The sequence below is a fragment of the Paenibacillus sp. 11B genome (assembly GCF_030487755.1).
In the GTDB taxonomy this organism is placed as follows: domain Bacteria; phylum Bacillota; class Bacilli; order Paenibacillales; family Paenibacillaceae; genus Paenibacillus; species Paenibacillus vandeheii.
In genome coordinates this window covers 173,015-403,700 of sequence record NZ_JAUKNS010000005.1, presented here as the reverse complement: position 1 = coordinate 403,700, position 230,686 = coordinate 173,015, and the positions used below count along the sequence as shown (strand labels likewise).

General features: G+C 46.7%; 184 protein-coding genes, 3 rRNA genes, 4 pseudogenes and 1 riboswitch (1 of these 192 only partly in view). Of the genes and pseudogenes, 137 read left to right on the top strand and 54 right to left on the bottom strand.

The window, feature by feature from the left end; all coding sequences use genetic code 11:
• The 18 genes from purE to Q0V21_RS23790 form a co-directional block, all read left to right on the top strand.
• On the top strand, positions 1–392 hold the 3' portion of the coding sequence (purE, locus tag Q0V21_RS23875) for a 5-(carboxyamino)imidazole ribonucleotide mutase (RefSeq protein WP_079344046.1). 94 nt of this gene lie to the left of the window's left edge; 392 of the gene's 486 nt are visible here — the last part of the coding sequence; its start codon lies off the left edge, out of view; the stop codon is at positions 390–392.
• Positions 389–1,591: a 5-(carboxyamino)imidazole ribonucleotide synthase gene (gene purK, locus Q0V21_RS23870; RefSeq protein WP_301880896.1), complete on the top strand. Its 1,203-nt coding sequence runs from the start codon at positions 389–391 to the stop codon at positions 1,589–1,591. Before purE ends, purK begins: the two co-directional genes overlap by 4 nt.
• Positions 1,588–2,886 carry an adenylosuccinate lyase gene (purB, locus tag Q0V21_RS23865; protein ID WP_024633546.1) on the top strand — a complete coding sequence of 433 codons (1,299 nt, stop codon included), beginning with the start codon at positions 1,588–1,590 and terminating at the stop codon, positions 2,884–2,886. Before purK ends, purB begins: the two co-directional genes overlap by 4 nt.
• Before the next feature lie 232 nt (positions 2,887–3,118).
• Complete coding sequence (locus tag Q0V21_RS23860; RefSeq protein WP_301880895.1) at positions 3,119–3,991, top strand: phosphoribosylaminoimidazolesuccinocarboxamide synthase; 873 nt, start codon at positions 3,119–3,121, stop codon at positions 3,989–3,991.
• 578 nt (positions 3,992–4,569) lie between these two features.
• Positions 4,570–4,815, top strand: coding sequence for a phosphoribosylformylglycinamidine synthase subunit PurS (gene purS, locus Q0V21_RS23855; protein WP_024633544.1), 246 nt, complete (start codon positions 4,570–4,572; stop codon positions 4,813–4,815).
• Positions 4,816–4,819: 4 nt separating this feature from the next.
• Positions 4,820–5,509 carry a phosphoribosylformylglycinamidine synthase subunit PurQ gene (purQ, locus tag Q0V21_RS23850; protein WP_024633543.1) on the top strand — a complete coding sequence of 230 codons (690 nt, stop codon included), beginning with the start codon at positions 4,820–4,822 and terminating at the stop codon, positions 5,507–5,509.
• Positions 5,487–7,730 (top strand): phosphoribosylformylglycinamidine synthase subunit PurL, encoded by a 2,244-nt coding sequence (gene purL, locus Q0V21_RS23845; protein ID WP_079344049.1) that lies wholly within the window; start codon positions 5,487–5,489, stop codon positions 7,728–7,730. The genes purQ and purL overlap by 23 nt, the downstream gene beginning before the upstream one ends.
• Positions 7,715–9,193, top strand: a complete 1,479-nt coding sequence (gene purF, locus Q0V21_RS23840) for an amidophosphoribosyltransferase (RefSeq protein WP_024633541.1) — start codon at positions 7,715–7,717, stop codon at positions 9,191–9,193. The genes purL and purF overlap by 16 nt, the downstream gene beginning before the upstream one ends.
• Before the next feature lie 855 nt (positions 9,194–10,048).
• Entirely contained in the window at positions 10,049–11,089 is a 1,041-nt protein-coding gene (purM, locus tag Q0V21_RS23835; protein WP_024633540.1) for a phosphoribosylformylglycinamidine cyclo-ligase, read from the top strand.
• Positions 11,089–11,706, top strand: coding sequence for a phosphoribosylglycinamide formyltransferase (gene purN, locus Q0V21_RS23830; protein ID WP_301880893.1), 618 nt, complete (start codon positions 11,089–11,091; stop codon positions 11,704–11,706). The genes purM and purN overlap by 1 nt, the downstream gene beginning before the upstream one ends.
• 296 nt (positions 11,707–12,002) lie before the next feature.
• On the top strand, positions 12,003–13,550 hold the full coding sequence (gene purH / locus Q0V21_RS23825; RefSeq protein ID WP_094938663.1) for a bifunctional phosphoribosylaminoimidazolecarboxamide formyltransferase/IMP cyclohydrolase: 1,548 nt from the start codon (positions 12,003–12,005) through the stop codon (positions 13,548–13,550).
• A 118-nt stretch (positions 13,551–13,668) separates the two neighbouring features.
• Positions 13,669–14,940, top strand: a complete 1,272-nt coding sequence (gene purD, locus Q0V21_RS23820) for a phosphoribosylamine--glycine ligase (RefSeq protein WP_079344054.1) — start codon at positions 13,669–13,671, stop codon at positions 14,938–14,940.
• Between the two features lie 654 nt (positions 14,941–15,594).
• Positions 15,595–16,932 (top strand): hemolysin family protein, encoded by a 1,338-nt coding sequence (locus Q0V21_RS23815; RefSeq protein ID WP_079344055.1) that lies wholly within the window; start codon positions 15,595–15,597, stop codon positions 16,930–16,932.
• 82 nt (positions 16,933–17,014) lie between these two features.
• Positions 17,015–18,097 carry a hemolysin family protein gene (locus tag Q0V21_RS23810; protein ID WP_301880890.1) on the top strand — a complete coding sequence of 361 codons (1,083 nt, stop codon included), beginning with the start codon at positions 17,015–17,017 and terminating at the stop codon, positions 18,095–18,097.
• 300 nt (positions 18,098–18,397) lie between these two features.
• Entirely contained in the window at positions 18,398–19,348 is a 951-nt protein-coding gene (locus Q0V21_RS23805; protein ID WP_079344057.1) for a ring-cleaving dioxygenase, read from the top strand.
• A gap of 14 nt (positions 19,349–19,362) precedes the next feature.
• Complete coding sequence (locus tag Q0V21_RS23800) at positions 19,363–19,968, top strand: alpha/beta hydrolase (protein ID WP_301880910.1); 606 nt, start codon at positions 19,363–19,365, stop codon at positions 19,966–19,968.
• A gap of 557 nt (positions 19,969–20,525) precedes the next feature.
• A complete protein-coding gene (gene ilvA, locus Q0V21_RS23795) occupies positions 20,526–21,818 on the top strand; it encodes a threonine ammonia-lyase IlvA (protein ID WP_079344059.1) in 1,293 nt (430 codons plus the stop codon).
• Positions 21,818–22,420 carry a GNAT family N-acetyltransferase gene (locus Q0V21_RS23790; protein WP_301880888.1) on the top strand — a complete coding sequence of 201 codons (603 nt, stop codon included), beginning with the start codon at positions 21,818–21,820 and terminating at the stop codon, positions 22,418–22,420. The genes ilvA and Q0V21_RS23790 overlap by 1 nt, the downstream gene beginning before the upstream one ends.
• Positions 22,421–22,543: 123 nt before the next feature.
• Here the strand turns inward: Q0V21_RS23790 and Q0V21_RS23785 are convergent, their stop codons facing one another.
• The gene (locus tag Q0V21_RS23785; RefSeq protein ID WP_301880887.1) at positions 22,544–23,515 is read right to left on the bottom strand and encodes a hypothetical protein; all 972 of its coding nucleotides are present in this window, start codon (positions 23,513–23,515) and stop codon (positions 22,544–22,546) included.
• Between the two features lie 293 nt (positions 23,516–23,808).
• Here Q0V21_RS23785 and Q0V21_RS23780 point away from each other — a divergent pair, with 293 nt between their 5' ends.
• Entirely contained in the window at positions 23,809–26,943 is a 3,135-nt protein-coding gene (locus tag Q0V21_RS23780; RefSeq protein ID WP_301880886.1) for a copper amine oxidase N-terminal domain-containing protein, read from the top strand.
• A gap of 896 nt (positions 26,944–27,839) precedes the next feature.
• Here Q0V21_RS23780 and Q0V21_RS23775 read toward each other — a convergent pair.
• On the bottom strand, positions 27,840–28,676 hold the full coding sequence (locus tag Q0V21_RS23775; protein WP_301880884.1) for a DUF1129 family protein: 837 nt from the start codon (positions 28,674–28,676) through the stop codon (positions 27,840–27,842).
• A gap of 413 nt (positions 28,677–29,089) precedes the next feature.
• Between Q0V21_RS23775 and Q0V21_RS23770 the strand changes: the two genes are divergently transcribed.
• From Q0V21_RS23770 to Q0V21_RS23760, 3 genes are all read left to right on the top strand, one after another.
• Positions 29,090–29,326 carry a hypothetical protein gene (locus Q0V21_RS23770; protein WP_301880883.1) on the top strand — a complete coding sequence of 79 codons (237 nt, stop codon included), beginning with the start codon at positions 29,090–29,092 and terminating at the stop codon, positions 29,324–29,326.
• Between the two features lie 357 nt (positions 29,327–29,683).
• Positions 29,684–30,514 carry an alpha/beta hydrolase gene (locus tag Q0V21_RS23765; RefSeq protein WP_301880882.1) on the top strand — a complete coding sequence of 277 codons (831 nt, stop codon included), beginning with the start codon at positions 29,684–29,686 and terminating at the stop codon, positions 30,512–30,514.
• A gap of 180 nt (positions 30,515–30,694) precedes the next feature.
• Positions 30,695–31,480, top strand: coding sequence for a DODA-type extradiol aromatic ring-opening family dioxygenase (locus Q0V21_RS23760; RefSeq protein ID WP_301880880.1), 786 nt, complete (start codon positions 30,695–30,697; stop codon positions 31,478–31,480).
• 178 nt (positions 31,481–31,658) lie between these two features.
• On the opposite strand, the gene Q0V21_RS23755 is transcribed toward Q0V21_RS23760, so the two are convergent.
• Together Q0V21_RS23755 and Q0V21_RS23750 are read right to left on the bottom strand one after the other, a co-directional pair.
• The gene (locus Q0V21_RS23755) at positions 31,659–31,871 is read right to left on the bottom strand and encodes a hypothetical protein (protein ID WP_301249939.1); all 213 of its coding nucleotides are present in this window, start codon (positions 31,869–31,871) and stop codon (positions 31,659–31,661) included.
• 174 nt (positions 31,872–32,045) lie between these two features.
• Positions 32,046–32,585 (bottom strand): DoxX family protein, encoded by a 540-nt coding sequence (locus tag Q0V21_RS23750; protein ID WP_301880878.1) that lies wholly within the window; start codon positions 32,583–32,585, stop codon positions 32,046–32,048.
• 340 nt (positions 32,586–32,925) lie between these two features.
• On the opposite strand from Q0V21_RS23750, the gene Q0V21_RS23745 reads away from it, so the two are divergent.
• The 4 genes from Q0V21_RS23745 to corA all read left to right on the top strand — a co-directional run bounded on the left by Q0V21_RS23745 (position 32,926) and on the right by corA (position 37,143).
• Positions 32,926–33,993: a DUF3048 domain-containing protein gene (locus Q0V21_RS23745; protein WP_301880877.1), complete on the top strand. Its 1,068-nt coding sequence runs from the start codon at positions 32,926–32,928 to the stop codon at positions 33,991–33,993.
• A 216-nt stretch (positions 33,994–34,209) separates the two neighbouring features.
• Positions 34,210–34,827, top strand: coding sequence for a DUF47 domain-containing protein (locus Q0V21_RS23740; protein ID WP_301880875.1), 618 nt, complete (start codon positions 34,210–34,212; stop codon positions 34,825–34,827).
• 14 nt (positions 34,828–34,841) lie between these two features.
• Positions 34,842–35,831, top strand: coding sequence for an inorganic phosphate transporter (locus tag Q0V21_RS23735; RefSeq protein WP_024633520.1), 990 nt, complete (start codon positions 34,842–34,844; stop codon positions 35,829–35,831).
• Positions 35,832–36,183: 352 nt separating this feature from the next.
• Positions 36,184–37,143 carry a magnesium/cobalt transporter CorA gene (gene corA, locus Q0V21_RS23730; RefSeq protein ID WP_079351079.1) on the top strand — a complete coding sequence of 320 codons (960 nt, stop codon included), beginning with the start codon at positions 36,184–36,186 and terminating at the stop codon, positions 37,141–37,143.
• Between the two features lie 413 nt (positions 37,144–37,556).
• Here corA and Q0V21_RS23725 read toward each other — a convergent pair whose 3' ends face one another.
• Positions 37,557–38,648: a DNA alkylation repair protein gene (locus Q0V21_RS23725; protein ID WP_079351078.1), complete on the bottom strand. Its 1,092-nt coding sequence runs from the start codon at positions 38,646–38,648 to the stop codon at positions 37,557–37,559.
• Positions 38,649–38,831: 183 nt separating this feature from the next.
• The gene (locus Q0V21_RS23720; protein WP_301880874.1) at positions 38,832–39,467 is read right to left on the bottom strand and encodes a tyrosine protein kinase; all 636 of its coding nucleotides are present in this window, start codon (positions 39,465–39,467) and stop codon (positions 38,832–38,834) included.
• 449 nt (positions 39,468–39,916) lie between these two features.
• Here Q0V21_RS23720 and Q0V21_RS23715 point away from each other — a divergent pair, with 449 nt between their 5' ends.
• From Q0V21_RS23715 to bioC, 8 genes are all read left to right on the top strand, one after another.
• Positions 39,917–40,207, top strand: coding sequence for a YerC/YecD family TrpR-related protein (locus tag Q0V21_RS23715; RefSeq protein ID WP_017690665.1), 291 nt, complete (start codon positions 39,917–39,919; stop codon positions 40,205–40,207).
• A gap of 2 nt (positions 40,208–40,209) precedes the next feature.
• Positions 40,210–40,989: a sirohydrochlorin chelatase gene (locus Q0V21_RS23710; protein WP_301880869.1), complete on the top strand. Its 780-nt coding sequence runs from the start codon at positions 40,210–40,212 to the stop codon at positions 40,987–40,989.
• Positions 40,990–41,356: 367 nt separating this feature from the next.
• A complete protein-coding gene (gene bioA, locus Q0V21_RS23705) occupies positions 41,357–42,712 on the top strand; it encodes an adenosylmethionine--8-amino-7-oxononanoate transaminase (protein ID WP_301880868.1) in 1,356 nt (451 codons plus the stop codon).
• A complete protein-coding gene (gene bioD / locus Q0V21_RS23700) occupies positions 42,709–43,443 on the top strand; it encodes a dethiobiotin synthase (protein WP_301880867.1) in 735 nt (244 codons plus the stop codon). The genes bioA and bioD overlap by 4 nt, the downstream gene beginning before the upstream one ends.
• 15 nt (positions 43,444–43,458) lie before the next feature.
• The gene (gene bioB, locus Q0V21_RS23695; protein ID WP_483312385.1) at positions 43,459–44,448 is read left to right on the top strand and encodes a biotin synthase BioB; all 990 of its coding nucleotides are present in this window, start codon (positions 43,459–43,461) and stop codon (positions 44,446–44,448) included.
• 13 nt (positions 44,449–44,461) lie between these two features.
• Entirely contained in the window at positions 44,462–45,640 is a 1,179-nt protein-coding gene (gene bioF, locus Q0V21_RS23690) for an 8-amino-7-oxononanoate synthase (protein WP_301880864.1), read from the top strand.
• Entirely contained in the window at positions 45,637–46,425 is a 789-nt protein-coding gene (locus Q0V21_RS23685; RefSeq protein ID WP_301880863.1) for an alpha/beta hydrolase, read from the top strand. The genes bioF and Q0V21_RS23685 overlap by 4 nt, the downstream gene beginning before the upstream one ends.
• Positions 46,415–47,278, top strand: a complete 864-nt coding sequence (gene bioC / locus Q0V21_RS23680) for a malonyl-ACP O-methyltransferase BioC (protein ID WP_301880861.1) — start codon at positions 46,415–46,417, stop codon at positions 47,276–47,278. Before Q0V21_RS23685 ends, bioC begins: the two co-directional genes overlap by 11 nt.
• A 24-nt stretch (positions 47,279–47,302) precedes the next feature.
• On the opposite strand, the gene Q0V21_RS23675 is transcribed toward bioC, so the two are convergent.
• Positions 47,303–47,863, bottom strand: coding sequence for a TetR/AcrR family transcriptional regulator (locus Q0V21_RS23675; protein ID WP_301880860.1), 561 nt, complete (start codon positions 47,861–47,863; stop codon positions 47,303–47,305).
• Between the two features lie 168 nt (positions 47,864–48,031).
• Here Q0V21_RS23675 and Q0V21_RS23670 point away from each other — a divergent pair, with 168 nt between their 5' ends.
• Both Q0V21_RS23670 and Q0V21_RS23665 read left to right on the top strand, forming a co-directional pair.
• Positions 48,032–48,973, top strand: a complete 942-nt coding sequence (locus tag Q0V21_RS23670) for a ketopantoate reductase family protein (protein ID WP_301880859.1) — start codon at positions 48,032–48,034, stop codon at positions 48,971–48,973.
• A gap of 124 nt (positions 48,974–49,097) precedes the next feature.
• Positions 49,098–49,514: a DUF4395 domain-containing protein gene (locus Q0V21_RS23665; protein ID WP_301880858.1), complete on the top strand. Its 417-nt coding sequence runs from the start codon at positions 49,098–49,100 to the stop codon at positions 49,512–49,514.
• Positions 49,515–49,582: 68 nt separating this feature from the next.
• On the opposite strand, the gene Q0V21_RS23660 is transcribed toward Q0V21_RS23665, so the two are convergent.
• Entirely contained in the window at positions 49,583–50,299 is a 717-nt protein-coding gene (locus tag Q0V21_RS23660) for an NPP1 family protein (protein WP_301880857.1), read from the bottom strand.
• A 624-nt stretch (positions 50,300–50,923) separates the two neighbouring features.
• On the opposite strand from Q0V21_RS23660, the gene Q0V21_RS23655 reads away from it, so the two are divergent.
• Both Q0V21_RS23655 and rlmD read left to right on the top strand, forming a co-directional pair.
• The gene (locus tag Q0V21_RS23655) at positions 50,924–51,805 is read left to right on the top strand and encodes a diacylglycerol kinase (protein ID WP_024633504.1); all 882 of its coding nucleotides are present in this window, start codon (positions 50,924–50,926) and stop codon (positions 51,803–51,805) included.
• Positions 51,806–51,946: 141 nt separating this feature from the next.
• Positions 51,947–53,647 carry a 23S rRNA (uracil(1939)-C(5))-methyltransferase RlmD gene (rlmD, locus tag Q0V21_RS23650; protein WP_079350472.1) on the top strand — a complete coding sequence of 567 codons (1,701 nt, stop codon included), beginning with the start codon at positions 51,947–51,949 and terminating at the stop codon, positions 53,645–53,647.
• Here rlmD and Q0V21_RS23645 read toward each other — a convergent pair.
• Positions 53,632–54,176: pseudogene (locus tag Q0V21_RS23645) on the bottom strand (site-specific integrase); the annotation flags it as partial. The gene rlmD and the pseudogene Q0V21_RS23645 sit on opposite strands and share 16 nt — an antisense overlap.
• A 317-nt stretch (positions 54,177–54,493) precedes the next feature.
• Between Q0V21_RS23645 and Q0V21_RS32935 the strand changes: the two are divergent.
• The 5 genes and pseudogenes from Q0V21_RS32935 (at position 54,494) to Q0V21_RS33025 (ending at position 60,033) form a co-directional block, all read left to right on the top strand.
• Entirely contained in the window at positions 54,494–54,739 is a 246-nt protein-coding gene (locus Q0V21_RS32935) for an IS110 family transposase (protein ID WP_367620550.1), read from the top strand.
• A gap of 550 nt (positions 54,740–55,289) precedes the next feature.
• A complete protein-coding gene (locus Q0V21_RS23640) occupies positions 55,290–56,747 on the top strand; it encodes a spore germination protein (protein ID WP_079350470.1) in 1,458 nt (485 codons plus the stop codon).
• Complete coding sequence (locus Q0V21_RS23635; protein ID WP_301880855.1) at positions 56,744–57,859, top strand: GerAB/ArcD/ProY family transporter; 1,116 nt, start codon at positions 56,744–56,746, stop codon at positions 57,857–57,859. The genes Q0V21_RS23640 and Q0V21_RS23635 overlap by 4 nt, the downstream gene beginning before the upstream one ends.
• A 2-nt stretch (positions 57,860–57,861) precedes the next feature.
• Complete coding sequence (locus tag Q0V21_RS23630; protein ID WP_079350468.1) at positions 57,862–58,953, top strand: Ger(x)C family spore germination protein; 1,092 nt, start codon at positions 57,862–57,864, stop codon at positions 58,951–58,953.
• A 124-nt stretch (positions 58,954–59,077) separates the two neighbouring features.
• A pseudogene (locus Q0V21_RS33025) lies at positions 59,078–60,033 on the top strand (IS30 family transposase).
• 457 nt (positions 60,034–60,490) lie between these two features.
• Here Q0V21_RS33025 and Q0V21_RS23610 read toward each other — a convergent pair.
• The gene (locus Q0V21_RS23610; RefSeq protein WP_079350466.1) at positions 60,491–61,366 is read right to left on the bottom strand and encodes a GNAT family N-acetyltransferase; all 876 of its coding nucleotides are present in this window, start codon (positions 61,364–61,366) and stop codon (positions 60,491–60,493) included.
• Between the two features lie 792 nt (positions 61,367–62,158).
• Between Q0V21_RS23610 and Q0V21_RS23605 the strand changes: the two genes are divergently transcribed.
• Complete coding sequence (locus Q0V21_RS23605) at positions 62,159–66,613, top strand: endo-1,4-beta-xylanase (RefSeq protein ID WP_301880853.1); 4,455 nt, start codon at positions 62,159–62,161, stop codon at positions 66,611–66,613.
• A 201-nt stretch (positions 66,614–66,814) separates the two neighbouring features.
• On the opposite strand, the gene Q0V21_RS23600 is transcribed toward Q0V21_RS23605, so the two are convergent.
• Positions 66,815–67,021 (bottom strand): DUF2536 family protein, encoded by a 207-nt coding sequence (locus Q0V21_RS23600; protein WP_301880852.1) that lies wholly within the window; start codon positions 67,019–67,021, stop codon positions 66,815–66,817.
• 441 nt (positions 67,022–67,462) lie between these two features.
• On the opposite strand from Q0V21_RS23600, the gene Q0V21_RS23595 reads away from it, so the two are divergent.
• From Q0V21_RS23595 to Q0V21_RS23575, 5 genes are all read left to right on the top strand, one after another.
• The gene (locus Q0V21_RS23595) at positions 67,463–68,455 is read left to right on the top strand and encodes a tRNA dihydrouridine synthase (RefSeq protein ID WP_301880851.1); all 993 of its coding nucleotides are present in this window, start codon (positions 67,463–67,465) and stop codon (positions 68,453–68,455) included.
• A 352-nt stretch (positions 68,456–68,807) separates the two neighbouring features.
• Positions 68,808–69,377, top strand: a complete 570-nt coding sequence (locus Q0V21_RS23590; protein ID WP_301880850.1) for an SF0329 family protein — start codon at positions 68,808–68,810, stop codon at positions 69,375–69,377.
• Positions 69,378–69,490: 113 nt separating this feature from the next.
• Positions 69,491–70,651, top strand: coding sequence for a cobalamin-independent methionine synthase II family protein (locus Q0V21_RS23585; protein WP_301880849.1), 1,161 nt, complete (start codon positions 69,491–69,493; stop codon positions 70,649–70,651).
• 279 nt (positions 70,652–70,930) lie between these two features.
• The gene (locus Q0V21_RS23580) at positions 70,931–71,638 is read left to right on the top strand and encodes a DUF7832 domain-containing protein (protein WP_301880848.1); all 708 of its coding nucleotides are present in this window, start codon (positions 70,931–70,933) and stop codon (positions 71,636–71,638) included.
• A gap of 244 nt (positions 71,639–71,882) precedes the next feature.
• Complete coding sequence (locus tag Q0V21_RS23575; RefSeq protein ID WP_079350459.1) at positions 71,883–72,590, top strand: DNA alkylation repair protein; 708 nt, start codon at positions 71,883–71,885, stop codon at positions 72,588–72,590.
• An 81-nt stretch (positions 72,591–72,671) separates the two neighbouring features.
• Here the strand turns inward: Q0V21_RS23575 and Q0V21_RS23570 are convergent, their stop codons facing one another.
• Complete coding sequence (locus tag Q0V21_RS23570; protein ID WP_079350458.1) at positions 72,672–73,241, bottom strand: TetR/AcrR family transcriptional regulator; 570 nt, start codon at positions 73,239–73,241, stop codon at positions 72,672–72,674.
• Positions 73,242–73,476: 235 nt separating this feature from the next.
• Here Q0V21_RS23570 and lpdA point away from each other — a divergent pair, with 235 nt between their 5' ends.
• The 4 genes from lpdA (at position 73,477) to Q0V21_RS23550 (ending at position 78,329) form a co-directional block, all read left to right on the top strand.
• Complete coding sequence (lpdA, locus tag Q0V21_RS23565; protein WP_301880847.1) at positions 73,477–74,880, top strand: dihydrolipoyl dehydrogenase; 1,404 nt, start codon at positions 73,477–73,479, stop codon at positions 74,878–74,880.
• A gap of 262 nt (positions 74,881–75,142) precedes the next feature.
• Complete coding sequence (locus tag Q0V21_RS23560) at positions 75,143–75,775, top strand: biotin/lipoyl-containing protein (protein ID WP_301880846.1); 633 nt, start codon at positions 75,143–75,145, stop codon at positions 75,773–75,775.
• Entirely contained in the window at positions 75,759–76,931 is a 1,173-nt protein-coding gene (locus tag Q0V21_RS23555; protein ID WP_301880845.1) for an ABC transporter permease, read from the top strand. The genes Q0V21_RS23560 and Q0V21_RS23555 overlap by 17 nt, the downstream gene beginning before the upstream one ends.
• 225 nt (positions 76,932–77,156) lie before the next feature.
• Positions 77,157–78,329, top strand: a complete 1,173-nt coding sequence (locus Q0V21_RS23550) for a DUF4317 domain-containing protein (RefSeq protein ID WP_024631318.1) — start codon at positions 77,157–77,159, stop codon at positions 78,327–78,329.
• Between the two features lie 130 nt (positions 78,330–78,459).
• On the opposite strand, the gene Q0V21_RS23545 is transcribed toward Q0V21_RS23550, so the two are convergent.
• Entirely contained in the window at positions 78,460–79,404 is a 945-nt protein-coding gene (locus Q0V21_RS23545; RefSeq protein ID WP_301880843.1) for an AraC family transcriptional regulator, read from the bottom strand.
• 172 nt (positions 79,405–79,576) lie between these two features.
• Here Q0V21_RS23545 and Q0V21_RS23540 point away from each other — a divergent pair, with 172 nt between their 5' ends.
• The 3 genes from Q0V21_RS23540 to Q0V21_RS23530 all read left to right on the top strand — a co-directional run bounded on the left by Q0V21_RS23540 (position 79,577) and on the right by Q0V21_RS23530 (position 83,936).
• The gene (locus Q0V21_RS23540) at positions 79,577–80,596 is read left to right on the top strand and encodes a glycoside hydrolase family 88/105 protein (protein ID WP_285079896.1); all 1,020 of its coding nucleotides are present in this window, start codon (positions 79,577–79,579) and stop codon (positions 80,594–80,596) included.
• A gap of 13 nt (positions 80,597–80,609) precedes the next feature.
• Positions 80,610–82,790 (top strand): 1,3-beta-galactosyl-N-acetylhexosamine phosphorylase, encoded by a 2,181-nt coding sequence (gene gnpA, locus Q0V21_RS23535; RefSeq protein ID WP_301880842.1) that lies wholly within the window; start codon positions 80,610–80,612, stop codon positions 82,788–82,790.
• 300 nt (positions 82,791–83,090) lie between these two features.
• Positions 83,091–83,936 carry a GNAT family N-acetyltransferase gene (locus Q0V21_RS23530; protein ID WP_301880840.1) on the top strand — a complete coding sequence of 282 codons (846 nt, stop codon included), beginning with the start codon at positions 83,091–83,093 and terminating at the stop codon, positions 83,934–83,936.
• Between the two features lie 274 nt (positions 83,937–84,210).
• Here the strand turns inward: Q0V21_RS23530 and Q0V21_RS23525 are convergent, their stop codons facing one another.
• Complete coding sequence (locus Q0V21_RS23525) at positions 84,211–85,551, bottom strand: lytic polysaccharide monooxygenase (protein ID WP_301880839.1); 1,341 nt, start codon at positions 85,549–85,551, stop codon at positions 84,211–84,213.
• Positions 85,552–86,100: 549 nt separating this feature from the next.
• Between Q0V21_RS23525 and Q0V21_RS23520 the strand changes: the two genes are divergently transcribed.
• The 3 genes from Q0V21_RS23520 (at position 86,101) to Q0V21_RS23510 (ending at position 89,535) form a co-directional block, all read left to right on the top strand.
• Entirely contained in the window at positions 86,101–86,430 is a 330-nt protein-coding gene (locus tag Q0V21_RS23520; RefSeq protein ID WP_024631312.1) for an ArsR/SmtB family transcription factor, read from the top strand.
• 170 nt (positions 86,431–86,600) lie between these two features.
• Positions 86,601–88,376 (top strand): SulP family inorganic anion transporter, encoded by a 1,776-nt coding sequence (locus Q0V21_RS23515; RefSeq protein ID WP_301880838.1) that lies wholly within the window; start codon positions 86,601–86,603, stop codon positions 88,374–88,376.
• Positions 88,377–88,542: 166 nt separating this feature from the next.
• The gene (locus Q0V21_RS23510; RefSeq protein ID WP_301880837.1) at positions 88,543–89,535 is read left to right on the top strand and encodes a phosphotransferase; all 993 of its coding nucleotides are present in this window, start codon (positions 88,543–88,545) and stop codon (positions 89,533–89,535) included.
• 89 nt (positions 89,536–89,624) lie between these two features.
• Here the strand turns inward: Q0V21_RS23510 and Q0V21_RS23505 are convergent, their stop codons facing one another.
• Complete coding sequence (locus Q0V21_RS23505) at positions 89,625–90,614, bottom strand: DUF4003 family protein (protein ID WP_079350447.1); 990 nt, start codon at positions 90,612–90,614, stop codon at positions 89,625–89,627.
• A 533-nt stretch (positions 90,615–91,147) separates the two neighbouring features.
• On the opposite strand from Q0V21_RS23505, the gene Q0V21_RS23500 reads away from it, so the two are divergent.
• From Q0V21_RS23500 to Q0V21_RS23440, 13 genes are all read left to right on the top strand, one after another.
• A complete protein-coding gene (locus tag Q0V21_RS23500) occupies positions 91,148–93,121 on the top strand; it encodes a serine hydrolase domain-containing protein (RefSeq protein WP_301880836.1) in 1,974 nt (657 codons plus the stop codon).
• Between the two features lie 55 nt (positions 93,122–93,176).
• The gene (locus tag Q0V21_RS23495; RefSeq protein WP_301880835.1) at positions 93,177–93,851 is read left to right on the top strand and encodes a response regulator transcription factor; all 675 of its coding nucleotides are present in this window, start codon (positions 93,177–93,179) and stop codon (positions 93,849–93,851) included.
• Positions 93,848–95,200, top strand: coding sequence for a sensor histidine kinase (locus Q0V21_RS23490; RefSeq protein ID WP_079350444.1), 1,353 nt, complete (start codon positions 93,848–93,850; stop codon positions 95,198–95,200). The genes Q0V21_RS23495 and Q0V21_RS23490 overlap by 4 nt, the downstream gene beginning before the upstream one ends.
• Before the next feature lie 176 nt (positions 95,201–95,376).
• Positions 95,377–96,228: a helix-turn-helix domain-containing protein gene (locus Q0V21_RS23485; protein WP_024631304.1), complete on the top strand. Its 852-nt coding sequence runs from the start codon at positions 95,377–95,379 to the stop codon at positions 96,226–96,228.
• A 172-nt stretch (positions 96,229–96,400) separates the two neighbouring features.
• On the top strand, positions 96,401–97,267 hold the full coding sequence (locus Q0V21_RS23480) for a DUF6923 family protein (RefSeq protein WP_079350443.1): 867 nt from the start codon (positions 96,401–96,403) through the stop codon (positions 97,265–97,267).
• Between the two features lie 42 nt (positions 97,268–97,309).
• Entirely contained in the window at positions 97,310–98,677 is a 1,368-nt protein-coding gene (locus Q0V21_RS23475) for an ABC transporter substrate-binding protein (RefSeq protein ID WP_301880834.1), read from the top strand.
• Positions 98,678–98,807: 130 nt separating this feature from the next.
• Complete coding sequence (locus Q0V21_RS23470; RefSeq protein ID WP_301880833.1) at positions 98,808–99,698, top strand: carbohydrate ABC transporter permease; 891 nt, start codon at positions 98,808–98,810, stop codon at positions 99,696–99,698.
• 152 nt (positions 99,699–99,850) lie between these two features.
• Complete coding sequence (locus Q0V21_RS23465) at positions 99,851–100,630, top strand: carbohydrate ABC transporter permease (protein WP_029881046.1); 780 nt, start codon at positions 99,851–99,853, stop codon at positions 100,628–100,630.
• A gap of 14 nt (positions 100,631–100,644) precedes the next feature.
• Positions 100,645–101,499, top strand: coding sequence for a metallophosphoesterase family protein (locus Q0V21_RS23460; protein WP_079350441.1), 855 nt, complete (start codon positions 100,645–100,647; stop codon positions 101,497–101,499).
• The gene (locus Q0V21_RS23455; protein ID WP_024631298.1) at positions 101,496–102,704 is read left to right on the top strand and encodes a Gfo/Idh/MocA family oxidoreductase; all 1,209 of its coding nucleotides are present in this window, start codon (positions 101,496–101,498) and stop codon (positions 102,702–102,704) included. The genes Q0V21_RS23460 and Q0V21_RS23455 overlap by 4 nt, the downstream gene beginning before the upstream one ends.
• On the top strand, positions 102,701–103,222 hold the full coding sequence (locus Q0V21_RS23450; RefSeq protein ID WP_024631297.1) for a GNAT family N-acetyltransferase: 522 nt from the start codon (positions 102,701–102,703) through the stop codon (positions 103,220–103,222). The genes Q0V21_RS23455 and Q0V21_RS23450 overlap by 4 nt, the downstream gene beginning before the upstream one ends.
• Before the next feature lie 150 nt (positions 103,223–103,372).
• The gene (locus Q0V21_RS23445; protein WP_094938936.1) at positions 103,373–104,752 is read left to right on the top strand and encodes an amino acid permease; all 1,380 of its coding nucleotides are present in this window, start codon (positions 103,373–103,375) and stop codon (positions 104,750–104,752) included.
• Between the two features lie 266 nt (positions 104,753–105,018).
• Entirely contained in the window at positions 105,019–106,479 is a 1,461-nt protein-coding gene (locus tag Q0V21_RS23440) for an alpha/beta hydrolase family protein (protein WP_301880832.1), read from the top strand.
• Positions 106,480–106,505: 26 nt separating this feature from the next.
• On the opposite strand, the gene Q0V21_RS23435 is transcribed toward Q0V21_RS23440, so the two are convergent.
• Positions 106,506–107,489, bottom strand: a complete 984-nt coding sequence (locus Q0V21_RS23435; protein ID WP_301880830.1) for a MerR family transcriptional regulator — start codon at positions 107,487–107,489, stop codon at positions 106,506–106,508.
• Positions 107,490–107,917: 428 nt separating this feature from the next.
• Between Q0V21_RS23435 and Q0V21_RS23430 the strand changes: the two genes are divergently transcribed.
• On the top strand, positions 107,918–108,820 hold the full coding sequence (locus tag Q0V21_RS23430) for an SDR family oxidoreductase (RefSeq protein ID WP_024631293.1): 903 nt from the start codon (positions 107,918–107,920) through the stop codon (positions 108,818–108,820).
• A 125-nt stretch (positions 108,821–108,945) separates the two neighbouring features.
• On the opposite strand, the gene Q0V21_RS23425 is transcribed toward Q0V21_RS23430, so the two are convergent.
• Positions 108,946–111,489 (bottom strand): transglutaminase domain-containing protein, encoded by a 2,544-nt coding sequence (locus Q0V21_RS23425; protein ID WP_301880827.1) that lies wholly within the window; start codon positions 111,487–111,489, stop codon positions 108,946–108,948.
• A gap of 316 nt (positions 111,490–111,805) precedes the next feature.
• Here Q0V21_RS23425 and Q0V21_RS23420 point away from each other — a divergent pair, with 316 nt between their 5' ends.
• The gene (locus Q0V21_RS23420) at positions 111,806–112,225 is read left to right on the top strand and encodes an ester cyclase (protein WP_301880826.1); all 420 of its coding nucleotides are present in this window, start codon (positions 111,806–111,808) and stop codon (positions 112,223–112,225) included.
• A gap of 52 nt (positions 112,226–112,277) precedes the next feature.
• On the opposite strand, the gene Q0V21_RS23415 is transcribed toward Q0V21_RS23420, so the two are convergent.
• A complete protein-coding gene (locus Q0V21_RS23415; RefSeq protein ID WP_301880825.1) occupies positions 112,278–113,042 on the bottom strand; it encodes a GNAT family N-acetyltransferase in 765 nt (254 codons plus the stop codon).
• 168 nt (positions 113,043–113,210) lie between these two features.
• Here Q0V21_RS23415 and Q0V21_RS23410 point away from each other — a divergent pair, with 168 nt between their 5' ends.
• The 3 genes from Q0V21_RS23410 to Q0V21_RS23400 are packed head-to-tail and all read left to right on the top strand — an operon-like array spanning position 113,211 to position 114,883.
• A complete protein-coding gene (locus tag Q0V21_RS23410; RefSeq protein ID WP_285079922.1) occupies positions 113,211–113,873 on the top strand; it encodes a M48 family metallopeptidase in 663 nt (220 codons plus the stop codon).
• Positions 113,874–113,914: 41 nt separating this feature from the next.
• On the top strand, positions 113,915–114,301 hold the full coding sequence (locus tag Q0V21_RS23405) for an iron chaperone (protein WP_079350434.1): 387 nt from the start codon (positions 113,915–113,917) through the stop codon (positions 114,299–114,301).
• A 48-nt stretch (positions 114,302–114,349) separates the two neighbouring features.
• A complete protein-coding gene (locus Q0V21_RS23400) occupies positions 114,350–114,883 on the top strand; it encodes an isochorismatase family protein (protein WP_079350433.1) in 534 nt (177 codons plus the stop codon).
• Positions 114,884–115,066: 183 nt separating this feature from the next.
• Here the strand turns inward: Q0V21_RS23400 and Q0V21_RS32930 are convergent, their stop codons facing one another.
• A complete protein-coding gene (locus Q0V21_RS32930) occupies positions 115,067–115,141 on the bottom strand; it encodes a putative holin-like toxin (protein ID WP_367620549.1) in 75 nt (24 codons plus the stop codon).
• Positions 115,142–115,244: 103 nt separating this feature from the next.
• On the bottom strand, positions 115,245–115,532 hold the full coding sequence (locus Q0V21_RS23395; protein ID WP_079350432.1) for a hypothetical protein: 288 nt from the start codon (positions 115,530–115,532) through the stop codon (positions 115,245–115,247).
• Between the two features lie 143 nt (positions 115,533–115,675).
• Between Q0V21_RS23395 and Q0V21_RS23390 the strand changes: the two genes are divergently transcribed.
• The 5 genes from Q0V21_RS23390 to Q0V21_RS23370 all read left to right on the top strand — a co-directional run bounded on the left by Q0V21_RS23390 (position 115,676) and on the right by Q0V21_RS23370 (position 120,395).
• Complete coding sequence (locus tag Q0V21_RS23390) at positions 115,676–115,885, top strand: helix-turn-helix domain-containing protein (RefSeq protein ID WP_017690565.1); 210 nt, start codon at positions 115,676–115,678, stop codon at positions 115,883–115,885.
• Between the two features lie 202 nt (positions 115,886–116,087).
• Entirely contained in the window at positions 116,088–117,671 is a 1,584-nt protein-coding gene (locus Q0V21_RS23385) for a glycosyltransferase family 39 protein (RefSeq protein WP_301880822.1), read from the top strand.
• Between the two features lie 5 nt (positions 117,672–117,676).
• Positions 117,677–118,264: a hypothetical protein gene (locus Q0V21_RS23380; protein ID WP_079350430.1), complete on the top strand. Its 588-nt coding sequence runs from the start codon at positions 117,677–117,679 to the stop codon at positions 118,262–118,264.
• A 391-nt stretch (positions 118,265–118,655) separates the two neighbouring features.
• Positions 118,656–119,660, top strand: a complete 1,005-nt coding sequence (locus Q0V21_RS23375; RefSeq protein ID WP_079350429.1) for a phosphotransferase enzyme family protein — start codon at positions 118,656–118,658, stop codon at positions 119,658–119,660.
• Positions 119,661–119,864: 204 nt separating this feature from the next.
• The gene (locus Q0V21_RS23370; protein ID WP_079350428.1) at positions 119,865–120,395 is read left to right on the top strand and encodes an HAD family hydrolase; all 531 of its coding nucleotides are present in this window, start codon (positions 119,865–119,867) and stop codon (positions 120,393–120,395) included.
• Positions 120,396–120,607: 212 nt separating this feature from the next.
• Here Q0V21_RS23370 and Q0V21_RS23365 read toward each other — a convergent pair.
• Together Q0V21_RS23365 and Q0V21_RS23360 are read right to left on the bottom strand one after the other, a co-directional pair.
• Positions 120,608–120,799, bottom strand: a pseudogene (locus Q0V21_RS23365) (DUF6366 family protein); the annotation flags it as partial.
• A gap of 141 nt (positions 120,800–120,940) precedes the next feature.
• Entirely contained in the window at positions 120,941–121,546 is a 606-nt protein-coding gene (locus tag Q0V21_RS23360; RefSeq protein ID WP_079350427.1) for a hypothetical protein, read from the bottom strand.
• Between the two features lie 324 nt (positions 121,547–121,870).
• Here Q0V21_RS23360 and Q0V21_RS23355 point away from each other — a divergent pair, with 324 nt between their 5' ends.
• A complete protein-coding gene (locus Q0V21_RS23355; protein WP_079350426.1) occupies positions 121,871–122,320 on the top strand; it encodes a hypothetical protein in 450 nt (149 codons plus the stop codon).
• The gene (locus tag Q0V21_RS23350; RefSeq protein WP_079350425.1) at positions 122,317–122,763 is read left to right on the top strand and encodes a hypothetical protein; all 447 of its coding nucleotides are present in this window, start codon (positions 122,317–122,319) and stop codon (positions 122,761–122,763) included. The genes Q0V21_RS23355 and Q0V21_RS23350 overlap by 4 nt, the downstream gene beginning before the upstream one ends.
• A 244-nt stretch (positions 122,764–123,007) precedes the next feature.
• Here Q0V21_RS23350 and Q0V21_RS23345 read toward each other — a convergent pair whose 3' ends face one another.
• From Q0V21_RS23345 to Q0V21_RS23325, 5 genes are all read right to left on the bottom strand, one after another.
• Positions 123,008–124,219 (bottom strand): alginate O-acetyltransferase AlgX-related protein, encoded by a 1,212-nt coding sequence (locus Q0V21_RS23345; protein WP_301880821.1) that lies wholly within the window; start codon positions 124,217–124,219, stop codon positions 123,008–123,010.
• A 20-nt stretch (positions 124,220–124,239) separates the two neighbouring features.
• Positions 124,240–125,661 carry an MBOAT family O-acyltransferase gene (locus tag Q0V21_RS23340; protein ID WP_301880820.1) on the bottom strand — a complete coding sequence of 474 codons (1,422 nt, stop codon included), beginning with the start codon at positions 125,659–125,661 and terminating at the stop codon, positions 124,240–124,242.
• Positions 125,662–125,773: 112 nt separating this feature from the next.
• The gene (locus Q0V21_RS23335; protein ID WP_079350422.1) at positions 125,774–126,925 is read right to left on the bottom strand and encodes a hypothetical protein; all 1,152 of its coding nucleotides are present in this window, start codon (positions 126,923–126,925) and stop codon (positions 125,774–125,776) included.
• 18 nt (positions 126,926–126,943) lie between these two features.
• Positions 126,944–129,223 carry a glycosyltransferase gene (locus Q0V21_RS23330; protein ID WP_301880819.1) on the bottom strand — a complete coding sequence of 760 codons (2,280 nt, stop codon included), beginning with the start codon at positions 129,221–129,223 and terminating at the stop codon, positions 126,944–126,946.
• Between the two features lie 390 nt (positions 129,224–129,613).
• A complete protein-coding gene (locus Q0V21_RS23325; protein WP_024631266.1) occupies positions 129,614–130,018 on the bottom strand; it encodes a CBS domain-containing protein in 405 nt (134 codons plus the stop codon).
• Positions 130,019–130,165: 147 nt separating this feature from the next.
• Between Q0V21_RS23325 and Q0V21_RS23320 the strand changes: the two genes are divergently transcribed.
• Entirely contained in the window at positions 130,166–132,298 is a 2,133-nt protein-coding gene (locus tag Q0V21_RS23320; RefSeq protein WP_301880818.1) for a penicillin-binding transpeptidase domain-containing protein, read from the top strand.
• A 106-nt stretch (positions 132,299–132,404) separates the two neighbouring features.
• On the opposite strand, the gene Q0V21_RS23315 is transcribed toward Q0V21_RS23320, so the two are convergent.
• A complete protein-coding gene (locus Q0V21_RS23315) occupies positions 132,405–133,163 on the bottom strand; it encodes a class I SAM-dependent methyltransferase (protein ID WP_301880817.1) in 759 nt (252 codons plus the stop codon).
• A gap of 304 nt (positions 133,164–133,467) precedes the next feature.
• Here Q0V21_RS23315 and Q0V21_RS23310 point away from each other — a divergent pair, with 304 nt between their 5' ends.
• The 9 genes from Q0V21_RS23310 to Q0V21_RS23270 all read left to right on the top strand — a co-directional run bounded on the left by Q0V21_RS23310 (position 133,468) and on the right by Q0V21_RS23270 (position 141,985).
• On the top strand, positions 133,468–134,706 hold the full coding sequence (locus Q0V21_RS23310) for an FxLYD domain-containing protein (protein ID WP_301880816.1): 1,239 nt from the start codon (positions 133,468–133,470) through the stop codon (positions 134,704–134,706).
• Between the two features lie 14 nt (positions 134,707–134,720).
• Positions 134,721–135,869: a S1C family serine protease gene (locus Q0V21_RS23305; protein ID WP_301880815.1), complete on the top strand. Its 1,149-nt coding sequence runs from the start codon at positions 134,721–134,723 to the stop codon at positions 135,867–135,869.
• A 120-nt stretch (positions 135,870–135,989) separates the two neighbouring features.
• The gene (locus tag Q0V21_RS23300; RefSeq protein ID WP_301880909.1) at positions 135,990–136,589 is read left to right on the top strand and encodes a TetR/AcrR family transcriptional regulator; all 600 of its coding nucleotides are present in this window, start codon (positions 135,990–135,992) and stop codon (positions 136,587–136,589) included.
• Positions 136,590–136,622: 33 nt separating this feature from the next.
• Positions 136,623–137,843, top strand: a complete 1,221-nt coding sequence (locus Q0V21_RS23295; RefSeq protein WP_301880814.1) for an MFS transporter — start codon at positions 136,623–136,625, stop codon at positions 137,841–137,843.
• A gap of 155 nt (positions 137,844–137,998) precedes the next feature.
• Complete coding sequence (locus tag Q0V21_RS23290; RefSeq protein WP_301880813.1) at positions 137,999–138,646, top strand: TrkA C-terminal domain-containing protein; 648 nt, start codon at positions 137,999–138,001, stop codon at positions 138,644–138,646.
• Positions 138,647–138,995: 349 nt separating this feature from the next.
• Positions 138,996–140,129, top strand: a complete 1,134-nt coding sequence (locus Q0V21_RS23285) for a betaine/proline/choline family ABC transporter ATP-binding protein (RefSeq protein WP_301880812.1) — start codon at positions 138,996–138,998, stop codon at positions 140,127–140,129.
• Entirely contained in the window at positions 140,126–140,782 is a 657-nt protein-coding gene (locus tag Q0V21_RS23280; protein ID WP_301880811.1) for an ABC transporter permease, read from the top strand. Before Q0V21_RS23285 ends, Q0V21_RS23280 begins: the two co-directional genes overlap by 4 nt.
• A gap of 91 nt (positions 140,783–140,873) precedes the next feature.
• The gene (locus Q0V21_RS23275) at positions 140,874–141,782 is read left to right on the top strand and encodes a glycine betaine ABC transporter substrate-binding protein (protein ID WP_301880810.1); all 909 of its coding nucleotides are present in this window, start codon (positions 140,874–140,876) and stop codon (positions 141,780–141,782) included.
• 35 nt (positions 141,783–141,817) lie between these two features.
• Positions 141,818–141,985 carry a DUF3934 family protein gene (locus tag Q0V21_RS23270; RefSeq protein ID WP_079350412.1) on the top strand — a complete coding sequence of 56 codons (168 nt, stop codon included), beginning with the start codon at positions 141,818–141,820 and terminating at the stop codon, positions 141,983–141,985.
• 445 nt (positions 141,986–142,430) lie between these two features.
• Here the strand turns inward: Q0V21_RS23270 and Q0V21_RS23265 are convergent, their stop codons facing one another.
• Complete coding sequence (locus Q0V21_RS23265; protein ID WP_301880809.1) at positions 142,431–144,194, bottom strand: methyl-accepting chemotaxis protein; 1,764 nt, start codon at positions 144,192–144,194, stop codon at positions 142,431–142,433.
• 1,022 nt (positions 144,195–145,216) lie between these two features.
• On the opposite strand from Q0V21_RS23265, the gene Q0V21_RS23260 reads away from it, so the two are divergent.
• From Q0V21_RS23260 to Q0V21_RS23240, 5 genes are all read left to right on the top strand, one after another.
• Positions 145,217–146,768: ribosomal RNA gene (locus tag Q0V21_RS23260) — 16S ribosomal RNA — on the top strand.
• A 310-nt stretch (positions 146,769–147,078) separates the two neighbouring features.
• A 23S ribosomal RNA gene (locus Q0V21_RS23255) occupies positions 147,079–150,004 on the top strand.
• An 82-nt stretch (positions 150,005–150,086) separates the two neighbouring features.
• A 5S ribosomal RNA gene (gene rrf, locus Q0V21_RS23250) occupies positions 150,087–150,203 on the top strand.
• The 16S, 23S and 5S rRNA genes sit together here, the layout of an rRNA operon.
• Before the next feature lie 215 nt (positions 150,204–150,418).
• Positions 150,419–151,042: a deoxynucleoside kinase gene (locus Q0V21_RS23245; RefSeq protein ID WP_079350408.1), complete on the top strand. Its 624-nt coding sequence runs from the start codon at positions 150,419–150,421 to the stop codon at positions 151,040–151,042.
• Positions 151,039–151,689, top strand: a complete 651-nt coding sequence (locus Q0V21_RS23240) for a deoxynucleoside kinase (protein WP_079350407.1) — start codon at positions 151,039–151,041, stop codon at positions 151,687–151,689. Before Q0V21_RS23245 ends, Q0V21_RS23240 begins: the two co-directional genes overlap by 4 nt.
• A 57-nt stretch (positions 151,690–151,746) precedes the next feature.
• Here the strand turns inward: Q0V21_RS23240 and Q0V21_RS23235 are convergent, their stop codons facing one another.
• Positions 151,747–152,190, bottom strand: coding sequence for a ferritin-like domain-containing protein (locus Q0V21_RS23235; protein ID WP_079350406.1), 444 nt, complete (start codon positions 152,188–152,190; stop codon positions 151,747–151,749).
• A 191-nt stretch (positions 152,191–152,381) separates the two neighbouring features.
• Between Q0V21_RS23235 and Q0V21_RS23230 the strand changes: the two genes are divergently transcribed.
• Complete coding sequence (locus Q0V21_RS23230; protein ID WP_301880808.1) at positions 152,382–152,864, top strand: hypothetical protein; 483 nt, start codon at positions 152,382–152,384, stop codon at positions 152,862–152,864.
• Between the two features lie 276 nt (positions 152,865–153,140).
• Here Q0V21_RS23230 and Q0V21_RS23225 read toward each other — a convergent pair whose 3' ends face one another.
• The 7 genes from Q0V21_RS23225 to Q0V21_RS23195 form a co-directional block, all read right to left on the bottom strand.
• The gene (locus Q0V21_RS23225) at positions 153,141–153,884 is read right to left on the bottom strand and encodes a MerR family transcriptional regulator (RefSeq protein ID WP_301880807.1); all 744 of its coding nucleotides are present in this window, start codon (positions 153,882–153,884) and stop codon (positions 153,141–153,143) included.
• Positions 153,885–154,218: 334 nt separating this feature from the next.
• Positions 154,219–154,884 (bottom strand): thiamine phosphate synthase, encoded by a 666-nt coding sequence (gene thiE, locus Q0V21_RS23220; RefSeq protein ID WP_301880806.1) that lies wholly within the window; start codon positions 154,882–154,884, stop codon positions 154,219–154,221.
• A complete protein-coding gene (gene thiD, locus Q0V21_RS23215) occupies positions 154,884–155,696 on the bottom strand; it encodes a bifunctional hydroxymethylpyrimidine kinase/phosphomethylpyrimidine kinase (protein ID WP_301880805.1) in 813 nt (270 codons plus the stop codon). The genes thiE and thiD overlap by 1 nt, the downstream gene beginning before the upstream one ends.
• Positions 155,693–156,505 (bottom strand): hydroxyethylthiazole kinase, encoded by an 813-nt coding sequence (thiM, locus tag Q0V21_RS23210; protein WP_301880804.1) that lies wholly within the window; start codon positions 156,503–156,505, stop codon positions 155,693–155,695. Before thiM ends, thiD begins: the two co-directional genes overlap by 4 nt.
• Before the next feature lie 303 nt (positions 156,506–156,808).
• Positions 156,809–157,876 (bottom strand): ABC transporter substrate-binding protein, encoded by a 1,068-nt coding sequence (locus Q0V21_RS23205; protein ID WP_301880803.1) that lies wholly within the window; start codon positions 157,874–157,876, stop codon positions 156,809–156,811.
• A gap of 31 nt (positions 157,877–157,907) precedes the next feature.
• The gene (locus Q0V21_RS23200) at positions 157,908–158,684 is read right to left on the bottom strand and encodes an ABC transporter permease (RefSeq protein ID WP_301880802.1); all 777 of its coding nucleotides are present in this window, start codon (positions 158,682–158,684) and stop codon (positions 157,908–157,910) included.
• 13 nt (positions 158,685–158,697) lie between these two features.
• Positions 158,698–159,465 (bottom strand): ABC transporter ATP-binding protein, encoded by a 768-nt coding sequence (locus Q0V21_RS23195; protein ID WP_301880801.1) that lies wholly within the window; start codon positions 159,463–159,465, stop codon positions 158,698–158,700.
• Positions 159,466–159,634: 169 nt separating this feature from the next.
• Positions 159,635–159,737, bottom strand: a riboswitch (TPP riboswitch).
• A 328-nt stretch (positions 159,738–160,065) separates the two neighbouring features.
• Here Q0V21_RS23195 and Q0V21_RS23190 point away from each other — a divergent pair.
• From Q0V21_RS23190 to Q0V21_RS23150, 9 genes are all read left to right on the top strand, one after another.
• On the top strand, positions 160,066–160,941 hold the full coding sequence (locus Q0V21_RS23190; RefSeq protein ID WP_094938439.1) for a radical SAM/SPASM domain-containing protein: 876 nt from the start codon (positions 160,066–160,068) through the stop codon (positions 160,939–160,941).
• A 366-nt stretch (positions 160,942–161,307) separates the two neighbouring features.
• Positions 161,308–161,976 carry a pectate lyase gene (locus tag Q0V21_RS23185; RefSeq protein WP_024628995.1) on the top strand — a complete coding sequence of 223 codons (669 nt, stop codon included), beginning with the start codon at positions 161,308–161,310 and terminating at the stop codon, positions 161,974–161,976.
• A 641-nt stretch (positions 161,977–162,617) separates the two neighbouring features.
• On the top strand, positions 162,618–163,211 hold the full coding sequence (locus Q0V21_RS23180; protein ID WP_024628994.1) for an ECF transporter S component: 594 nt from the start codon (positions 162,618–162,620) through the stop codon (positions 163,209–163,211).
• On the top strand, positions 163,212–164,723 hold the full coding sequence (locus Q0V21_RS23175; RefSeq protein WP_301880800.1) for an ABC transporter ATP-binding protein: 1,512 nt from the start codon (positions 163,212–163,214) through the stop codon (positions 164,721–164,723).
• Positions 164,698–165,492, top strand: a complete 795-nt coding sequence (locus Q0V21_RS23170; protein ID WP_301880799.1) for an energy-coupling factor transporter transmembrane component T family protein — start codon at positions 164,698–164,700, stop codon at positions 165,490–165,492. Before Q0V21_RS23175 ends, Q0V21_RS23170 begins: the two co-directional genes overlap by 26 nt.
• A gap of 109 nt (positions 165,493–165,601) precedes the next feature.
• Positions 165,602–167,890 carry an outer membrane protein assembly factor BamB family protein gene (locus Q0V21_RS23165; RefSeq protein ID WP_301880798.1) on the top strand — a complete coding sequence of 763 codons (2,289 nt, stop codon included), beginning with the start codon at positions 165,602–165,604 and terminating at the stop codon, positions 167,888–167,890.
• A gap of 131 nt (positions 167,891–168,021) precedes the next feature.
• Positions 168,022–168,840 (top strand): methionine ABC transporter ATP-binding protein, encoded by an 819-nt coding sequence (locus Q0V21_RS23160; RefSeq protein WP_301880797.1) that lies wholly within the window; start codon positions 168,022–168,024, stop codon positions 168,838–168,840.
• Complete coding sequence (locus Q0V21_RS23155) at positions 168,830–169,498, top strand: methionine ABC transporter permease (protein WP_029880724.1); 669 nt, start codon at positions 168,830–168,832, stop codon at positions 169,496–169,498. The genes Q0V21_RS23160 and Q0V21_RS23155 overlap by 11 nt, the downstream gene beginning before the upstream one ends.
• Before the next feature lie 78 nt (positions 169,499–169,576).
• On the top strand, positions 169,577–170,416 hold the full coding sequence (locus tag Q0V21_RS23150) for a MetQ/NlpA family ABC transporter substrate-binding protein (protein WP_024628988.1): 840 nt from the start codon (positions 169,577–169,579) through the stop codon (positions 170,414–170,416).
• A gap of 127 nt (positions 170,417–170,543) precedes the next feature.
• On the opposite strand, the gene Q0V21_RS23145 is transcribed toward Q0V21_RS23150, so the two are convergent.
• Positions 170,544–171,407 carry a helix-turn-helix transcriptional regulator gene (locus Q0V21_RS23145; protein WP_079350004.1) on the bottom strand — a complete coding sequence of 288 codons (864 nt, stop codon included), beginning with the start codon at positions 171,405–171,407 and terminating at the stop codon, positions 170,544–170,546.
• Between the two features lie 142 nt (positions 171,408–171,549).
• Between Q0V21_RS23145 and fabF the strand changes: the two genes are divergently transcribed.
• The 3 genes from fabF (at position 171,550) to Q0V21_RS23130 (ending at position 178,521) form a co-directional block, all read left to right on the top strand.
• The gene (gene fabF / locus Q0V21_RS23140) at positions 171,550–172,788 is read left to right on the top strand and encodes a beta-ketoacyl-ACP synthase II (protein WP_301880796.1); all 1,239 of its coding nucleotides are present in this window, start codon (positions 171,550–171,552) and stop codon (positions 172,786–172,788) included.
• Between the two features lie 304 nt (positions 172,789–173,092).
• Positions 173,093–173,512: a hypothetical protein gene (locus Q0V21_RS23135; protein ID WP_301880795.1), complete on the top strand. Its 420-nt coding sequence runs from the start codon at positions 173,093–173,095 to the stop codon at positions 173,510–173,512.
• A 23-nt stretch (positions 173,513–173,535) separates the two neighbouring features.
• The gene (locus Q0V21_RS23130) at positions 173,536–178,521 is read left to right on the top strand and encodes a DUF4132 domain-containing protein (RefSeq protein ID WP_301880794.1); all 4,986 of its coding nucleotides are present in this window, start codon (positions 173,536–173,538) and stop codon (positions 178,519–178,521) included.
• Between the two features lie 204 nt (positions 178,522–178,725).
• On the opposite strand, the gene Q0V21_RS23125 is transcribed toward Q0V21_RS23130, so the two are convergent.
• The 3 genes from Q0V21_RS23125 to Q0V21_RS23115 form a co-directional block, all read right to left on the bottom strand.
• On the bottom strand, positions 178,726–179,514 hold the full coding sequence (locus Q0V21_RS23125; RefSeq protein ID WP_301880793.1) for a formate/nitrite transporter family protein: 789 nt from the start codon (positions 179,512–179,514) through the stop codon (positions 178,726–178,728).
• A 103-nt stretch (positions 179,515–179,617) separates the two neighbouring features.
• A complete protein-coding gene (locus Q0V21_RS23120) occupies positions 179,618–179,836 on the bottom strand; it encodes a hypothetical protein (protein WP_301880792.1) in 219 nt (72 codons plus the stop codon).
• A gap of 391 nt (positions 179,837–180,227) precedes the next feature.
• A complete protein-coding gene (locus Q0V21_RS23115) occupies positions 180,228–181,217 on the bottom strand; it encodes a quinone oxidoreductase family protein (protein ID WP_301880791.1) in 990 nt (329 codons plus the stop codon).
• Between the two features lie 137 nt (positions 181,218–181,354).
• On the opposite strand from Q0V21_RS23115, the gene Q0V21_RS23110 reads away from it, so the two are divergent.
• The 3 genes and pseudogenes from Q0V21_RS23110 to Q0V21_RS23100 form a co-directional block, all read left to right on the top strand.
• Positions 181,355–182,224: a LysR family transcriptional regulator gene (locus tag Q0V21_RS23110; RefSeq protein WP_301880790.1), complete on the top strand. Its 870-nt coding sequence runs from the start codon at positions 181,355–181,357 to the stop codon at positions 182,222–182,224.
• A gap of 14 nt (positions 182,225–182,238) precedes the next feature.
• Positions 182,239–183,339 carry a threonine aldolase family protein gene (locus Q0V21_RS23105; protein WP_301880789.1) on the top strand — a complete coding sequence of 367 codons (1,101 nt, stop codon included), beginning with the start codon at positions 182,239–182,241 and terminating at the stop codon, positions 183,337–183,339.
• Positions 183,340–183,530: 191 nt separating this feature from the next.
• Positions 183,531–183,671, top strand: a pseudogene (locus Q0V21_RS23100) (LysR family transcriptional regulator); the annotation flags it as partial.
• 46 nt (positions 183,672–183,717) lie between these two features.
• On the opposite strand, the gene Q0V21_RS23095 reads toward Q0V21_RS23100, so the two are convergent.
• The gene (locus Q0V21_RS23095) at positions 183,718–184,749 is read right to left on the bottom strand and encodes a PocR ligand-binding domain-containing protein (protein ID WP_301880788.1); all 1,032 of its coding nucleotides are present in this window, start codon (positions 184,747–184,749) and stop codon (positions 183,718–183,720) included.
• 360 nt (positions 184,750–185,109) lie between these two features.
• Between Q0V21_RS23095 and Q0V21_RS23090 the strand changes: the two genes are divergently transcribed.
• Positions 185,110–186,252 (top strand): glycerol dehydrogenase, encoded by a 1,143-nt coding sequence (locus Q0V21_RS23090; protein ID WP_301880787.1) that lies wholly within the window; start codon positions 185,110–185,112, stop codon positions 186,250–186,252.
• A complete protein-coding gene (gene dhaK, locus Q0V21_RS23085; RefSeq protein ID WP_301880786.1) occupies positions 186,249–188,018 on the top strand; it encodes a dihydroxyacetone kinase subunit DhaK in 1,770 nt (589 codons plus the stop codon). The genes Q0V21_RS23090 and dhaK overlap by 4 nt, the downstream gene beginning before the upstream one ends.
• A 197-nt stretch (positions 188,019–188,215) precedes the next feature.
• Here dhaK and Q0V21_RS23080 read toward each other — a convergent pair whose 3' ends face one another.
• Positions 188,216–188,770, bottom strand: coding sequence for a TetR/AcrR family transcriptional regulator (locus Q0V21_RS23080; RefSeq protein WP_301880785.1), 555 nt, complete (start codon positions 188,768–188,770; stop codon positions 188,216–188,218).
• A 149-nt stretch (positions 188,771–188,919) separates the two neighbouring features.
• Between Q0V21_RS23080 and Q0V21_RS23075 the strand changes: the two genes are divergently transcribed.
• The 3 genes from Q0V21_RS23075 (at position 188,920) to Q0V21_RS23065 (ending at position 192,659) form a co-directional block, all read left to right on the top strand.
• Positions 188,920–189,828, top strand: a complete 909-nt coding sequence (locus Q0V21_RS23075) for a ketopantoate reductase family protein (protein ID WP_301880784.1) — start codon at positions 188,920–188,922, stop codon at positions 189,826–189,828.
• Between the two features lie 264 nt (positions 189,829–190,092).
• The gene (locus Q0V21_RS23070; RefSeq protein ID WP_301880783.1) at positions 190,093–191,271 is read left to right on the top strand and encodes an alanyl-tRNA editing protein; all 1,179 of its coding nucleotides are present in this window, start codon (positions 190,093–190,095) and stop codon (positions 191,269–191,271) included.
• Positions 191,272–191,354: 83 nt separating this feature from the next.
• Positions 191,355–192,659 (top strand): DUF1963 domain-containing protein, encoded by a 1,305-nt coding sequence (locus Q0V21_RS23065; RefSeq protein WP_301880782.1) that lies wholly within the window; start codon positions 191,355–191,357, stop codon positions 192,657–192,659.
• 277 nt (positions 192,660–192,936) lie between these two features.
• Here Q0V21_RS23065 and Q0V21_RS23060 read toward each other — a convergent pair whose 3' ends face one another.
• From Q0V21_RS23060 to Q0V21_RS23050, 3 genes are all read right to left on the bottom strand, one after another.
• Positions 192,937–193,800 carry an IS3 family transposase gene (locus tag Q0V21_RS23060; RefSeq protein ID WP_301880598.1) on the bottom strand — a complete coding sequence of 288 codons (864 nt, stop codon included), beginning with the start codon at positions 193,798–193,800 and terminating at the stop codon, positions 192,937–192,939.
• Positions 193,801–193,811: 11 nt separating this feature from the next.
• Positions 193,812–194,129 (bottom strand): transposase, encoded by a 318-nt coding sequence (locus Q0V21_RS23055; RefSeq protein WP_301249069.1) that lies wholly within the window; start codon positions 194,127–194,129, stop codon positions 193,812–193,814.
• A gap of 303 nt (positions 194,130–194,432) precedes the next feature.
• A complete protein-coding gene (locus tag Q0V21_RS23050) occupies positions 194,433–195,008 on the bottom strand; it encodes a GNAT family N-acetyltransferase (RefSeq protein WP_179132839.1) in 576 nt (191 codons plus the stop codon).
• Between the two features lie 255 nt (positions 195,009–195,263).
• Between Q0V21_RS23050 and Q0V21_RS23045 the strand changes: the two genes are divergently transcribed.
• Entirely contained in the window at positions 195,264–195,719 is a 456-nt protein-coding gene (locus Q0V21_RS23045) for a GNAT family N-acetyltransferase (RefSeq protein ID WP_301880781.1), read from the top strand.
• Between the two features lie 335 nt (positions 195,720–196,054).
• Positions 196,055–197,437 (top strand): amino acid permease, encoded by a 1,383-nt coding sequence (locus tag Q0V21_RS23040; protein ID WP_443146192.1) that lies wholly within the window; start codon positions 196,055–196,057, stop codon positions 197,435–197,437.
• Between the two features lie 141 nt (positions 197,438–197,578).
• Here Q0V21_RS23040 and Q0V21_RS23035 read toward each other — a convergent pair whose 3' ends face one another.
• The gene (locus Q0V21_RS23035; RefSeq protein ID WP_301880779.1) at positions 197,579–198,088 is read right to left on the bottom strand and encodes a GNAT family N-acetyltransferase; all 510 of its coding nucleotides are present in this window, start codon (positions 198,086–198,088) and stop codon (positions 197,579–197,581) included.
• Positions 198,089–198,254: 166 nt separating this feature from the next.
• Positions 198,255–199,022: a helix-turn-helix transcriptional regulator gene (locus Q0V21_RS23030; RefSeq protein WP_301880778.1), complete on the bottom strand. Its 768-nt coding sequence runs from the start codon at positions 199,020–199,022 to the stop codon at positions 198,255–198,257.
• Positions 199,023–199,215: 193 nt separating this feature from the next.
• On the opposite strand from Q0V21_RS23030, the gene Q0V21_RS23025 reads away from it, so the two are divergent.
• The 5 genes from Q0V21_RS23025 to Q0V21_RS23005 all read left to right on the top strand — a co-directional run bounded on the left by Q0V21_RS23025 (position 199,216) and on the right by Q0V21_RS23005 (position 206,224).
• Positions 199,216–201,537 carry a beta-L-arabinofuranosidase domain-containing protein gene (locus tag Q0V21_RS23025; RefSeq protein WP_301880777.1) on the top strand — a complete coding sequence of 774 codons (2,322 nt, stop codon included), beginning with the start codon at positions 199,216–199,218 and terminating at the stop codon, positions 201,535–201,537.
• Positions 201,538–201,619: 82 nt separating this feature from the next.
• Positions 201,620–202,186, top strand: a complete 567-nt coding sequence (locus tag Q0V21_RS23020; protein WP_079349984.1) for a Uma2 family endonuclease — start codon at positions 201,620–201,622, stop codon at positions 202,184–202,186.
• A gap of 387 nt (positions 202,187–202,573) precedes the next feature.
• Positions 202,574–203,305: a hypothetical protein gene (locus Q0V21_RS23015; RefSeq protein WP_029880720.1), complete on the top strand. Its 732-nt coding sequence runs from the start codon at positions 202,574–202,576 to the stop codon at positions 203,303–203,305.
• A gap of 11 nt (positions 203,306–203,316) precedes the next feature.
• Positions 203,317–205,005, top strand: a complete 1,689-nt coding sequence (locus Q0V21_RS23010; RefSeq protein ID WP_079349982.1) for a vWA domain-containing protein — start codon at positions 203,317–203,319, stop codon at positions 205,003–205,005.
• A gap of 79 nt (positions 205,006–205,084) precedes the next feature.
• The gene (locus tag Q0V21_RS23005; RefSeq protein ID WP_301880776.1) at positions 205,085–206,224 is read left to right on the top strand and encodes a toxic anion resistance protein; all 1,140 of its coding nucleotides are present in this window, start codon (positions 205,085–205,087) and stop codon (positions 206,222–206,224) included.
• 111 nt (positions 206,225–206,335) lie between these two features.
• On the opposite strand, the gene Q0V21_RS23000 is transcribed toward Q0V21_RS23005, so the two are convergent.
• Entirely contained in the window at positions 206,336–206,938 is a 603-nt protein-coding gene (locus Q0V21_RS23000; protein WP_301880775.1) for a TetR/AcrR family transcriptional regulator, read from the bottom strand.
• A gap of 190 nt (positions 206,939–207,128) precedes the next feature.
• On the opposite strand from Q0V21_RS23000, the gene Q0V21_RS22995 reads away from it, so the two are divergent.
• Positions 207,129–207,887, top strand: coding sequence for an SDR family oxidoreductase (locus Q0V21_RS22995; RefSeq protein ID WP_079349979.1), 759 nt, complete (start codon positions 207,129–207,131; stop codon positions 207,885–207,887).
• Positions 207,888–208,009: 122 nt separating this feature from the next.
• On the opposite strand, the gene Q0V21_RS22990 is transcribed toward Q0V21_RS22995, so the two are convergent.
• Entirely contained in the window at positions 208,010–209,038 is a 1,029-nt protein-coding gene (locus Q0V21_RS22990) for a LacI family DNA-binding transcriptional regulator (RefSeq protein ID WP_079349978.1), read from the bottom strand.
• A gap of 457 nt (positions 209,039–209,495) precedes the next feature.
• Between Q0V21_RS22990 and Q0V21_RS22985 the strand changes: the two genes are divergently transcribed.
• From Q0V21_RS22985 to Q0V21_RS22970, 4 genes are all read left to right on the top strand, one after another.
• Positions 209,496–210,782 (top strand): sugar ABC transporter substrate-binding protein, encoded by a 1,287-nt coding sequence (locus Q0V21_RS22985; protein WP_285077592.1) that lies wholly within the window; start codon positions 209,496–209,498, stop codon positions 210,780–210,782.
• Positions 210,783–210,877: 95 nt separating this feature from the next.
• Positions 210,878–212,233, top strand: coding sequence for a carbohydrate ABC transporter permease (locus Q0V21_RS22980; RefSeq protein ID WP_301880774.1), 1,356 nt, complete (start codon positions 210,878–210,880; stop codon positions 212,231–212,233).
• On the top strand, positions 212,230–213,066 hold the full coding sequence (locus Q0V21_RS22975) for a sugar ABC transporter permease (protein ID WP_024628944.1): 837 nt from the start codon (positions 212,230–212,232) through the stop codon (positions 213,064–213,066). Before Q0V21_RS22980 ends, Q0V21_RS22975 begins: the two co-directional genes overlap by 4 nt.
• A 160-nt stretch (positions 213,067–213,226) precedes the next feature.
• Positions 213,227–214,513 (top strand): MFS transporter, encoded by a 1,287-nt coding sequence (locus Q0V21_RS22970; RefSeq protein WP_301880773.1) that lies wholly within the window; start codon positions 213,227–213,229, stop codon positions 214,511–214,513.
• A 104-nt stretch (positions 214,514–214,617) separates the two neighbouring features.
• Here Q0V21_RS22970 and Q0V21_RS22965 read toward each other — a convergent pair whose 3' ends face one another.
• The gene (locus Q0V21_RS22965; RefSeq protein WP_301880772.1) at positions 214,618–216,774 is read right to left on the bottom strand and encodes an alpha-amylase family glycosyl hydrolase; all 2,157 of its coding nucleotides are present in this window, start codon (positions 216,772–216,774) and stop codon (positions 214,618–214,620) included.
• 480 nt (positions 216,775–217,254) lie between these two features.
• On the opposite strand from Q0V21_RS22965, the gene Q0V21_RS22960 reads away from it, so the two are divergent.
• The 3 genes from Q0V21_RS22960 to Q0V21_RS22950 are packed head-to-tail and all read left to right on the top strand — an operon-like array spanning position 217,255 to position 221,449.
• A complete protein-coding gene (locus Q0V21_RS22960; protein WP_301880771.1) occupies positions 217,255–218,628 on the top strand; it encodes an alpha/beta hydrolase in 1,374 nt (457 codons plus the stop codon).
• 2 nt (positions 218,629–218,630) lie between these two features.
• Positions 218,631–220,046 (top strand): cysteine peptidase family C39 domain-containing protein, encoded by a 1,416-nt coding sequence (locus Q0V21_RS22955; protein WP_301880770.1) that lies wholly within the window; start codon positions 218,631–218,633, stop codon positions 220,044–220,046.
• Positions 220,043–221,449: an ANL family adenylate-forming protein gene (locus tag Q0V21_RS22950; protein ID WP_301880769.1), complete on the top strand. Its 1,407-nt coding sequence runs from the start codon at positions 220,043–220,045 to the stop codon at positions 221,447–221,449. The genes Q0V21_RS22955 and Q0V21_RS22950 overlap by 4 nt, the downstream gene beginning before the upstream one ends.
• A gap of 236 nt (positions 221,450–221,685) precedes the next feature.
• Here the strand turns inward: Q0V21_RS22950 and Q0V21_RS22945 are convergent, their stop codons facing one another.
• Both Q0V21_RS22945 and Q0V21_RS22940 read right to left on the bottom strand, forming a co-directional pair.
• The gene (locus tag Q0V21_RS22945; RefSeq protein ID WP_301880768.1) at positions 221,686–223,455 is read right to left on the bottom strand and encodes an alpha-glycosidase; all 1,770 of its coding nucleotides are present in this window, start codon (positions 223,453–223,455) and stop codon (positions 221,686–221,688) included.
• Positions 223,456–223,710: 255 nt separating this feature from the next.
• Positions 223,711–224,289 (bottom strand): hypothetical protein, encoded by a 579-nt coding sequence (locus tag Q0V21_RS22940; RefSeq protein WP_301880767.1) that lies wholly within the window; start codon positions 224,287–224,289, stop codon positions 223,711–223,713.
• A 404-nt stretch (positions 224,290–224,693) separates the two neighbouring features.
• On the opposite strand from Q0V21_RS22940, the gene Q0V21_RS22935 reads away from it, so the two are divergent.
• Entirely contained in the window at positions 224,694–228,203 is a 3,510-nt protein-coding gene (locus Q0V21_RS22935; RefSeq protein WP_301880766.1) for a glycoside hydrolase family 2 TIM barrel-domain containing protein, read from the top strand.
• A 122-nt stretch (positions 228,204–228,325) separates the two neighbouring features.
• Here Q0V21_RS22935 and Q0V21_RS22930 read toward each other — a convergent pair whose 3' ends face one another.
• Positions 228,326–229,894 (bottom strand): stalk domain-containing protein, encoded by a 1,569-nt coding sequence (locus Q0V21_RS22930; protein WP_301880765.1) that lies wholly within the window; start codon positions 229,892–229,894, stop codon positions 228,326–228,328.
• Between the two features lie 197 nt (positions 229,895–230,091).
• Between Q0V21_RS22930 and Q0V21_RS22925 the strand changes: the two genes are divergently transcribed.
• Complete coding sequence (locus Q0V21_RS22925) at positions 230,092–230,565, top strand: DUF4362 domain-containing protein (protein ID WP_301880764.1); 474 nt, start codon at positions 230,092–230,094, stop codon at positions 230,563–230,565.
• Positions 230,566–230,686: the final 121 nt, after the last annotated feature.

The window sequence follows — 230,686 nt, the reverse complement described above, 5'->3', positions numbered from 1 at the left end:
ATGAAAAAAAGGTCGTATCCGCGCATCGCACGCCAGATTTGATGTTTGAATACGCGGAGCAAGCGGTTGACCGTGGATTCAAGGTTATCATTGCAGGTGCGGGCGGGGCGGCACATCTGCCCGGTATGGTCGCTTCCAAAACGATGCTTCCGGTCATTGGAGTGCCCGTGCAATCCAAGGCGCTAAACGGTCTCGATTCCTTGCTGTCCATTGTGCAGATGCCTGGCGGCATTCCCGTCGCAACGGTAGCGATTGGCAAGGCAGGTGCAACGAATGCCGGATTGCTTGCGGCTCAGATCATCGGTGCTTTTGACCAAGATGTCCAACGTCGCAGTGAAGCCCGTAGAGAGCGAATCAAACAAGAAGTGCTCGAAAGTAGTGATGAACTATGAGTCATACGGGAGTTCAATCCGGATCAGCGGGACAATTACAGCGTGTCATGCTCCCAGGGAAAACAACCATTGGTATTCTCGGGGGCGGGCAGCTTGGACGGATGCTGACGTTGGCCGGAACAGCGATGGGTTATCGATTTATTACTCTGGATCCTGCTGCAGACGCTCCATGTGGACAAGTTGCCCGTCAGATTGAAGCAGGGTATGACGATGTGGGGGCTGCGCTCGAACTGGCCCGGCAATGTGACGTAATTACCTATGAGTTCGAAAATGTAGATGCCGATGTTGCTTCTCTTCTGGAACGGGAATCCTATGTGCCGCAAGGAAGTGCGCTGCTGTACACAACCCAGCATCGTTTGCGCGAAAAACGTGCAATCGAAGCGGCGGGCGTACGCGTTGCTCCTTATCGTGAGATTACAAGTAAAGATACGATGCAAGCGGCAGTCAGTGAGCTTGGTGTTCCTTGTGTACTGAAGACGGTGACTGGTGGATATGACGGCAAGGGTCAACGTGTTATTCGAGAAGCAAATCAGGCGGTAGCTGCTTATGAAGAACTCGCAGCTACCGGTGCGGAACTGGTGTTGGAGCAATTCATCAAGTTTGACTGCGAGATTTCAGTTGTTGTTGCACGGAGTACCAATGGGGAGATTAAGACGTTCCCGCCAGCCGAGAACATTCATGTGAACAACATTTTGCATACTTCGATCGTACCGGCAAGAGTACCTACCGATATTCAGATTGAAGCGCAGAAGTTGGCAGCAGCCGTGGCACAATCGATGCAGGCAGTGGGCTTGCTCGCAGTGGAACTGTTCGTTGCGGCGGATGGAAGACTATATGTGAATGAGCTGGCTCCAAGGCCGCACAATTCGGGACATTATACAATGGAGGCCTGTGCGACTTCACAATTCGAACAGCATATCCGTGCCGTTTGCGGATTGCCGCTTGGAGATACTTCATTATTAAGCCCGGTTGTTATGGTCAATGTGCTTGGAGAACATCTGGAAGGAATCATTGCAAGAACGGGTCAGCATGACGCGGAGGCGATGGAACTTGGTGTCATCCCCAAGCTTCATATATATGGTAAAACCGAAGCGAAGACAGGACGGAAGATGGGGCATGTCAATCTGCTCTGTCAGGATGTCGAAGAAGGATTACAATGGATTGAACAAACTAATCTTTGGAGGAATACAAATTTATGATCGAACGTTATAGCAGACCCGAAATGAGAGCCATCTGGACGGAGGAAAATAAATTCAAGTCATGGCTGGAAGTAGAAATTTGTGCATGTGAAGCATGGGCGGAGCTTGGAGTCATTCCTAAGGAAGAAGCAGCATTGCTTCGTCAGAACGCTTCTTTTGACATCGATCGCATTTACGAGATTGAACAGGAAACACGTCATGACGTGATTGCTTTTACACGTACGGTATCTGAAAGTCTGGGTGCAGAGCGGAAATGGGTGCACTACGGTCTGACTTCCACGGATGTCGTTGATACAGCGCTGGGATATGTATTACGTCAGGCAAATGAAATCTTGGAACGCGACATTGTGAATTTCATCGAAATTTTACGCGAAAAAGCGCTGACTTATCAGCACACGCCAATGATGGGACGTACACATGGGGTACATGCGGAGCCAACGACGTTTGGCCTGAAAATGGCGCTATGGCATGAAGAAATGAAACGGAACCTGGAGCGTTTCCGTCATGCAGCAGACAATGTACAATACGGCAAAATCTCTGGAGCAGTCGGCACATACGCAAACATTGATCCGTTTGTTGAAGAATTTGTATGTGAGAAGCTGGGTACGAAGCCTGCCCCAATCTCGACTCAAACGCTGCAACGTGACCGTCATGCAGAATACATGGCTACACTGGCATTGATCGCAACATCTCTGGACAAGTTCGCTACAGAAGTACGTGCGCTACAAAAGAGTGAATTCCGTGAAGTGGAAGAAGCTTTTGCGAAAGGTCAAAAAGGATCTTCGGCAATGCCGCACAAACGTAACCCAATCGGCAGTGAAAATATCTCCGGTCTGTCCCGCGTCATTCGCGGACATATGGTATCTGCTTACGAGAACGTAACACTGTGGCACGAGCGTGATATCTCGCACTCTTCCGTAGAGCGTATCATCCTGCCGGATGCGACCATGCTGCTAAACTACATGCTGAACCGTTTCGGTAACATCGTGAAGAACCTGACCGTATTCCCTGAAAATATGAAACGCAACATGGAGCGCACCTTCGGCGTGCCATTCTCCGGCCGAGTGTTGACCAAGCTGATCGACAAAGGTTTCAGCCGCGAGCAGGCATATGATACCGTTCAACCACGTGCGATGCAGGCCTGGGAAGAACAACGCCAGTTCCAGGATATCGTGAGATCCACACCGGAAATCACCGAGGTACTGAGCGAAGAGGAAATCGCAGATGCGTTCAACCCATCCTGGCACCTGAAGCATGTGGATACCATCTTCAAAAAACTCGGTTTGAACGACTAATAATTCAATAAGGCTATAGCGCAGAATGATGGGTTTGCAGGGAACGCAGAGGACAGAAATAAGCTGAAGAAGCGAAGCGTTCGCCTTTATCCCCGGATTTTCACTTTGAAAAAGTGGAATCAAAAAATCTGGGGATAACAGCGATCGGAAGATTGTTCTGTCAGCGGAGTGGAGTCCGCACCATTAGGATTCTGTCCTTAGCCTTACATCTCCTGAAAGAAGGTGAGCCTCCATGGCGCTGTCCACTGTGGCAGATCTCGTTAAAGCTCCTTTGTTATATAAGGGAAAAGTACGTGAGTTGTATGATCTGGGTGAACATTTTCTCATCGTGGTTACGGACCGGATTTCGGCGTTTGATTACGTGCTGGACCCGGCTGTTCCGGAAAAGGGCAATGTGCTTAATAAACTGAGCAGCTTCTGGTTTGAACTGACAGGCGATATGATGGACAACCACGTGGTGCATACGGATGTAAACCAACTGGGCGATATCATCACCGACCCTGCACTGCTTAAAGACCGCATCATGGTGACCCGCAAAGCCGAGCGTATTGATATTGAATGTGTGGTGCGCGGCTACATTACGGGAGGTGGATGGAGACAATATGAGAAAAGCGGAGAGGTTAACGGCATCAAGCTGCCGGATGGACTTCGCAAAAACGCCAAGCTCGATGTTCCCATCTTCACCCCGGCTGCCAAAAACGATGTCGGTCACGATGAAGACATTCCAATGGATCGAATGAAAGAACTTGTAGGAGATGCTCTGGCGATTGAGCTTCAGGAAAAGAGCCTTCGTCTGTATGAATTCGCTCGCGACTATTGTGATCAGCGCGGAATTATCCTCGCAGACTGCAAGTTCGAATTCGGTATGGTGGATGGTAAAGTCATCCTGATTGACGAGATATTCACTCCGGACGCTTCTCGTTTCTGGGCCAAAGAGAATTACGCACTCGACATCGAGATCGATAGCATGGATAAAGAGCCGGTACGCACCTATCTTTTGGGGAGCGATTGGGATAAGAACAGTAAACCTGACCCGCTGCCACAAGAGGTTGTGGAGGCAACAACCGCAAGATACGTCGATATTTATAACCGCTTAACAAAGTAATACGTTTGAGTGAGCTGCGGGAAAGTTTGAGTAAGGGACGTTTGAGTGTAGGCTACTGGAAAGTTTGGCTTTCGATCGCTGTTGCCCCCGGAATGTTTTGGTTGGAATCCTTTTTTCAAAAGGACACATTCCGGTTGCAAAGGCGACCGCTTTCGCTTCTCCAGCTCAAATCTTTCCCTCCGCCAGTGTTCAAACTGGTGGATGAGGAAATTTAAACCAAGACTTCTATTAAACAGGAAGTCTATCAATATAAAAAGTGAAGTTACTAATCTAACTTGAAGACCATTCACTGTTCTCACGTAATGGTCAGTCTCGACCATTACTTACCGTGCAACGTAAAAGGTTTAGGCCTTTAAAAAACGTCGCATGGACTAGCGGAGGGGCGGAATTGTTCTTAAAGGAGCGAAGCGTTCGCCTTTGTCCCCGGGTTTTGACCGCACAGCGGTTCAAAACAATCAAAAAACCTGGGGACAACAGCGACCGGAAGAACAATCCGCCCCGGAGCAAGCTCCCAAAGTCACTTTTTTAACAGCATAAAGCATTTATTCCGTTCATTACTGAGGAGGAACATAAGGATCATGATTAAAGCAACCGTCTATGTCACTATTAAGCAAAGCGTTCTCGACCCGCAAGGAGTAGCTGTTCAAGGTGCCCTGCACTCAATGGGATTCAATGAAGTGGAAAGTGTACGGATCGGTAAAGTCATGGAACTGACTCTGGATACAACAGATCGTGCGGAAGCGGAAAAACGATTGACAGTCATGTGTGAGAAGCTGCTGGCCAACACCGTTGTTGAAGATTACCGCTACGAATTGGAGGGTTAATCCCATGAAATTTGCAGTTCTTGTGTTTCCTGGCTCCAACTGCGACATCGACTGTTACAAGGCAGTAGAAGATGCGATTGGACAAGAGGTTGATTACGTATGGCACACGGCTACAGATCTATCGGCTTATGATTGTATCCTTGTTCCGGGTGGTTTCTCGTATGGTGACTATCTGCGCTGCGGAGCGATTTCCCGTTTTGCACCTGTAATGAACGAGGTAGCGAAAGCTGCTGAACAAGGTAAATATATTCTCGGCATTTGCAACGGATTCCAGATCTTGACCGAAGCAGGATTGCTTCCGGGCGCATTGATCCGCAACATGTCGCTGAAATTCCGTTGTCACGATACAGTATTGAAAGTAGCAAATGCAGATACTCCATTTACACGTGACTATGCACCTGGGGAAGAGATTGTTATTCCGATTGCTCACGGTGAAGGAAACTATTATTGCGACGAGGAGACGCTGGCGAGTTTGCAGGCAAACAACCAGATCGTCTTTACGTATGGCAGCAACCCGAACGGTTCTCTGGGTGATATCGCGGGAATCTGTAATGAGGGCGGAAACGTGGTCGGCATGATGCCACATCCAGAGCGCGCGGTGGACTCACTGCTCGGTTCGGAAGACGGCAAACGTATGTTTACATCTATTTTGAAAGCATGGAGGGATCGGCATGACGCAGCAGCTATCCGCTAAGGAACCGACGGCAGAACAGGTCGCAGAACATAAACTTTACGCACAAATGGGCGTGTCTGACAGCGAGTATGAGCTGATCTGTGAGTTCATGGGGCGCAAGCCGAACTACACGGAGATTGGTGTATTTAGTGTCATGTGGTCCGAGCACTGCGCGTACAAAAACTCCAAGCCGCTGCTGCGCCGTTTCCCAACCAGTGGGCCGCGTGTTCTGATGGGACCGGGTGAAGGTGCCGGGATCGTAGATATCGGTGATAATCAGGCCGTTGTGTTCAAAATTGAAAGCCATAACCATCCTTCCGCGGTTGAGCCTTACCAAGGTGCGGCAACAGGTGTGGGGGGCATTATCCGTGATATTTTCTCCATGGGTGCAAGACCGGTGGCACTTCTGAATTCCCTGCGTTTTGGCAAGCTGGAAAGTGACCGCGTGAAGTATTTGTTTGAACATGTCGTATCCGGTATTGCTGGCTATGGTAACTGTATCGGAATTCCAACCGTTGCTGGTGAAGTTATGTTTGACGAAAGCTACGACGGTAACCCACTCGTTAACGCGATGTGTGTAGGTTTGATCGATCATGACAAAATCCAGCGCGGTGTCGCTAAAGGTGTAGGCAACCCGGTGTATTATGTTGGACCGCCAACAGGTCGTGACGGTATCCATGGTGCTACTTTTGCATCAGTTGAGCTGACAGAAGAATCCGAGTCCAAACGGACTGCTGTTCAAGTGGGTGATCCGTTCATGGAGAAGCTCGTGATGGAATCCTGCTTGGAACTCATCGATACAGGGATCGTGCTGGGTATTCAGGATATGGGTGCAGCAGGTCTGACATGCTCCAGTGCGGAAATGGCAAGTAAAGCGGGTAACGGTCTGGAATTATATTTGGATCAGGTGCCACAGCGTGAAGAAGGCATGACGCCTTATGAAATGATGCTGTCGGAGTCCCAGGAACGGATGTTGTTCGTTGTTGAGCCGAAGGATGAGGCGCAGGCGATGGAGATCTTTGAACGTTGGGGCGTTATCTGTGCAAAAGTCGGAAAAGTAACGGATGATGGACGTCTGAAATTGATCCACCATGGCGAAGTGGTTGGAGACATGCCAGTAACTGCACTGGTTGACGAGTGCCCAGTGTATGACAAACCATCTTCTGTACCTGCTTATTATGAGCAAAGTGCCTCTATCGACACCCTTCGTTACGATGAAGTGTCGGATCTCGGCGGAGCGTTGAAGCAAGTGTTGGCATCCCCAACGGTAGCGAGCAAGAAGTGGGTTTATGATCAATATGATTACATGGTGCGTACAAGTACTGCGGTTCGCCCAGGTTCAGATGCAGCGGTGGTGACCATTCGTGGTACACGCAAAGGGTTGGCGATGACAACGGACTGTAACGGACGCTATGTGTATCTTGATCCAGAAGTAGGCGGACGGATTGCAGTCAGCGAAGCAGCCCGTAACATTGTATGTTCCGGTGCAGAGCCATTGGCGATTACGGACAACCTGAACTTTGGTAACCCGGAGAAGCCGGATATTTTCTGGCAGATGGAAAAAGCGGTAGACGGAATGGCAGAAGCTTGCCGCGTGCTGGATACGCCAGTGATCGGTGGTAACGTGAGTCTGTACAACGAAAACGCCAAAGGCTCCATCTACCCAACGCCAGTTGTCGGTATGGTTGGCTTGGTGCATGATACAGATCACATCACAACCCAAGGCTTCAAAGCCGAAGGTGACGTTATCATCCTGCTGGGTGAAACGAAAGCTGAACTGGGCGGCAGTGAGCTGCAATATGCGGTTCATGGCAAAACGGAAGGCCGTCCGCCACAGCTGGACCTGAACACAGAAAAAGCGCTGCTCAGCACGGTACTGGAAGCCATTCAATCCGGACTTGTTCGCTCCGCGCATGACTTGTCTGAAGGTGGTTTGGCTGTAGCATTGGCTGAGTCTTGCATCAGCGGCAATGTGGGTGCACAGGTCAATGTTGAGACGGGATTGCGTGGGGACCATGCACTTTTCAGTGAAAGCCAATCCCGGATTCTGCTGTCGGCTTCGCCGGAGCAAGCGGGTAAGCTGGAAGCTTTTGTACGTGAGCGTGGTGTGCCTGTAGCCGTGATTGGGCGTGTTGAAGGAAGTAATTTGTCGATTGAATTGAACGGAACATCAGCCGTGAACGAACCCGTAGGAGGTTTGACACAGGTCTGGGAGGATGCGATTCCATGTCTCATGAACTGACGACAGGACCTTTGTGGACAGGCGATTATTATAATGAAGGGTCCGGTAAGGAAGGGCTCGACAAATTAAAGGAGGAATGTGGCGTATTCGGGGTGTTTAAGCACCCTGACGCTGCATCGTTGTCCTATTATGGCCTGCATGCGCTTCAACACCGGGGGGAAGAAAGTGCAGGCATGTGTGTAAGCGACGGCAACGAGTTTCACTACCACCGTGGTATGGGTCTGGTGAAGGAAGTCTTCACCAAGGATCTAATGCAGACGTTGACCGGGGATATCTCCATCGGACACGTTCGGTATTCAACCAGTGGTGACAGTAAGCTGACGAATGCACAACCATTGGTATTTAAATACCGTGATGGTGATCTGGCAGTAGCAACTAACGGTAACATTGTCAATGCGCCAACAATTCGGCGTGAGCTGGAGCAGGGTGGCTCCATTTTTCAAACGACCAGTGATACGGAAGTTATTGCCCATTTAATAGCGAGATCGCCAAAAGGATTGGTGGAAGCTGCGAAGGATGCGTTTCAGCGTATCGTGGGTGGTTATGCTTTTCTAATCATGACCAACGATAAGTTGCTGGTTGCTTCCGATCCCCATGGTCTGCGTCCGCTCACAATGGGTAAATTGGGAGATGCATATCTGTTTGCATCCGAGACATGTGCATTGGAAACCATCGGTGCAGAGTTGATTCGTGATATTGAGCCAGGCGAACTGTTGGTGCTTGATGCAGATGGTCTTCACGAGGACCGTTTCGATCATCACAAACACCGTAAGGCACTGTGCGCGATGGAGTATATCTACTTTGCCCGTCCGGACAGTGACATGAACGGTGCAAACCAGCACGCTGCGCGTAAACGGATGGGTAGCCGGATGGCGATTGAGTCTTTCGTGGATGCTGATCTGGTGACAGGTGTGCCAGACTCCAGTATTTCCGCGGCAATCGGCTACGCGGAACAAACCGGGATTCCGTATGAGATGGGTATGATCAAAAACAAATACACCGGACGTACGTTTATCCAGCCAAGCCAGGAACTGCGGGAACAAGGCGTGAAGATGAAACTGAGCGCCGTGCGCCGTGTTGTCGAAGGCAAACGCGTGGTCATGATTGACGACTCCATCGTACGGGGAACAACTTCCCGCCGGATCGTGAACATGCTTCGAGATGCCGGAGCAACCGAGGTCCACGTGCGGATTACATCACCACCGTTCAAAAACCCGTGCTTCTACGGTATTGACACTCCCGACAGCCGCGAATTGATTGCCTCACAGCTGTCGGTGGAAGAAATCTGCCGTGAGATTAATGCGGACTCTCTGGCGTTCCTCAGCCCCGACGGGCTGATTACATCGATTCAGGGAGATAATCAGGATGACTATAAAGGCGGGCTCTGCCTCGCATGTTTTGATAATGATTACCCAACCCGCCTCGATTTCGGCGGTGAAGAAAAATTCGGCTGCAGCTGCTAGCTGTTAAGCCCCGCCTTGCGGAGCAACAGGGGCACGGGCAGCCAAGCGAAGCAGCTGCCCCAGCGTGCGCAGCCCGAGCCCTAAGCCCCGCCTTGCGGAGCACAGGGGCACGTGCAGCCAAGCGAAGCAGCTGCCCCAGCGTGCGCAGCCCGAGCCCTTAAGCCCCGCTTTGCGGAGCAATAGGGGCACGGGCAGCCAGTCGAAGCAGCTGCCCCCGGGCGCAGCCCGAGCCCTTAGCCCCGCCTTGCGGAGCAACAGGGGCCCGGGCAGCCAAGCGAAGCAGCTGCCCCCGGGGCGTAGCCCGAGCCCTTAAGCCCCGCCTTGCGGAGCAACAGGGGCACAGGCAGCCAAGCGAAGCAGCTGCCCCCGGGGCGTAGCCCGAGCCCTTAAGCCCCGCTTTGCGGAGCAATAGGGGCACGGGCAGCCAGTCGAAGCAGCTGCCCCCGGGCAGCCAAGCGAAGCAGCTGCCCCCGGGGCGTAGCCCGAGCCCTTAAGCCCCGCCTTGCGGAGCAACAGGGGCACAGGCAGCCAAGCGAAGCAGCTGCCCCCGGGCGCAGCCCGAGCCCTAAGCCCCGCCTTGCGGAGCAACAGGGGCAAGGGCAGCCAAGCGAAGCAGCTGCCCCAGCGGGCGCAGCCCCGCAGCGCAGTCGAGCGGGGTTCGCCGACCGATGGCCTACGGCCAACGGGAAAGGCGAACAAAAACGCGAGCACACGCACGAACCAACCATAGCAAGATCATACCAGCCACCCCTGCACCGCTTGTTTGGCGGGTGTCCAGAGGGCCTGCCAAGGTCCTTTGGGGTCCTCCCGGGCGGGAGGATTTAGGAGGGGCGAAAAAAAAGGAGCGGATTCCACTTGTCCGAAGCATACAAAAACGCCGGCGTCGATATCGCGGCAGGCAACGAAGCGGTTGAACGGATGAAAAAACACGTGAAACGTACCTTCCGTCCGGAAGTGATGACAGATCTGGGAGGCTTTGGCGCCCTGTTCGGTTTGAACAAAGATAAATATGATGAGCCGGTGCTTGTATCCGGTACAGACGGTGTAGGAACCAAGCTGAAAATCGCATTTGCCATGGACCGTCATGATACCATCGGAATCGACGCGGTAGCCATGTGTGTGAACGACATTGTGGTACAGGGTGCAGAGCCGTTGTTCTTCCTCGACTATCTGGCGTGTGACAAAGTCATCCCGGAGAAAATCGAAGCCATTGTTGCGGGCATCGCAGAAGGGTGTCATCAGTCGGGCTGTGCCCTGATCGGTGGCGAAACGGCTGAAATGCCGGGCATGTACAGTGAGGGTGAATACGATATTGCCGGATTTACGGTGGGTATCGTGGACAAAGCGAAAATCATTAACGGTACAACTATCGCTCCTGGCGACACGGTGATCGGACTTGCATCCAGCGGTGTGCACAGCAACGGCTTCTCCTTGGTACGCAAACTTTTGCTGGAACAAGCTGGATTGGGCTTGCAGGATGAAGTCGCTGAATTGGGTGGCAAGCTGGGTGACGCACTGCTGGAACCAACGAAAATCTATGTAAAACCACTTCTTTCTCTGCTTGAAAAGGTAAAAGTAAAAGGCATGGCCCACATTACAGGTGGTGGTTTCATCGAGAACATCCCGCGTATGCTGCCAAGCAGCGTGAATGTAGATATCGACTACGGCTCTTGGCCGATTCTGCCAATCTTCAACCTGCTGCAAGAAAAAGGATCTGTATCGAACCGTGACATGTTCACCACGTTTAATATGGGGATTGGACTTGTGCTGGTTGTGAACGAAGCAGATGCAAGTGAAGCGCTGGAACATCTGAAGGCATCTGGCGAAGAAGCGTACATCATTGGCCGTGTTACAGAAGGAGATGCGCGAGTAACCTTCACGGGAGCGGATGTTTAATGACGAACTACCGTATTGCTGTATTTGCCTCTGGTGAAGGATCGAACTTTCAGGCATTGGTTGATGCAGCACGGAACGGAGGACTGGGTGCATCCATAGATCTGCTGGTATGTGACAAGCCGGCTGCACGTGTTGTGCAGCGGGCGCAGGATGCAGGCGTGGAATGCCATCTGTTTACTCCCAAAAATTATGATTCCCGCGAAGCCTACGAGGCTGAAATTGTGGAAGTGCTTGAATCCAAAAACATTGATCTGGTTGTTCTTGCCGGTTACATGAGATTGCTGACTTCAGTGGTCGTGGATCGCTATGCAGGACGGCTGATTAACATTCATCCGTCCTTGTTGCCAGCGTTTGCAGGCAAAGATGCAGTAGGACAGGCACTAGAGTACGGCGTTAAAATTACCGGAGTTACCGTGCACTTTGTGGATGGAGGCATGGATACAGGGCCGATTATTGCCCAGCAGCCTGTTCCGATTTTGCCAGAGGATACAGCTGAATCCGTTAGTAGCTCCATCCATGCTGCCGAACAAAAGCTTTACCCCGAGGTTGTTTCCTGGTTCGCGCAAGGTCTGGTTCAGTTAGACGGACGTCACGTCACTGTTAACAAACCGGTTTGAAATAAGTTTAAAAATTTTTTTACACATTAACGGAGAGGACAGAAAAAACCTGAAAAAGCGAAGCGTTCGCCTTTATCACCGGATTTTCCCTTTAAGAAAAGGGAATCGAAAAATCTGGGGATAACAGCGATTGGAAGGTTGTTCTGTCATTGGAGTGTCCCGTGTAAACATCTTGGTTCAACTTGTATAACAGAAGTCGAAAATTGGTACGCATTTTGTGATATTTCTCGGGAAATAAATCGGTTGTGTTTCGCCATGAAACGCGAAGCCATGGGACATTAAAGGAGGAGCATATTGTGAGTATCAAAAGAGCGCTGGTCAGCGTATGGGATAAAACAGGCATCGTGGATTTTTGCCGCGAGCTGTCGCAAATGGGTGTGGAGATTATTTCGACAGGAGGTACAAGCAGTCTGTTGTCGAAGGAAGGCGTACCTGTCATCGGAATTTCGGATGTGACCGGATTCCCGGAAATTATGGATGGACGTGTCAAAACATTGCATCCAGCAGTTCATGGTGGGTTGCTGGCTGTTCGTGACAGCGAAGAGCATAAGCGCCAGATGGAAGAGAACGGATTGGATTATATCGACCTCGTTGTCGTAAACCTTTACCCCTTCCAAGATACCATTGCCAAACCGGATGTAACGTACGAAGACGCGATCGAGAATATCGATATCGGTGGTCCAACCATGCTTCGTTCTGCTGCCAAAAACCATGCTTTTGTTAGTGTCGTTGTTGACACAGCAGATTATGGCAAGGTGCTTGAAGAAGTTCGCAGCAGTGGAGACACTACACTCGAAACACGCAAACGGCTTGCGGCAAAAGTGTTCCGTCATACAGCGGCTTACGATGCAGTTATTTCTGACTATCTCTCCAACCTGAACGGTGATCCGCTGCCAGAGCGTCTGACGGTTACTTACGAAAAACTCCAGGATTTGCGTTATGGCGAAAATCCACACCAGCAGGCGGCATTCTACCGCAAACCGCTGGCAGCTCAAGATACGTTGACAACAGCCGAGCAATTGCATGGCAAAGAGTTGTCTTACAATAACATTAACGATGCGAACGCAGCCTTGCAGATTGTGAAGGAATTTGAAGAACCAGCTGTTGTGGCGGTCAAACATATGAATCCTTGCGGCGTAGGTATTGGCGAAAGCATCTACGAAGCTTATGGTAAAGCTTATGCGGCTGATCCAACCTCCATCTTTGGTGGAATCGTGGCAGCCAACCGCATTATCGACAGCGATACAGCGGCTAAACTGAGTGAGATTTTCCTGGAAATCGTTCTGGCTCCTGACTTTACACAAGAGGCTCTCGATATCCTGACCAAAAAGAAAAACATTCGTTTGCTCAAAACGGGTGAACTCAACGCTGCCCGCAATCGTGAGAGTCAATTCGTAGTAACTTCCATCGACGGCGGCATGATCGTACAGCAAAGCGACGTGCATTCCATTGAAGCAAGCGAGTTGAAGGTAGTAACAGATCGTGCACCATCCGAAGAAGAACTGAAACAGCTATTGTTTGGCTGGAAAGTGGTTAAGCATGTGAAATCCAATGCGATCGTGCTGGCGGCAAACGACATGACTGTTGGTGTGGGCGCAGGTCAAATGAATCGTGTCGGTGCAGCCAAAATTGCGATTGAACAAGCAGGCGATCAAGCCAAAGGTGCCATTCTGGCATCTGATGCGTTCTTCCCAATGGGCGACACACTGGAGCTCGCAGCGAAAGCTGGAGTTACGGCAGTGATTCAACCAGGTGGCTCCATCAAGGACGAAGAGTCCATCAAAGTAGCGAATGAATACGGCATTGCCATGGTCTTCACTGGCGTTCGTCACTTCAAACATTAAACGATAACTATACTGCTTCCAAACGATGAACAAGCGAATAGGCTTGTTCATCGTCTTTTGAAGCTTTTTTACCAAGAGAAAATGAAAAATCCTGAAATTCATGGAGGGAACAACGCTAATGGATATTCTGGTAGTGGGCGGCGGTGGCCGGGAGCATGCAATCATATGGGCACTGGCGAAAAGCCCGAAGGCAGGCAAGATTCACTGTGCGCCGGGAAATGCAGGCATTGCACAGCTCGCCGAGTGTCATCCGATTGCAGTAAATGAATTTGATAAACTGACAGCGCTCGCTGTGGAGCTTCATGTAGGCTTGGTTGTTATTGGGCCGGATGATCCGCTTGCAGACGGCATTGTGGACGCTTTTGACAAGACAGGCATTCCAGTCTTTGGACCACGTCGCAATGCAGCAGAGATTGAAGGCAGCAAAACATTTATGAAAGACCTGCTGCACAAATACAATATTCCGACTGCAGCCTATGAGAAATTCGACAATTACGAGCAAGCGCAGGCTTATCTGAATGAGCAAGCCATTCCTGTGGTGATTAAGGCTGATGGACTGGCAGCTGGTAAAGGCGTTACAGTAGCTTATTCCCGTGAGGAGGCTAATCAGGCGCTCCGGAGCATTATGGTGGATAAAGTGTTTGGAGAAGCAGGAGCCAAGGTCATCATCGAAGAATTCCTGGCAGGTCAGGAAATGTCGATTTTGGCTTTTGTGGATGGAGAGACCGTTCGTCCGATGGCAGCTGCACAGGATCACAAACCGGTATTTGACAATGATCAGGGGCCAAACACAGGTGGAATGGGAACCTACTCGCCACTTCCGCACATCCCGGCATCTATCATTGAGGAAGCAGTGGAGACGATTATCAAACCAACGGCCAAAGCGATGGTATCCGAAGGACGTCCGTTCCAGGGTGTGTTGTTTGCTGGGCTGATGATTTCACCAGATGGTAAACCCAAAACGATTGAATTCAACGCCCGTTTCGGTGATCCCGAGACTCAGGTCGTATTACCACGTCTGAAGAGTGACCTACTCGACATTTTCTGGGCAACCGTGCACGGGAAATTGGCGGATATCGAGATTGAATGGAGCGAAGAAGCTGCCGTATGTGTTGTGCTCGCTTCTGGCGGATATCCGGGTCCTTATGCAAAAGGCGTAGCGATTGAGGGGCTGGATCAAGTAGACGAAGCGGTAGTCTTCCATGCGGGTACGGCACGCAATGAATCCGGAGAGTGGGTTACCAATGGCGGACGTATCCTGGGTGTGGTAGGTCTTGGTGCCGATATCGCCGATGCAAGAAACAAAGCTTATGCTCAAGCGGACCGAATCCGCTTTGATGGCAAACATCAGCGGTCTGATATTGCTGCCAAGGCTTTGGTTAACCAATAACTCAACAACAAGGGGCTCGTAAGATGCTCGCCTGAAAAGGTGTTTGCATCCTGCGAGCCTTTTGTTGCGTATACATGACTATGGGGCAAAGCTGTTTCTATTTACCGACAGGTCAAGGAAAGAAAACCAGACTCCTGAGTTGTTTAAGCAATCTTGGCAGAGGGTATTATTTTTGTAAAACCGTCTAGTCTAACCATAATGAATGAAATCTTCATACATAAAGACTATTTTGTGAACAATACAATATGTAGTGCTACAAACCATAACGTGCAACTGGATGGTTTGGTGCAGATCGTGTTATACTTTTCTGAAACAGGAATGAATGAGAGGGGAGGTGGATATCTATTGGGAAGGCGATATTGTAAACTGTCCAAATGGAGAATTTTGGTGGAGTAAATCGGAGAAACAAGCGACAGCATGAGGGGTAACCCTGGTTTTAGTGAAGTAGTTTCTGTAATTGATTAACTTCATCCTGAATTCCTGTTTTGCTATTTTACAAGGTCAGAGTATAACATATACAAACTTTATCATTAATCGATTTCATATAAGGCATACGCCGTATTGAACGTCAATCAGCTGTTGAATGGTTAACCAGATTAACGGATCACGCTGTAACTATCTCTGGAGGTGAATCCCTGAGAAGCGGGGAAATCATTGGACATAATTACCGTATTGAATATTGCATTACTCATTATCTTGATTGCGTTGACCGCATTTTTCGTTGCATCGGAGTTCGCTGTGGTCAAGATTCGTACATCAAGAGTAGATCAGCTTGTTGCCGAGGGCAATAAGAAGGCCATATTGGCCAAGAAAGTAGTCACGGATCTCGATTATTATCTGTCTGCCTGTCAGCTCGGTATTACCGTCACTGCCCTGGGATTGGGTGCACTCGGTAAGCCAACTGTTGAAAGGCTCCTATATCCGGTATTTGAGTATCTAAACGTATCGGCTTCCGTATCATCCGTCGCATCCTATGCGATTGCGTTCATACTTGTCACGTTCCTGCACGTTGTTGTTGGTGAGATGGCTCCCAAAACGCTGGCGATTCAATTTTCGGAAAAATTGACGCTGCTGCTCTCGCCACCATTGTACTGGTTCGGGAAAATTATGTACCCGTTCATCTGGGCGCTGAATGGTGCATCTCGCGTTATTCTTCGTGGTTTTGGCGTTAAACCTGCCGGGCATGAGCAGGCGTACTCTGAGGATGAGATCAAAATCATCATGAACCAGAGTTATGAAGGGGACGAGAACAATAAGACCAAGCTTTCGTATCTGGAAAATGTATTTGTGTTCGATGAGCGTGATGCCAAAGACATCATGGTTCCGAGGACAGAACTAGTAACACTGAGTCAAAATATGACCTACGACGATATCATCCCGATATTAGATGAGCATAATTATTCACGTTATCCCGTCATTGAGGATGGGGATAAGGACCGAATTGTCGGTGTAGTAAATGTGAAAAAGATTTTGCCTGATATGGTTGCCCTTAGGGAGCACCAACTTATCGATTTTGTTCGTGAAATTCCTTACGTTTCTGAAGTTACAAGTATTCAGGATGCCATGATCAAGATGCAGCAGGAACGTGTGCACATGGCCGTGGTCGTGGATGAATACGGAGGTACCTCGGGGATCATTACAATGGAGGATATTCTGGAGGAGCTTGTCGGCGAGATTCGGGATGAGTTCGATGCCGATGAAGTTGCTGACATTCAGGAAACTGGAGAGAACCAATATCTCATTAACGGCCGGGTGCTGCTGGATGAGTTGGAGCGGCAGTTTGGGCTTGTGTTTGAAGGTAATGAAGAGATGGATACCGTGGCCGGGTGGATTCAATTCCAGAAGGGTGTCGGTGTGGAACAAGGTGATACGATAGAACATGGTGATTACGTCTGGACCGTTGTGGACGCAGAAAATTTTCACATTAAGCAGGTTCTGCTTGAACGTGTAAATGCCGTACAGGTTAATGAATCTGCCAGTGACCTGGCCTAATCTAATTACCGGAGCGTTACTCGTGCTTCACTTAATTAAAATGATCAACTTGGAGGTGAATCCCTCAACTTGAGGGAAATCATTGGACGGAATAATAGCCTTAAACTTATTTTTAGTAGCCGTATTTATCGGTCTGACCGCCTTTTTCGTTGGAGCGGAATTTGCAATTCTGAAAGTACGGATGTCTCGAATAGATCAGTTAATCCTGGAAGGCAACAAAAAAGCGGTATTGGCCAAAAAAGTGGCTCACAATCTGGATTATTATCTATCTGCCTGTCAGTTGGGTATCACCATCACGGCGCTGGTATTGGGTGCACTGGGTGAACCTACTGTTGAGAAAATGCTGCACCCGCTGTTTGAACGACTTGAGGTTCCAGCGGCTTTATCTACGGTACTATCGTATGGTATTGCTCTGGCGATCATCACGTTCCTGCACGTCGTAATAGGTGAATTGGCACCGAAAACGCTCGCGATCCAGTTTGCAGAGAAAATGACTCTGTTGCTTGCACCGCCGCTGTACTGGTTCGGTAAGATCATGAATCCGTTCATCTATGCATTGAATGGGGCTGCACGTCTGCTGCTTGGCATATTTGGTATAAAGCCCGCAGGTCACGATACAGTTCACTCTGAAGAGGAACTGAAGCTGATCATGGCGCAGAGTTATGAAAGTGGAGAGATTAATCAGACGGAGCTGGACTATCTCAAAAACATTTTTGCTTTTGATGAGCGTCTGCTTCAGGAGATTATGATTCGCAAAGACAAAATTGTCACGATTGATAAGGAAATGCCGTTGGATCGTATGATTGAGGTTCTGAAGCAGCATGAATATACACGTTTCCCTGTAATCGAAAAAGGAAATCTGGACCAATTCGTTGGATTTATCCATACGAAGGAGATGCTCACGAGTGTTGCCGCAGGCCGGGCGTTCAATATGGATACCTTTGTTCATGACATGTTGAAATTCTCGGAGTTATCACCAATTAAGGATGTATTGATCCAGATGCAGCAAAGTCGTTCCCATATCGCTGCAGTTCATAATGCGGAGGGGGCAACGGTTGGTCTGGTTACGATGGAGGATATCCTTGAAGAAATTGTTGGAGATATCAAGGATGAGTATGATGGCAAAGATCTGGTACAACCGCCTAAGCGATTAAAATTGACCTAAAGGCATCATGCGAAGTAATTAGGGCCAATGCTGTTTGGCGTCAATGGAATAAGATTCAAGAAAAGCAGGTTCCCGAGTGCTCGGGGCCTGTTTTTTTGTCCATGTCATTATACTCAAGCGGCATTTCAGCAGGTCAACGACCCTAAGTATCTTAATTTTAAAACAAAAGCTTGCAAAATGAGAACGAATGGATTAATATAAATTTAAAGAATCTTAATTTAAAGATAAATAACAAAAAGCAATGCATAACAAACTGCTAAATATAACAATGCTACTAATAAAACCAAGGGAGTGGAGAGTATGTTCAGAACTTCAGGAATCCATCACGTTACGGCTTTTGTAGATGATGCACAGAAAAATGTTGATTTTTACGCAGGTGTATTGGCACTGAGACTGGTGAAAAAAACAATTAACTTTGATGCACCGGATGTGTACCATCTGTATTATGGCAATGAGGATGGGGCACCGGGTACCATTATCACATTCTTCCCGCAGCAAAATGCCAGAAGAGGTGTAATTGGATCAGGACAGACTGGCGTAACGGTATATGCAGTTCCGGTGGGAAGCCTGCCATTCTGGAAAGAACGTCTGACATCCTTCGATATTCCATTTGAAAATAAAACAAGATTTGGCGAGCAGTACATTCGCTTCTTCGATAAAGGCGGCCTGCTGCTCGAATTGGTTGAGCGTGAAGGAGGCCAGGCAAGTCAGTGGTCATTCAACGGCGTAACGCCAGAGCATGCGATTAAAGGCTTTGGTGGTGCTGTATTATTCAGCCATGTACCCGACAAAACAACGGATGTGCTGAAAACGATGCTCGGTTTGGAGCAGGTAGGTGAAGAGAATGGAATCATTCGTTTACAGGCAACGGGTGACATCGGTCAACTGATTGACATTCAATCCACCGGAATTCAACGGGGCATTGGCGGAGCAGGGACAGTACACCATATTGCATGGCGTGCCAAAGATTACGTCGAGCACGAACAAATGCAGCAGGATCTTCAAAAAGCCGGATATCATCCAACGCCGGTCATTGACCGCCAGTACTTCAACGCCGTCTATTTCCGGGAACCGGGAGGTATATTGTTTGAACTGGCTACGGATCCTCCAGGATTTGCACGGGATGAACCACAAGAGAGCATGGGCCAAAAGCTGATGCTGCCTGAATGGTATGAACCACAGCGTGAGCAGATTGAACAGCTGCTGCCACCTATTCAAGTACGTGAATGGAAAGGAGAGTCCAAATCATGACTTCTACCAATACAATGAAACATATGTATAAAGCAGGTGCACAACCGGATGCCCCTACACTGTTGTTGCTGCACGGAACAGGTGGAACGGAGAATGATCTGGTAGGTCTGGCCGAGATGATCGCGCCAGGAGCAGGTATTCTGGGGGTGCGTGGTAACGTATCGGAGAATGGGATGCCCCGTTTCTTCCGCCGCTTGGCGGAAGGCGTGTTTGACGAAGAAGATCTCATTGCACGGACAGCGGAATTGGGTGCTTTTGTGGATGCAGCTGCTGTGGAGTATGGCTTTGATCGTGCGAATGTCTATGCCCTTGGTTATTCCAACGGAGCTAATATCGCAGCAAGTCTGATCTTCCATCAGGCTGACGCATTTAAAGGAGCGATTCTGCACCATCCGATGGTACCGCTTCGTGGTCTGGAATTGCCGGACCTGAAAGGGCTGCCTGTGTTTATAGGAGCAGGAGAGAACGATCCAATTGTGCCAAAACGTGAAACAGATGAACTCGCTTCACTGCTTAGCGGTGCTGGTGCCGATGTGCACATGCACTGGGAGCGTCAGGGTCACCAGTTGACCCGTACGGAGGCAGAAGCCGCGGCAGCTTGGTATAAAACTCAGGTTTAAAAATTCTGCCTGGATGCTTAAATCCTTCTTTTAAAAGGGTTGTCCCATAAGTCATTAAAATGACGGGGCACCCCTTTTTTGGCGTTTTACAGTTTAACGAACCGAGTAGCATACCGCTAGTGCCAATTTCCAACGATCTACTTTTTAATGGATCAGAGCCACACTATGCCTTGTCCAAAAGAGTGGAATAATCTATAATCAAGTAATTGATAATCATTTTCAATTAGATTCGGTTATTTTAACCCTCTTGATCTTGGTAATCTGGAAGTTAGCGTCATTTCAGGTATGAAAACAGGCATGGGAGAGCGTAAAATAAGGCCCGTTATTATACAAGCACATCGTCTAACGGTAAGCTCACTGACCAATACCAAGTGGATCGGAGCCGATCAATCCAGCCATATGGTCATGTTTACGGATCCCCAGATCATTATTAATGAAATCGTGTCAATGATACATGAGGCGAGCTCAGGCGCAAGAACAGAACAAAAGTGATACAATAAAGAGAGAAAAAGCAATGCTTGCATTGCCAACCAAGATAAGCGGAGTGTGGAGAAGAGATGAAACCAGTGGAACAGGAACCAACGGGAACTACCAATTCCGGCCGTGCCAGTGTTGGCATGGAAGATATCGTGCGCGCACATCATGTGCTGAGAGAGGTCATTGTAAGAACGCCGCTGCAGCGGGATGCTGTATTGTCGGCCAAATATAACTGTAATGTGTATCTTAAACGGGAAGATCTGCAGGTGGTACGCTCTTTCAAAATTCGTGGAGCCTACAACATGATTCGTAGTCTGACTCCCGCTGAGCTGGAGAAAGGTATTGTCTGCGCGAGTGCGGGCAACCATGCGCAGGGGGTTGCTTTTTCCTGTAACGCGCTGGGCATCCACGGTAAAATCTTCATGCCGAGCACAACTCCAAATCAGAAGGTGAAACAGGTACGCCGATTTGGTGGAGATAATGTTGAAGTTGTACTGACAGGTGATACGTATGACGATGCTTATGAGGAAGCTATGCGTGCGTGTAATGAACAGGGCATGACGTTTATCCATCCGTTCGACCAGCCCAAGATTATTGCAGGTAATGGTACCGTTGCGATGGAAATCATGGAGAGTCTGGATGAAAAAGCGGATTATGTATTCGTCACAATTGGTGGTGGCGGTCTGGCTGCCGGTGTTGGAACCTACATGAAGACGGTTAGCCCGGAAACCCGCATTGTTGGCGTAGAACCACTTGGCGCGGCTTCCATGAGTGAGGCGATGTTCCGCAAGCAGGTTGTCACGTTGGATGATATTGATAAATTCGTGGATGGTGCTGCGGTGAAACGTGTTGGTGATCTGACCTTTGACATCTGTACCAGTACGCTGGATGACATTGTGAAGGTGCCTGAAGGTAAAGCCTGCACCACCATTTTGGAGTTATATAATGAAAATGCGATTGTTGTAGAGCCTGCTGGTTCACTGGCGGTTGCTGCACTGGAGCAGTATCGCGAGCAGATTGCGGGCAAGACGGTAGTCTGTGTAATTAGCGGTGGTAACAACGATATCGACCGGATGCAGGAAATCAAAGAACGTTCTTTGATCTACGAAGGTCTGAAATATTATTTCATGGTCAATTTTCCGCAGCGTGCGGGAGCATTGCGTGAATTCCTTGTGGAAGTATTGGGACCCAATGACGACATTGCCCGATTTGAATATACGAAGAAACATGATAAGGAAAATGGGCCTGCCTTGGTGGGCATCGAGCTGATGTACAAGGAAGACTACCAGCCGCTGATTGAACGCATGAATCGTAAAGGCATCGCGTATACCGAGCTGAACAAAAATCTCAATCTGTTCAACATGTTAATCTGATGAATTATTCCAATGTGAAGTCGGACCGTAGTGAGGCACGGCCTCTGCTCAGACCTGCTCGTAAGGAAGATGCCGCACAAGTGATTCCTTTACTCTATCAGGCGATTGATGATATTGCCTATGCTCTTGCTGGTGAAGGAGATCATGAGAAAGCGATGCAAATATTGCAGCAATTGTACATGCAGGAAGATAATCGAATCAGCTACCGTAACGTAACGGTCATGGAACAGGATGAGCAAGTCGCAGGAATACTGGTGGCTTATGATGGCGGCGAGGCAGATCGTCTGGATCAGCCAATTCTGGATCGGCCTGGTCGGAGTACAGATGAGAAATATACGTTGGTCAAAGAAACCCGTCCCGGGGAGTATTATCTGGATACTCTATCGGTAAGCGAAGCATATCAGGGGCAGGGTATCGGCAAGGCATTGATGGCTGCTTTTGAGCAGCAGGGAAGGGAACTTGGACACTCGCAGGTATCCCTCATTGTTGAACGTAACAATGGCCGGGCCTTGATGTTGTACGAACGGCAGGGCTATATCAAGGATGAAGTGATTGTCATTGATGGACATGAGTATAGCCATATGGTCAAGCCGATTGCGTAGTTCATGAATCTGCGTTAGTCTGGTGTAGGAGATGCAATTCAACGATAGAATCCAAAGAAGCCGACACGGGAGCGCGATCCTGTGTCGGTTTCTTTGCGTTTATGAGGAGTTTAATCGGATGAATCATTGCATGCTGCCATCTGACCCGGTCGGAACATTCTGTTCCAGCCATTTCTCCACCGCAGCCGTTTTCTCATACTTTGCTTCCTTAACCACATCCATAAAGGCATCCAGCTCGGTGAGGAATTCACTATCAACGGATGCAAGACGCTGCAAGACGCCGTTGTATCCTCTTTGGGCGTTCGCAACCATTTTGTTTGTGTCATAATCAAACAGTGGTGTATTGTTCAGCCCATAAAAGGTATACAGGGTATAACTGTTCAACAAATACTGCACCTGTTTGGTCCGGTTGGATTTTGGATGCAACTCCAGGAATCTTTCCTGGCTGAGTGCTCGAAGGAGAATTTCCTGATAGCCAATGACCAGTGCTCCGTCATCCGCAGGCAAGTTTTTTGTTTCCTTCATCATGATGTTGATGTAGCTTGAGATATCTCCTGTAATATCAGAGGTATATTTCACGAGTGCCGCATAATTCATAATGGGATAGAGGGAGCCTTCGAGCATGACGAGGCGATAGCCGCTGTCCCGGGCTTCTTTTAACAGTGCACGCAGATTCGAGTCCTGGGTACGCTCCATTAGTTTGGTGAAGCTGTCGTTCGTTTGGTATGCCTTGAGCATCTTGTCCTGAACGTTAGGAACGAGCAAGCGGTCCGTCATGGAGGTTAGAGCCTTCAGGCGCGCATTCTCCAGTTGGAGCACCATCAGGGTAGCGTGATGTGTTGTTACCTTTTTGATATTGGATTCCAGATAGGTGTCAGCGGCGGGCAAGCCGTTCTTTTTTTTGAGCATGGACTGAAATGTTTTATATATGGCGGTTGAACTACTGGTAGTTACTTTGGTATCCGCGCTCGACGGAGCTGCAATAGCGACCCCTGTTAAAGGAGCAGAACCAGTCTGAAGCAGCATGGCGACGGCAGTTGCTGTAATGATGGTACGGATGAAGTTATGTTTGGAAAAAATGGACGCTGGTGTCATAAGGGTGAACCTCCCGTAGTTTAGAGATGATAGGTTGCAATACACTAGTCACTTTTACATTAAACGAATTCGGGAAGGATGTTGTTTCGGAATAATGACAAATTCTTCTGTTATTTTTAACCTTTGGAGGGTAGATGGCGGAAGGACATTTCTGCGAAAATATTTTTTGTGGGATTGGAAACTTTTACTCCTATTCATACGTCTTAGATGTGCACAGGAAATTACAGGAATAAAATGAAATTCAAAACGATCACATTTTAACTTAAACCATGAAGAGAATGGGGATATTGGATATGAAGAAAGCGGGAGGACGTCAAGTGAAAAAGGTGATGTCAGCACTGGCTGTATCGGCTATGTTGATGTCAGCACTACCTACGTCGGTTATGGATGCAGCTGCGAGAATTAGCATATATATCAACGATGCGGAGCTGTCATCCGCACAGGCGCCTGTCATGAAAGGTGGACGTGTACTGGTTCCGTTGCGGTCCATCTTTGAAGGATTGGATGCCACTGTAGAGTACACCAACAGAACCAAAACCATTAAGGCTAGTCGGGGTGACCAAGAAGTCTCGTTGACGCTGGGTTCCAAAACGGCTTACATCAACGGTGAAGCGATCGCACTGGATGTGCCTGCGAACACAATCAAAGGAAATACGATGGTTCCGATTCGTTTTGTTAGTGAAGCTTTTGGGGAGAAAGTATTCTGGAATTCCCGCAATCAGCGGGTAGATATCAAAACAACGTCCACACCTCCTGTGGATGAAACGAAATATGCAGCATGGAACATTTATGGTTCTGTATCCGGAAGCAATGGGGATGGTCGTGACCTGACTGTAAGCTTCACACGTCCGACATCCGAGAAGGCTGTATCCTCATATCGGATTATGCTGGTAAAAACGCGTGATGTGAACAGCTTCAATGAGTCTGCGGCATCGGTTGTACCATCCGGTAATTATACATCCGTTTCTCCAAATGGTACTGATCCAAAATTAACGCTGAATGCCCAGACACGCGACGTAAATGGGGATTTGTTAAATACAAGTGAAACCTATCGTCTGTATGTACTTACTATGGGGAACAGCAACAATAATTACAAAAATCTGCTGGCCTGGTCTTCCCAGTCCTTGAAACTAAACAATGTGAAAACGACGGTTCAACCTGTCACAGGCCTTCGGATCGCAGATATCAGTGACTATGGGGATGGCCGTGACTTGGAAATTAACTTTACACAGCCGAGCACCACATCCAATATTACGTATTACCGTGCTTTTGTAGTCAAGGCGAAAGACGCTTCTTCATTCAATCTGACTACGGCCAATAATGTATCCAGTTCGAATTCAACCATTATCTACAAAGGCAACAGCACGGCTGTCAAAAGCCAGCTCAGTTCCTCGACGCGTGATACATCCGGGGAATTGATCAAAAACGGCACATCATATGTCGTGTACATCATGTCAGTGAGCTCCAACGCGGCAACAGCGGACAACAAGCTGTCCTCTGTATCATCTTCGCTTACGCTGGGTGTAAACACAGCAACAGCACCTGTTATCACGTCAGTGAGAGACAATTCGGATTATGGAGACGGTCGTGACATTCAAGTGAGCTTCAACCGTTCATCTGATGAGTCTAAAGTTGCTAATTATCGGATTTTCGTAGTACGCAACTCGGTATCCAGCAGCTTTAATCTGACTACGGCGAGTAATCTGTCTTCCAGCTTGTACTATAATGTGAACAAAACAGGAAACAATATTACAACCACACTGCCATCCTCCATGAAGGACACAAGTGGTTATAACGTAACAAATCTGCAGGATTATCGGATCTACGTTATGGCTGTAGGCAACCAGCAGAATGGATATACCAATGCGCTGTCCTCTTCGTCGACGCAGTTGAGACTGACAACGAATAGTAATGCTGGAGTCGCAAGCAACATTGGGGTGGCTGATGTGAGTGACAACGGTGATGGACGCGATCTGCGGGTTTCGTTTAATAGAGCTTCGGATGAATCTAACGTTTCCGTATATCGAGTATATGTAGTACGTTCCGGAAATACAGGCAGCTTCACACTGAGCGCAGCGAATGCATCGAACAATTATTATCAGGTGAACAAGACAGGTGGAAATCAGTCATTTACTCTTCCTAGCAATGCGGTCGATACTAATGGCTACAGAATTACTAATAATGAAGGCTATCGTGTATTCGTCCTGTCGGTAAGCACAAGTGGAAATTCCAGCCAGAATGCATTGTCTTCTTATTCTTCACAAATCACGCTGACTGCCAATGCAGCTGTGACTGCACCAAGCAATGTGGCGGCAACAGATATTGGGGATAACGGCAATGGTAGCGATCTGCGTGTGACGTTCAATCGTTCGACGGATGAGACGAATGTGAATCACTATCGTGTGTTTGTGGTGAAATCGGGCAATGCGAGTAATTTCAATCTAGCAGAAGCTAGCAGGAATTCGAACTATAAGCTCGTAAGCAAGAACGGATCAAGCAGCTACCCTGTAACTCTAGATACTAGTTCCAAAACAACGGATGGGGATCTGATTCGTAATGATGTGAGCTATAAGGTGTTTGTAATGGCAGTAAATAATAACGCCTCTCTTGCCAATGCATTGTCTTCAGGCTCGGGAGTGATCACATTGGCTACGGCTGTAGCCGCAGTGAGTAATGTAATCGCAACTGTGAAAGAAACAGCGCAAGCAGCAGGTAATGTAACGGATGTAACCGTGACATTTACAAGGCCTGCTTCTGAGACAGGGATTGGGCGTTATGTGCTAATGGTTGTACCTGCTTTAACAGCGTTTGATTTGAATGCGGCCAAAGCGACTGCAAAATCTACTTATGCAACAGCTGTTACTTCAAGTCCTACAACTTTGCCGACAGTGCTGCTTGATAGCAACGGTAATAATATTCAAGCAGGCACATCGTATAAAGTGGTTATTTTATCCGAATCATCAGACAACAAACGTGATTCCAACATAGCCTTTTCGCCTTCATTCACGATTAATCCAGTACTTGTTGGAAAAGCAACTGGCGTGACAGCGACAGCGAATGATTCTTCCATTGATGTCAGCTTCACCAAGCCTAGCAATGAAACTGGAATTGCAGGCTATGATGTTTACATTGTCCAAGATACGAGTAACACAATCGATAACGGCCTTGGTAGTCGAGTAGGAACTGTGAATAGTGGGGCAGGCAATCCATCAACAGCGAACGTTAACATTACCGGTAATTCAACGGATTCAGATGGGTTTGCTTTCAAATCAGGAAAATATAAAATCAGAGTGGTTTCCGTGTCTAGTGACGCTGCGAAATATGCAACTACGAAGTCAGATATAGCTACATTTACTATTCCGGCAGCTCCTACGTCCAATCCGGATAATGGTAGTCAAACGCCTGCTGTAGAGACCCCACCTCAATAATTGTAAAGAGAGTTTTATGCTTTGATGAGTAGTTCGTTTTTGATGAGCGCGAGAAGTAGTGGAGGGGACGGAATCGATTCTGAAGAAGCGGCAGCGCTCGCCTTTGTCTCCGAATTTAAACCTTATAGAGGTTGAATCAGATAAATTTGGAGACAACAGCGATCGAAAGAACGATCCGTAACCGGAATGGTCACTCCAAGAACCAACAATTTTATCATTCAGTTTTGTTGACAAACCAGGCTCCCCTTCCAAAAGTGAAGGGGAGTTTTTCTTGGTCTTAAAAGTTGTTCTGCCACCGTAGTAGATTTTCTGAATCACACATATTCCACTTAAAAATCCTGTCACCAAAAAGGTTCCTTTGACCGTTGTGCAAAGGGGCAAACGGGTGGAGAATAGGGGAAAGAAGAGCATGATCCGAAAGGAATGATGGTATGCTTTCATTTCGCTTAACCTGCCTGCCGGATTCCCGGTTGCCTCTGTATCTGTATTGTGTAGGAACAAAAGAAGAGAAAGTTCAGTTTAGACCTGATTGGATTTCCGGTATATCAGCTTTTTTTGTTGCGCAGCGGATCATCTATATGAAGTATGACAAGGCCATTCCTTTCGAGGCGGGAGCAGTTTCAAACGAGCTACTGGCGTATTATAAGTTACTCATAAGGTGTGGTACGTGATCACTGTTACCTCTGATGGAGTGAGGGTATTTTGAAGTTTTCCTGAACGGTCTGAAAATAAAAATAGCTGTCGAGAATTTCTCAACAGCTGGCTGGGGGCCATTATGGCCTCTTTTTTGACACTAGATATTCTATCTCATCACCGAATGTCGTACTTCCTCTTCGCACATCATACACTTGCATGATATACCCAATGCTGCTGCCCCACTATGGGCATTAGCATCCTTACGCTTTCTTTTGTCCGAAAAGTGGTCTCAGCGTAGCCAATCCTACAATTCCAATCACGAGACTAATCCATGGAGCCAGCGTAAATACGGGAAGGCTGTCACGCAGTGGATATCCTACAAATAGGACAAGCACAACGATAACGATATAGATGGCGATCCCGCGAAGATTGACCTGTGGTCTGGCAGTCTTGTCTGCTCCCTGATCATCTGGACGCTCTGCAAGGCGACGAAGCATTTCAACGAGTGCAATCCCGCCAACCGCCGCAACGATAAGAGAGAACAGGCTGATATGGCTAAACGGTTCCGTATCTCCACCTGTCCAGCCAACAAATAGACCAACTGCCCCCTGAATCAGCATGACAAAAGATAAAGCTGCCCAGGAGATCATGATATACCATTTGGGCGCTCGTTTAACCTGATCCGTAGACTCCGCTGATTCGGCTTCAACTGTTGCTGCCTTCTTGGCTGAAGCATTACGTTTATTGGAGTTGCTTCGGGTGCCCGCTACAACCGTACTTGAAGTTGTGGATGGGGCGATATTAGATTCAACAGGATCAGCGTCCTCATGATTAGTTGCCACGCCTAGCTGTGAATAGATATCCTGTTCCAGATCAGGTCCATATAACTCGCGCGCAGGTTTACCGTCACGCTGAGCTTGTACGATAGCTCTCCCGGCAGAGAGAATCCATTCTTCTTGCGTTCTCTCATCGGCTGGTGCTTGGCGCGCCATGGTGCTGATCTGGTCGAACAGTTTGACATGTTCCGGTGTCATCTTACTCATTTCGGTCATTTGCCGATTCTGTATTTCTTTCAACTTCTTATAGGAAATCCCCAATGATTGCTCCCCCTGTCTACACACGTTCTGATCCCCGGTGATCTGGAGACCCTGACGGTATTTTAGTATACGGGAAGGTCTCTCGTTTCGCAAAGTCATTCCTTATAAAACAATTGTTTACGATTCGACCATAGCCCTGCGCAGGCCAGAATGACACAGGTGCATAGCAGCACCAGTTTACCGTGAATACGAATCCATTCCAAGATGTGTTCCATGATTTCAACCCTTTCGCCAGAAGGAATCGGAGGCAAATGTTGGCTATGATATATTGTTTAGGTTCTCCTTGATTCGCCGTTAATATGCGTAAGAGAGAGTTCAGTTCCAACGATTGTGTGAAGAATGAATAAAGTGCAGCCGAATCCACCACAATAGTAGCATTTCCAACAGAAACCAGGGATTGGAGTGTGGCAGATATGGATCAACAAAAGGAGCAATTAACAAGGAAGCTGCTGCTGAGTAGCAACTCCCGCGGCGTAACGGATGAAGTTGTGCCGATGGAAGAGACGTTGGAGGATGCTGAATATCCGGAAGAGTATACAGAGGGAACCTTTCAGTCGGGGAGCTTTTGGGAAAGCTCAACTTCGGTTTATGAAAACGATTGGCAGGGTCGAGTGGAGACCCATGAGATGTTTCGTCGCAGCTATGAGTAATTTCTAACAGAAGGTTCAGGTCGCCAATATGGATGGCAGCGTATTGGTATTACTCAACCCGCTTATTAAGAAAAGCTGAGCTGAAATTTCAGTTATTTTAGTTTCTATGGTTCAGCACCAGTATATTAGCACTAGGTATAATTCGAGTCAGCTGTTGTCAGCTTGGCTCATTTTTTTCGCGTTTTTGCCGATAAAATATAGATAAGATATGACTGGATATGGACATTTCCTCACGTTGACTTGAGGTTCACAGGATGATAATATACTAATATATCTTAATACACATTAAACTTATCGGATTTATATATAATTAACAAAATGAACAAGAGCAGGGAAGAATGGAAAGGGGAAATGGGCATGGAGCGTCAGATTAGTATTCGTCATGGGCAGGAAGAATTAACAGCCACGATTCATTATCCGGTCGTCAAAGACATCAAGGAGGGAAATCAACAACAGCGCGTGCCTCTTGCTGTCATCTGCCACGGATTCGTAGGAAGTCGGATCGGTGTGGATCGTCTGTTTGTGAAGACCGCCCGTGAGCTGGCCGAAGATGGGTATTTGGTACTGCGCTTCGATTATATCGGCTGCGGGGAGAGCAGCGGTGAGTACGGAGCTGAAGGACTTGAATCCATGATTACCCAAACACGTTCTGTGCTGGATTATGCCGTAAATTGCAGTGATGTAGATCCAACCCGTGTGACGCTGATAGGTCATAGTCTGGGTGGAGCTGTTGCTCTGCTGACTGCTGTCCGTGATAAACGAGTCAAGAATCTCGTCATGTGGTCATCCGTAGGATATCCGTTCAATGATATTGTGAAGATTACGGGACGTAGTGTGTACGATGAAGGGGTGAAACTGGGATCTGCTGATTATCTCGGCTACAAGTTTACACCCGCATTCTTTGAATCACTGGCTGAACATCAGCCGTTCCAGGAAGCCGTTAAATTTAACGGGGATGTTCTGGTGGTGCATGGTACGTCGGATGAGATCATTCCTGTCGACTACGCGTTTCTGTATCAAAAGGTATTCTGGATGCGCCAGGAAGGCCGCTGCGACAAGGAGATTATTTTCCAGGGTGATCATACCTTCTCTTCCGGTAAAGAGCGGGAACAGCTGATCACACGTACGAGAGAATGGCTGGGAGAGCGTCAGAAGATCGAACAGGATTGGCAGCATTGGATGATCTAAAGTGGTCTTATGCCAAGCTTTTTCGTTGGTCTGGAGCATGGCATGGTCAACATGAGCTGATTCAAAAGGCAACATGCGCGTACGGAATGCATCCTGATTGGGATGATAGCTTGGAAAAGCGCCTTCTTCGGGGTAAAATAGAAGGGTAAGCATCCTATCCGTGTCTGGAGGTTGGCAGCAATGACATTACCCGCATTATTCATTGCGCATGGTTCTCCCGCTCTGGCGGTGGAGAGCAATGACTACACTCACTTTTTGAACCAGCTTGGAGACAGGCTGCCGGCTCCGAAAGCCATTGTTGTATTTACGGCGCATTGGGATTGTCCCGAACCGTCCGTGACAATGGATGATACACATCAGACCTTGCATGATTTTTACGGATTTCCCTCTAATATGTATACAATGAATTACCCAGCATCTGGTCAGCCAGATCTGGCGAATGAGATCTGTGCCTTGTTCACTCGTAGTAATCTTGCACATCAACCGGTTCGAGGCCGAGGTCTGGATCACGGTGTATGGGTACCGCTATTACACATGTATCCAGAAGCCAATATTCCTGTTATTGCGGTATCTGTTGATTCGCTGCGTTCCCCGCAGGAACAGTATGATATTGGCCGGATGCTGGAACAGCTGCGTCATGATAATGTGCTGATCATTGGCAGCGGCGGAACAGTCCATAACCTGCGCATGCTTGGTAGCAATGATGAACCACAAGACTGGGCAGTGGAATTCGATAACTGGATTGGGGAGCGGCTTGAGCAGTGGAACACGAGAGAGCTATTTCAATATGACAAAAAAGCCCCCTACGCCCGCACGGCAGTTCCATCTTATGGAATGGAGCACATTGCGCCCTTGTTCTATGCCATGGGTACGGCTGACATGTCCCGATCTGCAAAACGACTATTCCAGTCGTATCCTTACGGTACGCTCAGTTTGAACTGCTGGCAGTTTGGTGACGGCGTATAACTTGGCGCAGACAACAGAACGTGAACAGGTCTATAAGTCATATTATGCCAATACACGGTAGATCATTGACCGCAAGACTTAGGTTAATAAATCGTTGAAGTAAAAAAGGTTTCTGCTGCCAGCATGATGGCTTCAGAAACCTTTTTCTATGACTTTAACATTTTGAAAGTTAGTGCAGCTATTTGCGAATCTCGAAAAGCTCACATGCTGTACGCGAATGATATGCCAGCTCACTTACACTGGACTGCACAACAATGGTATTGCTGTCAAAACGGATAATGACGCCACCGGAATCAATCTGATGGTTATCTTTAAAAACACGAACCTTATGCTTCATGTCCATGGCTTCCTGGAAGTCGGCATCGGTTTCAAGTCGGCGCTGGGTTGGCATGTCATGTACTCCTTTAATTATATTCGATCTATACGTTCATCATAATACGTGTTTCTGTAGATGAGCAAGTCAGATGAATGTGCAAGCATATCTAAAGAACAAAAAAAGTCCTGCTCTCCAGGGGGAGGGGAGCAGGACCGCGAATACTATTAATTTTTTTATATTTTTTAATCATTAGGCTGTTTTGTGCGTATGGTTTATCGTTGGTGTATCTTTAGGCTGGCTGCCTTTATTGCGAGTGAACAATCCGCGAAGGTAAGGCATTACCCAACGATCCAAACCGATTTTACCAGCATTTGCGCCAGCGACTACAAGGAAGATTTCCATCAGAACCAATTGAGCATTCGTGCTTACTGTTCCCGAGAAGAGGAACGCGAAGTTCATGACCATTGCCATAAGTGCTGCCAGTGTTGTGAAGCATCCAAGAATGAGGCCCAGACCTACAAGGAATTCACCCAGAGGGATAACGAAGTCGAACAGTCCTGCGTTTGGTACCGCGAAGTTCTCAAGGAATGTTCCCCACCAAGCTTGAACGGTTGGATTTTCACCCGTTGCTTTTCCTACAGCGCCTGCAAGGAATCCGCCAGCTTGGAATCCACCTGTCAATTTGCCCCAGCCGTGTGTCATCCAGTCGTAACCGATATACACCCGAAGTATTGTCAAAATCCACATTGCCACTTTGTTTTCTCTAAGCCATTGGTTGAAGCTGAACATATAAACCACTCCTTCATGGAATTTAGTGTGTGTTGTTGTTTTTGTTTTTTCTAAGTGATCACCTTTGATGTCTTTATTGTATAGTTCAAAAGTCATCTTGTTTGTGATTATTATCACAATCTAGTTCAAATTTTAAGTAAGGTTTGAGAAGTTCACATTTAGGACATATTTTTCATCCTGCTTCACGTTTCAAACGTAAAACGAAGGGTAGAAAATGCTCTCCTTATCGAAGACAAATGATGCTGTGTGTGATTAAATGGAAAGAAATACGTGAAATGGTCACTACATTAAGAGCAACTACAGCCTAGATTTCAGCCATATCGTTCAGGAGGTACATATATTGAAGCAATTGAAATGGAACAAGATGATGTCAGCGGCATCGCTACTTATTCTGGCCCTAAGTCTGGTCGCTTGCCAAAATAAGGAGATGGTCCAGGTCCCGAAACCGGAGACCGTTCCTACACCTTTACAGGAGGAACAAGTAACGGAAGAACCTTCCACGTCGCTCTATACAGCACCACTGACGGGTCTGCCTGTTGATGAAGCAATTACGCGTCGTCCACTGGCGGTTATGATTAACAATGCTCCTGCAGCGCGGCCCCAATCAGGTCTGAGTGCAGCTGACATTATTATCGAAGTGCTCGCAGAGGGAGGCATTACCCGTTTTATTGCGATCTTCCAGAGTGAAGGCGGGGCAGATACGGTAGGACCGATACGCAGTATTCGCCCGTATTTAATCGAACTTGGTGAGAGCTATGATGGTGTATTGGTTCATGCGGGTGGCAGCCCGGATGCGTATTCCATTTTGCAAAAGCAGCAGAAACAGCATATGGATGAGATATCGAATAGTGGCCCTTATTTCTGGCGTTCCTCGGATCGTAAAGCACCTCACAATCTGTACACGTCGGCGGACAAGCTAAGAGAAGGCGCAGATACCAAAGGCTATAGTCACGACTTCAAGTCCCCTGTGTATACGTATAACGAAGAAGGTGCCACGTCCGCCGGAGAGTTGGCCAAGCAGTTTGAGCTTCATTATTTATTGGAGAGTTACCGGGTTACGTATGATTACGACGAGGTTAGTGGACGATATATGAGATTGGTGAACGGAAAGGCTGATCAGGATCTGGATAATGGCATTCAGATGGGAGCCGCCAACATTATTGTAGCCGGAGCGGATCACAAGGTGCTCGACAACGTGGGCAGACTGTCGGTTAATCTGGAGCAGGGTGGGGAAGCCATGTTGTTTCAGAAAGGTAAAATGATTCGAGGTCAGTGGGTTAAGAAACCGGGTGATATTATTCGATTTGTACAAAATGGGACTGAAGTTGCTCTTGTTCCTGGCAAGACTTTTATCAGTATCGTTCCGAATCAGCCTGACTTTGCAGGGCATATTGAAATTCAAAATTAATCCAATTTGAAGAGAAATGTAAACGCAGTGTAAAATTTCATCATCATTTTTCCAGCCATTCCAAATAATTAAGATTCATTTCAGATTTATGTGATAAGAATATAAAAAAGGATCATGCCTTATGTACAAACCGTGAAACATTTATGATAAGATATCAAAGGTTGTCATTTCATGTTTCATCGGTTATCGGCAATTTCTCGTAAAGGGGATAGAGCTATGAAGCTTAAGAAGAAGAAGGATATATTTTTTGAGACACTAGAGAACATGGCAGATGCGGTCGTGCAAGCGGCAGATTATTTCTCCCAACATGTTTCCAACCTTCAGGATGTGACTCTTTTTGCCAATGAAATGAAGAAGTACGAGTCCCAATGTGATGACTATGTGCACACGATCATTACGGAACTCAACAAAACATTTATCACGCCGATCGAACGCGATGATATTATGGAGCTGACAACGACACTTGATGACGTATTGGACGGACTCGAAGCAACGGCTTCCCGTTTCTATATGTACCAACTGACTGACCCGGACGAATATATCGTTCAATTCGCTGAAATTTTGCGCCAATCGGCTTACGAAATTCAGAAGGCCATTCATTTGCTGTCTCAGAAAAAATTGCTGGCGATTCGCGAGTACACCATTCGTCTGAACGATCTGGAAAACCAGGGCGACGAAGTGCTGCGCATGTGTATCAAGAACCTTTTCGCTACCGTGCCTGATCCGATTGAATTGATCAAACGCAAGGAAATTTACGAACGTCTTGAGACGACAACGGATGCTTGTGAACACGTAGCGAATGTGCTCGAATCCATCATCATGCGTAATTCTTAAGGAGCCAGAGAATAATGGAAACAACGATTTGGGTATTGGGTATAGTCGTCTTCCTTGCACTGGCGTTTGACTTCATCAACGGATTTCACGACACGGCGAATGCCATTGCAACTTCGGTCTCGACACGGGCACTGACTCCGCGCCGGGCGATCCTTATGGCTGCCGTGATGAACTTTGTCGGTGCCATGATGTTTACAGGAGTAGCGAAGACGATTGGGGGAAGTGTAACAGACCCCACCACGCTGGATAATGGGATCGAGGTCGTCATAGTCACCTTGATCGCCGCGATCATCTGGAATCTCGTTACATGGTGGTTCGGCATTCCTTCTTCATCCTCGCATGCACTGATTGGCGCTCTTGCTGGAGCCGTACTTGTTGGCGCAGGAGCTGATAAAGTCAAATGGAGTGGATTTATTGACATCGTCGGAGGATTGTTATTATCTCCTCTGATCGCATTTGCCATCGGTTATGTGGTCATGACCATTCTCAAATATATTTTTGCCAAACGCAGTCCGCATAATGTGAACAAAGGTTTCCGTACGGTACAGATTTTCACAGCAGCGCTCCAGGCGTTTACGCACGGTACCAATGATGCTCAGAAGGCAATGGGGATTATTACTTTTGCATTGGTCGCAGCAGGTGTACAGGATCATCTGGATGTTCCGCTGTGGGTTAAAATCTCCGCGGCAACAGCAATGGCGCTCGGTACTTCCATCGGTGGTTGGAAAATCATCAAAACGATGGGAACCAAAATTTTTAAAATTGAACCGATTAACGGGTTTGCAGCTGATCTGTCAGCCGCGTCTGTTATTTTCACGGCAACGTTGCTCCACCTGCCGGTGAGTACAACTCACGCTATCACATCTGCCATTCTGGGTGTAGGTTCCGCGAAGCGTTTCTCAGCCGTCAAATGGGGACTTGCTGGACGTATCATTATTACGTGGTTTATTACGATTCCGATTTCCGGGGCGCTGGCAGGATTGCTGTACTGGATCATTTTCTAATTAGAAGAAGTATTCAGGAACCAATTCGGTGGTTCAGACAAACTGTTCATAACTGTGTGAATATCGGGATATGTGGACAATTATACAATCAAAACGAAGAGACGCCTGTGCATGAACGTGTGGACAGGCTGGATATGTGGATAGCCATCCGTGGAATGATAAACCAAAAGAAGATATTCCTGTGGATACAGGAAACTGTGGATAGGGAAATGAGAGAAGCCAACAGGGTTGGCTTTTTTTGTTGTCGCGATCACAGGATAACGTGTGTATAATGGGCTGTTGCAGGAGACGATTCAGGGGTTAAAGTTGTACAATAACGTAAAGGATACAAGACAAGGACGTGGTCTAATTTATGATTCGTACACTCGCCATCTCACGGGATCATCAGGTATCTGTAAATGTACCGCTTACACAGCTGGATCTGCAGGAATACGCTTGGGTTTGGGCGGATTTCAATCAGCCTTCGGAAGAGGAAAGCCGGTTGCTGGATACATATTTTCATTTTCACCCATTAGCTATTGAGGATTGTATGCTTGTGCTGCAGCGGCCCAAGCTCGATTATTATGACAACTTACAGTTCCTTGTGCTGCATGCGCTGAACCCTTCCACATTGGAAGCGGAGGAGGTGGATCTGTTTCTAGGCTCGAACTTCCTGGTGTCCTTTCATCATGGGGTACTGGAGGAAGTCGATGAAGCGTGGGAGCGGTTGCTGCATCATGCGCACGAACGAACCATCTGGGCTCGGGGTCCGGTGGCAGCGGCGTATACGGTGATGGACAAGCTGGTCGATCATTATTTCCCGTCTCTGTTTGCCATTGAGGATGAGCTGGCTGAACTGGAGAACCGGGGCGGCAAGGAGTCGGTGGAAGACCTGATGAATCAGGTGTTCGACCTGCGCAGTCGATTGCTGAAGCTTAGACGAACGGTAGTGCCCATGCGGGATTTGCTCTATCGGGTGGTCAACTCCCAACATGTGCAGCGATCAGGGGAGCATACCGTATATTTTACGGATATCTATGACCATTTGTTGAAGCTGACTGACATGATTGAAGCCGATCGGGAAATGACGGCAGACCTACGCGACAGTTACATCTCCTTGAATTCTAATCGAATGAACCAGATTATGAAGACCCTTACCGTGATTACAACCGTCTTTATGCCACTGACGCTAATTGCGGGGATCTATGGCATGAACTTTGCCTATATGCCTGAGCTGCAATGGAAGTTTGGGTATGGGGCAGTGCTGCTGCTGATGTTTGTTCTGGGCGGAAGCATGGTGGCCTGGTTTGTGAAGCGGGGCTGGTTTAAGTAAGGAAGAATAGAAGCTAAGCGGGATAACAAGTAAATAGTAAGATAAAGGCTAGCGATCTGCAAAGATCGCTTCTTTAGCCTGTGAAATATGTGTATAAAGCACATATAGGAGTATATATAGGAGTACATATTGATTCGTTGTCTGAATAGATGTCCACATGTGGATAAGATAAATGAAGAAGCATCATGTGCATAACTAGGTTTTGAGGGAATTGGGGCTGTTACAAACATGGGTAAAAGGAAAAAAGGTAAAAGGGTAAAAGGCATCTTCATTAAAGAAGACACCTTGGGGAATTTCTCAAGGAGCGGATTCCATGAGCTGAATTTCAACATGGGATCGATATCATAAAATGAAATGAAATGAACCGTGCTAAATGTTCATCCTAAGTTAACTTGCTACATGCCATTCAGGGGTTACTCGGATGGCTCCAGTACAAAAGTGGCCGTAGCAGCAGGTTGTCCATTCACAACAATCGTTAACGTGTGCAAACCAGCATAATAACGTCGGGTCGTAATGACTTTGAACGACTGCTTAGTTGCAACCTTGGTTCTCCCGGTAGGGAAATTCTTGTCCGAGCATTTGAAACGTTTGGGTGCCTGCTTGCCATTCGCTTTCATATATCCAATTTCATATTCGATCCGCAGCATCTGGGACTGACCACTTTCGTTCACGACATCAAAGGAAAAATGAAGATCCTCTCCGATGGCCACGGTATCACTTGCAAGCTGAAGATGCTCGATATGTGTCGCATCCTGCTCGACATAACCAAAGAGACTTAGCGCCTTCGGATGCCCTTTTTTCAGCAAGGAGCGGCTTGCATGACGAACAATCCAATCGGTATGCTCATGTTGTCCATACCAGCTGGAGGCCAAATCCAGGACCAGTGCCGGATGATCTTTCGAGATGTCGTTCAGGTGATTGGCTACACTTTTCCGGACATACAGGGACTCGTCCTGCTTCAATTCATGAAGAATGGGAAGTACTGGTGTTGGATCAGTGATGAATCCCCGCAGTTTGGAGCCCCATGGTAGACGTGGGCGACTGCCTTCACTGGCAAGTCTGCGAATATGCTCATTGGGGCTGCTTGTCCACTGCATCATTCGTCTCATCGTTTCGATCGGATATCGTTCAATAAACGGGCGTACCGCGAACTCGGAACTGGAATAAGGTGTGAAGAGGGTCAAGTACTTCATGGATAGCTCGTAGTTTTCCGGTGCAAGTCCATTCACTTCGACAAAATCCGGTACGAACAGATACTCGACTCCTCGCATCTGTGGTGCTGCCTGCTCAATCACATGCAATGCTTCTTCATAGTTGTCAGGCAGAACCTCGGTCAAAGCGAGTGTAATCCGGCGGATACGGGCTTTGAATTCCAGCTCTCCCCAGCCCTCGGCGAATACAAGTTCACGAAATTGCTGCTTGTCCAGCTTGGGGTAAAATTGGTGTAACCGTTCTCCCGTCCGTTCGATTAATGCGGGAGTATACTTATCTTTGAACAGTTCCATAGTCCGCCTCCTTTAATTACTATCCAGTATACCTCAAATTATAGGAATAAGAACATAGGTTCTTAAAAATATCTATTATGAATAGGTTCTTCTTACTATGAAAGAATGAATGGAATGAAGGGGGAGAATAAGGTTGAAGTGGATTAAGCACCCCCTAATGAAAGAGGGCGCCTGGGAAAAGTGTTAGACTTTTTTGTTTCTTTTGGGACGACGTTTCGTGGTATTGGACTTATTACGGCCGGATTTGCTATTTGAATTACGTTTGCGTGGAGCAGAAGTCGTTTTTTTACGGCGTTTGCGTGAGCGAGGTGGAGAATACTCTTCATAATCTTTATCCGCCGCACTGCTTTTTTTTCCTTTTCCAAAAGGCAGAATCCCCATCACCAGTTTCATCATTGGTGCCATCTGCTGGAACCCGCCAACGACCTTTTGCATTTTGCCGATTCCGCTCATGATGCCATCAATTCCACCGAAGCGGTCGATCATTCCTTTCAGTTCGCCGATATTGGCCAGGGAAAAGCCTGAGGAAGACGCAGGCGCTTCCACTGGAACAGGAGAAGCAAGAGGAGCCCCCCCGCCGAACAAATCTCCACCAGCCGGACTACCTGGACTATAAGGTACAAGTGCCGATGCTTCAACTTCTTGGAGTGGAGGATAGTATGGATCTACACCAGGATACATGGGCTGAACCTGGCCTTCATTCAATGACCGCGGGATCGCCCCAGGCGGCATATAGGCAGAAGTATGGGGCTGCCGATGCGTATGGGAAGACGGACGCTGCCGTGGAGCGGGCCGGCGGTGATAATAATGCTGAGGCATGAACTATCACGTTCCTTCTATGTTGGATTTCGGAATTGCGTTCCTTCAGCTGCTCGATGTGCATAACAGACCGAGATGGAACTCCCTTTTGATATACTGTATGTCATTAGCGGAGAGACGGCGTAGGCGAGTATCCCGTAAAGCGGGATATTTGCGGATTTGGGCGCAGGAGGGGATGAGAGGTTTACAGTAGAATTTTATCATTTAGACACAAATTCGCCACATTTAAAATGGGTAAATACCTACAAATTTAATCGGAAATATACGTGGGAAAAGGGTAAAAACCGTGAGATAGAGGGGGATTGTGCGCGCAGGGAGGACATTAATACGCGATGTAAGCGGTAACATGTATTTTTGTTCTGTAGTGCGTGAAATCGTTAACGCTTGAAATACCAACTCAGGGTGAGTACAATGAAGGTACACAGTAACCGCTAGGGGATGATGATGAAATGCAGCTGAAAAAGCTAAATGATAAAAGCATTGAACAATTATTTGAGGCTATTTTGACTCTAAAAGATATTGAAGAGTGTTATGTGTTTTTTGATGACCTCTGCACCGTAAACGAGATTCAATCCATGTCCCAGCGGCTGGAAGTAGCACGTATGCTTGGCAAAGGAAATACCTATAACCAGATTGAAGCTGAGACAGGTGCAAGTACAGCCACGATCTCTCGTGTAAAACGCTGCCTGAACTACGGCAATGACGGTTATAAAATGACACTGGAACGCCTGGGACGTTAAGGATGAAGAAACCGGGTGTACTCATCATTAGTCACGGTTCTCAGGAGAAGGCCTGGGTAGAATCCGTCGATGACGCGGTCTCCCGGTTGAAACTGCCTGAACCACTGCCCGTGGAAGCCGGGTTTCTTGAACTTGTGGAAGGACGTCTGATCCAGGACGGTATCGACCGACTGGAAGCACAAGGCGTAACCGATATATTGGTCGTACCTCTGTTTGTTTCGTCCGGCAGTACACATGTGGATGAGATAGAGTATGCTATCGGTGCCAAAGATGCTCCGGAGCGTGAGACGGATCTGGAGCCATTCAACGTGAAAGCACAAGTCTACTTCGGTTATCCTGTGGATAATGATCCGGATATTGCGGTCATGGTCTGGGACAAGGTAAAGGCCCTTTCACAGCAACCAGAGCAGGAAACGATTCTGCTCGTCGGACATGGGAGCATTCACAATGGATTCCGTCAGCGCTGGGAAGCGGGTATTTCTTCGCTCGCACAGCGGGTGCAGGAAGTTAGTGGTGTAGCTCATACGGATTATGCGCTGCTTAATCCGGATAGTGTTTACGACAAGGCGAAATACTGGAGTGAAGAGCGGGGGAGCCGGGTGATTGTGGCGCCGCTGTTTTTGAGTGCAGGTTATTTCACCATGAAGGTGATTCCGGGCCGACTAAAGGAACTGGATTATGTGTATAGTGGCGAGACGCTGCTTCCACATCCGCTGTTAAGTCATTGGCTAGAGCGCCAGATTCAACATTTACTGGAAAAATACAATGAGGTTGAGATTTAGTATAGGGGAAAAGGATCGCTGAAAGCGCTCATTTCCGGTAGCTTTTAACCTCAGATTTAAACAAAACGGCAGAGATGCCGTTTTGTTTTGTTTGCACTTTAGATATGTGGAGTGCTCAGTTTCCTAATCTCTATCAAACACTAAAACACGCCGAATCAGGCGTGTTTTTTTGTATTCGGCAGAGCCCTTTACGAGGCGCAATTCGGAGTTCATTCCGGTCAGACAGAATGGAGGATCAGGGTTATAACTCAGAAATGATTCTCTTTACAGGAAAGTTTTTGTCTGATAAGATGTCAACATTCAATTGTTAACCTTTATAAAATATTTTGGTTAACAATTGAAATGATCTAACGGAAGGTGATATCTTATGACACATTATGAACGACTGGCAGCTATAAATAAGGCTCATCTATGGAACCCTTTTACGCAGATGAAAGATTACAATAACTCCGATCCTCTTATTATCGAGCGAGGCGAAGGCGTTATGCTATATGACGTCCAAGGACGTGCCTATTACGATGGCTTCTCCTCGGTGTGGCTTAACGTTCACGGACATAACGTACCGGAGCTGAACCAAGCCATAACGGATCAGTTGGAGCGTGTTGCACATGCTACGCTACTCGGAATGGCCAATGTGCCTGCAATTGAGCTTGCAGAAAAACTGGTAGAGATTTCACCAGAAGGATTAAATAAAGTATTTTATTCGGATTCGGGAGCAACCGGTGTAGAAATTGCGGTCAAAATGGCGTTTCAGTACTGGAAGAACCGAGGGGAAACGGGTAAAACGAAGTTTATTACGATGAATCAAGCCTATCACGGAGATACGATTGGTGCGGTTAGTGTCGGTGCAATTCCGTTGTACCATGATGTGTTCCGTCCGATGCTGTTCCCTACTTATGTCATTCCATATCCTTACGCTTATCGACATGAGAACGGCGAAATGGAAGCCATGCAAGCTACGTTAACCGCATTGCGTAATGTACTTGAAACCAGCGCAGACGAAATCGCGGCCATCATTGTGGAGCCAATTGTTCAAGGGGCTAGTGGCATCCTTATTATGCCTGAAGGCTGTTTACGCGAGATGGCAGCACTTTGCCGTTCTTATGACGTACTGTTTATAGCCGATGAGGTGGCGACAGGCTTTGGTCGGACAGGCGCTATGTTTGCTTGTGATCTCGAAGAGGTATCGCCTGATTTGATGGTGATAGGCAAAGGCCTTACAGGCGGCTACTTGCCTGTGGCAGCGACATTGGCAACGGATGAAGTGTACAACGCTTTTTATGCCGATTATGAAGAGCAGAAAACATTTTTTCACGGTCATTCCTTCACAGGTAATCCGCTCGGTTGTGCAGTAGCTTTGGCTAACTTGAAACTATTTGAAGAGCGCAACTTGGTAGAAGGTGTAAGAGCCAAAGCGACTTTTGTAGAAGGCAAGCTCGCAGCGCTTAACGATTGCCCGCATGTCGGTGATATCAGGCAGAAGGGATTAATGGTAGGAATTGAGCTTGTAAGGGATAAGGAGACTCGCGAACCTTACGATTGGGCCGAACGTATTGGCGTTCGTGTAACCGGGCGGGCCAGAGAGCTTGGCATGCTTACAAGACCGCTTGGCAATGTCGTGGTGTTCATTCCTCCTCTTGCCAGCACAGAGGCTGAGCTTGATGCAATGACCGATATTCTGATGAAATCCATTCTTGATGTCACCGAAGGTGGCTTGGAATGATGAATGTAATTCACGGATTATTCGTAACAGGCACGGACACCGATGTTGGGAAAACAATCGTTACAGGAGCTCTTACTGCTGCGCTTCGTGCTGAAGATCTGAATGTAGGCGTCTGGAAGCCCGTGCAGTCCGGTGCACTTATTGGCAGCGGAGAAACCGATGCAGAACGTCTATTGCAATACAGCGGAATTCATGAAAGTGCCGAGGATGTGGCATCATTTACATTCCAAGCTCCTCTTACCCCGATGCTCGCTGCCAAGCAGGAAGGAGTGACTATAACGTTACAGGAGATAATCACCGCTGGTCAGCCGCTAATCCATCGATATGAATCGGTACTCATCGAAGGGGCAGGGGGCGTTGCTGTTCCACTGACTGAAGACTCTCTTGTAGTAGATCTGATCTCGGAGCTTCGGACACCAGCTCTGATCGTTGCCAGCTCAGGTCTAGGTACAATTAATCATACACTTCTTACGGTGGCTTACCTTCAGCAACATGGTGTTCCGATCGTAGGTTTTATTCTCAACGATGGTGAATCTGACGAGATTCATAACGACTCCAGCATTGCAACGAACGCGGAGCTGATTGAACGTTATTGCGGCATATCCTTTCTCGGACGCTTTCCGTGCTTAACGGGCGAAATCGATTCGGAACTGTTGATCCAAGTGATTCGAGAGAAGATCCAGTTAACACCAATCAGACAAGCAATAACAGTTCAATCCATGGGAGGATGAATGAAGGTGAATACAATGACAGGTAATCAAGAGTGGTTGTCGCTTGCAAAGAAATCATTGAATGGCGAATGCTTAACCATTGAAGAGGGGCTTGCTGTGCTTGAAGCAAACGACGATGAGGTACTGCCGCTGATGCAAGCCGCTTTTCATGTAAGACGACATTTTTACGGCAAAAAAGTAAAGCTGAATATGATCATTAACGCCAAAAGCGGCTTTTGCCCCGAAGATTGCGGTTACTGCTCACAATCCATCGTATCAACGGCACCCATTCAAAAATACAGCTTGCTCGACAAAGAAACGCTACTTGCAGGAGCACGCGAAGCTATGTCACGTAAAGCAGGAACCTATTGCATTGTAGCTTCAGGGAAGGGTCCGACGAATAAGGATCTGGATCAAGTTGTAGAGGCGGTAAAAGAAATCCGTGAAACGATGCCGCTTAAAATCTGCGCCTGTCTGGGCATATTGAAAGACGGTCAAGCAGAACGTTTGGCTGACGCAGGCGTACACCGATACAATCACAACCTGAACACCAGCAAAGCCAATTACCCGTCGATAACCACTACACATACCTATGACCAGCGAATTGAAACCGTGGAAAAGGTAAAAGCATACGGCATGTCCCCCTGCTCCGGTGTCATTATCGGTATGGGGGAGAGTAATCAGGAGATTGTCGAGATGGCTTTGGCACTGCGTGAGCTTGATGCGGATTCGATTCCGATTAATTTTCTCAATGCGATACCGGGAACTCCTCTGGAAGGCGCGGGTCGCACTCCGGCGATGAAAGCCCTCAAGGTATTGGCGCTGTTTCGGTTCATTTGTCCATCCAAAGAGATTCGTGTTGCGGGCGGGCGTGAGATCAACCTTCGTACACTCCAGCCTTTGTCACTGTATGCGGCAAATTCACTCTTTGTAGGTGATTATCTAACGACAGCAGGTCAAGAAATCTCGAATGATCATCAAATGATTGAAGATTTGGGCTTTGAGATTGAGCTAAATGCTCTTTAAGGCGGTACAGACTATGAACTGGATGGAAAAAGAACTGGCATTATTGGGGAATGCCTCCAATGAACGTTACTTACGTGACAGTGCCGCGGTTCCGGATGGTCCGGGTTATACGCTGAGAGGAGATCGAGTGCTCCTCAACCTGGCCTCCAATGATTATCTGGGACTCGCACAACATCCCGCTATCATCAATACAATTCGCGAGACGCTTCTTACCGAAGGAGGAGGTTCGGGGGCATCTCGCCTTGTCACTGGGAATCGACCGCTGTATAGCCGTCTGGAAGAAGCGCTGGCCGCTTGGCAGCATAGTGAGGCAGCACTTGTTTTTGCAAATGGCTATATGGCTAATTCCGGTGTCATTCGTGCACTCGTGGGCCGGGGCGATGTGGTTTTCAGTGATCAATTAAACCATGCGAGTATCGTGGATGGGATTGTACTGAGCCGCGCAGAGCATGCCCGGTATCGGCATAATGATATGGAGCATCTGAAGGTGTTATTGAACAAACACCGGGATAAACGACGTAAGCTGATTGTTACGGATGCCGTCTTTTCCATGGATGGGGATCAAGCACCCTTGCGAGAACTCGTTGCGCTCAAACAGGAGTACGGGGCAATGCTGATGGTGGATGAGGCCCACAGCGGGGGGATCTACGGGGAACGGGGTGAAGGACTATGCTCTAAGCTTGGTCTGCAAAACGATGTGGATGTGCATATGGGGACTTTTAGCAAATCATTTGGTTTATATGGAGCTTATGTCTGCGGCAGCCGTGCATTAATCCGCTTTCTCATCAACAAAGCAAGGCCGCTCATCTATTCAACGGCTTTACCTCCTTCTCTCGTCGCAGGTATTTCAACAGCGTTAACCTTGGTACAAAATGATCATTGGCGTCGTGAACGTCTCTACTCAGCCAGTATGTTGTTTCGTTCTTCACTTGGTGATGCCGGATTTAACGTTGAGCCCGGGGATTCTCCTATTGTTCCAATAGTCGTCGGTGATAACGAAAGAGCTCTTCGTTTCAGTGCGGCCCTTGAAGAAGGTGGTATTGCCGGAGTTGCCATCAGGCCGCCTACTGTTCCTGAAGGCACAGCGCGAATTCGCTTCTCTTTATCAGCTGATCATACCCCTAATGAACTGAGCGATGCAGCTTCGTTAATCGGCAAGATCGGGCTTCAATTGGGGGTGGTGAACTCATGAATGCACCGGATCAGAGCTTACTGCAAATAAAGCAAGAGACAAGCGGAACCATAGTGTGGCTAACGGGTTGGAGTATGCCTGATGCGGTGTTTGAACGTCTTCGCCTGTTGTTGCCTGATTTCCGGCATATTTCTGTTGATTACAGCACTGCCGATTCTCCGGAGAACATGCTATGTCTAGCTGAGACGGCAGTGAGGAATATTTTATTTGGTGGAGGGTCGGCTTGCAGGGAAAAGGCGATTTACGGGCCGCTTTTGATATCAGGCTGGTCGCTTGGAGGTTTACTAGCGCTTAGATTAGCGGCTAAAGGCTACGCTGATGGTCTTGTGTTATTCAGTGCAACCGCGCGTTTTACCCGATCCAAAGAAGAGCTTGACCGCGGCATGGCAGATGCGTACGTTAGGCAGATGATCACAGGGATCTCAAGGGATCGACATGCAGTTGAAACGAATTTTCGAAAGATGATGTTTACGGAGCAAGAATGGGAGACAGGCCTTGCTGAAAGTCTACCTCAAACGGGTAGCTGGACAACCCAAGCACTACTGGCAGGTCTTCAGTTGTTACGAACCGAAAATTGCTTATCTCAACTGCCGAGTATAGATTGTCCGGTTCTTCTTTTTCACGGGACTGAGGACAAAATTTGTCCTTACGGTGCTGGATTAGAGCTTGTGACTCAATTACCCCATGCCGAGTTAATTTCAATAACCGCCTGCGGGCATGCACCTTTTTTGGGAAGGGAAGCACATATAGCGGATGAATGGAGGAGGTGGTGGCGTGACCAATAGTAGAAATAGTGCTGTTCAACGCCAATTTAATCGTAGTGCGATTTCTTACGATACACATGCACATGTGCAGCGTTCGATGGCTGATCAGTTAGCAAGACCTCTCGCAGAATGGAAAAATAAAGGGCTCCCAAGTGAGCCGAGCATTCTTGAAATCGGTTGTGGCACGGGAGCTCTGACTCAAATCGTAGTGAATGCATGGCCCAGTGCGAAGATCACTGCAATTGACATTGCACCCGAGATGATCGAATTGGCTTCGAAACGGTTCCGGTCAGCACAGCATCCAGGTACTGGGGATTGTACAACGGATAACTTACGTTTTCTACAGGCAGATATTGAAATGTGGGCCGTAAATGCTCCGGAGTCCTCAGTGGATATCATCGTCTCTAACGCCTGTTTTCAATGGCTAAATTCTCCGCAGGAAACACTGAGTCAACTGCGGCGTATGCTGCGCCCCGGAGGCTTGCTGATATTTGCGACCTTCGGGCCGGATACATTTTGTGAAATGCATGAGGCATTTAATGAAGCTTATCGAGCTAACGGACTGGAACCACAGCGACATGGACTGTCGTTTGCATCGCCTGTCCAATGGGAAACCATGCTTCAGGAATCCGGATATTTGAATTTCAATTGTGAGCGTTCAATTCATAAGGAAAAGTATGCTTCCGCAAGAGATTTTCTGTATTCGGTTAAAGGGATGGGAGCCAGCACTTCAGAAGCAGTAAGGGTATCAGGTTACAGCTTGCGTCGATTGTTCACTGATATGTATAGGGAGTATGAGAATAGGTTCAGCATGCAGGGAGGAGTCGCAGCAACTTACGATCTCCTATTTATCGAATCATTGGCCCCGTATTAATCATGGAATAAAGCGATATTAACCCTATACTGTAGGGGGAAGAATGAGATGAAGTTCCAGCATAGAGATTAATTCTTCGGCGATCTCCTCTGCTGGATAAGGCATGGAATTCATAATCCACCATTCCAGCAAACCAGCGGCGGCAGAGGCCAGAAATTGTACAGTGATCTCCCTGTTAAGTCCCTTGTGAATGCCGCACGCATCAACCTGCTCTTCAACCCCCTGAATCAGGAGCGTCATGAGTCGATTTCGGAATGCCGGGATGCCTTTTCGAGTTAATAGCGTGGTATAAACGGGAGCGTGCTGCTCCAGGTAACGGAAGGTTCGGAGCAATGCATCCTTAATGGTCATGGGAGTGGTAGGACTCTCGACCATACAGCTCTCCACCAATTGCTGCAAATACGTCTCGATGCTTTGATCCAGGAGATCGAACTTGTCTGTATAGTGCAAATAGACGGTACCACGGTTAACATTCGCTCGATCAGCAATGTCATTAATCGTAATTTGCTCGAAATCCCGCTCTTCCAACAGCCCAATAAAGGCCCCGGTTATGGCTTTTCTTGTTTTGACTACTCGTCTGTCCATGGCTCCTCCTCAGAAGTTTTCAACAATATGGGTTCATTCGTTGATTATTCAACAAAAACGGATGTTTTAGCGATTGAAGCGTTGCAGATGCTTTGTTACTCTTATTTTATCAACAACTGTTGATAAAGCAACGAATATCCATAAAAATTTGAAATAGAGGGATAACTAATGAACATATTAGTGTATGGCGCAGGCGTTCTGGGCAGTCAGTTGGCGCAGGTGCTGATGCGCGGGGGAAATGACGTCACCATTCTGGCTAGAGGGAAGCGGGCAGAGGAACTGGAGAGGGATGGTATCGTCATTCGTCATGTGTTCCAGTTTAAAACAACCGTTGATCCGGTTCGGGTAACAAGAACGTTGGAAGAAAATGATCGCTATGATCTTATCTTCGTGGTTATGAAATATAACGATTTTCCATCCGTGCTTCCCATTCTGGCGGCCAATCAGAGCAGCAATATTGTGATTGTCGGCAACAACGCAGATGCACGACGCATGCAAATCTTTTTGGAGGAAAACAGCAAGGAGGAAAAAAGGATCGCGTTTGGTTTTCAGGTCAGCGGTGGACGGCGGCAAGAAGACAGGATGTTATCCATTGGTGGAGCAAACGGGCAAATGGTGATTGGTGGGCTGGACGGTGAGATTGCCTTTAAATCGATACTGGATCAAGCTTTTGAGAAGACGAAATACAAGTTGAATTACCTGGACGATATCGATGCCTGGCTGAAAAGCCATATGGTGCCCATTCTGATGCTTAATGCGGTGAGTTTTAATGAGAAGCGTGAGATGATCAAGCTGGACGGGAACAGAAAGCAGCTCCAGCATATGATTGGGGCGATGGATGAGGGCTTTAGCGTGCTGGAGGCTATGGGCATAACGATAATACCGGAGATTCAGGCCAAACTGATTCGCAAGCATCAACGGATGTTTTACCTTCTATTGAAGATCTATAGTGTGCTTCCGGTGCATAAACTGGTTGCAGGTTCTTATGGGGAGATTGAGGCGCTAGATAATGCATTTACTGATTGGAAAAAGGCTACCCACACGCCGACTCCTCATTGGGATGTTCTCAAAAAGGAATATTCTAATCTCAAAAAAGATGACTCACTGTAAAAGTGAAATTTCTTCTGGAAATTTGCCTATAGTGAGCATCCTGCACACATTTTCCTATTGCTCAATGTCCCAATCCCGACTACAATTAAACCAACTAATAAAATGGGGATAAGGAGATATGAAGATGCGGGAAGTACCTATGCGCTATGTCAAAGCGAACCAGATTGGGATTGTGCTATTTGTTATCCTCTCATTTCTGTTCAACCAGCCGTTAATTCTGGGAGCGTTATGGATCATCCAAGTCATTGGTCTGGCATCCGGAGGCAAGCTTAATCTGTTTGTGCAAATTGCGAAGGCCGTGTTAACTGGAAAAGGGACAGAGACACAGGCAGTGGAACTGCAACGCTTCAACAATGTTCTGGCCGTATTGTTTCTTACGCTGGCACTTGTCTCATTCGGCCTTGGTTGGCAGGTAGCGGGTTATATTTTCTCGTCGATGCTTCTCCTCGCTGCAAGTGCCGCATTGCTCGGTTACTGTGTGGGCTGCACCGTATATTTTTGGTATAAGCAATTACGTGCAGGCAGAAAGATTGGCTTCTAAACTATATGTAGTTGCAAAAACAATCCCCTCCAAGTTCTGTGGTCTACTTGAAGGGGATTTTACTTTTTTTATCTGAACCAGGCCTTGTTTAAATTGTTTGTAAAATTGCTGTCATTCAACGGAACATTGGCACTGCCGAAATCTGTTGTATTCAGCGCATTACGCGCGGCAGGCGTTAGATCATCCCAGCCGATCAGAGGCTGCATTCCACCCACGGTCCCCGTTACACCAAGCTCATGATTTAGAGGCCAGGTACTATTATAGCTAATTAACGGATTGGCACCGTTCAGATTCGTGTTACTTGGTGCAACGTTCGTGAACTGCCCATGTCCTGAGTAGGCGATGGAGAGGATTTGAGGATTTTGTGCTGCGGGATTGTCTACCCATACAACGATGCCTTCCCAGTCATGACGATGGCCGAGGCCGGAGGAAGGGGAGTCTTTCGGGAAGTACCACGCGTACATAATCGCCCATACGCCATTGTGCCATGCCGAACGGGAGTACACTTGGCCTGTGCTTGAACTGCAGTTTCCATTCGGTGAACCGGAAGTTTGCAAGCCGCCGTTGGTATTGCCCTGCTGATCCACTGCGGGGAATGGAACACATCCATGGTAGACTTTTAGGTAAGGTTGAAAACGTTTGGCTGCTATTTGCGTGACTGTGACGGGACTTACTCCCTGGAATCCGACAACCTGATCATGATTAATTACGGCTGCTTCAACGGCTGTGACAAAGGGAATACAGGCCAGGAGTGAAACCATGAGCAATAATACGATTCTTTTCATTTGGTAATCTCCTTCATGGGTATGATAGTGTGATTTGTTGAGGATGCATTACGACTATATTGGAAAAGGTTTCATTTTATTTGTCATCTCGTTTAGATATTTGTAAAATTTTTGAAGGATATGGTCGTTCTCATGATTTGAGAGGGGATAAGACTATTTCCGGCCCAAGCGGGCAGAATGGTGATGGATGGTTATGAACGACAGCAAGACGATAGGACTAGATTCAAGAGGAGTGCGAAAGGTTTATTTTGTAAAGGATAGACAGGTTCGGAAGATAAGAGAAAGCATAAATGCCAATACATGGCTAGTGTGGAGTAAGTTAATTCATTAGCATATATTGATAATGTTATCCTGATGTAAAATTTTGAACTGATTCGATATGATAATAATTACTTATTCATCATAGGCTAGGACATCTTCACATTTGATGATATGATAGAATATAAAGGCTATGGAATGAGACGGAATTCCTTATGCATATATATAGGTAGAAAAAAAGTGTTGGCGCAGGATTAACGGAAATGAATCGTTGTGTAAAATGATACCCGGCTGTGGTCACTCGCAGGTGGAAACAAAATGAGGTCGTTCAGACTCATGGATAATGTGGAATAGGTGGCGTATGGGATGAAAAAAGCTCGCTTAATATATAACCCGACCTCAGGCCGGGAAGAAATGAAGAAACGTCTGGCTGATATTTTGCAGCGTTTGGATCAAGGTGGCATTGAAGCCTCTTGTCACGCAACAACGGGTGAGGGAGATGCAACCCGGGAGGCGGAGCTGGCGATAGAGCGCGGATATGACATGATTATTGCCGCTGGCGGCGACGGTACGTTGTATGAAGTCATTAATGGCATGGCCGAGCGGGAGAATCGTCCACCGCTGGGTGTATTTCCTTTGGGAACGACGAATGATTTTGCGCGTGCACTGGGTATTCCGAGACAATGGGAAGATTACGTGGATCTGGTCATTAACCAGCAGCTTCGTCCGCTCGATCTGGGCAAGGCGAATGATAAATATTTTATCAATATCGCAGGTGGGGGTTCGTTAACCGAACTGACCTATGAGGTGCCAAGCCGTCTGAAAACGATGATTGGGCAACTTGCCTATTATATGAAGGGTATTGAGAAAATGGCGAGTCTGTCTCCGCAGGAGCTGGTTATCCGTGCGGCTGGTCAGGAAGAAATTCATGATGAATTCATGCTGTTCCTCATTGCCAATACGAACTCCGTCGGGGGCTTCGAGAAGCTGGCTCCGGGTGCGACCATTGATGATGGCTTGTTCGATGTGATTGGTGTGCGCAAATGTAATTTGGCTGACATGATTCGCCTCGTAACCCTTGCGCTGCGTGGTGAACATCTGAATGACAAAAAGGTCGTTCATTTCCAAACGGATTATATGGAAGTGACATCGCCGGGCTATGTGCAGTTGAACCTGGATGGTGAGCTGGGCGGTACATTGCCAGCCGCATTTACGAACCTGCGTCATCACCTGATGTTGTATCGTTAAGCGTAGTATGGATTGGGGAGAAAATGTGATTTCCAGTTGCCGTGTGCAATGGGATCACGTATAATCTCATGGGGTCTGAAAATGAATTAAATCTCCCTTGCACAAGGGATGAACATATAAGAAGAAAGAAGTGAATGTACGTTGTCTAATACGAACCGCAGCGGTCGTGGAAAAAACCGCCGGAATTCGGCTGCCTCTCAGGGGCAAGGGAACGCGTCAGCGTCCCGTCAGTCGAGCAAATCATCTCGTCCATCAACACGTCAGCAAGGGAAAGAGGTGCGACCACAAGGCGCATCTCTTTCTGCCGTTCGTCCAAAGGGACGGGAACGTGAATCTGCACCAATCGAAGGACTTCCTGTTAGTAAAAATGAAGAGACCGTCATCGATATCATTGGTATGAACCATGACGGTGAAGGTGTCGGCCGTGCCAATGGATACACGCTCTTCGTGCAAGGTGCGCTTCCGGGCGAAACCGTACGCGTGAGAGTGATGAAAACCAAAAAGCAGTACGGCTACGCCAAACTGCTGGAGATTGTGAAGGCCAGCCCGGATCGTGTATCCGCGCCTTGCCCGATCTACGATCAATGCGGTGGTTGCCAGATCCAGCATATGAGTTACACCGGACAGCTTGCGTGGAAACGTCAGCTGGTGGTGGATAATTTGCAGCGGATTGGCAAGCTGAATGTGTTGGTGGAGGATGAGGAACAGGCAATCCAACCTGAACAAACCTCTGCTGAAGAGCAAATGAACGGCAGCAACCGTATCCGTCTTCGGATGGAAGGGGTCATGAACGAAGAAGATGCGGAGCACGCTATTCGTGTGCTGCCTACCATGGGGATGGACGAGCCATGGCGCTATCGCAACAAAGCACAGGTGCCGATTGGAGCAGCCGAGGGTGGCTTGGTGGGTGGTTTTTACGCCAAAGGAAGCCATCGGATCATCGACATGGACACCTGCCTCATTCAGCATGAGCATAACGATGAAGTGGTGGCAAAGGTCAAGGAGCTAGGCAGCCATCTCGGCATTAGTGCATATAACGAAGAGACAGGTCGCGGCCTACTGCGTCATGTGGTTGTGAAGAAGGCGTTCCGTACAGGCGAGATGATGCTCGTTCTCGTCACGAATGGCCGCGACATTCCGTATAAGGATGAGTGGATCGGCAGTATTCGTGAAGCAATTCCGCATGTGGCGAGCATTTGCCAGAACGTGAACAAGAAGCAGACCAACGTAATCTTTGGCGATGAGACCCGCGTCCTGTGGGGCCGTGATGTGATTTACGATTATATCGGAGATGTGCAGTTTGCGATCTCCGCGCGTTCGTTCTACCAGGTGAATCCGGTGCAGACGGAAGTACTTTATGGGAAGACGGTAGAGTACGCAGGACTGAGTGGTAAAGAGACTGTCATCGATGCCTATTGCGGCATCGGTACGATTTCTCTTTTCCTTGCGCAGCATGCGGATCAGGTGTACGGGGTTGAGATTGTTCCAGAAGCCATTGAAGATGCTCGCAGCAATGCGCTCTTGAACGAGATGAAGAACGTGAAATTCGAAGTCGGTGCATCAGAGGATGTCATTCCACGCTGGAAAGAACAAGGCATCGAAGCTGATGTCATCGTTGTCGATCCGCCGCGGAAGGGCTGTGATCCACGTTTGTTGGATACGATTCTGGAAATGAAGCCGGAGCGTGTGGTGTATGTGAGCTGTAATCCGAGCACGTTGGCACGTGACTTGCGTGTGCTGGAGGATGGCGGATATCGCACGGTTGAGGTAACGCCGGTGGACATGTTCCCACATACGAATCATGTTGAAGCTGTTTGTTCTTTGATTTACAAGGGTTTTTGAGTCTGATTTTCATCGTTGGGGGAAAATTGGTGGGGAACATCAAAAAGTGAATCAAATTTATCAGCGGAAGACTGGTCAGCAGATTGGAGTGCATGGCCATAAATATCCATGGTAGTGCTAATGTTCCCGTGCCCCAAAAGTTCTGAAATAATCTTTGCGTGTACACCTTGGTTGATCAGCAAGGTTGCCGAGGTGTGCCGTAGATCATGGAATCTAATGTATCGAAGATTATTCTTTTTAAGAAAGTGTCTGAACCACAGATATGGTCTCTCCTGATGGTATGCTTTGCCATCGGGATGAGAAAATATAAAAAGGTAGCCTCCTCCGTTCCAATCAATTCCCAGATCTTCTCGTTCTTTTCTTCGGTACTCAAGATACTCCTTTAGCTTAGCTGTAATTGCTACGCACTGTTCAACAGTCAAAACCCCAGTTTCCAGATCTATATGCTTTCTTCCAGTCCAAGTAATTCTCCTCGTCTCAGGCCAGACGTTACTGCCATGGTTACAAACAATCTCCAATGGCGAGGTTCTTTTTCTAAAGCGGCAAGCATATCTTTGACTTCCGCTCGTAGGCGTGTTTCTTTTACTTATTACTTTTGGTTTTTGATCAGAGGATACTGGGTTATCCTTAATAACCTTCCACTCCATCGCACCGGAGAATATATCCCTGTGAATCATTTTATATAGGTCTCCACCACCTTTTTTACCCCTGATTGTATGCGGTATGGACATTCATAAGGACAATATTACTGTATGCATTCTAACGTCTGAAGGAAAGGAGATCTGAACGTTTTCAACGAAAACGGTGTAACTATTACGATTCATCGATTGACAGAAGTGTTCTAACATTGCGATGGAAAGCACAGGAGTATTTTGGAAACCCATCATCAACCTACTTGAAGCTGAAGGTATTGAATTTTTAGTGGTGAATGCCCAGCGTATGAAGGCATTGCCTGAACGTAAAACGGATATCAGGGATTCAAAGAGGATCGTCAAACTTCTCCGTCATGGACTACATAAAAGCAAGCTTCATTCCAAACCGAAATCAACGGGAACTTCGAGAACTTGTTTGGTATCGCCGCAGCATCATTGAAGAGAGAGCTAGACAATACGATCGCATTCAGAAGGTGTAAGAAGGTGCGAACATTAAACTTGGCTCCGTTGTCTCGAATATTATGGATGTTTCCTCTCATAAAATGCTTCCATTGCTGACTTTGAAGATGATCCCGAAAAACTAGCGAACTACGCAAGACGCACCCTGAAGCGAAAAAAAAGAACTCGAACTGGCTCTTTAATGCACCCCCATCAACGTCTGACGGTAAAAACCATTTTAACTCACATTGATTTCTTGAGTGAGCAAGTTGAAGCGCTCGATAAGGAAGCTGCTACGCGGGTAGAATCGTTTCATGAAGATGTTGAACGTTTAGATTCAATCCCTGGCATAGCAACTCGAATGGCTGAGCAAATCCTAGCGTAAATCGGGATGGATATCAAGAAACAGTTTCCTAGTGAAGCACATCTATGCTCTTGGGCAATCAAACCCGAAACGTTATGCGATTTGAAATACAAATATTTCCGGTCGTATGACTTTTTCGATTACAGGGCAAGATAAAACCAATGATTACTTTAAAGGATGAGAAACTATGGTTGAAAAATACGACCCTCAAATGAAAAATCATCAAATTTCCACATGGCTCGATAAATTAAAACAGAAATTAAACCATATGGATGATGCCGAAGTCGTTGAGCACAGAATGGGTACCAGTGCTTCAGTTCATCTTTTATACATAAAAACGTTAATCGATCAAGAGCGTTTAAACGAGGCGATTATTCAGCCACTTCATCGATCTGCCGGCAATTCGCTTTCTTCATGCATAACCAATTCCAAAGTTTCAGAAGTTATATCGATCGAAGATGCTGAACAAAAAATAATGCAAGGATTTATTCTTCTAAACGATTCAGTCAACGATCAATGGTTAAGCGTCCAATTGGAAAATCCTCTTGGTCGGGCAGTTGAACCTTCCGAAACGGAAACGGTTATATATGGAGCGAAAGACAGCTTCAGCGAACAAATCGATAAAAACATTACAATGTTGCGCAGGCGTTTGCCTATAACGACATTAAAAACGGAAAGCTTCACTATCGGTTCACTAAGTAAAACGAAAGTTGTGTTAATGTACATAGACGGATTAACTAATCCAGAATTTGTTTCCCTTGCAAGAAAGAAAATTAAAAATGTGGATTTCGATCAATTTTTAGACTCCTCTCAGCTTGCAGCTTTTATTGAAGATCATAATCATACGGTCTTTCCGCAGTTTCTACAAACGGATCGGCCCGATTCCTGCGCCTACGCCTTAGGTGAGGGAAAGCTGACGCTATTGGTCTCCAATTCACCGTTTGCCTTAATTGCTCCCATTACTTTTTTTCATCTACTCCAATCGCCGGAAGACTACTTCCTTCGTTGGCCGGTAGCCAGTTTTTTACGTTTAATCCGGTATGGAAGTTTTATTGTTTCTTTGACGATGATTCCTTTTTATGTTGCGTTAACGACATTTCATTACCAAATGATTCCGCTGCCGATTCTTTTCGTATTATTGGAATCGAGAAGCAAATTGCCTTTTACTCCGTTTGCAGAAGGATTATTCATGATCGTAACGCTGGAAATCATCAAAGAAGCAAGTTTGCGAATGCCGACCAAAACCAGTCAAACGTTAGGGGTTATCGGTGGTATCGTCATTGGACAAGCGGCTGTAGAAGCAGGCTTTGCAAGTAAAGTATTGATTGTATTGATGGGTATATCCGCTATTGCTTTCTTTTTAGTTCCCAATTACCAAATGACAAAATCCATGGTGCTGACGCAAGTTCTTCTTCTTATCCTTGCATCGTTTCTTGGGTTGCCGGGAATCGTGATCGGGCTGATCGGGATTCTTGCACATCTCCATGGATTAACGTCATTAGGTCAACCTTATTTAGCGCCGATTGCTCCTTTTTATGGGAAGGATTGGATCGACCTCTTTATCCGCGGCCCTTTAATTTGGATGAAAACGCGTCCGAAATACCTAAAACCACTGCGGAAATCGCGGAAGGAGATGAAGAAGTGAAGAGTTTATCTTTATACAATCGAACTTCCACCCTTGGCGGCATCTATTTCCTTTTCTTAGTGAATCGCATGCAAATGCATTATTTTATTTTAATCATGCCGGTTTATTTGGTTCATTCGTATATGGTTTGGGGAATTGTCGTGATGGGGCTGCTGTCCCAACTTAATTTGATGATGATGTCCAAATGGTTTACTTCCAGTTATGCAGCGAAAGGCTATCAAGGATTTTTACAGCTTTTCGGGAAACGGGCGGTTCAAGTTTTCGCAATACTTGGTTTTTTGATAATATTGTTAAAAATTTCAATCATCACACTGGGATACGTTGAAATGCTCCATAGTTTTATTTATCCATCAATGAATAAAAAATGGCTGATCCTAATGATTCTTTTGATCAGCTTATTTGTGGCTTCACATGGAATGGAGAACACATTGCGTTTTGTCATCATCGCCTTTCTTTGCGGGGCTTGGATCGCAATCGTGTTTATTCCTTTTTTCTTTCCGTCGATTGCAAATTACCGCGATTTGTATCCTCTCATACCCACCGAATGGTCAGGACAATCATGGCAGGGTTTGTTGTTTATTTGGTCGGCATTTTCCGGTCCAGTATATTTGATCTTTATGGTTCCATGGTTAAGCTCCAATAAAAAAATATCGAAATATCTGGTCATTGGAAACATGATGACGATCATGGAATATTCATTATTGTTCATTGCTTCGGTATTGTTTTACGGTTCGAACTTCTTAAGCAAGATCAATTTTCCGATAGGATATATGGGAAGCTACATTCAAACTAGCGGTTTAGAACGAATCGATTACATCCTTATCTCTTTCCATATGTTTAATTATGTGTTTGACATTTCAATTCTTCTGTTGTGTTTTTATGGAGCCGGAAGAGTCTTTATGAAAAAAATGAACGAACGTACGACTCGGATCGGATTATTGTCGAGTTGGTTCGTTATTTTGATAAGCATCATCATAATGGATCAATGGTTATGGCAAACGGTTCCGGGTCAAAAGATATTACTGAACATTCAAATCTGGCTCGGCGCATTCATTTATTTACTTGTTCCTACGATCCTTTTCACTGTGATTAAACGAAAGGAGAGTATGTAGGCATGGTACCATACAAGCATTATGGTTTGTTGGCGATTGTAAGCCTTATGTGGATGGCCGGTTGTTCTTCTCCATATGTCGAGAACAATATGATCGAAGAGATCGCTCCGGTCGTTTTCTGGTCGGTTGACAAGGGGACGGAAGGAAAGTTTAAAATCAGCACTTTAGTACCACCACTCATCAAAGAAAAAAAACGCTTTCTCTCCAAGGAAGTCGATCTGTTAAAGCAGGGAGGCAAGGATTTTAATTTAATTTATTATCGGGAATTAAAGCAGGGGCAGCTGCGAATGTTATTAATCAATGAGGAGCTGGCAAAAAAAGGAGGCATTGAAAAGCTGATCAATACGATATTGGTTGATCCCGATATTTCAATGCGTGTCTATTTATTGATTGTCAGAGGCGATTTTGATGAATACATAAAAAATCAATTGACGAAGCAAGAAAACCAAGATTATTTTCTTTATCGGATGTTAAAGCATTACGAGGAGCATAACCAAGGTGAAATGAGCATCGTCAATATTCATCAATTTATGAAGATGTTATATTCCCCTCTTAAGGATCCGATCCTGCCGGTTTTTCATTCGGATAAGAACAATTTCAATTACGTAGGGACGGCCTTCTTCCAAAAAGATAAAGAAGTAATGGTCACTCAAGAAGTAAGCGATGAAATTTTTCAACTTCTGGATAACGATCATTTCTTAAAAGTCTTGGCCATTCCCAAATTATCTATCAGTTTAGGACGTATTCGATCCAATATTCGTATGAAACTATCGACGGACTATTCATCCTTGTCTTTACATGTGGGATTGAAAGGAAGAATTGAGGAATACCAGGGAGAAAAGAATATTCAAAGTGAGGAACAATTGGAACATTTAATTCATGAGATTGAGGTCTACCTTGAGGAACAAACGTCAGAATTATTAAAAAGTATGCAACGGTTGAAAGTGGATCCCTTAGGGGTCGGAACACATTCGCTTAAGCCGTTTTCTAAACAAATAACGGAAGAGCAATGGTTGAAATATTGGGGAAATATGAAAATTAATGTTGACTACGACATCAAAATACATCCTTTAATAATGGAGCGGTCGATGTGATTTAAAACAAGACGGATTGTAATATGAAGTGCGACACCTACTGAAAATAAATAAAAAATGGCCCATGGCCGGATTCGTGTAGAATGAAGCTTCCTACACCACATTCACACAAGGAGAATCCACCATGAGCTACGCACATCTTAGCATAATTGAGCGCAGTAAGCTAGAAATCCTCCACCAACAGGGGAAAAGTGCACGAGCCATCGCCCGTGATTTAGGTAGGCATCATGCCACCATTTGCCGAGAACTCCGTCGAAACGAAACGCAGAAGTCCTATCGTGCCGAGCGATCTCAGGAAAGCTATGTCCAGCGATGTAAGTCCTCCGTCCCTGCCGGAAAATGGACACCGCAGCAGTCGGTCCTTATTGAAGAAAGGTTTCGAGCCACGTAGTCTCCCGAGCAGATCGTAGAACGACTCCGTCAAGAGGGACACCCTGTGGTCTGCTTTAAAACCATCTATCGCTGGCTATATACAGCCAGTTTGGTGAAAGGGATGCTTTGCCGTCCTAAGTCACAAAGGTAAACGGCAGAAGCCTGCGGAGACACGCGTGAAGTTCGCTGTGGGTAAGACCATCTCTCAGCGTCCGAAAGAGGTTCGTTCTCGGAAACCTTAGGTCATTGGGAACTCGATACGGTCGTCTCGGGCCGTGGGAAAAGCAAGGGATGTTTAGCTACGTCATCGAATGCAGGACCCGCCTATATACCGCCATTCACATGCCTGACCGTACAGCTTTGTCTATGGAAATTGCTTTTGGTGTAGCAGCTTCGCAGTACCCTGCCGGTGCATTTCAAACCGCTACTGCAGATCGTGGCAAGGAGTTCGCCTGTTACACTAGCCTGGAAACCGCTCATAGCCTACAGGTCTATTTCGCAGATCCGAATTCTTCCTGGCAACGCGGCTCGAATGAGAATGCCAATGGCCTCTTGCGAGAGTTTTTCCCCAAGGGGACAGATTTCGCACAAATCACGAATGAAGCTTTGGAGACCGCTCTGCGCTTGATTAACCACAGACCATGAAAATGCTTGGGTTGGAGAACCCCTCACGAATCCTTTGCAGAGGAGCTGTCGCACTTAGCTTGACAATCCGTCGTAAGTTAAGCCTAGTTCTCTTCGAACGCAAACAGCAATTTCGTAACGTGCTTCAAAGCAATACCGTCCTTTCTGAATTCGATCGCAGTGTATTCGAAAGTGTCATTAAAAAAGTTATAACAGGAGAACAGGAAGACGGTAGCGTGGAGCCGTATCAATTAACCTGTGTATTCAAAACCGGCTTAAAGAGCAGTATTCAAGGTATGAGCGGAATGAAAAGCCCAAAAAAAAGCTGGCAGTGGAAGAGAGGAGTGAGGCATGTCCCCATATCCCTTACAATACATGTGGAGAGCGTGGCGATGTTGGTTAGGAATGACTGATGTTCGAGATGAATTAGCATATACAGTAAAGGAGCGGGTCACTCCCGCTCCTTTCTTGTTTGACTTATAGGCGACATAGAGGCAATTGTTGCTAAGGGGGATGACCAAAAAGTCCGCCTGTCCTAGCATTAAGCTATGGATGTAATAGGATGTTTTACGTGTGCGGGATAGAAATTTTCACCATTTGTTCTTACAAATAAGCCACCTTCAGAGATAGTGCTTTTTATATTGATACCATTATAATCTGGAGTGAAGTGGAACGTTATTTTCTCGATATCCTTACCTGCAATCTTAGTCAGAACATCTTGAATGTTGACTTCCTTTAAGCTGATCATATCAAAGAGGTCCATGTGATTGTTTTCATTCTTATAGATTGCAATAACGTTCTCGTTTTCCAAGTAATAAATATCATCACTAAACACGTTCAGGCAATAATACATTAATATTCCTTGAGTACAATCAGTTCCAAAACGTTGAGAAACGGGCAATCTTCCTGATGCTAATGTGTAAATTAACCGTAGATCATCTGCTTGACTTACATCTAGTTTTCTAATGTCTGTATGCTCCAATTGGCTTGGTGTAAAGTCCATTGAAAATAGATGCTCTTCTACGGCTTTAAACCCAAACTTGGGATAAAAATCAAAAACCGTATCGTTGGCAAAGAGATACATGAAATCAACCTTGTTCTCATATTCCTCTAAAACCTTGTCCATTAAACTTGTAGATAATCCTCTTTTTCGATATTCAGGATGTGTCATTACTGTTCCGATTTGTATCGCTTTTTTCTTCTCTCCGTTAATAATGAACTCAAGAATGTTTACTGAAACATTTGCAATTACCTTATCTCCTTCAACAAATGAAAAAGGAATGTATCGTTCGCTCCAAAACCCTTGTTGATACCAATTTTCAAAATTTAAGCCAAAAGTGTTGGTAGCAAGTTCGAAAAAACTCTTTCTAAGTGCTTCATTGTTTTTATAATCCTTCATAAATATAAGTTCTTGCATTGTAGTTCCCCCTTAATTCTCAAAAGCGACTGTCTTTATATTAATGGTATTATCGGAGTACTTAAACAGGTATATCAAGCATCAAATTCAGGGAACGATAGGATACCTGACACCTGTTCAATATCGTCGAGTGGTGATAATTTACAGTACATGTGGATTTTATTTGTTTAATAGAAATTTATCGTGATAGTGAACATAACAATGTTGTGACGAGTATCGATTTCAAAATATTCTGAGAAACCACTGGAAAACATCTAAGGCGTTCAGATTCCATGTGTACTATATTGAGGATCTTCAAAAGTATGGCGTAATAATTGAATCGTATTATGTCTACTAACATCACTAAACAATAAAGAAGCTGAACATCTTGTTCAGCTTCTTTATTGTTGAACGAAAGGTTTGATACTTTAAATATGTGTATGTAAAACTGGTATGTAGATTCTGTGGGCCCTTAGAGGACAAACTTGATGATGTTGACTTAAGTGAAGAGGGGATCTTTTGTGATTGCTGCGACGGATTTATCTGTTTCTTTTCTAGTAATGAACAACGTTTCAACTTATATAGATTCTCGAATTTATCCGTCGCGGCCTGATCAGCAGAAATGAAGCGCATGTCCATACCATTATCAGACTTGGCATAGTTCTGTAAAAAACTAAGATTCCCCTTTAATTTGGAGTAAGATTTCTCTTCCATGAAGTGGTATTATCTGGGGTGAAAGGAGGCTGGTAACAGAAAATTATGTAAGCGCTTTATATGTTTAATAAAAAATTTGGTGTGGGGGGAATGCTTCGAATGAGGAAATCATTTAAGCAGGTCGTTTCCGGGTTACTCGCAGCGGCTCTGCTTCTTCCGGGTGGCTTGATAGCTCCGGCAGTTAGCGCTGCGGATCTAGCGGCAACTAATTCACAAATTGTGTATCAGGAAACATTCCAGAATGGTCAAGGCAAGGTAACTCCATCAGGTGGTGCCCAGTTGAGCACTGTAACAGGCAAGCCGTTTGAAGGCAATGATGATGGAGCAGCTTTAAAAGTTAGTAACCGATCTAATAACTGGGATGGCGTGGACCTCGCTTTTGATGACCTTGGTTTGTCAGTTGGCAAAGAGTATTCTGTAACCGCTTCCGTTTATGTCGATACGGATGCTAACCCGCCTGCAGCTGGGAAAGCAGTACTGGAGATTGTATCTAATAAGGGCGTTACTGACTCAGAGGGATACAAGGAAATTAGCTCTTCCGACTTTATAGCGGGACAAGGCATTATGCTATCTGCCCCTCTTACCGTGACGAGTGTGGACAAGACAGCTCTGCGGATTAAATCGAGTGATGCAGGGAAAGCTGTCCAATTCTATATCGGGAATATCACGATTACCCAAGCAGAAGCACCTGCAGAGCCTACTATAGTCCTTAACCAAAGTTTTGAAGACGGCAGTACCGATGGATGGGGCAAGCTGGGTTGGGGATCGAGCGGGGATACCGCGGTCGTTGATAACTTAGCCTCCGAAGGTACGAAATCTCTGAAGTTCTTCAACCGGGCCGATGAGAAGGCCGTTCCTGCTCTCGAACTTACTGGCAAGATGAAATCGGACCGTAAGTATGATATTTCTCTCAAGGTTAGACTCGGTTCAGGTGAAGGCCAGTTCCATCTGGCATCCAAAATAAATTCTGAAATATTAGCGGAGGACCAGAAGTATCCTTGGCTTATAGGGAACAAGTTTGTAAACGCTTCCGAATGGACTTTATTTGAAACCAAAGGTTACGAAGTACCTTCTAAAACGAATGGGGTCATCATCTATGTTGAACCATCGGGCAATACGTTAACCTCGGATATTTACATTGATGAAGTTATCATCACCGATGTGACCCCTGATCAAACTGAACCGGAGGTTGTAGATAAAACGGGCATCTCTGCGGATTTTGAGAATGGTCTGGATGGATTCAAAGCACGGAACGGCCGTGAAACGGTAGTCCTTTCCCAAGACGATAATCGTACATCTGGCGGCAAGCAAAGCTTGCTTGTGACGACTACGACACAATATGATGCAGCCTTGGTTGATGCTACAGGCAAAATGGCGAAGAATCACGAATATGAGCTGTCTGCATGGGTGAAAATGGCTCCTGGTGAAGCACCTACAACCCTTCGTATTAGTGTTCAATATGCGGACAGCGGCTTTGCAAACGTTTCACCAAATGCAACCGTTACCGATCAGGAATGGGTACACTTAACGGGTAAGTACACGCTCACCACAACTCCAAGCGTACTCAATGCTTATATTGAAACAGCAAATAATGACGGTGGCAACCGTACCTTTTTCTTGGATGACTTTGCTCTAAAATATGTCGGACCTGTAGCTGCCGCACCTCCGATTCAAGAAAATCTTCCTAATATCAAGGATATTTATGAGGATGATTTCCTGATTGGGAATATTGTTAATCCGTCTACATTTGATGAGACTCGGCTCAAGCTTCTGAAGAAACATCACAATGTCGTCACGTTTGAGAATGACATGAAGCCGGATTATGCATATGACACGAACAGACAATTTGATTTCACCGCAGAAGATGCTCTTGTCCAAAGAGTACAGGATGCAGGTCTTGATTTGCACGGTCACGTGCTCGTATGGCATGCGCAATCACCTACCTGGCTTCATACGGCAGTGAGTGGTGAACCATTGAGCCGTGAGGTAGCTCTGACGAATCTAAGAACACATGTTAAAACGGTCGTTGAGCACTTTGGTGACCAAGTCATTTCCTGGGATGTTGTCAACGAAGCCATGAACGATAACCCGCAAAATCCGGAAGACTGGAAAAATGCATTGCGTAACTCCGGCTGGTTACAGGCCATCGGCCCTGACTTTCTTGAGGAGGCATTCCTCGCAGCCAAAGAAGTCATTGATGAAAACGGCTGGGATATCAAGCTTTACTACAATGACTATAACGATGACAACCAAAATAAAGCTACAGCCATCTACAGTATGGTTAAAGAGATCAATGAGAAGTACGCCGCAAATCACCCTGGCGAGAAACTGATTGACGGCATCGGCATGCAAGCCCACTATAATTTGGGCACGAGATTGGACAATGTTAAGATGTCGCTCGAGCGTTTTATATCCTTGGGTATAGAAGTCAGTGTCACCGAGTTGGACATTATGGCAGGCACCAATTCTACAATCACTGAAAAAGAAGCCAAACAACAGGCCTATCTGTATGCCCAATTGATGGATCTCTATAAGAAGAACAGCGAGCATATTTCTCGTGTCACCTTCTGGGGATTAAATGACAGCACCAGCTGGAGAGCCGAGCAGAATCCAACCTTGTTCGATAAAAATTTTCAAGCCAAAGAGGCATTCTACGCGGTCGTTGATCCTGAAAAGTACATGGCGGAAAATCCGCCTGAAGAGCTTGAATACAAGCGCTCAGGCGCTTACTATGGGACACCAGCTATTGATGGCTCCGTAGACAGCGTATGGAGCCAAGCTCCTGAAATGAAACTGGATACGAAGCAAATGGCATGGTCAGGTGCTACAGGAACAGCAAAAGCACTCTGGGATGACGACAATCTGTATGTGTTGGTTCAAGTCAGAGACGATCAACTGAACAAGTCCAACCCGAATGTATGGGAGCAGGATTCCGTCGAAGTATTTGTCGATGAAAATAACGGAAAAACGGCTAACTTCCAAGACGATGATGGACAATACAGAGTGAACTTCGAGAACGTAGCTTCCTTTAATCCAGCGGAAATCGCTGCAGGCTTCGACTCCAAAGTCTCTGTTTCCGGTACCAACTACACAGTTGAAATGAAGATTCCGTTCAAGAAGGTTAAGCCTGCGAACAATGCCAAAATTGGCTTTGATGCGCAGATTAATGACGCCAAAGACGGCAACAGAATCAGCGTGAACGCATGGAATGATCCATCCGGTCAAGGTTACCAGGATACTTCCGTATTCGGTGAATTGACGCTGACTGGCAAACCTTCTTCAGGCGGAAATAATGGCGGAGGCAACAGTGGTGGAGGTAACAACAGCGGGGGTAACAGTGGCGGATCGAACTCAGGAACTACGCCGCAGCCACAGCCTCAACCACAGCTTCCGGGCAACGACTCAGTAATTGTACCGGTAATAAAAGTCGAAAATGGAACAGCCACAGCAACCATTTCAAGCGACAGCCTGAATAAAGCGATTGAAAAAGCTTCTCCAGGTGCAAATGGCAAAAAGCAGGTTACCATCGAAGTGCCGAAGCAAGCCAATGCCCAATCCTATGTGGTGCAGCTGCCGACTTCCAGCCTGCAAAGCAACAATAATGTTGAGTTTGTGCTTAAGACGGAGAATGCAACACTTCAAATTCCGTCCAACATGCTTTCTAATATTACGGAGCAAGCCGATCAAGTCTCTATTCAGATTAACAAAGTCTCAGCAGATCGCTTGAGCGCAGATGTTCGCGCTATCGTAGGCAGCCGTCCGGTGATCGATCTAAGCGTAAAAGCTGGTGACCGTGTCCTTGCCTGGAACAACCCAGCGGCACCTGTAACGGTATCTGTTCCGTACACGCCTGCTGCACAGGAGCTTGTCAATGCACATCAGATCGTTATTCTTTACATTGACAATCAAGGACAGGCAACAGCCTTGCCAAGCGGACGCTATGATGCTAAAACCGGCTCGATGGTGTTTAAAACAACTCATTTCAGCACCTATGCTGTAGCCTACGTAACCAAGTCATTTGCCGATGTGCAGCATGTCCTGTGGGCAAAACAAGCAGTCGAAGCGATGGCTGCACGCGATATTATTAAAGGAATCTCTGAGGATAGCTTCGCTCCTGCAGCTTCTATCACGAGAGCAGACTTTATCACCTTGCTTGTCAGAGCACTTGAGTTGAAGGGCTCAGGCACGAACGGGGCAGCCTTCAGCGATGTACAGCCAACCGCTCACTATGCACAGGCCGTGGCTTTTGCCAAAGAACTTGGAATTGCCTCTGGATTCGAAGACAACACATTCAAACCAGACAGCAGCATTTCTCGTCAAGACATGATGGTTCTTACGGCAAAAGCCCTGAAAGCAGCTGGTAAGCATTCTGCCGGCATTGGAAATCTAGCTCCTTATTCCGATGCTGCAAGCATTTCCACTTACGCGATGGATAGCGTAGCTTCCCTTGTAGGAAGCGGAATTGTCAACGGCAAAGATGGCAAAATTGCACCAGCTGAACCATTGACCCGCGTCGAAGCAGCGATGATTCTGTACCGAATCTGGGAAATGTAAATGTAAATTCAAATGAGTAAGCTGATTAAAAAAAACTACCCCCGTATGTTATTTAGACGGGGGTAGTTCTACTTTTTTTATATCTAATGGCACGGCGTTGGGGAGAATGTAGATACCATCTTTGGCGGAATCTCCATGGGTTCCGTAACGACCGGGTATACTTTTATAAATTTACGCTAGTAAAGTAAAAAAACTCGTCCATCACTCTGCGGCAAAATGCACAACTGCACTATATAACATCTTGTTGCGAAGTGGGTCGAAAGTCACTTGATGCTGAACATGCTTCACTCGAAGCAGCAATGCCTTGTTCATTCCGATTCGTTCTTCGATCGCTCGTTCCAGTTCACGGAAGTCATAAGCCTGCAGGCATTCGACTTTGTCTTTGAGCATATCCAGTGTAATTTCCATATTTAATCCAGGCCTCCTCCAAATCACGATTTGCAGGTTTAAAGCCTGCCGAGCTTCATTTTAGAGGAGCTTCTCCTGTTCGGCAAGAGCAATCTCAAAAAATTAACGATGGAGGAAGCTTATTTTCTATTATAAAGACCGAAACGAGAAAGTTAAGTTGTGTTTCTATTGTTCTACTGATGAACTCGTGCTGAAAATTACATAAATACGTGATAAAATCGGGAAAGGTGAATTCCGAAGATTTATTGGAAGCAATAACATAAACTGATGTTTGAACGAAGTTACATTTGTATGGTACAAGTGAAGAAGCAGCAAGGACATCAAAATGTAAATTGCAACCAAACTGCTAATGTAAATGAAGAACATACAGATGCATGAGTTACGGATTTTACTATTAATAAGGACATTAGACTGTCCTCGAAGGTATAGAGGGGTTTAGAGATGACAAAGGAAAACTTTTGGCGTGATTTACCACGACCATTTTTTATACTTGCACCCATGGAAGATGTAACGGATGTTGTATTTCGACATGTCGTAAGTGAAGCGGGCAGACCGGATGTGTTTTTTACCGAGTTTGCGAATACAGAGAGTTATTGTCACCCGGAGGGGAACAAAAGTGTGCGTGGGCGTTTGACTTTTACGGAGGATGAACAGCCCATTGTGGCGCATATTTGGGGAGACAAGCCTGAATTTTTCCGTGAGATGAGTATCGGGATGGCGAAGGAAGGCTTTAAAGGCATCGATATCAATATGGGTTGTCCTGTAGCGAATGTAGCACAGAATGGGAAAGGAAGCGGGCTGATCTGTCGTCCCGAAATCGCAGCGGAGATCATTCAGGCGGCTAAAGCCGGAGGACTGCCTGTCAGCGTCAAAACACGTCTCGGATTCACAGCTGTAGACGAATGGCGCGACTGGTTGACTCATATTTTGCAGCAGGACATTGTGAATCTGTCCATTCACCTTCGGACGAGAGAGGAAATGAGCAAAGTAGACGCTCACTGGGAACTGATTCCGGAGATTAAGAAACTTCGTGATGAGATAGCACCAGATACACTGCTGACCATTAATGGGGATATCCCTGACCGTGAGACCGGCTTGAGGCTCGTTGAGCAATATGGCGTAGATGGCATTATGATTGGACGCGGTATTTTCCAAAATCCGTATGCTTTTGAGAAGGAGCCGAAGGAACACAGTAGTGATGAATTGCTTGATCTGCTGCGGCTGCACCTGGACCTGTATGATCAATATTCAGAGCTTGAACCGCGTGCGTTCAGCCCACTGGCCCGCTTCTTCAAAATATATGTCCGTGGATTTCGAGGGGCTAGTGAACTCAGAAACAGTTTAATGAACGCTAAGTCAACAAGTGAAGTGCGTACGTTGCTCGATGAATTTAGAAGCAAGGATCATGATGAGACAGAGGAAAACGGAAATTAAGTTCCAGGTTGGAGAAACAACAGACGAGAGGCAAAGCTTTTTTTTCTCAGAATGCTCAAGCTATGGCAATAAAAAATGACGTTAGTTTCCTCATGTAGCCATGTGTTTTTTTGAGTGGGATTAGGCGATTTAGGAAAATAACATTTTGGAAAACATGGCCGACTTGGCTATGTTTTTTCTTTTGAAGACAATAGACACTTATCGAACAGAAACCACGTCAACAACATATTATTTTTCTTGGAAATGATGCTTGGTTCGCTCCATTATGGAGGATAAGTGCTGGTTACTGTATGATGGATCATAGATAGGCTGCCCGATAGGGTGGTTATGAATATCGAACAAGGAGAAACTTATGTCTTGGAGCAAATTGAAGCAACAACTGGAGAGTTTCCTCAGTCCTGCGTTAGTTGGAAGAGTTGAGTACCGGGCAACCAGCTATCGCTATTCACCTGATAAATCAGGCAACTGTTACATTACTGTAGATAAAAAGAACATACTCAACATGAGTGACATCACTGGCTTAATCAGATGGTATCAAACGGAGCAGGAGATCAAGAACGACCCGGAGATCGTTATTCCTGTGACCGATGAAGAGATTGAAGCCGTCCGAAAAGATACCAAAGGGACCGTTCCGGAGGATCGTCTTCAAGTCATAGCAAGAAGCAGAAAAAGCTCCGTACTTGCTAAGGAGCTATTGTTGGCACAGGCTGCACTCAGTAAATCGAATTTTACCGTTGTAGCGACTACGTTTTTATCTACTTCGATAGAGGATAATCTGGAGAGCAACGATATCTTGTTTAATATTCTGGCTTTGGTAGACAGACGTCTTGGAAAAAAGCGAATCCTTAATATGTCCGAGTCGATTAAAATGAAGCATCCGGCTGTGCAGTATTTTTATGAATTAAGGCGTAGTACATTGTGAGATGGATATGAATCGCTATAGCTTTTAACTATAACCAGTTATGGTATTTAAGTATCTCAGCTAGCCTCGTTCTACATGATATGATAATGGTATACAACGAGGGGGTTTTTAACATGACTGATAAGTTCCAGATCGTAGGTAGTTTGTTGCGGCCCGAAGAGCTGCTGACATATAAAACACAAATTGAACATCGTGATGATATCCAATATCCATTCTATGAAAGCTTCGAAGGTTATGAGAAATGCGAGACGGAGGCAATCCAACAGGTTGTTAAGAAGGAGATCGAGCATGACCTGTCGATTATTACAGATGGCGAGTTTTCCAAATCGATGTGGCATCTGGATTTTGTGTGGGGCTTTGGTGGCGTTGAGCGTTATATTGCAGACCATGGCTATTTTTTCCGTGATGTGGATGGATCTTCAAAATACGAAACACGTAAAGATATTGGCCTGCGCATCACTGGGGAATTGAGCGGTAAAAATCATCATTTCATTCAACTGTTCAAACAGCTGCAAGACACGGCGGGTGACCAGCAAACGAAACTTTGCGTTCCGTCGCCATCCCATATCTTTGGTGAACTTTCCTGGTCGGATAATATTGGCGGTACGGATGCTGTTTATCAGAACATTCAAGAGCTCAAAGAGGGTCTTGTGAAGGCGTATAAGGAATTTGTCGAAGAATTTGCTGCGGTAGGCGGTAAAATCCTGCAATTTGATGATTGCCTGTGGGAGCTTTTTGCAGACGACAACCCGAACTCTCCGTTTACAGGGGAGCATATTAATCAAGAAGAAGTACAAGGTCTCGCTACCGAATTTATTGATATTAATAATACTGTGATTGACTTCGGTCATAGCCTGGGCTTGAAAATGTGGACACACAATTGCCGCGGCAACTATGATTCTCGCAACATGGGCGGTGGATCTTACGCGAAAATCGCTAACCTGTTCCTGAAGCAATTGAAATATGATCGCTTCTTCCTGGAATGGGATGATGATCGCGCGGGTTCTATCGAAGCATTGGAAGTTTTCAAGGACAGACCTGAAACGGAAATTGTATTAGGTTTGTTGTCATCCAAAACCAACACACTTGATGATGAAGCTCGTGTGATCCGGTTGCTTGACGAAGCCTCCAAAATTATTGATAAGGATCGTCTGTTGCTTTCGCACCAATGCGGCTTTGCATCCTGTGATGGCGGTAACGAGCTAAGCGAAGCCGAGCAATGGGCAAAGATCGATCAAGGCCAAAAGATTGCCAAGCAGTACTGGGAAAACTAAATTTCGAATAGCAGCATCTTGAACTAAAAGGGATGCCTCGTAGCGCCAGCAATGGACCTGCGAGGCATCTCTATTTTTTTATACAGCGGTCTTGTCCCAATATATCGTACTTTCTTCCTCAACGCTGTGGATCTTCTCAAATCGTAATGGATAAATCTCGCATTAGACTGAGTTTTATAGAGTAACTCATGTTAGTCGTTCATAATTTTGATATCATAGGGGTGGACGCTAATCACCCGAAATATGTGGAGTTGTTAGCATTATTGGTGAGGTGAGAAGATGGAGAAGATCGAGCTTGTATTGATCAAACCAGGAAAGACGTTTACCGATTATCGACATTTGATCATTACGGAAGCAACAGAGGTATGCATTCTTAATATCATTAAAGGCCGATTATATCCCGATAAGAAGACGATGAATCCGACATACGAACCCTATCCTACCAAGCAGGAAACCGTTGATCGACTGAATGAACTGGCTAATGAACTGAGAACTAAAGGTTTTGTGGAGGCGCAGAGAGAGGTTTTGTTTCAGATCCCGGAAAAAGAAATATATGTGTATGACAAAGCGAAGTGGCATTATGAGGCAGACTTTCCAAAAGAACTGGACAGCACTCAAGCCTATGTTCCAACGGGCATGTTCATCACGTGGTTAATCAAAAACGATATGATTGGCAAACGAAGTGCTAAAAACGATGCATCAGATATCGAGCTTGTGAAACGGAATGAAATGACGGGTGCTCAGTTCTATCGCAAGAACTGGGATGGTGTGCTCAGCTCGAAGGAATTGTCGGATGAAGCGGATACCTTTGCGCGTGAATACCTGGATATCCATAAAGACCTATACACGGCTGTTGATTTCACTAATATATTGGCAGTTGGATTGCCAACGATCTACCATGTGCAAGATTCCATGGAGAACTATCACATCATTGAGCCGATGATTACTGAACGTTATCGGGAATGGAAAAGTCGTCAAAGACTGTAAACCAAGGATGTTAACAAGGAAAATAACTATCAATAATGGGCCACTGCTCTTCAGAGTAGTGGTTATTTGTGTACAAACGATATGTTGGAATGGGAGTGAATTTAGTGGAATCTGGATGTATAGCGTGACAACAGGCTGTGATACAATGAAAATGAAATTGTTGTACGGATCATCTCGCAAGCTGTATTCCCTCTAAACGGCAAATTAGAAATATATATGTCCTATGAAAAAGGAGTTTTGCACAATGAATTTGGAAGAGGTTATGCAAGAACTTGAAGCACTCGGGAAAGAACGAACAAAGAAAATATACATGTCGAATGGTGCACATGAACCACTTTTTGGAGTAGCAACCGGGGCGATGAAACCAATTGCGAAGAAAATAAAAAAGGATCAACCTTTGGCTGAGCTGCTTTACGCTACGGGGAACTATGATGCCATGTACTTTGCTGGTGTGATTGCCGATCCCGAAGCGATGACAGAAGCTGATTTTGACCGTTGGATCGATGCCGCTTATTTTTACATGATCTCTGACTTCATCGTTTCCGTCACGTTGTCGGAGACGGATATTGCCCAAACGGTTTCGGACAAGTGGATTGCGAGCGGGGATGATTTGAAAATGTCAGCAGGCTGGAGCTGTTATTGCTGGTTACTCGGAAGCCGGAAGGATGCTGAGTTTTCCGAAAGTAAGCTGAACGATATGCTTAAACAGGTAGAGCAAACGATTCACGAATCACCTGAACGCACCAAGTATTCGATGAACAACTTCCTGTACACCGTCGCGACATCCTATCAACCGCTGCACGATCAGGCAGTGGAGACGGCCAAGGCTGTGGGACCTGTTGAATTGAACAAGGACAAGCCTAAGAGCAAGCTGCTGAATGCCTCTGCGAATATTCAACAGGCAGTGGAAAAAGGGCGTACTGGATTCAAGCGTAAATATGTAAGGTGCTAATTTGAATAGTTGTCGGGTAAAACGATTTGCACAAAAGTTTACAGAAAACACGCCACTATGGACGTGTTTTTTTTATGTTTTCTAATCTTTCATAACCATATCTTTGGCTTGCTGCCTGCCCGCCGCGAGAAAACTGTCGCTTAGTTCAGGATCATTAACAGAGCGTGCAAGAACAAGGGAGCCGACCAATGTACTGAACAGTGCGCGAGCTTTGGACATGTCCATATCTGCTAAATTGGAGATAAAAGTGACCATCCGCTCCAGTTCATGAGTGAATACCTGCCGGACCTCTTCGGAAGAGCGGGATATTTCGCCGGAAAGGGCAGGGAAAATACAGCTCATTTCCGTTTTGTCGCGGTGATAGGGACTGAGATAATAATCGATGACTGTATTAATTTTGGGGGTCTGCTCTTCCTGATCCGCGACTTTCTGAAGAAGTGCTATGGTATCACTAATGGCATATTCACAGGCTTCGGCGACCAGTTGTTCCTTGTTGTCAAAGTGTGAATAAAACCCTCCATGAGTCAATCCGGCTCCCTTCATAATGAACGGCACACTGACGTCCTGGATACCATTGGTGCGAAAAGCCCGAGCAGCACTCTCCACAATTTTACCTCGTACTTTTATTTTATGGCCTTTGGGATAGGGCATTATCATTCACTCCATAGCTTCATCATTCTATAGAAATTGAATGTTTACGTTAAGATCAATTTCTATACTTTTAAAATATTATAGTCATCATAATAAAGCCTGTCAATTTGGCGACTGGATGTCTGTTGAATTACAAAAGGGCAAATACGGTTGTTGACGGTCTTAAAATATGATGGTTATAATATATTACGATCATCATATTTTAAATCGACTTCAATTTAGGAGGTATCGGGATATGAGTAAGCTTGAATCTGTAGATACGTTAGTTATTGGATCTGGTCCAGGAGGCTATGTGGCAGCGCTTCGTTCCGTGCAACTGGGGATGAAAACGGCAATTGTCGAACGTAAACAGCTTGGTGGAGTATGTACGCATGTAGGTTGCATACCATCCAAAGCCTTAATTGCGGAATCACATCGTTATGATTTGTTCAAACAGTTCAATCCAGTTGACGCGGCAGCGACATTTAAGAATGCACAGCATTTTAAACAGGGGGTTGTGAATAAACAGGCAGGTGGCGTCCACTATTTGTTAAAGAATGCGGGTGTGACCATTCTCGAAGGAGAGGCCAGTCTGGTGGATGAACATACAGCGCTGATCCAGCAAGCTGGACAGGACCATAGCATTTCTTTTGAAAACCTCATACTGGCAACTGGATCTCGTCCGATTGAGCTGCCAGCGTTTCCGGTTGGAGGACGTATCTTGTCTTCCACAGAAGCACTGTCTCTGGCGGAGGTGCCGAGTAGTCTGGTTGTTATTGGCGGAGGTTATATCGGTGTGGAGCTTGGGCAGATGTATGCCAAATTTGGAACAAAGGTAACGATTCTGGAGGGAGGAGCACAAGTATTGCCCGGATTTGAGCCGGAACTTGCAGCCCCTGTAGTCAAACAATTGAAGGCGGATGGTATCCAGATCGTACCCGGAGCGATTGCTGAAAAGGTGGAGCAGAATGCCGATTCCATTACACTGTATTATTCGAAAAATCAGGAGCAGCACCAGGTTACTGCGGAATATGTATTGGTCACGATCGGCAGGAAACCCAATACAGATGGCCAGTTAGGACTGGAGCGAATGGGCTTGCCAGTGACCAGCAAAGGGCTGGTTGAAACGGATGAACAGTGCAGAACAATGATCCCCCATATCTATGCTATTGGAGATATTACAGCCGGTCCGGCACTCGCTCATAAGGCATCCTATGAAGCCAAAGTAGCGGCAGAGGCCATTGCTGGCCTTACCTCCAAAGTGGATTACAAGGTGATTCCGCTGGTTGTCTTTTCTGATCCGGAGCTATCCAGTGTTGGAGTAACTGAAACCGAAGCGAAAGCACAAGCCATTCCGGTGGTTATTGGAAAATCGTCTTTTGGGATCAACGGTAGAGCATTGGCATTAAGGGAAACCGAAGGATTTGTAAAAATTGTAGCTGATCCGACCTCGGGAATCGTCATTGGTGCACAAATCGTTGGCGTGGAGGCATCCACACTGATATCGGAGCTTGCACTCGCAATTGAGATGGGTGCAACCGTGGAAGACTTGGCTATGACGATTCATCCTCATCCCACTCTGGGCGAAGTGATTATGGAGGCTGCCGAGAATGCGGTCACTAAAATGATAATGAAAAGCAAACATGCGCAGCAAAGTTAACTATATAAATTGAACTAAACATTTACACAAAACGGAGAGGACAGAAAGAACCTGAAGAAGCGGAGCTAAAAGCTTTCTGAAAGAAAGCTGCATCGGAAGCATATGCTTCGCCTTTATCCCCGGATTTACCCCTTTTTAAAAGGAATCAAAAAATCTGGGGATAACAGCGATCGGAAGGTTGTTCTGTCATCGGAGTGTCCAGTGTAAATATTCTTTAGTTCAACTTATATATACGAGGAATTAGAATGGGAGAGATAAAAGAATGAAGATAAAAGCAGGTTTGTATATCGGAATTGCGCTGGTGCTCATTGCTGGAGGTTCACTTCTGGCTGTGAAAGGAAAGGATGCGGTAAGTCAGGCGGAGAGCAGGAAACAAGGCATACTTGAGGCAGAGCAAACGACATTATTTTATCAAAATAGCCCTGGGGCGATTATAGAGGCGGGTGCATCTGCAGGTGACTCTGTGAAAGAGGGAGAGGTGCTGTTCAAAGTAAAATCAGCTGAGGAAGGAGAAGTGGATGTACTCGCACCGTATGACGGATTGGTCGACCGAGTTACTATAAAGCAGGGGGATCAAGTACAACCAGGAGTTCCGCTGGCGGTTCTGCAAAAGAATAACTATTACACGGATCTCTATGTGCAGGAAAGTGAAATTCAAAAGATTGAAGTGAATCAAAGCATTGATGTTCATTTTCCGTATTTGGATCAGTCAACACAGGTGAGCGGGGTTGTTACTTCCATCTCATCTTCCCCACAGTTTGCGAGCCTGCGTATGTCGCGCGAAAAAGGGCAAGCGGATCTAAGTATGTTTCTGGTCCGAATATCGATGGATTCAAATGCTGATTTGCTTCCGGGGATGACAGCAGAGGTGAAACTTGATGAAATCACTGATTGATGAGTGGAAATACGTATTGGGCAGCAAGTATGTTCGCCTGATCTTTATTGGTCCGCTTATTGCAGCCTTATTTTTCGGTTTAATGTTCTCGCACAACCAAATTAGCAAATCGCCTGTTGTTGTCATAGATGAGGATCATAGTGAATATTCACGGCAGCTGATCTCCAAAATAAATGCGTCACAATACATGAGCGTCAAAAGTGTGTATGCCAGCCGAGTGAGTCCGGAAACATTGCTTGCCAATGAACAGGCTGTAGCCGTCATTATGCTTCCCAATCAGTTGGGATTGCGTCAACAACAAGGGAAATCGACGAACATCGGCATCTTGATGGATAACACGATGCCCTCTGGGCTAACCGGGATTCGGACCGCGATTCAGGAAATTATCCAGACGGAGAATATGACCCTTTCCATGACACGTCTCGTCCAGAAAGGAATGGATGCCGAAACAGCTAAAGGAATCGTGTCGCCGTTATCCCTTCAGCAGCGGATGCTGTTTAATCCAACCTCCAGTTATGTTGGTTTTATGGTGCTTGGCTTTGTGAATATTGTAGTATTGATGATTACGACAAGCGCAGCGGGCTCGATAACGCCTCGGCTGCGTCAGGAAGGGAAGCTGTTTGCAAACGGAAAGTCACCTTTCCAGCTATGGATACGGTGTGTACCTTATGCTGTGTTGAGTTCCCTTTCACTGCTTCTATCCTATGGATTGTTAAAGCAGGTGGGGGGAATGCGATTTGAAGCGGAGCCTTATCTTTTTATCATCCCACTGGTTATTTATGCCTTCGCCTTGTCACTCCTGGGTATCTTCATTGGTTACACTGCCAGAGACATGTCCAAAGTCAGTCTACGAACCAGTTTTGTATTGTATCCGTCCTTTTTGGCTACAGGAATTCAACTAACGCCGCTGGCATTTCCAGAACCGTTTCAAATTTTCGCATGGGTATTACCAATGAACTGGCTTAACCGTCTGATTCGTGGTATGGCTTTTCGGGACGGGGATCTGGCAGCCTACAGTCAGGAGTTGGGGGCATTGCTGATTATTATTGGCGTAGTATCACTTTTGATGGGATTACTGTTTCTACGTGAAGCGAGGAAAGTTTCTCCCAGCCGTGAACTACTGTTGAATGCAGATGTGTTGCCGAGCAGCAGTTAATCGAAAACATAATTATTAAAACGAGAACAGACGCACGGGAATCATTCCTGATGCGTCTTTCTGTTTAGTTAACGCAGATGACATATAACGATAACAGTGATCGGAAGGTTGTTCAGTCATCAGAGTGCCAGTGGAAATATTCTTTAGTTGAACTTATATAGCGAAGGTTTTTTATATCGTTTATACTTGTAAGGCCAATTTACTTGAGGAGTTGTCTAACGAATCATGAATAAAAAAGAAGTCGCGCATATCCGCAAGCAGTTTAAAATGGATCATGATTTACTGAATATTTACGATATTCTCAACGTGTATATTACGAAAGAAACGAACGAGATCTATCATTGGGAGCGCCATCCGTTTGAGCTGGTAGACAGAGAGAAGCAGGAGCTGTACATGGGCAATTTCAAAAAATTGCTGACGGGTGAGCTGGATCAGAAATTGTTTGAGTTGAAGTTTCAGGAGCAGGCGGAAGAGCCGGCTCAGGTGATGCTTCACCAAGCATTGGTAACAGGAGATCCGGAGGAATGGCAGGACCTGATGCTCCTGTTGGTGGAACGAATGTTGGCAGATGCCAAGTATGAAAGGGATATGGTGATCACGTTCGTGCGTGGACAGTATTACTTGCCGACCAAGGCGCGTAATGATGAAGCGGAAGAAAGTGAGAAGAACGAAGTGTTCGCACATCCATTCATCCTGTGCAGTGTGAATTCCACGGAGAAGCAGCGGAAAACACTTTTGTTTGATTACGTGGAGAGAGAATTTAAGTACAACGTGATTGTCGATCCGGTTGTCAAATTAAGCACACCAGAGCAGGGTTTCTTGTACCCGAGTGTGACGGACAACTATTCCGATGTTAATCGTATTCTATATTGTACAGGGAAATCGAATTTCCCGGATCCGCATTTTGTTGAAAATGTATTGAATGGAGAAAGATCCGTTACAGCGCTGGAAGAACGGGCGATCTTCGAAGATATCGTGAAGGAAGTGGCCGGTGAACAGCTCGACTCAGCCACAATTGCACATGTGTACGAGGAGATCAACCGGGTCATCGAAATTAACGAAGAGTCACATGAGGAAGAACCTCCGAAGCTGGATTATAAAGACCTGGAACGTGTGTTGACGGCAAGCGGTGTAGAGGATCTGACGTCGGAGAAAGTGGAACGTGCATTTGAAACTATCGTCGATAACAAGAATTATGAAATGAAAGCGACCAGTGTGATGCCTAAGTTTACGTCCAAGTCCATTAAGATTGAAACCAAAGTTGCTACGATTTCGGTAAGCCCGCAAGACCTGAGATATGTGAAACAGGTGAATTATCAAGGCAGACGGTGTATCATGATTGAAGTGGACGAAGATGTCGTGATTGAAGGGTTTACGCTTACGACAGAGGTACTGTAGACTCGTTTATCAATCCCTTTATTCGTGTTGAATTAATGATTAATAATACAAGGAACGTAAGAAGACGCTCGAGACTCGCTCTCGAAGCGTCTTTAATTTGCCTATAAACTCTATCGCACATATCCCTTCCCTATATCCACCCTGTAAACTCCAATATGGACGCTTTCGCGGACTGCACTTCAGACTGTGCACCTTTGCGCCATTCCTTCGGCGATTTCCCCATAAGCTTGGAAAAGCAGCGATTGAAGCTGGAGATGGACTGAAAACCGACTTGTTCGGAGATCGAAAGAATGGAGGCATCCGTGGTTTTTAATTGCTTGCAGGCTTCTTCAATCCGGGTGCTATTCAGGAAATCCAGAGGTGCAGTTCCCATAATATCATGAAATTTTCTGCGAAAATGAGTAGTGCTTAGGTGGCACAGATCAGCCAGAGAATCGATGGTAATGGGCGACATATAGTTTTTGGTGATATACTCCAGAACTGGAGAAATGACAAAATCACCTTTTAGATTAGGCTGTGTTTCTTGATCTTCAAAGGTTTCACTTTGGGAATGGATTCGCAGGAGTTCGATATAAAGGGATAACAATAAGCCATAGGCACTTTCCTGATACAAAGGTTTCTTCTGCTTCAATTCCTCTACGACCGATGTCGCAAGGGTATAAATCCTCGGATGTTCCTCCCTGTTTAAAATGCAGTTCAGTCCCTTAATTGCCCACAAATTGGGTTCGAAGTTACTGCAGGCATTGCTCTTAAACGAATGTTGAAAGAGATCCTCTGGCGAGAAAAAGAGATAAGACCAAAGACTGGCTTCGTTGGGTGAACTATATGTTGTATGAGGAAGATATCTAGGGATAAAGGTCACATCACCGGCTTTAAAAGGTACAGATTCACCTTTGATCTCCATAATGCCGCTATCTGAATGGCAAATGCCAATCTCCAGATGGTTATGGAAATGGAGATGTTCACTTTTGATATCGGAGATCTTCCAGCGTTCACCGCTTAACAGCAGAATAGGAAAATGGATCGGCAAGCTGTAGTGGCGATATTCAATAATGGGCTGCTTTTTTCTGGGCACATTCGATAACTCCCATTCATAAATGATTGAAATTGCGCAGTTTTGTTGCGAATATGCTTAGATTGACACTATTTTACTGCGTACAATGGAAGAAGTAAAGCGTTTTCAAACCAAGGACGGACAGCTCTCAAGCGCATTTGGGGGCATGTGCGCTATGAGAGGGGAATCATCGATGCTGCAAGTGAAATATGATAGGGAAGAAATTTTAAACGTAATTGATAACGTTACTCAGAAAACACTGGCCATGGATTTGACGTGGGATTGGCCTTGCGGTGTGGCGTACTATGGTGTAACCAGAGCTTATCAAACGACAGGCAATCAGGAATATTTGGACAGGCTTGTCCAATGGGCGGATGAATACATTGAGCTGGGCTTGCCGGACTGGACCGTGAATACATGTGCCATGGGCCATATGCTGATTACTTTATATGAAGAAACAGGGAACCAGAAATATTGGGATATTGTGATGAGCAAGGTGGATTATCTTCAAAATCATGCACTTCGTTTCGGAGATAACGTGCTGCAGCATACCGTTTCTATTTCCAATGATTTTCCCGAGCAGGCATGGGCGGATACCTTGTTTATGGCGGCATTTTTCCTGCTCCGTGTAGGAAGCAAAATAAAGGATCAGGAAATGATCCAGGATGCTCTGAATCAATATTACTGGCATATCAAATACCTGCAGGATCCAAGCAGCGGTTTTTGGTACCACGGCTACAATAACGTCAACAAGGACCACATGTCCGGATTATATTGGGGAAGAGCGAACGCTTGGGGCGCCTACACTATGTCACAAGTAAAACCACAATTGAAGGACTGGTATCTATATCCGCAGTGCATGGACGTGGAGTGTTCACTGCGGGATCAACTGGCAGCTCTGAAGCTCGTCCAGACCGAAAATGGCTTGTGGCGTACGGTTTTGGATGACGAGGATTCTTATGAAGAGGTTTCTGCTTCCGCTGGTATTGCAGCAGCCATGATCAATAACGGCAATCCATTGCATACCAAATATGTGCAAAAGGCACTGGAAGGTATCCTGAACAACATTAGTGAAGATGGACGCGTGCTTGGTGTATCGGGCGGTACAGCGGTGATGAAGGATCGGGAGGGGTATCGCAATATTCCAAAAGACTGGATTCAGGGCTGGGGTCAGGGCTTGGCATTGGCTTTTCTATCCGACATGTTGAAATAGGGAGGGAACCACGTTGTCCAAACCAACAAAAGGCTCCTTTACACTACCGGGAGAATCCGGTTATGAGGCACTGACTTTGGAACTTGCCGAACGGTGGGGAGCCGATGTCATTCGTGACAGTGACGGCACGCAGTTGTCCGATGAGATTATTAACGCTGGGTATGGCATTTATTCGACCATCTGTATCATTCGGGATCATAACGAGTGGGCAACCCGTAATTCCGATAAGCTGCAGCAGTGTTTTCTAATTACGAATCCGAAGGTAGCTGTACAAGATTATGTATCGTTCTATCTGATGGAGGATTTTTTTGCTGAACAATTCAGGGTGAATGATTCCAAAGAGGCGTTTAAATATTGGCAGGTCTTTGACCGGACAACCGGGGAGGAAGTGCCAAGAGGGCAGTGGAATTATGAAAGGGAATCCGGCCATGTAGTAATTACCGGTATCGTCCCTTGGCATAAATACACCGTAAGCTTCATGGCCTATCGGATTTGGGAAGAGATTTCGATGTACAATCACACCACGAACCATTGGGACAAAGAGCACTTGATGCAAATTGATCCGATCTATTCGGAAACGCAGACCTATCTGCTGGACTGGATGGAAAGCTGGAGTCAGCAGCATCAGGAAACAACGGTGGTTCGATTCACCTCATTATTTTATAATTTCGCCTGGATCTGGGGCAGCGACGAGCGTAATCGCCATCTGTTCTCAGACTGGGGTTCATACGATTTTACGGTAAGTTCAAGAGCGCTTGATCTGTTTGCCAAAAAATATGGATACTCGCTTTCTGCGGAGGATTTTGTGAATGGCGGCAAATATCAGGTAAGTCATATCCCGGCTGAGCAGCGTAAGCTGGACTGGATGGCATTTATCAATGATTTTGTCATCGGATTTGGGAAGAAGTTAATTGATATCGTGCATAACCACGGCAAGCTGGCGTATGTCTTCTATGATGACAGCTGGGTTGGTATGGAGCCTTACAATGACCGCTTTCAGGAGTTTGGATTCGACGGCATGATTAAATGTGTGTTCTCCGGTTACGAGGCAAGGATGTGTTCGGGCATCAAGGTCGACACCCATGAGATAAGACTGCATCCATACTTATTCCCGGTGGGTTTAGGAGGACTTCCTACCTTTAAGGAGGGGGGAGATCCCACGCTGGATGCCAAAAAGTATTGGATCAATATAAGGCGCGCTTTGCTCAGAGAGCCGATGGACCGGATTGGATTGGGTGGATATCTGCATCTGGTTGAACCTTACCCGGATTTTGTTGATTACATCGAGAAAATTACCAACGAGTTCAGGGAAATGAAAGAGCTGCATCACGCGGGCAAGCCCTATCAGATGAAGACAAAGGTAGCGGTTCTGCATAGCTGGGGCAAATTAAGATCGTGGACCTTGTCCGGCCATTTCCATGAGACGTATATGCATGACTTGATTCATGTAAATGAAGCTTTGTCTGGCTTACCGGTTGATGTGCAGTTCATTGATTTTGAAGATATCCGTAAGGGCGCATTGCAACATATTGACGTCGTCATTAATGCTGGCTCTGCTGGTTCGGCCTGGAGCGGCGGAGCGCATTGGAATGACCACCAGTGCGTGGACCTGCTGACCAAATGGGTATATGAAGGCGGTACCTTTATTGGCATCAAGCAGCCATCGGCGGTAGAAGGGTATGACAGCTTTTTCAGAATGGCACATGTTCTTGGAGTGGATGAGGATACAGGCGCCAGAGTCGTTCATGGAAAATGGACGTATGAGGCTTGTGATGAGCATGGTTTGGTGCCTAAAGGGGCCAGCATACTTCCTAAAAATAACATTTATCTCACCGATGGATCAGCAGCTGTAGTGAGTGAAACGGATGGTATGATCACACTGTCTACACATGACTTTGGTAAAGGAAAAGGGATCTACCTGCCTTCCTTCGAATTCAGCTGGGAAAATACAAGACTGCTGCTAAATTTGATTCGATATGCCGGCAATGAATTCCATGAATCGAGGTACATTACAGATAACTTGTATACCGAGTGTGCGTATTATCCAGAAAGCAAAATATTGGTCGTCATTAACAACAGTGACCAAGTTCAAACCGCAACGATCGATACCGAGTATGGAAAACAAACCGTGGAATTAGATCCGTATGACACCAAGATCACCGAAATTGCTTTAACAAAATCGGTATCCTCTTAGAATAATGAATCAATAGACCGTATTCCTTAACTAGGGAGCGGTCTATTTTAGTTAAAAGGAATTTTACTCATGAATATTTTATAAAGCAAACCATTTGAACATTTCCACTAACTGAATAAACTAATCGAAATCATAATTTTATTCCTAATTTTTGCTCGGTTGTTCTTATTCTATAACGTTTATAGTGCGGATCTTACTGTATAGTGTTAACATTATTTAGTGGAATATTTAAATAAGGGCAGGAGAACATGAGCCCTAATATGTTATTGCTTTCATCTTTTCAAAGGAGAGAGTGCCCTGATGTACAGTTATAAAATGTTGGACAAGATAAGTTTGGAAACACTGCACGAAGCGTTTGTGGATGCGTTTTCCGATTACCAGGTTAAAATGGATTTGCCTTTTTGGAAGTTTCAACAAATGCTCCAACGAAGGGGTTATCATCCCGAAATATCTATGGGGGCCTTTAAGGATGAGAGAATGGTCGGATTTGTTATCAATGGACTTCGAAACTGGAATGGAAAGGCAACTGCATACGACATGGGGACAGGTGTTGTAAAAGAATACAGAAGGCAGGGCATAACAAGCGATCTGCTCTTGAATATAAAAATGCTGCTAAAAGAAAAAAATGTAGAGCAATATTTGTTAGAAGTCATCCAATCCAACGAATCTGCAGTTCAGCTTTACAGTAAACAAAACTTCAAAATTCAAAGGGGATTTTCATGTTTTCAGTTGCAAAAAGATAAATTCATACCGCAAACGACCTGCACGGTGGAATGTGTGGAGAGAATCGATCTGGAGCAGTTCAAGGAATTTTGGGATGTGGAGCCCTCCTGGCAAAATTCAATTGATTCCATCTACGCTGTGCCGGAAGCTTTTATCTATGTGGTTGCACGACAGAATCATAGCATTGTTGGCTATGGCATTATAGATAAAAAAACAGGTGATATTCCACAGCTCGGAGTAAGCCAAAATTACCGGGGCAAAGGTATTGCAAGCAGCATCCTGACAGAGATGGTCCAACGCACAGAATCTCCTGGAATCAGTGTCCTCAATGTGGAATCTCATCTGAAACCGACGGAAGATTTCCTGGTCAAATCAGGCTTTGCGTATCATGTTGGCCAGTATGAAATGCTCTTGGAATTATAACGCGATCGCTTTTTCAGCGTTAAGTCAGTCGTTCAGTCGTTCATGGAAGATGGACGTTTGAGGTTAGCAATGAGGTCGTATGATAACAAGATTACCCATTGGCTTGATAAATTCGGTATGGGAACGTAAAAAAGCAAGTAATAAGACGTTTCGTGAATCCTTCCGGAAGCGTCTTATTTTGCATGATGTAATAAAGCCGGTCCCATGAAAATGGACCGGCTGTGGTTATAATCAGGATCTATATGAAATTCTTTTAAATCCTCAGTCAATCCCGTTATTGCAATTGCCAGAGGGTTGGTGTTGCCGAAGGGATCCAATCCACTTGAGACTTGTGTGTAAGGAGGCATTTATACGTCAAACCATTGTAGCTGACGATGGTACCCACTGTGTACTGGGTGTTGGTTGCCCATGCAGGTGCAGTTGAAGCTGCGGCTGTTTTACCGCTGACCGTGCTTGCAGCTGATTGGTTGCCTGCCGCATCAACAGCATAAACCGAGAAGTTGTAGGTCGTGTTTGCTTCAAGATTGGTTACTGTATAGGACGTTGCCGTCCCGGATGTCGTTGTAACTAAAGTAGAGCCGTTGTAAATTTTATACCCTGTCACTCCTACATTATCCGTGGATGCCGTCCACATCAGCTGGATGCTGGATGCGGTCGGTGTTCCCATCACATGCAGCCCGCCTGGAGATGTCGGTGCAATAGTGTCATTAGCGGGAGGTGCAGTTGTGGTAACGCTTACAATATTACTGGCTGCAGATTCGTTGCCTGCTGCGTCGACTGCTTTGACAGTGAAGGTGTAAGCTGTATTTGCTGTCAGCCCCGTTACCGTATAGCTTGTAGTTGTACCGGACACATTCCCAACCAAGGTAGTTCCGTTGTAAATTTTATATCCTGTTACACCTACATTATCTGTGGAAGCCTTCCAGGATAAGGATGTGCTCGTAGCTGCAGTTGCAGTCGATACAAGAGAGGCTGGAGGTGTTGGAGCTACATTGTCAACCGGATTCGTCCCAGCGAAGTTCACGTCGATGACATTATAAAAGGCGTTGGGAGTATCCGCAACCTCCCAGACAGCTAGAATCACATGATAACCACTACGTTCGGGTACGTTGCAAGAGTTGGTGTAACTAAACGGAGGTTGCTTTCCGTCATAGGCAACGGAACAGAACGGTGTCAGGTCAAACGAATCACGGGATAGAGGTGCATTCGGATTCCAGTTCGTTTTCGTAATATAATATTTCCAGCTTGCTGTTGAATGGTTAGCTGTTAGCTTCCAAGTAAACGTATTACTGCCACTAGACATATTCACTTTCGACCAACGCGTAGCGGATTGCTCATCGAGCTTAGGGAACACACCGTTAGCACTTGCAATGTGGCCGTCCGTAGGTCCAGCACCAGGGAAGCCCTTAGGCGCTTCAAGACTTTGGGGCTCATACACGATACTGCCGCAATCCTGATTGACCCCCGAAGCACACAGTGCAGCGCGGCTTGCCGGCCCTTCTACATAGCCATGTGACAACGCCTTTGGACTGTTGAACAGCATGCTTACCGTTGAAAGCACCAGCAGACAGCAAATCAATAATAGCTTGGAAGACGGTAAAATGAATCTGAACATTAGATAGCCTCCTGTATCATTTTTTTATATAAACTCAAGTAAGAGCTTATATCGTAATTAAGGAAGTGCTATACCATTAGAGATTGATTAATAAAGAAATCGAGATACATGCAATTTTAAATGTTATTTCTAAAGTTATTGTAAAGGACGCACATTTGCTGAACAAGGATAAATTTGATAGATAATCCAGTTATTCAAGACTTAGGTAGTTATACAAAAAAGCTTGTGCGGAGAGATCATCTCTCCACAAAGGCCTTTATTTCCGACTGGATCGATAAGTTAATTTGCTATAAACGAAAGTGGATATAAGGACATCAAAAACAACGATTTAATGTTGAATAATATCAATGATTTTTCTCTTTGCATCCTTTTTCAGGAATAGGAAAAAGCACAAAGACATGATTCATTTTTGGATAAAAAGTCTGAAGTATACTTCAAGGTCAAGGCAGGGAAATGACACTTGCTCTTCGTGTTGGCTTGCTGCTCTTGTTGACTTATGTGTGATATTATATTCATACATTCAAAAGTTTGAATAAAGGGGCATTACGTATGAATCAAAGCATTCAACAGTTCAAAGCTGATTTTTTCAAAGCACTGGCGCACCCGATGCGGATACAAATTCTGGAGTTGCTTAGTGATGGAGCGAAAAACGTCAATGAGTTGCAAAGTATTCTCGGATCAGAAGGCTCCGCCGTTTCACAACAGTTGGCTGTGTTACGCAGTAAAAACGTTGTCCAGGGAATCAAGGAAGGAACCACGGTTATCTACTCACTTCGTGACCCTCTAATCAAGGACCTGCTGACAGTCGCCAAGCAGATTTTTGATAATCATCTGGTCGACGCCATTTCGATGCTTGAAGACATTCGAAAAGATACTTAAACACAATAAACAAGGGGAACCGGGAGGCAAGTGCAGGGAACTTCTTGTTTTTTTGCGTTATGATCTGGTTGGCAAAAGTGAGCATTACGATTGACAGGGGCCGTCCTTGGGAGTAGTCTTTTTATTATATTCAAATATTCAAATATATAAAGAAAAGAAGGTTAAAATAGATGAAATGGATGGGGAGATTTGCAGGATACAATGCATCCGCTTTTCGCAAGGATTTGTTATCAGGGTTGATTGTGGGCATTATTGCAATTCCGCTGGGAATGGCATTTGCTATCGCTTCCGGAGTTAAGCCGGAGTATGGCTTGTACACGACAATTATTGCAGGGATTCTCATTTCCTTGCTGGGTGGGTCCAAGTTCCAGATTGGCGGGCCGACAGGTGCATTTATTCCGATTCTCTTCGCAATCGTGATGCAGTACGGATATGAAAATTTATTGATTGCCGGGATTATGGCCGGAATAATGCTGGTACTAATGGGGCTGTTGAAGCTCGGTGTGTTAATCAAATTTATACCTCGGCCAGTGACCGTCGGTTTTACCGCTGGTATCGCCGTCATTATTTTCAGTGGGCAGATTGCTAACTTTCTGGGACTGAGCAGGATTGAGAAACATGAAGATTTTTGGTCCAACATGAAGGAGATCGGGATGCATATCTCAACCGTTAATTTATACAGCTTGCTGACAGCAGGCAGTTGTCTGGCTGTAATTTTGCTTGTGCCGAGATTTGCACCAAAGGTGCCTGCATCACTGGTCGGGCTGGTACTATCGACGGTAGTCGCAGCGTTCTTTTTTGAAGGCCAGGTTGCTACGATTGGATCGTCCTTTGGCGCCATACCAAGCTCCTTGCCTCAGTTTCATGTGCCGGAGATCACTTGGGAGCGAATCGTGAACTTGCTACAACCGGCCTTTGTTATCGCCATGTTGGGTGGAATCGAATCGTTGCTGTCTGCTGTTGTTGCCGATGGCATGACTGGAAGTCGCCATAACAGCAATCGGGAGCTGATTGGACAGGGGATTGCTAATATGGTGACACCACTATTTGGGGGTATTCCTGCAACAGGGGCGATTGCGCGTACGGCTACGAATATTAAATCCGGGGCTGTATCACCATTGTCGGGGGTTATTCATGGCGTAGTGGTCCTGCTGGTACTTGTTCTATTCGCACCGTATGCTTCGCATATTCCACTTGCCAGTATGGCTCCAGTCCTGATGATGGTTGCCTGGAATATGAGTGAACGGAGATCGTTCATACATGTGTTAAAAACGAGAACAAGCGATTCGCTCGTGTTACTCATCACCTTTTTGCTAACTGTATTCACAAGTTTAACAACGGCTGTAGAGGTTGGATTGATTCTGGCTGTTCTGTTATTTGTGAAGCGCATGAGTGAGATGTTGAAGGTTGCCAAAGTGCTGCCTGATCCCGACCATAAGCACGAAAAAGTAATGGCTCACATGGTTCATGACGGTCATGACTGTCCTCAAATGAGCATGTATACGATTGAAGGTCCATTATTTTTTGGAGCAGCGGACACGTTTGAGAAATCGGTCATGGATTCAATTCATCGGCGGCCAGGCATTTTACTGTTGCGCATGAGTAAAGTCCCCTTTATCGACACCACAGGTGAATCCAATTTGGCCAGTATATTGAAACATTTTGAGCGATCAAACGGAATAGTTCTATTTTCTGGAATCCAGGCCCAGCCGATGGAGATGCTGAAAAGAACGGGTTTGGCTGAACGAATAGCTCCTGACCATATGTTTGAGCATACAGGTGAGGCAATCGATTATGCTTTATTACATCTGGATCATCAGAAATGCTTGGGATGCAAACATTTTGCCTTTCGTGAATGTGCCACATTGTCGAGCGCAGGGGCTCTTCCTGAGCGTAAAGGTGTGCTGGAGCCGGGGATACGAACCAAGGCAAATAGCCCTGTATAATCCGCTGAATAGGGACGGAACGTTAGGGGGAGAGGGACTATTCTTTTAATAAAATATACATTCTGGAAAATAAATGAAAAATATACTATATTATAGGTTGATAGATGAGAGATTTATTTATTCTGTAACTAGAGTAAAGATCATACCAAACATAAGGAGCATACATATGTTTAATCAACCGACTGCTTTGCGTTCAGTGCTCAACCCTAAATATCTGGAGTTTGCATTGAGGGATCAGTATGAAATCGGAACTTGGGAAGAATGTTTGTTTTGGCTGAGGGGGTTAAATGATACCTACCGGGTACGTACATCTACTGGCATGTATATTCTTCGTGTCTACCGTTCTGAAATTACGGAAAACGACGTACGTTACGAACTATCCCTGTTATCTCAATTAAAGGGCATTCTAGGTTCATCTGTACACACCGATATTGGAGAGTACATCGAGAAGAAAGATCGCAGCGGATATACCGTACTGGATGCCGCAGAAGGCAGACGAATGGCCGTAATGTTTCGCTACATCGAGGGGACGGAGAATAATCTTGAGGATGAAGAGTCATGTTACAAATTTGGTCAATCTGCCGCTGAATTGCATAACGCCATGGATCACGCGGTTGCAGAGCTGCCACGATATGAGTTGGATACGAAGTTTCTAATTGACGAGCCTCTTGAACGAATCATTAACTACATCGGTGAGAAAAATGAAGCATCAACATTTCTACATACGTTTGCCAGAGAGTTAAAAGAACGCATCGTCGTCGCTACCAAACAAGGTTTGGATACAGGGCTGTGTCATGGTGATATGCATGGGAACAATAACGCTTTTCAACAGGACAGTCAGTTTATCCATTATGACTTTGAGTGGGCGGCTAAAGGCTGGCGTTCTTACGACCTGGCACAGGTCAAGGCTCGGAAGAGACAGTCTGGTGAGCAGAGAGAAGTATTATGGAATGCGCTCTTGAAGGGCTATCGTTCCATTCGATACTTCTCTACACAAGATGAAAAGGCCGTAGATTTATTCATTATTGCTCGCAGATTTTGGGTTATGGGTCTGGATGTTGCTTTTATTGAGAGTGATATGGGTGCACTGGATTATGGTTCGGATTGGCTGAATAGTTTCATTGAGGAGTTTCGTGGCACGGGTATCGTGGGGGAGTAGTAACTAACAGCAACGCTGTATTCAAATGAAGAAGGCCTTCTGGAGGGTACCAGAGGGCCTTCTTATTTTTTATGAATACTTCAGGACCTCTAGCTCGATGAGGACGAAGCAACGACGGCAGCCGATGTTGCAGCAGCGGCCATGGCCGCCTGTTGGGCAATGATAATGTTGGTGATGCTAGTGGAGATAGCTGTGGTCAGAACGCCGTTTCGCAGATCCTCCACATATTGCACTGCCACCAGCGAAGACGAGAGCAGCAGCAATTCCTGTTTGTTAATCGACCAGGCACCAAAGCCTTTCTGTGTACGCAACAATTCAAACGTTTCCTCAACTTGTGCTACTAGCGTATCTCGGTCAGCAGGCAGCAGGGAGAGTATCCCCAGGGAGGGCAGAGTGTACATTTTGTCCATTCGTATATCCCGCCTGCGGAATGCTTCGTTTAATGCGAGTACACGAGCGCCCGCGTCCGGATTGTCATCTCCTAAGACCAGCACCTGCGTTAATGCCTGCACGCTATTCCCCGGCGAGAACTCAGGTTTGAGTTCAGTATAGAGGTGCTCCATACGAGTTACACCGGATTCCACGTCAAGATCGGAAAGGGCCAGCATGGCAGCGAAAATATAATCGTCCTGTCCAGTAAGAAAGCGGTGCTGGGCTTTCATGTGATCGTAAAATGTTTTGGTTCGTTCCACCCTATGCTCGAACTGGTCCGGCTTCGCGTGAGCTGCAATCTGATAGGCCGCAATGACCAGATAATCAGATGTGCGAAATTTGTTCTTTTTCATCAGATCATAGATCAGAAGGGTATCTGCCAGTTTCGTTTCCTGTTCTTTCGTAAGCGAGAGCATGGTGGCGATGCTAATCGCCGAATTTCCCCGGAAGACTGAAAAGAGATTCGTGTTTTGCTTGATCAATTCATGGCTTTGACGGATGGTATCACCATCGGCTTGTTTATTTTCCGCTGCATATAGCAGGGCCGCCAGACGGTGCATCATCACATTTTGCCACTTGAATGATTTTTTGATGATCTGATTGTTGGAAACGAATAGTTCGACTCGTGCTACATGTTGCTCTTGCATAAGCAGACCTCCCGAATGATTGGACCTTTTCTCCCCAGTCTACTATAAATGCATATGCTTACACAGCGCTTAATTTGGTGTACCTCACCGAGTTGAACGGGACTATTTCAATATGTTCTGCTCACCATGGTCCAGAGGCCATCTGTTCATTAAAAATGGCATCCCCTAGAAGTTTATGGATTTCCTCTCAGGCAGCGAATGCCGTGATTTTCACGGCGGTCATAAAATTTCTTATTTCTTGATATACAATCTGATGCTATTACATTAATAAAGCTAACAAATGAACGGCCCCAATTATCCCCATGGGGTAAATAAATGATCTGGAATATGTATTCTTAAATTCATTACGAGGGTGCTTCTCGAAAAATAGGTCTCCTTTTCTAATACAATCTTCCTCTATCTTACTGAAGTTAATCCTCTTTGGCAAATAATGACAAAAATGTTCACGCTCCGTTCATACGTTCTTGATATGCTCTCGAAAGAAAGCAAGAGGAACCGTTATTAAAAAATATGCGGAGTGGTGGAGGTTGATTATGTCATCGTCGATTAGGAAGATTTTTGGCAAAATGATGGTACTGGTGTTGTTATGCATTACATTAGGAGCAATGGGGTTAGGGACAATGTCACCCGTAGCGGCTGCGGTATCTGCTCCCGGATTGAATTCCAGTAAATTGGATCAGAGAGCTGCTGCGAACCTGGATGACAAAGCTCAACTAGCAGCATTCATTGATGGGATGATGGATGTACAAATGAACTCCTTACAAATTCCGGGCGCAGTCATTTCGATTGTGAAGGATGGAAAGGTTCTGCTCTCCAAAGGATACGGACATTCGAACATCGAAGAAAATAAACCCGTTGATCCCCAGACCAGCTTGTTTCGTATCGCTTCGACAACAAAGTTGTTCACATGGACCGCTGTGATGCAATTGGTCGAGGAGGGAAAGCTTGATCTCGATACAGACGTCAACACCTATCTAAAAACGGTGAAAATACCGAAAACCTATGCGGAGCCGATTACGTTACGCCATCTCATGACCCATACCGCAGGCTTCGAGGAAGGCGGTGTAGGTTATCAGATCACTACCGATCCGGAGAAACTCCCCGTCTCTATTGCTGAAACCATGGCGAAGCATATGCCTGCACGGGTTAAGCCTCCAGGCGAGATGCTGGCGTATTCCAATTATGGTGCCTCACTCGCGGGACTTATCGTCGAAGAAGTCAGTGGTGTTGCCTATAATGACTATATACAGAAAAATATATTTGATCCGCTGGGCATGAATTATGCTACGGTAGAGGAGCCTGTTCCAGCGCCTTTGGAGCCTTATGCGGTGCTAGGATACGCCCGAGCCAATGGAGAGTTTGTAACTAAGCGGCCAACGTTTGAGGGAGGCTTCCGGCCTGCGGGATCAGGCAGTGTCTCGGCGAACGATATGACTCACTTCATGATTGCCCATCTACAGGACGGGCGATATGAGGATAAGCAAATTCTCAAGCCGGAAACCGCCAGGCTTATGCATTCCCCGGCATTCCAGTTTGACGAACGTTTACCCGCCATGGATCTGGGCTTTTACGAGTTGAATATGAATGGATTGCGTGTGATCTCTCATGCAGGGGCCGACGAGCTGTTTAATACAGAGCTTTATCTTGTACCGGACAAACAAATGGGTATTTTTGTTTCCTATAGTGGAGGGGAAGGTGGAACGGCAGCGGGAGGGTTGGCCCAAGCCTTTTTTGATCGTTACTATCCTGCCCAGACGGCTAAGCAGCCTGCTGCAACCTCTATTGAATTGGGGGAGCCTCTGGAGAAATATGCAGGTTCCTATCAATTCACACGTCGTAATCACACGAAGATCGATACGTTTTTCAGTTTTCTGACTCAGATCAATATTGAGGTTTCGGATAACCGGCTCTTTATTGGAAGTGGTGCAGATCAGCAAGTATACACTGCGATTGGCGTGAATTTATTCCAGGAGGTCGGAGGCACACATCAGATGGGGTTCCGTACGGATAAAGAGGGCAAGGTCACGTATCTGTTTTTGGATATGTTGAACCCAATGCCTCTGGAACCTGCGCCATTGATGAATCAATCGAAGTTCTGGCTCCCATTGCTCGGTATTTCGGCCGTTCTGTTCATCACCGTATTGGTGGGAGCGATTTATCACAGACGCGAAAACAAAGAGATGCCAAGGGTGCAGAAATGGGCAGTCCGGCTGTCGGTCATGACGTCTATTTGGTCATTGATGACCCTGGGTGGAGCATTTCTGGTGATGAACATGGATTTGATCGATCGACTCAGCCACATTCCACTATCTTTGCGTCTTTACCTATTCATGCCTCTGATTCTTGTGGGATGGAGTGTGGCGCTTGTAACAATGAACATCCTGGCATGGAAGAACCGCTATTGGACGTTACCGAAGCGTGCGCACTATACGTTCGTATCCCTAGCAGCAGTAACCTTGTGTTTATTTTTCTATCATTGGAATCTGTTAGGCTGGCATTTTGGTTGAACCCTCCACCCAGTGTGGAAGAGGAGAAGAAAGATATGGGAGGCCTGCATTTTATATGACCCAAATCCTTGTCGTGGATGACGATGTGCATATTCGGGAGCTAATTACCTTATTTTTGCGGAATGAGGGATTTGAGATCGTAGTGGCTAAAGACGGTGCGGAAGCACTGGAGATTGTTGAGAAATCCCAAATTGATCTGGTCATTCTCGATATTATGATGCCACGATTGGATGGTTGGGAACTATGCAGGGAGATCCGGCGCATGGATCTGAATATGCCGCTCTTAATGGTTACAGTGAAGGGGGAATCGGCTCAGAAAGTAAAGGGATTCCAGCTTGGAACAGACGATTATTTGACGAAGCCTTTCGATCCTCTGGAGCTTGTGATGAGAGTCAAAGCCTTGCTGAAAAGGTATCTGATTGTCTCCTCCCAAACCATACAGCTAGGTGGCATTCTGCTAAATCGCCGCAGCTTTCAAGTGATCCGGGGAGAGGAAACGCTCAATCTGCCTTTAAAGGAATTCGAATTGCTGTTCATGCTGGCGAACCAGCCCGGGCAGATTTTTACCCGGGAACAGTTAATTACGAAGATCTGGGGGAGCGACTATGAAGGGGATGACCGGACGGTTGATGTTCACATTAAGCGATTAAGGGAAAAATTTGCTGGCGATGCACACCATTTTCAGATTGAAACGGCCCGCAGCTTGGGCTACCGGTTAGTGATCACATGATCAAAACCTTATATGTTCGGATTATTTGCACGTTTTTGGTCGTCATCATCTTCAGCCTGCTGACCTCTTTCTTCCTGGGGCTCTTCCTGTTCAAAAAAGAAGTTAATCATATCGGACAGAACGATATGATTGCAGCAGGGGAGGAGATGATACATCTCTATGAGCAAACGCAACCTGAGGACAGGGATGCCTTCATCAAAAGTATGGTGAAGGTATCCACCTATCCCATTCATCTATATGACGCTTCCGGCAACGCAACGTACTATAATCTGGACAATACGGATACGGTTCATATTGCACCAGAGGTGGTTCAAATGGTGCTGCAGGGCCACGTCTATCGATCTCCGGCTGAGGTGGATCAGACCTTTATCGGCATTCCTTTTCCATTCCAGGGGGAGTCACACGCCGTGTTTATGCAATATTCCCCGCAGAACGAAAATATCATTAATCGGATGGTCTTCCTGATATTATTACTCGCACTGTTTATTGGAAGCCTCTGTATCCTTATTGCTGCAAGGTACTTGGTGAAACCGATCCAGGTATTGACACGGGCAACCAAGCGGCTGGCGAAGGGTGATTTTGACGTGGAAATCCAAACGAAACGTGTGGATGAAATGGGGGCTTTGACGCACAGTTTTAATGAAATGGCGAGTGAGCTTAAACAGCTGGAACAGATGAGACAGGATTTTGTTTCCAGTGTATCTCATGAGATACAAACCCCGCTCACATCCATTTCCGGTTTTGCCATGGCGATGAAAAACAGTAGCCTGGTCGCGGAGGCTGACCGTAATTATTACCTCGATATTATTATTACAGAGAGTGGACGGCTATCCAGACTTAGCGACAATCTGCTGGAGCTTGCATCGCTGGACTCGGATCATCATCCATTCGAAGCCACCACGTATCATCTTGACGAGCAGATTCGGCAAATTATCGTGACCTGCGAGCCGCAGTGGTCCGCCAAAAATATTCAGGTTCATCTGGAACTTACAGATACGATTCAAGTTACAGCGGATCGGGACCAGCTAAACCAGGTTTGGATGAATCTGCTGGGGAACAGCATGAAGTTTACGCCTGCAGGTGGGCATATTCATATACGCACGACTCAGTTAACGAATGAAATTCTCTTCACAATAACGGATACGGGCATAGGAATAGCGCCAGAGCAGCTGGATTATGTGTTTGATCGATTTTATAAAACAGACCTGTCGCGAAACCGCAGCATTAGCGGTAACGGCCTGGGTCTCGCGATCGTCAAGAAAATAGTGACACTGCATCAGGGAACTGTCGAAATCAATAGTCAGGTAGGTGAAGGTACGACGGTGATGGTTCATCTGCCTTCAGGATAAAAGTAAAGAAAAATTCAGGGCTGCTAACATTCATTTGTTGGCAGCCTGTTTTTGTAAGACAGATCGTCAAACCAAATGTAACAGTGCCGCTTCACATTCAAAATAGTGAACTCTTTTACCCACAGTTTATACATCCCGCATAGTAGGTTGCTAACGTGGTGAAAAGGGGTGATAGGATGAGAACAATCGAAAGAGTGTATCCGGCCGACAGCAAACCTGTACTCACAAGCCAAGCCCTTGGATGGGATCATCTGCAGGTGGCCCGGTGGCCCAGTCCTCAGCATGCTGCCGGGGGGCTTACCGGAACGAAGCATCAGATTGGTATCCATTGTTCGGCTTATTATGAGAATTACTACACCATTCATATCCTTCCTGCAGGAGAACCCGTTCTTTGTTCCTGGGGAAAGGCTTCACTATATTTTTTGCAAATTGAAATTCCCCCTTCATATCTGGAGCACATCGCGCGCGAATCAGGATTGCTGAAGGAAGGGTTTATTCAGTTGCAGCTAAAGTATTATGTCAAGGACCCCAAGCTGCTGCAACTAGGCCTCTGGCTGCTCGAAGAGCTACAGAATGGTGGCAGACAAGGGAAAATATACAGTGATTCACTCTCCAATATGCTCACCTTGCATCTCCTGAACCACTATTCCCAGGTATGCACGGGGAGTACGCCCTCCAGAATGACTACCAATCAGGAAATCTATCAGTCCATTGAATATATGAAAGAAAATCTGGAGGCGGAGCTCTCCATTCAGGAGCTGGCCGACCGGGCTGCCCTCAGCCTGTCCCATTATATTCGGCTGTTCAAACAGCAGACGGGGCATACACCCCATCATTATCTGATTCGCTTGCGGATTGAATATTCCAAGCTGCTAATCAGCAAGGGAGAATACGGTTTGAAGGAAATTGCAGACCGGGCCGGCTTCTCGGACCAGGGCCACTTCACCAGAATGTTCAAGCGAATCGCTGGAACGACGCCCAAACAGTATATGAACGAGGTCTCTGCAAACCGGATTATTCTAAAATGATTGTTTTGTTCAATAAAAACAGCATTTTGTCCAACAGACGTCCTTATCCTGAACGCTACAATATGTTTAAGCCAAGCGGGCAGTGAGTTCTGCTGGCTAAAACGGAGGTTACTGCTTCTATAATGGACGAGCCACTATAGAAGCAGGCCCACAATTCAGGAGGAGTCCATTAATGAAACTGAACAAAGTGTCTGGTTGGGTCTGTGCTGGAGTCTTGCTTGCAGGTTCTTTAACATCTGGTGCATGGTCGGTCCCCGTCGCGGCTGAAGCTGCGGATTATGCAGTAGCCGCTCAACAGGCAGCCGAATCCTGGCATGAGGTGTCCAAGCAGACTTTTTGGCTTACCGATGCCTTTGAGCGCGGCCAAGGCGTCACAACAGACGGAAACTCATGGATTTTTAACTCCCAGCTTGGTCTGCTCAAGACGGCACTGGACGGCAAGACGGTGCAGGCGCGAAATGCAGTTGCCATCCCCGCTGAGATAGCTCTAAAGGGCGGTGATCACATTGGCGACATTTCGTATTACAACGGGTTGATCTATGCTCCGATCGAAGACAGCAAGAAATACGAGCATCCTTACATTGCCGTTTATAATGCCTCGACCCTTCAATACACCGGAATCTCCTATGAACTTCCGCTGAACCTTCATCCCGGAGGGGTGCCCTGGGTAGCGGTGGATGCCGCTCGCGGCCAAGTCTACACAGCCCAATGGAACAATGCGCCGGTACTGAATGTATTTCGTCTCAGTGACATGACCTTCATCAAAACGGTACCGCTTAGTCAGACTATTGATCGCATTCAGGGTGCAGAGATGTATAACGGTGCGCTGTACGCTTCTTCCGATAACAATTCACAAAAATCCGTCTACCGGATTGATCCGGAAACCGGAGCTGTCACGCTGGCCTTTGACCGGAATCTTGGAAGCAGCAATGAAGCGCAAGGCATCACTGTACTTCCCACGGCAGATGGTGCGGTCCTGCATATCCTTGATGTAGGCTCGAATCGTGTAAGCATGAATTTCAGACATTACGCATTTTAATCAGGGCCGTAAAAGCTCTGCACATATGAGGGGAGAAAATACATGCTAAAGCAGGGTAGAATGATGCTGATTGCGCTTGGGTTAACGTTCATGTTGACCGGCTGCGGTCAGGGAGGGGCCAGTGAAGCGGATTCAAAGGCGGGAACAGCTACAGCGACTTCAACAACTGAATCCGGCAACGCTTCAGTTGAGACATCCAAGGAGCCGGTTGAAATCTCGTTTTATTATCCGGTCAACGTCGGTGGTCCGCTCACCAAGGTTATAGACGGAATGACGAATTCTTTTATGGAGAAGTTTCCTGATATTAAAGTTAAGCCGGTCTATACCGGAAACTACGGGGATAATACGATCAAAATTCAGGCAGGCGTTCAAGCCAGCCAGCCGCCGGATGTGGCTGTAATGATGTCCACCGAGCTGTACAGCATGCTGGACACGGAAGCGATTATTCCACTCGATGATTTTATTGCGAAGGATGCGGATTACAACAAGGATGACTTCTATCCGGCCTTCGTGGAGGATACCCAAGCGGATGGACATACCTACAGCATACCGTTCCAGCGAAGCACGATCATTCTGTACTACAACAAAGACATGTTTAAGGCAGCCGGGCTTGACCCGAATAAGCCGCCGACCAATTGGGATGAGTTGGTGGAATATGCCGGAAAGCTGAATCGTGATGGACATACGGGGCTGGAGATTCCGGGCAATGACGATTCCTACTGGATGTTCCAGATGCTTGCCCGACAGAATGCGAGCGATCCCAAGCAGAGCATTATGGGCAACGATGGCAGGAAGGCCAATTTCAATACGCCTGAGAACGTTGAGGCTCTGCAATTTTGGCTTGATTTGTCCCGTAAGTACAAGGTAATGCCTGAGGGAGTTATTGATTGGGCGGCTACGCCAACTGACTTTATTGAAGGCAAGACGGCTATGATGATGCACACCAGCGGCAATCTGACGAATGTGAAAACCAATGCCAAATTCGACTTCGGTGTAGCCTTCGCACCCGCTAATAAGCAATACGGATCACCTACGGGCGGGGGAAACCTGTATATTTTCAAGGATACGACTCCCGAGAAACAGGCAGCAGCCTGGGAATTCGCCAAGTTTATGACTGCGCCTGAGCAGGCTGCACTGTTCAGTTCGTCATCCGGTTATGTTGGGGTGCGAGAATCGGCCTATGATACGGAAGCAATGAAGACCTATACCGATGGCTTTCCGCAGGCACTCGTTGCCCGCGACCAGCTGCAGTATGCGTTCAGGGAATTATCCACACATAACCATGGCAAGGTGTCTTCGGCTTTGACGAACCAGATTCAATCCGCGCTGGCTGGCAAAATTGATGCGGCCGGAGCATTGAAGGCCGCGCAAGAAGAGGCGGATCGTGTGCTCGCTCCTTTTAACAAATAAAGCTGCTGCATTCAAGTATTCAGTATGAAGAGAGCCTGGCGGGAAGCCATTCATATGCCTCCCGCCCATACCTCTTTATAAGCGGCGAATGGAAAAGCAAAGCGCATAATGTATAAGGGGGAGTTAGGGCATGAATACCCGCTGGAACGAGAAGCTTAGGCGCAACGGGTTTGGGTGGGCGCTTGTACTGCCATCTCTTCTGTTTCTTGGCATGTTCACTTATTATCCGATGCTTAAATCGGCATGGCTCAGTCTGTTTGAGCAGAATTTGGCTGTTCGCACTCCCGTATTTGTCGGAATGGACAACTATAAAGCTTTGCTGCATGATCCTATTTTTGTTGAAGTGTTCAAAAATAATATTTGGTTTGCTATGGGGACAGTTCCTGTGTCTATGGCGCTGGCCTTTGTAATGGCATTATTTGCTGATAAAGCAATCCGTGGCAAAAGCTTGGTCCGAGTTTCTTTTTTCTACCCGAATATGATTCCAATGATCGCCGCTGCGAGCATTTGGCTGTTTCTTTATATGCCTCAGTTTGGTTTATTTGCCCGGTTTGCTTCCTGGTTCGCAGGCAGTGAGGTGAATCTGCTCGGCAATCCGGATACGGTGCTGGGCTCGCTGATCGTAATGACCGTCTGGAAGGAAGCGGGATACTTCATGATCTTTTATCTGGCTGGTATGCAGCAAATTCCGAAAGATTTATACGAGTCCGCCTCGGTAGACGGAATCAGTGCGTGGACGCAGCAGCTGCGAATCACCATTCCACTAACGATGCCTACGACACTGTTTGTCACCGTTGTGGCGATCACGAATGCGTTCAAATGGGTGGATCATCTGTGGATGATGACCAAGGGAGGGCCGGATCATGCCAGCAGTCTGCTGTTGTATTACATCTATGAGACGACCTTTAGTTACAATGACCAGGGGATGGCAGCGGCCATGACCGTGGTAATGATCGTTCTGCTCCTGATTATATCCTGTCTTCAGTTTGCCGGATGGGAACGCAAGATTCATTATCAGTAAAATGTGGAGGGGGATGGACAATCATGAAGAATACAGCCGACCTGTCCTTGTCCGTCAAAACGATGAAGAAGAAGGACAACCTGTCGCTGGACAGGAAGTTCCAATCCGCACGGCGCCGCCGGATCGCCGGACAAGTCGTTTGGCATACAATCATGTTGTTGTTTGCTGCCGTGTGGCTGATTCCGCTGATGTGGATGGTGCGCAATGCCTTTCTTCCCAGAGAGGCTTCCATTGGTGCCGGCTGGTCCTGGCAATTTACGCTGGATAATTTTAGTCGGGTATGGGAAGGGGCACCGTTCGGACAATACATGTGGAATACGTTGCTGGTGACCGCAGGGATCTTCGCGGTTCAGATTTTCACATTGACACTGGCAGCGTATGCGTTCGCACGAGTTGCGTTTGTGGGACGAAATATTTTATTCATGCTCTTTCTTGTGCAGATTATGGTGCCGGCAGATGTACTCATTTTCTCTAATTATCAGATCATTAACGAGTTGGGACTGCTGGATACCAAGATCGGGGTTATGCTGCCTTATTTCGCCTCTGCCTTCGGCGTTTTTCTGCTAAGGCAAGCCTTCAAGCAGCTTCCCAACGAGCTGGAGGAGGCTGCGCGTGTGGAGGGCTGTTCCTCGCTGGGCATTTTGCTTCGGATTTACATGCCGCTGTCAAAGCCCGTCTACCTTTCGTTTGCGATCGTTTCCATCAGCTTTCATTGGAATGACTTTCTCTGGCCGCTCATTGTGACGAACTCCCCGGAGAATCGTCTGCTGACGGTAGGGCTGGCCATGTTTGCGAAATCAACCGAAGCAGGTGCGCAGTGGACGGATGTCAGTGCAGCTACGCTGATCGTGACGGCGCCGATGCTGATTGGCTTTCTGGTATTCCAGCGGCAGTTCATCAGCAGTTTTATGCATTCGGGCATCAAAGGATAAGGGAGAGATTGAGGATGAGATTGATTGTAATGGGGGATTTACATTATCCTGCTCTGTTAGTTGATGCAGATGACCAGATGATTGAGGCAAGGGATGCTTTTTATACAGCGTATTTGGCAGAATTTCTGGACTTCTCGGCGGACTATCATATATCTATTGGTGACCTGACACATGCCGGTGAACCTTTGGAATTCAATTTTATTATGAGCAAAGTTCAAAAGGCGCTGCCGCAACGGAGATTTCTGTACGCGCTGGGCAACCATGACACCCATGCCTGTTCCAAGGCCGAGCTTGAAGCTACAACCGGACAGAAGCGTTATCTGGCCATTGAAGAAGAAGAGGCGGTCCTGCTGGTGCTGGATACTGCCCGCGAGAATCCCGACCACTGGGGCGGCATGATGGATGAAGAACAGATGGATTGGCTGCGCGGACAGATGAACAAGTATGGACAGAAGACGCTGCTCGTCTTTGCCCATCATCCTGTATACGATACAACGGCCAGATCGACAGAGCCGATGATGTCTCTTGATCCGGAACTCGACCTATGGTCTGTCCTGAAGGAGCATCAGGGTCAGGGCATTTACTTTAACGGACACAATCATGTTCAGTCTGTCATCCAGCGAGACCAGTGGCATTTTGTACAAATCGCGGCTGTGCCGGATATCCCTGCCGTGGTGCTCGTCAACCTTCAGGACCAGCAGATGAGCATACATACGGTTGAACTGCAAGGCGCGAACTATCAGGAACTGGCGAGGACGTTTGTCAAAGGGTTGTATGATTATGAGCCGCATCCTGATGCCAAAGGCGACCATGATTCAACAGAACTGATCTTTACGTTATTGTCTGGCAAGAAAGAGATGACGCCATGAGCCGCAAGCGAGTCAGGCTGGCGATTGTCGGTGGCAACCGGGGGGCAAGCTTTTTGAATGCCTTGCATTCTTTGGCTGACCGTATTGATTTGACGGCTACTTGTGACTTGAATGAATTGGTGCTGGAGCAGTGGAAGGGGATTTTTCCAGGAATCAGGACGTACAGCGACTATTCGGAAATGCTGCAGGATGCTTCGATTGATGCAGTATTCGTGATCAGCCCGATGCATATGCATGCTCGGCATTCAATTGATGCGCTGAACGCAGGCAAGCATGTGTTAAGTGAGGTCATTGCGGTACAGTCGCTTGAGGAAGCCTGGGAATTGGTCGAGACGGTGGAGCGTACGGGATTGAAATATATGATGTCGGAAAACTATTGCTTTTCCAGGTCCAATCTGACGGTTAATCATATGGCACAGCAAGGTCTATTCGGAGAGATCACCCATGTGGAGGGTGGCTATATTCATGATTTGCGTCATCTGATTCATCATCCGAACGGCTCGCTAACCTGGCGGGGTCAGCTTCACCAGAATTACAACGGAGTCAATTATCCGACACATTCCATTGGACCTGCCGCACAATGGATTGCACTGAATAAACCCGGAGGTGATCGGCTTAAAAGCATATCGGCGCAAGTCTCTGAACCGCGAGCGCTTCAGAATTATTTCAGTGAGCAATTTGGCAAGGATCACCCGGCTGCCCGTGAAGGCTACTGGAGCCAAGGGGATTCAGCCGTTGCCGCTCTGAAAACCGAGAAGGGTGTTCTAATTACGCTGCGTGTCGATTGGGTTTCCGTTCGGCCCCACAATAAAACGCATTATATGCTGCAAGGAACCAAAGGCGCTTATTTGTCAGCGCGCCATCCATATGAGGAAGACCTCGTATGGCTCCAGGACCGCTCTCCTGTCAATGGGGAGGATGGCTCGGAAATGTGGGAGGAGATGTCCCGTTATCAGCCGGAATATGACCATCCAAAGTGGAAGCAGTGGGGCCATCTGGCTGCCGGAACGAAGCATGGCGGGGGTGATTTTCTGGTGCTGGAGGAGTTCATCTCCGCCATTCAGGAAGATCGAAGTCCGCTGGTTGATGTCTATGACGCCGTGACCTGGAGTTCGGTTTTCTTCCTTTCCATGGAATCCGTGAAGTTGGGCGGGAACACCGTGACATTTCCGGATTTTAGAGGAAAGGCGGGCTCTGAAGGATGAGGGATGAACGCTCCAAGCTGGTCATGAAAAAGGAAACGTTGGCGGATCTGCCGCAGCTGGACATACCGGAAGGCTACAAGCTCAGATCATTTCACCCCGGAGATGTTACAGAATGGGAGCATGTGATCCGCATTTCCTTTGCGAGGGAAATTGCCTTCGGCGACAAGATTGGTTTCCAGCCGCCATTTATGCCGGAGAAGATTCTGTTTCTCTGTTATGAGGGACTTGCTGTCGCCACTGCTGTAGCTTGGGAGAAAGAGGATGCCGATATCAACTGTGGATATTTGCATATGGTGGGCGCTCTGCCGGGACATTCAGGGAAGGGACTGGGGTATACCATCGCCCTGGCTGCCTTGCACCGAATGAGAGAAGAGGGCAAACAAGCAGCCCTGCTTGAAACCGATGACTTCAGGCTCCCGGCCATTTCTATTTATCTCCGGTTGGGGTTTGTTCCTTTACTTGTGGAGGAAGAGCATAGTGGTCGCTGGGAAAGGATATTCAACGAACTGATGAGTTAGTGCATAATGAATCCGCTTCCTTACATTCCTTGTTGTATTTTTCTGACGCATCTCGTACAATTTGGTGAAGTAATTCTGCATTGCGGTAATGCGAATGTGGAGTTGTAACCTTACAATCGTAAGATGTACACACGAAAAGGGGAATGTCGTTTGGAATCAAAGCAACTATCTAGAGGGCTTAAGCCCAGACACGTTGAACTGATTGCACTTGGGGGCACCATCGGCGTTGGATTGTTTATGGGATCGGCAAGTACGATCAAGTGGGCAGGTCCTTCGGTGCTGTTAGCCTATTTGCTGGCTGGGATCATTATCTTTTTTGTCATGCGGATTATGGGGGAAATGCTGATACAGGAGCCAGTGACCGGTTCGTTTGCCACATTTGCTCATAAATATATTAGCCCGCTTGCCGGGTTCCTGACTGCCTGGAGTTACTGGTTCCTCTGGGTTACGGTGGGTATGGCGGAAGTGACGGCGATTGGAATCTATGTGGGTTATTGGTTCCCGGATATACCACAATGGCTGCCTGCCTTGGCTGGCGTGCTTATTATTGCGGCGGCGAATTTGGCAGCTGTGAAGTTTTACGGCGAGTTTGAGTTCTGGTTTGCCTTGATCAAGGTGACAGCGATTGTCTTCATGATTGTAATCGGAACCGGGCTGATCTTCTTCGGTCTGGGTAATGGTGGTGAACCGATTGGTCTGTCAAATTTGGTAAGCCATGGAGGATTTTTCCCCGGGGGTCTAAAAGGATTTTTATTTGCCCTGTGTATCGTAACGGCTGCCTATCAGGGCGTCGAAATGGTCGGAATTACGGCAGGAGAAGCGGAGAATCCGAAGGTTACGCTGCGTAAAGCGATCAAAAACATCGTGTGGCGTATTCTCATTTTTTACGTCGGGGCGATCTTTGTCATCGTGACATTGTATCCTTGGAATGAAGTCGGAGAAACGGGAAGTCCGTTTGTACTGACCTTCGCCAAAGTCGGGATTGTAGCCGCTGCGGGCATTATCAACTTTGTTGTACTCACTGCCGCGATGTCAGGATGTAACAGTGGGATTTATAGTGCAGGACGGATGCTTTATACGCTTGCAGAGAATGGACAGGCACCGGCCTTTTTCAAGAAGCTGTCCAAAGGCGGGGTTCCCCGCAACAGTATTATCATCACGATTTCTTTGCTGCTGATCGGTGTGGTGCTGAACTACCTGATGCCGGATTCGAAGCTCTTCCTGTACATCTACAGTGCAAGTGTTCTTCCGGGAATGGTTCCGTGGTTCGCACTTGCTTTTAGTCAATTCAGATTTCGTAAGCGTTGGGGCAACGAGATGGGAGACCACACCTTTAAGTCCAAATGGTTCCCGATCAGCAACTACATCATCATCGTATATCTGACACTTGTTATTATCGGTATGGCATTTAACCCGGATACGCGATTACCGCTGATTGTCGGGGCTACATTTATGGCGATCGTTGTGATCGGATATTTCGTATTTGGCATAGGGAACAGACAGCGGGTAGATGGAGGAGACGACCACTAGCCTCAGCTCAAAGATAAGATGGTGCGGCACTCGTAGTGGCAAGGTGTATAATTTCCCTAGTCAGCTTATATCGTAACATCATACGTGCATTCCTTGTCCACATTGGAATCCTTCGGGAGATCCAGTGTGATGCAGGGAGTGCTTTTTTTGTTTTTCAAAATTGAGGCTTGAATCTCCTGTTACCGGAGGTTTTATGATTGGTAATAGAAGAGCTGCTGCACGATATAGCTCAAATTCAATTGTGGCAGAGAAGGGGGCAAGGACAGATGAGGACACTAGAATGGATTTATCTTATTTTCAATGTCGTAATGCTGGTGTGGTTGATTGGGGGGAGGAATAAATCCTGGAACATGGTATGGGGAGGCTTGGTCATATCGGGTGCGTTATTACTGTTTCATGGGTTGGTCGAGGGCCTGCGGTGGCCTATGATTCCGGCGTATCTGCTCACACTGGTTCCACTGATTGTGTTAATCGCTAAGAGGTCGAAGTCAACCGTGGAGCGGAAATTCGGACGTGTGCGAGTCATCGGAACATCCCTGTTGATATTGGTATATGCAGTCGTGACCATCGGGCTTCCACTTCTGTTCCCGGTATTTTCGTTTGATACACCAGCAGGTCCTTACGGAATCGGTACGGTTTCCTATGACTGGACGGATGAGAGCCGGGAGGAATTGCTGACGAGTACAGCCGGGGACAAAAGGGAATTGATGGTGCAGATCTGGTATCCGACGGATAAAGACACCAAGGGAACAACAGCTCCTTATGTGAATGATCCGGAGGTCTATGCAACAGCCTTTAATGATGTGCTGAAGCTGCCAAAGCTTTTATTTTCAAGCCTGAGTCAAGTTAAAACCCATGCCATTCAGGAGGCATCATTATCTGATGCGGAAGCCAAGTATCCGGTCATCCTTTTCTCTCATGGTCTGCATGGCTATGAAAATCAAAATACGTTCCAGGTGGAGCAGCTGGTCAGCCAAGGTTATATTGTTGTGGGCATTAATCATACGTACAGCAGTCTGGTCTCCGTGTTCCCGGATGGGCGTGTGGCGCAGTTTGAATCCGAGGGCAAGGAAGGCTTCGATCAGCTGCAATTCAGTTATATGGACAAGCTCAACGAGACATGGGTGAAGGATGCGCAATTTGTGCTGGATGAAGTGGAAAAGCTGGCGGAAACTGATCCGTACGGGCGTTTTAACGGTCATATGGATCTGGATAACATCGGCATGTTTGGACATTCATTTGGCGGGGCAACAACGGTACAGATGCTGATGGATGATCCTCGTGTCAAAGCAGGCATGAACATGGACGGCGTATTGTTTGGGGAGAAACGCATACCGACAGCAGGCGTTGGCAAACCGTTCCTGATGATGAGTGCAGACACGACTGTTGCAGGTACAAGTGTTATGAGTGACGATGAGATTGCAGCTATGGGTACGACCCGCCCGGAAGCAGAGAAATACTACGAAGTAGTATATACCCGTTATGAACCGATGACCGCAGGAGGGAACTACTGGATGGAGCTGAATCAGACCAAACATCTGAGCTTCTCGGACCTCTATCTGATATCTCCTATTCTCGAATGGTCACAGGGTGTAGATGCTAAGGGAGCCCACCAAATCGTGAACGATACAACGATCGATTTCTTCAACCACTATCTGAAAGGACAACCGCTCCAGTTGGACAGTGAAGTGGGAGAACATACATCCTATTCATTGAAAAAAGGCTGAACAACCAAATGGAAGAAGACTGAATTTCAGTCTTCTTCCATTTGGTTTAACCGTAGTCGCATGCCTTCCTGCAACAGATTAATGCCGTCTACGATCTGGCTCCATTCGGGATTCACGATCTTGCAGAGCTTGTTAAAACGAAGGATGCGCTCTGTCACGGAGTCGAGCATATAACGAGCCTGTTTACGAAAAAATGCTTCCGGATCATCAGCATGTTCAACACTGGCGTACATCATCACAAAATCCCACACCATGCTCTGCACTGCGAGGCTATCTAACGGCCAACGTTTCTCCAGAGCTTCAGTGGCACGAATGCGGAGGGTCTCCATTTTTTTCACCCAGGCGTCTGCCTCAATCTGTGGATGATTCGCCATAGTGAAGAAGGGAAGTTCAAGACGGGCCAGATCGACGATGTAGGCCGGATCGTTGATGATTTCCTGAATTTCCTTCCATGCCAGTGTTTGCTGGGCAGACAGCTTCGTATCTTTCATCATGTATTTGTCGAAAAAATGCAGAAACGAAACTCTCCATTCATGCGGAATGCCGTCCAGCAGATGAGATTCTTCCATTTTGGTGGAGATGAACTTTTTCCTTTTTTGGGCATTGGCGGTTAGCGAATCCACCAGACTTGTAACATACGCAAGAGACTGTCCGGAATGGAGCGTATCTTCTGCTTCATGCTGTTTGGCTTGTTGCAGAATGGAGAGCATGGAATTCATTGTTCCGATCTGAGTTTCCAAGGCTTCGATCTGTAAGTCCAGCGCTTGTGATACGCCAAGTTCACCAGACATCAGCTTGCGAATATCCGGTATGCCAAAATTCAAATAGCGAAGTGTTGTGATCAGTTCCAGGCGCCACACGTCTTGTGGTGTATAGAGACGGTGACCACCTTCCGTATGAAAAGAGGGCCGGAGCAGCTCGATTTCATCGTAATAACGAATCGTTTTGACCGTCGAGCCGATCATTTTGGCCGCTTCACCGATTGAATAAGTATCTTTGCTTTGGTCCACAAGATCACCTCATCATCTATTATACAACCTCCAGTCACTGGAGATTCAAAGTCGGAAAGTTTCCCATGGAAATGTTCAGAGCCAGTTTAAATTCCACCCATCTCGGTTACAAAGGAAAGAGTGCAACTTTTATGAAAACAACATAATAAAGAAATTTACATTTACACAGTCTATTTAAATTGAACTTATTTTCTACACATTAACGTAGAGGGCAGAGAAAGCCTGGAGAAGTGAAACTAAAAGCTTTCTAAAAGAAAGCTGCTTCGAAAGGATATGCTTCGCCTTTATCACCGGATTTCCCCTTAATTAGGGATAGAAAAAATCTGGGGATAACAGCGATCGGAAGGTTGCTCTGACCGCGTAGTGACCAGTGTAGAATCATTTCGTTCTATTTATAGGGTGTAAATTAATCCGAGGAGGAATTGAACATGGCTAATCAAGACCAGCACACCATGCAAGATCCGACGACACAATATCCAAAGGCAACATCAGATTGGAAGCAGCAGCAGGAGGAGCCGGGGCTTCAACGTGAAATGACTCCTGTACCTGATGCCGGTGAAAAAAGTTATAAAGGCAGCGGGCGTCTGACCGGCCGCAAAGCGGTTGTAACCGGAGCAGACAGCGGTATTGGTCGGGCAGCAGCTATTGCTTTTGCCCGTGAAGGCGCGGATGTCGTCCTGGCTTACCTTCCTGAGGAAGAAGCCGATGCGAAGGAAGTGGTTAAGCTGATCGAAGAAGCAGGCCGCAAGGCTGTTGCGATTCCAGGTGACCTCAAGGATGAGAAATACTGCGAAGAACTTATTGAATCTGCTGTAAAAGAGCTCGGCGGGATCGATATTCTTGCCAATGTGGCAGGGAAACAGCAGTTTGTTGAGCAGATCGCCGATCTGACCACAGAACAATTCGATGCGACATTCAAAACCAATGTCTATTCGATGTTCTGGCTCTGTAAAGCAGCTGTGAAACACATGAAGCCAGGCAGCTCCATCATTAACACGTCTTCTATTCAGGCATACAAGCCATCTCCAATCCTGCTGGATTATGCGACAACCAAGGCAGCAATCAACACGTTCAGCAAAGCGCTGGCCCAACAAGTTGGCAGCAAAGGCATCCGTGTGAACGTCGTCGCTCCAGGCCCGGTATGGACACCGCTTCAGGTCGTTGGTGGACAACCCGTAGAGAAGCTTGCTGATTTCGGCTCCAATACGCCGCTTGGCCGTGCAGGACAGCCTGCGGAAATGGCGCCTGCGTTTGTTTTCCTAGCGAGCCAGGAATCCAGCTATGTGAGCGGCGAGACATTGAACGCCAATGGCGGTACTGTTAGTCCGTAATTGGGATATAAAAAAGACCTATGAAACATAGGCTAGTGATCATAGGCAAGATAAGCAAAGAACTCCATTCCCGACGAAGGTGAATGGAGTTCTTTCTTGTTATGGAATTTTTCTTGATTAATGAATTACTTCTGTTCCGGGTTAGGTTCCAGAATGGCGTAGCTACCGAGTGTAGCCAATTGCGCCGTACCCAGAAGGGCTTCATCGAATGCAGCTAGAGCTTCACCTGCAGCGGTCATCAGTTCATCTGAATCAACGGGCGATGCAAAACGGAGAATAACCCGTTTCTCCCCATTTTTCAGTTCACTCTCAGCCTTTGTTTTGTATTCACTAATCGAAGCGACTTCGAGATCGTTCTGTACATAATAATCGTTCGCATCACTTTCGCCATTAAACAGGGCAAGTTCAGAATCAAGCCAGTAATCCTTATCCGCTATCGATTTCTGACTTGCAGCTGTCTCATCATTTGCATTGTACAGGAAGTAAGGAATACCGGAATTGGTCAGGTTATTGGTGGCATCCACATGGAACCATTCATTCCCGATTTTGACCTTATTCCACGCATGAGGAACACCGCTGGACGCTCCCGTTACGACAATGCTTTCCAGTCCAGACAGATCGGACAGCAGTTTGTAAACAGAAGCATAGCTGGCACATACGCCAACGCCTTTGACAAGAATACCGTATGTTGTAAACGAATCATTGAACTGTGCGTCGACATGTTTAAAGTTGTTCTGTTCCGCATTTTCAAGTGCCGCATCATCATACTCCGCGTTATCGTTCAGATAATCGTAGATGGCTTTCCGTTTCTCATCATCCTTCATGCCATCCTTGATGATGGAAGCGACAACTTCGTTTGCTTTGGCAATAATCTCGTCCTGTTTCTTATGGATCACATCTGCCGACTCATTGTAATGGATCGAAAGGGTAAGTGTGCCGTAATTGTATTCAAAACCTTCCACACCCAGAATCAATGGATTCTGGTACATCACTTTCAGGACCACATCTGAGAGCGTTGTGAAGTTTTGGGCTTCTGGAAAAGCTTTCAATGAAATCTTGTCTTGGGCTGCAACCATGTTTTTAGCCAGAACTTCTTCCAATGCAGAATCTGCATTGATCATGGCATCGCCTGTAGCAGGTTCAGGAACCGTTTCCTGATTACCTTGCTCTACATTTTGCTGTGTATTGGATTTCTGCTCATCCACCAAGTTGTCTTCTTCAGTTCCGGAGGCTGAATCAGGAGATTCACTCGAAATTTCGTCAGAAACTTTATCGGAAGCCTTATCGGAAGCCTTATCGGAAGTATCATCGGAAGCCTCGTTGGATACCGGGTCAGTTTTATCTTCTGACGTTGCAGAATGGGTTGCGGACTCCGTAGATGGAGCTTCTTCCACCGTCGGTTCTGCTCCTGTTTCCGTTGAAGGCTCAGTCGCAGGCGCATCATGATTGTTGATAATGGTTGGCACATCAGGTGCAGGGACGTAAGGTGTGTCGTTCTTTGGTTCCACCAGTCCGTTACTGGAATCGGCCACGGTTTGTTGGGCAAGTCTATCCAGGTCTTCTTGGGTCACATTCTCCACTCGTACGTAACTTTTCAGAGCTGTTCCTTTAATATGAAAAGGAATATTTGTTTCATTGAACTCCGACATCTCTACGTTGGTAGTATCATAGACAATGGTTTCTTGGGCTAGAGAGCCGTCATTGTACTCAACTGTTGTTTTCTGAGGAAGTACATCTATATTCTTTAATTTCTCCCTATACAATTGTTCTTTCAAAGCTGTCGGTAACTGGGAAGCAAGCGGAGCGGTAGGTACACCTTTACTAAAATTGGATTCTTTGCCTCCACCGATTGCAGTGACGTAATATTCTCCTCGTATACCATGGTTCTGATGAGTCGTGATCATTTCATTATAAGTCGCAAGCCCGCCCTTGCCGTCCTTCATAAAATCATTAAAGGAAGTCTCAGTCGTTACCGCAATATCTAAAGGTAGACTATTGCTGAAAGCATCCTCTTCGCCAGTTAAAGGTTTGTTTGTATCAAAGTCGGTTAGGTCAGAACGTTTATAAATTTTATATTCAGTTGCGCCTTCCACCTTGTCCCAGACCAACTTGAACCGTCTATCTTTGTCAATTTCGTATCTTAGGTTGGGTACAGGTAACTCCGATCTCACCGTAAACGGAATGATAATTGGTTGATCGAGCAATGTCAGTTTCTCTGCGTCCGGATCATAATTCAGACGAATGTAATAAATTGGGGCTCCACCCCAAGAGCTTTGACTCTTGGTTCTCATTGAATCTGAGCTTAAAACTCCCCAACCAAGAGGTTTAATAGAAATACTATTGTCATGAATATTTGACAACAATGCTACTTCACTTGCTTTAAGTGCTTTTATATCGGTATGTACTGAAATCATATCACTCAGCGACCAGTTAGATTTTCCCAAATCCGCTTTAAACTTGAACGTAAATTCTTCATCTTGTGCTACGTTATACATCGGCATGATCGCTTTATTTGATTCGGAGCCGTACTTCTGCTTCAAACTTAATACACTAGAGCCTTCTAATATTTCTGTGGGGTTATTCTCGGACGGGCTACTCTCCTTGTTATTGCTCTGGCATCCCGCCAATAACAGGGTGAGCGTAAACATAATCAAAAATAAACGTTTCATGGTACACCACTTTCTCGTTTTTCTAAGTTGTTCCAAAGGCTAATTTCTAAAAAATCTAAACACCGAAGATTATCATTTCTGGTTAAAACCTATTTTCGAACCTCTTATAATCAAAACCTCCTATTAATTCCCTAATGTCTTTTGCTAGTCTATGGTCATATAGACTTATTGTCAAGATATGTAATGGTATATTATGACTATATACAATAGAGTAAGAATCCTGTATAAGAGCTAGTTAAATTGATTTTTACGAGAGAGTGAGATTCGTCGATACTTCTGGTACAAGCATGATAAAACGAAAAATGGAGTGGATTGGATGACGCCAGAACAGATTGTTAGAACTTTTTTTGAAGAAGTGCGCTCGGGTCGTAATCTTGATTATGCCAATACACTGATGGCCGAGCAGGTACTGGCTCACCAGGTGATCTCGGAAGAGGAAGTGACAGTCAGAAGAACTCCTTCCGTCTATGCGGATCATGTGAGGGAAATGATTGAGGCGTACGGAGATTTTTCACTCCAGATTCAGGAGCTGCTGGCACAGGGAGATAAGGTATATGTACGCTGGAAACAAGTGGGTACTCATGTCGGAGAAGTGGATGGATATGCGCCGACCCACCTGCCAGTGATTGAAATTGCGAGTGCGGTATACCGGGTGGAGAATGAGCGAATTGCAGAATACTGGATTCAGATCGACAGGCTGGGGATCGAAAAACAATTGGAACGTAATCAGAGCTGAGAACCAGCTCTTTTTTTGTTTAAATTGTTCGAAGCTAAAAATCTGATCTAGATCAGACTTGGGTTTCCTTGACCCTATACCAGTAGGTATAGATCTCCGAGAATCCAAGCTTGGCATACAGTTTTAATGCGGGTGCGTTATTAGCAACTACTTGCAGGTAACTGGACGTAGCGCCATTCTCTTTTCCCCAATGCAACAGATGAAGGATCATCTGCTCGGCCAATCCCCGATTCCGAAAGTTAGCGTCTGTAATGATGTCATACAATGCAATATAGCCTCGTTCCACCACACCGAATCCACAAGCAACGACTTGTCCGTCGAGGAACAGCGAGATGAAACCTGTGCGCGTACGGATGTTGGTCAACATTTGTTCCATCGTTCCCCGATGCAGATCATTCACTTGATTCAATCTGCAAAAGTGATCCAACCACTCTCCGGTTAATTGTTCGTTTATTTTTACTTCTGAGTACTCAGGCTCCTTAATGGTTTCCAGACTCCGAGTCTGGACCTGGCTCAGATCCACAACATCATACCCCTTTTCATGCAAAAGCTGGTCGAGACGATCCGGCTGGATAAACGGTGTAATCTTAAATATGGTACTTAACTGATTGGAAGCGTAGATTCGCTCGCATTGCTCGATCTTTTCATGCACATCCTGGATCGAGTAGTGAAGAGGTTGAATGGAGTTGGCACGCTTCGTATATCCCTGTGCAAAACGCAGTAACCATCCGTCAAAAAGCAAGGTGGATAAGGGCTGCCAATGGTTGAGCGATAGTTCCTCAATGGTTTTATAATCCGGATTCGATGTAGGGGTCATATCTATCCTCCTATCTTATAATTTTATAATAATACATATTTATGAATAAAAATTCAATTAAAACATTATAATTCGCTGAACATTATGCATGGAGTTACTGAATAGGTTACAATCTGAAGAATAAATCAGAATTTTGACATTGAAATATCGGAAGAAGTGGAGCACGTTATGCTAACTATTGAAATAAACAATCATCCTATTACCTGTCATATTGAATATGGAAAACGCAAGAAAGTCTCCATCACTATGGATTTACCTTATATGGTCACAATCAAGGCTCCCAATGGCACCAGCGAAGAAATGATTCAACAACTTGTGGAGCAGCATGGGGAAGTGATTTTGACGAAATCAGCCTTGATGCAGCAGGCGCTGGATGGTCCTCAAGCCAAGGAATACGAAGAGGAAGGCAAGGGAAAGTTCCTGCTTTTTGGCCAAGAACATGCGCTGCATGAGTTAATTGACGTAGAGGGTTATTCGGAAGAAGATTTGCGTGCGAATCTGAAGAAGTTTTATTTTGCCGAGTGTAAAAGAATGATCGGTGAGCGCATCGGCCGTTACCAGCAGGAGTTGAAGGTGAAGCCGAAGTCTGTGGATATCGTGGAATCGGCGACCAAGTGGGGAAGCTGCAGCTGGGACAAAAAACTTACGTTTAACTACCGCTTGGCGATGGCACCGCTGGAAGTGATTGATTACGTGATCATTCATGAATTGTGTCATATTCACCACATGAATCATGATCGTTCGTTTTGGCGTCGTGTTGGCAGTATTATGCCAGACTACAAAGCCAAGGAAGATTATCTGATGCGAAATGGCCGAGCCATGACGTTGTGAAAAATGCCATACCACGAATGGACGTGCGGAAGGAGTTCAAGATGTCAGAGAGTACCACTTCTGATGTGCTGGTAGATGAATATATCTCTCAATTTCCTTCGGATGTACAGGATAAATTACAGGCATTAAGACAGATTATTCGCGCTTCCGCTCCCAATGCGGTGGAGAAGATCAGTTACAAGATGCCCACATATGCAGAGCACGGAAACTTGGTTCATTTTGCCGCTTACGCCAAGCATATCGGATTTTACCCGAGTGCCAGTGGGATCGAAGCATTTAAGGAAGAACTCTCACGGTATAAAGGAGCCAAAGGATCGGTGCAATTTCCCATAGATCAGCCATTGCCAGAAGAATTGATCCGCAGAATTGTGGAATTTCGGGTACAGGAAAATGCGAAGAAGGCTTTGGAAAAGAAACGAAAGAAGTAGTGGAAGTGGGAAAACGTCTATCGATCAACTAAAGCAAGGGGAAAGCATATGAACAAAGCTCTGATTGTATTGGATGTGCAATACGGGATTACGTCATTGAGGGATTTCACAGTACAGGTAGGGAACATTGAAGCAGTTATCGCTGATTTTGAACAGCGGAATGAACCGGTCATTTACTTGAAACATGTAGACTATGACCACGAGGGATCTTCACTATTTTACAAGAATGCTGCGGGTCTGGAGATTGTAGTCGACACTGGGCGGCATACGATTCTGGAAAAAAGTAAACCTAACGCCTTTAGCAACCCGGAGTTGAAGAAATGGCTCGATGAACATCAGGTGGAACATGTGTTTATTGTGGGATTTAATACAGAATATTGTTGCCTGTTTACGACAATTGCGGCCGAGCATGAAGGGTTCAAAGTCACTCTGATTGAGGATGCAACGGGTTCGGTAAATACAGAAGGTACTTATGAAATGCCAGGATTGGACATTCAGGACTTTGTCGGTTCGGTTCTGAACTGGTCCAATTGTATTGAGGTTTTATATTTGCACGAGTATAAGGAATTGTATGAGGATTAACACGGTTTATATATGACTTCAAAGATTTGAGTATGGTATAATTAGAGCAGATTAGACGTAAAATGCAAAGAGGGCCGTGCTGGTAACACGACTCTCTGAGCAATAGCCGCTTTTAAGGGCGGTGGGCTTCAGTAACATAAGGGCACGATGAAATAGACCGCATTCCTTTGCTATGGGGGCGGTCTATTTGCGTTTATCGGACAGAATGGCAACGATGAGCGTACCAAAGGTAAGCATCAACATGATTGCTTCAAACACTGTCACAGGGCATCCCTCCCTTCATGGCGAGGTAGCCGACCGACCCTTTAAGCCTATTCTATTGCTTTGTTGATTATAGCATATTTTGTAAGAAGCTATGGCGTCAGAATCTGTGTATATGTAACTCGCTCATTAGTTGCAGGGCATCCCGAAACCCTTGTAAATAAATCTCTCTTTCCAGAAGTGTTTGAATAGAAAGTTGAGTATCTTCATATAAAAAAATGGTCTGATTCAGATATTCAGGTAAAGCTTGGCGAATGGTATGAAAATAATGATCAGATTCTTCAGATAGTTGGGTATAATCAGGCTGCGTGTGAGACAAATTGTTGTATAATAACTCTAAGCGCGTTCGGATTAACGGTTCTGCCAAAGATTCCAGAGATTCTATCATTTTTGCACACCTCTTTTAGGAAATGTATAGATATTGAGCTTATATATGAACACTACAGTGTACATTATATTCATTCAAATATACACTTTGTGGTGTGCTTTGTCAACACTACAGTATGCATTATAGTTTGGAGGAGAACATGTATGATTAAGATTCATTTATCTCGAATTATGGGAGAGAAAAGAATTAACATTGCCGATTTATCCCGACTAACCGGACTACATAGAAATGGGATTGCCAAATTATATAATGAGGAAACAGATGGCGTGAAGTTCGATACGCTGAATCGAATATGCGAGGCTTTGGATTGTGAGATCCAGGATATTATTGAGTTTATTAAGGACGAAAAGTGATCTTCAACGATTAGCCTTAAAGCCCATATACTCTTTTATAAAAATAGACATACGGACCGTTCCCTTAACCAAGGGACGGTCTTTTTTTGTGCTGTAAATCATCTCCCAATGAGTATTCATTCGCACGAATCTGAATTCAGCCTTTTTTCAGGTAGAGGCATTATACTATTCCCGAATCCTGTACTGGAAAAGGAGTTTTGGCATGTCTAAGGTGATCCATAAGTCGCTTTATCTCATTCTGCTTATTTTTGTCGGTGTGTTTATCGTTTCGTCCCTGTTTGTCCGGGCGCAGTACAATTACACCTTGTACGGGGATAATCCGATTCTGGGCGCACAGCAGTGGAGTATTTTTATCCCGGTGATTGCGTTGCTTCTTGTATCCGGTACCCTGCTATACCGCCTTTGCCTGAAGCTGAACAAAGCCAGCCCAAAGGTTGTTATTCCGGTGGTGCTGCTATGTTCTCTAGCTATTCAAATCATAATTATCTTCGTATTTCCAAGAGTGCCTACCGATGATTCACAGACGGTGCTTTCACTCGCCATGAACATGCTCTACGATCAGGACTATTCCTCGTTCGAAACGGGCGGATATTTGCATATGTTCCCGTTCAACTTTTCTACCGTCTTGTATTTAAAAACATTGCTGTACCTGTTCCCGGATAATTATCTGGTAATCAAGCTGTTCAATATTTTGTTTTCAACCGTAACGACATTAATGATTTATCTCATTTATAAACAGTTAAATAACAAGTCCACGGAGCGTGATTACGGGGTTCTGATCTTCGCGGCGACGTATCTGCCGTCTCTGTTTCTGAATAACCTGATCTATAACGATGTGATTGCCACGGCATTTCTCACGTCTTGTCTGTATTTTTTGATTCGGTTCATACGTGAAAAGTCCTGGAAAACAATCCTTATCGCTGCCATTCTGCTCGCGGTTGGAAACTACTTCCGAAGCGTCGGCGTGATTGTGCTGATTGCCGCCATGTTAACCATTCTGCTGAATATGCGAAGTATTGGAATCAAGAAAGGAATTGCCTCCATTTTTGTGCTGGCTATGTTGTATAGCGTCCCAGGTTGGACTCAGAATGCGGTCTTGAATTCTTCTGGTGCTGTAAGTGAACCTGTTGGGGAAAACTCGGCTCCGGTCTATATGTGGCTGAACATGGGTATTAATCTCGAAAGATTCGGCTTCTGGGATAATATGGAGAGCTACCAGATCTATCAGAGAGATGCTAATTATAATAAAGCTGAAAGTACAGAGCTGTACAAGCAGGAGATTGAACGGAAACTGTCAGAAGCCAGCTTAAGTGATTTGGCCCAGATGTATTACAAAAAGATCATTTGGACCTGGACCGAAGGAACCTACCAAATGGATCGATATGGCATCGGTAATGAAAGCTCCTCGGGGATGGGGGAAGGAAGAGGTGGTGGAATTGCCGGCTCCTATAGTTATACCAATGCGGTAACGGACTTGTTTCAGGGAGATTCCGTCTACCGGACGGGAGTGCTCTGGGTCGTTTATGTGATGAATTTCTTGATGTACTGCTTTATTGTCATTCGCTTAATCGGTAGTATTCGTGGAAAAAGGTATGATGAGGTCTCTTTAATTCTGATTATTCTCGGATTTATCGGATTCTATATTCTGTGGGAGATTAAATCGAGATATATCTACCCCGTATATCCGTTGCTGGTTGTGTTGTCGTACATGGGATTCAAAGATGCATATAATTTCATATTTTATAGAAAACTTGGCTGGGAACGCTCTTCCCTGAGAAAGAGGTGATCCGTATGCGAAAAAAAGGTTATCTCACATCGGCTATGCTCCTGTTGTTTACCTGCACAGTTTTTCTATCCGCCTGCGACGCCATCACTGCCCAGAACATTACGAATACCGGTTCCGCCCAAGGCATGAATGGTGGCGGAATGATGAATGGCGGTGGCCCTGGCATGAACGGAGGAACGCAGAGAGGCGGGGGCCAAGGAATGAATGGCAGAACAGGTAGCACGGACGAGATGAGGGGAATGATGAATGCCGACCTTACGGGCAGAGTTATTTCCGTTGAAGGAAGCACAGTCACGATCGCATTACTTGAGGTGCAGGACAACTCAACCACAGGCTCCACGAATGGAAATGGAAGACAACCAGGCGTCTCCAGAGGCGGGAGTACAGACATGAAGGATACTGGCATCGAAATGAAATTGAACATTGGTGATGATGTGAACATCTCACAAGGAATGGGCATGGGGGCACCTGGTAACAACCAAAGCGCCGATTCTTCCATTCAGGTATCTGATCTGAAAGAGGGAGATGTCGTTATGGTGTGGTACAAAGAGAACACGGAGACTGTAGAACGCATGGTTGTTACACAATCCTGATAACCTTTGCCTGTAATCAATTATTGGAGTATTATGGAAATAACTTGTTTTTCGGAAGGAGTGATCGTCATGAAACGACGGGCTAAGATGATGCAAAGCGTGGCTACAACAATTAAGGTGAATATGAACTGAATAGATCCGGCAGAGCAATGGAAGCATGACGAAGCATTTGTATTTTTGCTTATGTGACGAAATCCAAAGTCTGCCGACATATAGGATATAACTGCTCCTTTTTCCTGGTATTCACGAGGTTTATTTGCTTATGAAAGTATACCTCGTGCACCCGGAATTTTTTGAAGCCGCAGGCATAGCCTGCGGCTTTTTGCGCGCAAAAATAGGAATCGGAACCCTAAAAGCGTTCTATTTAAACGACCCATAAGGAGATACGCCCATGTTAAAACTTAAATATTTATTCCATAATAACGATCTCGCCGAGATGATTTTGAAAAACTGGAGTTATGATTCCGAGTCACTGGACATGTTTCAGTATTATCGTATATCCTCCAATGCCGTGTATCCGTTCAGAGATCAGGGAGAGGTTCGGTTGCTTCGTTTTGCCCCGGTAGAGGAGAAAAATCAAACCAATCTTGCAGCGGAACTGGAGTTCCTGTCCTATCTTAAACTAAATCAATATGGCGTCATGGAAGCTGTTGCCTCCCATACCGGAAAAGAGCTGGTAGAGGCCCATACGCCTTGGGGAATGTATTATGCCTCCGTTTTCAAACGAGTGCCGGGTAACCAGATGGGTAGTATTGATTTGAATGACCAGATCGTGTGTAGCTTGGGTGAGGCATTGGGGAGGCTGCATCGTTTATCTTGCGAATACACACCTAAACAGGCGAAACGCTGGACGTATACGGATGTACTGGATTGGATGAAGGACGTGCTGGGGGAGTTCCCTGGCGAGACTGCGGCGCTCAATGAGGTAGAAGTTCTCCGGAGTTGTTTTGCACATTGGCCCGTTACACAGCAGACCTTCGGGTTAATTCATTATGACTTTGAACTGGATAATGTCTTCTATGACGAGGAGAGTCAGTCCTGTTACGCCATTGACTTCGATGATGCGATGTACCACTGGTATGCAATGGATGTGGAGCAGAGCCTCGATAGTTTACAGGAGGAAATCCAGCCGGAACAATGGGAGCAGAAGAAGCAAACGTTTATGCAAGGGTATTGGGCAGAAGCTGGAGACACCTATGATATGGAGTCGATGTTCCCTGCATGCCGTCGCTTTGCCAATCTGTACGGTTACGTACGTGTGCTTCGGTCTGGAGCAGAACATTGGGCGCATGAGCCGGAATGGATGAGTGGATTAAGAGTAAGGTTGAATAAAGCGATGGCAGCAAAAGCAAAGCTATTCGGTAAGCAGCAGAACCTCCAACTACCGTCCAATTGATCCTGATTATTTTTTCGGTCGAGATGATTAAGCTTAAATCAGGTATCCGCACGAGCTCGACGAAAAAATGATTGATTTTTTATTCGTCTCCATTGTAACATTGGATTAAGCGCTATACCTTATTTTGGAACATCATTGTATATGGTCAAACGGAAACCGGCAAGTCGTTACACCAATTGAATGAAGAGGACGGTCATAACGGACATGGACGACAAAAAGCTAATTATCTTTTTTGACAGCGGCGATACCATCGTTGATGAATCTACCGAGATTCGGGACGAAGAAGGAATTGTTCTGACTGCGGATCTGATTCCGGGTGCGGATATCACGATTCAAAAGCTTCATGAACAAGGATACACACTGGCCTTGGTTGCTGACGGCGATGCACAATCCTTCAAGAACGTATTTAAGCAGCATGGACTTCATGATTATTTTAGCACAATGATTATTTCGGAGAATATTAAAGCCAGCAAGCCAAGCCCGCGGATGTTCAAGGCAGCAATTGGTGCCCTTGATTTGTCTGAAGGGGATTTTTCCAGGACGGTGATGATTGGTAATAACCTGAGTCGTGATATGAAGGGAGCTAACGCACTGGGCATCACCAGCATCTTTCAGAGCTGGACGCCTCGTTATCCCCATGAGCCGATGGATGAGACAGAACGTCCAACTCATACAGTTGGTGAACCGCTGGAGTTGCTTGAACTTATTGAACGGCTGAATGCCGAGGTCAAATAAATAATCAATTTCGGCCAGCCCTTGAGCAGAAGGAAAGAATCTCATTCAACCTTCTGCTCAAGGGCTATTTTTACTTTTCCACATGAGAAAATGATAGAATGATCGCGAAATCAGGAACGGGGGTAGGTGATTCACATGGAAGAACCACATCGGAAGGGGTACTCACCAAGGATTTATTCAAGTAGCAAAGAGTGCATCGTTACCTATCCTTCTCAGAACACTAATTTATAAATTACATAGCCTACTATGAATAATATAATGAGGATTCCGGTGCCTTTCCATCCCAAACTGCCAACTAAATCGGATAAGCTTCCCAATTGAGCACGATTGATACCATCACCAAACGTACCCATGGAGTTTCCCTTTAATTCTTCTTGTCTCAAACGTTCTCTTTTGGCTTCGGGCGTTTCTTCTCGAAAATCATTTAATCACCCCTGAGATTTCATTTTTTCGGTAAGCAGAACCTATATTAAACAAGAGCACAGGTGATCCGGAGTAAGCCAGGAACGCCTTGTGCTCTCTGCTGTATTTAAATGATGTGGAATTTAGGCTTCAATGCTTAGATCAAAATCAGGTTCACACATATAGTCGATCGGGTAGAGATCATCTCTTGCCGAGATTAATGCACGGAGATGAAGGTACACATTGTTGGGCTGCACCACAACACCACCGACAGAATAGGGAACAAGTTCTGCTACGACAAAAACATCCTCTGCATGGTTACATTTGAAGATTACATTATCCGGGTTGCACACTTCCTCCATATAACAGTAAGTCATGACATGGAAGGAACGTCCCTTCCAATTCGTCTTAATCACTTTATAGGACTGCGTCCGCACAAGATCAAGATAACGCTCCAGTGCAAAGGTATGCTCAAACTGGGTGATGTACCCCTTTTTATCCACATCAATCGTAAATTCCACATCATAGCTCTCTTGAAACTCTTCTTGGAACGTTCCCTTCATCATCTTCATCGCATCAAAGGTTGTTCCGAATTCAGGATTTTCCACATAGGGAATGGCTATGAGGTCTGGATCAACATGGTGAGTAATCTCACTTTTATGGGAAACGCCCGTATTAAACTTGGTAGGCTGAAGATCAATTGAACCAATCATACTTCCGGGGAAACCAGGACTGCAACTTATTCGCATAGTCATCTCCTTCGTTGTTAATCAATTATTAGACGAAAGAATGAGGGGGAAGTTGCGCCAGAATAAGGAAATTGAGACTGGTTGCGGAGTGTTCTGCTTATCGTGGGCTTTTGGATGGGTAAATAGAAATGTCTCCATTTCCATTCGTCTTGTTCTTTTGATACAGTATTTATATGTTTCATGAATGGGTGATGGGCAACCACACTCGATATCGTTCTGCAATTAAGTTGTCTAACGGGATAACAGGTTAGGTTATAAAGTTAAAAGCTATCTTACAGCCAGAGGGCTTATACTCATCATGTTTGATTCATTAGGAGGCTTAATATGTTATCCAATAAAGTGATTGATTATTGTCAGAATCAGGGCTGGTGGCATGAAGATGTACCAGCAGAGTATGAAGAAGCTTTACGTCAACTGGGTATAGATCTTGAATCTGATTTTGCACATTTTTATTTGCATGCGGATGATGGTCCGACCTTTTACAGCAGACATCAGGAGATCTATCAGATCTGCTGGGTTATGGAAAACACCGTATACTTGGAGGACATGACAGTGGCTCAACTTACGCTTGGATTGCCAGAAGCCTACATACCGCTGGACAGCTTTGAGGGCGAGGGTGGATTCTTTTATAACCGCCAAACGGGAGATGTGGCTCTGGTGGAGCTGGGTGAATCGATCGAACGTTTTCTGAGCGGTGAAAGCACACCGCAGTGGGCGAGTTTCAATAACTTTCTGGAATGGTATTTCGAACTGGAGGAGGAGGTTGCGGAGTGAAGGATCTGACACCGGAGCATCCCGAACTGGAGAGACAAATTATTGAAACGGTAGAAGCAGGCAATGTTCTGGATGAAACGCAGCAGCATGAGCAAGCCCTGATCTATTATGATCAGGCTTGGGGGATGCTGCCCGAACCGAAGACGGACTGGGAGATTGCGAGCTGGATTGCTTCCTGTCACGTGAATGCACATATGGACCTGGAGCAGTTCACACTGGCGAAACCTTGGGCTGAAATAGCCCTGCAAACGCGAGGTTCGGATATTAATACGGGTCCTATAATTGATCTTGGTATCGTCTGCATGCGACTTGAGCAGCATGATGAAGCTTTTGCTTATTTGGAGCAGGCGTATGTATATGGCAAGGAAAGAGCGTTTCAAGGCAGCCCGCGTGACGTTTTACAATATTATAAGGAACAAAAGGCGAAGCGTGAACGAAACTGATCTATTGGAATACAAAAAGAAAGGGTACCCTGTCTGCCAGATTATTGGCTGTGGGGTACCCTTTCTTATGTTTGACTACAAGATCATACCTGAACGGAGGAGGCAGAAAGAATCTGGAGAAGCGAAGCGTTCACCTTTATCACCGGATTTCTCCCTAATAAAAAGGGATAAAAGAAATCTGGGGATAACAGTGATCGGAAGATTGTTCTGCCACTGTAGTGGTAAAGTATGATCCTTCACCGAGTTAATCTTTCGATCCGTAAGGGAAAAACTCATCTACGAGATCCTGCGGTGATATCGACACAAAGACGTGATCCAGGTCGGTTTTGCTGGCGAAATCCATGATGTCTCCCGTATAATACCGTGGATCAATCAGGTAAATCTCAGACACGACGGTGGACAAGAAGGAGATCATCGGCACTGCGAGAGAGTCCTTGATGAACATGACTTTGAGTCCGTTCGATTTGTCTTTGTTCACCACATGAACGATTCCCTGATTCCCGTACAGGTACGTAAAGTACTTGTCAGCAGTTAGATCATAGGTAGCTCCTTGCACATTCAGTGGATAGGTCGTGAGCAGCGCATCCTCGAAGCGGCCATTCAGTGTGGCTTCCGTCTCACCGGTCTTAAAGTAGAAGGAATAGTCCGTTTTGAACTTCGGATAGATCAGGTCAAAGTCATCGTCACCAGCAAAATATTTCCCGGCTTTTCGCCCCTGTGATCCAATAAAAATATCCTGATACGGAACTACATTGTAGTTATTTAAGTCCGTGAAATAATGATCCGGGTCCAGCGGTTTGTCGTACATGCCGTCCAGATGATTCACGAGCTGACCGAAGGCCCAGAACGCGGTCTTGATTTTCCAGTGATGATCCGTGGTAAAAAAGAGATCATTTGCCGGAATACCGCTTTCCAACAAACCTTTACGCAGATCAACTGTATCGATGCCATCCTGCTTGAGATTGGCCAAAAAGCCATCGGCTGTTTCGTTGTTATAATTGTACGGAATTCCCTCTGGAAACTGCGTATAGCCTCGCACGTATTTGTCTGGTGTCATCACATAGGTCAGCTTCGTTTTGGGGTCCAAATGTGCTCCCAGCGCAGCCACCCGATCCGACAGATCTTTCGTATCCGTCGGCCCAGTAGCGAAGTAGGTATAGTGCAGCTTGCCCTCCATGTCTTTCACAACCTCGAAGTTGTTCTCCTCGTTCTTCCACATGAGTGACTGCATATATCCGTACGCTTCCACGAAGCCGAATTTCTCGAAGACATGCTCATTAATGTCGTCATCCAGTTCGTGGATCAGTTCTTTGGCTTCAGAATAATGGTAGTCCGCTGAGGCCAGCGTCTTTTGGATCGGCCCGAAGGACTGAATGATATTCAGGACAGAGAACGTCACGAGCACGAGAATGAAGAGGAAAGCCGTGATTCTCTTTTTGGCAAAAAAGTTGTGCATGCTTGTGCCTTCTCTCAGAATTAGAAATTGAAATAAATAAATGGATTGTATGTACCTTTGACCAGATACGATACACAGATCAGGAATAGAACGATGATCGTAAGCGGATAAGCCAGTACCAATGGTTTGCTGAAACGTGCGCCGTCGACCATCAGTTTGTTCATTCGCGTGGCAATCGGCATGCAGAACAGAATACCGAGGATGAAGAAGAGTGCGTACTCTTTCAGGAACATCCAGGTCGTATCACTCCAGAATCCATTGCCGTACAGTCCAAACATGTTGCCCAGATAGTTGCCAGCTTGCAGCAGATCCGGTGAACGGAAGATCACCCACCCGATGACCACAATAAACATAGCATAGAGATGCCGCAGCGGGTTGAAGCGAGTTCCTTTATCGAAGTTGGATATTTTCTCCAGAGCAATGAATGCGAAGTTAATTAATCCCCAGACTACAAATGTCCACTCCGCACCATGCCATACCCCAGTAAGTCCCCAGACGATGAGCAGATTGCGAATCATTTTATCCTTGTTGGTGACACGTGATCCTCCGAGTGGGAAATAGACATATTCCTTGAACCAGGTGCCCAGCGAGATATGCCAGCGGCGCCAGAATTCGGTGATGGAACGGGAGATATATGGATATCTGAAGTTCTCTTCGAATTTGAAACCGAACATGAGGGCGAGACCAATTGCCATATCGGAGTACCCCGAGAAATCAAAATAAATCTGCAATGTATAGGCGATGGCTCCAAGCCATGCCAGACTTGCCGGAATATTCGAGGTGCCACCCATGCTGAAGATGTGATCTGCAACAATCGCCATGCTGTTGGATAACAGCACTTTTTTACCCAGACCGACAATGAAGCGGCAGCAGCCCAGTGCGAACTTGTCCCAGCTTTCCTTACGGTTGACCATCTGATCTGCAATTGTGTTATAGCGCAGGATTGGTCCGGCAATGAGCTGAGGGAAGAAGGAGATATACAGCGCGACATAAAAGAGATTTTTCTGCACAGCGCCATGTCCGCGATACACATCGATCACGTAGGAGATTCCGTGGAAGGTAAAGAAGGAGATACCTAAAGGTAACGCGATATTCGGGATACTTAGGCCAATGTCGGTATTCTCGTTCACTATCCGCAGCGCGAAGGCCATATATTTAAAAACAAACAGCATACCCAGATTGACAATAAGCATCAACGTAATGATGGTGTAGGCGGCATTCCGTCGTTCCCTGAATTTGTCCACGAGCAGGGCAAAGATATAGTTGAAACAGATGGAAGCCAGCATGATGAGGACAAACCACGGTTCACCCCATGCATAGAAGAACAGACTGGCAACAAGCAGCAGCATGTTTTTGGCCGTAACCGAGAATTTCAGTATGTAATACAGCCCCAGCACAAGCGGCAGGAAATAAAATAGAAAGATTACACTGGAAAAGAGCACTGCCTTTCCTCCTTGAGGATCATATAAGGGGGCATGTTGTAGCTATTGATACAACATGCCCAAGTAAAACAGACACCCGGATCTCAGATTCGGGTGATCTGCCAAAGTCATTTTACATGCGAAAAGGACGCCTTGCTTGTCGATCTTCCCGGGAACGCCGCTTTAGAGAGCCAGAGTTTTTCCGTTGTCTTCTCCACAGCCAGTAGAGAATGAGTCCATGGATTCCGGCAGCTGTTAACAAGAGTCGAATAAACCATCCCACCGATGTTTTCATGAGTGGGTCCGCAGGGCTGAGCACCTTGGTAACTTCAGATGGGTCAGGAATAGAGCGCGGGGTCCCGTCTTTCTCCTGAACATTCATGGCTGAGGAGCGATCCAGCATGACGATGGTTGTCAAATTCCATTTGCCATTCACTAGTGCACGTATGGTCGCTCGCTCAGCATCGACATCGGTATGGAGCGTCAGTAGTCCATCCGGTGTGATAGATACTCCCTGCACAGGGCTGTCGAGCTGGAATTTTACATCGGGCATTTCTTTAGAGGTTGATTGAACACCGTATTGGACAATAGATTCCCCGGCTACGGGCTTCACCACACGCTCGTCACCAGTCAATTGCAAGGTGGTCAGATCGTTCTCCACCACCGCTTGCTTCCTGGATATAGGTTTGATATTGCCGATGCGGAAGTTCAGCTTGGCGTTTTCCGGAGTTGTAGTTGTAATGCCCCAGCCAATGACTTTGCCCAGGTTCGCCTGACCTGCCGTGCTGGCTTTGTTCTGGACCATAAGGCTGGAAAAGGGAATACGGATCTGTCCGACAAATCCCGGTTCCAACTCAATCAGACCTGATACCGGGTGAACCAGCTCAGCCTGCCCGGTTGATTTCTCAACAACGATGACGTTTCGATCATCAGATACAGTTAGGGAGAGTTTATCCGATCGAGTCAGTACGATATTAAGAGGCAGCCTTCGGTCCGATTCATTGCGGATGGAGAAGGTCAAGGCCCCATAGCCTGACCAGTCTCGATTCTGCAGCTCATAGACGTAGGCCGAATAGTATCCTTTTTTGAGTCCCAGCGTGGAGCTCTTAATCTGAATACTGCCTTTGTTATCAACGCTTGCCTCTACCTTGGCTCCATTGTTCCATTCATGGAGTGTAGTCCCGCTCACCTTGAGCTGCTCAGCCTGAACAGCCTGAATCGGATACACGCTCCATAACACAGTTAAACTGGCAACAAGCGTCAGTTGTTTCCACTTTTTGATCATGCTTCACTTGCCTCCGCTCTATAAATAAGCCATCTCGTTCAATTCGTCTGGTGAGAAATTGTTTTTGCCTTGAGATGTAGGGCCTTTTTTGCCCTGCTGCATATGTTCCTTATTCCACTGTTTCAGCAGTGCTTCCAATGTCGGCATCTGATGGTTGCGAGCAATGTCACGAATATTGGTCACACGGTAAAGGTCCCCTCGTTTGTCACGCAGGGATTGTACCCACACGCATTCGAGTGAGATATCTTCGCCAAGCGGAAGTTGGATTTCATTGACCAAATCATGATTTTCCATCTCCACCAGAACGAATTCATAGTTGAAATCCAGCAATGTCATGTTTCCATGATCCGGTGTTTGCAATTCGCGATTCAGCGCAATTCGTGCCAGCTTCCGGTTGGACATGAATTCACTCTGACCCCGACGCACAAAATTCAGGCGAATGTCTTCAAATGTACTGATATCCTTGTCCAGCTTCTGCGGCAGCGTAGGTTCGCGATCATAGATAATATGCAGCAGCTGGCGCTGCTCTTGTTCCGTGATCTCCTTGACGGTAAAAGCATATTTCCAACGGTTCCCGATCGAAGCGACATGCGCCACCTTGCCTGTAAACTCGCTTGAATATCGATCATTCACCAGTTTAATGCCAATCTCGATATCACTTGGAATGTACTTCGGTGTATCTAGTATAACGGAAATTCCGCCTTCCGAGAGATCGTGAGTGATGCAGGAGATGGTCTCCCCCTCCGTAGTGAGCGTGCAATCCACGGCAGCCATTGAGCGCTCGTGGTTTCGGAATACTTTGCGTCCAGCCAGGAAGAAGATCGACATCATGATGTTATAGAAATTAATCAATAACCAGTACAGCACAACGAGGAAACCAATCGTGCCCTGACTGAATGTCCAATGAATGCAATTCACGATTCCGATTATGGACAGCACCGCCAGAATCAGATGAGGAATCATCTGTTTAATTTGATAGTTCCGATCATTATTTTGCGCTCCGTCTTTGCGGGTAACGACGAATTTGTTCATCGTGATGCCAAGGGTCTCCAGAATGACGGCCGGCAGAAGGGATGGGAACAAAATGGTCTCATATACATTGGTCCATTTGGTGGTCCGAATATTGCCGGATAGCATTCGCAGACAGGTGTTGGTCAATAGATACATCGGCAACCAGAACACAAGGATCTCCAGAATGGTACATTTCACAACCAGAATGCCAAACACGGCAAACAATATGGGTGACATGATGTACAGCAACCGTTTTAACCCGGAGTACCAGTAGGTAATGGAAGAGATATAGTTCAGCTTTTGGGCAAAGCTAAGTCCTTTCTTGAAAAGAAGGTTCATCTTTTTGCCTGTTTGGATACAACCGCGCGCCCAGCGCTGGCGCTGTTTGATCAGGCTTTTCAGATCACCGGGAGCAAGCCCGGAGGCTAATACTTTGTTGGTGGCGAAGCAGCGATACCCTTTGCTCTGCATCTCAATACCGGTAGCAAAATCCTCTGTAATGGAGCCAGTGTAGAAACCGCCCACGTCTTCCAGCGCCTGTCTGGAGAGTACAGTATTTGTTCCCCCATAGATGACGGAGTTGGATTTGTTGCGTCCTACTTGTACGTCCCGATAGAAATAATCCTGTTCATTCGGTATCCGGTTCTCAGAGTACAGATTGTACTGGAATTGATCGGGATTATAGAAGCTCTGTGGTGTCTGCACAAAACCGATTTTTTCTCCGGTCAGAAAGTAGGGAACGCACGACGTCAGAAAATCATGCTTCGGAATCATGTCGGCATCAAAAGTGACGATTAGCGGGGAGGACGTATGCTTCATCGCATTGTTCAGGTTACCCGCCTTGGCGTGCACATGCTCCGTTCGCGTAAGGTAGTTAATGCCCAGGTGCGCCGCCAGTTCCCGCATCTCGGGACGGTTAGAGTCATCACACAGATGGATATGTACTTTGGAGTGATCAGGATAATCCATGTTCAGACAGCCGTTAATCGTTTTGAACAGTAGCGAAGTGGGTTCATTATAAGTCGCGATAAATACATCCACATCCGGATATAAGGCTTCGTCAACAATAGGAAGTGTAGGATATTCGAGCCGGGTCATATTGTAAAAATGGACCGCCAGTTCGAACATACCTATAAGTTCGACAATGAGGAGGGCAAGACCTGCGGTCACGGCGAGAGGGCCATGTCCGAAAGGAATAGTGAAGAATGTACGCCAAATGACGTAAATACAAGACATAATCACAGTAGCCGTGACAAGTACCTTGTTGCGTGTACTTAAGTAGTTCAAGTGAATACCTCTTCCTGATTTTTCTGAGTAGTGCCGCCTATCGAAATAAAAAGAATGTGATCATTGTACTAAACGATTCTGAACAAATTCTGAAAAAAAAGATAGGACCTCAGTAAATATAGAGCCATCGATTCAATTTTCGATGGGTAATTTTGTCGTATCATAATAATTATTGTAGTTATTTGTCGAATTTTACGCAATATGTTTATTCGTTTTTTTCGCAAAGATGAAATTAGGTCCTAAACGGATTTAAAAACACAAAAATGACGAGCCCAAGGATCAACGTCATTAAGTTAAGTTACACTTAATGTCATTGCCCCCAAGGACTCGTCATTTCTGTTTCAGTCTTTTGCCAATCTGATCTGCAAAAGGCATATATTCAATTCAAACTTAGTCAGAGATGTTACGCGTATAATACTCAATAATATCCTTGCGACGGATAATACCGAGGAAGACACGGTCCACATCCACCACAGGCACAAAGTTTTGATCTGCTGCCAGCGTCAGCATATCCTCCATTTCGGCCTTAATAAAGACACATTCATTATATACACGGTTGTCGATCTCGTGCACCTGAACCTGATCCATCGTTTCAAATGTCAGTCCGGGGGTGCTCCGCATTTTCCATAACAAATCGCCTTCGGACAGGGTGGCAACATATTTTCCATCCTGGTCAATCACGGGAATGGCGGTATAATGTTGCAATTCAAGCTGCTCGATCGCATCTTTCATGGAAGCTGAAGACTTGATATAGGCCACTTCGGCTTTGGGGAGTAAAAAATAGCTGATTTCCATCATCGGGCTCCTTTACTGTAATCTCACTATCCTTATTTAAACATATTATGTGAGCTTTCGGCTATTTTTAATGATAAATTCGTCAGATTTGTTCCATTGTTTAATTGAGGCTGGAAATCTATAGTGTATATTAGAGGTGATATGATCATGAAATCGAAACGTAAAATTATTTATGGACTGCTTCCCATCTTATTTGCTGGTGGAATCGGAATGTACTTATACATGCAGAATAGCAAAACAGAGGAAGTGAAACCCCAGGCAACCGTTGATCAATACATAACGCATTTGCAAAAGAAAGAATTCGATCAACTGTATCCCTTGATGACGCCTGCTTCATTGAATGAGTCTGGCATGAACCGTGAGCAATTTGTGGAAAAATACAACGCGATTTATTCGGGTATGGAGGTTTCTGCGGTAAAGGCAGCATTGATACCGAAAGTAACCGAAGAGACAACGGACAGCAACTCACAGCAAGGCAAGGATAACGGTGATAAAGAGAACAAGAATGGGACGAATAGTGGAAATAAAAATCAAAACCCGGATGTCTATGAGGTGGACTACAGCCTGCAGCTAACGACCTTCCTGGGGGAAGTGAATGAGACGCATACATTGAAACTGGTACGTGAAGAGCTTGAGGACGGAGCGAAAGTCTGGCGGATCAACTGGAAGCCATCCATGATTCTGACCGACATGGTCAAGGGGAGCAAAGTTCGGGTCAGAACACTTTTCCCGGAACGTGGAGACATTGTTGATCGTGAAGGGCTGCCCCTAGCAACAAAGGGAAATATATATGAATGGGGCATCATTCCTGAGAAGCTGGGAGAAAATCCGGAGACGATGATCGCCCGAATTGCGGAGCATTACAAAGTAACAGCAGATATCATTAACACTGCACTTGCACAGAAATGGGTGAAGCCGGAATATTTTGTTCCCATTGCTTCAACAGAGGACTCCAGGGTGCCTGCAGCACTGGCTGGTGTGCAAGTTCAATCCAAGGAAATACGGTATTATCCGCTTGGAGAGTCTGCGGCTCATCTGATCGGCTATGTTCGCAAGGCCACCAAGGAGGATCTGGAGAAAGATAAGGAAGGTTATTATCGTGCGGAAGATTGGATTGGCAAAGCCGGACTGGAGCAATCACTGGAGAAACAGCTTCGCGGCGAACGAGGTGGCCTGATCGAGATCACCGATGATTCTGGAAACACTCGCTTAGAGCTTATCCGCAAGGATGCAGTGGATGGACAGAATATTCAACTGACGATCAGCTCCGAGCAACAGAGTAAGTTGTATAAAACACTATCCAGTGGTGGTGAAGCCGGAGCGATGGTGATGATGAATCCAACGGACGGTAATCTGCTGGCACTGGTCAGTGCGCCTTCCTATAATCCAAACAAGATGGTTACGGGACTGACACAGGCAGAGTGGGATGCATATTCAGCAGATGAGAAGCTTCCTTTTATCAATAGGTTTACGAATCGCTATGCACCTGGCTCAACCTTCAAAGCCATTACGGCAGCTGCCGGGCTGATGGAGAAGGTTACCACAGCGGACAAATCGCATGATATCTCTGGTTTGCAATGGCGCAAGGATGAGAGCTGGGGCGGTTACTATGTGAAGCGTGTGAAAAGTGTAACCCCGGTGAACATGGTTGATGCGCTGGTCTACTCGGACAATATTTATTTTGCGAAGGAAGCTGTTGAGATGGGCAGCGCCAAGTTTATAGAGGGTATCCAGAAGTTCGGTTTTGGAGATAACTTTGGACTGGATGAACTGTATTTGAAACCAAGCCAGTATGCGAACGAGGCTCATCTGGATCTGTCATCCGAGGTGTTGCTCGCTGACACATCCTATGGACAGGGAGAAATGTTGATGTCGCCGATTCATCTGGCGTCGTCCTTCACCCCTTTTATTAATGAAGGGAAAATGGTGAAGCCTGTACTGATCGAGGAAAAGGAAACCGCCAAACCGGAAGTTGTAATTACGCCTGAAGTCGCAAATACGGTGAAGGATGCCTTGGGCCAAGTCGTAACCCGATCGGGAGGAACGGCCCATTCCTTGGACTCACTTCCTGAAGGGTTGGCCGCGAAGACAGGGACTGCCGAGTTGAAGGCCAAAAAGGGAGAGAAAGGCCAGGAGAACGGTTTTGTCGTGGTGTTTGATACGGATTCACCTTCCTTCCTTATAGCCGCGGTTATTGAACAAGTGAACGGACGAGGTGGCAGTCATCATGTGTTGGATAAATTAAAGCCGTTCCTGGAGAAAAAGGGAGTAACGCAGTAATTTGGTACTATATACGATGATCTAAAATAGTATTTGAAAAGCCCATCCACCATTCATGTTACCAAAATGGTGGATGGGCTCTTATTTTTGCCTTTATGTTATAGATTTATTTCTGGGCAGTCAGCATAAAACGTGCCGAGTTCGTTCGAATCCCTTTATCGCAGCGATTTTGCTCGACGAACTGTTGGAAACACTCCAAATCGGATTCCCTCTCACCAAAACCGGGAATGATCGGTGCATGGGTCAGAAGGAATAGCAGATCATCAGATGTGGCGTAATACTCTGTTGCATTATATTCCCGAACTTGAATATGTTGAAAACCTGCTTCGCCAAGTTCATGTTTGTATCGTTCCATCAATGTGTCTGGCTGAACGCCCAGTGACTGTCCACGGCCAAAGACCTCTGAGATGTTACATTTATCGTTTTCACTGACTTGCTGAGTAAGGAATATACCCCCATCTCCCAATACTCTGTATACTTCTGTAGCGCAGAAGTCGCAGTGTCTGGAGGATACCACATTAAAGAATTGATCTGGAAATGTCAGTTGCTCTGCATTCATATGAATAAAACGGACATTCGAGAAGCCGGAACCAGATGCCTTGAGATTACGCTGTGCAGTTTCAATCATGCCATGGGAAAGGTCGATTCCAACCAATAACAGTGCGGCATGCGCGATGGAAAGAACAGCTTCTCCTCCACCTGTGCCAATATCAAGCAATAGATCGGATGAACGAGTGCGGCGAACAGCTTCCTCATAGAAGTCCCATCCAATGCCCTCTGAAGTCACGTTCAAAGAGTTAAAATCCCAGCCATTCATTCGGCCTATGCGTTCGTAAAAAGAAGTATAATCCATTTTTTTCTTCATTATAGGTTTCCTCCAATGTGAGTTCTTCATTCTAGGCAGATGTTGTGCGAAATCGCTACGATTAGATGTCGAACAGGCTCAAAAGGGCAGACGTATCCCCTGATAGCTGGTACGCGTTTTGACCCAGCCCGACGACTAATTACTTCGAACGATACGACATAACATCCGTTTCACCTCACAGTTGGAATACTTCCATTATACACCACAAATATATGGTGCAATTTACCTTTTTGCTATATGATAAGTGTCGATTCATGTAATAAAAGCATAGTATACATACGTTCTTTTTGATGGAGGGATCAGGGTGTATTGTCACGTATGTGGGACCAAAAGCAGTCCAGGGGACAGCACATGTAGAAAGTGTAGAACGAAATTAAAAGACTCAGGCTCTACAGAAGAACAGATTTGGGCAGAAACAGCGGTCGGTTTGGAGAGTGGAGCGGGAAAAGCAGTCAATCAATTATCCAGGCAGCATCAGTCTGCACCGAAGCAGAGCAACCAAGGTCGCGCATTTAGCTGGATTATTCCACTGCTTCTGGCAGCGGTGATGGGGGCTTTGCTGACGTACTATTACAAGCAGGAGACAGGTATTAATTCAGAGGTGAAATCGCTGCATCAACAGGCGGAACAAGCAGCCCTGGAAGGTAAGTACAAAGAAGCACTTCAGTTGCTGGACACCGCTTTAGCGAAACGGCCGAACTATAATGCACTTGTACAGGATCGCCAAATTACGGCGAAGGCGTTCAATCTGATGAATCAGTTAAATGAGGCGGCCACAAGTTTGAAGACAGGGAAACTCTCCGCAGGAGACAAGACCATACAGGCTGTAACCAAAGTGCTGAACGAGCGGGAAGAACCAGTATTTTCCAAAGTACGTGCGACATTAAACAATAGAAAGGTCACACTGGCCGTACTGAAGGTGAAGAAGGAAATCGATAGTTTGACGACGGTAGAGGCACTTGCCGAGAAGCTGGATACCGTATCGAATTTGAAGGGCAAAGAAGCTGAGGCGGTTCAGAAACAAATTATCGACAAGATGGCTGGCCTTAGCTATAAGCAAGCTGAACAACAAGTGAAGAAAAAGGATTTCACAGCAGCTTTACAAACTGTGGATCAAGGGTTGTCCTATGCGCCGGAAAATGAAAAACTCACTGCGTATCGTGAGAGGGTGCTCAGTGAAAAAAAGGCGTTTGAAAAAGCGGAAGCGGAACGGATCCAACTGGCGGAGCAGCAGGCTGCGGAAGAAGATCTGAAGAATCGAACAGCAGCAGTAAGCTTAGTGAGCGTTGACGCAGCGCTCGATATGTACGGTGACCTTTATATCAGCGGTTCAATGGTAAACAATGCGACCCGGCCGATCTCCTCCGTCACTATCATGGTCGACATTTATGGTACAGACGGTAGCTTTCTGGGCCAGACTTATGTGGATGTGTATCCAAGCTGGTTGGATGTGGGGGAAGAAGGGTTCTTTGAAACCTATTATTATGGTGTGTATCAGGAAGCGGAAGTCTCTGTTGTGAATGCAACGTGGTATCTGGAATAGGAGGACAAGTTGGAATGACCAAACGAACATGGAGTACGATCATATCCTGTGCCATGATAATTGGTGCTGGAGCAGGAGGCGTGTTCTGGATACATCAGCATTCAACGGATCAGTTGCAGGATGGGCCCAGATTGGCAGTTGTCGCAGCGAAGGAAACGGAAAACGCGGCAGCGACAACTGCTTCCAAGCAACCTGTGAAGAAGACGCGCAAACAGATTATTGAAGAGAGCCAGAAGAAAGTGGTTACGATCGAGAGCAGCAGTGGATTGGGCTCTGGCTTTCTTTACAATGATCAGGGGGATATCGTAACCAATGCACATGTGGTGGAAGGCTCAAAAGAAGTGACCGTCCGTACCCTCAATCATGAGGAATTTAAGGGAACGGTCATTGGCATAGGGGAAGAGACAGACGTGGCAGTTGTCAGGGTGCCGGATCTGAAAAAGGTCAAACCACTATCCATTGCCAAATCCAAAGCCGAGACTGGAGATGAGATCCTGGCGCTGGGCAGTCCGCTCGGGCTAGAGAACACCGTAACTACAGGGATTATTAGTGGTGTAGGCCGTAGCTTTGAAATAGCACCTTATATTTATAGCAATCTTTATCAGATATCAGCTCCTATAACCCATGGTAACAGTGGTGGACCACTGATTAGTGCGGAGACTGGCGAAGTACTTGGGATCAATTCAGCTGTGGTGGAGCAGGAGGGTGGAATTGGATTCAGCATCCCTATGACCAGTGTGCTCAAGCAGGTGCAGAACTGGTCCAAAAATCCTTCTGGAACAGCAGCAGTTAAGACGGCAGGGGATACGCATTCGGGATCAACCTCAGCAGCATTGGAAGCAGAGGCACTGGTGACGGACTTTTATACGAGCCTGAATCTGAGCGATTATGTCACCGCCTATGCATTGCTCGGCAGCGAATGGCAGAGCGGGACAACGTATGCGAAGTTTCGCGAAGGGTATATCAATACGAGCTATGTAACTATCGGTGATATTTCCTCTACAACCAACGGAAATAAAGAGATGGAAGTGACGGCGGTCATTACAGCAGATGAGCGTAGAGATGGCGAGTATGTAACAACGAAATACAAAGTTACGTATCAGGTCGGATATGAGAATGGCCAGCTGAAAATATTGCATGGTCAGGGCAAAAAGATGAAATAAAGTGTAGGAAGGGAGTTGGCCAATTGGCCGGCTCTCCTTTTTGATTGCTTATGTTCGATTCATCTGTTAAAATACAGAACGAACGTTCAGTATGCAAGAGGTGGAGTGAAATGTATGAGTATGAATAAAAAGCAACTACAAACCGAGCAGACCAAGAAGAAACTTGCGGATGCCTCAAGAGCCCTTTTTGTGCAAAAAGGCTATAAAGCAACGTCCATTGAAGATATTGTGGCTGCGACGGGCAGCAGTAAAGGCAATATATATTACCACTTTAAAAGTAAGGAAGGTCTGTTTCTCTACCTGATTGATGAATGGGATCGGGAGTGGGAGGAGAATTGGGCAGCCAAGGAACATCTGTATCATACTTCTACGGAGAAGATTTACGGCTTGGCAGAACAATTAATCCTTGATGACATGAATCACCCACTGACGAAGGCGGCAGATGAATTTTTTACCGGTGAGAAGAAAGAAAATGATATTGAAGAACGAATAGCTTTAATGTTTGAGCGGCATATTCAATTTAACAAACAATTGGTGGAACAGGGAATTGAGAGCGGGGAATTTAAAGCAGACAACGTAGACCATCTAGCGCTCATTCTTGAAAGCACCATTATTGGTCTCAGTCAGCTGTCGCGCGGCATGGAGCCAGAACAGGCTCTTGCCTTATACCGCCAGGCGGCTAGCGTATACTTGTATGGAATTGCAAAAGATAAAGATTAAGGTAACATTTTGACAACTACGGAGGATGGAATCATGGCATTACTTACACGGAACAGGGGCGCATTGCTGCTGTTAATGTTTAATATTTTTCTCGTTTTTACAGGTATAGGTCTTGTTGTGCCTATTATGCCTGCGTACATGGATCTACTGCATATCACCGGGTTCACGGTTGGTTTGCTGGTAGCGGCATTCTCCTTTACCCAGTTTCTGTTTTCTCCCATTGCGGGCCGTTGGTCAGACATCTTGGGACGTAAAAAAATTATCGTTGGCGGCATGTTAATCTTTGCTGTATCCGAGTTTATGTTTGGTGCTGTGAATGCACCGTCGCTGCTCTTCGCGGCACGGATGCTTGGCGGGATCGGCGCAGCGATGATCTTCCCGGCGGTTATGGCGTACACTGCAGATATTACAACAGAGGAAGAACGCGGTAGAGGTATGGGATTAATAAATGCCGCAATTACTACAGGATTTATCATCGGTCCGGGGATCGGCGGATATATCGCGGACTTTGGTATTCGGATTCCTTTCTATGCTGCAGGTATTGCGGGTTTGCTGGCATCCATCATTACGCTGATTATTTTGCCGGAATCAACCAGAATTACTGGAGAACAGACCAAACCTGTCGCGGGTGCAGCGAAGGTCAAAGGTCCGGGCATGGTTTCCCAGCTGTTTCGTTCGTACCGTGAGCCCTACTTTTTCAGTTTGGTCATCGTATTTGTTATGGCGTTTGGCTTGGCTAACTATGAGACGGTCTTTTCTCTGTTTGTGGATCACAAATTTGGTTTCACGACCAAGGATATTGCCTTCATTATAACGTTTGGTTCCATTGCGGGAGCCGTGGTACAGGTCTCATTGATTGGCTGGTTGTTAAACCGATTTGGTGAGAAAAAAGTAATCTCGGTCTGCTTGCTCTTTGTAGCGGTATTTGTATTGTTAACCCTGTTTGTAAACACATACTGGATGATTCTGGTCGTTACATTCATCGTCTTCCTGGGCATGGATATTTTGCGTCCGGCAATCAGCACGCAGATGTCCAAACTGGCGGAAGAACAGCAGGGCTTTGTAGCTGGATTGAACTCAGCCTATACAAGTTTGGGCAATATCGCAGGTCCAATTGTAGCGGGAGCATTATTTGATGTGAATATTAACTACCCTTATGTTTCGGCAGCTGCCGTTCTGGCGATCTGTTTCCTGTTATCTCTGCGGGTATTAAGAGGAGGGGAAACTGATAGTAAGGTCAATGTGATGAGATAAGTACCTTCTTGGCATGATCCCCCATAACGTGTTATGGAGTTCTCTCGGAACCTAATTTATTTTACAAAGGCGATGAGCTATACTGATGGCGTGGGGGGATTACCTCCATTTTTGCCTGATAGGGTTGTTAATTAACGCGAAGGAGAGAATCTCACTTGCAAGAGAAAGCCAGTTATAAATCAATAGCGCTTGATATTGCTCAGCGAATTGTTAGTGGGGAATTTCCCAAACAAAGCAAACTTTCCGGACGTTCACTGCTAGCCGGCCAGTATCATGTGTCGCCAGAGACGATCCGCAAAGCCATAGGGTTATTGAAAGATGAGAATATTGTCTCTGTATCCCAGGGCAAAGAGATCATCGTACTCTCGGATCAGAACGCGCTTGAGTATATTACACGTAATAATTATTTGAAATCCACATATTCCCTGAAGCATGATTTGCAACAATTGTTATTGGAGAGAAAAGAGTCAGATCGCAAATTTGAAACATTACTTACTCAAATTATTGAAGCGTCTGATCGTCTTAAAAATCTAAAGCCATATCATCCAGTCGAAATCACAATTGGTGAACAATCACACGTCATTGGCAGATCTATAGGGAACTTGCAGTTTTGGCAGCATACGGGTGCAACCATTATTGCATTGCGGAGAGGGACTGAGGTTACCATATCTCCTGGCCCCCATGTTATTTTGCGTGAAGGGGATATCGTGATCGCTGTTGGGAACGAAGGGATGTATACTAGAACGGAGCAGTTTATTAATCAGATAGAAGACCAGATTCCACTGGACTCTGAAAAGCTATAACTTTTCCGCTCGATAAAACAAGGCATGTGTTGATCATTAATAGAATAAGCAATTATCGGCTCCGTGCAGGTAATTACAGTCGAAAAGCAGGTGGAATCTATAGAGATTCCACCTGCTTTTTTGGTGTGCGTCCAGCTTAGACGATGACTTGACGATAGATGCCCTGAATGAAGCAGTTGCATATGAAGCGGATTACAAGGGAAATTGAAGACAGAGCAAAGTCGAGTAGAGTGCCCAGTATTCATTTATTAAAGGATCAACTTACAACTCTATTTTGTGATATGGGTTGTCAGTTTAAATGTGGTCTGTTATAGTTTTTAGATACACAGAAAAAATACGGGGGTTATTTATGCTAAAATTTGAACATGTTTCTAAAAAATACAGTAACGGATATCATGCGGTGAAAGATATTGATTTTGAGGTAGATGCTGGCGAAATTCTTGTATTAATTGGACCTAGTGGATGTGGCAAAACAACAACCATGAAAATGATTAATCGTCTGATTCCCAATACTTCAGGGAAAATCTACATCCACGGTAAAGATATATCGCAGGAAAACCCCGATACACTTCGTAAAAACATCGGTTATGTCATCCAGCAAGTAGGATTATTTCCTCACTATACGATTGAAGATAACGTTGGACTTATTCCGCAACTCAAAGGTTGGGAAGCAGGGAAAAAGAAAGAAAGAGTGCTGGAGATGCTCCGCTTGGTAGGATTGGATCCCACTGTTTTTGCCAAAAGATACCCCAAACAGTTATCCGGTGGACAGCAGCAGCGTGTTGGGGTAGCCCGGGCATTGGCGGGAGATCCGGAAATTGTACTGATGGATGAGCCCTTTGGTGCACTGGACCCGATAACACGCGAACAGTTGCAAGATGAGCTACTGAGGCTTCAAAAAGAAGTGAAAAAAACGATTGTTTTTGTCACACATGACATGGAAGAGGCGCTCAAATTAGGTGATAAAATCGCGATTTTGAAAGACGGCGAATTAGTGCAATTGGATTCACCTGAACAGATACTAAGTCAGCCAGCCAATGAATTCGTTGAAGGGTTTATCGGCAAAAATCGAATTTATCAGAATCCCGAATACATTTCAATTACGGATGTTATGCGCGATAATCCCACTACCTCTTATCCTGATCGTACACCAGGAAAAGCACTTGCATTCATGAGACAACGAAAGACCGACACTCTACTTGTTAGCAATGAATCTGACAAACTGCTTGGGATTGTATCTGCCTATGACCTCGCCGCCAAGATGGAGGGCATCCGTACGATTGAAGAAATTATGACTTGGCCTCCTGTAGTACTAGAAGATACTGCGACTGCGAGAGATGCACTGGCGTTAATTACGCAAACAGCGCATGGTGTTATCCCTGTAACGACAGTGGAAGGTAAAATCGTCGGCATTGTCACCCGTAGCAGCCTGTTAACTGCCTTTGCCGCAAAATGGGTGGGAGATGAGGAGGAAACATCATGAGAGATCGTTCATTGTGGGAACAAATGAAGCAGCAGTTTAACAGTCGTGGAGAAGAACTTTTACAATCGCTGGGTGTCCATATCCAGTTAGTCTTCATTTCAATGTTATTGGCTATTATCGTCGGTATTGCCTTGGGGATCTTGATATCTCGTATTCAAGGACTGAAAGGAATCACACTGGGAACGGCTGGCATTTTGCAGACGATTCCAAGTCTTGCGATGCTCGGTTTTATGATTCCTCTGTTTGGGATAGGCATCAAAACAGCGGTAGCTGCTCTGTTCTTATATTCACTATTACCAATCATCCGTAATACGTATGCAGGCATCGCTGATGTAGATAAATCGGTTGTTGAAGCGGCAAGAGGAATGGGCATGAAGGGTGGACAGATTCTGTTCAAGGTTCAATTGCCACTAGCGATGAGTGTCATTATGGCGGGTATTCGAACAGCAGCCGTTATTAATGTAGGAACTGCCACTCTTGCAGCATTTATCGGTGCAGGCGGGCTTGGCGAGTTTATTTTCCTCGGCATTCAACGTAATATTGATGCTCTGATTCTAATGGGGGCCATTCCGGCTGCGATTTTGGCTTTGGTTATTGATTATTTACTCGGACTGTTGGAAAAGGTGACGACACCTAAAGGGCTGAAAGTTTGAGCTTGGAATCTCCGTTACAGCTTTGCGAATTCCGGCTATAGTTAGTCACGTATATCAAGATTCGAATAATCTGGAGGTATTTATAAATAATATGAAAAAAACTGGACTTATTTTCGCGTTACTTGCTTCTGTTGGTATTATTCTTGCTGCATGCGGTGGGGGTAAGAGTGGGGAAAGTGGAGCAGCGAGCGATAAACAGATTACTGTAAGCTCGAAAAATTTCACGGAAAATGTAATTATTGCGCATATGATGGCAGATCTAATTGAAGCGAAAACAGATATTAAAGTGAAACGGACGGTAAATCTGGGCGGATCAAATGTTGTATGGAATGCATTGAAAAATGATGAAGTTCAACTGTATCCTGACTACACCGGGACTATTGTAGCCAACTATTATCAGGAGGAAACGGGAACATCGGAGGAGTCTTTAGCCAGAGCGAGAGAGCTTATCAAGCCGGAAGGTCTTGCTTTTTTGGAACCATTTGGTATAAATAATACGTATACACTTGCGGTAACCAAGGAAACGGCGGATAAGTATAAACTTAAAACGCTGAGCGATCTGGCTAAAGTATCGGATGATATGGTGCTTGGTGTAGAATTCGAATTCCTCGATCGGGAGGACGGATATCCTGGAATTCAGAAGCTTTATGGTATGAATTTCAAAGAGTCTAAAGGAATGGATCACGGTATCATGTATCGGGCGATTGAAAAGGGAGAAACGGATGTAACCAATGCTTATGCTACGGATGCACAGATTAAAGTACATGATCTTGTTATCCTTGAGGATGATAAGGAGTTTTTCCCTCCATATGACGGTGGACCAGTCATTCGGCAGGACACATTGGATCAATATCCCGAGTTGGAAGAGGTACTGAATTTGCTCAAGGGCCAGATTACGGAGACTGAAATGCAGGAGTTAAATGCACAAGTTGACGTAGAAGGACTAAAAGAAGATGATGTCGCTCATGATTTTCTGGTTAAAAAAGGTCTGATCGAATAGAATAAAGAGACCTGACTGATTATTGGGGTGATAACATGAGTAAAGTAAAAGGTAAAGGCGGCACAGGCCGTGGTACTGGAAAAAAAGGCTGGAATCGCTGGCAGGCCGCAGCCAATCGGGCAAAAAGTGCCCCGAAGCCTTATAAAAGTAAAGGCACGAAGAAGAAGGACGACACCGAAACTTCAAATGACAAGTCCGAGTAAGTGGCACTTGGAGAAGCCAAAGGCGTTCATGGCAAAGAGATCTGACCTACAAAAGGACAGATCTCTTTTTATGTGCGCCCATCATAAGTGCTATCTTTAGGGTTGAATTCCAGAATTGAAGGCAGTAGTAGCCATTAGCTGAAGGGAAGTGTTTCCACCGTGAGGTGGAATCTGAAGGAAGCTGGCGCTGTATGAGGTTACATAACAAACCAAAGTCCATACTGTCAAAGGAATACGAGAGTAATTGAAGCAGATAGATGGAGAGGAAGATAGCGTTCCTAACGGGGGAGATCTGTGTTGTTGATCTGTGTAGTAGGCGAAGTCCTTCACGAATTGCTTTTTTAAATATAGAAAAGCCAAACTCAAACGGCAGTTCCAACATTTAATTGGCGCACTGGTTGAATTTGGCTTGAATCCGTAGGGGTGATGACTAATAAAAATTGATTCAGTTTGCTTTTACTTTGAAGAATGAGATCAGTTCCTGTAATTGGCCCGATACAGCGGAGAGTTCATCCGAGGCCGAGACAATGGAAGCCATGGATGCTTCCTGTTCCGCAATAGATTGCTCAATCTGTTTGCTGCTATGTGCTGCTTTGCTTACACTGGCAGACAATTCATCCGCAGTTGCGGACATTTCCTGTGTGCTGGCAGATATTTCTTCGGTAGAGCTGGAGATATCCTGAATTTGGTTGGCGACTTTGTTCGTAGCTGTCAGAATATCCTCAAAGAATTGGCCCGTCTCCAGGGTGACATGAGACCCCTTCTCTACTTCTTGGGAGCCAAGCTCCATAGCTTCGGCGGATTGGAGGATATCGCGCTGAATTTCGTCAATCAAGGTACGGATCTGTTTGGCTGAGTCCTGGGACTGTTCAGCGAGCTTGCGTACTTCCCCTGCGACAACCGCGAAACCTTTTCCTTCCTCACCAACACGAGCTGCCTCAATGGAAGCATTCAGGGCGAGCAAATTAGTCTGTTCCGCAATCTGTGTAATCATATTTACGATGCTGCTAATTTCGTTGGAGCGGCTTTCCAAAGATTGTATAGATTCCGACGTATGTTTCACCGCACCGGAGATCAGTCTCATCTGCTCAATAACTTGTTGCATAATCTCATGGCCTGAATTAGAACGTTGTTCCATGCTTAATGCCTCATCCGCTACATCTGCAGAACTGCTGGCAATCGTCTGCACAACGGTAGACATCTCTGTCATCGCTCGGGCACTTTCCACGCTGGCTTGATCCTGAGAACGAAGGCCCAGTGAGATATCCCGGATATTACTGCTGATCATCTGGATGTTATCATTATTTTTTTCGGAAATGTCTAATAATTTCTTGGATGAATCAGAAAGGTGATAGGATGTCGTTTGCACTTTGAACATCGTGTCATTGAATCGCTGAATCATCGTATTGAATTTTTGATTAATAACTCCTAGATCATCTCGTCCGGTTTGGATGGTTACATCCAGATTACCAGAGCTCGCAGCCTCAATACCCTCCATGAGGTCACGGATTGGCTTGAGTGTTTTCTTTAACAGAATATATTGTAGTACCATAAACAGAATCAGGAAGGCTACCAGGAATATGCTGCTATATGTAATCAGTTTATGAAGTCCTTTTGGAACTGCGCTTGCATCAACATCAAAATAAATTGCGGCATAGATCGTACCTTCAGCATTCTTGATGGGATACATGATGGTTGTCCAGGTACCGTAATCATCGGTATAAAAACTACTAAATCCGGGTTGGCTGTCTACTTTCATATCCTCAAGAGCTGCAACAATTTGAGAGGATAAGGGATACATTGTACCTGCTGTCATATTGCCTTCTTCGAAGGAATCTACCAGGCTGGTTGGAATCGCGATAATGGAGGTCTCATTTCCCTTTTCCAGTTCCGTCCCGAAAATGTAAGCCTGGGCAATGTTGGGATAGAGCTCGTGGATTGAATCCAGATAGTCTCGAAGTACCTTTTGGGCAGGTCCGGAATAATTTTTCTCATTTACTGCTTCAAGAACCTTGATTGAATCCAGATCAGTGGACCATTTCTGCGTTGTTACCGCAGCCTGATCATATAACTGTTGAATCAAAATGCTTTTTTGAAACTGATATCCGGCTGTGATTAAAATAACGCCGATTAGCGTTATGCTACCGAATGAAATAACGAGATTTTTAACAAAGAAAGGAAGGGTACTCCACCGTATCTTATCTAACAATATCTTTCACTCCTTTTTCTAATTGAGACCATTCTGGATGCGTATTCGCTTTGCGTATGGTGCTTTGTATCCATGTGATATATCGTAATAGATTTAGTTTAATGTTAGCGTTTGGAATGAAAATGATGCTTTAGAACCAAGGTTTTTCAGAATGTTTCTCGTTTATTTCACTATTGTGTTCATAAATGAAAAATGCGCAAGTTCTTTACGGCCATTTCCTTAAAGATTGAGAAAATGGATTGCAAGAAGTATTAAGGCGAGTTCGTTTTGATGAGTGAATTGTTGCCTAACATATATATACATAGAGGTAAGAGGGATTTATATTGAAATAAAGATATGCGCATATATGAAATACATTATTACGCAAAAATGACTCGAGGCGAGATTTTGGTGAATCAGCAAAATCACTGAACATTATTCTGTTGCTATAATGAAAGACAGCAGTATATAGATGAAGCTAACTTAATAAGTAGTTACATTAATGAAGGAAAGTATTTACGCTCCTCTGAGTTAAACTATCCTTTAAACCTTAGGCGTTGGGATTACATTCACTATAGGTTGTTTCTTAGAAGCCAGTAGTCATAGTGAGTATCCAAAAATTCCGTTAGCGGATTAATCACTGGAATACATTTAATCAAGAGTCATTGTAGTGATATAAAATAATTTATAAAATAGGTTGTAATTAATAATAGAACATGATATATTATTAATCCGGCCAAGAAAACACAAGAAACACGGTGCGGCAAGCGAATGAAAAATAAGTTTCGAAAGAAACTTAAAAAAAGATGCTTGCAAAGTTGGTTCGGACGTGATAATATATAAGAGTTGCTGAAGAGAACAACGACAGCGACGGAAACAAGTTTGATCTTTGAAAACTGAACAACGAGTGAGTAACGATCTTGCTTGCAAGATCGACGCTGAGAAATCGGTACACGTCTTCGGACTGTATGATTTTGAAGCAAAATAAATGAGATTTTTAATCTCGTCAGTTTCAAAATGAGCTTATCGCTCTTTTCAATACTTTATTGGAGAGTTTGATCCTGGCTCAGGACGAACGCTGGCGGCATGCCTAATACATGCAAGTCGAGCGGAGTTGATAGGAAGCTTGCTTCCTTGATACTTAGCGGCGGACGGGTGAGTAACACGTAGGCAACCTGCCCTCAAGCTTGGGACAACTACCGGAAACGGTAGCTAATACCGAATAGTTGTTTTCTTCTCCTGAAGAAAACTGGAAAGACGGAGCAATCTGTCACTTGGGGATGGGCCTGCGGCGCATTAGCTAGTTGGTGGGGTAACGGCTCACCAAGGCGACGATGCGTAGCCGACCTGAGAGGGTGATCGGCCACACTGGGACTGAGACACGGCCCAGACTCCTACGGGAGGCAGCAGTAGGGAATCTTCCGCAATGGGCGAAAGCCTGACGGAGCAATGCCGCGTGAGTGATGAAGGTTTTCGGATCGTAAAGCTCTGTTGCCAGGGAAGAACGCTTGGGAGAGTAACTGCTCTCAAGGTGACGGTACCTGAGAAGAAAGCCCCGGCTAACTACGTGCCAGCAGCCGCGGTAATACGTAGGGGGCAAGCGTTGTCCGGAATTATTGGGCGTAAAGCGCGCGCAGGCGGTCATTTAAGTCTGGTGTTTAATCCCGGGGCTCAACCCCGGATCGCACTGGAAACTGGGTGACTTGAGTGCAGAAGAGGAGAGTGGAATTCCACGTGTAGCGGTGAAATGCGTAGATATGTGGAGGAACACCAGTGGCGAAGGCGACTCTCTGGGCTGTAACTGACGCTGAGGCGCGAAAGCGTGGGGAGCAAACAGGATTAGATACCCTGGTAGTCCACGCCGTAAACGATGAGTGCTAGGTGTTAGGGGTTTCGATACCCTTGGTGCCGAAGTTAACACATTAAGCACTCCGCCTGGGGAGTACGGTCGCAAGACTGAAACTCAAAGGAATTGACGGGGACCCGCACAAGCAGTGGAGTATGTGGTTTAATTCGAAGCAACGCGAAGAACCTTACCAGGTCTTGACATCCCTCTGACCGGTACAGAGATGTACCTTTCCTTCGGGACAGAGGAGACAGGTGGTGCATGGTTGTCGTCAGCTCGTGTCGTGAGATGTTGGGTTAAGTCCCGCAACGAGCGCAACCCTTGATCTTAGTTGCCAGCACTTCGGGTGGGCACTCTAAGGTGACTGCCGGTGACAAACCGGAGGAAGGTGGGGATGACGTCAAATCATCATGCCCCTTATGACCTGGGCTACACACGTACTACAATGGCCGGTACAACGGGCAGTGAAACCGCGAGGTGGAACGAATCCTAAAAAGCCGGTCTCAGTTCGGATTGCAGGCTGCAACTCGCCTGCATGAAGTCGGAATTGCTAGTAATCGCGGATCAGCATGCCGCGGTGAATACGTTCCCGGGTCTTGTACACACCGCCCGTCACACCACGAGAGTTTATAACACCCGAAGTCGGTGGGGTAACCGCAAGGAGCCAGCCGCCGAAGGTGGGATAGATGATTGGGGTGAAGTCGTAACAAGGTAGCCGTATCGGAAGGTGCGGCTGGATCACCTCCTTTCTATGGAGAATCGTTTCCCGCGTGGAAACATTCAAATACGCAGCTTAGCTGCAAAACTTACTCACTCGTTGCTCAGTTTTGAGAGCTCAAACTCTCAAACAGCTTGCTTTTGCATGGAGCTTGTTCTTTGAAAACTAGATATCGAAACGAAATTTTGCGATTTAGAACATTCCTTTTTAAGCTGAACTTGTGTTAAAACAAGTTTCAATAAATAGTGAAAACTGCATGAGCGAGTGATCGAAATGGAGCGACTTTTGGCTTTGGACGCAGTCCAAAACAAGCGGAGCGACAGCTCGAACACGAGCGAGTTGGTTAAGCTACTAAGAGCACACGGAGGATGCCTAGGCGCTAGGAGCCGATGAAGGACGTGGCGAACAACGAAACTGCCTCGGGGAGCTGTAAGCAAGCTTTGATCCGGGGGTGTCCGAATGGGGAAACCCAGCTGGGGTAATTTCCAGTTACTCACAACTGAATACATAGGTTGTGCAGAGGCATACCAAGGGAACTGAAACATCTAAGTACCTTGAGGAAGAGAAAACAATAGTGATTCCGTCAGTAGCGGCGAGCGAACGCGGAGAAGCCCAAACCAGAGAGCTTGCTCTCTGGGGTTGTGGGACGTCTCACATGGAGTTACAAAGGAACCGGTTAAGTGAAGAGGTCTGGAAAGGCCCGCCAAAGAAGGTAAAAGCCCTGTAGTTGAAAGTTGGTTCCCTCCGAGACGGATCCCGAGTAGTGCGGGGCACGTGAAACCCCGTATGAATCCGGCAGGACCATCTGCCAAGGCTAAATACTTCCTAGCGACCGATAGTGAAGCAGTACCGTGAGGGAAAGGTGAAAAGCACCCCGGAAGGGGAGTGAAATAGAACCTGAAACCGTGTGCTTACAAAAAGTCAGAGCCCGTTTTAGGGGTGATGGCGTGCCTTTTGTAGAATGAACCGGCGAGTTACGTTCCCGTGCAAGGTTAAGGTGAAGAGCCGGAGCCGCAGCGAAAGCGAGTCTGAATAGGGCGACTTAGTACGTGGACGTAGACCCGAAACCGGGTGATCTACCCCTGTCCAGGGTGAAGGTGCGGTAACACGCACTGGAGGCCCGAACCCACGCATGTTGAAAAATGCGGGGATGAGGTGGGGGTAGCGGAGAAATTCCAATCGAACTCGGAGATAGCTGGTTCTCCCCGAAATAGCTTTAGGGCTAGCCTCGGAAAACAGAGTCGTGGAGGTAGAGCACTGATTGGGTGCGGGGCCCGCAAGGGTTACCAAGCTCAGTCAAACTCCGAATGCCATAGACTTACTTCCGGGAGTCAGACAGTGAGTGCTAAGATCCATTGTCAAAAGGGAAACAGCCCAGACCATCAGCTAAGGTCCCCAAGTGTGTGTTAAGTGGGAAAGGATGTGGAGTTGCACAGACAACCAGGATGTTGGCTTAGAAGCAGCCACCATTGAAAGAGTGCGTAATAGCTCACTGGTCGAGTGACTCTGCGCCGAAAATGTAACGGGGCTAAACACACCACCGAAGCTATGGCTTGATGCTTTGCATCAGGGGTAGGGGAGCGTTGTATAAGGGTTGAAGGTGTACCGTAAGGAGCGCTGGACATTATACAAGTGAGAATGCCGGTATGAGTAACGAAAAGATCAGTGAGAATCTGATCCGCCGAAAGCCTAAGGGTTCCTGAGGAAGGCTCGTCCGCTCAGGGTAAGTCGGGACCTAAGGCGAGGCCGAAAGGCGTAGTCGAAGGACAACAGGTCGAAATTCCTGTACCACCGTAAGCCGTTATGAGCAATGGGGGGACGCAGCAGGGTAGTGACGCGGACTGATGGATGTCCGTCTAAGCAGTGAGGCTGATGTGTAGGCAAATCCGCACATCGTAAGGCTGGACTGTGATGGGGAGCGAAAATTAGAGTAGCGAAGGTCATGATCTCACACTGCCAAGAAAAGCCTCTAGCCAGGTGATGGTGCCCGTACCGCAAACCGACACAGGTAGGCGAGAAGAGAATTCTAAGGCGCGCGGAAGAACTCTCGTTAAGGAACTCGGCAAAATGACCCCGTAACTTCGGGAGAAGGGGTGCCCCGGTAGTGTGAATAGCACGAGGGGGCCGCAGTGAAAAGGCCCAAGCGACTGTTTAGCAAAAACACAGGTCTGTGCGAAGCCGTAAGGCGAAGTATACGGGCTGACGCCTGCCCGGTGCTGGAAGGTTAAGGGGAGCGGTTAGGAGCAATCCGAAGCTGTGAACCGAAGCCCCAGTAAACGGCGGCCGTAACTATAACGGTCCTAAGGTAGCGAAATTCCTTGTCAGGTAAATTCTGACCCGCACGAATGGCGTAACGACTTGGGCGCTGTCTCAACGAGAGATCCGGTGAAATTTTAATACCTGTGAAGATGCAGGTTACCCGCGACAAGACGGAAAGACCCCATGGAGCTTTACTGCAGCTTGATATTGAATTTGGGTACGATCTGTACAGGATAGGTGGGAGCCTTTGAAACGTGAGCGCCAGCTTGCGTGGAGGCACCGTTGGGATACCACCCTGATCGTATCTAGGTTCTAACCTGGTACCGTAATCCGGTGCGGGGACAGTGTCAGGTGGGCAGTTTGACTGGGGCGGTCGCCTCCTAAAGAGTAACGGAGGCGCCCAAAGGTTCCCTCAGAATGGTTGGAAATCATTCGAAGAGTGCAAAGGCATAAGGGAGCTTGACTGCGAGACCTACAAGTCGAGCAGGGACGAAAGTCGGGCTTAGTGATCCGGTGGTACCGCATGGAAGGGCCATCGCTCAACGGATAAAAGCTACCCTGGGGATAACAGGCTTATCTCCCCCAAGAGTCCACATCGACGGGGAGGTTTGGCACCTCGATGTCGGCTCATCGCATCCTGGGGCTGAAGTAGGTCCCAAGGGTTGGGCTGTTCGCCCATTAAAGCGGTACGCGAGCTGGGTTCAGAACGTCGTGAGACAGTTCGGTCCCTATCTGTCGTGGGCGTAGGAAATTTGAGAGGAGCTGTCCTTAGTACGAGAGGACCGGGATGGACGTACCGCTGGTGTACCAGTTGTTCCGCCAGGAGCACCGCTGGGTAGCTATGTACGGAAGGGATAAGCGCTGAAAGCATCTAAGCGTGAAGCCCCCCTCAAGATGAGATTTCCCAGTATGTAAGACCCCTTGAAGACGACGAGGTAGATAGGCTGGGGGTGGAAGTGCAGCAATGCATGGAGCTGACCAGTACTAATCGGTCGAGGGCTTATCCAAGATATGCAGGTGATACATCGCGAATTTCGTTTCGGATCTAGTTTTCAGAGAATAATCTCTGAAGGTAAGGCTAAGCTATGCGTTTGGTGGCGATGGCGGAGGGGTTCCACACGTACCCATCCCGAACACGACCGTTAAGCCCTCTAGCGCCGATGGTACTTGGACCGCAGGGTCCTGGGAGAGTAGGACGCCGCCAAGCAATCGAAAGACACGATCGTATATAAGCGATCGTGTCTTTTTCTTTTATTATGAATTTTAGGGATTATTATAATGTCTTATTTATCTTAGTCCGTAGAGATAAAACTCATTTTATACATAAAATACTGGCCTTCCCATCATCGAAGCTGTGATACAATAGGTGAGGTCTATAAAGAAACGGAAACACGCATGAGTACGAGGAGGAACTGGAACACGATGAAATCCGCACCGTTTATTGCAGTGGAAGGTCCCATTGGAGCCGGGAAAACAACGTTGGCAACAATGCTTTCCCAGGAATTGAATCTTCCGCTGGTCAAAGAAATTGTAGAAGAGAATCCCTTTCTGGCTTCCTTCTATCAGGATATAGATGAGTGGAGCTTCCAGCTTGAAATGTTTTTTCTGTGCAACCGATTCAAGCAACTGGAAGACACGGGCGCTCACTATATTAAACAGAACACTCCCGTTATTTCGGACTACCATATCTATAAAAATATGATTTTTGCCGATCGTACCCTAAAAGGAACAAAACGGGACAAATACCGTCAAATTTATCATCTCTTAACGGATGATCTGCCGAAACCCAATCTGGTGCTATATATTGAAGCTGAACTCGATACATTGATGCAACGCATCAACAAACGTGGACGGTCTTTTGAGCAGGATATGGACCCGGCGTATATGGAACAGTTGATCGCAGATTACAAAACAGGTATGGCCTACCTGGCTAACAGCCCGAATCCGCCGATTATCATTAAGGTGAATGCGGAACAGCTCGATTTTGTAGAACATCCCGAACATTTCAAACAGATTGTTAATCAGGTAAAGGAGTATATCACATGAACAACTATGGCATTCCCACGAATGCATTAATCACGGTAGCAGGTACTGTAGGGGTGGGCAAATCCACACTAACTGCAGCTCTGGCAGAGCGTTTAAATTTCAAGACCTCTCTTGAGCAAGTCGACCACAATCCATATCTGGAGAAGTTCTATCATGACTTTGAACGTTGGAGCTTCCATTTGCAGATTTACTTCCTGGCAGAGCGTTTCAAGGAACAGAAGAAAATCTTTGAACTGGGCGGCGGATTTGTACAGGATCGTTCCATTTATGAGGATACCGGCATCTTTGCGCAAATGCATGCGGATCAGGGTACAATGTCGGCTACGGATTTCGAGACATACAGTAGTTTGTTTGAAGCGATGGTGATGACACCATATTTCCCTCATCCGGATGTACTGATCTACCTGGAGGGTAGTCTGCCATCCATCCTGAATCGAATTACGGAACGTGGACGAGAAATGGAGATCCAGACGGATCGTTCCTACTGGGAGCATATGCATGAGCGCTATTCGGTATGGATTAATCAATTTACGGCTTGTCCGGTATTGCGTTTGAACATCGATGAGTATGACGTGAATGACCCAGCATCGGTGGATGCCATTTTGGCACAGATTGCTGCTGTCATTATGCCGTCTAAAAAAATCTAAATAAGAAATCATTATAAAAACACATCCCCTCCCATGCCAATAGGAGGGGATGTGTTTTTATTTTACAGTAGAGCTTGGTTTATGCTTTGTCAGATAGTACAGGAACCATACGGCATGCCTTTGCTCGTCTGTGGCAGCCCGTCTAAATGTTTCTTTAATATGCGGGTCAGTGGCCTGATCTGCAGCATCAGAATAAAATTCGACGGTCTGTTGCTCATCTTTGAAGGCATAGTGAATTCCCGCGATGTATTCGGATGGACAATCCTGGGAGATTTGGACAGTGGGCTGAACTCCCGTCAAGGATACATAAATACTAATAAAATATTGAAGATGCTTCATTTCATCCTGGCGTATCTCCAGAATACGCATTTTTTCTTCTGTAGTTGGTGCCAATTCGGCAAGTTTAGTATAACAGGCAATAGCTGAGGATTCTCCGTTTATGGCTTTCGTAACCTGAGCTATGATCATGCTGTCATTCCGATAATAAGGATAACTGTACAAGGGAGTTGCTCCTTCCATACCTCTTTTTACAGCATATTATGTGAATCATAGGCAAATGTGCCTGTTCTAAAAATCAATAATCTGCTTACCTAAGCATAGAAATTTGTTGAATAAAAGCAGGTTTTGTGGTTTCATAGGAAAGGTGAATTCTGGAAAATAAGCATAAGCATGACTCAGGAGGGAAAGTCAACGTGGAAGAGAAACAAGGGATCAAGATCGGCATGCCAATCGTTGGTGGTTTATTGGCAGCAGTTGTAGGGGGTATTGTCTGGGCAGTGATCGCTGCTATGACAGAAAGAGAGCTTGGGCTCATTGCTATTGTCATTGGGGCGCTAACAGGCTATGCGGTTGTATTATTCTCAAACAAACGGATCGCGACGGTACATAAAGTCATCGCAGTTATATTTGCACTTATCGGTATTTTGCTTGGGAAATATCTGACGGTGGTGTATTTTACATCCGAGTTGTTCAGCGATGCGAGCGTGATGGATCTGGTGTTCGATGGTGAGATGGTAAGTGCATTTGTGGAAACCTTTACGGATTATTTCAGCGAGCCGGTTGATCTGTTATTCATCGTACTGGCGATCGTATCGGCATGGCAGATTCCAGGACGGATGGTAAAGACCAGTCTGGCATCGGATGCATCGTCATCTGATCACGCTCCAAGAGCTTAACTGATTCGACTGGAAGACGCAGAAATTCTGTGGAATACAGTTATTGTTGCAAGAAAAAAAAGTACTCAGAGTGAATGGTTTTAAAGCCCGTTCACATTGCGGCTGAGATACGAAAAAGGGGACGTAGGCCAATGGCGTACGTCCCTTTTTGAATGAACTCAGCAAGAGGTAGATCCAAGTGATCTTCTAACGTTCTAATCGTCCAAGTAAGGACATGAATACCTAATTGTGGTGGACATCGGATGAGGCAAAATGGAACTACAGCTTATTGCCTGATTAGCTGTTTCGATCAGCAAAGGCATTCATGGCATCCCGCATAAATACAGCCAAGCCTTCGCCGAATTGATCAATATTGCGTGTAAAGCGTTCGTCTTCCACGTACATCTGCCCTAGCCCTTTGAAAGCTTCAGGTGAATAATTACCCATGTTGTTCAGATAGGTGTACCATTCCGAGATACCGGCTTGAGCTTCGGCAGATGTGGGGTCAATGTGACGAATTGCTGCCAGTCGGGTGTAGATTGAGTTCATTTGATCGGATAGGGCTTTTTGCTTCTCAGGAGGCTGGTTCTGTAATTTTTGATTAGCCTGATCTACGGCTTGGTCTCCCCAACGTTCCCGCGCTTCCTGCTCATACGGATTATGACTGAAATTAAACCCTTCGAATTGTTCCTTGGCTGTCATTTTAATTTCTCCTCTCACGTGTTGAACTGATTTATCAATGGTGGCAATCATTTGGTCCAACCGCTGGCGCTTCTCCAGTAGAATACGGCGATGCATATTTAGGGCTTCCTCCTGATCGAAAGAGGGATTGTTTATAATTTTCTTGATATCTTTCAGGGAGAAATCGAGTTCTTTGAAAAATAAAATCTGCTGCAGCATTTCCAGATTGGCATCTGAGTACAGTCGATACCCGGCAGAAGTCACTTCGTCCGGTATTAACAGTCCGATCTCATCATAATGATGCAGTGTGCGCACACTGATCCCGACAAGTTCGGCTACTTCTTTTACTTTCATGGCCATGATTAAAACCTCCTTACACCACCGATTGTACAGCGTCACGTTACGTGAGAGTCAACAGGGAAAATGAAAAAACAAGATGCGAGCATGGAAACCGCATCTTAAGAATGGATTGGGTGACTGAACAGTGGAGTAAATGTGTAATGAGTAAATCATTGAAAGCTTGGATAATTTCAATAATCCGTTGCTTACAGGAGTATTGCTTGTCCATGTTATAGACTGTTGCGCTGTATGGGTAGTGAGACTGCCTCCTCTATTATGGAGAGGAGGCAAAGTGTGTTAGGCTGCACCATGCACTTGGTGCAGCACAAGGGCTGGCGGTGCAGGGAGCACATGGCTACGCCTGCATCCCGCGCACCGCCGCAGCGAACTGCGCAGCCGCTGCGCGCACATCGGCCGCGCCCGCGATGGCGGAGATGACGGCTACGCCGTCGGCTCCTGCCGCCATCACGGCGGCCGTGGTATCGGGCGTAATGCCGCCGATACCTACCACCGGAACTGCGATGCCTGCTGCGCGCAGTTCGGCCACCCCGGCGGGGCCCAGCACAGCGTGGGCATTCGCTTTGGACCGCGTCGGGTACATGGGCCCGACGCCAAGATAGTCGGCGCCCGCCTGCACGGCACGGCGGGCTTCCAGCGCGGAGTGGGCGGATACGCCAAGCATCCGCCCTTCTCCGATGCGGGCGCGTACCAGCGCCGCGTCCGCATCGTCCTGGCCGACATGCATGCCGTCGGCCTCCACCGCTACAGCCAGCTCTACATCATCGTTCACGATGAACGGTATGCCGTGCTGGCTGCACACCTCGCGAAGCCGCATCGCAAGCGTGATGCGTGCTTCGCCAACCAGAGCGCCAGTTCCTTTTTCCCGGAACTGGAACATCGTAATGCCGCCAGCGATGGCCTGGCGAAGCACCTCCACCGGGTCACGCGTCGTATTCATGCTGCCCATCACCAAATACACCTGCATCACACGGCGTATCGCATCTGCATCTAGACCGCGCATCACTGCTCACCCCGCTGTCTGCGCTGATACGCAAAATGATTCGTCGGCCCATGCCCGGCCCCAATCCCTAGCTCATCTTCGATAGCCGCCTGAATGAATGCTCGCGCCGTCGTGACGGCAGCAAGCACAGAGGAACCCTTCGCCAATTCGGCAGTAATGGCTGCAGAATACGTACATCCCGTTCCATGGGTATGTCGTGTCACCACCCGAACATTCTCCAGGTAATGAAATGACTGCCCATCATAGAGCACATCGACAATCATGCCACTTCCCTCATCATGACCACCCTTCACCAAAGCATACGTCGAGCCCATCTGCACGATCCGCTTGGCAGCTTCTTCACGCTGACCCAAATTCATAATGGACATCCCGGTGAGCAGCTCGGCTTCCGGAATATTCGGTGTCGTGATCAGTGCATGAGGCATTAACTCTGTAATTAGCGCCTGAACGGCTTCCTGTTGTAACAGGGGGGCGCCGCCTTTGGCAACCATAACCGGATCAATGACCAGATTGGACCAGGCATATTGCTGCCATTTCTCCGCGACCAGCCGAATGATCTCGGCACTGTAGAGCATGCCTGTCTTTACCGCTGAGGGCTGAAAATCATCACCGGTTGAATCTAACTGTTGAGCGATACCTTCATATGAGATAGGGAAGACGCCCTGCACACCTGTTGTATTTTGGGCAGCAATGGCTGTAATTACAGTCATGCCGTATACGCGGAGCTCCTGAAAGGTCTTCAGATCGGCCTGAATTCCAGCGCCGCCGCCATTATCCGAACCTGCGATCGTCAAAGCCTGCGCAATACTCATTGCGCACCTCCATCGATCTGGCGAACCTGTACCCGTTTTGCGATAATGTCAGGTGTCACTAGGGCCAGTTGATTCAGCAATTCGATTTGGAAGCTGCCCGGTCCCTGGTCAGCGGTACGTTCCGCCGCAATTTCTGCTGCAATGCCATAAAAAGCGAGTGCTTCCACAACGCTGTTCAGCAAATCGTCACCTGATTTCGCTATGGCTGCAAAAGCACCAATCACTGAACTGAGCAAGCAGCCAGCACCGGTCACTTGGGTAAGCAAGGCATGTCCATTACTCGTCAGGAACGTCGTTTGTCCATCCGTAATAACATCCTCTCGTCCGGTAATGACAACCACACAGCCGAGTTTTTGTGCCGCCCGTTCGGCTATTCCGACGCGATCTCCCTCGCCTTGACCTGCATCCACGCCTTTGATACTCCAGCTCTCACCGATGACATTGGCGACTTCCGCCACATTGCCACGCAATACCGTAAGGCGAAGCTCACGAAGGAGCATCTGGACCGTTTCCGTACGATAGGGGGTTGCCCCAGCTCCGACCGGATCAAGCACAACAGGCACGTTATTTGCATTCGCCGATTGACCAGCCAGGCGGATCGCTTCAACTACCCTTTCGTCCAGAGTGCCAATGTTCAATACAACCGCTCCTGAAATTTTGGCGACATCTGCCACTTCTTCATGCGCATAGGCCATAAAGGGAGATGCACCGAGTGCAAGTAAACCGTTGGCGGTAAAGGGAGCAACGACAATATTAGTAATGTTATGAACAAGTGGATTTTGCGTACGAACACGTTCCAGATAAGACATATGAGATCCTCCTTATAAATAAGCAACTTGATCAAAAATCGCAGGCAGGGATGGTTGCCTTTATATCAGTTGTTAATTCTGCAACATTTGTTGAATTATGTGGGTTCCAATAAATGATGGGAGTTAAAAACTATTCACGGATAGCTGTAAAGTCCATTTGTAAAGCTTAATTCAAGATCCAAATCCTCGATAAGAATTCTATTCGTCCAGGAACTGAATCCCGAATCTACTCAGGTAGTTCCGACATGGATAATGAATGACAACTTTCGAATTTTGCTTGATCTCATTCAGCAAGCGATTTCCTTACTCGCCCTGCAAGTTAATAAAAGCATCCTCAGCCTTCACGGAATCTGGAATCAATTCACTTTGGAGCAGCCATGCACGAACGTTTTCCCAAGACGAGGCGTCCTGTCCACCAAACGGCTGACCTTCTTCATTCATCAGGGGCAGTAAAATATTCAAGCTTTTGGTTTCGATCTCCGGGTCAAGCGGAGAGGTTTCGTTCTCATGTGCGAGCAGAATGTTCAACGCGTCCTCGGGGTGTTCCGTTACGTATTTCTGTCCTTCCTGTATGGCTTTGATAAAGCGTGTAAGCTGATCCTTTTTCGTTTCAATGCCCACCTCACTTGCAGTGAGGACCAGTTCATAATAATCAGGTACGCCGTAATCGACGGGATTGAATGAATTTATCGCATGGCCTTCTTTTTCCAAAATCAATAGCTCATGGTTAATAAAACCACCCATAATGGCATCCGCCTGTCCGGAAGCGAGGGAAGGAATCAGGTCGAATCCCACATCCACAAGATCCATCTTGTCAGGATTACCTCCATCCTGGATGATCATCGTACGCACCATCGCTTCGTACAGGGGAATTGAGGAATAGCCGACAGTGAGCCCTTCAAGATCTTTTGGCGACTTTACTTTACCATCTGCTTCAGTCAACAGATGCACAAGCGGATGCCTAACGATGGCTGCAATGGAACGTACAGGAATGTTCTCCCCACGCGCGAGCAAAATTTGCGGCTGGTAGCTTAGTGCCAGATCGATTTTCCCCGCAGCAACAAGCTTGAGTGAGTCATTCGTATCGGCGGGCATCTGGACATCGACATCCAGACCTTGGTCCGTGAAGTAACCTTTCTCCTGTGCAACATAGATGAAGGAATGTACTGCATTCGGGTACCAATCGAGCATGATGGACAGCTTATCTTTGGAATCTGATGACGTTTTGGTCGCAGATGATTCTGTATCTTTTACATCGGGAGCTGAATCAATAGCAGGTGTGTTGGTACCCGTATTTCCGCACCCGCTAACGATCAGCATCAGGGTTATAAGAAGGAGGGGGAGCAGGGAATAGATATGCTTTGTATTCATAATTTAAAGTTCCTCGTTTCCTTTTTCTGTTTTAAAATCTACCTGCATGACGTTTTGTAGCGAATCTTCTCTCCAGCCATGCAATAAGTACAAACAGGGCAATACCAAGCAGGGATAACAGCACAATAGCGGCGAACATGGCATCCGTGTTCATATTGCTCGACATTCTGCGGCTGAAATAGCCAAGGCCCTTACTTCCGCCGAGCCATTCTCCAATCGTTGCACCAACTACGCAGTACACCACAGACATCTTCAGTCCTGAAAAGAAGGAGGGAAGGGCAAGTGGAATCTGGAGTTTACGAAAAATATCCCACTTGTTGGCCCCCATCGTCAGCAGCAGTTCACGCTGTTCCGGATCACCTTGGCGCAGGCCATCATAGGTGCTCACGACAATCGGGAAGAACGCGATCAGGAATACCACCGCGACTTTGCTCCACAGCGTGTAGCCAAACCACAGGATAAAGACGGGGGACAAAGCGATTAGTGGAATCGTCTGACTAATTACGATGAAGGGATATAACGCCTTTTCAATGGATCGGTTCATATGCATGCCTGTCGCAAGTGCAATTCCGGCACCAATGGACAAGCCAAAACCAACGACAACCTCCATCAAGGTAGCAGGTAAATGTGTAGCCAACAGGAGTCGGCGATGCTCATATAGCGAACTGGCAATTGCCGTAGGGGCTGGAATGATGAAGGAGGGCACCCATCCCATATTCACAATCCACTCCCAGATGACGAGCAGTAACAGCATGAGCAAGAGAAACAGACCATAACGGGCAAGCCAACGCTTTACACTATCCTTCATGCTGCATCTCCAGTTACCGTTTCGCATGCAATTGTTCCTCCAGTAGTCGTCTCATCTGAACGAGAGCCGGTTCATAGATCATGTCTGAATGTCTTGGACGCGGCAAAGGTACCGTTATATCCTGCAGCTGTTGGCTTTGTCCCCCTGGAGTTAACAGGATAATTCGATCACTGAGCAGCAAGGCTTCTTCAATATCATGCGTGATGAACAACACGGTTTTGCCCAAACTTCCCCAGAGTTCTAGCAGCCAGCGATGCATCTCCCGTTTGGTCAGGGCATCGAGTGCACCGAATGGTTCATCCAGCAGCATCAGCTGGCCGCCTGTAAGCAGGGTGCGCAGCATTGCGACTCGCTGCCGCATGCCGCCGGACAGTTCGTACGGATACGCATGCGCGTAGCCGGATAAGCCAAATCTGTCGAGGCCAGCCAGGATGTCCGCCTGCGTCTTTGCCTTGTCCTGCCGCCCTGAAGCAAGTTCGGAGGGGAGCATGCAATTCTCCATGACGGTTCGCCAAGATAACAGGAGGTCCTTTTGCGGCATGTAGGCCACGCGTCCAAGCCGCTCTCCTTCGCGAACCCACGGAATTTCGATGGTTCCGTGGGTTGGCTCAAGCAAGCCTGCCAGCAGCTTGAAGAGAGTGCTTTTACCGGAGCCGCTGGAACCGATGAGGGAGACGAATTCGCCTTCCGCTACACGCATCGACACATTGGAGAGCACGGGGGAATCCCTTTTTTTCGGGAAAGCAAAGCTCATGTTGTGAATGGTTATGTCGTTATCCATCTCGTCCCGTTCCCCCTTCTGATTCAAACTTCAAACTGCGGGATCTTTAATTACACCTTCTGATCTGCCGCAGAACGCGAAAAAGACCCACCCATTTCCAGAGAAATGAGTGGGTCTATACGTTCAATTCATATTAAATTTCATCATTAACATGAAAAAATCCGCTTACGGATAGGCCGCTCCACTTCCCTCCGCTGGTATAATCCAGATCAGGTTCAAAGGGTCCGAATCGTTCGATTCGTCTCAGCCGCAAGGCTCCCCTAGTGCAATGTTCAAGATATGCAGTTGTGTGTTCAGCATATATCACATGCAAGTGGAATGTAAAGAGGGCGTCCTAAAAGAAGTGCGAGGAATGTGAGTTAGGAAAGTAACCCAAGATTCTAACCGTTTGAATGAACAGCGAATTAAGCTCTTCGATCAGAAGGGCAACTGCTCAGATGTACAAGTAAGAAGACGCCCGGGAAGGGAGGAAAAGAAAATTAACATGCGGGTCGATTTACCTTGGCTCTCTAACCCGATATAATAGTGGTGGCACATATGGGCCGGATCATAAATGAGGGTGGGACTGTTCTCCCTCCTGAGCAGAATGGGGACCCCGAGTTGAAAACGTTCAAGAAAGTATATATTGAGATCACAAGTATATGTAATCTGGCATGCAGCTTCTGCCCGCAGACCAAACGTGCCAAAAATTTCATTGACCCTGAAGTCTTCAACAATATATTGGATCAGATCAAACCCCATACCAAGCATATTTATTTACATGTCAAAGGTGAGCCGCTGCTTCATCCCAAAATTGATTTGTTACTCGATTCCGCGCATGAGAAGGGGTTCAAGGTTAACATTACGACGAATGGTACACTGCTGCCCAAGACCCAACACAAGTTGCTCGGCAAACCGGCGCTGCGTCAGATGAACTTTTCTTTGCACAGCTTTGATGGACACGAAGGTTCGACAGATCGTGAGGGCTATCTGGGCAATGTGTTGTCTTTTGTCCGGGAAGCAGTGAAGCACAATGTTATTATTTCTTTCCGTCTCTGGAATCTGACACAGGATAACTTCACAAATGCCCAGATGAACCGTAACCGGGAGACGCTGGAGGTTCTTGAACGGGAGTTTAATCTGGATTTCCGCATTGAGGAAAAGGTGGTGCCAGGCAGCGGTGTGAAAATTGCGCATAATGTGTACCTCAATCAGGATCACGAATTCCAATGGCCGAGTCTGGATGCACCGGAAGATGACGGTAAAGGCTTCTGTCATGCGCTTCGCAGTCAAGCAGCTGTGCTTGTCGATGGAACTGTGGTTCCATGCTGCCTCGACGGTGAGGGTGTAATTAACTTGGGCAACGTTCACGAAAAGTCGTTCTCGGAGATAGTAGATGGTGAACGAGCAAACAATCTGTTCTATGGTTTCTCCAAACGGGAAGCGGTGGAGGAATTATGTCGGAAGTGCGGATATCGTCAACGGTTTGGAGCCTAAAGTGTAATTTTTAAATAAAATCAGAGATCAAAATAATAGAGACCACATTGTCTGGAAACAGATGAAGTGGTCTTTCATTTTTTCTCAGAACGATAAAGGAGCATCTAACCATAGATTACGAGTTGTAAATGAAGCATACCCGAAGTTGAGATCGGCACATCCGATGTTGAAGTGCGCTGCAAAAAATGCCGAGATCACAGGCATGATGCTGTCGTTTCTATATCTAAGCTAATGATTATTATCGTAACATCCCTTTTTTGGTAGGATTAGGGTAGGTTCCGAACCAGAGGTGCACCTCTGAAGGGGTTCCGTAAGGACAAGCTCTTGCTTGTACGCCAAATATCAGAATAAGGGAGGATTTAAGTTATGAAAAAAATGTTGACGTTGTTGCTGTCCGCCGGTCTGGTCGCTTCATTATTTGGTGCAATCCCCGCTTTAGCTGCACCTACCGTTGTAAACTCAACAATTATTGTAGCCAAGGGTGAAACGTTTGACGGCAAAGGCCAAACCTATGTAGCTAACCCCTCCACACTGGGAGATGGATCTCAAGCAGAAGATCAGAAGCCGGTATTTCGCTTGGAGGCAGGCGCTACGCTCAAAAATGTGATTATCGGTTCGCCTGCAGCTGATGGTGTTCATTGTTACGGTAACTGTACGATATCAAATGTGGTTTGGGAGGATGTAGGCGAGGATGCTCTGACTCTGAAGTCAGCCGGCACGGTCAACATTACGGGCGGGGCAGCTTACAAAGCCTATGATAAAGTGTTTCAAATCAATGCAGCGGGGACGATTAACATTAAAAATTTCCGTGCAGACGATATTGGCAAGCTGGTGCGTCAAAATGGTGGAACAACCTTCGCCGTGAACATGACGCTCGACAACTCGGACATTTCCAATGTCAAAGATTCTATTATGCGTACGGACAGCAGTACATCGCAAGGGAAAATTACAAATACACGTTACTCCAAAGTACCGACCTTGTTCAAAGGCTTTGCATCAGGCAAAACAAGTCAATCCGGGAATACACAATATTAAATACGGGGCGTGGCGGTTCGTAATCATTTTCCTATAAACGAGTTGAAGCATGCCAATTAAAAGGGGCTGTCCCATAAGTCATGACAATGACGGGGGACAACCCTTGTTGGCGTTATTTTTGGTCTAAATGAACCTGACACACGTCATTCGCTCCCGTTTGCACCGTTGTGAGATGTCAGAAGCATATTTCCGCAAGAAGAATCATATATTTAATCACTCTTTCCCCTAGGTTAAACTAGATTTTCTCTTATCGGGATTGTCACAAATACCCATGTGTTGTACAGTAGAAGCAATGAAATAAGTGAACCGGGAGCTCAATGAAGTTGGGCTGAGAGAGTGGCCTTGTGCCGCTGACCGTTTATCTGATCTGGGTAATGCCAGCGTAGAGAACATGAATTTGCGATGTGCAATGGTAAGGATTAAGGATAAGGAATAGATGATAGATGTCAGCGTTTCTTGGGTGCAATGGGATTTTTTCTGATGTGACGGGGATGGTGTCGTTTGTTTTCTTCTTTCTCCATATTTGCCTAATCCGTAGCATCGTGAGAATTGTAAACTGTGCGTATGGCCTGCCTGGTAACCGGGGAGGCTTTTTTGTTTTTTTTATAATCCAAGGGAAACAGAGGAAGGAAGTAGAGAACATGTCGACAGAAGTACGCAGTAACAAATTGAAATTAACCGATATCCTGGTAACGATCGTGATTGCGGTTGTGTTTGGAGTAATCTACAAAATATGGGGGCCTACGTATGATCTGATGAAGCCGTTCGGCGTTCATGCAGAGCAGATGATCTATGGCATGTGGTTTATGGCGGGCACGTTTGCTTTTGTCATTATCCGTAAGCCGGGCGTGGCTATTCTCGCTGAAGTTGCGGCATCAACAGTGAGTGCTTTTCTAGGAAGTGAATGGGGGATGTCCACACTGGTGTATGGCTTGTTTCAAGGACTGGGGGCAGAGATATTCTTTGCTGCAATGCTGTATCGAAAAACGAACCTGTTTGTCACCTGCCTCGCAGCGATTGGAGCAGCAGCTGCATCGCTATTGCTGGATTATCAGTACGGGTACATCGATTCACTCTCGGCGTGGAATTATACGCTGTTTATCGGCTTCCGCTTCATAGGTAGTATTCTGATTGCGGGTGTATTCGCCTATTATCTGGCCAAAGCGCTGGAGCTGACAGGGGTTACGCGCTCACTCAGACCAGTTTCAAAGCAGGATTATGAGGCATTGGACTAGATGATCACGAAGGGGAATGCGCAGGCGGCAGGTGTTACGAATCTAAGATGCAAGTTCCCGGGAGAGAAGGCCTTGGTGTTTCAAGGCCTGTCTCTCTCTGTGCGTCAAGGGGAGAAAGTGTTGTTACTTGGACCCAGTGGCTCGGGCAAATCGACCTTGTTGCAAATTCTGAGCGGTCTGATTCCGCGATCTGTGGAGATTCCGATGAAGTGTGACGATATACAGGTGCCTGAACAGCCCGGCATTGTTTTTCAAGACCCGGACACCCAGTTCTGTATGTCATATACGGATGAAGAGATTGCTTTTGTCCTTGAAAACCGGAATATTCCACGCGAGCAGATGCCAGTTCTTATCCATCAATACTTGGAACAAGTAGGATTACACTTTGAACATAATCGAACACTGATACAATCCATGTCTCAGGGCATGAAGCAGCGTCTTGCGATGGCTTCGATTCTTGCGATGGAGCCGTACGTACTCTTTTTGGATGAACCAACGGCGCTGCTGGATGATGAGGGAACCTCACAGGTGTGGGATACGGTGAAACAGATTGCACAGGACAAAACACTCATTATCGTTGAACATAAAATTAATGAAATTGTCGATTGGGTAGATCGAATCATCGTATTGTCGCCTGAAGGTAAGATTGTAGCGGATGGCCCTGCGAATCAGGTGTTTACGGATGGACGGAATATGCTGAGAGAATACGGAATCTGGTATCCAGGGGTTTGGGAAGAGCGGGGCCAGACGAGGTCACAGGTGTTGGTCAACCAAGAGCCTATTATTCTTTATGCGACCGCAGAAACTGAAAGTATGGGTAACAAAGAAGAGCGAGCTTCTGCTCAGCTCCGGCCAGCCCTGGAAATGCAGAAATTCACCGGATGGCGCGGAAAAACGCCATTCATTCAGGTGGAACAGGCCAAGGTATGTTACGGAGATTGGGTGGGGATTGTCGGAGCTAACGGGGCAGGTAAAAGTTCATTATTGCTGTCCATGATGAATATCCTAAAAACGACAGGTCATTATGTTGTGGAAGGACAATCGGCCGGAAAAACGGAACAGCTTGCAGATCACATTGCCTTTGTATTCCAGAATCCTGAATTTCAATTCGTGACAAATACGGTCAGGGATGAAGTGGGATTTTCCTTGCTGGGCGGCAAACTAACTGCCAAAGAAAGAAATGTTCGGACTGATCATATGCTGGAGCAATTCGGACTGACAGAGCTATCCGAGCGGCATCCCTACCAACTGTCGATGGGACAGAAACGCCGATTGAGTGTAGCGTCTGCTCTGGTGCGAGAACAGCGTATTTTGTTACTGGATGAGCCTACATTTGGACAGGATGCGCGCAATACCTTTGCCATGTTATCACAGCTGGAACGGCTGCGGCGTGAAGGGACAGCTATTGTGATGGTTACGCATGACCGGGAAATTGTGAAGCGTTATTGCAACCGGGTCTGGACGGTGGATGAGGGGAGGTTAACGGATGCAGCTCTCGTTTCCTCATCGTGAGACCTGGCTTCACGCGGTGAATCCGGGATTGAAAATGATTTTCCTGACATTGCTGTTTGTCTTCGTCATTCTTGTTCACAACCTGAATGTAATGGCTAATGTGGCAGTTGTCATGCTGTTATTGTTGGTCTGGACAGGTCACCCATGGCCCAGGTTATTGCTGTACGCGTCTCCGTTCGTTCTGGTATTTATCTCCACCTCTACAGGAATGATCATGTTTGGTAAGGGCGAGACCACCTGGTTTCAGTGGGGATTGATTCATATTACCGAAGAGAGCTTCTATCGCGGGTTGCACCTAGGATTTCGTTCGCTGAGTATGGCGGCTGCCGGATTATTGTTCGGCCTGACGACCAAGCCTGTTCGACTTTTTTATTCCCTTATGCAGCAGTGGAAGCTTCCACCCAAGTATGCTTATAGTTTTCTGGCGGCCATGCGCATGATTCCGATTTTACTGGATGAATTCCAGACGCTGCGTTATGCCATCCGCATTCGGGAAACGAGGCAGCGCGGCTCCCGCTGGAATGTATATGGCATCCTGAAACGATATGCTATTCCACTACTTGCACAGAGTATCCGCCGTGCGCAGCGTATGGCGGTGGCGATGGAAGCGAAGGGATTCAAGGAAGGCGGGAGCCGGACGTTTTATGTTCAGATTGGGTACTCCCAAGCGGATGTATGTTTTGTGGGGTATTTTATCATTATGTTAACGGCTGCTTATATATTGGGAATGACATTCCCTTATAATTCAATGCTTGTGGATGTAAGGTGAGACCTGTAATTATTTCACGCTTGGTAAATATACTTGGGAGTAACAGTAACTTTTCCTTGTTCAAAACGTCTTTATTGGAAATAACTTCAAATAGATGAGGTGAACGAGCGTGAAGAGAGGGTCGATGTGGCAAAAGACGGGGTACCTATGGATCACTGTAGCTGGAATATCGGCCGTACTGGTTACGGCGTTCATGCTGGTGGAAATGGATACGGAACCACGGGCAGGACAGGGCTCCGGTTCGACAACTCAAGCCTTGTCTGCACAAGCGAAAACGACTTATAAAAAGGGAGATACCTTGAATTTGGAGGCAGGTATGCCCCTGTACACCCAAGTTATAGATAACAAAGTGCCCGTTGATCTGATGGGAATACAATACTACACCTCCAGCAATGCAAAAATTAAAATACAAGCCGTTCGCGGCGAATGGATCAAATTCGAGGATTACAGCAGAGGGGAATTCTGGATTCCCGGCTGGTACGCATCCAAGGAAAGTCGAAGTTTGAAGACTATAACTCCCCAAACGTTCAGTCTTCGTCCCGGAAGTAAGCTGTATCTGGCTCCGGGAAGCTCGACAAGCTGGGCTCCAAGTCCATCCCTTACAGACCAGGCGGTGATTGTTGCAGCGATGAAGGATTGGTATGGCGTTTCCATCGCTCCACGAAGCTGGAACAAGGAATCATTCACTTATCGACCTGCACTGCTCTGGATCAAGGCACAGAGTATAGAGCAGCAAGCCATTGTAGCGGATGGTTGGTTTCAACAGGATGCATCGCAGTCCGCGTTGGCTGTACGCCATTTGACGGATATCATGTTGAACAAAGAAACAACCTCCAAACAAGTCAAACAATGGCTTGGTGAACCGGACTGGAAAGAGAATTCGGCCAATTTGAATGACACGGGTTATGCAATGAGTATTGGACAGACCTGGCGATATGAGCGAACAGATGCCCAATTTCTGGTGACATTCAATAAGAACGGCAGGCTTGCCAGAACACGCTGGAACATACCGCAAGATGATCCAAACAAGGTGGAGTCCGATTGGAGCTTCGGTCGTTCGGATGAATACGAATTCACCACCAAAATCACAGGCAAATCATTGCCGATAACAATACCTTGGAAACCCATATGGACGAATCAAGGGGATATCAACTATACCTTTTTGCAAGCAGCGACGAATGATGTGCTCCTGATGAAAGGGGATGACGGTGGATTTAGTGGGGGTTACTACGAAGGTTCCATATACGCCCTTAATCGTCATTCAGGCCAGAAACTATGGCAGATCAATTCAGGGTATGGTGCGCTGCAAGCATATATAGATACCGACCGTGAAGCTGTGACGATATATACAAGTTACGACCCAGATAAGAAAGAATACATGGATCGTATACGCCATCTCCGGTTGAAGGATGGAGAGGTCACTTGGGAGTACACCCCACAGAAACAAATCAGATTGAAAGGCATTACTGCCGCAAAGAATGTAGTCGTTGTTGATAGTCCGGTTGTTGAAGGCTCAAGCAATAGCTGGTTAACCGTGTTGGACAGCAAGAACGGAAAAACATTATGGAAGCGTAAACTAACTGCCGGCTATGAATTATTAAACAAGAGCGCAGAAGATCCTTATGTCATGTATTGGGAAAAGGATAAATTGATTGCAGCCGATCCGCGATCTGGCCGTACGGTGTGGAGCATTGCTGTGGCAAAATCGACGATAGAGCCTCTGGATCGGAATCCTTATTTTGATGGAATCATCCGCCTTGATCCGTTTGCAGCTGCACAGCCAGAACGCTGGATGCTGCTGGATGACCTGTGGGTGCTGGTCGATCTGAGCACAGGTAAGAAGCATGCACAGTTTCCAGCCCGGATGGGACAGCAAATCGAAGTGCTGAATGACAGCATGATACTCATCCGTGAGCACAAAAACGGGGAAATGTATGGTGATTATGCAGATTTCACAACCACCTTGTATGATGCCAAGAGTAGTAAAAAACGATGGACGCTGAACGACAAAATTGAACGGGTCCTCGTGGAGGACGATCAATTATATGTAATCCAAAACGGTTATCCAGCAGCCCTTGCATATGATACAGGAGAAACACGTTGGAATGCACAAAACACGATTTCGTCACTTCGATATCCTACCAATCAGGGGAGTTACCTAGTGATTGATGATCAGCTTTTGCTGCCGATGGGTGAGGATCTTCTGATCATGGATAAACATGATGGTACCTTGATTGGCCGTGTACATGACGTTGTAATGGGAAGCCCGGAGCATCGTGATCGGGATGCGAAGAATGGAACCATGAATCGGCTCGGAAATGAAATCTATATCGGGTCGTCCAACGGACGGTTCAGTATGTATGAAGCAAGTGACTTGAACATAGATATCTCACGTTAAAGCTTGTTTCATGTCGAATGATGATTTATTATAGATAAACAGGATTGCTCGCGCTCCGGTTATCGGCTGTGCGGGCTTTCTTCATGTGTTCTTAAAGGACCATGTACGATCAATCGCAGGAGGAATCTCCCATGATTTCATTATACGGGGTAAGCAAGCGTTATAACGAGCGTGGGTCCCGTGAGGATCAGGGATTCGAGGCGCTAAGCTCGGTTTCCCTGGAAGTAGGCCAGGGAGAGATCCACGGCATTATCGGCTCCAGTGGTGCAGGAAAATCCACGCTTCTGCGCATGCTCAATGGATTGGAGAAGCCGGATGACGGCGAAGTCATTGTAAATGGGCAGCATCTGACCCGGATGAGTGAGCGGAGTCTGCGTCAGGCCCGAAGGTCCATTGGCATGATTTTTCAGCACTTCAATCTGGTTAGCAATCGGACAGTGATTGGCAATGTCTGCATGCCTCTGGAACTTGCTGGCGTTTCCCGTTCCGAGCGGCTTGCGCGGGGACAGGAAGTATTGAGATTTGTCGGACTTGAGGATAAGGCCAATCAATATCCTGCACAGTTAAGCGGAGGGCAAAAGCAACGCGTTGCCATCGCAAGAGCACTTTCCAGCCGTCCGGATGTGCTGCTCTGTGATGAACCAACATCATCGCTTGATCCGCAGACAACGAGTGGAATTCTGGATGTGCTGCGTCATGTCCATGAAACGCTGGGTGTGACGATTGTACTCGTTACGCATGAGATGGAGGTTGCCCGAAAGCTTTGCGACCGGATATCGGTGATGAAAGAGGGACGGATTGTCAAAACGCTGTCGAAAGCGGAAGTACGCAGTATACCGGTACCGCGGCCTGATTTGCTGACATCCTTACTGATGGGTGAAGATATATCCATTATCGGACGAAATGCCTCTCTTCATGGCGGTCAGGAGGATCATAACGATGATACCTGAATCCGTTGTGAAGTATCAGCATGAAATATGGCAAGCCATCGGGGAAACCTTTGTTATGGTGGGGATCTCCATCACGGCGGCAGTGTTAATCGGGTTGCCACTGGGTACACTGTTGTATCTGTTCAGAAAAGGGCAACGTTATCAGAATCGACCTCTGTTCACGATTCTGGGAAGTCTTGTTAACATCATTCGTTCCTTCCCGTTTCTGTTGCTGGTCGTATTTATGATTCCGTTCACCCGCCTGATCGTTGGAACATCCATCGGGACGCTCGCGGCAACCGTTCCGCTCTCGATCATCGCAATTGCTTATTATGCCAGACTGGTAGAACAAGCATTGCTTGATGTACCGAAAGGTGTGGTTGAAGCAGCTTCTTCCATGGGCGCATCGACTATGCAACTTGTGGTAAAGTTCCTGTATGTGGAGGCCCGTTCAGGACTCGTCCTCGGTTTAACAACTGCCACCATCAGTTTCATCTCATACTCTACGGTGATGGGGATCGTCGGTGGTGGTGGGGTTGGTGATTTTGCCATTCGTTATGGCTATCAGCGATTTGAGACGGAAATCATGGTATTTACCATTATCATTATGATTATCCTGGTACAGATGATCCAATTCACAGGCAGCAGATTATCCCGCTGGCTTGATCGCAGATCCTGATTAGGGACAGGCCAGCAAAGAAAAAATGCAATACAGCATGACCAATACCGATTACATGATGAAGGGGTAAATATACAGATGAAAGCAAAACTAATGCTCATGCTGCTGGCAGTGACGCTGGTAGCAGCCGGATGCGGCAAAAAAGAAGAAACACCTGCGGCGGAAGGAACCAAGGAAGGTAGCCAAGCCGGACAAGAAGTGACGCTCAAAGTAGCTACTTTGATTCCGCCAATGACGGATGTGTTGGATATTGTGAAGCCATTGCTGAAAGAAGATGGCGTTAATCTGGAAGTAGTTGTACTTTCGGATAACGTTCAACCGAATACTGCATTGGCGAACAAAGAAGTAGACGCAAACTTCTTCCAGCACGTACCTTACATGAATCAGTACAATGAAGCAAATAACGCTAATCTGGTAGCTGTGCAACCGATCTACAATGCGATCTACGGAGCATATTCCAAGAAGTATAAATCCATGGAAGAATTGCCTGAAGGTGCAACGGTAGCGATTGCCAACGATCCGTCGAACATTGGACGCTCGCTGGTGATGATGGAACAGAACGGCCTAATCAAGCTGAAAGAAGGCGTCGGTTTCAATGCAACGCAAGCAGACATCACGGAGAATACGAAAAACTTCAAGTTCAAAGAAGTGGATCTGTTGATGTTGGCCCGCATGCTGGATGATGCCGATCTGGTTGCCATGACTCCGGCCTATGCGAGTCCACTTGGACTTACACCGAAGAAGGATGCGCTGTTTACGGAGAAGGATGATTCCCATTTTGCCATTACGTTGGTTGCCCGGGAAGATAACAAGGATTCGGAAGCCATTCAGAAACTGGCGAAGCGTATGGCGGGTCCAGAAGTGAAGGCCTTCTTTGAAGAGAAGTATGCGGATATTGCGATCCCGGCTTTTAAATAAGATCTCAGTTCATCTGCAACTGAAATGATTTTAAACCTATGATCCAAGACAAATACGAAGACCCAGGCCTCATCGCCTGGGTCTTTTTTGTTAACCTGCATTACGGAGTAAATGAGAAAGAGCAGCATCAGCTTTCATCAGGATCACCTTCTGCCTTCGGCTCCATGAGGCGGATCAATTTCCGCTCGGTAGCGGTGTCTGTTGCAGGTGTGTAGATGCTGCACCGTAAATCAGCATTTCCCTGAACCTGTAACGAGGTAAGATCAAAAAGCATTTTGCCAGCTCTGGAATGTCTAAATTCAATCAACACGTCCGGGGCGCTGCTAACACTGCTTTGTTTCCAGAGGGTATGAAAATCAGGATATCTTTCCATCATGTCACCCAAAAACAGGTTATACCATTCATCATCCACATATTGACCGTAATAAGCACGGAAAATAGCCAGGAATCCACTAACAAAATCCTCCCAATTGACCGCAAGTCTCCGGAATTCCTTTCGTTCAAACAATAAGCTGATCATGTTCCGCTGTTCAGCAGGAATCTGTTCAAAGTCCATAAAAACATGCCGGGCCGCGTCGTTCCAGCCAACAATATGGCAGCGTCGGTCCGAGATGATTGTGGGACAATTGCGAAGTTCCTGCAATATTTTCTGCAAGGAAGGATGAATTTGGAGCGGCTTCTCATCCAGGATATAAAGTTCCGAATGATACTCCAGAGCAAGGGAAAATAAATATTTCCGTTCATCCGCAGTCAGCTTGAGAGCTGAAGCGATGTTATCCAGCACGGAATGAGATACCTGAATATCCCGGCCCTGTTCAAGCCAGGTGTACCACGTTGTGCTTACACCAGCCAATTGGGATACTTCTTCTCTTCTTAATCCTGGCGTTCTTCGGCGGGTGCCTGCGGGTAATCCGACGGATTCCGGAGAGATTTTGGAGCGCTGGTTTTTCAGAAAAGCGGATAGTGCCTGTAGCCTGACATCATGGTTCATGCCATCACCTTCAATCCTGAGTTTATCATGGTAGTCATTATACTATTATAATTGACAACTTGTAATAGGATAATACGAATGGCAATATAAGTGCATAACTGAACGAAACAAGTATGGAAAGAGCACTGAAGGAGGATGCATTATGGAACGTGTAGTTATTACTGGAATGGGGATTATCTCTCCTTTGGGGAATGATGTGCATACATTTTGGAATGGATTGGTGGAAGGCAAATCAGGAGTTTCGCCTATTGAGGCGTTCGACACAACGTCCTACAAAACGAAGATAGCAGGAGTGGTCCGTGATTTTGACGGAGAGGAACGGTTTGGACGAAAGGAAGCACGGCGTATGGATCGGTTCGTGCAATTTGCTGTTGCGGCAGCAGATCAGGCTCTGACTGACTCCGGTCTCGTGATGGATCATGTGGACAGGGAGCGAGTTGGCGTATATATCGGTTCCGGCATCGGCGGAATACAGACCCTGATGGAACAAGGCAAACTCCTGTCTGAACGTGGGCCTGCACGAGTCAGTCCAACACTGGTGCCCATGATGATATCTAATATGGCTGCGGCCATGGTGAGCATGAGGTTTGGCTGTTGGGGACCCACGCTCTCGCCAGTGACAGCCTGTTCGATCGGTAATACCGCGATAGGTGAGGCTTTCCGGCTGATTCGTCATGGTGGGGCAGATGTGATATTTGCTGGCGGGACGGAGGCTGCTGTCACCGAAGTATCGCTGGCAAGCTTCGGTAATGCAACGGCACTATCTACAAGAAACGAAGCGTATGAAGGAGCGAGCCGACCATTTGATGCAGGCAGAGACGGTTTTGTCATGGCTGAGGGCGCCGGGGTCCTGGTTGTGGAGTCCTTGTCCCATGCCCTTGCTAGAGGCGCAAACATCCTTGCGGAGATTGTTGGGTATGGTGCCAGTTCAGATGCGTATCATATGGTAGCCACCCATCCGGAAGGGCGCGGAGCTTACTTGGCCATGAAAGCCGCTCTGGCAGATGCGCAGCTTCAACCGCATGAGATTGATGTCATTAATGCTCATGCTACCAGTACAGAGGCGGGGGATCTTTCTGAGACCCGAGCAATTAAGCAGCTGTTCGGTGCAGAAGCTTATGATATTCCGGTAACGGCAAACAAATCGATGACCGGGCATATGCTGGGTGCGGCTGGTGGGGCTGAAGCCATATCGCTCATTCAAAGCTTGCGAAGCGGCATCATTCCACCGACGATCAATCAAGAGCAGGGCGACCCGGAGTGTGATCTCGATTATGTACCCAACGTTGCACGAGAAGCTGACATGCAGATAGGCATGTCCAACTCCTTTGGCTTTGGTGGTCATAATGCGGTTATTATTTTGAAGAAATATTCATCTTAACAATACAGAGAGCAGTGACTGTCCGAGGGCGCACTGTTCTCTTTTTATTTGCTGTGGGGGACCGATCCGACTGTCAAAATGCTATATAGGTCATTAGTTCGCTAGTTGCATGTAAATATGAGGATTGGCCCATGAATATGGTCGGAATATTCGTTAGAATGTTCAATAGGGGCACATATGTACGCATATTTAAATGAATAACGAAATAGGAAGAAGCTTAAGTTTGGTCCATTTTCCATGATGATATAGATATAAGGCGGATAGAGGCTTCTTCTAACATAAAGTTATACATAGGAGGTAACCAGTGAACGTATGGATTACGGTGAAAAGTCTGGGGAAACGCAAGCCGGCACTTGCCAAACAAGCTGCCGAACTTCCGGAAACAACCGATACGCCGAGACAGCTTATTAAGAACATGGTGGCTCAGCAGCTCAAGGCTCTTCAGGACAAGAAAAATGAAGCGGAATGGCTTGCCTACCTGATGCCTGAGGACATTCAGGAGCAGGGGGAAGCAGGCAAAGTCGGCTTTGGCGCGATTTACAACGAAGGGGTCCCTGATATAGAAGGCGCCATGGATACAGCTATAACCGCATATGAAGATGGGTTATTCAAAGTGTTTCTCAATGATGAAGAGTTGCAGGGACTGGATGAGCCGTTGATTATACAGGAAGACGATAACGTGGTATTTATCCGTTTTACCATGCTTGCCGGGCGTCTGTGGTAGAGAGTGACGAGGAGGAGAATGGAATGAATCAGGAAGATAAAGTTCAACAGTATCAACAAGCGTTGCAGGAAAAAGTGAAATCGCTGAATGGTATGGAGCAGGAACTCGCCGGCTATGTTGCAGAGATGGCTGGATTCACCTATTTGCGCGAAGACGAAAAGGCCTATTTGAATGCAGATATACTATTGAAACGTATGGCCGCTGAGATGCAAGCTCCATTGTTCCGTCCATTGCTGGATGTGCTGGAACATCTGGTCAGCGAACCATTTCTGGCGAGGTTCCGCTACATTGCCGAACGTGCCGCGAATTTTCCTTATAGCAAAAATTATGAGCGCAGACCTTTTCGTACGATCGATCCCGAGCAGCATATTGGACAGGTTTTTCGTAAAATGATCGCCTTGTTTCGCATGGAGATGCATGGCTTCTCTCTGAACGAGTATGTATCCATGCGGGAGTACAAATTTGATTATCTTCATGAGATTAGAGCCGTTGTACCGGATTGTATTGCCTATGAACTGGATCATGAAACCGGCGATATGAAGCAGGGACTGCATGATATTATCTATGGCGACAATCAGAATGCATTGCTGACCACTGAGATGATTAAGGGTATCTTTATGAGCGATCAGGTGGATGCTTACCAGATGGTTGGGGAATTGCTGATTGCAGCAAGGCTGCAGGAGGGTTTGCGCCAGAGCATTGTGGAACGGATGGATGAAGGAACACTTGAGGCGTATATATACATATTAAAAATAATTATCGACAACAACCTGATTCGGTTCAGTTCGGTGGTGAGAGCGCTCGCCGTATGGACAGGGATCGGAATTGAAGCGGCAAATCAGCGTGTTGCTGCTCAGCTCATCACCCAAGCGCATCAAGCATTGACTGATCCTGCGGTTCGAGAGGAATGGCAGCAAAGTGCCGATGCAAACCAATTGTTTATTAGTCTTTGGGCAACGGCTGTCATCGAAGAGAAGGAGCTGGAACGAAAAGTCATCCAGATCATGGATCACGGACAAGTATATCAGCAAATTGTTGCACAATACGTGCTCGCAAACAGTCAGAACAGAGGGCTGCGGTTACATATCGCACGTCAGTATCTTGAAGTACAGGATCTGGAATTACTACATTGGGTGATTGAGAATTATGATGCCATGTACATGTTTAACTGGAGCTTTGAAAATGGAGAGAATCAACGGAGTGTTCACGTCTGGCCACTGCCTGTTTTTGAAGATAAAGCCGTGCGTCGGCGTGACTTCGATCTGTTCAAACAAATGCTGACCCACATTCCGCAGGGAGGGGATGGTGGACCATCCGGTGTGCTTGAATTTGTTCACTATCGGATCGATCCAGATGATGTAGTGAAAAAAATGCTGTACCTTGCTGCGTATGACATGGACCCGGAATGGATTGGCGAGGTTATTGCACTCAAGGACAAGCTAAGCCCGGATTTGCGAGGGGAATTGTTGTCCCAGTTTGTCCATCACCCCGAGAATGAAGTACAAAGACAGTTTATTTTTGACAGCCTGTCGGATAAAAGCATGAACAACCGTGAGAATGCTCTGATCAAAGCGAAGCTGTTGACGCTGACGGTTGAAGAGCTGCTGCAAATGGAGGCGTTGCTGAAGCTGAAAACGGGAACACTGCGTCAGAAGATCATTCAGGTAATGCTGCTTCAGCCAGCAGATCAGCTGATGGTATCACTGAAACGACTCCTGCAATCCAAAAGCGAACTGCAGCGATTGGGCGCACTGGAACTGTTGACAGAGGTCTCCGCAGATCCACAGCGCTCGGACCAGCAGGAGCAGATGCAACCATTAATAGAGCTCATCAAGAAACCAACGGCCAAGGAGCAAAAGCTGCTGGATAAGCTTACAGAGCAGAGCAGCAGATATACGGCGGCTAATGGATTCGGCTTGTATGATCCTTCATGGGAAAATCCACTGCTTCATGAAGAACGTGATCTCGGTGGCTTCAAGCCCAAGGATGTGTTTACCCTTTCTCTAGAAAAAGCGAAGCAGTTTCTTGAAGGTTTGGATGCGTTGGTGCATGAGCACAGAGACCATGAATATGAGGCTGAATATTATGCGGGCTACAAAGAAACCTTGCTTGTAGGTGCGACTTTGCGTGCGATGGTCTACACCCCTTACGATCAGCGGCAGGATGTAGTGTTATTGGAGCAATTCCCTCTCCATAATATATGGGGGGGATATGTGCAGAAGAGTGGTCTGGATAGTAAGGAACTGCTGCAAATGTTGTTCGCGATTCGTTTGGAGGATCTGAACAAAAAGCTGGATGATTATTACCGATACTATTCCACCGTGTACGAATATGGTGAATTGGAGAAACACTGGCTGCTGGAGGGCTGGCGTAAGGAATTTGCTGAAGAGGTCTATCCGGTTCAGCATATCCAGGACATGAAAAAGATGGTCAGTGAGCTTCGTTACGCAGATCAGGTGAAAACGCTGATTGAGGCTGTTTATGAGGACAGCAATAGGTCAGATACATTTGAAATTGCTGAGCGGACACTGTATGCGGTGATGAAAATGATGCCTGAGGAACAAATGGAAAAGGAATCGGGCATGCTTGATCTCTTGTCTGGCCCATGGTTCTATATTGTACGGGATCGCGTACATGACGATCACAGTTTCAAACGGTATTTTCAGACGTTAAGCCAATTCGACAGATTAAACAAGAGCAGTTACCGAGGCTCCTTCCTTACGCTGAATGATTACCTGCGTGCCTATGAACTGGGCTTCATTGATGCACAGGAAGTCTACAAGCAGCTGCTTGTTGGAGAGTCCCGTGCACTGTTTATTCGGGAATTGACATCCAGCCGAAATGACTGGATTGCGGAGAAACCGATGTTGGCAGAACTCCGAAGAACGGTTGTTGAGCGAATTTTGGAGATTGAGCTGACCAGAGGAGAGCTCTCTACAGAAGTAAGTACCCTGGCGATGAAGCTTGAGCGCATTGATGGGTTGGAGCATTGGGTGCATCTCGTTGCTGCCATGGATCAGGATACCTTTGTCCGTGGATATATCTACAGCTATGGTGACAATACGACACGTAAAGAAACGTTCAGCCACCTGATCCAGGTATGCCATCCGCGTGATGGAGAGGACGAAGTGCTGTTGGGACAATTGCTGGCGAAGCATCCCATTCAGGAGAAGAAGCTCCTGGAAGCCGCGATGTACGCGCCGCAATGGATGGAGATTGTTGCGAAGCATCTTGGATGGGAAGGTCTTCGCAGTGCAGCCTGGTACTTCCATGCCCATATCAATGAACGATTCACTGCTGAAAAAGAAACGATCGTGGCGCATTATTCTCCCATCACACCACAGGACTTCAATGAAGGCGCATTTGATATTGCCTGGTTCGAGGAGGCATATAAGGCCGTCGGCGAGGAGCGGTTCAGTCTGTTGTACGATTGTGCCAAATATATATCCGGGGGAGCCAATCACCGTAGATCACAATTGTTCGCAGATGCGGCACTAGGCAAGCTGAAATTAGAGGACATGCGTGAGTCTGTGGAAGAGAAGCGCAATAAAGATCATTTGTTGACCTACAGCCTGATTCCGTTTGCAGCAGAAAAGGAACAGGATCTGCGCGAGCGATACGACTTCATACAGAAGTTCCTGATGCAGAGCAAGCAGTTTGGCGCACAGCGCCGGGCCAGTGAAGGTCTGGTATCCCAGATTGCGCTGGGCAACCTTGCCCGTAATGCAGGATATGCCGATGTTACCCGGCTGATGTGGGATATGGAAGCTCGCAAGCTGGATGAAATGAAGTCCTATTTTGAGCCCCATGAACTGGATGAGGCGACCACAGCTCAATTGGTCATTGATGAAGAAGGTCAGCCGGAACTGCTCATCGTAAGCAAAGGGAAAACACTCAAATCTGTACCTGCCCGGTTCAAGAAAGATGGATACATCGCCGAATTGAAGGAATTAAAGACGGATCTGGTTGAGCAGTATCGCCGGGCAAGACAGGAATTGGAGCGTTCCATGACCGCAGGAACTTCCTTTACGCGTCAGGAAGTTTCAAGTCTGTTGCAGAATCCGGTTCTTCGTCCACTGGTTCGCACTCTTGTGTTCCAAGCAGATGACAAGCTTGGACGATTCGATGTAACGTCTGGTGGGCTGGTAGCTCCAGCTTCGGCAGGTATGGAAGGCTTGATTCAAACCTTGGCGGAACAAGATCGTCTACTGATTGCACATCCATTGCATCTCTTCCAGAGTGGAAGCTGGAGCGAATTCCAACGGGATCTGTTCAACCGTCAGGAACGGCAGCCATTCAAGCAGGTGTTCCGTGAACTCTATCTTCCGAATGAGGATGAGCTGGCTAATGGAACGGTATCCCGTCGGTATGCAGGTTATCAGATTCAGCCGAAAAAAGCAGTTGCCCTGCTCAAAGGACGCCAATGGACCGTCAGCTATGAGGAAGGGCTGCAAAAGGTAAGCTATGAGCATAATCTGATTGCCAATCTCTATGCCATGGCAGACTGGTTCTCACCGGCAGATACTGAAGCACCTACCCTGGAGACGGTACAGTTCTATAATCGGAAGACGTATAAACCTGTTGCGTTGAAGGATGTTCCACCTGTCTTCTTCTCTGAGGTCATGCGTGACATCGATTTGGTCGTTAGCGTTGCGCATGTTGGTGGAGTAGATCCGGAAGCCAGCTTGACCACGATGGAGATGCGTCATGTGATCGTGAATGAGTCGCTGCGTCTGTTGAAGATCAATAACGTGCGTCTCAATGGAAATTATGCTCGAATAGATGGTGAACTGGGCGAGTATGCCGTTCATCTTGGTAGTGGTAATGTGTTCAAGCAGGCGACTGGTGCGCTTCACATTGTACCTGTACACAGTCAGCACCGAGGCAGAATCTTCCTTCCATTCCTGGATGAAGATCCGAGAACAGCTGAAATTCTATCCAAAGTGATGTTATTGGCTGAAGACAAGAAGATCAAGGACCCGCAAATCCTTGCACAATTGCAGCAATGATTAGAAATGTTGAGATGATGCTGTAGCAAAGTGGTACTCGGTTGGTAGAAACGAGGGCTGGCATATAGCGGCCTGCCCATGAATAAACGCCCCTGCAACCTTCATCACAGGATGGAAAGGTTGCGGGGGCGTTTATGATTTAGCTTACCGCCAGCCACGGTCAGGTGACCGGGCCAGTAAGGAGGTTTTTTTTGCCCAAAGATATTAGTGTGTCTCTTCGTCCAGAAACGGTTTGTTCACCGCATAATACATAAAGCCCATCAGCAGCACGCCGCCTACCAGATTGCCCAGTGTCACCGGAACCAAGTTGTGGATTACCCCGCCGAACGAGATGGTCCCCGAATGGTTCAGTACCAACGCAATCGCAAACGTACACATATTGGCGACGCTGTGCTCATACCCCGAGATGAAGAAGCAAAAGACAAAGAGCATCATAGCGAACATTTTCGCACCATTCTCCTTCATGAACATAGGCACAAAGAATGCCAGACAAACGAGCCAGTTACATAGAATCCCCCGGAAAAAGAGCTGCATAGCTGGAGCTTCCATCTTGTGCTCTACGACACTCAGCAGAAAACCATTAACCTGAGACGAATCGAACAGTCCTGTCAGATAGATCAACAGAGCAAAGACCGCCGCACCCATCAGATTCCCGCTGTAACTTGCGATCCACAGCTTCACGACTTCGAACCATTTCAGTTTCTTGCGCAAGGCAGCATAGGTGTAGTAGAACGTATTACCGGTGAACAGGTCACCGCCGCCATAGGCGATCAGAATAATTGCCGCGCCGAACGTGAGGGCAGCCATGGAGTATGTAAAAGGGGAATTCTCCATATAAAAGAAGTTACCCGTCTTGAACGCCACGATGACGCCAAACCCGATAAACATGCTGGCGAGCATGGAGCGCGCAAGGTATCTGATTAAGCTTTGTTTGTAAATCTTATGTTTCTTCAGAGCAAGCAGTTCTACGTTCCGTAAACCTTCCGTTTCCATAATTCGCCTCCTGTTTCCTGATGTCTTGTTTACATTATAACGAAAATATGGAAGTTGGGGAGAGGTGGTCTGGATTTAAAGGGATTATTTAATAGGATAAGGGCTAAGGGCTGGGCGGAAGAATGATCGGACGAGCAGCCAGCGCCTCTTCCACAATCTGTTCGGGTGTCAGGTCTCGATCATCCCAGAAAATCAGATTACTGATCTCTGCATGAGGCAATTGCTGCCGTAGCTCGGTTAGTATCTCATCTAGTTCATCTTCGGTTCCTTCGGCATTCATCAGCTTGCGAACCAAATCGATTAAATGCAAATGGTTGGACATATGATACCTCCTAAATGATTCATAGAGTGAACAGACTAGTCTGTCATGGGCTGATCCAGTGGGTCATACGTAACGATTACCGGGAAAAATTTGGGCTCAAGCATCAGGCTAATGACCATTTCGTCTTGGTCAGTATATGTAATGAAATAGTTTCCAAAGTGTGATTCATAGATGAAATTCCTGTATTGAAAGGAGTGTTCAGGGTACTTTATGTTCACATATAACGTAGTTACCCCTCGGGCAAAGGTTTCTTTCAACATAGGAATTTGGGCCAGCAGCATAATAGCGACAAGAACAATGACTGTACGTTTAGCGAGACGGGTCAGATGGCTTCACCCCATTATCGTAAAATTATTTTACCAAGTAATGAAAGTCCATCTAAAATCTGATGTCACTCCACGAGTATAGCAAGATTGCCAAACTGCTCTCCCTTTTCCATACGTTCGAATGCTTTCGCTGTGTCCTGCAGCGAATATATGCCATCGATTACAGGATGTATATCATGTTGCTCCACCCATTGCAGCATCTGGACAAACTCTTCGCGGCTGCCCATGGAGGTGCCAATCAGGCTAACTTGCGGGAAAAAGATCGAGCGGATCGGAATATTCAGATCATCTCCCGAGCTTGCACCATACATCACGATACGGCCACCTGGTCTGATTATATCAAAATATTTCGGGAACATGGCTTGTCCGATGCTATCCAAGATCATGTCAACAGGTTCCAGATCGTTATGCGAACTCCAATCGGCATGGCTATCCAATGCACGGGTTGCGCCAAGACGCAGAGCCTCATGTTTCTTGGCTTCACTTCTGGACGTAACGGTCACTTTCGCACCAGCGGCTACGGCCATGAGCAGGGCATATGTCGCTACACCGCCCCCGATGCCGGGAATGAGGATATGTTCATCCTGTTTAAGTCCGCCACGAGTGAATAAGGCGCGGTATGCTGTCAGAGCCGAAAGGGACAACACCCCTGCTTCCGCCCATGATAGATGAGAAGGTTTGGACAAGGCATTTCTGGCAGGCAGCGTAATATATTGTGCGAGAGTTCCATCCGTAGGGCCACCAACAATATCGGGCACGAGAGGTACGTCAGCTGCATGCTCCCAACCGAGAGTAGGGTGGATAATGACCTCATCCCCAACCGATAAGCCTTCTACAGCTTCTCCAATCGCTATGATTACCCCTGCTCCATCGGAACCAAGAATGAGCGGTGTGTCCTGGAATGTACGTCCTGCCATGATGAACAGATCACGATGATTAATTCCAGCGGTTTTTAGTTGGATCTGAACTTCCCCGGCTTGCGGTGCACGAGATGTTGAATCTGTATATTGAAGACCTTCAAGGCCGCTTTGGCCGGCATGTATAATCGCTTTCATTTTCAAAATTCCTCCCTGACTATATAAAAAGTTTACTACTGAGCCTCATTGTACAGATGGGTCAGATTCACGTAAAATGAACAAAAATGAATGTCACTATCAATTCAGATTATAGATAACAAGCAGGTGATCAGGGCATGGATGCCGGAGATTTGAAAATATTTCAGGCGGTTGCCCGCGAAGGCAGTATCAGCAAAGCCGCATTAGCGCTGAATTATGTGCAATCCAATGTAACAACACGAATCAAACAGCTGGAAGATCAGCTGCAAGTGCCACTGTTCCATCGTTCCAACCGGGGCATGTCGCTCACACCAGCGGGTGAGAATTTACTGGGATATGCGGATAAAATATTACATTTGTTATATGAAGCGGAGCAGGCAACGCAGAAGGGGAGTCCACCCGCAGGGATGCTTCGTCTTGGTGCAATTGAGACCGCAGCCTCTAATTTTCTGACGCCGATGCTCGCTGAATACCGTTTATGTTACCCCGAGGTCCAGCATTCGCTAATTACAGGGGGTACACACGAACTGAATCAGCAGGTCATTCAACATGAGCTGCATGGCGCTTTAATATATGGCCCGGTCGACCACCCTGAGCTGAGTTATATGAAAGTGTACGACGATGAATTGGTATTGATTGCCGAACCCGGAAACCACGAATTGCATGATTTATTGCGCAAACCGATGTTGTTTTTTGAAGTAGGCTGTACCCATCGCGATCAGGCAGAAGCCTTTTTGAAGGATCAAGGCGTTCACACCCTCAATGTCACGGAATACGGAACACTGCACACCATTATGAATGGCGTATCTGCCGGGTTAGGGGTGTCATTACTCCCACGCTCCTCGGTTACCAAAGCAGAACATAGAGGCGAGGTTACAGTGTTATCTTTGCCTGATCCGTATCGCAGGTTGGAAGTAGGATTTGTCTACTCACGGAGTGAGTATCTATCCGGAGCACTGGGTGCATTGGTACAGATGATGATGAAAAAAGAATCAGAACAACAATAAAGGAGTGAATAACCTTGAAGGATACAGAGTTAACGTTAGCGGAAGCATTTGGGCAGGCGGAGTTTATTATAGGCGGCCATGGCAGCCGTAAAGTCAAAGTGCTTCAGGAAGTGCTGGCGCATGTGGATGGGGAGCAATATAGTGATCATTATGGCAACGGCGAAATCATTGATCAATTCCAGCAGCAGATGGCTGATGTTCTGGGCAAGGAAGCGGCTGTGTTTTTCCCCAGTGGTACGATGGCGCAGCAAATCGCGCTGCGTATCTGGTGTGACCGCAAAGGCATCAAGCGGGTAGCCTATCACCCTTTATCTCATCTGGAAATCCATGAGGAAGACGGACTGAAGGAGCTGCACCAGATTGAATCCATTTTGCTGGCGGACGAGGACCGATTGATTCGATTGGAAGATGTAGAGGGGATCGATGAGGGGATTTCCTGTCTGCTGCTAGAACTGCCTCAACGCGAGATTGGAGGACAATTACCTGCGTATGAAGAGTTGGAGGCAATCTCATCCTATTGTCGTGAACGTGGAATCAAGCTTCATCTGGACGGGGCACGCCTGTTCGAAATCACGCCTTATTATCAGAAGACAGCAGCCGAAATTTGCAGTCTGTTTGATAGTGTCTATGTGTCGTTTTACAAAGGCATTGGAGGCATCGCTGGGGCCATATTGGCAGGGGATTCGGATGTTATGCAAGAATCAAAAATATGGAAACGGCGTCACGGCGGCGATCTGATCGGCCTTTATCCATATATTCTGAGTTCTCAATACTATTTTAATGAACGGATTGGCAAAATGGGGCTTTATTATGAGCAGGCCAAGGAACTGGCCTCCTTGTTGAATGCGTGCCATGGTATACGTACATTGCCAGAAGTGCCCGTCTCCAATATGTTTCACGTACATATTCCATTGGCCCAAGCCGAGGTGGAGCGTATTCTGGTATCCATGGCTCAGCAATTCGGCATAGGGATCACTTCATATTTGCAGCAGTCCAGTGCTCATAGCTGTGCCTTTGAACTCTCAACAGGGGATCGGTATCAGAATGTGCCCAAGGACAAGCTGCATTTAGCACTGGATTGGTTGGATGAAGAGCTGCGTAAACAGGTGAACTAATAATGTTATACTCATATTGCCTTATCCACTTCTGGATAGGGCATTTTTTTTGCAGGGATAGTAGGAAAGGCGACGAAAGGTACTTTAATGAATGAATGAATGAATGACCGTGCTGGCTGAACAGCCGTCTGGTTTCAGGAATCAAATGAAGTAATAGGCTAGTATAGTTGGGAGGCCCGTACAACAGACGTATGGATATTCGAAAATTACGATACTTTATCACCGTGGCGGAAGAGCTTCATTTCCACCGTGCGGCAGAGAAATTATATATGACGCAGCCACCTCTGAGCCAACAGATTCAGAATCTGGAAGAAGAGCTTGGTGTGAAACTTTCTGGGTAACTTTTCCTGGTTAACAAAAGCTTATGGCTATACTCGCTCATTGGTCCTGCATGTATTTGCGATAGAGGGCAGGCGTAATCTCCTCGAATTTTTTGAATATTTTGATAAAATAACCCGATTCATTGAACCCCAGTTCATCACTGATCTGCGACACGGGCATGTCCGTTACTTCAAGCAGCTGCTTCGCCCATTTGATTTTGAGCCGTGCAATATAGGTTGTGAAGTTCTCACCGGTCTCCTTGGCAAACAGCCTGCTAAAATAACTTGGACTCAGGTGGCATAGATCGGCCATTTGTTTAAGCGAGACTTGCTCACTCTTGTGACTGTGAATGTATTCAAAAGCAGGTTGGAGCACCAGGTTGGAGCTTTCCGTTTCGTTAGGACTGTTTTTGAGATAGGCATCCGCAATCGCATTGGTCATTTCTTTTTTGATAGACTCAATATTTCGGATGGAGTACCCGGGCAGAATGGTGGACAGGTTCAGAGATTCCTGATTCCCCGAAGCTTTCTCGAACATCTCCAACAGCAAATTTTTGTTGAGCGCTTCCTCCACAATGTAGTTACAGAGTAAAGAAAGCATGTTGGAAATTTTCACAACCTCTTCATAGGTCATGACAGGCAGTTGGTCATAATCGTCCTGTAATTCCTCCAGCTTCGCAGCATGCATAGGCACGTTCTTGGACGTGACGATCTGTTCCAGATCCGTCCCTTTCTTCGGGTCAGCGAGCTTCACTTGTCCTGCCATTACGGCGCCGATATATTTGCCATCGATCGTGATCGGAATGGCGATGTCCACGATATTGAAATGGCACAAGTAGACATAAGGCTCATTCAAGCGAACGGCTTCCAGTCCCCCTCGAGAATCACATTTCTGGCAGTAGGGGAGCAGTTCGGGATCTTTGCGTACATTTTGGCAAAACGTCTGGCAGCTGCTATGGCTCGTTACGGGAATGCCTTTATAATCGACGGTTAGAATAGCCAGCTTGGTCACGGTGGCAAGAGAATCCTGTAGACGCTTCCATTTATTCAGGTCGAGAATTTTATTAATATGCAGATATTCTTTAATCATAGGTGAAACCTCCATAGCTAACCTGATGAATGATTACGCTCGTTAAAAGTTAGCAAGTTGTACATATTAAGATGAGTCCATGACGGGTAATGTATAAATGATGTCAAAATTCACCCATCTCATGACAATAAGATACCATGATTCCGTTGAAAAGCAAAAAATTACGATTGCAAATTATAATAATTTGTTATCAAAGTCCACTGTAACCCGAACATGCATGAGTTATATTTAGATTAATTGAGTGTATTTAAAATTTAATGTATAAGTTCATCCAAGAATTACATCAGGTAGCCTTGTTGAAGGCATGTCGGTAATTGATACCGTTAACGAACTTATATCATCCATAGGAGGCATATCATTATGAGAAAAGCATTTATTAGCCCAACGAAGTACGTACAAGGTGAAGATGAGTTGTTGAACCTAGGTTACTTTGTGAAATCTTTTGGTGAATCTGCATTACTGATCGCGCATCCCGATGATGTAAATCGTGTAAAAGCGAAGCTCGATGCAACGGCACAGAAATTTAATATTACGTTTGTTGAAAGCGGTTTTAGAGGAGAATGTTCGCGCGAGGAAGTCGCTCGTCTCCAGGAAATTGCGAAGGAAAAAGGATGCACATGTACCATCGGTCTCGGCGGCGGTAAAGCGATTGATGCAGCCAAATGTGTAGCAGAAGGCGAGGCGTTGATTATCTGCCCAACGATCGCAGCAACAGATGCACCAACGAGTCACTCTGCCGTGTTGTATACGCCGGAAGGTGCTTTTGATGACTACGCTTATTTCAAACAAAGCCCAAGTGTGGTTCTTGTGGATACAACGGTTATCGCAAACGCACCAACACGTTTCCTCGTATCGGGTATGGGTGACGCATTGTCTACGTACTTCGAGGCAAGAGCTACAGCAAAATCATACTCTCGTGTGAATGCAAGTTTGCCAATGGGTTCCCGTGAAGGATACACACCATCCGCAGTAGGAACGAATGCTGCACTTGCGCTGGCCAAATTGTGCTACGAAATGCTGCTCAGCGACGGTGTAAAAGCGAAAGTGGCAAGTGATAGCAACATGGTCACCCAAGCGCTGGAAAACATCGTTGAGACAAACATTTTGTTGTCTGGTCTTGGATTTGAGAGTGGCGGTCTGGCCGCAGCACATGCGATCCACAACGGATTCACTATTCTGGAAGGCACACATCACTTCTTCCACGGGGAAAAAGTAGCCTTCGGTACAATTGCACAGCTTGTTCTTGAAAATGCGCCGACAGAAGAGCTGCACCAGGTGCTCGACTTCTGTCTTGAAGTTGGTCTGCCGGTATGTCTCGCAGACATCGGTGTAGATACCATTAGCCAGGAAGAGCTGCTGAAAGTGGCTGAGATTGCTTGTATTCCGGAAGAATCGATTCACGCGATGCCGTTCCCTATCACCGTGACTGAAGTAGCTGGTGCGATTGCTACCGCTGACCGGATCGGTGCTGAATACAAAGCTCGGCGGGAGGCGAAATCATGAAGAAAATCATCAATCAGGCTGAAAATGTAGTCATGGAAATGTGCAACGGGATTGCGCTAGCGCACCCGGAGCTTGAATTTTTAAAGAAATATAAAGTGATTAAACGCAGAGAGATTAATGCCGATAAAGTCAGCCTCGTCAGTGGCGGCGGCAGCGGCCATGAACCTGCTCATGCAGGTTATGTTGGCAAAGGCATGCTGGATGCTGCGGTCTGTGGAGATGTATTCGCATCTCCTTCCCAGATTCAGGTGTATCAGGCGATCAAGGCCACAGCCAGCAAGAAGGGCACCCTGTTAATCATCAAAAACTACAGCGGCGACATGATGAACTTCAAAAACGCGGCGTATCTTGCGGAGGAAGATGGCATTGATGTGCAATATGTACGGGTTGAGGATGACATCGCTGTTCAAGACAGTCTGTATACGGTAGGACGTCGCGGCGTGGCCGGAACTGTATTGGTGCACAAAATCGCTGGAGCCGCAGCCGAAGAGGGCCGCAGTCTGGCAGAGGTGAAAACTGTTGCCGAGAAAGCAGCGCAGAACGTACGCAGCATTGGATTTGGATTTACCTCCTGTACTGTACCTGCCAAAGGTACACCGACATTTGAAATCGCTGAAGATGAGATGGAATTCGGGGTAGGAATTCATGGTGAGCCAGGCATTCGCCGCGAGAAATTGGTATCTGCAGATGAGCTTGCAGGACGCATGATTGAAGCGCTGCTTGCAGACATGAAGCTGGACAACGGTGCATCCGCGGAGATTGCTGTGCTTGTCAATGGGTTCGGGGCTACACCTTTACAGGAGCTTTATCTGCTCAACAACTCGGTTCAGCGTGAGCTGGCACAGCGTTCAGGTCTGCATGTAGCTACTACATTTGTTGGCAATTACATGACGAGCATCGATATGGCAGGTGCATCGGTAACCATCCTGAAACTGGACGATGAACTGAAGACGTTGTTGTTCAAGGAAAGTGACACCCCAGCGTTCAAAGTGTCTGGTCCTCCGACAGCGCAAGTAGCTTATTCCGAAGCGTTGGAAGCCGTCGTGACTGAAGATGCGCCTGTATCCTATGAAGTAGAGACACCTGCATCATCTGCGGTAATCAACAACAATCAATTCTCCCTGGATAATATCGTCTATCTGATCGATAAGATGAGTGAGATCATCATCAAGAACGAAGTGCCGTTCTGTGAACTGGATTCCCATGCGGGTGACGGTGACTTTGGTATGAGCGTAGCGAAAGGGTTCAGACAACTCAAGCGCGAATGGAACCATATCGTCAACGAAGAGAAAAAGGATATCGGTTCATTCCTGGATGCCTGCTCTCTTGTCATTATGGAATACTGCGGCGGTGCATCCGGCCCGATCTGGGGATCGGCATTCCGGGCGGCAGGCAAAGCCGTAGGTGACAAGCAGCAATTGAACGTTGCAGATTTCGCTGACATGATGCAGGCTGCAGCACAAGGAATTCAATCTACAGGCGAACGTTCCTTTGGACGTGGTGCTGTTGTAGGTGACAAAACATTAATTGACGCACTTGTTCCTTGTGCAGACTCATGGACGCAAAGTGCGAAGTCTGGAGATGACTTCAAGACAGCGTTTGCCAAAGGTGCTGAAGCGGCAGTAGAAGGCGCGAAGAAAACAGAAGACATCGTGGCACGTATGGGCCGCGCGGGTGCTGTTGGTGATCGCAGTCTCGGATACCCGGATGCTGGCGCATATGCGCTGGGGGTTATTTTCACAGAGCTGTCGGATTCAATGAAATAAAAATGTGTGCAGTCGTTAACTTAAAAAAATCGACAATAAAACGAGCCTCTAGAATCGCTTCTAAGGCTCGTTTCGCATTTCAGGAATTTATATTTAACCGATAGTTTTCAGTGGCCACCATTTAAATTGGTTTTTTTGGTGTTGATCGCTTGCAGAATACTTACCACCAGCCGCGTACACAGCTTTTCGGACCTTTTTCAATTTTCCTCACTATACGGCGCTATCCCTTTTGTATATAAGTTATCCACTAAATTGAAAAACTCTTCTGGGGATAAATCCTTTTGTCGCTGGAGCCAAAGACGAAACAAAGAAAGTGATGTTGAGATGTGAAACTCAATTAAGTATGGCGTTATGGCACTGTCTGGAGGTAGGTTTAATTCCAATCTGCCAAGGGTGATTTCTCTTTTCAAGCGTTCTAAAAAACGAATACTGCCATAATCGCCCAAAAAGGCATTGAGAACCGAGAGATATTCCTTGTTTTCCAAACAATGAAACGCATCTTGAACAGGATGTGAAGATAGTTCTTTTTTCACCAATTCTTCTTTTATGTAGTTCACTAAGTCATTTTCAACAAAGTCTAACAGTTCGTAAATATCAGTAAAGTATTGATAAAATGTGCTGCGGTTATATCCCGCTTTATTTGTAATCTCTTGAACCGAGATTTTTTCAATCGGCTTTTGACTATATAACTCACAAAAAACATTGATAAACGTTTGTCTTGTTTTTTCCGTGATTTGGGGCTGCTTTTTCATTTTTTTCTCCTATCGGTAACAAGAGTATCATCCGACAAATATTTAAAAACTGATGTTTGATCAAGGGCATAATAACGATTTATGATTAAATCATACAACACGTTGTTGTATAGTCAAGAGAGATTATTCAAAAAAAAGGGAGGATTGTTATGTCCGTTAAACAAAATAGAATTTTAATTTATGGTGCAGGTGTTATAGGGAGCATATACGCAATGAGATTCATTGAAGCAGGGCTTGACGTTACTATGTTTGCACGTTCTAATCGATTTAAAACATTGAAAGAAAAGGGTCTGCAATATAATGAAAAAGGTACTGTTAAATCGATAAAAGTCAATGTCATTGATACGCTTGAAAATGATGATATATATGATTTTATTTTCGTTACCGTTCGTTATGATCGATCAGAATCAGCGTTGTTAGCGCTCAAAGACAATCAAAGCAAAAATATTGTTACAATGACTAATAATTCAATTGGATTTTCTTCGTGGCTAGATATGGTTGGAGATAGACTTTTACCCGCTTTTCCCGGTGTTGGCGGACAGATTAAAGAAGGAATATTGTTTGCCCGATTTCCACCAAAGATTCTAGTGACTACTGTGTTCGGAGAAATTAGTGGTTTAGTGACAGAACGTGTAGAGAACCTGGCAAAAATATTTAAAACAGCAAAACTTCCCTGGGCAATGAATAAGGATATGAGATCATATTTAATAACACATTCAGTATCAGACATTGCAATGCTTAGCTTTTTGAAAATTGATAATAAGATCATTGACCCCAATACAGCTAACAACAGAAAAACGGCACATCAAATAACATACACTTTAAAAACATATCTGAGAGCCATACAAAAAGCGGGCGTTGCTATTAATCCATCTGCATTTAAAATGGTGCTTACATGTCCAGATTTGATTTTGGATTTGTTCTTTATGCTATGGTTACGGACTAAAATGGTGAAGGATATGATGTTGCCGGACTATGCGAGTAGTGCAAACAACGAAGTTGTGCAGCTGAATAACGATTTATTGAAGTTTTTAAGTCAAAATGATATCACACCCTAAGAACGGAAACAGAGATTTTGGGTCAGTAAGTTGTATCGTTATGCTACTGAGATTCACATGACCGTCCTGTAGCTTGACTTGCAGAGCGGTTTTTTGATATGAAAAAGGGATGCATGCAGGCTGAAACTTGGCTTGTTTATGCCAGATAGTGTAATCTGGAGATCAGGTACATAAGGATTTTGCATAGATCAGAAAGTGACGATGCATTCGTAAAAATGCTAAAGCAACACTCTACTTTAAACGAGAAGGGATCGGGATGATTCGATGACGAAAAAAATCTATTATGACTCTGCATACACACGGGAGTGGCATACACAAATTACAGGCAGAGTGGACAAAGAAGACGGTGTATATGTCACGCTGGCGGAGACGGCTTTTTACCCCCATGGAGGTGGACAGCCTTGTGATCTGGGACAGATCGGTGGCATTACCGTGCTGGATGTGATTAGTGAAGACGGTGAGGTACTACATAAGCTGGAGCGTGCGCTGGAACAGAATGACGTGGATTGCCAAATTGATTGGCAGCGCAGATTCGATCATATGCAGCAGCATAGCGGGCAGCATTTGCTGTCGGCTATTACGCTGAAGCTGGCAGATGCGATGACGCTCAGTTTTCATCTGGGGACAGATTATATCTCGATTGATGTGGCTGCAGCCGAACTGGGAGCGAACCAACTGGCTGCAATTGAATTGGAGGTCAACCAGCAGATTTACCGGAATGCCAAAATCAGCAGTTCCTGGGTCACTGCGGAAGAAGCAGCACGACTGCCACTGGTGAAACTGCCTTCCGTAACCGAAGATATTCGCATCGTAGAGATCGAGGGTGTGGAATATAACGCTTGCGGAGGAACACATGTGTCAGCCACAGGTGAGATCGGGATCATTAAACTGCTGAAAACCGAGAAAATGAAGGGCAGCACCCGGATTTATTTTAAATGCGGATACCGGGCACTGAACGAGTTCAACGCCGCGCAAAGCGTGCTAACCGGAATTTCGGCCAAATTGAAGACCAGTAGGGACGAGCTGGCGGATCGAATCGATAAAATGGAAGCAGAACAAAAGCAGCTGCAAGCCGAGCTGAACACTGTGAAAGCCTCCAATGACGCTTATTATGCGCAAGAGCTTTTATCTGCACGGGAAGGACTTGTCATTGCTCAAATCTTTGAGGACAAATCGCTCAAGGATATGCAGAGTCTGGCGACCAAGCTGACATCGGAACATGAGGGACTTGTACTCTTTGCGAGCATCTCGGAGGCCAAAGTTGTTCTGGCACAGAACGGACAGCCACCGGAGTGGGCTTGTGGACCTTTCTTCAAAGGCAATCTCGGAGCCTACCAGGGCAAAGGCGGCGGTAGCGACAAAATGGCTCAGGCGGGCTTTGCCAGCAGCGAAGATGCAATCGCATTTTATGAATTTACGAAGGACCAACTGGGACATCACTAATCTGCGACTTTTCTTCGCTAATCCATATGGATCGGGCTAAGTGGATCGTAAGGTGGAATCAAAAGTAGAGGAGGTGCCCACAGATGACAGAACGGATTCCGTGCATACGTAAGGGGTGCCCAAATACGATTTTGCCAGCAACGGCTGCCAGAACAGGTGGGTATTGCATGCCTTGCAAGCAGGAGATGGAGCGCGAGGCACATCAAAGATACATTGAATCCAATCGGCGTGACGTAAACTTGTATGAGGGAATGACAGACCCTGTGGAGATTCTAAAAATCATGCATACCCGCCAGGTTCATGATCCACTAATCCGTTATGTGGCATATGAGCAATCCAAAGAACAGGTGTATCTGTCCTTGTCTGCGGAGCAGCAAGCTCTCATGATCGACTATGCGATGCAGGTCATTCGTGCAGGGGATGATGATACAGGTAAAGATATTCTGGTATATCTGGTTTGTTACCATGATATTTCGTTGTCTGCACAGATTCCGGAGCTGCTGGAGCGCGAAATCTACTACCCTGTCATTTTGTATAAGAGTGCCTCTGCCGAAGTACGTGACCAACTCTTGCAGCAGGTGAATACTGATGATGAGAATCGGAACAATCTATTGCTCATGCTCGCCTATATTGGAGATGAAATTGTCGTACGTCAGTTCCAGCAATGGAGGCAGTCTCCGCCTCGCTGGGCAGATCAGCTGCATGTTGCACCAGAGCGCTATACAACCGAAGCCGGTTGGGAGTTGACGAATGAAGGTCAGCGCAGGGATTTATTCATCACCCCAAGTTATTCACTCTATAAAGTAAAAGAGAATGAAAGGGCTGACGACACATCAGATGGCGCTCCGATCTCGGTGCTGTTGACCCGTGCCAATAACTGTGAGTGGTGTGGCAGTCCGTTAACGATCTTAATTGATCTGGATGTACGGCATCCAGCACTGAAGGACGTTGCTTGGAACAGTGAGCGGCTTCAAGTGCAGACTTGCGTGATATGCAGCTGTTATGGCGTCGTTTATATGGAGATGGATTCAGCAGGTGAACCGTGCTGGAGTACGCATAATGTGATGCCCGTGGGAGCGGATGATCTCGACCCGAATGACTATGCTCAGCTTGCACCGGATGCAGGGCGGCAGTTTCGGATTGCGACTGCACCACGTCAGGCGTTCCATGCCAGTGAGTGGGCGATGGAGCCTTCTTTATCCCAGATTGGGGGCCATCCCGGATGGGTTCAGGACGCGGAGTATCCGAATTGTCCATGCTGTTCTTCGAGCATGAGGGCCGTTGGTCAACTCGACTGGAGCGAGGTTGAGGAGTATGGGGATGGCATGTATTACATGTTCATTTGCGAGCCGTGTCAGATGACGGCGGTATCTTATCAACAGTCCTGATGAAGGAAGCAATAATCTTTTTAATTCATAGAAGCGATTTAGGTGTAATGACAGCAGCATACCCAAAAGGGGCTATCCGATATGTCTTCGACATTACGGGAGGCCCCTTTGTTTGACTAGAGGCAGTCCCATAAGTCATGAGGATTACAAGGATTACACTGGACGCCCCTTATTCACGTTACTTTGGTCTAACGAACCTAAGACGCGTTATTTGCTCCCATTTGTACCGTTATGAGATGTAACGAATTACATGGACCTCTGTCAAGAAAGTAGACACTTACGCTACGGAATTTCCGGTGAATTGCTGTGCAAAACGGGCAGGGGAAAGGTACCCCAGTGCGCCATGCATTCGTTTGCGGTTGTAGTAAAACTCAATGTATTGGTAGATAGCCATGTAGGCCTCTTCCGGTGTTTTAAAGCGCGGATTACAGTAAATGAGTTCCTTCTTCAAAATACTGTGCCAAGACTCGATACAGGCGTTATCGTAACAGTTTCCCCGGCGGCTCATGCTGGATTCCATACCGTAGGCACTTAATTGCTCGACGTACTCTTTGGAGGTGTATTGGGAGCCGCGATCCGAGTGATGGAGCAAACCCTTACCAGGTCGTTTGGCAGTGTAAGCAGCCTTCAAAGCATCCAGCACCAAGCTAGTTTCCATATGGTTCGACAAACGCCAACCAACAATTTCACGCGTGCACAAATCCAGGACACTGGCGAGATACAAGCGTCCTCCTCGGCACGGGATGTATGTGATGTCTGTAACCCAGACGGTGTTCGGTTTGAGCGTTTTAAACTGTTGATTCAGCGTGTTGGGTGCGACCGGATGGTTATGCTTGGAGTCCGTGGTCTGGACACGATATATGCGGCTAACGACGGAACGGAGCTTCATTTGGCGCATGTACACACTCACTGTACGTTCGGTGATCTTAAACCCCTCCAGATGAAGTAACCGTGTAATTTTGGGGCTACCATATCGCTTGTTGTGGTCGGAAAAATGGTACTGAATTCGCTTCATGATCTGGGATTTCCGAAGCTCCTGCATGCTTGTTTCGTTCTTCCGCCATTTGTAGTACCCGCTCCGTGAGACCTGCAGGGTTTCGCACATCTTCTCCAAGTGGAACTCGGAGCGATGATTCTCCACGAACTGGAATCTCAGTTCTTTGGTTTGCTGAAGATGTGCACCGCTTTTTTTACAATAGCTAGTTCCTCTTCCGTATCGGCAAGTCGATGTTCTTTCTCTTGGAGCATGCGACGCATCTCTTTCAGCTCTGCTTCGAGTTCCTTAACTCGGTCCATACTGGCAGCCGGTTCGTTTTTGAGCTCACGATATTGGCTCATCCATTGATGTAACGTACTTTTCGGGATGTTAAGCTCTTCTGCCAGATCACTGAGTGTCTTCGTCTGTTCTTGAATAAACTTGACCGTTTGTTTTTTGAATTCTTCATTGTATCGTTGCCGTTGTTCTCCCATGTGGACACACCTCCGTTAGTCTTATTATCCTTCTGTCCGTTAATGGGTGTCCACTTTTTATTCTAGCTCCAACAGAGATGTTATTTCATAAATAGGGTCGATTTTAAGGCTCTGACGGCGTTGTTACACTCAAATAAGGTCACTGAGATTCGTTAAAATTTGTATGCCTTGAAAATCGACCATTTAGGGTGTAACAGTTTCGTTAGCGTCTAGGCCAAATGGAGACCCGCAGTTTACTTGCAACCTGGGCTTGCCAGGGAACCGGGATCTGTTCGATAAATTCAGTGACCTCTGCATTCATATTCATGCTTGTCCACCCTCCACATTGATCTGATTGTGTGCTTCCCATTCCGGTCTTAGAATTCCCATCAATAAGCGATCATAGCGCTTGCCGTCACGATACACAGCTGATCTGGCGCGACCTTCCAGCTGAAAGCCGACCTTCTCATAGGCACGGATGCCTTTTGCATTATAGGCGATGACATCCAGACCTACCCGGTCCAGATTCAATTCATGGAAGGCATATCGCAAAATGAGATTCAATGCTTCCGTTCCATACCCCTTGTTGCGATGCTCCGCGAGTCCGATGCCAATGGCAAGCTGTCCGCAGCGGTTGTTCCATTCAATGCTGTGAATGACAACGAATCCGATCAATTGTTCATCCTCAAGCGTTCGAAGCCGGAAGTAAACTTCCTTGTCCTTTGTCTCACCTTCATCTTCAAGCTGCTTTTCCGAAAAAGGGATGGCAATGTCCGTATCCACATTTCGCAAATATTCGGGATCTTCATTCCATTGCAGCATGGTTTGTACATCTTCTGTACGGGGTGGAGTCATTTTCAACCGTTTGCTATAAAACAGATTTTCAGTTGTTAGTGTCATGATGGTCTCCTTTGAATAAATTAAGTTCGCTTCACCTCAAAACGACGATTAACTATATGGATACTCCGCAATATTCTTCGCTCCTTTTGATCTCAGATAGCCTCACTATAATGGAAATTTAAGGGTATCACAATAGACAGTTTATTCGTGTTTTTGAACCTGTTGTCAGAAAACCTGTCATGGTAGTACTATATAAATAATAGACATGTATTCAGTGATACACACACAACAAAATTGTCGGCAGGAGTGGTAGATATGGAGATTAAAGTAGACGATTTGAGCGGTCATCAAGTCATTGGATTAATTGCAGAACATTTGCAGGGCATGGCAGCAGATTCGCCGCCGGAAAGTATTCACGCCCTGGATCTGGATGGATTGAAGAAACCGGAGATTACATTCTGGTGCGCATGGGAAACGGAGGAGCTGCTGGGCTGCGGTGCCATGAAAGAATTGAACTCGGAGCATGCAGAATTGAAATCGATGCGCACAGCATCGGCTCATGTGAGAAAAGGCGTGGCGAGACAAATTCTTGCCCATATAATCGAGGTTGCCAAGAATCGGGGCTATAAACGAATCAGTCTGGAGACAGGTTCGATGGATTCTTTTATCCCGGCGCGGAAGCTGTATGAGGACTTTGGATTTGTTTACTGTGAGCCATTTGCAGATTATAGTTTGGACCCGAACAGTGCTTTTATGACGAAGGAATTATAAATCGAATGATAGATATATAGGCATAACGGCATAACGGGAATACCAGATAACCAGCATTCTGTTGTATACAGACCGCTGGTTTTTTTTGCGTGTAACGATTGTTTTACGAAGTGGTGGACTGCAACAAATCATACATATTAGAGAGCGCAAGGAGAGTAGAATGTATTTAAATGAATGAGTTGGAAGCATACCGATTGGCTCGTATCATTGTGGGGTATAGAACATAAGTCATGTGAGCATAGGCATGGGATGAATTGGCCGTACGGAACTGCTGGGCTGAGGCATGCACAATAGGGTATACTGGACATTATGTTTATGTAAACATGAAATAGGAAATGAAGACGTTTTTTACATCAGGAGGATTGGAATTGGCTCAGACAGAAGGAACATTGCAGAAGAAACTTAAACCAAGACATATTAGCTTTATGGCTATGGGTGGTGTCATTGGAACCGGAATTTTCAAAGGAAGCGCCGAAACAATTGGACTCGCAGGTCCGGGAGTCATTGTAACGTACATCTTTGCAGGATTATTGCTGCTGGTAGTCATGGCTGCGATGGCAGAGATGGCTACAGTATACAAGAACAAGAACATGAAAGATTTTGTGCAGGAAGCATTTGGTAGCAGAGTATCCTTTATTATGGGATGGATGTACTGTTTCCTCTGGTTATCGGTATGTGTGATTGAGGTGATTGCCGCAGGAAGCTTTTTGCAGTACTGGTTCACGGAAGTGCCGCTGTGGATGCTTAGTCTGGCGTGTGCGGTGTTTATAATATTGATTAATCTGTTAAGTGTAGGCGTATTTGGAGAATTTGAATTTTGGTTGGCAGGCATTAAAATCGCCATGATTATTATTTTTATTTTCCTCGGTGCTGGTCTGATCTTCGGGATCATTCCAAGTGACAACACGCCTTATCTGCAAAATTACACGCAAGCAGGCGGTTTCTTCCCTAATGGATGGTCATCGATCTTCTCGGCATTATTGGTCGTCATGTTCTCGTATGGAGGATCTGAGCTTATTGGCCTGACCTTAACGGAGACGGAAAATGCGGACAAGGTGATGCCTAAAATTGTGGGGAACTTCATGCTGAGAATTATGTTGTTCTTCACGCTGCCGATTCTCATCATCTGTGGGCTCATTCCATGGAATGAGCTGGGGCCAGAAAGCAGTCCCTTCGTGCAGGTGTTGGCTTCCACGGGGCTGCCTGGTGCAGCACATATTATGAACTTTATTTTGGTAACCGCTGTTCTGTCTGCTGCGAATTCAGGCATTTACGGCGCGTCCCGTATGATGCACTCCATGGCGGTAGGTGGTGAAGCTCCCAAGGCATTATCTCAAACGAATCGCAACGGCAGTCCGGTAAATACACTTCTGGTATGTGCTGTGATTCTGCTTGGTGGCTCCATGCTGGGCCTATTCGCACAAGATCAGCTCTTTAGCGTGTTACTGGCGGTCCCGGGGTTTGTCGTGATGCTCGTGTGGATCTGTATTGCCACCTCACAGCTGAAGCTGCGCAAGAGATATCCGGTACAACCTACATTTAAGGTCTGGGGATTTCCTTATATCACTGGGGCTGCTGTGCTGTGTCTCGGCGTCATTGCCATCATGTTCGTATTTGATGAAGGCAACCGTTTCAGCATCAGCATCTGTCTCACCGTACTTGCTGTGCTGATTATTTGGTCCCTGATCCGATTCAGGAAAACGAATGGACGGGCATAAAATGAAGTATAATAAAATGAATTCAATTAAAAAATAAAAGGCCGCTCTTGTTGAGCGGCCTTTTTGCGTAAATAACACCATACCGTTATTTACCTGTTATCTTTCTTTCCTGCGATCCACGCTCAATACTGTTTGCTAGAGTTACGAATCATACCGGTAACAGATCGCTTTGCCTCCACTACTCTCGGAACTGAATTCCGGGTCTTCTACAAAACCGAAACGTTCGTATAATCGGATCGCGTTGACCATTTGACCGCCCGTATATAAATACACCGTATTTTTACCCATGTCTTTGGCCGATTCAACACATTGTTGAAGCAGCTTTCTGGCGATGCCATGACCTCTCCACTTGGGATCAACGCCCAACAGCCGAATAAACGGATAATCAATAGGCAGCTCGAAGGTCGGATAGGCCTTGTGCGCGGTCTCGAACAATTGGACTGTTCCAACAATCTGATTATCTATTTTGGCAATCCATAATTGCTTGATGTAAGGATTAGTCGGTGATTCCCGAATATCTTTCAAATAATGTTCCCACTGTTCCTGGGGTTGGAACGTGTCCCGGTACTCGGAGTAACTTCCAATAAGAATATTTACAATTTCTTCATGGTCTGCTTCTGTAGCGGGATGAATCGTTACTGCCGTTGTCATCTCAAGTTCTCCTTCTGATCTTGGTTTAATAAGAGATATAGTTGACTTGAATTGTATCACACCTGAGGGTACTTGATTAATTCAAATGTTCTATATATGACTCATGAAATTCTATGAGTTGGTCTATCCGAACAAGCACATTCAAGGTTCGCACGGTTAAGGTTCATTATAGGCGATTGAGCTGTGTGGAATACAAATTATTGCGATATTCGGTTGGTGTATTGCCTTCGTATTGCTTGAACATGCGCAGAAATAGTTTGTAATCGGAAAAACCGCATTGTCCGGCAATTTCTTTTACACTGGCATTGGTATTGAGCAGCATCTGCTTGGCCCGGCGAATCCGTTCCGTGAGGATATAGGTTTTGAGGCCAAAGCCTTTCTCGCGTTTTACCATTTTGGAGATATAGTCCTTGTTAAAATTAAAGGTCTCGGCAATCTTACCAACCGTAATGTCGGTATGGAGATGAATATCCACCCATTTGCAAATGTGATCTACGATTGCATTGTGCGGTCGATAACCCGCCTGTGTGTTGCGTTCCAGTTCTTTGAGCAGCAGCAGCAATGCCGCATCCGCTTCTTCTGGAGAGAACGATGAACTATGGAGCAGCTGCTTGAACAGCTGATTAGCCATGGACGGAACCTGAATGGTTGCATGGGTGGGATACTGGTCGAACTCTTTCTCATTCGAATCATAATGAACCCAGTAAAAGCTGACGGGAGCATCGCTGATCTGATAACCATAATGGGTGCGGCCAGCCCTCAGAAATAGCAGATCATTTGCACGAACTACGTACTGCTCGTCCTCCTCCGCAATGTACATCTCACCTTCCAGCATCAAAATGACCTCGTGAACAGGCATGCTGCGCCTCATGTGGCTCCAATTGCCTTCGGATATGAACTTGCCGCACAGGTAATGCTCCAATGGCTTGTGCATAGGACGGATTTCTCCACCTTTTCTTGGATTATGAGTCTGATGTAGTTGTATTTTATTTGATAATATGAGGATATTCAAGGCCTATATCAAGAAAGAACGAAGGGGAGAAATGAACATAAACACGGATTTTACCCTTTGTATATCCATATAAGTACTTCTAAATTCCATTACATACCGAGGAGGAGAGAGCAGAATGATTGAAACCAAAAAAGGATTTCTGGGACCTGAGCATGTCAATCTGTTAAATGGCGTTTTTCAAACGTCACAGGAAGTTGGAGAAAAGTATTTGTTATCCCTGGACATTGACCGTTTTCTGGCACCATGTTTTGAGGCCCACGGGTTACCTGCCAAAAAGGAACGGTACGCGGGTTGGGAGGCACGCTCGATCAGTGGGCATTCTCTTGGACACTATCTGTCTGCCCTGGCTGTGACCTATCAGGCGACAGGCAATGAAACGCTAAAGCAAACACTGGATTATGCCGTCAGCGAGCTTGCATCCATTCAGCTGACGACGGGCAGTGGGTATATCGGCGGATTGTCCGAAGAAGCTTTCCGAATTGCATTTCGGGCAGAGCATATTGGCGGTTTCAACATCGGGGAATACTGGGTGCCTTGGTACAGCGTGCACAAAATCTATCGAGGGTTAATTGACGCCTACAAACTAACGGGTAATGGGCAGGCCCTTGAGGTGGTAATACGATTTGCTGATTGGGCGGTAGACGGTCTGAGCCCGATGACCGAAGAACAAATGCAGATCATGCTTCAATGTGAGCACGGTGGCATGAACGAAGTTTTTGCACATTTGTATGGAATCACAGGGAAGCCTGTATATCTTGAGATGGCCAACAAATTCACACATCAAATTATCCTCGAACCGTTGGAACACAAGCAGGACGATCTTCAGGGCAAACATGCCAATACGCAAATTCCGAAAATCATCGGTGCTGCCGAAATCTACAATCAGGACCATACTCACGAGAGTTACCGGACAGCGGCGGAGTTTTTCTGGGACACCACGATTCATCACCGTTCTTACGTATTTGGCGCAACGAGCATTTCGGAGCATTATGAAGCAAAAGGCATGGAGAGTCTGGGCATCAAAACCGGGGAAAGCTGCTGTACCCACAACATGATGCATCTGACGAAGCAGCTCTACACCTGGAACCCCGACAGTGCCTATATGGACTATTATGAAAATGCGATCTACAACCACATCCTGGGCACACAGGACCCGAATACAGGGAACAAAACGTATTTTGCATCCACACTGCAAGGCCACTACAAAATTTACGGTACGCATGATACCGCCTGGTGGTGCTGTACAGGATCTGGCATGGAGAACCCGGGCAAATACGCCGAGGCGATCTATTTCGAGGATGAACAGGATCTGTACGTCAATCTGTATATCGCTTCCCAATTGGACTGGAGATCCCAAGGTATATCGTTGAAGCTCGAAACCAACTTTCCATATTCGGAAAAGGTAACCCTTACGATCACCGAAGGCAGCGCCTCGGCCAATCTTAGATTACGTGTGCCTTCATGGCTGCAGGAGCCAATGACGGCAGCAGTGAACGGGGATACGGCCCATCCACATACTCGGATGGAACCCGGATACCTCGATATCGAGCGCACATGGACCGCTGGCGATGTCATCACCATCACGCTGCCGATGTCGCTTTACCAATACACGTCCCGTGATGATGCGCATAAGGTAGCATTCCTGTATGGCCCGATCGTACTGGCAGGCGCTTTGGGAAACGAAGGGCTGCCCGAGGATACCATCGTGGACGAAACGGCTCTGAATCCCAAAACAGCCCCTGTACCTGTGATCTGGACGGAACAGGAGGATGTGCGCGAATGGATCAAGGTCGTGGATGCAAGTACGCTGACGTTTGAGATCAGCAAGGAGGTCACCTCGGACGGCAACCCGGTGAAGCTGATCCCGTTCTATGATGTGCATCATGAGTTCTATACGGTCTATTGGCCGTTTAACGATGAAGGGGATGCGCTGGAGAAGGAATTGAACGATATCACCATCGACAGAGTACAGCCTGATGGTCAGCAGGATGAGATTGGACATCATCTGGACAGTAATTGCCGTGCCGAACATCATAACGGTTCGTATACAGACAGCCGTAACAAGCTGCATATGTGGCGGGAAGCTTTTGGTGTCAGCGGGTCTTACTTCAGCTACCAGCTGGCGGTGGATGGTTCCGCACCGAATTATCTATGCGTTGCATACTGGGGAGGAGATCATTCTCCTTTTGAACGGGAAGGTACACTGTATGAGAGAGTATTTAGTATCGCCGTCGATGGAAATGTGGTCGGAGAACAGCGGATTCATATGAACAAGATCGACGAAGTGTTCTATGTTACCTATGATATCCCTGTGACGGTTACGTCAGGCAAAGACGGTGTTCGGGTTGCATTTAAGGCATTGGACGACAACGGCTGTGCCGGGAAAGTCGTGGAGGTACGTACAACGCGCAGCAAACCGGAGTTCATCTTTTCGTAAATGAGGTATGGTATGAAAATGGGCAAACACAATGGTATAATAAAAGCAAAATGCTGATTAGGTAACAGAGGAGGTTGGGAGTGTGGCAAAACCGGATAATAAAGGCATCTATAGTTTTCAGGATTGGTTAACTTGGGAGGGTGCATGGGAGTTAATTAACGGCAAAGCATTTAATATGTCTCCAGCACCCACCTCATTACACCAGTTTATTGTGGGTGAGCTGCACTTCTCCTTACGTACTTTTTTTCAGAATCGGAAATGTTTCGTATTTGTGGCCCCTTTTGATGTGTATTTCAGTGAAAATGAACAGTATGACGTAGCTGACCATGTTGTACAACCGGATCTGTCGGTGGTTTGCTCTAAAGACCAAATATCCAAAAACGGCTGTCACGGTGCGCCGTCTCTAATCATAGAAGTGCTGTCTCCTTCAACTGCGCTGAAGGATTTTAACGAGAAGTTTAATCTGTATCAGAAATATGGTGTGAATGAATACTGGATTGTTGACCCTGGCAATCAGACCGTCCATGTGTATACATTGGAAGAAGGCAGTTACCAGACCCGTCATCTGTACACGGAGCAAGAAACGATTCAATCGGTGTTATATCCGGAACTGGAGATTCCGCTTCGGAATTTATTCAAACTGAATTAGATTATAATAGATTTGCTCTAAGCAGTTTAACGAAGAACTAAATCCATCATCACTCCGGCGCTGGCGTCGGGGTGTTTTGTTTTTTATCGAATAAGCCCTATATAAAAAATGACACGCACTGCAAATTTCCACGTATTACCTGATAACATTTCTTTTTCCGCCACCGATTGTTCAAGGGCACCAGGCTCGTTTTCCAGAGGTTACAAAATCTTATCCACGTTGTCCCTCTAAAGATGAAATGGGATAAGCCCATGCCACGTATATTATGAATATCCATATTAATCCACCCGAATGCGGCAACATCATGTACAATGATAGAAATATGCAATTGGAAATATTTAACCTGTAGATCCGACATATAGCGCGAAAGGAGGTCTGATGATTTACATGATGAAGTACATAAAACTGCTGGGGCTGATCTTCGGCATTGTCGTCATGAACGTTCTATTATTCTCGCCAGGATTCATCGGGCTGAATTTTGATGGGGGTGCTTTTACGACAGCACTCTCGGTCACGTTCTTGTTCGGAAGTGCACTTGCTCTCTTTTATGGAAGTTATACCTTGTTGTTCAGACAGCCTGTAGTCCTGCCCGTGAAGAATATCGAAACCCATGAAGATTATGTGGAAGCGTTATCCTTTTATCGACGCATTAAAGTGCTTGAGGAAGATATCACACTGGGATTATCCCAACTGAGCCGCATGAAGAAAAAGAAAGAAACCCTCCTGAACGTGTTGAATCAGCGATTTGATCCGGGGGAACTGAGCTACAAGAAATTTGCTTCGGTCACCCTCGAAGTGGAGAAGCTGTTATACCTCAACATCCGAAGTGTACTGAACCGACTCAATGTGTTCGATGAAGCGGAGTACGCCAGCCTGATGAAGTCCAAATCCGCAACACTTCCCCAGAAGCTTTTTCAGGAAAAGACCAAAGTATATAACGACTATCTCAGCTACGTGAAAAATTCGCTTCATAGCAATGAGGAAATTCTTTTGAAGCTTGACCAGCTAATGCTGGAAATCTCCCGCCTGGACAGCTTTGAAGCTGGAGATATCGAACAGATGCCTTGTATGCAGGAAATTGACCAATTAATCAAGCACACCAAATTATACAGACAGTGAGGGGTTGCCTTATGGCGAAGAAGGGAAAGTTTTTTTTCATATCGATCTTGATGCTGGTGCTCGTGTTCGGCCTGGTATATGCAGGTATTACACTGACGTCGAACGTTGGTAAATCCAGTACACAGGTGACGACAGAGAATGCAGGCAAAGAATTAGGCAAGCTGTATGCGGACATTGCTCCTGCAACAGCTGAACCGGTCAAAGGACAGATTGATCTCGATCCGGTCGATGTGGCAGAGTCTCTGCCGGACATCTCCAAATTCCCGATCACGGTTGAGAATACAACGAATGATTATGTAGAGATATTCTCTTCCATCGAAAAGGCGGGGACCGGAGCGGATGGCTGGTTAACCGAAGTAACCGAAGAGTTCAACAAGGCTAACATAACCGTTGGCGGCAAACAGGTTTCGGTGAAATTACGCAATATCGCATCAGGTACGGCGACCGATTATATCAAGTCTGGTAAATATGTGCCTGATGCGTTTACCCCTTCGAATGAGTTATGGGGCGAGATGGTAGCCGCAAGTGGTGTAAAGACAGACCTGGTATCCAAAAGACTGGTAGGGAACGTTCCCGGTATCGTTATCTCCAAAGCCAAATATGATGCGCTGGTCGACACATACGGCTCGGTGAATGTAAAAACCGTGACCGAAGCGATTGCGAACAATGAGCTCGCGATGGGGTACACTGATCCGTTTGCCAGCTCCACGGGGCTGAACTTTCTCGTGACTGCACTCAACACATATGATAGCTCCAATCCGCTCGGTGAGAAAGCCATTGAGGGTTTTGAGAAGTTCCAGGCGAACGTACCGTTTACGGCTTCTACAACCATTCAGATGCGTGAAGCAGCCAAGTCAGGGCGTCTGGACGCATTTGTACTGGAATATCAGACTTACGTAAACACCGCAGATCTGAAAAGCGGATACGTCTTTACACCTTTTGGCGTAAGACATGACAGCCCGCTGTATGCACTGGGGCAATTGCCGCAGAACAAGCAGGAGATCATTAAGAAGTATGCGGAATTCGTAACTCAAGCGAAATACCAGCAATCGGCTGAGGAATTCGGCTTCAACGGCTTGCAGGATTACAAATCCGAATTGAATACAGTGGATGGCGGTACCCTGTTATCCGCTCAGAAAGTATGGAAAGAGAAAAAGAATGGCAGCAAACCCATCGCAGCCGTATTCGTCACCGACGTATCCGGAAGCATGGACGGAGAACCGCTAAACCGACTCAAGGAATCCTTGCGCAAAGGCCAGAAGTTCTTGGGCACAGACAATAGTATTGGCCTCGTCTCCTACTCTAGTGGCGTAACCGTGAACCTGCCGATTGCCAAGTATGATACGAATCAGCAGTCCATGTTTGTCGGTACGGTGGATAGCTTGCAAGCAGGTGGCGGTACGGCAACCTTCGATGGCATCGTTGTGGCGATGAAGATGCTGGAAGATTACATGGCTACCAATCCAAATGTGAAACCGCTGATCTTTGTCCTCAGTGATGGCGAGACCAACGAAGGTCATACCCTAAAGGATATTCGTGATCTGGTCGAGACGTACAAAGTGCCGATCTACACGATTGGTTACAACGCGGACATCAAGGCTTTGGAGAGCATCTCCAGCATTAACGAAGCGGCGAGCATTAACGCGGATACCGACGATGTGGTGTACAAAATCGGTAACCTGTTCAACGTGCAGATGTAACATGGGTACTGCACTCAAAGTGACCTAGTGTAAGTTCATTATTTTAATTATATAGCACGTAATTTGAGGGGGAACTTGGATGTCGTTTTCGATGGAGATACCTAGCCAGAAGGAAATTCAGAAGGTGATTGAGGAAGAAATAAAGCCTGTACCTGCCGAGGTGGCAGAGCTGCAGCAAGTGGCGGATGCCAACGTAGAGATGATCATGACACTGGATCTCGAATCGCTGGAGAAACGCAAAGAGATCTTGCAATCTATTGACGGCTTTGGCATGAACACCATGAGGTCCTCTTCTGAGAAAAACGCGTTGCTTCAAGTCTCCGTTGGACATCTGTCCAAGACGGGAGACGAGGGCGGTCAGGTCGCCAAAGGCTTGACTGAGCTGCATATGCAACTGAAGGATCTCGACCCAAGCGTGGTCGATTTTGCCAAAACCGGATTGCTCGGTAAATTGTTCAATCCGCTGCGGGCCTATTTCCTCAAATACCAGAAGGCTGACGCGGTCATCGCCGACATCGTGACGTCGCTGGACAAAGGCAGAGCAACCTTGAGAAATGACAACACCACACTGGAGATTGAACAGCAAAATTTACGGGAACTCACCAAACGACTGCAAAAGGAAATTCAGCTGGGTGTGCTAATGGATGAGTCGATTGATGCACAGATCGAAGCCGCCAAAGTCCGCAACGAGGACCCGGAGAAAGTTCGTTTTATCACGGAAGAAGTGCTGTTCCCGCTCCGTCAGCGGGTCATGGATTTGCAGCAAATGCTTGTGGTGAACCAGCAGGGCATCATGGCAATTGAAGTCGTCATCCGCAACAACAAGGAACTGATCCGCGGTGTGGATCGGGCCAAAAATGTAACGATCTCGGCATTGAAAATTGCCGTCACCGTCGCAAGTGCACTTTACAACCAGAAGATTGTGTTGCAGAAAATCGAACTGCTCAACCGGACGACCAATGATCTGATCGCAGGTACGTCCAAAATGCTGAAAGATCAGGGCATTGCCATCCAGAAGCAAGCTTACGATGCCAGCATTTCGGTGGATACAATGAAGCAGGCGTTCACAGATGTACTTTCTGCGCTCGACTCGATCAGCGTTTATAAGCAGGAGGCGCTGCCGCGGATGCGGGAGACCATTAACCAGTTCCGTGAACTGGCGGATACCGGGGAGCAACAGATTCAGCGGTTGGAGAAAGGGCAGAAGCTGGGGTTATAATTTTAACTTTCATAAACCAATATAGCGACCGTTCCTTGTTAAGCACTTGGGAATGGTCGCTTTTGATATTCTTTAAGAATAGCTTTGTTCTTGAAATTCCCTTCAATGAACTCATTTTAGGTTAGACTGGACAACCATATTGCCCGGTTTGAAATTAATGATTTTAAATAACTCATCTGCCATATACGCGGGACTATGCTTGAATTCTTGCCTAATCCATTCAATAATCATGCCAAAGATCGCATGGGACTGGTAACTTGCCAGTAGCTCACGGTTAATGTGGGACGGGAATATTTCGTTCAGATCCTGAAGGGCAAGGTCACGCAGAACATCGCAGATCATCTGTTGGAAATTGGAGGAGGCCTCCGACTTCACAACCAGAGTGTAGAATTGTGCATGCTGATGCACATGTTCAAATATTTTGATTGCAGAAGAGGGCATATGACTTACTTCAAATATTTCTTTATCCAGATAAGGTTCGCGATAGGAGAAGACCAGATCCTTGATCACGTCATCAATCATTTCATTGAAGAGGTCTTCCTTGTATTGATAATGTCTGTAAAAGGTACCTCGATTCAGATCGGCCAGTTGTACGATATCGGTAATGGATATTTCCTTAAACGACTGTTTTTGCATTAATTGGATGAGAGCATCCTTCAGCGCCGCTTTGGATTTTTTGATTCTTCGATCCATGGAATTTGGAAGTTCGGTCATATACAGTACTCCTCGTAAATGGATATTTTAAGATAAAGTACATTCTGAATGGGAAGTGTTGATTAACGTACAATTGGGCAAGCTTTTACTGATTGAACAAGATTGCTATGACTTATTATACTAAGGATAAGAGTTAATGAACATTTGTTTGTTAACTTATTGTAAACGAATACATGGAGGATGATACAATATGAGACTTCAAGATAAAGTAGCAGTAGTCACAGGTGCAGGTTCCGGCATGGGCAAAGCAATTGCAACACTGTATGCACAAGAAGGTGCAAAGGTGGTTGTATCGGATATCAATGAAGCTTCAGCGCAGGCGGTTGCAGAGGATATCAAGGCAAAAGGTGGAGAAGCGACGTTTGTGGTTGCGAATGTGGCGAAGGAAGAGGATATTCAGAATCTGATCGATACGACGGTTAACACTTATGGAACAGTGGACATCCTGGTCAATAATGCAGGCATTATGGACAGTATGGAACCAGCTGGCGACATTGTGGATGACAAGTGGGAACGGATCTTTGCAATCAACACCACAAGTGTAATGCGTGCAACCCGCAAAGTGCTGCCAATCTTCTTGGAAAAACAAAAAGGCGTTATCGTTAACATCGCTTCAGCAGGCGGATTGCATGGTGCACGTGCAGGCGCGGCGTACACAGCTTCCAAACATGCAGTCGTGGGATTCACGAAGAATACAGGCTTCATGTATGCTCAGCAAGGTATTCGCTGTAACGCGATTGCTCCGGGCGGGGTTGAAACCAATATCGCTTCCACAATGACAAACATTAATCACTTCGGTGCGAGCAGACAACAGCTGGGAATGGCGATTAATCCGCGTTCAGGTAAAAGTGAAGAGATTGCACAGGTAGCCCTGTTCCTCGGTTCGGATGAATCCAGCTTTGTGAACGGAACAGTCGTAACAGCAGATGCAGGATGGAGCTCCTACTAATCTATCGTTCATAACTGAAATATGCAAAGAAGCTCATACCCGTGTATGGGCTTCTTTTGCATGTTCACAACCGTGAGAACGTGGGATGTGAGGAAGTAGGACAAACGTTTGCACAGGCATGTCTACGCATTCCCAGATAACGTAAAGAGGGACGAATCCCGAACAATTAAGCGGTGCGGGATAATAACCGGATTCTGAGGCAGATGTTCACCATGCAAAATTTTCAACAATACCTGAACCGCAGTATAACCTAGCTGATAAGTTCCGATATCAATGGAACTGAGCGGCGGGGAAGCAAGCTCTGATAAGGCAATATTATTAAAACTCACAACACTTATATCTTCAGGAACGTTATATCCCAGTTCGGCCAGAGCACGAAGCACTCCGAAGGCAACATTGTCGTCGATGACAACGAGGGCGGTTGGTCTGTCTGGCAGCGACATGAACAGGGACATCGCCCGGAAGCCGCTTTCCTGCAGGAATTCTCCTTCCACGATCCAGTCATTGTTAGCATCAAGACCCGCTTCTTTAAGTGCATTATTGTATCCCCGCAAGCGATCATGAGACAACGTCAAATCCGGTGGTCCGCTAACAAATCCGATTCGTTTATGTCCTTGGGCAATCAGATGTGTAGTTGCATCGAATGCCGTTTGTATGTTGTTATTGTCCACCATCGGTGCATCGGGATGCGTTTCGCTGCGACCAATCAGTACAAAGGGGAACTTTTCCGCCTCCAAAAACGATATGATCGGATCTTCGCGTTTGGAGCCTAGCAGCAAAATACCATCCACGCGTCGCCCATGTACCAGGCGGGATATGGCATTCAATTCATCACTGGAAGACGTTTCGGTGGAGAGAAGAAGTTCATAATTCATGCGGGTGGCATGCGTAATGATTCCCCGAAGTAATTCTCCGAAAAAGTAGTTCTGAAACAGCTCTTCAGCAGGTCGGGGCAGCATGATACCCAGGGTATGAGTCGTTTTGGAAACAAGGCTTTTGGCCATCATATTTGGATGATAATTTAGTTCTTTCATGATTTGCTTCACTTTGAGTGACGTTTCCGAACTGATTCTGGGATGGTTGGAAATAACCCGTGAGACCGTAGAAGGGGATACACCCGCCAATTTGGCAATATCTTTGATTGTAATCATGTGAAAAATCCCTTCTGTACAAGCATTTCAACATGTCTCCTATGTTAATTCAAAGACTTTGATAAATCAATTGCTAACTGCATCATGGTAAAGAAGAGGTAGCGAAATAAAGGAAGACGGCGGGAGATCAAGGAAATCGGAAATTACAGGGACATATGCCGCCAAAATGAAGGAAAATGAGCAAAAATGACTTGTGCAAACGTTTGTGCAAATAAAGTTAGCTATTGTATGATGTGATTGTTATTATAGCGCTTACATGACTTGAATCAACATACATCTAAGAAAATTCATCCCGATTACATAAGGATTGGACCAGTCTGAGGTTAATATGAGCAAACGTTTGTATTACGTTCGAACGGATAGATGCCGAACTTCAGAATACAGGAACAGTACACAGAAAAACGGGTGAAAAGCGCAAGTACAGCATCGATCATGACTACGAAAAGGGGGAATTTCAATGAGAAAATGGCAGCAAGCAGCACTTGCAGGATTCATGGCACTCACACTTACCGCATGTTCAAGCGGAGGTGGAGGCGCTGCGCCAACCACAACAGACAGCGGTGAGACTGGTGAAACAACAGTGACCGCGGAAAATATTCAGCCAGAAGAGGGCGCAAGCCTTGTCATATGGGAGGATAAAAATCAGCGGAGCTTTATCGAGGAGCGAGCGAAGAAATTTGAAGAGGAGTACGGCGTTTCTGTAAAGATCGAGGAATTACCGCCGACCGATCAGGTGACCAAGCTGACAACGGACGGACCCGCGGGATTGGCTGCGGATGTGGTGGTTTTCCCGCATGACAAGATTGGCAGCGCTTCAGAAGCCGGACTGATCTTGCCGAACGATATTTTTGAGCAACAGACCACACAATCATCCAGTGACAATGCGGTTAAAGCCGTAACCTTCAAAGACATCTTATACGGCTATCCCTACAGCGTAGAAACCTATGCGCTGTTCTATAACAAAAAGCTTTATCCCGAAGCACCGAAATCATTTGATGACATTATTAGCTTTGCCAAAACCTTTAATGACACCAAAAACAACAAGTACACTCTGATGTGGGAGCTCCAGCAGTTCTATTACAACTTTGCTTACCTGGCTTCCCAAGGTGGATATATCTTTGGCGATGAAGGCATGAACAGCGAGGATATTGGCCTCAACAATGAAGGAGCCATCAAGGGCGGCCAATTCTTGCAAACGCTGAAATCGGAAGTACTGCCTGTGAAAATGGGCGATGTGAACTATGACATCAAGAAAGGTCTCTTTTCAAGCGGAAAACTGGCTATGGATATTAACGGACCTTGGTCCATCGCCGATTATCGCAATGCCGGCATTGACTTCGGTGTTGCTCCACTTCCGGCGATTGAGGGCAAACCGATGACCTCCTTCTCTGGAGTCAAGGCATATTACGTCAATGCATTCACAACCTATCCGAATGCTGCCAAGCTGTTTGCGGCATATCTCTCCAGTGCCGAATCTCAGATGGTCAACTTTGAGATGAACGGAACTCTCCCGGCCAATAAAGACGTTGCGGCAGATCCGAAGATTCAGGGAGATGAAATTACAAAGGCATTCCTTGAGCAATTCAACAACTCCACTCCAATGCCTTCGCTTCCTGCCATGGACAGCGTTTGGGGTCCCATCAGCGCGGCAATTACCGACATATGGGATGGAGGCAAGGATGTAAAAACCTCTCTGGATAACGCAGTCAACCAAGTCAAGGAGAGCCTTGCAACTGTCCAATAAATAAAAAAAGAGCAGGTGCAGAGGAAGTCAACATGTCCTCTGCACTCTGCTATAACTGATCGGTAACTTCGCTTGCCGGGAAGGAGTAGGAATGAATGAAACAGCAGCATGTTCCAGTCACTGTCAAGCCGAATAGAGAAAGACAGCATCGCATGACAGCGGCTGTGTTGTCCGTGGTCCTGCAAGGACTTGGACAGTTGTATAACCGTCAATGGATCAAGGGAATCTGTTTTCTGATCCTGGAGGGAATTGGACTCGCATATCTGATTCCTCGTTTGAATCAAGCCGTATGGGGAGTATGGACGCTGGGCGAGCAGACGCAGCGTTTTGTCAAAGTGAATGGATCAACGGTGCTGCAGCAGGGCGACCACTCCATCTTTTTGCTGCTCAATGGAATTATTGTACTTTTAGTGTTTTTCGTTTTTCTTCTGCTGTATATCTTCAATATCCGGGACGCGTACCTCACGGGAAAATTAAGAGAGGAAGGAAAGCAGGCTACCAGAGCTTCTGCTTCCCTGAGATATCTGCTCGATAAACAATTCCCGTATCTTTTCTTGTCGATTCCAGCCCTCGGTATCCTGTTTTTCACGATTATGCCGATTTTGTTTACGATTACGCTGGCCTTCACCAACTACTCGGCACCGGATCATATTCCACCCGCCAAGCTGGTGGACTGGGTGGGCTTTAAGACGTTTACGGACCTGGTTCAGCTTAAATCGTGGAGCCATACCTTCTTTGGGGTATTAACGTGGACGGTCATTTGGGCCATTCTGGCAACGATCACTACCTATTTTGGGGGCGTGTTGGTTGCGCTTCTCATCGAACAGAAGGGCATTCGTTTCAAAAAGCTGTGGCGGACGATATTCATTCTTCCTTATGCCATTCCGCAGATTATCTCTCTGCTTCTGATGCGTAACTTGTTCAACGGACAGTTTGGCCCCATTAATACGTATATGAAGGCTTTTGGTCTTGAGGGGCTGCCTTGGTTAACCGATCCGTTCTGGGCAAAAGTTACCGTCGTCATTGTCAACATGTGGATCGGAATCCCGGTCAGCATGGTGCTCATCCTGGGCGTGTTGACGGCGATTCCACGGGATTTGTATGAAGCGGCTGAGGTAGACGGGGCGTCCGGCTTTCAGAAGTTCCGCATCATTACACTTCCCTTTATCATGTTCGCCACAACACCGGTGCTCATTATGCAGTTTGCCGGGAATTTCAACAACTTCAATGTCATCTTCCTGCTGACGAATGGTAATCCGCTGCGTGGCGATTATCAATATGCGGGATCAACCGACCTTCTCGTGACCTGGTTGTATAAACTGACGTTGGATAACAACAAGTTCAATATGGCTTCGGCGGTCGGCATTATTATCTTCCTGATTATTGCGTCGTTCTCCATCTGGAATTTCCGTCGTTCCAAATCGTTCAAGGAGGAGGACATGATTCAATGAAAAAGCGCAACAATCCCATGCGTCTGACGATCAGTTATGTACTGCTGGTCATCATTGCCATCGTATCGGTGTATCCCGTCTTGTGGATATTTCTATCGTCACTGCGTCCAGGTGCGGCCCTGTTCAGTGAACGTCTGTGGCCTGAAGCGTTCACGCTGGCACATTATGGGGAGCTGTTTAACAACCCGTCGTTCATGTATGGAACGTGGTATCTGAACACGTTGAAGATCGCCTTTTTCACCATGATTTTCTCAACGCTTATGGTTACGTTGGGCATGTATGCCTTATCCCGTTTCCGGTTTCGCGGTCGGAAGACCATTCTATCCACCATGCTGATCCTGGGGATGTTCCCCAGCTTCATGAGTATGATCGCCATTTATATTATTTTGCTTCAGATCAAATTGCTGGACACCCATGCCGCGTTGATTCTGGTCTATTCGTCCGGGGCCGTGCTGGGTGGATTTATTGTCAAAGGGTTCTTTGATACCATCCCGCGCAGTCTGGATGAAGCCGCACGAATTGACGGCGCCAGTCATCTGCGCGTGTTCACCAGTATCATTTTGCCGTTGTCCCGGCCGATGCTGACCTATGTAGCTTTAACCAGCTTTACGGGTGCGTGGATGGACTTTATCTTTGCCCGGCTGGTACTCCGGACGAAAGAGAACTGGACCCTTGCAGTCGGCATGTGGGATCTGGTTAGCCGCTATCAGGACAGTAACTTTACGATGTTTGCTGCCGGGGCCGTACTGATCGCCATTCCGATTACGTTGTTGTTTGTATTCCTGCAGCGTTTCCTTGTGCAGGGGCTGACCTCTGGCGCCTCCAAAGGATAAAATGATAAAGGATATAAACAGTTAACCGCATAGACAGCCTGTAGAACATACCCAGGCCACCACCAATCAGGCGCTTCTGAGAGGTTCCATTCATCGCTGGAACTGCTTCGGAAGCGCCTGTCTGCTGTTTGAGACCGAATGATAAAAGGAGGAAAGATCGATGGGAACGCTACAGTCCCCAGAACCCGAATTGGGGCCAAACGGGGCTCGCACTGCTGCGGAGAGTCAGAAAATGGCCAACAGGGCGCTTTGGCGCAATGTTGCTTATCGCAGAATTTTATGCGGCTACGGCATCTCTGTATTCGGTGATTGCTTAAACGGCATTGCCATCAGTCTGTGGGTGTTGCAGACCACGGGAAGTGCCAAGAGCATGGCAGCTGTGCAGGTATGTAATATGGTCGTCAGTTTTCTGTTTGGATCATTCGCGGGTACGTTTGCCGACAGGCTGGATCGCAGAAAACTGATGCTGTCGTCGGACTTGTTCCGTGGAGCCATGGCGTTTATCATCGCAGTGAGTCTGTTTGTACTGCACGCTCCTTTTCCATTCGTGCTGCTCTTACTTTCCCTTTCGATGTTCTCCAGCTTGTTTCAGGCGCCTGCATTTCATGCTTCGGTAACCAGTCTGGTGGGGAGGGAGCATCTGCAGCAAGCTACAGGAACCATTCATCTGGTCGATAATATTGCCCGTATCAGCGGACTGGCCGCAGCGGGGATTGCAGTTTCTGCATTTGGAGGGTTTACGGCCATCATGATTACGGGTGTGACCTTTTTATTGTCTGCGATATGTGTGATGTTGGCCGGACGTTTTCCTGATGTACAACGTTCTTCCATGCATAGAGGATCGTTCGTCAAGGAGTGGGGTAGCTCGTTCTCCTACATCTTTGCACATCCCCTGATTCGCTCCATCGTCATTCTTAATCCGCTGCTGATTCTCTTCTTCATGTCAGCCATCATGCTTGTTCAGGTCATGGCGGTCAACGTATGGCAGGCGAATCCTGTCCAGTTCGGACTGATCGAGACGTGTATTCCTTTGGGGTATATGCTGGGTTCCGGGATTCTGATTGCCTCCGGCAACCGGTTGAAACGAAGAGGACGATGGGTGTTTATCGGTTTACTGGTCCTTGGTCCACTGTATATGCTGTTATCCAAGGTATCCTCTCCATTGCTGGCCTTGCCGCTGATTATTGCCGGGGGAGCCATGTTTGCGTGCTGTACGATGTTAACCCAGATCATGATGCGTGCCGAGGTTCCTGATGAGCTGCAGGGAAGAATCTACGGTGTGCTCGGTACCATAACAAGTACAGCCCCGATCCTGGGATTAACGGTGGTTTCGGTTCTGGCCGATCAATGGGGTGCCCAAACCGTGTTGGAAAGCCTTGGGGCGTTGCTTTTGGTGGTAGGGGTGGTCGCAGCAGCAGGATTGAAATCCATTCGGACCTATCGATAGCCAAGCATGCCATGTCAAAGGTAAAACAAGCTCAATCAAAGAACCCGGAGCAGGCGCTTATCGCGTCTGACTCCGGGTTGAATGATAGGAAGATGAAGGAATGACTATTGCCAGTCCACTGTAACGGTTGCCGTTCCGCTGGTTGGTGTGGTGAAGGTATGGTTATTACCATTTTCCCACGTGATGGTAGAGCCGTTCTTTTTGAAAAACTTGAATTCCAGTTTCGTTCCAGCAGGTACGCTGACGTCGTAGTACCAGGTTGGATAGGAGTAGATCACCTGATTAAACGCTGGACCTATGGCGAGAGGACCTGTGGACCAGTTGCCCAGCTCCGCGACATTACCTGACAGATAGAGATTCTGACCAAGCGTGGTGGATGCATTGTTGATCACAAAACGAACGGAAACCTGATTGCCACTAAGAATCGTGAAATTGTTATAGGTGTTACTGTTGACTCCGCTGGCTGCGACTTTAACTGCATAGTTGCCGGCAGCAACAGCAGGGATGGTCACTTTGATCTGAGTATCTTCCCATGATGTAATGGCTGAACCGGTCACAGCTGTTGTACCGAAATAGACCGTGCCTTTGGTAGTACCGAATCCGCGACCATCAATAGTAACGGTGTTGCCCGCTTTACCCATGGTAGGACCTACATGCCCGATGGTTGGCGTTGTGGTATTGGCTGTATACTGCCAAACTGCTGTGGCTCCTGCGGCCAAAGTGAAGGTAGAGACGTTACCTCCTGTGGAGGTAATGTTATTACCGTTTAGCGCACCTGCAAGTACATCGTTGTATGTTCCAGAAGGGAGCGATGTAGTAAGGCCGCTGATGGAAGTGGAATTCGAGAGATTGCGGTTAACCGCTACGACAGCCACGTTGTTGCCGAATTTACGTTCATACACATACACATCATTGTTAATCCAGCGCTGCTGGGTAGTTCCGTAAGCGATAGCTGGATTGGTTTTGCGTAATGGTGCCAGTTTGCTGATGACGTTAAAAGCGGTTGTTGTTTTGGAGAATGAAGGCATTTTTGCCCGGTTGTTAGGGTCTCCGTTACCCGTCAAATATTGTTCCGTACCGTAATAGATAGCTGGCACGCCGCGCGAAGTAAGTGTAAATGCAAGAGCTTGTTCCAGGCGACGGTTGTTAACGGCACTTGTTTTGAATCTGTCCATGTCGTGGTTATCAATGAAGGTAACCTGATCATTCACCTGGGCATAATCAGCCGCAGTACTGGTGATCATGGCATCCAGGGCAACCATCGAGGACGTATTATCCCGGAACACGTTACGTACTTCATTGTTGAAACGGAAGTCGAGCAGACTCATGCCGGATTGGTTGGCGAAGTTGGTGTTGTCGGCGTCTGAAGCCGAGGAACCCAAGAACCATTCACCAAACGTAAACACCGGTTTGTAGCCGTAGATGGAGGACATCCAGTTCTTTTGCCATCCCATCGGCATATGCTTGACCGCATCCACCCGGATTCCGTCAATGCCCATATCCAGCCAGAGCTTGATCGCATCTTTGAAATAGGTGTCAATCGTGCTGTTGTTGTGATTCAGGTCAGCGAGATCATAGAGGTTTTTGTAGATACCGTTCTCCAGTGTGGAGAAGTCAGAGCCGCCATTGTGGTGGAAGTATTTGTTCGTATCATTGGTGTAGCCACCAAGCAGTGTGCCGTTATTGTACAACTTTCCATTCTCTGCGAATGAGGTATCGGTTTCCATGGCAGGAGAGGTATGGTTGGGAGCAAAATCAATGATCACTTTAATGCCCTTGGCATGTGCCGTATTGATCAGGTTCTGGAAATCGGTCATCGTACCGAAAGCAGGATTGGTCTTCTTGAAGTCACGTGCCCAATAGCCGTGATAAGCCGTATTGTTGACACCGGAATAGTTAATCAGCGAGTAAATGTTCTCCACAGGCTGGGAAATCCAGAGTGCCGTAATGCCGAGATCGGTAAAATAATTGTCGTTGATCTTGTTAATTAGTCCTTGCCAGTCGCCCCCGCAATAGAGCTTCAGGTTGGAACAGGAGGCGTCATAGGCCCCTCCGGTAGGGTTGTTGGAGGGATTGCCGTCCAGAAAGCGATCGGTAAATACTTGATAAATAACATCGGTGCTGAAGTTCTGCTTGTTGGTTACAGCCGTATCCGCATCTGCGAATACGGAGGCCGCCGGGAATATTGGCAGTGCACTTCCGGCCAGCAAGCTGAAGCTCAGCGTGGTACTGAGGATGATTCGCTTGGTCCATTTGAACATGGTAATCCACCCTTCGTTTATTTAGATGTGTGTTCTCTTCCTTGGTTAGAAAAGCGCTTTCAATTTAGCCATTGGCAGGTTATTCTTAACGATATCCCCTCCTTGTGAATGCCAACAACCCCGGCACCTCCTGATGGAGTTACCGGGGTTGTCCTAAACCGATTGGGTTTAAAAGCATGGCCCTCTTGTTATAATCACAACGTTATGATAATTAAATAATGGTTTGCTTGTCAATAACTTTTTCCTGAGCATTTATTTTCTATTTCTATATTTACAATCAGGCTTAACAGATTTAAACTATTCGCAGACCCACCAATATAAGGGCTATGCATTTTAGAACATTTCGGTGTTTTAAAACAACCCCGTCTCTTCAGAGACGGGGTTGTTTGTCGATGTAGCCGAAGGAAGAACAAAGCAGGCATAACCGGAAAAAACCAGTGTGTACAAGGGGAATCTATAGGAGAGGCGGTTGATGGCTCAGTGAACACTCATTCTGTCATCGAATGTGTGGAAGGTTTCAAGGCATCCAGGCTGGACAACACGAGAAAGATTTTTGTCTATTTGCCACCAGGCTATAAGGAGCATGTGGATCATCGTTATCCGGTGTTATACATGCATGCGGGTCAGAGAGCCTTCGGCTCTTCGACTGCGGGAAATGAAACGTGGCACGTAGATCAGGCAGCAGACCAACTGATCGCTCAAGGCTTGATGGATGGGCTGATCATTGTCGGAATTGCCCATGTTCGTCCAGTTACACACAATGAATTCTATCATTTCATTGCGCCTGCAAGAGAAGCGGTGAGTGTGGGCTGCTCCGGCCTGGATTATGAACACTTTATCATTCATGAATTGAAACCGTTCATTGACGAGCATTACCGCACACTTCCGGACAAGTACAATACGGGACTGCTTGGTTCTTCCGCAGCGGCACTCAGCACCTTTCATATGGGAACACGTCATCCCGAAATTTTTGGCAAATTAATCATGCTCTCTCCCTTCTTCGTGGACGTACAGCTGGACGAAGCGTCGGACAGCAGGCTTCTGGAAGAGGACATGTATCTCATGCCTGAGAGCAGTGCTCCGATTCAAATGTGGATGGATATTGGGGACGCCGAAGGACTGTTTCTCCCTTCCCAGGTAAGGAAAATAGCCCATCAGATGCTTGAACTGGGGTATAAATCTGGCAGGGACATCGCATTTCTGGAACAGCCGGATGCAGGTCATCAGGAAGCGGATTGGGGAGAGCGGGTTCAGTTTCCGCTGATGTACATGTTTGGCCGAATCGGTAATCCGGTCTCTCTTGAGCTTAAAGGAAGGGACGTTATTGGTTTGAAGGGCGGAATGACCAGTCACATCAATGCGCTGCTTCATCATGATAGTGGGTTCACCATGAGTGTGCTTGAAGGGGAATATAGGTCCAGTCAACCCGATGTTCTTGAGGTACGACCCAATGGGGAACTGGTTCCTGTCAAGACGGGTAATGCAGTGGTTACCCTGACGGTGGGAGCGTTGTCGGCATCACGCATGTATATGGTTGTGGAGGAATTATCGGGTCACGTGACAGTCTGCATGAGTGCGGAGGTACCGTATCAGGACATGTATGATGACTCGATCTACGGAGGCATGGGCATGAAGCTTCTGCACACAGGCGGCGGCCGTTATGAGGGATGCTTCGAGGTTCCGCGTGACAGCGGATTTCGGTTCAGGTTCACGCGAGGCTTCCGGCAGTTTGAGACCGATGCAGATGGCAAGGCACTGCCCAATCGGGTGTTTCGTGCGCGTGATAACCTGTCTCTTCATTACAAAATCCAGTCTTGGGGCAGCACAGCTGCCAAGGCCGGGAACAGGAGGTAGCCATGATTAGTCAACCATTTCAACCAACGATGGATATTCCGTATTATTATCCCTGCAATTTTCCTTTGATTCATGAAATCCTTCAGCGTCAGGGCTCATTAAGCAGTCTCGGATTGCTGGCTTCCAGCCGCTTGTATAGTCTGCCTTCCTGTTCGGATCGTGGCCTGATCAAGCCTTATTTTCATAAGCTGGATTATGGGGAGACGATGTGGGAAGTGTTTGGAGAACGGGAATTTGACAGCTTCGAACAAGGTAAGGCATATATGCGGGAGCGCCTTGAACATGAGGACCTTTTGATCGTCACAGGCACAAGTTATTGCTTGCCCTACGGGGAGGATTATCGAAATCCGGAATATATTCACAAGCTCGTTAAACAAGGCTCGCGCCTGCATCTGGTCGATCATTGGCTGGCTGTGTACGGGATGGATGAGGAGCAGTTCTATATCTATGATCCTGTTCCCTCCAAATACATGGGAGCTGTATCTGCTGCTGATTTCCAGGAGTTCTGGAAAGGAAACAAAAATATCTCTGAGCTGGAAATAGCCCGGCGAAAAGAAACATTACGGACCTATGGCACGATGGAGATCCGTGCGGTGGAAACACTCGATTCCGAAGGTTACCGGAACATGATGCGTTCTGCGCTGGCGACCCAAGCCCATGAATTCATCACGGGCAGAACGGTCTGGCAGGGCGATCGAAGCTATTATTTTGGAAAGGCTGTATCTTCACAATTGTTACAAAGATTGCACCCGGATGCCGAGGTGGATCGTGAAAAAGAGAAAGCCATCTCCGCGTTCCTGTTTGACATGCGCTGGAGCCGCTACTTTTTCCGCGATTTGCTGGAAGAGGCCGCCAAATGGCTTGATTCTCCCCATGATCAATATGCTGCGGAATTCGGTGCATTGATAGCTCGCTGGGAACAGGCTCACAAGCTGCTGCAGATCGCCAGAATGAAACGAAGCCCTGAATGGCGGGAGCAGTTAACGGATATTATCGAACAATTGGCGGCGGACGAATTGCGCTGGTACGAAGCGCTGATGACGACACATCAGCATGCTGACCGATTCAGACAGACCTCATCGACTGCAGAGAACCCCGCGCCTTCACAACGGGAAGTTATTGAGCGGATTGTGTTGGATAGCTGCGATGAGATTAATCGGTACCATAACGCGTCCATTCCTCTGGAGCGTGGTTTGCAGGCGCCCCTATATGGAAGTCGGGGGAGACTGGACTCTCTTGAACTTGTCACTTTACTTGCGGTTGTAGAGCAAGGGGTTGAAGATACGTTTGGTGTAGGGATAACTCTTGCGGAAATAGCCGCTGCTTCCATGCCCGAAAGTCCATACCGAACGGTGGAATCGCTGGTTGAATATTTGGAGGCACAATTGAAACATGGCCCGAAGGATGATGAGGGATGAATATCACTTTCCTTCTGGAACGGTTCGCTGTGTATGGCAGCCGCCCTGCGTTGATATGGAAGGACGAGCAATATAGTTATAGCTGGTTATTGGATCAGGTGAAGACCCTTAGTCAGTGGATTTCCAGAGAAGGGCTTGAAGGGGCAATCGTTGTGCTTGAAGAGGATTATTCTCCTTATGCCGCAGCGGCATTAATCGCTCTTCTGGAACGGAATTGTATTGTGGTTCCGCTGGATCGACACTTGGTTGAGGCTAAACGGAATGAATATACAGCGCTCGCTCAGGCAGAATGGTGCATGAGTGTTGCAGAAGGGGAAGCTATAGCCAGACGCTGCTCCGTGCAAGTTAGTCGATCTCCGATATTGGCAAGGCTCGGTCAGGAAAAGAAAGCAGGTCTGGTGATCTTCTCCTCCGGATCGACAGGACGAAGCAAAGCTGCTGTTCACAGCGCGGATCGTCTGCTGAACGGGTTCAGGCGGCAAGTCCGGCCACTTTGTACCATTCCTTTCATGATGTTTGACCATATTGGCGGCTTAAACACGATGCTGCAATCTCTGTCCAGCGGCGGCTGTTTATGTATCATATCGGATCGCTCACCCGTCGAAGTATGCAGAACCATTGAAAAGTATCGCGTTCAGGCGCTGCCGGTCTCACCAACGTTCATGAATCTAATGCTCCTTAGTGAAATCTATCGGGAATTCGACCTATCCAGTCTCGGAGTGGTCTCCTATGGGTCAGAGGTTATGCCAGAGGCGCTGCTTGCAGCATGGAATCGACAGTTCCCGCATGTACGCACGGTGCAGGCTTATGGCATGTCTGAGCTTGGCATTTTGCCGACACGTTCCAAAGACTCGGGTTCATTGCTATTTACGGTGCGTGACGAAGAAGTCCGTTATCGGATTGTAGACGGGCTGCTTGAGATCCAGAGTGAGACGGCCATGATCGGGTATCTGAACGCTCCATCTCCGTTCACGGAAGATGGTTGGCTTCAGACCGGGGATGAAGCGGAGATGGAGGATGGTTACATTCGCATTTTGGGTCGCCGCTCGGAGATCATTAATGTAGGCGGACGTAAGGTTTATCCTGCGGAAGTGGAGAACGTTCTGGAGCAAATGGATTCCATTGAAACGGCTGTCGTCAGCGGGGAGCCGAGTGGAATTACGGGGCAGATGGTTAAGGCCACGGTCAGACTTACAGGTGAACAGTCTCTTACTGAACTGCGCAGACAAATCTGGGACTTTTGCCAAGACAAGCTGCCACCATACAAAATCCCGCAAAAGATCGTCGTTACTTATGAAACCTTAACAAGCCCAAGAATGAAGAAAATAAGAAATCCCGGTCCAAACTTCTCCGTTCGGGATGAGGTTGCGGCAAGCATGGAGGACGATTCGGAAGGGACGTAAGAATGAATGAACGTATAAATGAAGTGACTCATGAATGCCAATGCAGGATGGGAAATAGTGAGTCGTAATTGGAGAGGGGAACCGATGATGCTTTACGCATCTACGGTTCCCCTTTTGTTGAACAGATTCGAAGTGATTCGTACGAGAGATAAGCCTTTACACAATTTAATGTGAGATATCTTTATACGACGTACCCAGAGTCGCATCGGAGGAAGGATTTAGAATGAAGCAAGATGTTATGCTTTCACGTGTGATTTCACATCCAGCTGCAGCAGGGAGAAACCGTACGCTTCCAAGTCCAGCTTCAGCTTGTTCTGCTGAGTTTCCCGAGCTGTGGCTGAGAATACATTACGCCAAGTCCCCTGGTGTAGTGGTAACTCTATACTGCGGGGTTCTTCGCTTGCATTCAGGACGAGCACGAATTGTTCCCCGGTCTCCTGATCCTTGCGTCCAATAGCAATGCATGGATCTCCGGCTTCAGCGTAAATCATCGTGATGTCCGCACCGCGCAATGCAGCGTGTTGTTTACGCAGGGCAATGGCTTGGGTGAAGAAGTCGAGCAGATCCTTGTTCTGCTTCTGTTCGTCCCACTCCATACATTTGCGGCAACCTGGATCATAACCTCCGTCGAGTCCCACCTCGTCACCATAGTAAATACAAGGAGCACCTGGGTACGTCAGCAGCAGCATGACAGCCAGCTTCATTTTGCGTACATCCCCTTCACATAGGGTGAGGAGTCGCGGCGTGTCATGACTGCCGAGCAGGTTGAAAGCTGCCTCGGTTACAGGCTGGGAATAAGCAGCAAGCAGTTTGCCAATCTCGTTGGCGAACCCGAGACCGTCGAGCTTGCCGAGCACGGCATAGTCCATGACGGAATTGGTGAATGGGTAGTTCATAACCGCATCAAACTGGTCTCCTTGCAACCACATGATGGAATCATGCCAGATTTCGCCGAGCAGATAGGCATCCGGATTAAGGGTTTTGACCGTTTGCCGGAATTCACGCCAGAATTGATGGTCTACCTCATTGGCAACATCCAGCCGCCAGCCGTCGATACCCATATCCTGAATCCAGTAGCGGGCCACCTCCAGCAAATATTCTTTGACCTCGGGATGCTCCGTGTTCAGTTTGGGCATAAGGGGTTCGAAGGCAAAGGTTTCGTATGTGGGAATGCCATCCTCAATACGCGCCGGCCACTCTCTGACATGGAACCAGTCCGCATAACGGGAAGCGGCCCCTTTCTCAAGCACATCCACGAATGGAAGAAACTCTCTCCCGGAGTGATTAAACACCGCATCCAGAACAACCCGTATGCCACGTTCATGGCATGCATCCATCAGTTCCTTCAATTTCTCATTGGTGCCAAAGTGGGGATCGACCCTCATATAGTCTGAGGTATTGTATTTATGGTTGGTTGTAGCCTGGAACACCGGGCAGAAATAAATGGCGTTAATGCCAAGCGTACTCAGATGGTCGAGATGGTCCAGAACGCCTTGCAGGTCACCCCCGAAAAAATTGAAAGGCGTCGGTTCACCGCCCCAGGGCTCTGCGTTCTTCGGACTGATCGAAGGATCACCATTGGCAAAACGTTCAGGGAAAATCTGATAGAACACAGCATCCTTAACCCAAGCTGGCGGTTGAAAGATATCTACCGGGTTCATAAATGGAAAATCAAAAAATTCCAGTGGATGATCGGGCAGGGCCTGCTCAAATCCCCGTTCGGTCATCCAGACGGATTCCTCTCCCTTGATGAGCTGGAAGCCGTAGCGCAATCTGCGGTAGGGTGGTTGCGCTTCCACTTCCCAATAATCGAACAGGGCATCACGGGCAAAGATCCGCATAGGAAGGTGGAGGATCGTACGATCCCAGGCATATTTATCCCCGACAATAGCGATAACGGCATCCAGATCGCCGCGTTTGGAACGGAGTCTCAGGTGCATGGTCGAACGGTCGTATACGTAGGACCAATTCATTTTGGGACGATGATAAATAGCTTCAAGTAACATGACATTCACTCCTTGGTTGGGATGGATCATACGGCTATAAACGCAAAAAAGGCACAACCCCAATGTTTACGAGGTTGTACCTTTCGGCAGCATAGCCTTTTGATTATAGTGCTATTATACGAACTAATTTGGAAAAAGAAAACACTTTTTTTTCCTGAAATCTCAATTTGTTTATTTGGGAACAAATGGTGTGTCCCACTACATGTGTGAGGGTAAAATGATTCAAAATCACCACACATTTTGGTGGTCTATTTACTAAAATTCATACCCAAGTTTATTGGCATAGGCAGACAGTTCTTTGTGATATTTCTCGATGCTTTTCTTGCCTGCATCAATTTTGGCGTTACCTTGTTTCAGGACTGCACTGTTTACCGTTGTTTTGGAGACAGCTTTTTTAGCGAGTTGGAATCCTTCCAATTGTGTATAGCTTCCTTTGATCAAAGTGGCATGGATTTTTTGCAGTTCCGCATTTTGCGGCTTGATCAGCTTCAGCTTGGATACATACTTGGTGTAGTTGGGAATGGCTGTATTGGTCAATTTCAGGAAAACGGACTTGCGATTGGAAGACGTAATATATGAGCTGCCAGCCATACCATCGAAGGCTTTCTCCTCATATACCGCTGCGCTATCCAGTTGATCCAGGTAGTTCAGGAAATCCTCTTCCTCGACTGTAAGTTCCGGCTCTTCTTCTGTTGTGTCAACTTCGGAGTAGGCGTCCTCCGAATATGTAGTGGTTGAGTCATCTGCAGCAGCGGCATACGACCCTGCAGTTGTGAATACCCCGCCGAGCAAAACAAAACTCATAATGATTGATAGTACCCATGATTTCTTCACGTTCTAATTTCCCCTATCTATATATGTGATATTATTCCAATGGATAATCTAACATAGCACGACAAGAAATTACAGGAATCGATTGACAGACATGGAATCTATAATTTGTTTTGAATTAACAAAAGGGAAGAATAGGAGTCCAGACAGCAGTGCCATATTTTTAATGAATGATTAATGTAGTTAGATGAATAAAAATAGAATTCGTAAGGTCCCGATTTGAATCAATCGAGAGCGGGATCTTTTTTTAATTAAATCTGCCCAAAATGGACGTACAGAGAGCGGTCAGATGATATAATCGAGTGAAGGTTATGGTCTCACCAGAATAGTTCCGAAAAGGTTTTCGGTGAGAAGTATATTTTTGTTTGTAACCGCAATCATAAAACACACAGAAAGTGAGAGCTGAGATGAATCAGAAAAGGCTTTTTACAGATGGATGGCAGTTTGCGAAAAGTAAGCTGGAGGTTACGGATCCTGCGGGGTTAACGTTTGAACCGGTGGAGCTTCCTCATGATTGGCTGATCTATAATACGCTTGAACTGTATGAGGACAGCATTGGTTGGTACCGCAAGACATTCCCATATACGAAGGAGGAGCAGCAGCTTCTGCTTTGTTTTGACGGGGTGTACATGGATTCTTCCGTATATGTGAACGGGCAGCTTGTGGGGGAATGGAAGTATGGCTATTCGGCTTTTGAGCATGAGATCACGAGTGCATTGGTGGAGGGCGACAACGAAATTATAGTCAAAGTTGTGCATCAGAGCCCCAACAGCAGATGGTATTCCGGGGCCGGAATTTACCGCAATGTATGGCTCAAAACGAGAGATCGTAACCATATCATCACAGACGGTACCTATGTATCCATTCAGCAGCAGCTAGAAGGTTGGCAGGTTGAAGTGGATACGGAGCTGAATCTCGACCAGAACGCACAGCTTGTGCATACGATTTGGTATCAGGGTAAGCAGATCGTATCCAGCAAAGCGGACGTTACGACTACAGCGGGTAAAGACGCTGGACAAGGAGAGATACAATCCAACAGCCAACTGCTGAAAGTGGATCAACCGAACTTATGGAGTCCGGATGAACCGAATCTGTATGAGCTGGTAACGGAGCTGCAAGTGGCTACAGGTGAGCAGGGGTATGAGACGATCGAGTCCGTTAAACAGCGGATTGGCTTTAGGGATATCAAGCTGGATGCAAAAGAAGGCTTTCACCTGAATGGGGTCAAGATGAAGCTGAACGGCGTGTGTGAACACCATGATCTTGGGGCGCTTGGGGCTGCTTTTAACCTGACGGCGCTGCGCAGAAGATTTGGGTTGTTGAAGGAAATGGGCGTCAATGCCATCCGGACCGCTCATAACATGCCTGCCAAAGAGTTCATGGAGCTTGCGGATGAAATGGGCATGCTGATTGTTTCGGAAGCGTTCGACATGTGGGAGAGAGCCAAAACTCCTTACGACTATGCGAGATTTTTCCCGGAATGGGCACATACCGATGTGAAGAGCTGGGTGAAGCGGGATCGTAATCATGCATGTCTGATCATGTGGAGTATCGGGAACGAAATCTATGATACCCATGCGGATGAGCGGGGGCAGGAAGTGACTCGCATGCTGATGGAGTATGTACTGGAATTTGACCCAAAAGGGAATGCAGGCGTGACGATTGGTTCGAACTACATGCCATGGGAAAACGCGCAAAAATGCGCTGATATCGTGAAGCTCGCAGGCTATAACTACGCGGAAAAGTACTACGACAAGCATCACGAGGAACATCCGGACTGGATTATCTATGGTAGTGAAACGTCGTCTGTAGTGCAGAGCCGTGGGATCTATCACTTCCCGTTTGAGCAATCCATTCTGGCGGATGATGACGAGCAGTGCTCGGCTTTGGGTAACAGCACGACAAGCTGGGGCGCGAAGTCGGCAGAATATTGCATTTTGGCAGAACGGGATACTCCGTATTCATTGGGGCAGTTCTTGTGGACCGGATTCGATTATATCGGAGAGCCGACACCATATCATACGAAGAATTCATATTTTGGACAGCTGGATACAGCAACGTTCCCGAAAGATTCCTACTATATCTACCAAGCAGCCTGGACGGATTACAAGAAAAATCCGATGGTTCACCTGTTCCCATACTGGGATTTCAGCCCTGGTCAGCTGATCGATGTACGCGTGTGCAGTAATGCGCCGAAGATTGAATTGCAGCTGAATGGCAAGACGATCGGCACGTATGATATCGACCATGCAAAGGGAACTCAGCTGGCAGGCTGGTGGAAAGTGCCGTATGAAGAGGGTGAGTTGAAAGCCATCGCTTATGATGAAAACGGCAACGTTATTGCAACGGATGTGCAAAGATCCTTTACAGATGCGAAGAAGGTTCGCCTGCAAGCCGATCGGGAGCAGTTGCAAGCGGATGGCACAGATCTGATTTTCGTGGAAATTCAAGTGGAAGATGAAGCAGGCAATCCTGTGCAAAATGCAAACAACCGTGTGCAGGTCCAAGTAACAGGTGCAGGCCGTCTGCTTGGTCTGGATAATGGCGATAGCACGGACTATGATCCATACAAAGGACTGAGCAGAAGATTGTTCAGCGGTAAGCTGATGGCAATCATCGGGGCAACGAACGAATCGGGAACGGTGAAGATTGAGGTGACTTCGGAAGGATTGGAAAGTGCAGCTGCCGAGTTCGAATCGAGAGCTGTTGAAGGCGCAGGAGTTCTTACCTTCGGTGATTCCGGGGCTACTGCAGGTCAGGAACAAACTGTACTCATGAGTAATACGGAACGTCCGGTGTTGACGGGACGCGCGCAGGAGATTCCTTTACGGAAAATCGAGATCATCAGCGAAGATGGGCAGCTATTCGATCCATCGAAACAGCAGATGACGGTGAGCGCCAAGTTGTATCCGGAGAACACATCCTACCGGGATATCGAGTGGGCGGTGGTGAACGATGCAGGTATTGAATCCAACATTGCCAAGGTCGAAGTGATTCATGCGGAAGCGGACGTGGATGGAGAGAGTCAACATGCAGTGAAGGTCATGGCGCTGGGGGATGGTGAATTCCGACTTCGTGCGACGAGCAGTAACGGTACCGATAAAACGAAACTGATTTCCCAACTGGAGTTCAAAGCAACGGGTCTGGGCACGGCTTACAAAGATCCATACGGCTTCATTACTGGCGGACTCTACGATTACACCAAAGGGGATGTCGGCAACGGCAATGAACGCGGGGTAGCGACAAGCCGGGATGGGGAGACACATGTGGGCTTCCGCAATATCGACTTCGGGCCGTACGGCTCTGACACCATTACGATTCCAATCTTTGCGCTGTCCAGTGAGGAGTACTTCATTCAGATCTGGGAAGGCATGCCGGATGAAGAGGGAAGCACACTGCTGGCAGATGTGGTGTACGACAAAGAATCCAGATGGAATGTGTATCAGGAAGAGACGTATCAGCTGTCCAAGCGGCTAAGCGGGATTACGTCGATCTGTTTTGTACTGAAGCAGAAGATTCATATCAAAGGCTTCACGTTTGAGCGCCAAAGCCGCGCATTCGAGCAGAATACGGCGGCATCATGCGATCATCTCTATGGAGATACATTCAAGATCGAGGGCGATCATGTTGAGGGGATCGGGAACAATGTGTCGCTGGAGTTTGAAAACATGGACTTCACCGCAGAAGGCACATCGAAGCTCGTGATCTATGGCCGTTCGCCGATTGATAAAAACACGATTCATATCCGTTTTGCAGGTGAGGACGGACAGAGCAATCAACTGGTCGAGTTCACACAGTCCGAAGGATATGAGGAGCGGGTGTTTGAGCTTGAGCAGGTTAAAGGTATGCAGAAGGTAACCTTTATTTTCTTGCCGGGTAGTCAGTTTGACTTTGGCTGGTTCCGGTTCGAGAAGTAGGAGTCCGGATATAGTAGTTCAGGGATAGAGATGATTTATATCCATCCTCTTCAAGTAAACGGTGTTCATCAAGAACAAGACGTTTACTTGAAGGGGATTTTTTTGTATGTTAAGCGGCTTGTTTAGCTCCCTGAATCTTTCTTATCAGCATCGTCGATGGTCAGCATAGCTTTCTCTGAATCCCAGGACACGTTCAATCCCAAACCACGCAATACCTCAAAAGGCACTGTGGTTGCTCCCGAGTAATTATTTATGGGTTCAGGTAGCTGCATGACTTGCTCCCCAGACGCATCTGCGGAAGTTAAAACATACTTTGTTTCGTTAGGGCGGATTGTGATTGTCCGATTGTCATATATCAACGTATAGTGGTCCAGACTACCTTTCAACTGATGAACCTCAAATTCTGCTCCGAGTGCTGCGGCGATGGCTTTGATTGGCAGTTGCACGGTCTTAGGCGTTTCGACAGCCGCATACATGGACTGGAACAGCTCACCGTTCAGAAATACATCTGTACCCATCTTGGCTTGAACGGGTTTGTAGACCATGCCTCCTGATGATGTTGCAGGTGCCCCCGCTTCCTCGTACTTATCACTTCCCCAGCCCCAGACGGTTCCATCCGAGGATAAGGCAAGACTGTGGTAATATCCTGCTGAAATATCAGTAATGCCGGATAGATGGTTTACTTTTCCTTCTTTGCCAGCAACGGTCCTTCCGTAGCTGTACACCTCACCAGATGTCGTGAGTAATAACCTATATTGTGAATTTCCATCCATCTTCTTCACCTTGAAGTCGTAATCAAAAGCGATCGCTTTCCCTGTATCGTCCAAACCCCAAACTTTCCCTTTCTTATCCAGTGCAAGCAGGGATGTATCTGAACTTGTGATCGAAGATATGTTGGTCAGGCCTTTTATTTTGGTAGGTTTGGACAGGACTTTACCGGGTTCGTCGGGCTCATTCCACGTCCATACGGACCCATCTTTCTTCAGAGCATATCCATGCAGACCTGCGGATCCAACCTGGATGACATCTTTCAGTCCGCTAATCGCATGCGGTTTACGTAAGTGATCAGAATCGCTTCCTTGAGCCGCTGGGTGCTGCCATGACCAGACTGTCCCGTTCTGGAGAAGGGCGACGTTGAAAGTACCAGTCACCACATCCTTCGCAGAGTGGATGCTTTCGACTTTGCTGGGTAGTTTACCAGCACCCCACTCCCAGACGGTTCCATCCGCCTGAACGGCTGCGTTGATCCCACCGCCAGCGGCTGAAATTGCTATTACATGGGATAGTTCCGGTATTCGGATTGGACTAGACGTATGACGATATCGGACCTTTTCGCTTATACCCAGTTCTCCGAACAGATTACGGCCCCAGGTCCATACCGAACCATCACTTCTCAAGGCGACTGTGTAATAATAAGCTCCCTCTACAGCGGTATAATGTAGCTTCTTCTCTGTGTTTGCTGCATTCGATTGAACAGAAGTGTTACTGGCGGAATGCTGTAGGTTAGTAGTTGCATGAGTAGTTGGCACAGCTGTCAGCTCAATCAGCAGGCTTGATGCAACTAATGCGGCAGCCATTGCAATGGCGAATCGTCGTGCTGATTTACTTTTACCCGTGGGTCTATGATTCAAGCGTGAAGTGGAGTGTCGTTTTTCTTTTGCTGTATCATCAAATGGGTTAACCGAACGCATGGTATCGCCTCTTTTTCGGATGAGATGGATGTGAATAATGCATTGCTATATAAACACTTTATGGAGAGTTGAAGTTACATACAAATGATAAAATTTCCTTTATATTGAAGATCCGTACTGAGTGTGTTTAAGTTATTACTAACAGCACATAGGTAACATGTAGGGACCCGTTAGCGTCGTAAACATGAGGTGATTGGATGAAAAGAGTACTGCTCACGTTTTCATTAGCGTTAATGATGTTAACTGCCTGTGAGGCAAATGATCAGACAGTGGATTCTCCAGTGATCTTGAATTCATTTCCGGAAATTACTGAGCCACATAACCCTGAGCAAGCGGAGCAAAGCGGGGATGTCGTTGTGCTTCTCCAAGGCATGCGGAACAAGGATAAGTGGAAAACATTTGTGAAGAATGTGAAGAACAAGCAGCAGGATCAGGTTCGTGTGACGACGTATACCATTGAAGGTGGGGCCATTATCCATGAATTGATTTACGATGGCTCAGCGATTCAAGCGACTTATGATAACTCTAGGGATGCCTATGGCTCCAAACAGGGGATTACGACCAACACCTGCAAAGGGATCGGTACAATGAAGAGTGAGCAAGGACGTGTTTTTTACGTGTTAACTGAGTGCGAGAAGGAAGGGAGTATCTTTTCTATTCCCAAGTTGTAAATAAACGATCAGGACATGTGATGCATCGAATCATGGTCGTAAATAATAGAAAATCCTGCGAAGCTGAAGAGGCTTTGCAGGAATATTTTGCTTCCTTATGAGAGGTATAGCCAAACGTCGG

Excerpts from the sequence above, each read along its gene's own strand:
- Q0V21_RS22970 (WP_301880773.1), top strand. The coding sequence starts at position 213,227 with ATGGGAACGCTACAGTCCCCAGAACCCGAATTGGGGCCAAACGGGGCT.
- Q0V21_RS23630 (WP_079350468.1), top strand. The coding sequence starts at position 57,862 with ATGGTACCATACAAGCATTATGGTTTGTTGGCGATTGTAAGCCTTATG.
- Q0V21_RS23485 (WP_024631304.1), top strand. The coding sequence starts at position 95,377 with ATGAGAACAATCGAAAGAGTGTATCCGGCCGACAGCAAACCTGTACTC.
- Q0V21_RS23420 (WP_301880826.1), top strand. The coding sequence starts at position 111,806 with ATGACGCCAGAACAGATTGTTAGAACTTTTTTTGAAGAAGTGCGCTCG.
- Q0V21_RS23035 (WP_301880779.1), bottom strand. The coding sequence starts at position 198,088 with ATGACAACGGCAGTAACGATTCATCCCGCTACAGAAGCAGACCATGAA.
- Q0V21_RS23200 (WP_301880802.1), bottom strand. The coding sequence starts at position 158,684 with ATGAAGGATAGTGTAAAGCGTTGGCTTGCCCGTTATGGTCTGTTTCTC.
- Q0V21_RS23145 (WP_079350004.1), bottom strand. The coding sequence starts at position 171,407 with ATGAACCATGATGTCAGGCTACAGGCACTATCCGCTTTTCTGAAAAAC.
- Q0V21_RS23590 (WP_301880850.1), top strand. The coding sequence starts at position 68,808 with ATGTCTTGGAGCAAATTGAAGCAACAACTGGAGAGTTTCCTCAGTCCT.
- Q0V21_RS23345 (WP_301880821.1), bottom strand. The coding sequence starts at position 124,219 with ATGCACAACTTTTTTGCCAAAAAGAGAATCACGGCTTTCCTCTTCATT.
- Q0V21_RS23760 (WP_301880880.1), top strand. The coding sequence starts at position 30,695 with ATGACATTACCCGCATTATTCATTGCGCATGGTTCTCCCGCTCTGGCG.
- Q0V21_RS23025 (WP_301880777.1), top strand. The coding sequence starts at position 199,216 with ATGATTGAAACCAAAAAAGGATTTCTGGGACCTGAGCATGTCAATCTG.
- Q0V21_RS22930 (WP_301880765.1), bottom strand. The coding sequence starts at position 229,894 with ATGCGTTCGGTTAACCCATTTGATGATACAGCAAAAGAAAAACGACAC.
- Q0V21_RS23400 (WP_079350433.1), top strand. The coding sequence starts at position 114,350 with ATGAACAAAGCTCTGATTGTATTGGATGTGCAATACGGGATTACGTCA.
- Q0V21_RS23660 (WP_301880857.1), bottom strand. The coding sequence starts at position 50,299 with ATGAAAAGAATCGTATTATTGCTCATGGTTTCACTCCTGGCCTGTATT.
- Q0V21_RS23070 (WP_301880783.1), top strand. The coding sequence starts at position 190,093 with ATGACGAAAAAAATCTATTATGACTCTGCATACACACGGGAGTGGCAT.
- Q0V21_RS23655 (WP_024633504.1), top strand. The coding sequence starts at position 50,924 with ATGAAAAAAGCTCGCTTAATATATAACCCGACCTCAGGCCGGGAAGAA.
- Q0V21_RS23000 (WP_301880775.1), bottom strand. The coding sequence starts at position 206,938 with ATGACCGAACTTCCAAATTCCATGGATCGAAGAATCAAAAAATCCAAA.
- Q0V21_RS23575 (WP_079350459.1), top strand. The coding sequence starts at position 71,883 with ATGAATTTGGAAGAGGTTATGCAAGAACTTGAAGCACTCGGGAAAGAA.
- Q0V21_RS23390 (WP_017690565.1), top strand. The coding sequence starts at position 115,676 with ATGATTAAGATTCATTTATCTCGAATTATGGGAGAGAAAAGAATTAAC.
- Q0V21_RS23785 (WP_301880887.1), bottom strand. The coding sequence starts at position 23,515 with ATGACACCAGCGTCCATTTTTTCCAAACATAACTTCATCCGTACCATC.
- Q0V21_RS23600 (WP_301880852.1), bottom strand. The coding sequence starts at position 67,021 with ATGGAAATTACACTGGATATGCTCAAAGACAAAGTCGAATGCCTGCAG.
- Q0V21_RS23540 (WP_285079896.1), top strand. The coding sequence starts at position 79,577 with ATGCTGCAAGTGAAATATGATAGGGAAGAAATTTTAAACGTAATTGAT.
- purS (WP_024633544.1), top strand. The coding sequence starts at position 4,570 with ATGATTAAAGCAACCGTCTATGTCACTATTAAGCAAAGCGTTCTCGAC.
- Q0V21_RS23040 (WP_443146192.1), top strand. The coding sequence starts at position 196,055 with ATGAAGACGTTTTTTACATCAGGAGGATTGGAATTGGCTCAGACAGAA.
- Q0V21_RS23125 (WP_301880793.1), bottom strand. The coding sequence starts at position 179,514 with ATGGAAACGGAAGGTTTACGGAACGTAGAACTGCTTGCTCTGAAGAAA.
- Q0V21_RS23725 (WP_079351078.1), bottom strand. The coding sequence starts at position 38,648 with ATGGAACTGTTCAAAGATAAGTATACTCCCGCATTAATCGAACGGACG.
- Q0V21_RS23735 (WP_024633520.1), top strand. The coding sequence starts at position 34,842 with ATGGAAACAACGATTTGGGTATTGGGTATAGTCGTCTTCCTTGCACTG.
- Q0V21_RS23285 (WP_301880812.1), top strand. The coding sequence starts at position 138,996 with ATGCTAAAATTTGAACATGTTTCTAAAAAATACAGTAACGGATATCAT.
- Q0V21_RS23410 (WP_285079922.1), top strand. The coding sequence starts at position 113,211 with ATGCTAACTATTGAAATAAACAATCATCCTATTACCTGTCATATTGAA.
- purN (WP_301880893.1), top strand. The coding sequence starts at position 11,089 with ATGACGAACTACCGTATTGCTGTATTTGCCTCTGGTGAAGGATCGAAC.
- Q0V21_RS23460 (WP_079350441.1), top strand. The coding sequence starts at position 100,645 with ATGAGATTGATTGTAATGGGGGATTTACATTATCCTGCTCTGTTAGTT.
- Q0V21_RS23755 (WP_301249939.1), bottom strand. The coding sequence starts at position 31,871 with ATGCCAACCCAGCGCCGACTTGAAACCGATGCCGACTTCCAGGAAGCC.
- Q0V21_RS23500 (WP_301880836.1), top strand. The coding sequence starts at position 91,148 with ATGTCATCGTCGATTAGGAAGATTTTTGGCAAAATGATGGTACTGGTG.
- Q0V21_RS23490 (WP_079350444.1), top strand. The coding sequence starts at position 93,848 with ATGATCAAAACCTTATATGTTCGGATTATTTGCACGTTTTTGGTCGTC.
- Q0V21_RS22975 (WP_024628944.1), top strand. The coding sequence starts at position 212,230 with ATGAAAAAGCGCAACAATCCCATGCGTCTGACGATCAGTTATGTACTG.
- purQ (WP_024633543.1), top strand. The coding sequence starts at position 4,820 with ATGAAATTTGCAGTTCTTGTGTTTCCTGGCTCCAACTGCGACATCGAC.
- Q0V21_RS22980 (WP_301880774.1), top strand. The coding sequence starts at position 210,878 with ATGAAACAGCAGCATGTTCCAGTCACTGTCAAGCCGAATAGAGAAAGA.
- Q0V21_RS22955 (WP_301880770.1), top strand. The coding sequence starts at position 218,631 with ATGATTAGTCAACCATTTCAACCAACGATGGATATTCCGTATTATTAT.
- Q0V21_RS23585 (WP_301880849.1), top strand. The coding sequence starts at position 69,491 with ATGACTGATAAGTTCCAGATCGTAGGTAGTTTGTTGCGGCCCGAAGAG.
- Q0V21_RS23170 (WP_301880799.1), top strand. The coding sequence starts at position 164,698 with ATGCAGCTCTCGTTTCCTCATCGTGAGACCTGGCTTCACGCGGTGAAT.
- Q0V21_RS23385 (WP_301880822.1), top strand. The coding sequence starts at position 116,088 with ATGTCTAAGGTGATCCATAAGTCGCTTTATCTCATTCTGCTTATTTTT.
- Q0V21_RS23245 (WP_079350408.1), top strand. The coding sequence starts at position 150,419 with ATGAAATCCGCACCGTTTATTGCAGTGGAAGGTCCCATTGGAGCCGGG.
- Q0V21_RS23415 (WP_301880825.1), bottom strand. The coding sequence starts at position 113,042 with ATGACCCCTACATCGAATCCGGATTATAAAACCATTGAGGAACTATCG.
- purD (WP_079344054.1), top strand. The coding sequence starts at position 13,669 with ATGGATATTCTGGTAGTGGGCGGCGGTGGCCGGGAGCATGCAATCATA.
- Q0V21_RS23205 (WP_301880803.1), bottom strand. The coding sequence starts at position 157,876 with ATGAATACAAAGCATATCTATTCCCTGCTCCCCCTCCTTCTTATAACC.
- Q0V21_RS23305 (WP_301880815.1), top strand. The coding sequence starts at position 134,721 with ATGACCAAACGAACATGGAGTACGATCATATCCTGTGCCATGATAATT.
- Q0V21_RS23715 (WP_017690665.1), top strand. The coding sequence starts at position 39,917 with ATGCAGCTGAAAAAGCTAAATGATAAAAGCATTGAACAATTATTTGAG.
- corA (WP_079351079.1), top strand. The coding sequence starts at position 36,184 with ATGATTCGTACACTCGCCATCTCACGGGATCATCAGGTATCTGTAAAT.
- Q0V21_RS22950 (WP_301880769.1), top strand. The coding sequence starts at position 220,043 with ATGAATATCACTTTCCTTCTGGAACGGTTCGCTGTGTATGGCAGCCGC.
- Q0V21_RS23670 (WP_301880859.1), top strand. The coding sequence starts at position 48,032 with ATGAACATATTAGTGTATGGCGCAGGCGTTCTGGGCAGTCAGTTGGCG.
- Q0V21_RS23750 (WP_301880878.1), bottom strand. The coding sequence starts at position 32,585 with ATGTTCAGCTTCAACCAATGGCTTAGAGAAAACAAAGTGGCAATGTGG.
- Q0V21_RS23275 (WP_301880810.1), top strand. The coding sequence starts at position 140,874 with ATGAAAAAAACTGGACTTATTTTCGCGTTACTTGCTTCTGTTGGTATT.
- Q0V21_RS23120 (WP_301880792.1), bottom strand. The coding sequence starts at position 179,836 with ATGTCCAACCATTTGCATTTAATCGATTTGGTTCGCAAGCTGATGAAT.
- thiE (WP_301880806.1), bottom strand. The coding sequence starts at position 154,884 with ATGCGCGGTCTAGATGCAGATGCGATACGCCGTGTGATGCAGGTGTAT.
- Q0V21_RS23380 (WP_079350430.1), top strand. The coding sequence starts at position 117,677 with ATGCGAAAAAAAGGTTATCTCACATCGGCTATGCTCCTGTTGTTTACC.
- Q0V21_RS23300 (WP_301880909.1), top strand. The coding sequence starts at position 135,990 with ATGAATAAAAAGCAACTACAAACCGAGCAGACCAAGAAGAAACTTGCG.
- Q0V21_RS23440 (WP_301880832.1), top strand. The coding sequence starts at position 105,019 with ATGAGGACACTAGAATGGATTTATCTTATTTTCAATGTCGTAATGCTG.
- Q0V21_RS23395 (WP_079350432.1), bottom strand. The coding sequence starts at position 115,532 with ATGATAGAATCTCTGGAATCTTTGGCAGAACCGTTAATCCGAACGCGC.
- Q0V21_RS23805 (WP_079344057.1), top strand. The coding sequence starts at position 18,398 with ATGTTCAGAACTTCAGGAATCCATCACGTTACGGCTTTTGTAGATGAT.
- Q0V21_RS22990 (WP_079349978.1), bottom strand. The coding sequence starts at position 209,038 with ATGATTACAATCAAAGATATTGCCAAATTGGCGGGTGTATCCCCTTCT.
- Q0V21_RS22945 (WP_301880768.1), bottom strand. The coding sequence starts at position 223,455 with ATGTTACTTGAAGCTATTTATCATCGTCCCAAAATGAATTGGTCCTAC.
- Q0V21_RS23010 (WP_079349982.1), top strand. The coding sequence starts at position 203,317 with ATGGCGAAGAAGGGAAAGTTTTTTTTCATATCGATCTTGATGCTGGTG.
- Q0V21_RS22925 (WP_301880764.1), top strand. The coding sequence starts at position 230,092 with ATGAAAAGAGTACTGCTCACGTTTTCATTAGCGTTAATGATGTTAACT.
- Q0V21_RS23240 (WP_079350407.1), top strand. The coding sequence starts at position 151,039 with ATGAACAACTATGGCATTCCCACGAATGCATTAATCACGGTAGCAGGT.
- Q0V21_RS23765 (WP_301880882.1), top strand. The coding sequence starts at position 29,684 with ATGGAGCGTCAGATTAGTATTCGTCATGGGCAGGAAGAATTAACAGCC.
- Q0V21_RS23465 (WP_029881046.1), top strand. The coding sequence starts at position 99,851 with ATGTTGTTGTTTGCTGCCGTGTGGCTGATTCCGCTGATGTGGATGGTG.
- Q0V21_RS23480 (WP_079350443.1), top strand. The coding sequence starts at position 96,401 with ATGAAACTGAACAAAGTGTCTGGTTGGGTCTGTGCTGGAGTCTTGCTT.
- Q0V21_RS23355 (WP_079350426.1), top strand. The coding sequence starts at position 121,871 with ATGTTATCCAATAAAGTGATTGATTATTGTCAGAATCAGGGCTGGTGG.
- Q0V21_RS23665 (WP_301880858.1), top strand. The coding sequence starts at position 49,098 with ATGCGGGAAGTACCTATGCGCTATGTCAAAGCGAACCAGATTGGGATT.
- fabF (WP_301880796.1), top strand. The coding sequence starts at position 171,550 with ATGGAACGTGTAGTTATTACTGGAATGGGGATTATCTCTCCTTTGGGG.
- Q0V21_RS23175 (WP_301880800.1), top strand. The coding sequence starts at position 163,212 with ATGATCACGAAGGGGAATGCGCAGGCGGCAGGTGTTACGAATCTAAGA.
- Q0V21_RS23130 (WP_301880794.1), top strand. The coding sequence starts at position 173,536 with ATGAATCAGGAAGATAAAGTTCAACAGTATCAACAAGCGTTGCAGGAA.
- Q0V21_RS23740 (WP_301880875.1), top strand. The coding sequence starts at position 34,210 with ATGAAGCTTAAGAAGAAGAAGGATATATTTTTTGAGACACTAGAGAAC.
- thiD (WP_301880805.1), bottom strand. The coding sequence starts at position 155,696 with ATGAGTATTGCGCAGGCTTTGACGATCGCAGGTTCGGATAATGGCGGC.
- Q0V21_RS23280 (WP_301880811.1), top strand. The coding sequence starts at position 140,126 with ATGAGAGATCGTTCATTGTGGGAACAAATGAAGCAGCAGTTTAACAGT.
- Q0V21_RS23015 (WP_029880720.1), top strand. The coding sequence starts at position 202,574 with ATGATGAAGTACATAAAACTGCTGGGGCTGATCTTCGGCATTGTCGTC.
- Q0V21_RS23160 (WP_301880797.1), top strand. The coding sequence starts at position 168,022 with ATGATTTCATTATACGGGGTAAGCAAGCGTTATAACGAGCGTGGGTCC.
- Q0V21_RS23640 (WP_079350470.1), top strand. The coding sequence starts at position 55,290 with ATGGTTGAAAAATACGACCCTCAAATGAAAAATCATCAAATTTCCACA.
- Q0V21_RS23555 (WP_301880845.1), top strand. The coding sequence starts at position 75,759 with ATGAAATCACTGATTGATGAGTGGAAATACGTATTGGGCAGCAAGTAT.
- Q0V21_RS23080 (WP_301880785.1), bottom strand. The coding sequence starts at position 188,770 with ATGAAAAAGCAGCCCCAAATCACGGAAAAAACAAGACAAACGTTTATC.
- Q0V21_RS23030 (WP_301880778.1), bottom strand. The coding sequence starts at position 199,022 with ATGCACAAGCCATTGGAGCATTACCTGTGCGGCAAGTTCATATCCGAA.
- Q0V21_RS23315 (WP_301880817.1), bottom strand. The coding sequence starts at position 133,163 with ATGAAGAAAAAAATGGATTATACTTCTTTTTACGAACGCATAGGCCGA.
- purB (WP_024633546.1), top strand. The coding sequence starts at position 1,588 with ATGATCGAACGTTATAGCAGACCCGAAATGAGAGCCATCTGGACGGAG.
- Q0V21_RS23495 (WP_301880835.1), top strand. The coding sequence starts at position 93,177 with ATGACCCAAATCCTTGTCGTGGATGACGATGTGCATATTCGGGAGCTA.
- Q0V21_RS23430 (WP_024631293.1), top strand. The coding sequence starts at position 107,918 with ATGGCTAATCAAGACCAGCACACCATGCAAGATCCGACGACACAATAT.
- Q0V21_RS23475 (WP_301880834.1), top strand. The coding sequence starts at position 97,310 with ATGCTAAAGCAGGGTAGAATGATGCTGATTGCGCTTGGGTTAACGTTC.
- Q0V21_RS23800 (WP_301880910.1), top strand. The coding sequence starts at position 19,363 with ATGAAACATATGTATAAAGCAGGTGCACAACCGGATGCCCCTACACTG.
- Q0V21_RS23515 (WP_301880838.1), top strand. The coding sequence starts at position 86,601 with ATGAAATGGATGGGGAGATTTGCAGGATACAATGCATCCGCTTTTCGC.
- purF (WP_024633541.1), top strand. The coding sequence starts at position 7,715 with ATGTCTCATGAACTGACGACAGGACCTTTGTGGACAGGCGATTATTAT.
- purK (WP_301880896.1), top strand. The coding sequence starts at position 389 with ATGAGTCATACGGGAGTTCAATCCGGATCAGCGGGACAATTACAGCGT.
- Q0V21_RS23610 (WP_079350466.1), bottom strand. The coding sequence starts at position 61,366 with ATGCAAGAACTTATATTTATGAAGGATTATAAAAACAATGAAGCACTT.
- Q0V21_RS23150 (WP_024628988.1), top strand. The coding sequence starts at position 169,577 with ATGAAAGCAAAACTAATGCTCATGCTGCTGGCAGTGACGCTGGTAGCA.
- Q0V21_RS23860 (WP_301880895.1), top strand. The coding sequence starts at position 3,119 with ATGGCGCTGTCCACTGTGGCAGATCTCGTTAAAGCTCCTTTGTTATAT.
- Q0V21_RS23180 (WP_024628994.1), top strand. The coding sequence starts at position 162,618 with ATGTCGACAGAAGTACGCAGTAACAAATTGAAATTAACCGATATCCTG.
- Q0V21_RS23450 (WP_024631297.1), top strand. The coding sequence starts at position 102,701 with ATGAGGGATGAACGCTCCAAGCTGGTCATGAAAAAGGAAACGTTGGCG.
- Q0V21_RS23720 (WP_301880874.1), bottom strand. The coding sequence starts at position 39,467 with ATGCCTCAGCATTATTATCACCGCCGGCCCGCTCCACGGCAGCGTCCG.
- Q0V21_RS23195 (WP_301880801.1), bottom strand. The coding sequence starts at position 159,465 with ATGGATAACGACATAACCATTCACAACATGAGCTTTGCTTTCCCGAAA.
- Q0V21_RS23115 (WP_301880791.1), bottom strand. The coding sequence starts at position 181,217 with ATGAAAGCGATTATACATGCCGGCCAAAGCGGCCTTGAAGGTCTTCAA.
- Q0V21_RS23530 (WP_301880840.1), top strand. The coding sequence starts at position 83,091 with ATGTACAGTTATAAAATGTTGGACAAGATAAGTTTGGAAACACTGCAC.
- Q0V21_RS23505 (WP_079350447.1), bottom strand. The coding sequence starts at position 90,614 with ATGCAAGAGCAACATGTAGCACGAGTCGAACTATTCGTTTCCAACAAT.
- Q0V21_RS23110 (WP_301880790.1), top strand. The coding sequence starts at position 181,355 with ATGGATGCCGGAGATTTGAAAATATTTCAGGCGGTTGCCCGCGAAGGC.
- bioF (WP_301880864.1), top strand. The coding sequence starts at position 44,462 with ATGAACTGGATGGAAAAAGAACTGGCATTATTGGGGAATGCCTCCAAT.
- Q0V21_RS23710 (WP_301880869.1), top strand. The coding sequence starts at position 40,210 with ATGAAGAAACCGGGTGTACTCATCATTAGTCACGGTTCTCAGGAGAAG.
- Q0V21_RS23370 (WP_079350428.1), top strand. The coding sequence starts at position 119,865 with ATGGACGACAAAAAGCTAATTATCTTTTTTGACAGCGGCGATACCATC.
- Q0V21_RS22965 (WP_301880772.1), bottom strand. The coding sequence starts at position 216,774 with ATGTTCAAATGGACCAAGCGAATCATCCTCAGTACCACGCTGAGCTTC.
- thiM (WP_301880804.1), bottom strand. The coding sequence starts at position 156,505 with ATGTCTTATCTGGAACGTGTTCGTACGCAAAATCCACTTGTTCATAAC.
- ilvA (WP_079344059.1), top strand. The coding sequence starts at position 20,526 with ATGAAACCAGTGGAACAGGAACCAACGGGAACTACCAATTCCGGCCGT.
- Q0V21_RS23225 (WP_301880807.1), bottom strand. The coding sequence starts at position 153,884 with ATGGCCATGAAAGTAAAAGAAGTAGCCGAACTTGTCGGGATCAGTGTG.
- Q0V21_RS23510 (WP_301880837.1), top strand. The coding sequence starts at position 88,543 with ATGTTTAATCAACCGACTGCTTTGCGTTCAGTGCTCAACCCTAAATAT.
- Q0V21_RS23520 (WP_024631312.1), top strand. The coding sequence starts at position 86,101 with ATGAATCAAAGCATTCAACAGTTCAAAGCTGATTTTTTCAAAGCACTG.
- Q0V21_RS23090 (WP_301880787.1), top strand. The coding sequence starts at position 185,110 with ATGAGAAAAGCATTTATTAGCCCAACGAAGTACGTACAAGGTGAAGAT.
- Q0V21_RS23790 (WP_301880888.1), top strand. The coding sequence starts at position 21,818 with ATGAATTATTCCAATGTGAAGTCGGACCGTAGTGAGGCACGGCCTCTG.
- Q0V21_RS23770 (WP_301880883.1), top strand. The coding sequence starts at position 29,090 with ATGGATCAACAAAAGGAGCAATTAACAAGGAAGCTGCTGCTGAGTAGC.
- lpdA (WP_301880847.1), top strand. The coding sequence starts at position 73,477 with ATGAGTAAGCTTGAATCTGTAGATACGTTAGTTATTGGATCTGGTCCA.
- Q0V21_RS23065 (WP_301880782.1), top strand. The coding sequence starts at position 191,355 with ATGACAGAACGGATTCCGTGCATACGTAAGGGGTGCCCAAATACGATT.
- Q0V21_RS23425 (WP_301880827.1), bottom strand. The coding sequence starts at position 111,489 with ATGAAACGTTTATTTTTGATTATGTTTACGCTCACCCTGTTATTGGCG.
- Q0V21_RS23375 (WP_079350429.1), top strand. The coding sequence starts at position 118,656 with ATGTTAAAACTTAAATATTTATTCCATAATAACGATCTCGCCGAGATG.
- Q0V21_RS23320 (WP_301880818.1), top strand. The coding sequence starts at position 130,166 with ATGAAATCGAAACGTAAAATTATTTATGGACTGCTTCCCATCTTATTT.
- bioA (WP_301880868.1), top strand. The coding sequence starts at position 41,357 with ATGACACATTATGAACGACTGGCAGCTATAAATAAGGCTCATCTATGG.
- Q0V21_RS23005 (WP_301880776.1), top strand. The coding sequence starts at position 205,085 with ATGTCGTTTTCGATGGAGATACCTAGCCAGAAGGAAATTCAGAAGGTG.
- Q0V21_RS23095 (WP_301880788.1), bottom strand. The coding sequence starts at position 184,749 with ATGATTAAAGAATATCTGCATATTAATAAAATTCTCGACCTGAATAAA.
- Q0V21_RS23780 (WP_301880886.1), top strand. The coding sequence starts at position 23,809 with ATGAAGAAAGCGGGAGGACGTCAAGTGAAAAAGGTGATGTCAGCACTG.
- Q0V21_RS23595 (WP_301880851.1), top strand. The coding sequence starts at position 67,463 with ATGACAAAGGAAAACTTTTGGCGTGATTTACCACGACCATTTTTTATA.
- Q0V21_RS23295 (WP_301880814.1), top strand. The coding sequence starts at position 136,623 with ATGGCATTACTTACACGGAACAGGGGCGCATTGCTGCTGTTAATGTTT.
- Q0V21_RS23580 (WP_301880848.1), top strand. The coding sequence starts at position 70,931 with ATGGAGAAGATCGAGCTTGTATTGATCAAACCAGGAAAGACGTTTACC.
- Q0V21_RS23405 (WP_079350434.1), top strand. The coding sequence starts at position 113,915 with ATGTCAGAGAGTACCACTTCTGATGTGCTGGTAGATGAATATATCTCT.
- Q0V21_RS22995 (WP_079349979.1), top strand. The coding sequence starts at position 207,129 with ATGAGACTTCAAGATAAAGTAGCAGTAGTCACAGGTGCAGGTTCCGGC.
- Q0V21_RS23075 (WP_301880784.1), top strand. The coding sequence starts at position 188,920 with ATGTCCGTTAAACAAAATAGAATTTTAATTTATGGTGCAGGTGTTATA.
- bioD (WP_301880867.1), top strand. The coding sequence starts at position 42,709 with ATGATGAATGTAATTCACGGATTATTCGTAACAGGCACGGACACCGAT.
- Q0V21_RS23455 (WP_024631298.1), top strand. The coding sequence starts at position 101,496 with ATGAGCCGCAAGCGAGTCAGGCTGGCGATTGTCGGTGGCAACCGGGGG.
- Q0V21_RS22935 (WP_301880766.1), top strand. The coding sequence starts at position 224,694 with ATGAATCAGAAAAGGCTTTTTACAGATGGATGGCAGTTTGCGAAAAGT.
- Q0V21_RS23325 (WP_024631266.1), bottom strand. The coding sequence starts at position 130,018 with ATGGAAATCAGCTATTTTTTACTCCCCAAAGCCGAAGTGGCCTATATC.
- Q0V21_RS23685 (WP_301880863.1), top strand. The coding sequence starts at position 45,637 with ATGAATGCACCGGATCAGAGCTTACTGCAAATAAAGCAAGAGACAAGC.
- dhaK (WP_301880786.1), top strand. The coding sequence starts at position 186,249 with ATGAAGAAAATCATCAATCAGGCTGAAAATGTAGTCATGGAAATGTGC.
- Q0V21_RS23675 (WP_301880860.1), bottom strand. The coding sequence starts at position 47,863 with ATGGACAGACGAGTAGTCAAAACAAGAAAAGCCATAACCGGGGCCTTT.
- Q0V21_RS23570 (WP_079350458.1), bottom strand. The coding sequence starts at position 73,241 with ATGCCCTATCCCAAAGGCCATAAAATAAAAGTACGAGGTAAAATTGTG.
- Q0V21_RS23335 (WP_079350422.1), bottom strand. The coding sequence starts at position 126,925 with ATGATCAAAAAGTGGAAACAACTGACGCTTGTTGCCAGTTTAACTGTG.
- Q0V21_RS23155 (WP_029880724.1), top strand. The coding sequence starts at position 168,830 with ATGATACCTGAATCCGTTGTGAAGTATCAGCATGAAATATGGCAAGCC.
- Q0V21_RS23270 (WP_079350412.1), top strand. The coding sequence starts at position 141,818 with ATGAGTAAAGTAAAAGGTAAAGGCGGCACAGGCCGTGGTACTGGAAAA.
- Q0V21_RS23050 (WP_179132839.1), bottom strand. The coding sequence starts at position 195,008 with ATGACACTAACAACTGAAAATCTGTTTTATAGCAAACGGTTGAAAATG.
- Q0V21_RS23525 (WP_301880839.1), bottom strand. The coding sequence starts at position 85,551 with ATGTTCAGATTCATTTTACCGTCTTCCAAGCTATTATTGATTTGCTGT.
- purL (WP_079344049.1), top strand. The coding sequence starts at position 5,487 with ATGACGCAGCAGCTATCCGCTAAGGAACCGACGGCAGAACAGGTCGCA.
- Q0V21_RS22985 (WP_285077592.1), top strand. The coding sequence starts at position 209,496 with ATGAGAAAATGGCAGCAAGCAGCACTTGCAGGATTCATGGCACTCACA.
- Q0V21_RS23560 (WP_301880846.1), top strand. The coding sequence starts at position 75,143 with ATGAAGATAAAAGCAGGTTTGTATATCGGAATTGCGCTGGTGCTCATT.
- Q0V21_RS23550 (WP_024631318.1), top strand. The coding sequence starts at position 77,157 with ATGAATAAAAAAGAAGTCGCGCATATCCGCAAGCAGTTTAAAATGGAT.
- bioB (WP_483312385.1), top strand. The coding sequence starts at position 43,459 with ATGACAGGTAATCAAGAGTGGTTGTCGCTTGCAAAGAAATCATTGAAT.
- Q0V21_RS23605 (WP_301880853.1), top strand. The coding sequence starts at position 62,159 with ATGAGGAAATCATTTAAGCAGGTCGTTTCCGGGTTACTCGCAGCGGCT.
- Q0V21_RS23470 (WP_301880833.1), top strand. The coding sequence starts at position 98,808 with ATGAATACCCGCTGGAACGAGAAGCTTAGGCGCAACGGGTTTGGGTGG.
- Q0V21_RS23185 (WP_024628995.1), top strand. The coding sequence starts at position 161,308 with ATGAAAAAAATGTTGACGTTGTTGCTGTCCGCCGGTCTGGTCGCTTCA.
- Q0V21_RS23055 (WP_301249069.1), bottom strand. The coding sequence starts at position 194,129 with ATGGGAGAACAACGGCAACGATACAATGAAGAATTCAAAAAACAAACG.
- Q0V21_RS23045 (WP_301880781.1), top strand. The coding sequence starts at position 195,264 with ATGGAGATTAAAGTAGACGATTTGAGCGGTCATCAAGTCATTGGATTA.
- Q0V21_RS23360 (WP_079350427.1), bottom strand. The coding sequence starts at position 121,546 with ATGCGAATAAGTTGCAGTCCTGGTTTCCCCGGAAGTATGATTGGTTCA.